The organism is Nonomuraea sp. C10, assembly GCF_008017515.1.
In the GTDB taxonomy this organism is placed as follows: Bacteria; Actinomycetota; Actinomycetes; order Streptosporangiales; family Streptosporangiaceae; genus Nonomuraea; species Nonomuraea ferruginea.
In genome coordinates this window covers 792,236-1,017,836 of sequence record NZ_VPFF01000001.1, presented here as the reverse complement: position 1 = coordinate 1,017,836, position 225,601 = coordinate 792,236, and the positions used below count along the sequence as shown (strand labels likewise).

The 225,601-nt window shown below is 72.2% G+C and carries 220 protein-coding genes, 2 tRNA genes and 2 riboswitches (2 of these 224 cut by a window edge); of the genes, 110 read left to right on the top strand and 112 right to left on the bottom strand.

What is annotated here, in order from left to right; all coding sequences use genetic code 11:
• The 5 genes in view from FR742_RS04770 to FR742_RS04750 are tightly spaced (at most 30 nt apart) and all read right to left on the bottom strand, a layout consistent with a single transcriptional unit that may run on beyond the window.
• On the bottom strand, positions 1–1,434 hold the 5' portion of the coding sequence (locus tag FR742_RS04770; protein WP_261808839.1) for a class I adenylate-forming enzyme family protein. Its footprint begins 96 nt before the window's first position; the window shows 1,434 of its 1,530 coding nt (coding positions 1–1,434); its start codon is at positions 1,432–1,434; the stop codon falls past the left edge of the window.
• Positions 1,435–1,464: 30 nt separating this feature from the next.
• Entirely contained in the window at positions 1,465–2,550 is a 1,086-nt protein-coding gene (locus FR742_RS04765) for an LLM class flavin-dependent oxidoreductase (protein ID WP_148029792.1), read from the bottom strand.
• Positions 2,547–3,425, bottom strand: a complete 879-nt coding sequence (locus FR742_RS04760; protein ID WP_148029791.1) for an SMP-30/gluconolactonase/LRE family protein — start codon at positions 3,423–3,425, stop codon at positions 2,547–2,549. The genes FR742_RS04765 and FR742_RS04760 overlap by 4 nt, the downstream gene beginning before the upstream one ends.
• Positions 3,422–4,495, bottom strand: coding sequence for an LLM class flavin-dependent oxidoreductase (locus FR742_RS04755; RefSeq protein ID WP_148029790.1), 1,074 nt, complete (start codon positions 4,493–4,495; stop codon positions 3,422–3,424). Before FR742_RS04755 ends, FR742_RS04760 begins: the two co-directional genes overlap by 4 nt.
• A 6-nt stretch (positions 4,496–4,501) precedes the next feature.
• Positions 4,502–5,014, bottom strand: coding sequence for a flavin reductase family protein (locus tag FR742_RS04750; RefSeq protein WP_187280996.1), 513 nt, complete (start codon positions 5,012–5,014; stop codon positions 4,502–4,504).
• Between the two features lie 197 nt (positions 5,015–5,211).
• Here FR742_RS04750 and FR742_RS04745 point away from each other — a divergent pair, with 197 nt between their 5' ends.
• Complete coding sequence (locus tag FR742_RS04745; protein ID WP_148029788.1) at positions 5,212–6,090, top strand: LLM class flavin-dependent oxidoreductase; 879 nt, start codon at positions 5,212–5,214, stop codon at positions 6,088–6,090.
• Between the two features lie 92 nt (positions 6,091–6,182).
• Here FR742_RS04745 and FR742_RS04740 read toward each other — a convergent pair whose 3' ends face one another.
• Both FR742_RS04740 and FR742_RS04735 read right to left on the bottom strand, forming a co-directional pair.
• Positions 6,183–6,968, bottom strand: a complete 786-nt coding sequence (locus FR742_RS04740) for an enoyl-CoA hydratase/isomerase family protein (RefSeq protein ID WP_148029787.1) — start codon at positions 6,966–6,968, stop codon at positions 6,183–6,185.
• A 15-nt stretch (positions 6,969–6,983) separates the two neighbouring features.
• Positions 6,984–7,964, bottom strand: a complete 981-nt coding sequence (locus FR742_RS04735; RefSeq protein WP_148029786.1) for an aldo/keto reductase — start codon at positions 7,962–7,964, stop codon at positions 6,984–6,986.
• Positions 7,965–8,036: 72 nt separating this feature from the next.
• On the opposite strand from FR742_RS04735, the gene FR742_RS04730 reads away from it, so the two are divergent.
• Complete coding sequence (locus FR742_RS04730; RefSeq protein WP_148029785.1) at positions 8,037–8,924, top strand: SDR family NAD(P)-dependent oxidoreductase; 888 nt, start codon at positions 8,037–8,039, stop codon at positions 8,922–8,924.
• A 14-nt stretch (positions 8,925–8,938) separates the two neighbouring features.
• On the opposite strand, the gene FR742_RS04725 is transcribed toward FR742_RS04730, so the two are convergent.
• From FR742_RS04725 to FR742_RS04700, 6 genes are read right to left on the bottom strand one after another with little or no spacing between them, the layout of a single operon-like run.
• Entirely contained in the window at positions 8,939–9,838 is a 900-nt protein-coding gene (locus tag FR742_RS04725; protein WP_148029784.1) for an SDR family NAD(P)-dependent oxidoreductase, read from the bottom strand.
• Between the two features lie 56 nt (positions 9,839–9,894).
• Positions 9,895–11,325, bottom strand: a complete 1,431-nt coding sequence (locus FR742_RS04720; protein WP_148029783.1) for an ABC transporter substrate-binding protein — start codon at positions 11,323–11,325, stop codon at positions 9,895–9,897.
• A gap of 31 nt (positions 11,326–11,356) precedes the next feature.
• Positions 11,357–12,523 carry a branched-chain amino acid ABC transporter permease gene (locus tag FR742_RS04715; protein ID WP_148029782.1) on the bottom strand — a complete coding sequence of 389 codons (1,167 nt, stop codon included), beginning with the start codon at positions 12,521–12,523 and terminating at the stop codon, positions 11,357–11,359.
• Positions 12,523–13,566: a branched-chain amino acid ABC transporter permease gene (locus FR742_RS04710; RefSeq protein ID WP_148029781.1), complete on the bottom strand. Its 1,044-nt coding sequence runs from the start codon at positions 13,564–13,566 to the stop codon at positions 12,523–12,525. Before FR742_RS04710 ends, FR742_RS04715 begins: the two co-directional genes overlap by 1 nt.
• A gap of 13 nt (positions 13,567–13,579) precedes the next feature.
• Positions 13,580–14,293, bottom strand: a complete 714-nt coding sequence (locus FR742_RS04705) for an ABC transporter ATP-binding protein (RefSeq protein ID WP_148029780.1) — start codon at positions 14,291–14,293, stop codon at positions 13,580–13,582.
• Positions 14,290–15,138 carry an ABC transporter ATP-binding protein gene (locus FR742_RS04700; protein ID WP_148029779.1) on the bottom strand — a complete coding sequence of 283 codons (849 nt, stop codon included), beginning with the start codon at positions 15,136–15,138 and terminating at the stop codon, positions 14,290–14,292. The genes FR742_RS04705 and FR742_RS04700 overlap by 4 nt, the downstream gene beginning before the upstream one ends.
• Before the next feature lie 332 nt (positions 15,139–15,470).
• On the opposite strand from FR742_RS04700, the gene FR742_RS04695 reads away from it, so the two are divergent.
• The 5 genes from FR742_RS04695 to FR742_RS04675 are packed head-to-tail and all read left to right on the top strand — an operon-like array spanning position 15,471 to position 19,626.
• The gene (locus tag FR742_RS04695) at positions 15,471–16,457 is read left to right on the top strand and encodes a thiamine pyrophosphate-dependent dehydrogenase E1 component subunit alpha (protein WP_148029778.1); all 987 of its coding nucleotides are present in this window, start codon (positions 15,471–15,473) and stop codon (positions 16,455–16,457) included.
• On the top strand, positions 16,454–17,470 hold the full coding sequence (locus FR742_RS04690; RefSeq protein ID WP_148029777.1) for an alpha-ketoacid dehydrogenase subunit beta: 1,017 nt from the start codon (positions 16,454–16,456) through the stop codon (positions 17,468–17,470). Before FR742_RS04695 ends, FR742_RS04690 begins: the two co-directional genes overlap by 4 nt.
• 2 nt (positions 17,471–17,472) lie before the next feature.
• Complete coding sequence (locus tag FR742_RS04685; RefSeq protein ID WP_148029776.1) at positions 17,473–17,715, top strand: biotin/lipoyl-containing protein; 243 nt, start codon at positions 17,473–17,475, stop codon at positions 17,713–17,715.
• Positions 17,712–18,422: a 2-oxo acid dehydrogenase subunit E2 gene (locus FR742_RS04680; RefSeq protein ID WP_148029775.1), complete on the top strand. Its 711-nt coding sequence runs from the start codon at positions 17,712–17,714 to the stop codon at positions 18,420–18,422. The genes FR742_RS04685 and FR742_RS04680 overlap by 4 nt, the downstream gene beginning before the upstream one ends.
• Positions 18,415–19,626, top strand: a complete 1,212-nt coding sequence (locus FR742_RS04675) for a CaiB/BaiF CoA-transferase family protein (RefSeq protein ID WP_187280995.1) — start codon at positions 18,415–18,417, stop codon at positions 19,624–19,626. The genes FR742_RS04680 and FR742_RS04675 overlap by 8 nt, the downstream gene beginning before the upstream one ends.
• Positions 19,627–19,672: 46 nt before the next feature.
• On the opposite strand, the gene FR742_RS04670 is transcribed toward FR742_RS04675, so the two are convergent.
• The 17 genes from FR742_RS04670 to FR742_RS04590 all read right to left on the bottom strand — a co-directional run bounded on the left by FR742_RS04670 (position 19,673) and on the right by FR742_RS04590 (position 37,389).
• On the bottom strand, positions 19,673–20,422 hold the full coding sequence (locus FR742_RS04670; RefSeq protein WP_148029773.1) for an enoyl-CoA hydratase: 750 nt from the start codon (positions 20,420–20,422) through the stop codon (positions 19,673–19,675).
• A gap of 10 nt (positions 20,423–20,432) precedes the next feature.
• Positions 20,433–22,577: an acyl-CoA dehydrogenase family protein gene (locus FR742_RS04665; protein ID WP_148029772.1), complete on the bottom strand. Its 2,145-nt coding sequence runs from the start codon at positions 22,575–22,577 to the stop codon at positions 20,433–20,435.
• 10 nt (positions 22,578–22,587) lie between these two features.
• The gene (locus FR742_RS04660; RefSeq protein ID WP_148029771.1) at positions 22,588–23,340 is read right to left on the bottom strand and encodes a co-chaperone HscB; all 753 of its coding nucleotides are present in this window, start codon (positions 23,338–23,340) and stop codon (positions 22,588–22,590) included.
• Positions 23,333–24,154, bottom strand: a complete 822-nt coding sequence (locus tag FR742_RS04655) for a CoA transferase subunit A (protein ID WP_148029770.1) — start codon at positions 24,152–24,154, stop codon at positions 23,333–23,335. Before FR742_RS04655 ends, FR742_RS04660 begins: the two co-directional genes overlap by 8 nt.
• Positions 24,151–24,954 (bottom strand): SDR family oxidoreductase, encoded by an 804-nt coding sequence (locus FR742_RS04650; protein ID WP_148029769.1) that lies wholly within the window; start codon positions 24,952–24,954, stop codon positions 24,151–24,153. The genes FR742_RS04655 and FR742_RS04650 overlap by 4 nt, the downstream gene beginning before the upstream one ends.
• Entirely contained in the window at positions 24,951–26,459 is a 1,509-nt protein-coding gene (locus FR742_RS04645) for a 3-hydroxyacyl-CoA dehydrogenase (RefSeq protein ID WP_222708837.1), read from the bottom strand. Before FR742_RS04645 ends, FR742_RS04650 begins: the two co-directional genes overlap by 4 nt.
• The gene (locus tag FR742_RS04640) at positions 26,456–27,634 is read right to left on the bottom strand and encodes a thiolase family protein (protein WP_148029768.1); all 1,179 of its coding nucleotides are present in this window, start codon (positions 27,632–27,634) and stop codon (positions 26,456–26,458) included. Before FR742_RS04640 ends, FR742_RS04645 begins: the two co-directional genes overlap by 4 nt.
• Positions 27,635–27,650: 16 nt before the next feature.
• The gene (locus FR742_RS04635; protein WP_148029767.1) at positions 27,651–28,976 is read right to left on the bottom strand and encodes a phenylacetate--CoA ligase family protein; all 1,326 of its coding nucleotides are present in this window, start codon (positions 28,974–28,976) and stop codon (positions 27,651–27,653) included.
• Positions 28,977–28,978: 2 nt separating this feature from the next.
• A complete protein-coding gene (locus FR742_RS04630) occupies positions 28,979–29,623 on the bottom strand; it encodes a TetR/AcrR family transcriptional regulator (protein WP_187280994.1) in 645 nt (214 codons plus the stop codon).
• A gap of 14 nt (positions 29,624–29,637) precedes the next feature.
• Positions 29,638–30,456 carry a cyclase family protein gene (locus FR742_RS04625; protein WP_148029765.1) on the bottom strand — a complete coding sequence of 273 codons (819 nt, stop codon included), beginning with the start codon at positions 30,454–30,456 and terminating at the stop codon, positions 29,638–29,640.
• Positions 30,453–31,616, bottom strand: coding sequence for an acyl-CoA dehydrogenase family protein (locus FR742_RS04620; RefSeq protein ID WP_148029764.1), 1,164 nt, complete (start codon positions 31,614–31,616; stop codon positions 30,453–30,455). The genes FR742_RS04625 and FR742_RS04620 overlap by 4 nt, the downstream gene beginning before the upstream one ends.
• Positions 31,617–31,705: 89 nt before the next feature.
• Entirely contained in the window at positions 31,706–32,125 is a 420-nt protein-coding gene (locus FR742_RS04615; protein WP_148029763.1) for a heme-binding protein, read from the bottom strand.
• Positions 32,126–32,151: 26 nt separating this feature from the next.
• Positions 32,152–33,366: a CaiB/BaiF CoA-transferase family protein gene (locus tag FR742_RS04610; protein ID WP_261808356.1), complete on the bottom strand. Its 1,215-nt coding sequence runs from the start codon at positions 33,364–33,366 to the stop codon at positions 32,152–32,154.
• 26 nt (positions 33,367–33,392) lie between these two features.
• On the bottom strand, positions 33,393–34,379 hold the full coding sequence (locus FR742_RS04605) for an ABC transporter permease (protein WP_148029762.1): 987 nt from the start codon (positions 34,377–34,379) through the stop codon (positions 33,393–33,395).
• A 5-nt stretch (positions 34,380–34,384) separates the two neighbouring features.
• Entirely contained in the window at positions 34,385–35,371 is a 987-nt protein-coding gene (locus FR742_RS04600; RefSeq protein WP_148029761.1) for an ABC transporter permease, read from the bottom strand.
• Between the two features lie 8 nt (positions 35,372–35,379).
• On the bottom strand, positions 35,380–36,501 hold the full coding sequence (locus tag FR742_RS04595) for a substrate-binding domain-containing protein (RefSeq protein WP_148029760.1): 1,122 nt from the start codon (positions 36,499–36,501) through the stop codon (positions 35,380–35,382).
• Between the two features lie 63 nt (positions 36,502–36,564).
• On the bottom strand, positions 36,565–37,389 hold the full coding sequence (locus tag FR742_RS04590; RefSeq protein WP_148029759.1) for an ATP-binding cassette domain-containing protein: 825 nt from the start codon (positions 37,387–37,389) through the stop codon (positions 36,565–36,567).
• 316 nt (positions 37,390–37,705) lie between these two features.
• Between FR742_RS04590 and FR742_RS04585 the strand changes: the two genes are divergently transcribed.
• The 4 genes from FR742_RS04585 (at position 37,706) to FR742_RS04570 (ending at position 40,899) form a co-directional block, all read left to right on the top strand.
• Positions 37,706–38,803, top strand: a complete 1,098-nt coding sequence (locus FR742_RS04585) for an amidohydrolase family protein (protein ID WP_148029758.1) — start codon at positions 37,706–37,708, stop codon at positions 38,801–38,803.
• Positions 38,804–38,829: 26 nt separating this feature from the next.
• On the top strand, positions 38,830–39,237 hold the full coding sequence (locus tag FR742_RS04580) for a metal-sulfur cluster assembly factor (protein ID WP_148029757.1): 408 nt from the start codon (positions 38,830–38,832) through the stop codon (positions 39,235–39,237).
• Between the two features lie 77 nt (positions 39,238–39,314).
• Complete coding sequence (locus FR742_RS04575) at positions 39,315–39,980, top strand: GntR family transcriptional regulator (RefSeq protein WP_148029756.1); 666 nt, start codon at positions 39,315–39,317, stop codon at positions 39,978–39,980.
• A gap of 4 nt (positions 39,981–39,984) precedes the next feature.
• The gene (locus tag FR742_RS04570; protein WP_148029755.1) at positions 39,985–40,899 is read left to right on the top strand and encodes a hydroxymethylglutaryl-CoA lyase; all 915 of its coding nucleotides are present in this window, start codon (positions 39,985–39,987) and stop codon (positions 40,897–40,899) included.
• A gap of 48 nt (positions 40,900–40,947) precedes the next feature.
• On the opposite strand, the gene FR742_RS04565 is transcribed toward FR742_RS04570, so the two are convergent.
• Positions 40,948–41,721 (bottom strand): enoyl-CoA hydratase-related protein, encoded by a 774-nt coding sequence (locus FR742_RS04565; RefSeq protein WP_148029754.1) that lies wholly within the window; start codon positions 41,719–41,721, stop codon positions 40,948–40,950.
• A 131-nt stretch (positions 41,722–41,852) separates the two neighbouring features.
• Between FR742_RS04565 and FR742_RS04560 the strand changes: the two genes are divergently transcribed.
• Positions 41,853–43,271 carry a pentapeptide repeat-containing protein gene (locus tag FR742_RS04560; RefSeq protein ID WP_148029753.1) on the top strand — a complete coding sequence of 473 codons (1,419 nt, stop codon included), beginning with the start codon at positions 41,853–41,855 and terminating at the stop codon, positions 43,269–43,271.
• Between the two features lie 41 nt (positions 43,272–43,312).
• Here the strand turns inward: FR742_RS04560 and FR742_RS45035 are convergent, their stop codons facing one another.
• On the bottom strand, positions 43,313–44,275 hold the full coding sequence (locus tag FR742_RS45035) for a peptidoglycan DD-metalloendopeptidase family protein (protein WP_222708836.1): 963 nt from the start codon (positions 44,273–44,275) through the stop codon (positions 43,313–43,315).
• Positions 44,276–44,500: 225 nt separating this feature from the next.
• Here FR742_RS45035 and FR742_RS04550 point away from each other — a divergent pair, with 225 nt between their 5' ends.
• The gene (locus FR742_RS04550) at positions 44,501–46,789 is read left to right on the top strand and encodes a polysaccharide lyase 8 family protein (RefSeq protein ID WP_187280992.1); all 2,289 of its coding nucleotides are present in this window, start codon (positions 44,501–44,503) and stop codon (positions 46,787–46,789) included.
• A 6-nt stretch (positions 46,790–46,795) separates the two neighbouring features.
• Here the strand turns inward: FR742_RS04550 and FR742_RS04545 are convergent, their stop codons facing one another.
• Positions 46,796–48,031, bottom strand: coding sequence for an aminotransferase class V-fold PLP-dependent enzyme (locus FR742_RS04545; protein ID WP_148029751.1), 1,236 nt, complete (start codon positions 48,029–48,031; stop codon positions 46,796–46,798).
• Here FR742_RS04545 and FR742_RS04540 point away from each other — a divergent pair.
• The 5 genes from FR742_RS04540 (at position 48,030) to FR742_RS04520 (ending at position 53,393) form a co-directional block, all read left to right on the top strand.
• Positions 48,030–49,424 (top strand): PLP-dependent aminotransferase family protein, encoded by a 1,395-nt coding sequence (locus tag FR742_RS04540; RefSeq protein WP_148029750.1) that lies wholly within the window; start codon positions 48,030–48,032, stop codon positions 49,422–49,424. The two genes, FR742_RS04545 and FR742_RS04540, sit on opposite strands and share 2 nt — an antisense overlap.
• 217 nt (positions 49,425–49,641) lie before the next feature.
• A complete protein-coding gene (locus FR742_RS04535; RefSeq protein ID WP_148029749.1) occupies positions 49,642–51,993 on the top strand; it encodes a nitrate- and nitrite sensing domain-containing protein in 2,352 nt (783 codons plus the stop codon).
• Positions 51,993–52,418, top strand: coding sequence for a roadblock/LC7 domain-containing protein (locus FR742_RS04530; protein WP_148034344.1), 426 nt, complete (start codon positions 51,993–51,995; stop codon positions 52,416–52,418). The genes FR742_RS04535 and FR742_RS04530 overlap by 1 nt, the downstream gene beginning before the upstream one ends.
• Complete coding sequence (locus FR742_RS04525) at positions 52,415–52,813, top strand: DUF742 domain-containing protein (RefSeq protein WP_148029748.1); 399 nt, start codon at positions 52,415–52,417, stop codon at positions 52,811–52,813. Before FR742_RS04530 ends, FR742_RS04525 begins: the two co-directional genes overlap by 4 nt.
• Positions 52,794–53,393 (top strand): ATP/GTP-binding protein, encoded by a 600-nt coding sequence (locus tag FR742_RS04520; RefSeq protein ID WP_148029747.1) that lies wholly within the window; start codon positions 52,794–52,796, stop codon positions 53,391–53,393. Before FR742_RS04525 ends, FR742_RS04520 begins: the two co-directional genes overlap by 20 nt.
• A gap of 47 nt (positions 53,394–53,440) precedes the next feature.
• On the opposite strand, the gene FR742_RS04515 is transcribed toward FR742_RS04520, so the two are convergent.
• The 4 genes from FR742_RS04515 to FR742_RS04500 form a co-directional block, all read right to left on the bottom strand.
• Complete coding sequence (locus FR742_RS04515; protein WP_148029746.1) at positions 53,441–54,355, bottom strand: DUF1838 family protein; 915 nt, start codon at positions 54,353–54,355, stop codon at positions 53,441–53,443.
• A gap of 138 nt (positions 54,356–54,493) precedes the next feature.
• The gene (locus tag FR742_RS04510; protein WP_148029745.1) at positions 54,494–55,504 is read right to left on the bottom strand and encodes a zinc-binding dehydrogenase; all 1,011 of its coding nucleotides are present in this window, start codon (positions 55,502–55,504) and stop codon (positions 54,494–54,496) included.
• Positions 55,501–56,349 (bottom strand): fumarylacetoacetate hydrolase family protein, encoded by an 849-nt coding sequence (locus tag FR742_RS04505; RefSeq protein WP_148029744.1) that lies wholly within the window; start codon positions 56,347–56,349, stop codon positions 55,501–55,503. Before FR742_RS04505 ends, FR742_RS04510 begins: the two co-directional genes overlap by 4 nt.
• Before the next feature lie 12 nt (positions 56,350–56,361).
• Positions 56,362–57,138: an IclR family transcriptional regulator gene (locus tag FR742_RS04500; protein WP_148029743.1), complete on the bottom strand. Its 777-nt coding sequence runs from the start codon at positions 57,136–57,138 to the stop codon at positions 56,362–56,364.
• Between the two features lie 133 nt (positions 57,139–57,271).
• On the opposite strand from FR742_RS04500, the gene FR742_RS04495 reads away from it, so the two are divergent.
• The 4 genes from FR742_RS04495 to FR742_RS04480 all read left to right on the top strand — a co-directional run bounded on the left by FR742_RS04495 (position 57,272) and on the right by FR742_RS04480 (position 61,713).
• The gene (locus FR742_RS04495; RefSeq protein WP_148029742.1) at positions 57,272–57,946 is read left to right on the top strand and encodes an SDR family NAD(P)-dependent oxidoreductase; all 675 of its coding nucleotides are present in this window, start codon (positions 57,272–57,274) and stop codon (positions 57,944–57,946) included.
• Between the two features lie 104 nt (positions 57,947–58,050).
• Positions 58,051–58,193: riboswitch (cyclic di-AMP (ydaO/yuaA leader) on the top strand.
• An 11-nt stretch (positions 58,194–58,204) separates the two neighbouring features.
• Positions 58,205–59,110, top strand: a complete 906-nt coding sequence (locus tag FR742_RS04490; protein ID WP_148029741.1) for a D-alanyl-D-alanine carboxypeptidase family protein — start codon at positions 58,205–58,207, stop codon at positions 59,108–59,110.
• Positions 59,111–59,338: 228 nt separating this feature from the next.
• Positions 59,339–60,685, top strand: a complete 1,347-nt coding sequence (locus FR742_RS04485) for a hemolysin family protein (RefSeq protein WP_148029740.1) — start codon at positions 59,339–59,341, stop codon at positions 60,683–60,685.
• A complete protein-coding gene (locus FR742_RS04480; protein ID WP_148029739.1) occupies positions 60,682–61,713 on the top strand; it encodes a hemolysin family protein in 1,032 nt (343 codons plus the stop codon). Before FR742_RS04485 ends, FR742_RS04480 begins: the two co-directional genes overlap by 4 nt.
• A 103-nt stretch (positions 61,714–61,816) precedes the next feature.
• On the opposite strand, the gene FR742_RS44300 is transcribed toward FR742_RS04480, so the two are convergent.
• The 9 genes from FR742_RS44300 to FR742_RS04440 all read right to left on the bottom strand — a co-directional run bounded on the left by FR742_RS44300 (position 61,817) and on the right by FR742_RS04440 (position 71,314).
• Positions 61,817–61,963: a hypothetical protein gene (locus FR742_RS44300; RefSeq protein WP_187280991.1), complete on the bottom strand. Its 147-nt coding sequence runs from the start codon at positions 61,961–61,963 to the stop codon at positions 61,817–61,819.
• Between the two features lie 132 nt (positions 61,964–62,095).
• Entirely contained in the window at positions 62,096–62,800 is a 705-nt protein-coding gene (locus FR742_RS04475) for a FadR/GntR family transcriptional regulator (protein ID WP_261808355.1), read from the bottom strand.
• A gap of 175 nt (positions 62,801–62,975) precedes the next feature.
• Positions 62,976–63,674: an N-acetylmannosamine-6-phosphate 2-epimerase gene (locus FR742_RS04470; RefSeq protein WP_148029737.1), complete on the bottom strand. Its 699-nt coding sequence runs from the start codon at positions 63,672–63,674 to the stop codon at positions 62,976–62,978.
• Positions 63,675–63,906: 232 nt separating this feature from the next.
• A complete protein-coding gene (locus tag FR742_RS04465) occupies positions 63,907–64,911 on the bottom strand; it encodes an ROK family protein (protein WP_148029736.1) in 1,005 nt (334 codons plus the stop codon).
• Complete coding sequence (locus FR742_RS04460; RefSeq protein WP_148029735.1) at positions 64,908–65,837, bottom strand: dihydrodipicolinate synthase family protein; 930 nt, start codon at positions 65,835–65,837, stop codon at positions 64,908–64,910. The genes FR742_RS04465 and FR742_RS04460 overlap by 4 nt, the downstream gene beginning before the upstream one ends.
• The gene (locus FR742_RS04455) at positions 65,834–66,814 is read right to left on the bottom strand and encodes an ABC transporter ATP-binding protein (RefSeq protein ID WP_148029734.1); all 981 of its coding nucleotides are present in this window, start codon (positions 66,812–66,814) and stop codon (positions 65,834–65,836) included. The genes FR742_RS04460 and FR742_RS04455 overlap by 4 nt, the downstream gene beginning before the upstream one ends.
• A complete protein-coding gene (locus FR742_RS04450; RefSeq protein ID WP_148029733.1) occupies positions 66,811–68,751 on the bottom strand; it encodes a dipeptide/oligopeptide/nickel ABC transporter permease/ATP-binding protein in 1,941 nt (646 codons plus the stop codon). Before FR742_RS04450 ends, FR742_RS04455 begins: the two co-directional genes overlap by 4 nt.
• Position 68,752: 1 nt before the next feature.
• On the bottom strand, positions 68,753–69,703 hold the full coding sequence (locus FR742_RS04445) for an ABC transporter permease (protein ID WP_148029732.1): 951 nt from the start codon (positions 69,701–69,703) through the stop codon (positions 68,753–68,755).
• Positions 69,704–69,724: 21 nt separating this feature from the next.
• Positions 69,725–71,314 carry an ABC transporter substrate-binding protein gene (locus tag FR742_RS04440; RefSeq protein ID WP_148029731.1) on the bottom strand — a complete coding sequence of 530 codons (1,590 nt, stop codon included), beginning with the start codon at positions 71,312–71,314 and terminating at the stop codon, positions 69,725–69,727.
• A gap of 136 nt (positions 71,315–71,450) precedes the next feature.
• Here FR742_RS04440 and FR742_RS04435 point away from each other — a divergent pair, with 136 nt between their 5' ends.
• The 3 genes from FR742_RS04435 to FR742_RS04425 all read left to right on the top strand — a co-directional run bounded on the left by FR742_RS04435 (position 71,451) and on the right by FR742_RS04425 (position 75,046).
• The gene (locus tag FR742_RS04435; protein ID WP_261808354.1) at positions 71,451–72,173 is read left to right on the top strand and encodes a FadR/GntR family transcriptional regulator; all 723 of its coding nucleotides are present in this window, start codon (positions 71,451–71,453) and stop codon (positions 72,171–72,173) included.
• Positions 72,174–72,262: 89 nt separating this feature from the next.
• Complete coding sequence (locus FR742_RS04430; RefSeq protein WP_187280990.1) at positions 72,263–74,014, top strand: exo-alpha-sialidase; 1,752 nt, start codon at positions 72,263–72,265, stop codon at positions 74,012–74,014.
• Between the two features lie 132 nt (positions 74,015–74,146).
• Entirely contained in the window at positions 74,147–75,046 is a 900-nt protein-coding gene (locus tag FR742_RS04425) for a CHRD domain-containing protein (protein ID WP_148029728.1), read from the top strand.
• A 12-nt stretch (positions 75,047–75,058) separates the two neighbouring features.
• Here the strand turns inward: FR742_RS04425 and FR742_RS04420 are convergent, their stop codons facing one another.
• A complete protein-coding gene (locus FR742_RS04420) occupies positions 75,059–76,033 on the bottom strand; it encodes a GlxA family transcriptional regulator (RefSeq protein WP_148029727.1) in 975 nt (324 codons plus the stop codon).
• Positions 76,034–76,087: 54 nt separating this feature from the next.
• A complete protein-coding gene (locus FR742_RS04415) occupies positions 76,088–76,885 on the bottom strand; it encodes a hypothetical protein (RefSeq protein ID WP_148029726.1) in 798 nt (265 codons plus the stop codon).
• 369 nt (positions 76,886–77,254) lie between these two features.
• Between FR742_RS04415 and FR742_RS44295 the strand changes: the two genes are divergently transcribed.
• The 4 genes from FR742_RS44295 (at position 77,255) to FR742_RS04405 (ending at position 79,542) form a co-directional block, all read left to right on the top strand.
• Positions 77,255–77,446: a hypothetical protein gene (locus FR742_RS44295; protein WP_187280989.1), complete on the top strand. Its 192-nt coding sequence runs from the start codon at positions 77,255–77,257 to the stop codon at positions 77,444–77,446.
• A 13-nt stretch (positions 77,447–77,459) separates the two neighbouring features.
• Entirely contained in the window at positions 77,460–77,636 is a 177-nt protein-coding gene (locus FR742_RS44290; protein WP_187280988.1) for a hypothetical protein, read from the top strand.
• Positions 77,637–77,710: 74 nt separating this feature from the next.
• On the top strand, positions 77,711–78,877 hold the full coding sequence (locus tag FR742_RS04410) for a DUF5685 family protein (protein ID WP_187280987.1): 1,167 nt from the start codon (positions 77,711–77,713) through the stop codon (positions 78,875–78,877).
• 65 nt (positions 78,878–78,942) lie between these two features.
• Positions 78,943–79,542 (top strand): NAD(P)-dependent oxidoreductase, encoded by a 600-nt coding sequence (locus tag FR742_RS04405; protein WP_187280986.1) that lies wholly within the window; start codon positions 78,943–78,945, stop codon positions 79,540–79,542.
• A 28-nt stretch (positions 79,543–79,570) separates the two neighbouring features.
• On the opposite strand, the gene FR742_RS44285 is transcribed toward FR742_RS04405, so the two are convergent.
• Entirely contained in the window at positions 79,571–79,723 is a 153-nt protein-coding gene (locus FR742_RS44285) for a cellulose binding domain-containing protein (protein WP_187280985.1), read from the bottom strand.
• Between the two features lie 287 nt (positions 79,724–80,010).
• Here FR742_RS44285 and FR742_RS04395 point away from each other — a divergent pair, with 287 nt between their 5' ends.
• Positions 80,011–80,430, top strand: coding sequence for a peptidase inhibitor family I36 protein (locus FR742_RS04395; RefSeq protein WP_148029723.1), 420 nt, complete (start codon positions 80,011–80,013; stop codon positions 80,428–80,430).
• Between the two features lie 56 nt (positions 80,431–80,486).
• On the opposite strand, the gene FR742_RS04390 is transcribed toward FR742_RS04395, so the two are convergent.
• From FR742_RS04390 to FR742_RS04370, 5 genes are all read right to left on the bottom strand, one after another.
• A complete protein-coding gene (locus FR742_RS04390) occupies positions 80,487–81,032 on the bottom strand; it encodes a 2,4'-dihydroxyacetophenone dioxygenase family protein (protein ID WP_148029722.1) in 546 nt (181 codons plus the stop codon).
• A gap of 81 nt (positions 81,033–81,113) precedes the next feature.
• A complete protein-coding gene (locus FR742_RS04385; protein WP_148029721.1) occupies positions 81,114–81,944 on the bottom strand; it encodes an IclR family transcriptional regulator in 831 nt (276 codons plus the stop codon).
• 40 nt (positions 81,945–81,984) lie between these two features.
• Complete coding sequence (locus FR742_RS04380; RefSeq protein WP_148029720.1) at positions 81,985–82,779, bottom strand: SDR family NAD(P)-dependent oxidoreductase; 795 nt, start codon at positions 82,777–82,779, stop codon at positions 81,985–81,987.
• A complete protein-coding gene (locus FR742_RS04375) occupies positions 82,769–83,815 on the bottom strand; it encodes a transketolase family protein (RefSeq protein ID WP_222708835.1) in 1,047 nt (348 codons plus the stop codon). The genes FR742_RS04380 and FR742_RS04375 overlap by 11 nt, the downstream gene beginning before the upstream one ends.
• Positions 83,812–84,672 carry a transketolase gene (locus FR742_RS04370; protein ID WP_148029719.1) on the bottom strand — a complete coding sequence of 287 codons (861 nt, stop codon included), beginning with the start codon at positions 84,670–84,672 and terminating at the stop codon, positions 83,812–83,814. The genes FR742_RS04375 and FR742_RS04370 overlap by 4 nt, the downstream gene beginning before the upstream one ends.
• Before the next feature lie 228 nt (positions 84,673–84,900).
• Here FR742_RS04370 and FR742_RS04365 point away from each other — a divergent pair, with 228 nt between their 5' ends.
• The 13 genes from FR742_RS04365 to FR742_RS04305 all read left to right on the top strand — a co-directional run bounded on the left by FR742_RS04365 (position 84,901) and on the right by FR742_RS04305 (position 99,843).
• Entirely contained in the window at positions 84,901–85,920 is a 1,020-nt protein-coding gene (locus tag FR742_RS04365; protein ID WP_148029718.1) for a zinc-binding dehydrogenase, read from the top strand.
• On the top strand, positions 85,917–87,011 hold the full coding sequence (locus FR742_RS04360) for an SDR family oxidoreductase (protein WP_148029717.1): 1,095 nt from the start codon (positions 85,917–85,919) through the stop codon (positions 87,009–87,011). The genes FR742_RS04365 and FR742_RS04360 overlap by 4 nt, the downstream gene beginning before the upstream one ends.
• Before the next feature lie 140 nt (positions 87,012–87,151).
• Positions 87,152–88,159, top strand: a complete 1,008-nt coding sequence (locus FR742_RS04355) for a substrate-binding domain-containing protein (RefSeq protein ID WP_187280984.1) — start codon at positions 87,152–87,154, stop codon at positions 88,157–88,159.
• 51 nt (positions 88,160–88,210) lie between these two features.
• A complete protein-coding gene (locus tag FR742_RS04350) occupies positions 88,211–89,803 on the top strand; it encodes a sugar ABC transporter ATP-binding protein (protein ID WP_148029715.1) in 1,593 nt (530 codons plus the stop codon).
• A gap of 22 nt (positions 89,804–89,825) precedes the next feature.
• Positions 89,826–90,887 (top strand): ABC transporter permease, encoded by a 1,062-nt coding sequence (locus tag FR742_RS04345; RefSeq protein WP_148029714.1) that lies wholly within the window; start codon positions 89,826–89,828, stop codon positions 90,885–90,887.
• A complete protein-coding gene (locus FR742_RS04340; protein WP_148029713.1) occupies positions 90,887–92,434 on the top strand; it encodes an FGGY-family carbohydrate kinase in 1,548 nt (515 codons plus the stop codon). Before FR742_RS04345 ends, FR742_RS04340 begins: the two co-directional genes overlap by 1 nt.
• Before the next feature lie 2 nt (positions 92,435–92,436).
• A complete protein-coding gene (locus FR742_RS04335; protein ID WP_222708834.1) occupies positions 92,437–93,372 on the top strand; it encodes a phosphotriesterase in 936 nt (311 codons plus the stop codon).
• Positions 93,369–94,028, top strand: coding sequence for an HAD family hydrolase (locus tag FR742_RS04330; protein ID WP_148029712.1), 660 nt, complete (start codon positions 93,369–93,371; stop codon positions 94,026–94,028). The genes FR742_RS04335 and FR742_RS04330 overlap by 4 nt, the downstream gene beginning before the upstream one ends.
• Positions 94,029–94,036: 8 nt before the next feature.
• Positions 94,037–95,593: an acyl--CoA ligase family protein gene (locus FR742_RS04325; protein WP_148029711.1), complete on the top strand. Its 1,557-nt coding sequence runs from the start codon at positions 94,037–94,039 to the stop codon at positions 95,591–95,593.
• A gap of 61 nt (positions 95,594–95,654) precedes the next feature.
• The gene (locus FR742_RS04320) at positions 95,655–96,398 is read left to right on the top strand and encodes an SDR family oxidoreductase (protein ID WP_148029710.1); all 744 of its coding nucleotides are present in this window, start codon (positions 95,655–95,657) and stop codon (positions 96,396–96,398) included.
• Between the two features lie 53 nt (positions 96,399–96,451).
• On the top strand, positions 96,452–97,006 hold the full coding sequence (locus FR742_RS04315; protein WP_148029709.1) for a GNAT family N-acetyltransferase: 555 nt from the start codon (positions 96,452–96,454) through the stop codon (positions 97,004–97,006).
• A gap of 155 nt (positions 97,007–97,161) precedes the next feature.
• Positions 97,162–97,569 (top strand): hypothetical protein, encoded by a 408-nt coding sequence (locus FR742_RS04310; protein ID WP_148029708.1) that lies wholly within the window; start codon positions 97,162–97,164, stop codon positions 97,567–97,569.
• Between the two features lie 162 nt (positions 97,570–97,731).
• Complete coding sequence (locus FR742_RS04305) at positions 97,732–99,843, top strand: TerD family protein (protein ID WP_148029707.1); 2,112 nt, start codon at positions 97,732–97,734, stop codon at positions 99,841–99,843.
• A gap of 99 nt (positions 99,844–99,942) precedes the next feature.
• Here FR742_RS04305 and FR742_RS04300 read toward each other — a convergent pair whose 3' ends face one another.
• Genes FR742_RS04300 through FR742_RS04290 form a run of 3 tightly spaced genes read right to left on the bottom strand, consistent with a single transcriptional unit; the run spans position 99,943 to position 101,971 of the window.
• A complete protein-coding gene (locus FR742_RS04300) occupies positions 99,943–100,740 on the bottom strand; it encodes an ABC transporter permease (protein WP_148029706.1) in 798 nt (265 codons plus the stop codon).
• Complete coding sequence (locus FR742_RS04295; protein WP_148029705.1) at positions 100,737–101,618, bottom strand: ABC transporter ATP-binding protein; 882 nt, start codon at positions 101,616–101,618, stop codon at positions 100,737–100,739. The genes FR742_RS04300 and FR742_RS04295 overlap by 4 nt, the downstream gene beginning before the upstream one ends.
• Positions 101,615–101,971 carry a hypothetical protein gene (locus FR742_RS04290; RefSeq protein WP_148029704.1) on the bottom strand — a complete coding sequence of 119 codons (357 nt, stop codon included), beginning with the start codon at positions 101,969–101,971 and terminating at the stop codon, positions 101,615–101,617. The genes FR742_RS04295 and FR742_RS04290 overlap by 4 nt, the downstream gene beginning before the upstream one ends.
• A gap of 56 nt (positions 101,972–102,027) precedes the next feature.
• Here FR742_RS04290 and FR742_RS04285 point away from each other — a divergent pair, with 56 nt between their 5' ends.
• The 5 genes from FR742_RS04285 to FR742_RS04265 all read left to right on the top strand — a co-directional run bounded on the left by FR742_RS04285 (position 102,028) and on the right by FR742_RS04265 (position 104,973).
• A complete protein-coding gene (locus FR742_RS04285; protein ID WP_148029703.1) occupies positions 102,028–102,417 on the top strand; it encodes a GntR family transcriptional regulator in 390 nt (129 codons plus the stop codon).
• Positions 102,414–103,571 carry a DUF1648 domain-containing protein gene (locus FR742_RS04280; RefSeq protein ID WP_222708833.1) on the top strand — a complete coding sequence of 386 codons (1,158 nt, stop codon included), beginning with the start codon at positions 102,414–102,416 and terminating at the stop codon, positions 103,569–103,571. The genes FR742_RS04285 and FR742_RS04280 overlap by 4 nt, the downstream gene beginning before the upstream one ends.
• 229 nt (positions 103,572–103,800) lie before the next feature.
• The gene (locus FR742_RS04275; RefSeq protein ID WP_187280983.1) at positions 103,801–104,073 is read left to right on the top strand and encodes a DUF3040 domain-containing protein; all 273 of its coding nucleotides are present in this window, start codon (positions 103,801–103,803) and stop codon (positions 104,071–104,073) included.
• Between the two features lie 47 nt (positions 104,074–104,120).
• Positions 104,121–104,576: a hypothetical protein gene (locus FR742_RS04270; protein ID WP_148029701.1), complete on the top strand. Its 456-nt coding sequence runs from the start codon at positions 104,121–104,123 to the stop codon at positions 104,574–104,576.
• Positions 104,577–104,610: 34 nt separating this feature from the next.
• Complete coding sequence (locus FR742_RS04265) at positions 104,611–104,973, top strand: hypothetical protein (RefSeq protein ID WP_148029700.1); 363 nt, start codon at positions 104,611–104,613, stop codon at positions 104,971–104,973.
• On the opposite strand, the gene FR742_RS04260 is transcribed toward FR742_RS04265, so the two are convergent.
• Positions 104,974–105,876 carry a DNA-3-methyladenine glycosylase gene (locus FR742_RS04260; RefSeq protein WP_148029699.1) on the bottom strand — a complete coding sequence of 301 codons (903 nt, stop codon included), beginning with the start codon at positions 105,874–105,876 and terminating at the stop codon, positions 104,974–104,976.
• 121 nt (positions 105,877–105,997) lie between these two features.
• On the opposite strand from FR742_RS04260, the gene FR742_RS04255 reads away from it, so the two are divergent.
• Positions 105,998–107,350, top strand: coding sequence for an NAD(P)/FAD-dependent oxidoreductase (locus tag FR742_RS04255; RefSeq protein ID WP_261808353.1), 1,353 nt, complete (start codon positions 105,998–106,000; stop codon positions 107,348–107,350).
• Here the strand turns inward: FR742_RS04255 and FR742_RS04250 are convergent.
• Positions 107,313–107,951, bottom strand: a complete 639-nt coding sequence (locus tag FR742_RS04250; RefSeq protein ID WP_148029697.1) for a hypothetical protein — start codon at positions 107,949–107,951, stop codon at positions 107,313–107,315. The two genes, FR742_RS04255 and FR742_RS04250, sit on opposite strands and share 38 nt — an antisense overlap.
• A gap of 17 nt (positions 107,952–107,968) precedes the next feature.
• Here FR742_RS04250 and FR742_RS44280 point away from each other — a divergent pair, with 17 nt between their 5' ends.
• Positions 107,969–108,133, top strand: coding sequence for a hypothetical protein (locus FR742_RS44280; protein ID WP_187280982.1), 165 nt, complete (start codon positions 107,969–107,971; stop codon positions 108,131–108,133).
• Here the strand turns inward: FR742_RS44280 and FR742_RS04245 are convergent.
• On the bottom strand, positions 108,109–109,671 hold the full coding sequence (locus FR742_RS04245; protein WP_148029696.1) for an ABC transporter substrate-binding protein: 1,563 nt from the start codon (positions 109,669–109,671) through the stop codon (positions 108,109–108,111). The two genes, FR742_RS44280 and FR742_RS04245, sit on opposite strands and share 25 nt — an antisense overlap.
• 162 nt (positions 109,672–109,833) lie before the next feature.
• Here FR742_RS04245 and FR742_RS04240 point away from each other — a divergent pair, with 162 nt between their 5' ends.
• Positions 109,834–111,732, top strand: coding sequence for a nitrate- and nitrite sensing domain-containing protein (locus FR742_RS04240; RefSeq protein ID WP_261808352.1), 1,899 nt, complete (start codon positions 109,834–109,836; stop codon positions 111,730–111,732).
• On the top strand, positions 111,725–112,084 hold the full coding sequence (locus tag FR742_RS04235) for a DUF742 domain-containing protein (RefSeq protein ID WP_148029695.1): 360 nt from the start codon (positions 111,725–111,727) through the stop codon (positions 112,082–112,084). The genes FR742_RS04240 and FR742_RS04235 overlap by 8 nt, the downstream gene beginning before the upstream one ends.
• Here FR742_RS04235 and FR742_RS04230 read toward each other — a convergent pair.
• The 7 genes from FR742_RS04230 to FR742_RS04200 are packed head-to-tail and all read right to left on the bottom strand — an operon-like array spanning position 112,059 to position 119,838.
• On the bottom strand, positions 112,059–112,979 hold the full coding sequence (locus FR742_RS04230) for an ABC transporter ATP-binding protein (protein ID WP_148029694.1): 921 nt from the start codon (positions 112,977–112,979) through the stop codon (positions 112,059–112,061). The two genes, FR742_RS04235 and FR742_RS04230, sit on opposite strands and share 26 nt — an antisense overlap.
• On the bottom strand, positions 112,976–113,713 hold the full coding sequence (locus tag FR742_RS04225; protein ID WP_148029693.1) for an ABC transporter ATP-binding protein: 738 nt from the start codon (positions 113,711–113,713) through the stop codon (positions 112,976–112,978). Before FR742_RS04225 ends, FR742_RS04230 begins: the two co-directional genes overlap by 4 nt.
• Positions 113,710–114,567, bottom strand: coding sequence for an ABC transporter permease (locus FR742_RS04220; protein ID WP_261808351.1), 858 nt, complete (start codon positions 114,565–114,567; stop codon positions 113,710–113,712). Before FR742_RS04220 ends, FR742_RS04225 begins: the two co-directional genes overlap by 4 nt.
• Positions 114,564–115,580 (bottom strand): ABC transporter permease, encoded by a 1,017-nt coding sequence (locus FR742_RS04215; protein WP_148029692.1) that lies wholly within the window; start codon positions 115,578–115,580, stop codon positions 114,564–114,566. Before FR742_RS04215 ends, FR742_RS04220 begins: the two co-directional genes overlap by 4 nt.
• A 3-nt stretch (positions 115,581–115,583) precedes the next feature.
• Complete coding sequence (locus tag FR742_RS04210; protein ID WP_148029691.1) at positions 115,584–117,209, bottom strand: ABC transporter substrate-binding protein; 1,626 nt, start codon at positions 117,207–117,209, stop codon at positions 115,584–115,586.
• 21 nt (positions 117,210–117,230) lie between these two features.
• On the bottom strand, positions 117,231–118,778 hold the full coding sequence (locus FR742_RS04205; RefSeq protein WP_148029690.1) for a hydantoinase/oxoprolinase N-terminal domain-containing protein: 1,548 nt from the start codon (positions 118,776–118,778) through the stop codon (positions 117,231–117,233).
• Positions 118,771–119,838, bottom strand: coding sequence for a DUF917 domain-containing protein (locus tag FR742_RS04200; RefSeq protein ID WP_148029689.1), 1,068 nt, complete (start codon positions 119,836–119,838; stop codon positions 118,771–118,773). Before FR742_RS04200 ends, FR742_RS04205 begins: the two co-directional genes overlap by 8 nt.
• A gap of 107 nt (positions 119,839–119,945) precedes the next feature.
• Here FR742_RS04200 and FR742_RS04195 point away from each other — a divergent pair, with 107 nt between their 5' ends.
• The 4 genes from FR742_RS04195 to FR742_RS04180 all read left to right on the top strand — a co-directional run bounded on the left by FR742_RS04195 (position 119,946) and on the right by FR742_RS04180 (position 125,905).
• Entirely contained in the window at positions 119,946–120,380 is a 435-nt protein-coding gene (locus FR742_RS04195) for an RpiB/LacA/LacB family sugar-phosphate isomerase (protein ID WP_148029688.1), read from the top strand.
• A 138-nt stretch (positions 120,381–120,518) separates the two neighbouring features.
• Positions 120,519–121,682, top strand: a complete 1,164-nt coding sequence (locus FR742_RS04190; RefSeq protein ID WP_148029687.1) for an amidohydrolase — start codon at positions 120,519–120,521, stop codon at positions 121,680–121,682.
• A 28-nt stretch (positions 121,683–121,710) separates the two neighbouring features.
• A complete protein-coding gene (locus FR742_RS04185) occupies positions 121,711–124,278 on the top strand; it encodes a Tex family protein (protein ID WP_148029686.1) in 2,568 nt (855 codons plus the stop codon).
• Between the two features lie 475 nt (positions 124,279–124,753).
• Positions 124,754–125,905: a hypothetical protein gene (locus FR742_RS04180; RefSeq protein ID WP_148029685.1), complete on the top strand. Its 1,152-nt coding sequence runs from the start codon at positions 124,754–124,756 to the stop codon at positions 125,903–125,905.
• Between the two features lie 371 nt (positions 125,906–126,276).
• Here the strand turns inward: FR742_RS04180 and FR742_RS04175 are convergent, their stop codons facing one another.
• From FR742_RS04175 to FR742_RS04140, 8 genes are all read right to left on the bottom strand, one after another.
• A complete protein-coding gene (locus FR742_RS04175) occupies positions 126,277–127,170 on the bottom strand; it encodes an RNA polymerase sigma factor RpoD/SigA (protein WP_148029684.1) in 894 nt (297 codons plus the stop codon).
• A gap of 9 nt (positions 127,171–127,179) precedes the next feature.
• On the bottom strand, positions 127,180–127,566 hold the full coding sequence (locus FR742_RS04170) for an STAS domain-containing protein (protein ID WP_148029683.1): 387 nt from the start codon (positions 127,564–127,566) through the stop codon (positions 127,180–127,182).
• Positions 127,567–127,607: 41 nt separating this feature from the next.
• Positions 127,608–128,582, bottom strand: a complete 975-nt coding sequence (locus FR742_RS04165) for a phosphotriesterase (RefSeq protein WP_148029682.1) — start codon at positions 128,580–128,582, stop codon at positions 127,608–127,610.
• Between the two features lie 58 nt (positions 128,583–128,640).
• A complete protein-coding gene (locus tag FR742_RS04160) occupies positions 128,641–130,065 on the bottom strand; it encodes a methionine--tRNA ligase (protein ID WP_148029681.1) in 1,425 nt (474 codons plus the stop codon).
• A gap of 196 nt (positions 130,066–130,261) precedes the next feature.
• Entirely contained in the window at positions 130,262–131,521 is a 1,260-nt protein-coding gene (locus FR742_RS04155) for an APC family permease (protein WP_222708832.1), read from the bottom strand.
• A gap of 87 nt (positions 131,522–131,608) precedes the next feature.
• Positions 131,609–132,067, bottom strand: a complete 459-nt coding sequence (locus tag FR742_RS04150) for a universal stress protein (RefSeq protein ID WP_148029680.1) — start codon at positions 132,065–132,067, stop codon at positions 131,609–131,611.
• A gap of 28 nt (positions 132,068–132,095) precedes the next feature.
• Positions 132,096–132,716, bottom strand: coding sequence for a DUF998 domain-containing protein (locus FR742_RS04145; RefSeq protein WP_148029679.1), 621 nt, complete (start codon positions 132,714–132,716; stop codon positions 132,096–132,098).
• A gap of 168 nt (positions 132,717–132,884) precedes the next feature.
• Entirely contained in the window at positions 132,885–133,808 is a 924-nt protein-coding gene (locus FR742_RS04140) for an anti-sigma factor RsbA family regulatory protein (RefSeq protein WP_148029678.1), read from the bottom strand.
• Positions 133,809–133,990: 182 nt separating this feature from the next.
• Here FR742_RS04140 and FR742_RS04135 point away from each other — a divergent pair, with 182 nt between their 5' ends.
• Positions 133,991–134,551 carry a DUF1707 domain-containing protein gene (locus tag FR742_RS04135; protein ID WP_246639423.1) on the top strand — a complete coding sequence of 187 codons (561 nt, stop codon included), beginning with the start codon at positions 133,991–133,993 and terminating at the stop codon, positions 134,549–134,551.
• On the opposite strand, the gene FR742_RS04130 is transcribed toward FR742_RS04135, so the two are convergent.
• Entirely contained in the window at positions 134,518–135,630 is a 1,113-nt protein-coding gene (locus FR742_RS04130; protein WP_261808350.1) for an aromatic ring-hydroxylating dioxygenase subunit alpha, read from the bottom strand. The two genes, FR742_RS04135 and FR742_RS04130, sit on opposite strands and share 34 nt — an antisense overlap.
• A 218-nt stretch (positions 135,631–135,848) precedes the next feature.
• On the opposite strand from FR742_RS04130, the gene FR742_RS04125 reads away from it, so the two are divergent.
• A complete protein-coding gene (locus tag FR742_RS04125; protein ID WP_148029677.1) occupies positions 135,849–136,232 on the top strand; it encodes a hypothetical protein in 384 nt (127 codons plus the stop codon).
• A gap of 45 nt (positions 136,233–136,277) precedes the next feature.
• Here the strand turns inward: FR742_RS04125 and FR742_RS04120 are convergent, their stop codons facing one another.
• From FR742_RS04120 to FR742_RS04110, 3 genes are read right to left on the bottom strand one after another with little or no spacing between them, the layout of a single operon-like run.
• Positions 136,278–136,739, bottom strand: a complete 462-nt coding sequence (locus tag FR742_RS04120) for an SRPBCC family protein (RefSeq protein WP_148029676.1) — start codon at positions 136,737–136,739, stop codon at positions 136,278–136,280.
• Positions 136,736–136,978 carry a hypothetical protein gene (locus FR742_RS04115; RefSeq protein ID WP_148029675.1) on the bottom strand — a complete coding sequence of 81 codons (243 nt, stop codon included), beginning with the start codon at positions 136,976–136,978 and terminating at the stop codon, positions 136,736–136,738. The genes FR742_RS04120 and FR742_RS04115 overlap by 4 nt, the downstream gene beginning before the upstream one ends.
• Positions 136,979–136,996: 18 nt before the next feature.
• Positions 136,997–138,103, bottom strand: a complete 1,107-nt coding sequence (locus tag FR742_RS04110) for a glycosyltransferase family 4 protein (RefSeq protein ID WP_187280981.1) — start codon at positions 138,101–138,103, stop codon at positions 136,997–136,999.
• Between the two features lie 24 nt (positions 138,104–138,127).
• Between FR742_RS04110 and FR742_RS04105 the strand changes: the two genes are divergently transcribed.
• The 3 genes from FR742_RS04105 (at position 138,128) to FR742_RS04095 (ending at position 143,501) form a co-directional block, all read left to right on the top strand.
• Positions 138,128–138,946 carry a PIG-L deacetylase family protein gene (locus FR742_RS04105; RefSeq protein ID WP_148029674.1) on the top strand — a complete coding sequence of 273 codons (819 nt, stop codon included), beginning with the start codon at positions 138,128–138,130 and terminating at the stop codon, positions 138,944–138,946.
• Positions 138,947–138,995: 49 nt separating this feature from the next.
• Positions 138,996–140,057, top strand: coding sequence for a lysylphosphatidylglycerol synthase domain-containing protein (locus tag FR742_RS04100; protein WP_148029673.1), 1,062 nt, complete (start codon positions 138,996–138,998; stop codon positions 140,055–140,057).
• A gap of 78 nt (positions 140,058–140,135) precedes the next feature.
• Entirely contained in the window at positions 140,136–143,501 is a 3,366-nt protein-coding gene (locus FR742_RS04095; protein ID WP_148029672.1) for a BTAD domain-containing putative transcriptional regulator, read from the top strand.
• Here the strand turns inward: FR742_RS04095 and FR742_RS04090 are convergent.
• Positions 143,470–143,982 carry a hypothetical protein gene (locus FR742_RS04090; RefSeq protein WP_148029671.1) on the bottom strand — a complete coding sequence of 171 codons (513 nt, stop codon included), beginning with the start codon at positions 143,980–143,982 and terminating at the stop codon, positions 143,470–143,472. The genes FR742_RS04095 and FR742_RS04090 overlap by 32 nt on opposite strands.
• Before the next feature lie 133 nt (positions 143,983–144,115).
• On the opposite strand from FR742_RS04090, the gene FR742_RS04085 reads away from it, so the two are divergent.
• Both FR742_RS04085 and FR742_RS04080 read left to right on the top strand, forming a co-directional pair.
• The gene (locus FR742_RS04085; RefSeq protein ID WP_148029670.1) at positions 144,116–144,640 is read left to right on the top strand and encodes a DedA family protein; all 525 of its coding nucleotides are present in this window, start codon (positions 144,116–144,118) and stop codon (positions 144,638–144,640) included.
• Positions 144,641–144,694: 54 nt separating this feature from the next.
• On the top strand, positions 144,695–145,531 hold the full coding sequence (locus FR742_RS04080) for a D-alanyl-D-alanine carboxypeptidase family protein (RefSeq protein ID WP_261808349.1): 837 nt from the start codon (positions 144,695–144,697) through the stop codon (positions 145,529–145,531).
• Positions 145,532–145,534: 3 nt separating this feature from the next.
• Here the strand turns inward: FR742_RS04080 and FR742_RS44275 are convergent, their stop codons facing one another.
• On the bottom strand, positions 145,535–145,711 hold the full coding sequence (locus tag FR742_RS44275) for a hypothetical protein (protein ID WP_187280980.1): 177 nt from the start codon (positions 145,709–145,711) through the stop codon (positions 145,535–145,537).
• A gap of 76 nt (positions 145,712–145,787) precedes the next feature.
• Between FR742_RS44275 and FR742_RS04075 the strand changes: the two genes are divergently transcribed.
• From FR742_RS04075 to FR742_RS04025, 11 genes are all read left to right on the top strand, one after another.
• The gene (locus FR742_RS04075) at positions 145,788–146,834 is read left to right on the top strand and encodes a LacI family DNA-binding transcriptional regulator (protein ID WP_148029669.1); all 1,047 of its coding nucleotides are present in this window, start codon (positions 145,788–145,790) and stop codon (positions 146,832–146,834) included.
• Between the two features lie 147 nt (positions 146,835–146,981).
• A complete protein-coding gene (locus tag FR742_RS04070; RefSeq protein ID WP_148029668.1) occupies positions 146,982–148,052 on the top strand; it encodes a Gfo/Idh/MocA family protein in 1,071 nt (356 codons plus the stop codon).
• Between the two features lie 41 nt (positions 148,053–148,093).
• Entirely contained in the window at positions 148,094–148,843 is a 750-nt protein-coding gene (locus tag FR742_RS04065) for a ThuA domain-containing protein (RefSeq protein WP_148029667.1), read from the top strand.
• A gap of 186 nt (positions 148,844–149,029) precedes the next feature.
• The gene (locus FR742_RS04060) at positions 149,030–149,782 is read left to right on the top strand and encodes a hypothetical protein (RefSeq protein ID WP_148029666.1); all 753 of its coding nucleotides are present in this window, start codon (positions 149,030–149,032) and stop codon (positions 149,780–149,782) included.
• A complete protein-coding gene (locus FR742_RS04055; protein ID WP_148029665.1) occupies positions 149,783–150,292 on the top strand; it encodes a hypothetical protein in 510 nt (169 codons plus the stop codon).
• Positions 150,289–150,810 (top strand): hypothetical protein, encoded by a 522-nt coding sequence (locus tag FR742_RS04050; RefSeq protein ID WP_148029664.1) that lies wholly within the window; start codon positions 150,289–150,291, stop codon positions 150,808–150,810. The genes FR742_RS04055 and FR742_RS04050 overlap by 4 nt, the downstream gene beginning before the upstream one ends.
• Positions 150,811–150,993: a hypothetical protein gene (locus tag FR742_RS04045; protein ID WP_148029663.1), complete on the top strand. Its 183-nt coding sequence runs from the start codon at positions 150,811–150,813 to the stop codon at positions 150,991–150,993.
• An 87-nt stretch (positions 150,994–151,080) separates the two neighbouring features.
• Positions 151,081–151,554 carry a hypothetical protein gene (locus FR742_RS04040; RefSeq protein ID WP_148029662.1) on the top strand — a complete coding sequence of 158 codons (474 nt, stop codon included), beginning with the start codon at positions 151,081–151,083 and terminating at the stop codon, positions 151,552–151,554.
• Positions 151,551–151,931, top strand: a complete 381-nt coding sequence (locus FR742_RS04035) for a MauE/DoxX family redox-associated membrane protein (protein WP_148029661.1) — start codon at positions 151,551–151,553, stop codon at positions 151,929–151,931. Before FR742_RS04040 ends, FR742_RS04035 begins: the two co-directional genes overlap by 4 nt.
• Before the next feature lie 88 nt (positions 151,932–152,019).
• Positions 152,020–152,523 (top strand): SigE family RNA polymerase sigma factor, encoded by a 504-nt coding sequence (locus FR742_RS04030; RefSeq protein ID WP_148029660.1) that lies wholly within the window; start codon positions 152,020–152,022, stop codon positions 152,521–152,523.
• Positions 152,520–153,578, top strand: a complete 1,059-nt coding sequence (locus FR742_RS04025; protein WP_148029659.1) for a hypothetical protein — start codon at positions 152,520–152,522, stop codon at positions 153,576–153,578. Before FR742_RS04030 ends, FR742_RS04025 begins: the two co-directional genes overlap by 4 nt.
• A 9-nt stretch (positions 153,579–153,587) precedes the next feature.
• On the opposite strand, the gene FR742_RS04020 is transcribed toward FR742_RS04025, so the two are convergent.
• From FR742_RS04020 to selA, 3 genes are all read right to left on the bottom strand, one after another.
• A tRNA-Sec gene (locus tag FR742_RS04020) sits at positions 153,588–153,680 on the bottom strand.
• Between the two features lie 10 nt (positions 153,681–153,690).
• The gene (locus tag FR742_RS04015; protein ID WP_148029658.1) at positions 153,691–156,111 is read right to left on the bottom strand and encodes a SelB C-terminal domain-containing protein; all 2,421 of its coding nucleotides are present in this window, start codon (positions 156,109–156,111) and stop codon (positions 153,691–153,693) included.
• On the bottom strand, positions 156,102–157,403 hold the full coding sequence (gene selA / locus FR742_RS04010) for an L-seryl-tRNA(Sec) selenium transferase (RefSeq protein WP_187280979.1): 1,302 nt from the start codon (positions 157,401–157,403) through the stop codon (positions 156,102–156,104). The genes FR742_RS04015 and selA overlap by 10 nt, the downstream gene beginning before the upstream one ends.
• 47 nt (positions 157,404–157,450) lie before the next feature.
• Between selA and selD the strand changes: the two genes are divergently transcribed.
• Both selD and FR742_RS04000 read left to right on the top strand, forming a co-directional pair.
• Positions 157,451–158,428, top strand: a complete 978-nt coding sequence (gene selD / locus FR742_RS04005; protein ID WP_148029656.1) for a selenide, water dikinase SelD — start codon at positions 157,451–157,453, stop codon at positions 158,426–158,428.
• Between the two features lie 105 nt (positions 158,429–158,533).
• The gene (locus tag FR742_RS04000) at positions 158,534–159,307 is read left to right on the top strand and encodes a neutral zinc metallopeptidase (protein WP_148029655.1); all 774 of its coding nucleotides are present in this window, start codon (positions 158,534–158,536) and stop codon (positions 159,305–159,307) included.
• A gap of 6 nt (positions 159,308–159,313) precedes the next feature.
• Here the strand turns inward: FR742_RS04000 and FR742_RS03995 are convergent, their stop codons facing one another.
• Positions 159,314–160,123 (bottom strand): RNA methyltransferase, encoded by an 810-nt coding sequence (locus FR742_RS03995; RefSeq protein WP_148029654.1) that lies wholly within the window; start codon positions 160,121–160,123, stop codon positions 159,314–159,316.
• Positions 160,116–160,898 carry a DUF4184 family protein gene (locus tag FR742_RS03990; RefSeq protein WP_148029653.1) on the bottom strand — a complete coding sequence of 261 codons (783 nt, stop codon included), beginning with the start codon at positions 160,896–160,898 and terminating at the stop codon, positions 160,116–160,118. The genes FR742_RS03995 and FR742_RS03990 overlap by 8 nt, the downstream gene beginning before the upstream one ends.
• 168 nt (positions 160,899–161,066) lie before the next feature.
• Here FR742_RS03990 and FR742_RS03985 point away from each other — a divergent pair, with 168 nt between their 5' ends.
• The 10 genes from FR742_RS03985 (at position 161,067) to FR742_RS03940 (ending at position 174,663) form a co-directional block, all read left to right on the top strand.
• The gene (locus tag FR742_RS03985) at positions 161,067–161,672 is read left to right on the top strand and encodes a hypothetical protein (RefSeq protein WP_148029652.1); all 606 of its coding nucleotides are present in this window, start codon (positions 161,067–161,069) and stop codon (positions 161,670–161,672) included.
• Between the two features lie 253 nt (positions 161,673–161,925).
• On the top strand, positions 161,926–163,605 hold the full coding sequence (locus tag FR742_RS03980) for a substrate-binding and VWA domain-containing protein (RefSeq protein WP_261808348.1): 1,680 nt from the start codon (positions 161,926–161,928) through the stop codon (positions 163,603–163,605).
• 123 nt (positions 163,606–163,728) lie between these two features.
• Positions 163,729–165,246 carry an RNA polymerase sigma factor gene (locus FR742_RS03975; protein WP_148029651.1) on the top strand — a complete coding sequence of 506 codons (1,518 nt, stop codon included), beginning with the start codon at positions 163,729–163,731 and terminating at the stop codon, positions 165,244–165,246.
• Between the two features lie 193 nt (positions 165,247–165,439).
• The gene (locus tag FR742_RS03970; RefSeq protein WP_246639421.1) at positions 165,440–165,862 is read left to right on the top strand and encodes a hypothetical protein; all 423 of its coding nucleotides are present in this window, start codon (positions 165,440–165,442) and stop codon (positions 165,860–165,862) included.
• Positions 165,859–166,983, top strand: a complete 1,125-nt coding sequence (locus FR742_RS03965; RefSeq protein ID WP_148029650.1) for a GNAT family N-acetyltransferase — start codon at positions 165,859–165,861, stop codon at positions 166,981–166,983. Before FR742_RS03970 ends, FR742_RS03965 begins: the two co-directional genes overlap by 4 nt.
• 156 nt (positions 166,984–167,139) lie before the next feature.
• The gene (locus FR742_RS03960) at positions 167,140–167,973 is read left to right on the top strand and encodes a glycosyltransferase family 2 protein (RefSeq protein WP_148029649.1); all 834 of its coding nucleotides are present in this window, start codon (positions 167,140–167,142) and stop codon (positions 167,971–167,973) included.
• A 26-nt stretch (positions 167,974–167,999) separates the two neighbouring features.
• Complete coding sequence (locus tag FR742_RS03955; protein ID WP_148029648.1) at positions 168,000–168,941, top strand: glycosyltransferase family 2 protein; 942 nt, start codon at positions 168,000–168,002, stop codon at positions 168,939–168,941.
• Positions 168,938–169,741 carry a polysaccharide deacetylase family protein gene (locus FR742_RS03950; RefSeq protein WP_148029647.1) on the top strand — a complete coding sequence of 268 codons (804 nt, stop codon included), beginning with the start codon at positions 168,938–168,940 and terminating at the stop codon, positions 169,739–169,741. The genes FR742_RS03955 and FR742_RS03950 overlap by 4 nt, the downstream gene beginning before the upstream one ends.
• 13 nt (positions 169,742–169,754) lie before the next feature.
• The gene (locus FR742_RS03945) at positions 169,755–171,053 is read left to right on the top strand and encodes a lipopolysaccharide biosynthesis protein (RefSeq protein ID WP_148029646.1); all 1,299 of its coding nucleotides are present in this window, start codon (positions 169,755–169,757) and stop codon (positions 171,051–171,053) included.
• Positions 171,054–171,144: 91 nt separating this feature from the next.
• Positions 171,145–174,663, top strand: coding sequence for a hypothetical protein (locus FR742_RS03940; protein WP_148029645.1), 3,519 nt, complete (start codon positions 171,145–171,147; stop codon positions 174,661–174,663).
• Positions 174,664–174,667: 4 nt separating this feature from the next.
• On the opposite strand, the gene FR742_RS03935 is transcribed toward FR742_RS03940, so the two are convergent.
• From FR742_RS03935 to FR742_RS03925, 3 genes are all read right to left on the bottom strand, one after another.
• Positions 174,668–176,065 carry a GH39 family glycosyl hydrolase gene (locus tag FR742_RS03935; protein WP_148029644.1) on the bottom strand — a complete coding sequence of 466 codons (1,398 nt, stop codon included), beginning with the start codon at positions 176,063–176,065 and terminating at the stop codon, positions 174,668–174,670.
• A 100-nt stretch (positions 176,066–176,165) separates the two neighbouring features.
• Complete coding sequence (locus tag FR742_RS03930; RefSeq protein ID WP_148029643.1) at positions 176,166–176,915, bottom strand: SDR family oxidoreductase; 750 nt, start codon at positions 176,913–176,915, stop codon at positions 176,166–176,168.
• 54 nt (positions 176,916–176,969) lie between these two features.
• Entirely contained in the window at positions 176,970–177,998 is a 1,029-nt protein-coding gene (locus FR742_RS03925) for a phosphotransferase family protein (RefSeq protein WP_148029642.1), read from the bottom strand.
• Positions 177,999–178,145: 147 nt separating this feature from the next.
• Between FR742_RS03925 and FR742_RS03920 the strand changes: the two genes are divergently transcribed.
• On the top strand, positions 178,146–179,228 hold the full coding sequence (locus FR742_RS03920; RefSeq protein WP_261808347.1) for a GNAT family N-acetyltransferase: 1,083 nt from the start codon (positions 178,146–178,148) through the stop codon (positions 179,226–179,228).
• Positions 179,225–180,349 carry a DegT/DnrJ/EryC1/StrS family aminotransferase gene (locus FR742_RS03915; protein ID WP_148029641.1) on the top strand — a complete coding sequence of 375 codons (1,125 nt, stop codon included), beginning with the start codon at positions 179,225–179,227 and terminating at the stop codon, positions 180,347–180,349. Before FR742_RS03920 ends, FR742_RS03915 begins: the two co-directional genes overlap by 4 nt.
• On the opposite strand, the gene FR742_RS03910 is transcribed toward FR742_RS03915, so the two are convergent.
• Entirely contained in the window at positions 180,336–181,727 is a 1,392-nt protein-coding gene (locus tag FR742_RS03910; RefSeq protein WP_148029640.1) for a PLP-dependent aminotransferase family protein, read from the bottom strand. The genes FR742_RS03915 and FR742_RS03910 overlap by 14 nt on opposite strands.
• 67 nt (positions 181,728–181,794) lie before the next feature.
• Here FR742_RS03910 and FR742_RS03905 point away from each other — a divergent pair, with 67 nt between their 5' ends.
• From FR742_RS03905 to FR742_RS03870, 8 genes are all read left to right on the top strand, one after another.
• Complete coding sequence (locus tag FR742_RS03905) at positions 181,795–182,433, top strand: pyridoxamine 5'-phosphate oxidase family protein (protein ID WP_148029639.1); 639 nt, start codon at positions 181,795–181,797, stop codon at positions 182,431–182,433.
• An 88-nt stretch (positions 182,434–182,521) separates the two neighbouring features.
• On the top strand, positions 182,522–184,900 hold the full coding sequence (locus FR742_RS03900; protein WP_148029638.1) for a serine/threonine-protein kinase: 2,379 nt from the start codon (positions 182,522–182,524) through the stop codon (positions 184,898–184,900).
• Positions 184,901–185,012: 112 nt separating this feature from the next.
• Complete coding sequence (locus FR742_RS03895; RefSeq protein WP_148029637.1) at positions 185,013–186,551, top strand: serine/threonine-protein kinase; 1,539 nt, start codon at positions 185,013–185,015, stop codon at positions 186,549–186,551.
• Between the two features lie 119 nt (positions 186,552–186,670).
• A complete protein-coding gene (locus FR742_RS45575) occupies positions 186,671–188,074 on the top strand; it encodes a hypothetical protein (protein ID WP_148029636.1) in 1,404 nt (467 codons plus the stop codon).
• Positions 188,075–188,111: 37 nt separating this feature from the next.
• Complete coding sequence (locus tag FR742_RS03885; protein ID WP_148029635.1) at positions 188,112–189,437, top strand: DUF2510 domain-containing protein; 1,326 nt, start codon at positions 188,112–188,114, stop codon at positions 189,435–189,437.
• 70 nt (positions 189,438–189,507) lie between these two features.
• The gene (gene orn, locus FR742_RS03880; RefSeq protein WP_148029634.1) at positions 189,508–190,101 is read left to right on the top strand and encodes an oligoribonuclease; all 594 of its coding nucleotides are present in this window, start codon (positions 189,508–189,510) and stop codon (positions 190,099–190,101) included.
• Between the two features lie 67 nt (positions 190,102–190,168).
• A tRNA-His gene (locus FR742_RS03875) sits at positions 190,169–190,244 on the top strand.
• 156 nt (positions 190,245–190,400) lie between these two features.
• Positions 190,401–190,628 (top strand): LuxR C-terminal-related transcriptional regulator, encoded by a 228-nt coding sequence (locus FR742_RS03870; protein WP_148029633.1) that lies wholly within the window; start codon positions 190,401–190,403, stop codon positions 190,626–190,628.
• A 57-nt stretch (positions 190,629–190,685) separates the two neighbouring features.
• Here the strand turns inward: FR742_RS03870 and lat are convergent, their stop codons facing one another.
• The 4 genes from lat to FR742_RS03850 all read right to left on the bottom strand — a co-directional run bounded on the left by lat (position 190,686) and on the right by FR742_RS03850 (position 194,782).
• Positions 190,686–191,966, bottom strand: coding sequence for an L-lysine 6-transaminase (gene lat / locus FR742_RS03865; protein WP_148029632.1), 1,281 nt, complete (start codon positions 191,964–191,966; stop codon positions 190,686–190,688).
• A gap of 84 nt (positions 191,967–192,050) precedes the next feature.
• Complete coding sequence (locus FR742_RS03860; RefSeq protein ID WP_148029631.1) at positions 192,051–192,578, bottom strand: HdeD family acid-resistance protein; 528 nt, start codon at positions 192,576–192,578, stop codon at positions 192,051–192,053.
• Between the two features lie 60 nt (positions 192,579–192,638).
• Entirely contained in the window at positions 192,639–193,283 is a 645-nt protein-coding gene (locus tag FR742_RS03855) for a hemolysin III family protein (RefSeq protein WP_148029630.1), read from the bottom strand.
• Between the two features lie 20 nt (positions 193,284–193,303).
• The gene (locus FR742_RS03850) at positions 193,304–194,782 is read right to left on the bottom strand and encodes a penicillin-binding transpeptidase domain-containing protein (protein WP_187280977.1); all 1,479 of its coding nucleotides are present in this window, start codon (positions 194,780–194,782) and stop codon (positions 193,304–193,306) included.
• A 76-nt stretch (positions 194,783–194,858) separates the two neighbouring features.
• On the opposite strand from FR742_RS03850, the gene FR742_RS03845 reads away from it, so the two are divergent.
• Complete coding sequence (locus FR742_RS03845; protein ID WP_396989216.1) at positions 194,859–195,710, top strand: spermidine synthase; 852 nt, start codon at positions 194,859–194,861, stop codon at positions 195,708–195,710.
• On the opposite strand, the gene FR742_RS03840 is transcribed toward FR742_RS03845, so the two are convergent.
• The 3 genes from FR742_RS03840 to FR742_RS45570 are packed head-to-tail and all read right to left on the bottom strand — an operon-like array spanning position 195,707 to position 198,221.
• Positions 195,707–196,375 (bottom strand): response regulator transcription factor, encoded by a 669-nt coding sequence (locus tag FR742_RS03840; protein WP_148029628.1) that lies wholly within the window; start codon positions 196,373–196,375, stop codon positions 195,707–195,709. The genes FR742_RS03845 and FR742_RS03840 overlap by 4 nt on opposite strands.
• Entirely contained in the window at positions 196,368–198,080 is a 1,713-nt protein-coding gene (locus tag FR742_RS03835) for a sensor histidine kinase (protein ID WP_148029627.1), read from the bottom strand. The genes FR742_RS03840 and FR742_RS03835 overlap by 8 nt, the downstream gene beginning before the upstream one ends.
• A 12-nt stretch (positions 198,081–198,092) precedes the next feature.
• Positions 198,093–198,221 (bottom strand): hypothetical protein, encoded by a 129-nt coding sequence (locus tag FR742_RS45570; protein ID WP_261808346.1) that lies wholly within the window; start codon positions 198,219–198,221, stop codon positions 198,093–198,095.
• 16 nt (positions 198,222–198,237) lie between these two features.
• On the opposite strand from FR742_RS45570, the gene FR742_RS03825 reads away from it, so the two are divergent.
• The gene (locus FR742_RS03825; protein WP_187280976.1) at positions 198,238–199,647 is read left to right on the top strand and encodes a serine hydrolase; all 1,410 of its coding nucleotides are present in this window, start codon (positions 198,238–198,240) and stop codon (positions 199,645–199,647) included.
• On the opposite strand, the gene FR742_RS03820 is transcribed toward FR742_RS03825, so the two are convergent.
• Entirely contained in the window at positions 199,644–200,183 is a 540-nt protein-coding gene (locus FR742_RS03820) for a superoxide dismutase family protein (RefSeq protein WP_148029625.1), read from the bottom strand. The genes FR742_RS03825 and FR742_RS03820 overlap by 4 nt on opposite strands.
• A gap of 101 nt (positions 200,184–200,284) precedes the next feature.
• Here FR742_RS03820 and FR742_RS03815 point away from each other — a divergent pair, with 101 nt between their 5' ends.
• Complete coding sequence (locus tag FR742_RS03815) at positions 200,285–201,523, top strand: alkyl sulfatase dimerization domain-containing protein (RefSeq protein ID WP_148029624.1); 1,239 nt, start codon at positions 200,285–200,287, stop codon at positions 201,521–201,523.
• Between the two features lie 4 nt (positions 201,524–201,527).
• Here the strand turns inward: FR742_RS03815 and FR742_RS03810 are convergent, their stop codons facing one another.
• Together FR742_RS03810 and FR742_RS03805 are read right to left on the bottom strand one after the other, a co-directional pair.
• The gene (locus FR742_RS03810) at positions 201,528–202,742 is read right to left on the bottom strand and encodes an aminotransferase class III-fold pyridoxal phosphate-dependent enzyme (protein ID WP_148029623.1); all 1,215 of its coding nucleotides are present in this window, start codon (positions 202,740–202,742) and stop codon (positions 201,528–201,530) included.
• Positions 202,743–202,762: 20 nt separating this feature from the next.
• Positions 202,763–203,680 (bottom strand): carbohydrate kinase family protein, encoded by a 918-nt coding sequence (locus FR742_RS03805; protein WP_148029622.1) that lies wholly within the window; start codon positions 203,678–203,680, stop codon positions 202,763–202,765.
• 68 nt (positions 203,681–203,748) lie between these two features.
• On the opposite strand from FR742_RS03805, the gene FR742_RS03800 reads away from it, so the two are divergent.
• Both FR742_RS03800 and FR742_RS03795 read left to right on the top strand, forming a co-directional pair.
• Entirely contained in the window at positions 203,749–204,333 is a 585-nt protein-coding gene (locus FR742_RS03800; protein WP_148029621.1) for a TetR/AcrR family transcriptional regulator, read from the top strand.
• A 39-nt stretch (positions 204,334–204,372) separates the two neighbouring features.
• A complete protein-coding gene (locus tag FR742_RS03795; RefSeq protein WP_148029620.1) occupies positions 204,373–205,005 on the top strand; it encodes a class II aldolase/adducin family protein in 633 nt (210 codons plus the stop codon).
• Here the strand turns inward: FR742_RS03795 and FR742_RS03790 are convergent.
• Positions 204,977–206,554, bottom strand: a complete 1,578-nt coding sequence (locus tag FR742_RS03790) for a DUF885 domain-containing protein (protein WP_148029619.1) — start codon at positions 206,552–206,554, stop codon at positions 204,977–204,979. The genes FR742_RS03795 and FR742_RS03790 overlap by 29 nt on opposite strands.
• 22 nt (positions 206,555–206,576) lie before the next feature.
• Between FR742_RS03790 and FR742_RS03785 the strand changes: the two genes are divergently transcribed.
• From FR742_RS03785 to FR742_RS03765, 5 genes are all read left to right on the top strand, one after another.
• The gene (locus FR742_RS03785) at positions 206,577–207,806 is read left to right on the top strand and encodes a DUF4032 domain-containing protein (protein WP_148029618.1); all 1,230 of its coding nucleotides are present in this window, start codon (positions 206,577–206,579) and stop codon (positions 207,804–207,806) included.
• A 171-nt stretch (positions 207,807–207,977) separates the two neighbouring features.
• Positions 207,978–208,355, top strand: a complete 378-nt coding sequence (locus tag FR742_RS03780) for a roadblock/LC7 domain-containing protein (protein WP_148029617.1) — start codon at positions 207,978–207,980, stop codon at positions 208,353–208,355.
• Positions 208,356–208,358: 3 nt separating this feature from the next.
• The gene (locus FR742_RS03775; RefSeq protein ID WP_148029616.1) at positions 208,359–209,159 is read left to right on the top strand and encodes a MarR family transcriptional regulator; all 801 of its coding nucleotides are present in this window, start codon (positions 208,359–208,361) and stop codon (positions 209,157–209,159) included.
• 29 nt (positions 209,160–209,188) lie between these two features.
• Entirely contained in the window at positions 209,189–209,563 is a 375-nt protein-coding gene (locus FR742_RS03770; RefSeq protein ID WP_148029615.1) for a roadblock/LC7 domain-containing protein, read from the top strand.
• Between the two features lie 22 nt (positions 209,564–209,585).
• Positions 209,586–209,957 (top strand): hypothetical protein, encoded by a 372-nt coding sequence (locus tag FR742_RS03765; RefSeq protein ID WP_148029614.1) that lies wholly within the window; start codon positions 209,586–209,588, stop codon positions 209,955–209,957.
• A gap of 125 nt (positions 209,958–210,082) precedes the next feature.
• Here FR742_RS03765 and FR742_RS03760 read toward each other — a convergent pair whose 3' ends face one another.
• The 3 genes from FR742_RS03760 to FR742_RS03750 form a co-directional block, all read right to left on the bottom strand.
• Positions 210,083–210,946: an alpha/beta fold hydrolase gene (locus tag FR742_RS03760; protein WP_222708831.1), complete on the bottom strand. Its 864-nt coding sequence runs from the start codon at positions 210,944–210,946 to the stop codon at positions 210,083–210,085.
• Positions 210,947–210,984: 38 nt separating this feature from the next.
• Complete coding sequence (locus FR742_RS45565; RefSeq protein ID WP_261808345.1) at positions 210,985–211,830, bottom strand: hypothetical protein; 846 nt, start codon at positions 211,828–211,830, stop codon at positions 210,985–210,987.
• Between the two features lie 185 nt (positions 211,831–212,015).
• Positions 212,016–212,153: riboswitch (cyclic di-AMP (ydaO/yuaA leader) on the bottom strand.
• Positions 212,154–212,307: 154 nt separating this feature from the next.
• Positions 212,308–212,508, bottom strand: a complete 201-nt coding sequence (locus FR742_RS03750; RefSeq protein WP_148029613.1) for a DUF5302 domain-containing protein — start codon at positions 212,506–212,508, stop codon at positions 212,308–212,310.
• A 160-nt stretch (positions 212,509–212,668) separates the two neighbouring features.
• On the opposite strand from FR742_RS03750, the gene FR742_RS03745 reads away from it, so the two are divergent.
• Positions 212,669–213,691, top strand: a complete 1,023-nt coding sequence (locus FR742_RS03745; RefSeq protein ID WP_187280975.1) for a rod shape-determining protein — start codon at positions 212,669–212,671, stop codon at positions 213,689–213,691.
• A gap of 6 nt (positions 213,692–213,697) precedes the next feature.
• Here FR742_RS03745 and FR742_RS03740 read toward each other — a convergent pair whose 3' ends face one another.
• Positions 213,698–214,885, bottom strand: coding sequence for an erythromycin esterase family protein (locus tag FR742_RS03740; RefSeq protein ID WP_222708830.1), 1,188 nt, complete (start codon positions 214,883–214,885; stop codon positions 213,698–213,700).
• Between the two features lie 14 nt (positions 214,886–214,899).
• A complete protein-coding gene (locus FR742_RS45030) occupies positions 214,900–215,085 on the bottom strand; it encodes a hypothetical protein (RefSeq protein WP_222708829.1) in 186 nt (61 codons plus the stop codon).
• A gap of 170 nt (positions 215,086–215,255) precedes the next feature.
• On the opposite strand from FR742_RS45030, the gene FR742_RS03735 reads away from it, so the two are divergent.
• The gene (locus FR742_RS03735; RefSeq protein WP_148029610.1) at positions 215,256–216,071 is read left to right on the top strand and encodes an SAM-dependent methyltransferase; all 816 of its coding nucleotides are present in this window, start codon (positions 215,256–215,258) and stop codon (positions 216,069–216,071) included.
• On the opposite strand, the gene FR742_RS03730 is transcribed toward FR742_RS03735, so the two are convergent.
• The 6 genes from FR742_RS03730 to FR742_RS03705 all read right to left on the bottom strand — a co-directional run bounded on the left by FR742_RS03730 (position 216,068) and on the right by FR742_RS03705 (position 224,094).
• Positions 216,068–216,649 carry a DJ-1/PfpI family protein gene (locus FR742_RS03730; RefSeq protein ID WP_222708828.1) on the bottom strand — a complete coding sequence of 194 codons (582 nt, stop codon included), beginning with the start codon at positions 216,647–216,649 and terminating at the stop codon, positions 216,068–216,070. The genes FR742_RS03735 and FR742_RS03730 overlap by 4 nt on opposite strands.
• Positions 216,649–217,593: a GlxA family transcriptional regulator gene (locus FR742_RS03725; protein ID WP_148029609.1), complete on the bottom strand. Its 945-nt coding sequence runs from the start codon at positions 217,591–217,593 to the stop codon at positions 216,649–216,651. The genes FR742_RS03730 and FR742_RS03725 overlap by 1 nt, the downstream gene beginning before the upstream one ends.
• 66 nt (positions 217,594–217,659) lie before the next feature.
• On the bottom strand, positions 217,660–218,604 hold the full coding sequence (locus FR742_RS03720) for a hypothetical protein (RefSeq protein ID WP_148029608.1): 945 nt from the start codon (positions 218,602–218,604) through the stop codon (positions 217,660–217,662).
• A complete protein-coding gene (locus FR742_RS03715) occupies positions 218,601–221,168 on the bottom strand; it encodes an AAA family ATPase (RefSeq protein ID WP_148029607.1) in 2,568 nt (855 codons plus the stop codon). Before FR742_RS03715 ends, FR742_RS03720 begins: the two co-directional genes overlap by 4 nt.
• A complete protein-coding gene (locus FR742_RS03710; RefSeq protein WP_148029606.1) occupies positions 221,168–222,307 on the bottom strand; it encodes an exonuclease SbcCD subunit D in 1,140 nt (379 codons plus the stop codon). The genes FR742_RS03715 and FR742_RS03710 overlap by 1 nt, the downstream gene beginning before the upstream one ends.
• Positions 222,308–222,318: 11 nt before the next feature.
• Positions 222,319–224,094, bottom strand: coding sequence for an ATP-binding protein (locus tag FR742_RS03705; protein WP_246639416.1), 1,776 nt, complete (start codon positions 224,092–224,094; stop codon positions 222,319–222,321).
• A 112-nt stretch (positions 224,095–224,206) separates the two neighbouring features.
• Between FR742_RS03705 and FR742_RS03700 the strand changes: the two genes are divergently transcribed.
• Positions 224,207–225,058 carry an alpha/beta fold hydrolase gene (locus tag FR742_RS03700; RefSeq protein WP_148029605.1) on the top strand — a complete coding sequence of 284 codons (852 nt, stop codon included), beginning with the start codon at positions 224,207–224,209 and terminating at the stop codon, positions 225,056–225,058.
• Positions 225,059–225,090: 32 nt separating this feature from the next.
• Positions 225,091–225,601, top strand: partial view of an SseB family protein gene (locus tag FR742_RS03695; protein WP_148029604.1) — the 5' portion only. It continues 377 nt past the right edge of the window; the window shows 511 of its 888 coding nt (coding positions 1–511); the start codon lies at positions 225,091–225,093; its stop codon lies beyond the right edge, outside the window.

The following is a 225,601-nucleotide window of genomic DNA, read 5'->3' as shown; positions in this document are numbered from 1 at the left end:
GAGCCGGGCGCGGCAGAAGTCCCTGGCCTGGTCCTCTTCGAAGGAGGCTCCGGGGGCGACCACCACGTGCGCCCGGACGATCTCGCCCCAGCGCTCGTCCGGGACGCCGACCACCGAGACCTCCAGCACCGCCGGATGCTCGCTCAGCACCTGCTCGATCTCGACGGGGTAGACGTTCTCCCCGCCGCGGATGATCATATCCTTCTTGCGCCCGGAGAGGTACAGGTATCCCTCCTCGTCCCGCCGGGCCAGGTCGCCGCCCCGGAACCAGCCGTCGACCAGCACCTCGTTCGTCGCCTCCGGCATGTTGAGATAGCCGGCCATCACCGCGTCGGACCTGGTGACGATCTCGCCGACCTCGCCGTCCGGGACATCGTTCAGCTCCTCGTCGCACAGCCGCAGGTCCACGCCCATGCCGGGCTTGCCGATCGAGCCGAGCAGGTGCTCGTGGCCTTTCAGCGCCCGGTGGTGGTCCTCGGGAGTGAGCACGGTCTGGAGGCCCGCCTCCGTCCCGGCCCCGAACAGGTTCATGAAGTCGCACCGGAAGGTCTTCATGGCCCTGCGGAGCAGGCTCGGCGACATCGGGGCCGCGCCGTAGGCGATCGACAGCAGGTTGTGGTAGCCGCCCTTCTCGACGCCGGGCTCCTGCAGGAGCATCTCGATCATGGTGGGGACCAGGAAGACGCCGTGGAGCACGTCACGGCGCAGCCACTTGAGCACCGTGGCGGGGTCGAATCCGTCCAGGATCAGCGACGGGTTGCCGCGGGCCACGCCCGACAGCACGTAACACATGCCGGCGGCGTGGAACAGCGGTGCCGGGGAGTAGTGGAACGCCTCCGCCGGCAGCCGCCGCTCCAGGATGCACTGGAACGTCATGTGCTTGACCATGCGCTGGTGGTGCATGACGCCCTTGGGCAGCGCGGTGGTGCCGCTGGTGAAGGCGAGGCACATCAGCTCGTCGTCGTTGATCACCGTGTCGATCTCGTGATCCTCGCCGGTGGCGAGCAGTTGTCCGTAGTCGCGGTCGGCGACGGGGGACTTCTCGAAGCAGATCGCGGCGGTCAGCGTCGGCACGTCGACGGACTCCACCATCGAGGCGTAGCGCTCGCTGAAGAACAGCACCTTGGCCTCGGCGGTGCGCAGCAGGGTCTGCAGTTCGGGCCGGGCGAGGCGGTAGTTCAGCGGGACGTACACCGCGCCCAGCTTCATGCAGGCGAGCAGCACCTCCATGTAGCTCGTGGAGTCGGTGGCGAACAGCGCCACGCGGTCGCCCTTCACCACGCCCATGCGGCGCAACTCGTGGGCCACCCGGTTGACGCGGCTGTTGACCTCCGCGAAGGAGTACGAATCGGTATCGGTCACAAAGCATGGCTTGTTCGGCGTGTTCCGGGCGTGGATCCGGATCCAGTCACCGGTGCGGCTCGTGCGCTGCATGGACATCGGCACCCCATCTGGAGTCAAGGGTCAGGAGAACTCCGGCAGCACGTGCGTACCGAGAAGCTCGATCGACTTCATGACCTTTTCATGCGGAATGTCATAGGGCTGCACGAGGCAGAGCAGCAGGTCGGTGCCCACCGCCTCGTACCGCTTGGCCATCTCGACGCACTGGTCGGGGTTGCCGACGATCACCGCGTCGTTCTTGAGCAGGTAGTCGAAGTCCAGCGTGTTCAGGTCGACACCGCCGAGGAGCCGCTTGGCGTACTCGTAGCTGCCGAGCTGGGTGCCGTCCTTCCAGTCGCTGAGTTCGGCGATCTTCTTCAACGACTCCTGGACGTACCACCCGAAGCGGGGACCGGCTTCTGCGTAGGCGTCCTCGGTGGTCTCCGCGCAGTGCACCTGGGTGAAGGTGGCGATCTGCTCGTTGACGTACTTGCCGACCGGCTTGGCGCGGCGGATGCCGTCGCGGTACCGGCCGAACCGCTTGACCAGCGTCTCCGGCCCCGACGCGACGGAGAACGACAGCAGGCCGATGCCCTTCTCGCCCATCAGCTCGTGGCTGTCGGAACTGGAGGACGCGCCCCACAGCGGCGGGTGCGGCGCCTGCAGCGGCTTGGGCACCACGCCCCGCGGCGGGATCTTGAAGTACTCCCCCTCCCAGGAGAAGGTCTCCTCGGTCCAGCACCCCATGATCACGTCAAGGGCCTCCTCCCACATCGGGCGGGTGTCGGAGGGGTTGATGCCGAAGCCCTCCAGCTCGATGCGGGTGCCGGACCGGCCGGTGCCGAACTCCAGGCGGCCGTTGGAGATGATGTCGATGGTGGCCGCGGCCTCGGCGGCGCGCACCGGATGGTTGTACGGGAAGGGCAGCAGCCGGACCCCGTGGCCGATGCGGATGTTCCTGGTCCGTGCCGCGATGGCGCCGTACAACGCCTCGGGCGCGGAGGAATGGGAGTAGTCGCCGAGGAAGTGGTGCTCCACCGTCCAGACGCTGTGGAACCCCAGCCGGTCGGCGAGCTCGATCTGGCGCAGCGTGTTCTCGAAGGCGTCGTACGCGCTGCGGTCGTTCCACGGGCGGGGCACGGGGATCTCGTACATCAGGCCGAACTTCATGTGATAACTCCCTCGTGCAGTGGCAGCGCGGTCACCTGCAGGTCGTAGGCGACCAGCTCGCCGGTCATGGAGAAGGTGACATAGAGCTGACCGTCACCGATGCAGCAGTTGGTCGGCTGTGCTCCCGTGGGGACCTCGATGGTCCGCTTGAGGGCGCCGACGGCGTCATAGACGAAGATGACGTGCCCGACGCTGCCGCAGACGTAGAGGTCGCCGCCGGCGTCGAAGCACATGCCGTCGGGCGAGCCGGCCGGAAGCTTGGCGAAGACCCGCGGGTCGCCGAGGCCCGTCCCGGCCGACCAGTCGAAGACCAGGATCTTGCGGGTCATCGACTGGGCCACGTAGAGCCGGCCGTCCGGCCCGAAGGCGATGCCGTTGGGCATCGCCGGGACCTCGGCGACCTGCGTGATCGTACGGTCCGGGGAGATCGCGCAGATCCGGCCGGGCTTCAGGCCGCGCAGGTCCTCCCAGTTGTGCGAGTCGGTGACGTAGAGCCGGCCGTCGGGGCCGAAGCACAGGTCGTTGGGACGGTGCGGCGGCGGCCCCGGCAGGCCGGTGGCGACCACCGTGACCTGCCCGTCGAGCACCTTCTGCACACGGCCGTCGACCGGCTCGGGCGCGTGCCAGTAGCCGCCGGACCGGGTCGCCGACAGGCCCCCGTTGTCGGCGACGTAGATCGCGCCGTCGGCGCCGAGGGCGCTGCCGTTGGGCCCGCCGCCGAGCCGGGCGAGCACCGTCTTGCCGCCGTCGGCCGCGACCCGGGTGACCACCTGTCCCTGCATCTCGACCACGGCCACGGCCCCGTCGCCCAGATGGCTCGGCCCCTCGGGGAAGCCGAGGCCGCCGGTGACGACCCGGAACCCCGGGCTGGTCATGGCCGGACCGGTCCGAGGGCCTTGACCCGCGGCATGACCTCGGCGGCGAACAGGCGCAGGTTCTTCTCGGCGGTCTCCGGGGTCATGCCGGCGAAGTTGAACACGCCGTTGAACCCGTCGTTGCCGACCTTCTCCTGGATGGCGACGATGCGCTCCAGGCACTGGTCGGGGGTGCCCCAGATCTGCAGCTCGATGAAGTTGTCCACGACGCGGTCGGAGCCGTGCTTCTGGATCGAGCGGGCGAGCCGCTGGTAGTACTCGTAGCCGAGCGTGGTGTCGAAGTGCCGCCCGCCCAGCTCGTAGTGGTTCAGGACGTACTCGTAATAGCCGCCGATGTACTCCTGGGCCATGTCCCTGGCCTTGATGGGGTCCTCGTCGCAGCAGACCCAGCCGGTGACCAGCGGGGCCGGCGCGTCGACCCCCTTGATCTCCTTGAAGGTGGCCCGGTAGCCCGCGAGGTCCTCGGCGACCTCCATCCAGTCCTTCTGCGGGTTGATCAGGATGCCCGCGCCGATGTCGGCCATGATCCGCACCGACTCGGGCGACACGGCGGCGGCGTAGAGGCGGTCGTCGAACCTGCGCGCCGGCTTGGGGCGCAGCTCGCGGCGCGGGATCTGGTAGTACTTGCCGTCGTACTCCAGGATGCCGGTGTCCAGGGCCGACATGATGATGTCGGCGGCCTCCACGAAGCGCTCACGGGACTCCCCCATCGGGATCCCGAAGCCCTCGAACTCGATGCGGCCGAGGCCCCGGCCGAGACCGAAGACGAACCGGCCGTTGGACACGATGTCCAGGACGGCGACCTGCTCGGCGACCCGGATCGGGTCGTGCCAGGGCAGGATGACCGCGCCGGAGCCGAGCTGGATGCGCTCGGTGCGTCCTGCCATGTAGGTCAGGAACTGCAGGACGTCCGGGATCATGGTGTAGGACGTGAAGTGGTGCTCCACGCCCCACAGGGCGTCGAAGCCCAGCGGTTCCGCGAGGTCGGCCAGGCGGAGCTCCGTCTGGTAGATCTCGTCGTCGGTCGCGTTCTCGTGACCTTCGAAGATGCAGGTCATACCTACACGCATGGGGATTTATCCTCCAAAGGATACGGCGCTGCCGGCCGTGGAGCCCGTGGCCAGTTGCTGATAGCGGCCATGACAGAAGATCAGGGGTCGGCCCTGCGCGCGGACGCCGAGGTCGAGCACGCGGCCCAGGACGAACAGGTGGTCACCGGCCGGGTAGCTGTGCTCGAAGGCGCAGTCGAACCAGGCCAGCGCCCCGGAGATGACGGGCGAGCCGGTGGCCTCGGACAAGGTCCAGTCGACCCCGTCGAACTTGCGGCCACCCGACCGCGCGAAGCCGCGGCACAGGCTCTCGTCGTCCTCGCCGAGGACGTTCACGCAGAAGGTGCCGAGCGGCACGATCAGCGGCCAGGTCGTGGACGTCCGGGCCGGCAGGAAGCCGACCAGCGGCGGGTCCAGTGACGCCGAGACGAAGGACCCGACGGTGAGCCCGACCGGGCCCTGTCGCGTCATCGCCGTCACCACGGCCACCCCCGTCGGGACGTGGCCCATCACTTGCCGGAACCGATCGGAGTCGAACATGTCGACCGCTGGCCGACGGGTCGGGGTTCGGACCACCATCTGCCTCGTCTCCCAGGTCGTTGGATCGAGTCTGCTGGTACGCGCCGGGTTTCCGCGTGCACGTCACCATTGATGTTGACGTCACGCTAGCATCGCACCTAGTTTGCGTCAACGTGGATGCTGACAGAAATCCCCCGGCGGGTCCGGCCTTCGGCGTCATGCTCATTCCGAAGGTGTCCTGGCAGACGCTGCGAGACCACTGCCTGCTGGCCGAACGGCTCGGATTCGACCACGCGTGGGTCGACGACCACCTGACCAGCCCGGCGGATCCCGCGCAGGACTGGCTGGAGGCCTGGAGCACACTGGCGGCCCTCGCGACCGCGACCACGACGATCCGCCTGGGCAGCCTGGTGTCCAGCCCGGTGGTGCGTCATCCGGCGCTGCTGGCCCGCCAGGCCCTGACCGTGGAACGGATCAGCCAGGGGCGGCTGGAGGTCGGCCTCGGCTCCGGGTACGCCGACTCCGACCACGCGCTGGCCGGTTCGCGACCGTGGCCGGGGCGGGAGCGCGCGGAGCGGTTCCGGGAGGCCGTCGCGCTCCTCGACCGGGTCCTGCGCGGCGAGCCTGTCGAGCCCGGGCGGTACTACCGTTCCCGCATCCCGCCGCTCGGCCCGCGGCCCATGCGATCCCCGCGTCCGCCGCTCACCGTCGCCGCCCACGGACCGCACGCCATGGCCACCGCCGCGCGGTACGGGGACGCCTGGAGCACCTTCGGCGGCTTCGGCCTTTCCGCGGCCGAACACCTCGACCGCACCGCCCGCCAGGTGCGCCGGATGGAACGCGCGTGTGAGGAGGCCGGCCGGGACCCGGCCACGCTGGGCCGCACGCTGCTGACCGGCCGCCCGCTGGTCAGCTCGGAGAACATGTGGGCCGGCCCGGACGCTTTCGCGAGCTTCGTCTCCCGCTACCGTGCGGCCGGCATCGACCGGTTCGTCTTCTACTGGCCACCGCAGGACTACTGGCCGGACGACCAGGCCGACGAGGACACCGTCCGCCGCATCGTCACAGATGTCATCCCGGCACTGCGGAACAGCTGAGCGCCGTCAGCTCGCAGCGGCCCGCCGCGAAGGACGTCCGGCGCTGCGGGGCGGCTGAGCGCCGTCACGGAGGTCGCCCGGCGCTGCGGGCGTCAGCCCGTGGCGGCTCGCCGTGTCTCGTGCGCTGCGGCGAGTCGCCGGCGGAAGTCGGGGGCGGCCATCGCCTGTTCCTCCAGGGCCAGCGACAGGGGCAGGACCTGGGCGACCGCCGCGCGTACGGCAGCGTTGATCGTGGCCTTGGTGCCGCGTACGGCCGCGCGGGGCAGCTCGGCCCAGCGTCCGGCCAGCGCCAGGGCGGCGTCCAGGGCGGAACCCTCGGTGACCAGCTCGTGCAGCAGCCCCCAGGCGACGGCCTGGTCGGTGCTGATCATCTCGCCGCCGAGCAGCAGCCGCTTGGCCCGCTGCGGCCCGGCGAGCAGCGGCCACAGCGCGGCGGGGCCGTTGCCGGCGGGCAGCCCGACCTGCACGTGCGCGTCACCGAAGCGGGCCGAAGGCACGGCGAAGGACACGTCGGCGGCGGAGGCCAGCATCGCCCCCAGCCCCGTGGCGTCGCCGTTGACCGCGGCGATCAGCGGCTGGTCCAGCTCCAGGATGCCGTAGACGATCTCGGCGGCCTCCTGGATCGGCGTCAGGCCGGTGAGCGAGGCATAGGGACGGCCGGGGTCGGTGTCCCCGCCGGCGCAGAAGGCCTCCCCCGCGCCGGTGAGCACGTAGACCTCGGCGTCGGTGCTCCGCCGCGCCTCGCGGAACAGCGTCGAAAGCTCCGAGTGCATGACGTCGTCGACGGCGTTGCGCCGCTCGGGGCGGTTCAGCGTGAGCACGGTGACGGCCCCACGCCGCTCGATGGCGATCCTGCGATAGTTCTCCTGGCGCAGCACGTACGGCCTCCTCGATCATGTCGGGACGGGTTCCCCGGGCGGTGTGCCGAGCCCGGCCCAGAGCGTGTCCAGCTCGGCCCAGAGCGCCTCGGGCAGATCGGTGGTGAACCGCGCGGCGTTGGCCACGACCTCGCCGGCGTCGCGCATGCCGACGACCACCTGGGTCACGGCCGGATGCCGGAGCGGGAACTGGATCGCCGCCTGGGGCAGCTCGGCGCCGTGGCGCCGGCAGCAGTCGGCCATCCGGCCGGCGGCCTCCAGCAGCCACGGCGACGGCGCGCGGTAGAGGTAGGGCAGGCCGGGCCCGGGCCGGGCCACGGCGAGCAGCCCGGAGGCGTACGGTGCGGCGGCCAGCACGGGAACCCCCGCCTCATGGCAGCGCGCCAGCAGCGTGGCGGCCGAGCGCCGCAGCAGGTTCCACTCCCCCGCGATCATCACGGTGTCGACGGCCCCGGCGGCGACCAGCGCCTCGGCGGCCCGCGGCCGGGTCGTGCCCACGCCGATCGCGCCGACGGCGCCCGCCCGGCGCAGGTCACGCAGGGCGGGAACGGCCTCGTCGAGCGCGGGACCGAGCAGGTCGTCGGGGTCGTGCAGGAAGACCGTGTCGAGCCGGTCGAATCCGAGCCGCTCCAGCGAGGTCTCCACGGTGCGCCGGACCACGGCGGCGGTGAAGTCGAAGCGGGGTTCCCGCCGGGCGGCGGCTCCGTCCAGCCGGTACGGGTCGGCGATCGCCATCGTCCGGCGCCCGACCTTGCCGCTGACCGTGAACCGGTCACGCGGCAGGCCGCGCAGCGCGGTGCCGAGCAGGCGTTCGGCGGCGCCGTCCCCGTAGCTGGGAGCGGTGTCGAAACTGCGCAGGCCGCACTCCCAGGCGGCCTCGACGGCCGCGACGGCGATCTCCTCGGCGCGCTCCGGCCCGGTGTCGCCGCCCGCCGCGGCGAGGCCGCCGATCGGGCCGCAGCCGAAGCAGAGCCGGTCCAGCCTGGTGTCCTGCATTCTTGACCGCCTTTCGGGTGCGACCCTAAGCTTCGTCAGCGTCTACGTCAATGCTGACAGAAGGAGTTCGACATGCTCGTCGGACGTGCCGTGCTGGTGACCGGGGCCGGCCAGGGGCTGGGCCGTGCCTACGCCGTGGACGCCGCACGGCACGGCGCCGCCGTCGTGGTCAACGACGTCGACGCCGGGGCCGCCGGCGAGACCGCCGCCGAGATCGAAAGGGCGGGCGGGCGCGCCGTGGCCGTCCCGAGCGACATAGCCGACCCCGGCCAGGCGGCGGCCCTGGTCGGGGAGTGCGTCGCCGCGTTCGGCCGCCTGGACGGCCTGGTCAACAACGCCGGGCTCTACCACGAGGCGCTGCCGTGGAACGAGGACCCGCGCCGGCTGCGGGAAGCCGTCGGCGTGAACGTGCTCGGCACCGCGTACTGCCTCGACGCGGCGGCACGGGCGATGCGGGGCGCGGGCGGCGGGTCCATCGTCAACGCCTCGTCCCTGGCCATGTTCGGCTACCCGAACATGGCGGCCTACGCCATGACCAAGGGCGCCGTCACCGCGCTGACCTGGGCTGCCGCCCTCGACCTCGAAGCCGACGGAATCCGGGTCAACGCCCTGTCGCCCAAGGCCCTGACCCGGATGACCCGTGACGCGATCAGCCGCGCCCCCACGCCGGACGGCGCGAGCGCCCCTCTCGACGGCATCGACGAGATGTCGCCCGCCGCCGTGGCGCCCTTGGTGACCTACCTGCTCAGCGACGCCTCGGAGGGCGTCACCGGGCAGTTCTTCAGCTTCGACGGCCGGCGTCTCGGCATCGTGCCGCACGTGGAGCTCGCCGACGCTCCGCACGCCGTACGGGAGCGGTGGAGCGCGGCGGACGTCGCCGCGGCGTTCGACGGCGATCTCGGCGCCGCGCTCCAGCCCTACGGCGGGCAGGGACGGCTCCCGCCGCGGCGGCGCGGCTGACGTGGCGGGCGCCGTCAGCGCATCGGCATCGGGAAGCCGTCGAGATCCGGGAAGCACTGCCGGATCAGGTCGATCTCGTCCATGGCGCAGGTCGGCACCCGCACCGCCGTCTCGCCGGCCACCACCGAGGGCAGTGCCGCGGCGGCCTCCTCCACCGTCAGGTCCGGGGAGAAGTAGCCGTCGGTCGTCGCGATCAGGATGCGCGAGAGCCGGCCGCCACCGGCGGAGACGACCTCGCCGGTGACCTGGCAGTCGCGGTGCGCCAGGGCGAGCACCACCGCCGCGACGCGCGCCGGGTCCAGCTTGGGATCGAGCTTGCCGTACACGTCGGCGGCCATCCGCGAGCTCGCCACCGGGGCGATCGCGTTGACCCGGATGCCGAGCGGGGCGCCCTCCGCGGCCAGCACCCGGGTCAGGCCGACGACGCCCATCTTCGCCGAGGCGTAGACGGCCGAGCGCTTCTGGCCGAACAGGCCGACCGACGAGGAGGTGTTCACGATCGAGCCGCCGCCCTGGGCGGCCATGTGCCGCCAGGCGGGGACGATCAGGTGGTAGGCGCCGAGCAGGTGCACGGACAGCGACAGGTGCACGTCGTCCATGCCCACGTCGCCGAAGTCCTTGGGCCGTCCGACGCCCGCGTTGTTGATCAGGACGTCCACCCGGCCGAAGGCGTCCACGGCCGCCGCGATGATCGCCTCGCCACCGGCCGGGTCGGCGACGCTGCTCGTCTCGGCGACCGCCACGCCGCCGGCGTCCGCGATGTCCCGCGCGGCCGATCGGGCGGCCTCGGGGTCGAGGTCGTTGACCAGCACCCGCGCGCCGCGCCGGCCCAGCTCGCCCGCGTACGCCCGGCCCAGGCCGTGCCCGGCGCCGGTCACCACCGCCACCGCGCCGTCGAAGTCGAGTTCGGGCATGTGTCACTCCTTCGTCGATGGCCGGGGTGCGCGCCGCCGCGCACCCCGGCCGCCGGTCACTGCAGGTTGAGCTTGGTGAAGTTGCCCGTGCTGCCCTCACGGTTGATCAGCTCGCCGATCGGCTTCCACTCGCCGATCTTGCTGGTGGTGGCTCCCTCGTACCGGAACATCTGGCCGCCCTCGAACAGGTAGGCGTCCTCCACGCCGTTCATCTTCGAGGTCAGCCCCTCGACCAGCAGCGGGTACGGCTGGCTGATGGTGCGCGCGGCCACGGCGATGTTGGCGCGGTTCAGCCCGCCCTGCATCGCGTCGGCGTTGCGCAGCACCGCCACGAGGTACCAGCCCCAGAACCAGCCGTTGGTGTACTGCGCGACCTCCGGGTCCAGCCCGTCCTTCTTCATCTGCTCGGCGTAGAGCTCGGCGTACTCCGGCGCCTTGTTCGCCGGGTCGCTCGGGTTGTAGTAGTACTGGATGACCATGGTGCCGTCACCGGTCAGGCCCTCCTTCTGCAGCGGCGCCAGCGACGTCTCGATCTGCGCGCACGAGTTGCCCGTGATCACGTCCGGGTCCCACGAGCTGCGCTCGACGCCGCCGATGGCCTGCACGCAGAACGTGCCGGCGACGGCGAAGATGGCGACCTGGGCCTTGCTGGCCGCCGCCGAGGTCAGCTGGTCGGTCATGTTCGGCGCCGACGGGTCGATCAGCTCCTTGGCGACGATCTTGATGTTGCTGCCTTCGGCGGCGTCGGTGAAGGCGGCCTCGTACGCCTTGCCGAAGTCGTTGTTCATGGCGACCACGGCGACGGTCGCGCCGTCGGGATACTTGTCGGAGATCCAGCGCTTCCAGAGCCCGGCCTCGTTGCCGTAGTTCAGGCCCATGCCCGTGGTCCACGGGTAGTTCTCGACGTCTCCCCAGCGGTCCTCGGAGGAGGCCACCAGCAGGTGCGGCATGCACTCGTCGTTCATGACGTCGCGGATGGCGCCGTTGTTGGACGAGCCGAGGATCGCCACGCTGGCCGCGTACTTGTTCTCCTGGATCGCCTTGTCGACGTTCTTGCGGGTCAGGTCCGGCTGGTAGTGGTCGTCCAGGATGTCGAGCTGGATGGTGCGCCCGCCGACGCCGCCGTTGGCGTTGACGTACGAGAGGTAGTTCTTCAGTCCGTCGCCGATGTAGCCGTACGCGGCGAGCGGGCCGCTGTGCGGCATGCTGGTGAACAGCCGGATCTCCTTGCCGGTGATGCCGGTGTTGATGTCGTAGTCGGTGGGACACTTCGACACGTCCAGCTGGAAGCCGCCGGAGCCGCGGAAGACGCACCCGTCGCCGACCTGGCCGAGCGAGGCGTCGACCTCGGCCTTGGGGATGTTCGGGTTGTCTGCGGCGGCGGTCACGTTCTGCTCGGCCCCGGAGACGCACATCTCCGCGGTGGCCGCCTGCTTGTCATGGGAGCACGCGGTCAGGCTCACCGCGGCCAGGAGGACCACGGCCACAGCCGCGGGTCGTACCGTTGAGAACACGAGCTCAGCCTTTCGTCGGTGCACCGGAGTTCTCCGGTTGCGGGGACGACGCTGTCTGGGATCCCCCTGCGTCCGCAGACGGCGTCGGTTGGGAGGATGCGGAAAGCTGGAACCTGCGCCAGCCCGCGGGGACGGGGTCGGTGAACTGGACGAGCCGCCGGCCGGCCTTCTGCAGGCCGCCGGCCACTCCTGTCGGCATCAGGAAGACGATCGCCAGCAGCAGCAGGCAGGAGATGATGCCGACGATCTGGCCGCCGTCGCTGCCCTGGAACGCCGGCAGCGCGGCGGCCCAGTCGGAGACGAACGTGCGGAGCGTGACGAAGATGATCGCGCCGGGGATCGCGCCCAGCATGGTGCCGCTGCCCCCGGCGACCAGCGCCACCAGGAGGAAGATCGACAGGTCGAGTGTGTAGCGGGTGTCGGACGCCTGTGGCAGCTGGATCGCCAGCAGCGATCCGGCCACTCCTCCGAAGGCCCCGCTGATCGCGAAGGCGAAGATCTTGACCCGGGCGACCTGGACGCCGCTGGCCGCCGCGCTCAGCGGGGCCTCGCGCAGCGCCACCATCGACCGGCCGATCCGGCTGCGCAGGATGCTGCGCGCCACCAGGAAGACCAGCACGGCCACGGCGGCGATGACGTAGAAGCGCACGATCGAGGGGCCGACGCGGGTGTAGGGGTTGACGAAGAACCACTCCGGCGCCTGCATGGCCTCGCGGGCGAACTTGCCGCTGGTGCCGCCGGTGAGCTCCTCGAACCGGATGACCAGCGCCGGGAACAGCGCCGCCACCGCCAGCGTCACCGCGGCCAGGTACAGGCCCCGGATGCGCAGTGCCGGGATGCCGATCAGCGCGCCGACGGCCAGGCAGATCACGATGGAGACCGGGATGGTCGCCAGGTAGGGCCAGTCGTGGTCGGCGACCAGGATCACCGTGGTGTAGCCGCCCAGCCCGATGAACGCGCTGTGCGCCAGCGAGATCTGCCCGCAGTAGCCCATCAGGATGATCAGTCCGAGGATGGCCACCGAGTAGGCGGCTATCTGCGAGAGCGTGTCCACCTGGGACACGGTGCCGAGCAGGTGCGGCAGGCCGAGCAGCAGCACCGCCGCTCCGCCGGCCAGGGCCAGTCGCAGCAGCCGGTGCCGGCGGCTGCCCCGTTCGATCCGCAGCGGCATCACACACGCTCCATCGCTCGGTTGCCGAAGAGTCCGGCCGGCTTGAACTGCAGCACCGCGATGATCATCGCGAAGCCCACCACCAGGCCGAGTTCGCTGCCCACGCCGGGCAGGTATCCGGTCACCAACGAGACGCTCAGGCCGGTCAGCAGGCCGCCGGCCAGGGCTCCCCGGATGCTGTCGAGGCCGCCCAGGGTGGCCGCCGCGAAGGCGTACACCAGGATCTTGTTCATGAACCCGGGGTCGACGTACGTCGACGGGGCGATCAGGCAGGCGCCCAGGGTGCCGACCGCGGCGGCCAGCGCCCAGCTGAACTGCACGGTGCGGCCGATGTCGATGCCGAGCAACCGGGAGTTCGCCACGTCGTTGGCCACGCAGCGGAAGGAGAGGCCGAGACGGGTGCGGTTCAGCACCAGTTCCAGGACCACGACCGCGCCCACCACCAGCAGGGCCGTGCCGATCGCCTGGTAGGACAGGCGGGCCCCGGCGATCTCGATCGCGTCCGCGGTGCCCTGCGGGAACGGGCTGGGGAAGCTCAGCGGCCGGAAGCCCCAGACCAGCGCGGCCAGCGCGTTGAAGCCGAGGAACAGCGCCAGGGTGACGATGATGATCGCCATGTGGTTGTCCGGGTCGAACGGGCGGATCAGCACGCGTTCGAGCACGGCTCCGCCGAGGCCGGAGACGACCATCGCGATGACGATGGCCAGCAGCACCGGCATCGGCCACAGCTCCAGCACGGTCAGCGCCAGATAGCAGCCCAGCATGGCCATCGGCCCCTGGGCGAAGTTGATGATTCCGGTGGCCTTGAAGACGATCACCAGGGACAGCGCGGCCAGGCCGTAGAGCAGTCCGTTGGTGATGCCGTCGAAGAACCGTTGCAGGTACAGCTGCGCGCCGCCGTCGATGACGGCCCAGACGGAGAAGGCGGCGAGCAGCACGATGACGACGAGGACGGCACGCAGCCGCGCCCGCCGGCGGCGGGCGGCGACGACGTCGAGGTCGGCTTGACCGCCGGATACCGCCTGGGACAACACGGTGCCCATGCAAGCTCCTGGTTCAGTTTCCGAGGTAGGCGAGCCGGACGGCGTCGTCCTGCCGCAGTTGGTCAGCGGACGCTGACAGGACGAGGTTCCCGGCCTCCAGTACGTAGCCGCGCTGGGCGATGTCCAGCGCGAGCACGGCGTTCTGCTCGACGAGGACGATCGCCACACCGCGCTCGCGGTTGATGCGGGCGAGCACGTCGAACAGGTCACGCACGATCACCGGGGCCAGGCCCAGCGACGGTTCGTCCATCAGCAGCAGCCGGGGACGGAGCATCAGCGCCCGCGCGATGGCCAGCATCTGCTGCTCGCCGCCGCTGAGGCTGCCCGCGGTCTGATGGCGCCGCTGCGCCAGCCGGGGGAAGGTCTCGTACCAGGACGCGATGTCGTCGGCCACGCCCTTGTCACGCCGGGTGACGGCGCCGGCGAGCAGGTTGTCCTCGACGCTGAGGTCACCCAGCGTGCCGCGGCCCTGCGGCACCATGGCGATGCCCCGGCGGACGATCGAGCTGGTGGAGGCCCCGGAGATGAGGTCGCCGTCGAAGCGGATCTCCCCTGTGGTGGTGGTGAGCTGGCAGATCGAGCGCAACGTGGTGGTCTTGCCCGCGCCGTTCGCGCCGAGGACGACGACGACCTCCCCCGTGTCGACGGTGATGTCGATGCCGTGCAGGGCCTCGACGCCGTCGTAATAGGCGCGCACGCCGCTCATGCGGAGCAGGGGTTCGGTCATCGCGGGCTCCCCAGGTACGCCTCGACGAGGCGGGGGTCGTCACGGATCTCGTCGGGACGTCCCGAGAGCAGGTTGCGCCCGGAGTCCAGGACCACGACGTAGTCGGCGATGTCCATCACGAGCTGCATGTGGTGCTCGACCAGCAGCAGGCTGAGCCCGAGCTCGTCGCGCAGGGCGCGCAGCAACGTGCCGAGGTCTCGCACGTCGCCCTGGGTCAGGCCGGCGGCGGGTTCGTCGAGCATCAGCAGCCGGGGCCGGGTGACCAGCGCGCGGGCCAGCTCCACCCGCCGCAGGGTGCCGAAGGGCAGTCCCTGGCAGGGTTGGAACGCGACATCCTGGATGGCGAGCACGGCCAGCGCGGCGTACGCCCGTTCGGTCAGCTCGCGGTGCTCCGAGCGCACCCCCCAGCCGAAGGGCGCGCCGAGAAATCCGGTCCGCCCGAGGCTGTGCGCGCCCACCATGACGTTTTCGATCACGGTGAGCCCCGGCCACAGGGCGAGGTTCTGGAAGGTACGGGCGATGCCCAGGGCGGCGAGGTCGCCGGCCCGGGCGCGCAGCAGGTCGGCGCCGTCGAACGCGATGGCGCCGGCCACGGGCTGGACGAGGCGGCTGACGCTGTTGAACGCTGTGGTCTTGCCGGCGCCGTTGGGGCCGATCAGCGCGCAGATCTCGCCGCTTCGCACCTGTAGAGAGACGTCCTCCAGAGCGGTGACCCCACCGAACCGCACGGTCAGACCGCGGACGGTCAGCAGCGTCTCGCCCGACGGGCTGCCGGCGGTGCCGGGGGCGGGGTCGGTGTCTGGCGGACGAGTCTTGAGGGTGAAAGAACGTTTGATGCCGCTCATCCCCGTTCCTCCTTGTGATGTTCCAGGGGCGGGATCGCACGCGGGCCGCTAGGACGTGACTGCGTCTACGTCGTCGTTGGTGTTGACGCAGCTTTGCATTCGGGTTCGGGTTAGCACAAGAGGTCACGGCCGTTTATCTGTCGAGCCCGCGAGCAACGTCACCACTGACGTTGACGGAAACCCGGGGGATGGGATTCACTACGTCAACACAGACGCTGACGGCCTGAAGCTGCGCCGCCAGGCTGTCCCTCCTAGATCACCCATTGTGATACACCCGCTGATTCAGCTGGTGGGCGGGGGGCGCCGAGGCACGAACAGCGGAAGGGGACTGTATGAACCTGGAGCGCGATCTCGCGCTGGAGATGTTGCGACGGATGCTGCGTATCCGTCTGTTCGAAGAGGCCACGATCGAGCTCTTCCACGCCGGCGAGCTGCCGGCGATGGTGCACCTGAGCATCGGTCAGGAGGCCGCCATCGCGGGCGCCTGCCTGGCGACGACCGCGGACGACTACATGACCGGCAACCACCGCTCGCACGGCCACCCCATCGCGAAGGGTGCCCGCCTCGACCGGCTCATGGCGGAACTGCTCGGCAAGGCCGGCGGCGTCTGCAAGGGCAAGGGGGGCAGCATGCACCTGGCCGACTTCTCCGTCGGCAGCCTCGGCGAGTCCGGCATCGTCGGGTCCGCCATACCCGTCGCCGTCGGCGCCGGTCTCGCCGCCGACGTGCTGGGCAACGGCCTCGTCGCGCTGTGCTTCTTCGGCGACGGGGCCGCCAACGAGGGCGTCCTGCACGAGTCGATGAACCTCGCGGCCGTGTGGAAGCTGCCGGTCGTCTTCTTCTGCGAGAACAACGGATGGGCCGTCAGCGTGCGCGCCGGGGAGCTCACCTCCGTCGAGGACATCTCGGTGCGCGCCACCGGCTACGGCATGCCCGGCGTCACCGTCGACGGGCAGGACCCGGTCGCGACCTACGAGGCGGTCTCCGCGGCCGTCGCCCGCGCCCGGCGCGGCGAGGGCCCCAGCCTGGTCGAGGCCAAGACCTACCGCTTCCACGAACACGCCTACGGCCTGCGGGTCAAGAACAGCTACCGGGACCAGTCCGAGGTGGACGTGTGGCGGCAGGAGCGCGACCCGATCGACCTGTTCCGCCGGCGTCTCCTCGACGAAGGGCTGGCCGACGAGGCCGCCGTCGAGGCGCTCGACGCCGAGGTGCGGGCCGAGGTCGCCGCGGCCGTCGAGTTCGCGCGCGACAGCCCGTATCCCGAGCCCGAGGAGGCGTACCGGGATCTCTACCACGTCGAAGGGGCGTCCACATGAGCACCGCGCCCGCGGCCGCCAGGCGCGCCGCGCAACTGGGCTTCCTCCAGGCCATCCAGCAGGCGCAGCACGAGGAGATGACCCGCGACGAGCGCGTCATCCTGATGGGGCAGGACCTGCGCGCCAACGTCTTCGGCGCCGCGCAGGGCTTCCTGGAGGACTTCGGCCCCAGCCGCATCCGCGATCTGCCGCTGTCGGAGGCCGCCAGCGTCGGCATGGCCGCCGGCGCCGCCATGGCCGGGCTGCGTCCCATCGTCGACCTGACGGTGGCCAGCTTCATGTTCTGCGCCATGGACCAGTTCGTCAGTCAGGTCGCCAAGAACCGGTACATGTTCGGCGGCCAGGCGAGGATGCCCGTGGTGTTCCGCCAGGCGCTCTACTACCACGGCGGCACCGCCGCGCACCACGCCGACCGCCCGTACCCGATGTTCATGAACGTCCCCGGGCTGAAGATCATGGTGCCGAGCAACGGCCCCGACCTCAAGGGCCTGCTCAAGACGGCGATCCGCGACGACAACCCGGTGCTCTGCTTCGAGGACGCGACCCTGTGGGGCCGCCGCGGCCGTGGCGCGGCCCCGGAGGACGACGACCACCTGATCCCGTTCGGCGTGGCGTCGGTGCCGCGCGAAGGCACCGACGTCACCGTCATCGGCATCGGCGGGGGTGTCAGGCACGCCCTCGACGCGGCCGCGGACCTGGCCGGCGAGGGCGTCTCCGTCGAGGTGGTCGATCCGCGCACGCTGGTGCCGATGGACTGGCCCGCCATCCTCGCCTCGGTCGCCAAGACCGGCCGCTGCGTGATCGTCGACCCCGCCAACCGCACCTGCAGCGCCGCCAGCGAGATCGCCGCGCACCTCGTCGAGGAGGGCTTCGGCAGCCTGCGCGCACCCGTGCTGCGGGTCACCAGCGACGACATGCACGTGCCGTTCAGCCCGGTGCTGGAGAAGCAGATCTACCCGTCCAAGGAGAAGGTCGTCGCGGCCGTGCGCCGCGTGCTCGGAGTGGAGAAGTGAGCGTGGAAACCGAGGTACGCCTGCCGCAGTTGAGCATGGGCATGTCCGAAGCGGAGATCCTGGAGTGGTACTTCGAGGACGGCGCGCGGGTCGAAGAGGGCCAGGACCTGGTCGAGATCGAGGCCGAGAAGGCACGCGAGGTCCTGCCCGCCCCGACCGGCGGCACCCTGCGGATCAAGGTCGAGCCGGGGGACGTCGTCGACGTGCGCAGCGTCCTGGCCGTCATCGTCGGCGACGCGCCGTGAGCGCTGTCACGACCGACCCGCGCGGCCCCAGCACGGTACGGCGCGCCAGCGGCATCCGCCGCCGCACCGCCGAGCACATGGTGCGCTCGCTGGCCACCAGCCCGCACGCGGCGATGGCCGTCGAGGTCCGCTTCGACGCGGTGGAGGCCGCGCGGCGGGCGTCGGCGGCCCGGCCCGCCGCGCCCGCCTACACGGCCTGGGCCGTCACCCGCGCCCTGGCCGACTTCCCCCTGGTCAACTCCAGCTGGGAAGACGGCTCGATCCGGGTCTTCGAGCACGTCAACCTCGGCGTCGCCGTCGACATGAGCCACGAGGGCCTGGTCGTGCCGGTGATCTGCGGAGCCCACGAGCTCGACGTCGAGGGGCTGCACGAGCGCATCACCGAACTCACCGGCAGGGCTCGCTCGCACGCGCTCGGCGTCGCCGACATGGCGGGCGGCACGTTCACCCTGTCGAGCCTCGGCCGCTCCGGCACGCTGTTCACCATCCCGGTGATCAACCAGCCGCAGGCGGCGATCCTGTCCATGGACACCATCACGCGACGGCCGGTGGTGGCCGACGGCACTCGGGTCGAGGTGGGCCTGGTCGCCGTGCTGACGATGTCGTTCGACCACCGGGTCTTCGACGGGGCGTACGCCGCCGCCTTCCTGGCCCGGGTGCGCGAACGCCTGGAGAACGCCGACGGGAAGGTGGCCGCTGGTGGCTGACGACGAGCGGCGCGGCGGGCCGCTGGCAGGGCTGCGGGTCGTCGAGACCGGTTCACTCATCGCCGGTCCCTTCTGCGGGCAGCTGCTCGGCGACTTCGGCGCGGAAGTGATCAAGGTCGAGGATCCGCGCGGCGGCGACCCGATGCGGCAGTGGGGCAGTCATCGGCCGCAGGGGCTCTCCCTGACCTGGCCGATCATCGCCCGTAACAAGAAGTCGATCACCTGCGACCTCCGGCAGGCCGAGGGTCAGGAGCTCCTGCGTCAGTTGCTGGCCGGCGCGGACGTGTTCATCGAGAACTTCCGGCCCGGCACGCTCGAACGGTGGGGACTCGGGCCGGCCGCCCTGGCCGAGCTGAGCCCCGGCCTGGTGGTGACGAGGGTGACCGGCTACGGCCAGGACGGCCCCTACGCCGGGCGGGCGGGCTTCGGGTCGATCGGCGAGGCGATGGGCGGCCTCCGGTACCTCACCGGAGAGCCGGACCGGCAGCCGAGCCGCGCCGGCATCTCGATCGGCGACTCGCTGGCCGGCACCTTCGCCGCGCTCGGCACGGTCATGGCGCTGCTGGCCAGGGAGCGCACCGGGCGGGGCCAGGTGGTCGACTCCGCCATCTACGAGGCCGTGCTGGCGCTCATGGAGTCGATCCTGCCCGAATGGGAGCTGGCCGGGGCGCGGCGCGAGCGGACGGGATCGATCCTCCCCGGCGTCGCACCCAGCAACGTCTACCCCACGCGGGACGGCTCGGCCGTGTTGATCGCCGCCAACCGCGACACGGTCTTCAACCGGCTGGCCGAGGTGATGGGCTGCCCGGAGTGGCAGGGCGACGAACGGTTCGGCACCCACACCGCGCGCGGGAAGAACCAGGCGGAGCTGGACGAACTGGTGTCCGCCTGGACGCGGGAACAGGATCGCGACGCGTTGCTGGAACGCCTCCACGAAGCGGGGGTGCCGGCCGGTCTGATCTACACCGCACCGGACATGCTGGCCGACCCGCACTTCGAGGCCAGGAACGCCGTCGTCCGGCTCATCCACGACCGGCTGGGCTCCTTCCCGATGCAGAACGTCGCCCCCCGGCTGTCGGAGACGCCGGGGCGCGTCCACACCCTGGGCCCGGAGCTGGGACAGCACAACGACGAGGTCTACGGCGGGATCCTCGGCCTGGACGCCGGCACGATGACACGGCTGCGCGCGGACCAGGTCATCTGACGAGGACGGCGCGGCGCCTGCCGGGCAGGCGCCGCGCCGTCCGGGCTCACTTGCGGAAGCGGGCCAGGAATTCCTGGATGCCGGGCTGCGTCGCCGAGTAGGCCTGCGCCCACGACTCGAACTCCAGCGTGGCCTCGAATCCCTCCGTCGCCGCGATCCGCACCGCGCTCTTGATGTGCCGCGCCAGCCGTGGATCCATCCGCGCGTACGTACGGCCCAGCGCGGTCGCGGCGGCCACCGGATCGTCCTCCAGGGACAGGGCCAGACCCGCCTCCACCGCCTCGGCGCCCGTGAGCGTGCCGCCGTCGAGGAGGAGCTTCAGCGCGCGCTGCGAGCCGAGGGCCTGGACCAGGAACCAGGTGCAGCCGCCGCCGGGGTGCAGCCCGATCTGGGAGAAGGTCGCGCCGAACTTGGCGCCGGGGCCGGCGATGCGCAGGTCGCAGACCATGGCGAGGTTCAGCCCGGCCCCGATCGCGGGCCCCTGGACGGCGGCGATGGTGGGGATGGACAGCGAGCGGAGGACCAGGAAGCTCTCGTACACCTTCTGCAGGTCCTCGCGCAGGGTGCCGAGGTCGCGGGTGGTGTCGCCGAAGAGTGCGGGCAGGTCGGCGCCGCCGCAGAACGCCGAGCCCGCCCCGGTGACCACCAGAGCGGTGGCGTCCGGGTCGGAGCGGATCGCGGTCACGGCCCGTACCAGCTCGGCACGCATGGTGTCGTCAATGATGTTCCGTTTGTCCGGGTGGTTGAGCGTCAGGACGCGCAGCCCGCCGTCCGGCTCCACGATGACCTTGTCCATCAGGTGCTCCTTACTCGGTGATCCATTGCCACAGCCGGTCCGGTCCGCGTTCGGCGAACGTCCGGCCGAGTCGCCCGGCCCACCAGCGGGCGGTGCCGAACTCGTCGCGCCAGGACCAGAGCCGCCGGGTGGCGAGGTGCAGGGGGTGCTCGCGGGTGATGCCCATGGCCGCGTGCAGCTGGTGGGCGATGCGCGCGCCTTCCGTCGCGGCGCGTCCGGTGATGACGCGTGCGGCGGCGACCCTGGTCCAGGCGCCGGGGTGGCCCTCGGCCAGCGCCTGGGTGGCGCGGCGCACGGCGACGCGGGCCGATTCGAGCTCCGACGCCATGCGAGCCACGAGCTGCGCCACGGCCTGGAACTTGACGAGCGGCCTGCCGAACTGTTCGCGGACCGTGACGTGCGTGACCGTCTGGTCGAGGGCGGCGGCCAGGGCTCCGGTCAGGGCGGCGGCTCTGAGCAGCGCGGCCTCGGCGAGGACGTCCCCCGGCCCGTCGAGCGGGGTGGCCGGTGTCCCGTCCAGGCGCAGGGTGTCGCGAGGCTCGCCCGCGAGGTTGGCGCCCGGGGTCCAGTGAAGCCCCGCCGCGTCGGTGCGCACCTCGGCGAACGCCTCCTGGCCGGAGTCGAGGGTGGCGAGCACCACCACGTGTCCGGCGTGCCTGCCCCAGGGCACCTTCGAGACGGTCCCGTGCAACCGGCCGTCGGCGGTGAGCCGGACCTTCTCCCCGCGCTGGGGCACGGCCACGGTGGCGACCTCGCCGGCGACGTCCCGGCCCGCCTCGGCCAGCGCGCGCCGCGCCAGGATGGTCTCGGCGACCGGGACGGACACCTGGTGGCGGCCGAGACCTTCGACGATCGTCACCACGTCGTGCGGGTCGCCGCCCTCGCCGCCGCGCGTCTCCGCGACGCCGACGCCCGTCCAGCCGAGGTCCCGCACCGTGTGCCAGATCTCGGGCAGGTCGTCGCCGGGCTCGCCGCCGTGGCCGGCGAGGACCTGGTCGGCCACCTCGCCGAGCCCGGTGTCGTCCGCGGGCCGGCTCCCCCGGGCGCTGACGGCGCCGCGGGAGATGACCGTACGCAGGACCTCGGTCGTGCCGCCGCGGATGGTGAATCCCGGCGCGGCCAGGATGCCCTGGGCCAGCAGGCCTTCGGCGCCCGGGGCGCCGGGGTCGACCGAGGTGTCCAGCAGGGTCCGGGCCAGCTCGTTGACCTCCCGCTCCAGCGTGGTGCCGAGGTCCTTCAGCATGGCCGCCTCGTGGACCGGCGCCCGGCCCGCGTCCATCTCGGCGGCCACGTCGAACGCCATCGCGCGCAGCGTCGCCAGCCTGGCCAGCACCTCGCCCGTCCGTTCCGCCTCGCCGTCGCCGAGCTCGCCGGCGGCCCCGAGCGCCGCGGCCAGCAGCGGGTAGGTGCTCAGCACCCGCTCGACGCCGCCGCGTTCCAGCGCGAGCTGCTCGGTGACCTGCGCCCATCCGCCGCCGACCGCGCCGAGCACGTGGTCGTCGGGGACGAGGACGGAGTCGAAGGTGACCTCGTTGAAGTGGTGCTCGCCGGCCAGGTCGTGGATCGGCCGCACCTCGACGCCGGGGGCGGCCATGTCCACGATGAACTCGGTGAGCCCTTCGTGCTTCTTCCCCCCCTTGCCGGTACGGGCGAGCACGTAGGCGTGTGTCGACCGGTGCGCGTGGCTGGTCCAGATCTTCCTGCCGGTGACGAGCCAGCCGCCCTCCGCCCGGGTGGCCGTGGTGCGCACCGAGGCCAGGTCCGAGCCCGAGTCCGGTTCGCTCATGCCGAGACAGAAGGTGACCTCGCCGGAGGCGATCGCGGGCAGGAACTCCGCCTTGGCCGCGTCGCTGCCGTGCCGCACGATGGACGGCCCGATCTGGCGGTCCGCGATCCAGTGGGCGGCGACCGGCGCGCCGGCCCTCAGGAGTTCCTCGGTCACGACGAGCCGGGTGAGCGCCGATCCGCCACCGCCGCCGTACTCGACCGGCCAGGAGATCCCGATCAGGCCGCGTTCGGCCATGGCCTTGGTGAAGTCCAGGTCGTAGCTGCGCAGCCAGGCGTCGCAGACCGGCGAGAACTTGCCGGCCCGGAGCCATTCGCCGACGAGCTCTCGGGTGATGTGCCGTACTTCGTCGAGTTTTGTGGTGTCCATACTGATTCCTCTACGTTTCTGCGAGCGCTCGTCTGGCCACCTGGTAGCCGCGTTCCGCCGCCGCGCGCAGCACCAGCCGCGCGGCGGCGTTCTCGGCCGCCGAGGCGGCCGGCCTGGGCGTGACGGGCGCGTCGGTCCGTACGCCCAGCGCCGCGAGATGGCGGACGAAGGCGTCGGCTCCCGGGACGTCGGCCAGTTCCTCCAGGACGGCTGTGTCACCGAGTCGCGCCACGCCCCACCGGGTGTGCAGGCGGACGAGCGCGCCGGGCCCCGGCGCGGCGGTCACGTGCTCCACCTGCCGCTGGACGCGCCGCAGGTCGTCGCCGCCGGACAGCCAGACGAGCTCGCGGGCCCGCGCCGCGATGTCGGGCGCCCCGCCCCCGCCGGGCAGGCGGACCCGCGGGGCGTCACCCGGCCCGATCAGGGAGGAGTTCACCCGGCCGCGTACGTCGACGTTGCCCGCGTCGAGGACGACCCGGTCGAAGCGCCGGGCCATCGCCAGCAGGACGTCGGCCGTGGTGCCGGTGAAGCCGAGCGCGTCCGCGTACGCCGGGTAGTCCGTGGTGCTGGTGGGCACCGACGCGGCGGCGCCGTGCACGCCGGCGCCCGCCTCGAAGACCTGGGTGAACGGTTCCCCCTCCAGCTCGTACGCGAGCTGACCGGCGAGCACCGGCCAGTGGAAGCCGGTGAACACCCACCCGCCGCGCCGGAACTCGCGGGCGGCGCGGATCAGGAAACCGATCACGCCGGGGTCGTCAGGCATCGCGTCCTCCTGTCACATGCTCCGACAGCCACGCCGCGAACCCCTCCGGAGTCGAGGTGCCGGCGACGTACCGCTCGTAGGCGGCGACGTCGCGCTCGTAGCGGCCGATCGTGCCGTCGGGGGCGACCGCGCCGGGGTGGTGCACGACGGCGGTGGTCAGCACCCCGGGGATGACGATGCCCGCCCGGCGGGCCGCCTCCGTGCCGACGACCTCCTCGGCGACCAGGACGAGGGCGCGGGCCGCCTGCGCGGCGACCAGCGCCTCTCCGAGCGGGCCGCGGATGACGCCGTTGCCGTCGGCGTCGGCCTGGTCGACGTGGACGAACGCGACGTCCGGAGTGATCGCCGCGACGATGTCGGCGGTGCCGAAGGCGGTGTCCACGCGGGACATCCGGCCGTTGGGCCAGTCCTCGTCCGTGTAGCCGGTGCCGGGGAGACCGGGCACCGGCATGAACGGCACGCCCCAGGCGCCCGCCGTCAGCGCCGCGGTCATCAGCCCGAGGCTCAGCTCGTACAGCGTCACCGCTCTGTCGCCGCTCTCGGCGGCGCGCCGGAAGTTCCACGTGGGGCCGGGACCGACGGGACTCCAGCAGTGACCGAAGGTGGCCGAGGCCAGCGCTCCCGCCCCGAGCAACTGGTCCAGCAGGATCCCGCCGGAGCCGACGACCACGTGCAGACCGGTGCGGCCCTGCCGGATGATCTCGTGGCCGACGGCGAAGAGCTGGGCGCCGAAATTGCCCAGGTACACCGTGCGGCCCGGCTGAACGTGGGCGGTCACGGCCTCGGGCAGGCCGATCAGCTTGTCACCGGTCATGCGTACGCCTCCGGAAGCATGTGCAGCCCAGGGCCGAGGTGCGCGCCGCCGTCGATCTGGATCAGCTGGCCCGTCATCATCGCACCCGCCGGTCCCGCCAGGAAGGCGACGAGCTCCGCCACCTCCTCGGGGGCGGTGGCGCGCCGCATCGGCGTGCCCCTGGCGACCAGGTTGTCGTGCACGTGACGGCCGGCCTCGCCGCTCAGCGCGCTGGTCAGCACGGTGCCGGGACCGACGCAGTTGAGCCGGACGCCGTCCTTGGCCCATTCCAGCGCGAGTGTCCTGGTCAGCCCGAGGATGCCGGAGCGCGCGGCCACGGAGTGCGCCATGCCCATGCCGCCCCGCTCGACGCCGGACAGGGAGATGTTGACGACGCTGCCGCCCGCCTCGGCCAGGAAGGGGTACGCGGCCATGGTCACGGTGAAGGCGGCCGTGAGATTGAGGTCGATCACCGCCCGCCAGCCGCCCGCGGAGATGCCGGTGGCCGGGGCGAAGAACTGGCCGCCGGCGTTGTTCACCAGCAGGCCGAGGCCGTGACGGGCGCCGGTCCTGCCGACGGCGGCGACCACCGCCTCGGTGTCGCGGACGTCGCACACCTCGTAGTCGTACCGTTCCCGGTCGGCGGCGAGCGACCCGGTCTCGGCCAGCGTCTCCGCGCGGCGGCCGAGACCCGTGACCCGGGCGCCGAGCTCGACGAGGCGCAGCGTGATCGCCCGCCCGATGCCGCTGCCGGCCCCGGTGACCAGTGCGGAGAGGCCGGCGCACGCGGTGCCGGCGAGCACGGAGGTCCGGGCCGTCATGCCCGCCTCGTCTCCGCGCTGACCTGGCGGCGCATGAGCTGGGTGGGCCGGTAACGGGAGTCGCCGATCTCGGCGAGCAGCGAGCGCAGCCTGGACGCCACGGTGACCGGCCCGGCCCGGCGGACGTACGCGAACGGGCCCTCGGGGTGGTTCATCGCCAGGCGCAGCGCGAGATCGACGTCCTCGGGCCGGGCGGTGCCCTCCTCCACGACGGCGTACGCCTCGTTGGCCAGGCAGTCGGCCAGCCTGTCGGCGACCAGGCCGGGCAGCGCGAGCACCCGGACACCGGCCGCTCCCAGCAGGTCCAGCAGCGCGTACGTGTCGTCCGGGACCGCGACGCCGGCCTCCGGGTCCTCCACCACTTCGGCGAAGACCTCCTCCCGCCACGCGTGCAGCCGCACCCAGCCCGTGTCCGCGGGCAGCAGGTCGCGCCAGGCCGCGTCGGAGCCGTCCACCACCACCCGCGCGCGGCGGCCGAGCTCGCGGACCTGTTCCACGTCCTCGGGCGTGGGGGCGCGGTGGCAGCTGAAGACCACGAGCGGGGCGTCGCCGGCGAGATGCCGGGCGACGGCGGGATGCCCGCGCAGCGCGGCGGCGTGCGGGCCGGTCACGTGCAGGCTGACGCCCTCCGGCGCGGGCCCGGCCGCCCTGGTGACCCGGCCGCGCCCGTCGCGTGGCGGCTCCACCGCGTAGTCGTAGAAGCCCCGGCCGGCGGCCCGGCCTGTCATCCCGTTGCGCACCAGCCCGCGGACCAGGGGGATGGGGCGGTATCGGGGGTCGCCGAACTCCCGATGCGCCGTCTCCGATGACGCCAGGTGGGTGTGCAGCCCGGTGAAGTCGAGCAGTTCCAGCGGGCCCATGCGGTGGCCGAGCGCGCCGCGCGCCACGGTGTCGACCACGGCCGGTTCCAGCCCCTGCATGACCAGGAGCTGCGCTTCGTAGTACAGCGGCCGGCATACCCGGTTGACCACGAAGTTCGGCGAGTCCGCGCAGGTGACGGGCGTCTTGCCGAGCTCACGGACGATGCCGAGGGCGTTCTCGTGGACCTCGTCGGCGGTGGCCGCCGCCTTGATCACCTCGACCAGCCGCATCTTCGTCGGCGGGTTGAAGAAGTGCAGCCCGATGACCCTCGACGGGTCGCCGAAGGCCTTGCCCATCTCGCCGACGCTCAGCGAGGAGGTGTTGGAGGCGACGACGAGGTCGTCCCGTCCGTGTGCTCGCACCTCGGCCAGCAGCGCGGCCTTGGCCTCCATGTTCTCGACGACGGCCTCGACGAACAGGGTCGCCTCGCGCAGGGCGGATCGCAGGGTGCCCGCTTCGACGGTGGCCTTCTCGCCGTCGGCCTCGGCCTCCCGCCGGATCAGCGTCAGCCCCGCCTCGGTCGCCTCCGGCGACACGTCGCAGACGACGACCCGCGCTCCGGCCCGGTCGAACACCCGGGCGATGCCGCGCCCCATCGGCCCGAGTCCCGCGACGGCGACGGTCATGCCCGCCACCCGGGTCATGCCGCCACCCGCTCGATGACGGCGGCGATGCCCTGCCCGCCGCCGACGCACAGACTCGCGACGCCGAAGCGGGCGTCGCGCCGCTCCAGCTCGTGCAGGAGGCTGACCACGACACGCAGGCCGCTCTGGCCCGTCGGGTGTCCCAGCGCGATGCCGCCGCCGTTCACGTTGACCCGGTCCTCGTCGAGGTCCAGGGCGCGCACGTTCTGCACGATCTGCGCGGCGAACGCCTCGTTGATCTCGAACAGATCGACGTCGCCCACGGACAGGCCGGCCTTCTTCAGGGCCGCGGGGATCGCCGCGGTGGGGCCGATGCCCATCATGGTGGGATCGACGCCGACGGCGGCCACGGACACCAGCCGGGCACGCGGGGTGAGACCTCGCTCGGCGGCGGCCCGGCCGCCGGCCAGCACGACCGCGGCGGCGCCGTCGGCCATCTGGCTGGCGTTGCCCGCCGTGACCGTGCCGCCGTCCTCGAAGGCGGGGCGCAGTGTCGAGAGCTTCTCCGCGGTCGATCCCTGGCGGAACGTCTCGTCCCTGGAGAGCGCCCCCTCCTCGTGCGCCACCTCGACGATCTGGCCGTCCAGGATGCCCTCGTCCCAGGCGGCGGCCAGGCGCTGGTGGCTGCGGGCCGACCAGGCGTCCTGGTCGGCCCGGCTGACGCCGTACTCGCGCGCCACCTTCTCGGCCGTCTGTCCCATGTTCATGCCGCAGATCGGGTCGGTGCCGCCGTCCCGCCAGCCGTCCGCCAGCAGGATGTCCCCGCGCCGCACCCCGCCCCAGCGCAGGGTGTACGGGGCGATGTACGGCATGGTCGACATGCTTTCCGCCGCCACGGCCAGGGTGAGTTCGCTGTCGCCCAGGAGGATGGGGTGCGCCGCGAGCTGGAGCGCCTTGAGGCCGGAGGCGCACGCCATGTTGACGGTCTGCGCGGGGACGGGCTCCGGGAGGCCCGCCTTGAAGGCGACCTGGCGTCCCGGGTTGGGGCCGTTGCCGGCCTGCCTGCAGTTGGACAGCACCATCTCGCCGATGTCGTCGGGCGACACCCCGGCACGGTCGAGCGCCGCTCGCCCGGCCAGTCCGCCGAGCTCGACGAGCCGGACGTCCTTGAGGGATCCCCCGTACCTCCCGTGCGGTGTCCGTACGGCGCTCACGATGTAGACGTCGTCAGCCACGTTCACTCCTCGGTGTTCAGATCTCGCGGACCAGGCGCTTGGCCTTGTGGGTGCTGCGGGCGAGCGAGCCCGACGGGACCGGCTCGACCACCGCGCGGACGGTGAGCTCGGCGCGGATGGCGTGGGCGAGCCGGTCCACGGCGGACTCGGCGGCGCCGTCCTCGGTCTCCAGCCGCACCTTGACGCCGGTCAGGTAGCCGGTGGCCCGGTCGACCACGTCCTCGTCGATCACGATGAGGTACTCGCCGGTGGCGCCCGGGGTGCTGCGCACCAGGCTCTCCACCGAGCTCGGGAAGAAGTTGACCCCCCGTACCACCAGCATGTCGTCGGCGCGGCCCAGCACTCCCCCGCGCAGGCGGCCGTGGGTGCGGCCGCACGCGCACGGGTCCGGGTCGCGCACCACCACGTCGCCCGTCCACCAGCGCACGAACGGAGACGCCTGCTTGTCGAGGTGGGTGAGGACGAGCACGCCCGGGCTGCCGTCCGGGACCGGGGCGCCAGTCTCGGCGTCCACGACCTCGGCATGCACGAAGTCCTCGGCGAAGTGGCCGCCCGCCTGCCGCTCGCACTCCCAGGCGATGGGCTGGAACTCGAGTGAGCCGTAGCCGTCGAACACCTTGGCGTCCCAGCGTTCCTCGATGAGGGCGCGGGTCTCGGGGATGCCGCCGCCCGGCTCGCCGCCGACCTGGATCCGGCGTACCCGGTTGCCCGTCACGGGGCGGCCGAGCCGTTCGGCGGTCTCGGCCAGGTGCAGCATGAACGACGGCGTGCCGCTGACGGCGGTGGTGCCGTACCTCGCCATGACGTCGATCTGGCGCTCGGTGTCGCCCGACCCGCCGGGGATGACCGTACAGCCGATCTTGGTGTAGGCGGCGGTGACGCCGAGCCCGCCGACGAACCAGGCGAAACCGAACAGCGCCTGGTACACGTCGGTGCGGCGCACGCCCTGGCTGTACGCGAACCTGGCGTACAGGTCGGCCCAGCGGTCGAGGTCCTGCCGGGTCCAGCAGACCGGCGCCGGAGAGGAGGTGGTGCCCGAGGAGAAGTGCACCCGGGCCACGTCCTCCGGGTGCACGGCCAGCATCGAGCCCCACGGCCCCCGCTCGGCCAGGTCCGCCACGTAGTCCGCCTTGCGCACGACGGGCAGGGAGCGCAGGTCGTCGAGCGAGCGCAGGTCACCCGGCTCGAAGCCGATCCCGGCCCAGGCCGCCTTGTAGTAGGCGCTGTTCGCCCCGACGTAGGCGAGTTGCCGCCGCAGTGCGGCGAGCTGGAACTCCGCGATGCGGTCCCTGGGCCAGGTCTCCACCTCGCTCCAGTATTCGGCCGAGCTCGGGCTGTCCATCTTCAGCTTCCTTTCAAACCGTTCACGATGAATCGGGCGAAGGTGTCGGCGACTTTCTCCACGTCGAGCGGCGTGCGGTCAGGGGCGTACCAGATGGGGATCCAGTTCAGGGCGCCGAGCGCCGACTTGACGACCAGGCCGCTGTCGGTGGCGGCGAAGTCGCCCAGCCGGACGCCCTCCTCGACCACGTCGATGAAGATCTGCTCGTACCGGCGGCGCAGCGCGAACACGTCGGCGAGCACGTCCTGGTGGATCGCGATCTCGGCGACCGAGCGCATCTCGATCGCCTGCACGGAGACGCGCTGCGCGTGGTTGCGCAGCATCATCATGGACGCGTGCAGGTGCGCCATCTGATACATGCGCTCGCCGGGTCCGGCGTCCTGGCGGGCGCTGATCGGTTCCACCGCGGCGATGAGATCGCGCATCCCGGTGACCACCACGTCGAGGAAGATCTCCGCCTTGCCCCGGTAGTAGTGGTAGACACGGCCCTTGGTGGCGCCGAGCTCGTCGGCGATCGCGTCGATGCTGGTCGCGAAGTAGCCCTTGCGGGCGAAGGCCCGCGCCGCCGCGTCCAGGATCGCCTTGCGGCCGTCCTCGCCGGGGCCCGGCCGGCCCAGTGCGGGCCGGCCGATCTCACTGCTGCTCAACGGGTGTACCGCCCTTACGTCCGAGGTACCAGGGCCAGTGGACGTATCGGTGAGCCGGTGCCGCCGAGGATGGGAAGCGGCGCGGCGATGAAGAAGAACTCCCAGGCCTCGCGCTCGCTGAGAGGTGCGAGGTTCATCGCCTCCATGATCGGCACACCGTGGTCCACCAGCAGATGACAGTGGACCGGCAACGTCGCCGCCGGCATCTTCTCGTAGGCGACGGTGTCGGTTCCGGAGGCGATGATCCCATGGCTGGTCAGCCATTCCGCCCCGGTGAGCGTGACCCCCGGGGCTCCGGTCGACGTGCCGAGGAAGGTGGCGTTGTCGTCCCAGTGCCGGTCCCAGCCCGTCCTGATCAGGACGACCGAGCCGGGCGCCGGCAGCGGGCGGGTCCGGAACCAGGCGTCGAGCAGGTCGGCGTCCACCCCGTCATCGGGGGTGAGGTCCCGCCCCAGCGCGACGGTGGCGTCCACGAGGTGGCCCGGCGCCAGGACCGGGGGCATCTCGTGGACGGAGTGCACGGCGACGCCGTCGGCGTACGACTGGTTCTCGGTCACGTCGAGGCCGCCGTAGATCCTGCCGAACCTGGAGACGTGCGCGAAGCCGTCCATGTGCGTGCCCACGTGACCGCCCGTGGTGATCATCTCGGCGGCGGCGGAGACGCCGTCGGGATACATCACCTCTCCATGCCGCTTGGTGAGGGTGAAGGAGTAGGGCGGATGGTTGGGGTGGTGCGGGATGCCGGTGTGGAGCCGATGCGCCAGGTCATACACGGTCGACGGGCCCGGTTCCGGCCATGGGACGTCGAGCGTCCAGTGGTCGGTGAATGTCACCGGCTCGCCTCCTCGGCCTCGGCCTTGATGAACCGCCCGAGCACGAGCCGCTGGATCTCCGAGGTGCCTTCGTAGATCTCCAGGATGCGCTGGTCCCGGTACAGCCGCTCGGCGGGGCACGGCCTGCAGTAGCCGGCGCCGCCGTAGATCTGCACCGCCAGGTCGACGCTGCGGTGCGCCGCCTCGCTCGCGTAGAGCTTGGCCATCGCGCCGAGCACGCTGACGTTCTCTCCTCTGTCGTACGCGCGCGCGGCCTCGACGGTGATCATGCGTGCCGCGGTGAGCTCGGTGGCGACGTCGGCGAGCGGGAAGGAGATGCCCTGGTTGTCGATGACGGGCTTGCCGAAGGTCTGCCTGCGGCAGGCCTCCCTGCTGCCGGCGTCGTATCCGGCCAAGCCGACGCCGACCGACTGGGCGGCCACGGAGATCCGTCCCGCGTCCAGCGTCCGCATGGCGAGACGCATCCCGCGGTTCGGCTCGCCGAGGACGGCGTCGTCGCCGACGACCGTGTCCAGCTTGAGGTTGCTGGTCAGGGTGCCGCGGATGCCCATCTTGTCCTCGTAGCGGTCGATCACCACGCCGTCGGCGTCCTTGTCGACCAGGAAGGCGGTGATCCCGCGCGTGCCCGCTTCCGGGTCCGTGAGCGCGAACACGATGTAGGACTGGGAGGCTCCGCCGTTCCCGATGAAGATCTTCTCTCCGCGCAGGCGCCAGCGGTCGCCCTCGCGGACCGCGGTCGTCCTGATGCCCGCGGCGTCGCTCCCCGCGCCCTCCTCACTGAGCGCGAAGCTGACCGCCTTGCCCGCGGCCAGGCCGCCGAGGTGTTCGGCCTTCTGCCGGTCGGTGCCGGCGAGCAGGAGCGGCGTGCCTCCCAGGGCGTACGCCGCCAGGATCGACCCGGTGGAGGTGCAACCACGCGAGACCGTCTCGATGACGGCACAGGTGGTCTCCAGGTCGGCGCCCTGGCCGCCGTACTCCCGGGGCACGAACAGGCCCGCGAGACCGGACTCGACCAGTCTCTCCACGCTCTCCCACGGATAGCGCTGGTCGCGGTCGAGCTCTTCGGCCAGGGGGGCGAAGTGGTCCTCGGTGAGCCGGGCGGCGAGATCGACCCATCTCCGCCGTTCCCCGTCGAGCTCCGGTTGCCAGATGACCGCCACGGACACTCCTAACATACTACTGAGTAGGTTGGTTCGAGGATAGACCTGTGCCCGCCGGGCGGGAGGTTCCGTCCGGCGGGCAGGGGGGGCTAGGCCAGCGCGTCGAGCCCGGCCTGGGCGACCGTCATGTCCTGGCTGTAGTGGCCGCCGCTGACGCCGATGGCGCCGATGACCTGGCCGTCGGCCGTGATCGGGAAGCCGCCGCCGAAGACGACGAGACGGTCGATGCCGGCGGGGGCGCCGATCGCCAGCGGACCGTCGTCCTTGATGAAGTCGTACCAGCCGTCCGTGGGCATCCCGAAGCCCGCGGCCGTGTACGCCTTGTCCTTCGCCACCTGGACGGAGAGCAGGGCGGCGCCGTCCATGCGGGCGAAGGCCTTGAGCACGCCGCTCTCGTCCACCACCGCCACCACCATGGCCAGACCTTGCTCACGGGCCTTCTCCACGGCGGCCGCGACGGCTCGCTGCGCGTCCTCGTAACTGATCGACGGCTTGTTGATGGGTTGCATTGTCGGTCTCCCTTTATCGTTGGTCGTCAGATGACGCCGTCTGCGCGCAGGCCGGCCAGCTCTTCTGGGGCAATTCCGGCGAACCGGGACAGAACCGCCTCATTGTGCTCGCCCATTTCGGGGCCGAGCGAGCGGATCCCGCCGGGGGTGGCGGAAAGCCGGGGGAAGACGTTCTGCATGGGGAACTCGCCGAATTCCGGGTGCGGGAGGCGGACGATGGCCTCGCGCGCGGCGAAGTGCTCGTCGGCGAACATGTCGCGGGCCGTGTAGATCCGGCCCGCCGGCACCCCGTGCTCGTGCAGGTGGTCGAGCAGCGCGTCGGCCGGCATGGTCGAGCACCAGTCCGCGATGATCTCGTCGAGCCGCTCCTGGTTCAGGCCCCGGCCGCCGTGCGTGGCGAAGTCCGGATCGGCGGCGAGCTCGGGACGGCCCATGGCCTGGGCGAGCCTGCCGAAGACGGTGTCCTGGTTGGCGGCGATCAGGACCATGTCCTCGTCCTTGGTGCGGTACGCGTTGCTCGGCGCGACGTTGGGCAGGATCGACCCGGTCCGCTCGCGGGTGTAGCCGCCGATGGCGTACTCGGGCACGGTCGACTCCATCAGGGCCAGGACCGCCTCGTAGATGGCGCTGTCGACGATCTGTCCCCGCCCGGTCGTCTCGGCCACGCGCAGCGCTCCCATGCACCCGAGCGCCGCGAAGGTGCCGGCCAGCGCGTCGCCGAGGCTGATCCCGACCCGGCTGGGCAGGGCCTTCGGATCGCCGGTGACGTGGCGGATGCCGCCCATGGCCTCACCGATGGAGCCGTATCCGGCCCGGCCGGCATAGGGACCGTCCTGGCCGTACGCCGACACCCTGACGATCACCAGGCGGGGGTTGATCTCCCAGAGCGTCTCAGGGCTGAGCCCCCACTTCTCCAGGGTTCCCGGGCGGAAGTTCTCGATCAGGACGTCCGCGTCGGCGATCAGCTTACGGAAGACCGCCTGGCCCTTCTCCACCCGCAGGTTGCAGGTCACGGACTGCTTGTTCCTGCCCAGGATGGGAAACCAGAGCGACTTGCCGTGCGGACGCTCGCGCCCCCACTGCCGCATCGGGTCGCCTTTGGCGGGGTCCTCCACCTTGATGACCTCCGCTCCGAGATCACCGAGGAGCTGACCGCAGTACGGACCGGCGACCAGGACACCCGTCTCGATGACGCGTACCCCGGTCAACGGCCCCTGCGAGAACGCTTCCATGTGATTCATGCACCTTTCTCCATGCGGTCCGGCCCTCATCCGGTCGCGGGCTGGGCGATCAGCGGCCGTCGCACGCGTCCGCGGACCAGGTCGAGAGAGACCGCTCCGATGAGGGTGAGCCCGAGCAGCACGTCGGTCAGCGGCAGGGGCAGCCCGCGCAGCCGGAAGATGTTCCTGATCAGCTCCAGCGCGAACAGGCACACCAGGCCGGACAGGGCGCTGCCCCGCCCTCCTCCGGCGAGCCGGTAACCCGAGATGAGCAGGGCGCCGTACACGAGCAGCTCGACGCCCTCCCCGAGGTTGACCGCGGACGCGCCGGTCCGCATGACCTGGAGCGAACCGGCCAGCGCGGCCACCAGGGCGACGACCACGAACAGCCACATCCGCACGCGGTCGGCCGGGATCCCGGCACGCCGGGCCGCGACGTCGTCGCCGCCGACCGCCCGCAGGTGGTTGCCCCAGCGGGTGTACCTGATGATCCAGCCGACGAGCACGGCCAGGACGACCACGCCGACCAGGACGACGGGGACGGGGCCGATGGCGGTCTTCAGCGCCGCGCTCAGCTCCGGCGTGTAGGCGGCCACCGAGCTGCCGCCGCTGATCACGCTGACCAGGCCGCGGGCCGCCACCAGCATGCCGAGGGTCGCGATCAGGGGCCAGATGTGGAACCGCACCGAGAGCACGCTGTTGAAGAGGCCGACGGCGACCCCCGCCGCCGCGGCGGCGGCGACCCCGGCGAGCGGTGACTCCGAGAGCTGGAGCACCGTGGCGTACACGACGCCCCCCAGCCCGAGCACGGACCCGAGACTCAGGTCCGCGACCCCTCCCGTCATGGCCAGGCAGGCCGCGAGAAGGATGATGGCCGGAGCCATGATCCCGCTCGACACGCTGGCCAGGTTGGCGACCGACAGGAAGCTGGGGGCGAACACGATCCCGCACACGATCACGATCGCGAGGAAGGCGAGACTCGTGGCCATGGGGCTCAGCAACGCGGTCGCCGAAGGTTTCGGGCGGCTGGTCAAGGTTCTCACCTCTTCTTCTCGCGCAATGAGTTGACGGCCAGGGCGACGGCCAGGACGAGACCTTCGATGACGGGCTGCCAGCTCGACGAGACGCCCCAGGTGACGATGGCCGTCGGCAGCGTGCTCAGCAGGAGCAGCGACGCGAACACCCCGCTGAACCGCCCGCGCCCGCCGGTCAGGGCCATGCCGCCGAGCAGCAGGATCGAGATGACCCTGAACTCGGTGCCGGCCGTGAGGCTGGACTGCACGATGTCGCCCTGGGAGGCGAGCACCAGCCCGGCGATGCCCGCGCAGAGCCCGCACAGGACGAACGCGACGCCCTGGACGCGCCGCGGGCTGATGCCACGGGCCCGCGCGGCCTGGGCGTTGCCGCCCACCGCGACGAGATGCCGGCCGGGACGCGTGCTCCTGATCACCAGGCCGACGATCGTGAAGACCACCAGCATCACCCAGAAGACCCTGGGGACGCCGAGCCACGCTCCGGCGGCCTGCTGGCGCAGGAAGGAGTCGCGCGGGATGGCGACGAAGTCCACGAAGATCCGGGTGACCCCGCTGACCAGGAACATCATGCCCAGGGTCGCCACGATCGGATGGATGCCCAGCCACAGCACGAGCCAGGCGTTGGCGGCTCCGATCAGCACCCCGAACAGCACCGCGACCAGCATCGCGGGCGGGAACGACCAGCCCTCGACGAGAAGCTGCGCCACGATCAGCGCGGAGGTGACGGCGGTGACCCCGACGGAGAGGTCGAATTCGGCACCGGACATCATGACGATGCCGACGCCGGTCACCATGATCCCGACAAAGGCCATGTTGAACGCCACGGCCACGACCGTCTGGCCGGACAGGAAGCCGGGGGCCCGCAGGCCGGTCGCCACGACGAGCGCCAGCCAGGTGAGCAGCAGCACCAGCGTGGTGGCGCCATGCCCCCGGGGGGCGAGGGCCGAGACCCTCGCCCACCGGTTCGTCAGTGCGATGCCTGAAGTCGACATTGGTCCGGCTAACCCTTGAGCCCGTACGTCTCCACGCCCTCGGGGCAGTACTTCTCGGCGGCCGAGGCCGAGCCCGCGTCGCCCGCGTACAGCTCCTCGATCCTCTGGTCCAGGCTGGGAATGCTCTTCACCTGGTCGTTGGGGAACTGGCAGGCCGGGTTGAAGTGCGCCTTCGGGTCGGTCGGGGAGTCGACGACCGCGGGAGCCTCACCTGCGACGATCTTGTCGAGGAGCTTGAAGATCTCCTTCGCGTATCCCTCGTACCAGAAGGCGGTCGAACCACCCAGGCCGGGAGTGTCCACCCCGAACAGCATGAGGTCGGCGCCCAGCCCGTAGCCGAACACGTTGCCGGCCCGGCCCAGTTGCTCGGCGGCGTTGATGGTGCCGATCACCATGTTGTCGTTGCCGCCCAGGGCGAGGATGTTCTTGGCGTCCGGCTTGGAGACCAGGATGTCGCGGGCGACGCCCTGGGCGCCGTCCGGCGTGGTCGGCGAGTTGCGCCGCTGGATCACGTCGTCGGGAAGGTCGGGGCACGCCTCCTTGAGGCCCTTGAGAATGCCCTCGGTGCGCAGCAGCGCCACGTCACCGGAGGCTTCGTTCTCCAGCAGGGTCACCAGGTCGGGCTTGCAGTCCCAGTTCTCCTTGGCGTGGTTGCCGCCCGCGAGCCCGCTGAGCCGCCCGGCCTCGACGTTGTTGATGCCGAAGAAGTGCGCGCCGGGGTGGGCGATGTCGATCGCGATGACCGGGATGTTCGCGGCGTTGAACGTGTCCATGAGCTGGGGGGCGACCTTGCCGTCACCCTGGAACTCCACCGCGTGCGTCACGCCCTGGGCGACCATCGTCTCCGCGTTGGAGACGGCGGTGGGCCCGTCCCGGTCGTTGTTGAGAACCACCAGGTCCCAGCTCCGCTTCTCGGCTTCCTTGCGCATGCCGGTGTCGAGCGCCTTCAGCACCGGGCTCTCCGGCTCGGCGAAGTTGGCGAAGCCGATGAACACCTTCTTGTCCGCGGCGGACTCGCCCGCGGCCGGCTCGGCGGTGTCCGTGGAGCCGCCGCAGGCCGCGACCGCGGCGGTGAGCGACATGATGGCCACGGCCTTCAGCGGCCAGCGTCGTAGTCTGGACGTTGACATTTCGTACTCCGATCTCGCCCACACCAGGTGGGATTCGACGAGGTTCCCCGATCTCGGTGCCGCTCAGGACACCTCTGATCCCCCGGTGATGAGTCCGACGATGTCGTTGGCCACGACATCGCGGATGTGCCGTTCGCCCACCGTCCGGCCCTGGCGCATCACGGTCACCCGATCCGCCACCTTGAACACGTGCTCCAGGTTGTGGGAGATCATGAGCACGGACACGTCCTGTGACTTCAGGGCCGTGATGATCTCCAGGACGCCCTCCGACTCCTGGACCCCCAGGGCCGCGGTGGGCTCGTCGAGCATGACGATGTTCTTGCCCCAGAGCATCGCGCGCGCCACGGCGAGCGCCTGGCGCTGACCTCCCGACATCGCGGAGACGGAGTCCGCGAGCGACGGGATCTTCGCGCCGATCCCGGCCAGCGCCTGACCGGCGTCGTCCGCCATGCGGCGGCGGTCCACGAGCTTGAAGAGCCGGCCGAGCAGTCCGGCCTTGACGGGCTCCCGTCCCAGGAAGACGTTCTCGCTGGCCGACATGGAGTCGACGAGGGCGAGATCCTGGTAGACGGTCTCGATCCCGGCCCTGAGCGCGTCGCCGGGGCCGGCGAAGCGCCTGGGCTCGCCGTTGATCAGGATCTCCCCGGAGTCGGGGACGACCACGCCGGCGATGGACTTCACCAGGGTCGACTTGCCGGCCCCGTTGTCGCCCATCAGGGCCATCACCTCACCACGACGCAGGTGCAGGGACGCTCCCGCCAGCGCCGCCACGGCCCCGAAGTTCTTCCTGAGATCCGTCGCGACGAGCACGGACGTGCTGTCGGGCCTGCCGCCGGACCGGGCATCGTCCTGCAGCGTTGCGGGGGATGCTGCTGTGTCGCCGTTCATAGGGCCTGAGTATCGGCCGAATCGTATGCAATCTGTCAAGGGGCAACCGGAACATTACTCCCTGGAGCAAGTGCGGAAAGGTCTAGTCCACGGCTTCTGACGTCAATCTCTGATCATTGATCCGAGACATCATTCCAGGTCACAGGCGTTGGCCGCCCTTGATGACGGCAACAAGAAGGGTTGTCAGAGTCGGACCCGGCTGTCGGGACGTCTTGACGCCTCCGGAGGGTCGAGCCTAGATTGCACACACTTCACGAGGTGGACCGTTACAGGCGCCACACCCGTAGCCAACGCTGGAGGTTCCATGATCGGCGACATGCTCGTCATCGATGCCGTTGTCCACGGATACGACTTCCGGCCGGAGAACCGGAACCCGAACTGCCCGCAGGCTTCGTACGACGGCATGGTCGACTTCCTCTACCGCGTCGGGCACACGTCCGTGGAGTCGGGCAAGCCCGGCTACCTGATGTCCCGGGACGAGTTCACCGCCGGATGGACGGCCGAGGAGCTCGCCGAGATCGTCTTCGTGGAGAGCGACGTGGACGTCCTGTACTACCACGGCGTCGAGATCGACGGATTCTTCTCCGGCGGCGCCTCGCCCTACGAGCTGGGCAAGGCGCTCAAGCGCGCCTACCCCGGCCGGGTCCAGCTCTACGCCCCCGTGGACCCGCTGCGCGGGCCGGCGGAGCTGGAGCTGATGGAGCAGCGCATCCGCGAGGACGACATCGACGGACTGAAGTTCTATCCGACGAACGGCGTCATCGATCCGGAGATCAGCTCCTCGAAGCTCACCCTGCTCAACGACCGCGAGCTGGTGTTCCCGTACCTGGAGAAGGCGCGCGAACTCGGCATGCGGCGCATCGCGATCCACAAGGCCGTGCCGGCCGGGGCGGGTCCGCGGGTGCTCAACCACGTGGACGACGTGACCACGGCGGCCATCGCGTTCCCCGACATGACCTTCGAGGTCGTGCACAGCGGCTGGGCCTTCCTGGAGGACTGCGCCCTGCAACTGCGCTCGCACGGCAACATCTACGCGACCATCGAGTCGGTCTCCAACATGATCGTGCGCAAGCCCCGGAAGTTCGCCGAGATCATCGGCACCCTCATGGCGCACGGCGGAACCGACCGGATCCTGTTCGCCACCGGGGTCCCGTCGGCGCACCCGCAGCCCATCGTCGAGGCGCTGCGCGACTTCACCATGCCGGAGGACCTGGTCGAGGGCTGGGGCTTCCCCGAACTCACCGACGAGATCAAGGCCAAGCTCCTCGGCGGCAACGCCGCCCGCCTGCACGGCCTGGACCCGGCGGAGGTCAAGCGGAGGATCAGCACGGACGGGATCGCCGAGCGGCGCGCCGCCTACCTCGCCGAAGGCGAGCGCCCGTGGAAGCTGCACCGGGAACGGCTGGCCGCCTGACGCCCGGTTCTCTCAAGGAGGTGGAGATGGAAGCCGAACAGCAGGATCTGGTGGCCCGGGTCCTCGACGCGTGCAACGCGGTCCAGGACCCGTGCAGCCTCGGGGTCGGGCAGCCGATGGGGATCGTCGACATGGGCCTGGTCGAGTCCGTGGAGGTGCGGAACGCGGCCGACGGCCGTGCCGTGGGGGTCGCCCTGAAGCTCATCACGACCGCTCCGATGTGCATGTACAGTCCTTATTTCGAACAGAGTGTCCGCCGCGAGCTGGCCAGCGAGCTGCCCCAGCTGGAGGATGTCGCCATCACCTGGGGCGACAGCACGGAGTGGGACGAGAGCCGTATGACACCGGCCGGCAGAGAAAGGCTGGTGGCCAACCGGAAATCCGTCCTGTTGCCGGTCGAAGTCGTACGCACACGGCACGCCGCCGTCCGATGAGCCGTCCGGTCTTGGCCCCCGTGGCGGTCGCCTGTCCCCCGCTTCCACTGTCCGAACGTGAAGGTTGAGGTGCCGGCGTGGCCAAGGCTGAACGTACCTACGAACTCATCCGCGATCTCCTGCTGGGCTCCGCCTACAAGCCCGGGGACAAGCTCACGGAGGCGAGCCTCGCCAGAGCGGTGGGGGCGAGCCGCACCCCGGTCCGCGAAGCGCTGCGCCGGCTGCACACCGAGGGCTTCATCGAGTGGGAGCACAACATAGGAGCCCGGATCCCCGAGTGGAGCCCGGAGGATCTGTGGGACCTGTTCACGGTGCGGGCCCAGCTGGAAGGAGCCGTCGCCCAGCGGGCCGCGCACCGCATCACCGCCGAGGAGCTCGAACAGCTCCGGGAGCTCAGCCGGCGCATGGAGGCGATGGCGGAGCAGGCCGAGCCCGGACACCTCGACCAGATCGCCGAGCTGAACGGCCGGTTCCATCAGATCGTCATGAACGCCAGCCGCAACCAGCGGTTGAGCAGCCTGCTCTCGGCCCTGGTGCAGGTCCCCCTCGTCTATCGGACCTTCCGGCAGTACGACAGGGACGCGCTGTCGCGCAGCATGGCGCACCATCGGGAAGTCCTGGTGGCCTTCGCCAACCGCGACGGGGAATGGGCCCAATCCATTATGCAGTCGCATATCTACAGCGCCCGTTCGACATTGACGAACATGGGCCGCGCGAAGAATCCCGACACGGAAAGCGATTGAACTCTTGGGGAATACCCATTCTGTCGACATCGTCGAGGTCGGCCCGAGGGACGGCCTGCAGAACGAGCCGGAATTGCTCGACACGAGCACGAAGGTCGAATACATCGACCGCCTGATCCGCGCCGGCGCGCGCCGGATCGAGGCGGTGAGTTTCGTCCATCCGAAGCGCGTGCCCCAGATGGCCGACGCCGAGGCGGTGATGGCCGCCGTGCCCAGGCCGGCCGGCGTCTCCTACATCGGCCTGGTGCTCAACCGGCGTGGCCTGGACAGGGCCTTCGCCGCCGGGGTCGACGAGGTCAACTACGTCGTCATCGCCACCGAGACGTTCAGCCTGCGCAACCAGAGCATGGGCGTCGAGGCGTCGCTCGACGCCTGGCACGACATCGCCGCGGCCGCCAGGGCCGCCGGGATCCGGGTCAGCCTCACGGTGTCGGCCGCCTTCGGCTGCCCCTTCGAGGGCGAGGTCCCCGCCGACCGGGTCCTGGAGATCGTCCGGTCGGCGCTCGCCACGCCCGCCGACGAGATCGCGGTCGCGGACACGATCGGCGTCGGGGTGCCGCACCAGGTCCGGGACCTGGCGGCCCGGGTCGCGGAGGCCGCTCCCGGCGTGCCGCTGCGCATGCATTTCCACAACACCCGCAACACCGGGTACGCCAACGCCCTGGCAGCGGTGGAGAGCGGGGTGCGCACCCTCGACGCGAGTGCGGGCGGGATCGGCGGCTGCCCCTTCGCCCCCGCCGCCACCGGCAACATCGCCACCGAGGACCTGCTGTACACGCTGCACCGCAGCGGCATGCGGACCGGCCTCGACCTCGAAGCGACCGCCGCGACGGGCACCTGGATCTGCGAGCGGCTGGGGAAGACGCAGCCGCCCGCGATGCTGGGGCGAGCCGGCGACTTCCCGGCCGGGGCGCGTTAGCACCGCGCCGGCCCGCTCTCCTCGCGGAGAACGAGCCGGCGCCCCGGATCAGCGTCCCTGGAACTGCGGGGGCCGCTTCTCCAGGAACGCGTCGATGCCCTCCGTCCGGTCGGCCGACGACAGGGCCACCATGAGCTGGGACCGCTCGAGCTCCAGCCCGGCGGAGACGCCGATCTCCTCGGAGGCGCGCAGCGCCGACTTGGCGAGCAGACCGGCCACGGGGCTGTGCCGGGCGGCCTCCTCCGCCATCGCCACACCGGCCTCCACCACGCACTCCGCCGGCACGACCCTGTTGACCAGGCCCATCCGCTTGGCGGTCCACGCGTCGACGGTCTTACCGAGAAGCACGAGCTCGGCGGCCTCGAACCGGCCGGCCACCCGGGCCCACCGCTGCGTCCCCCCGGCGCCCGGGATGAGCCCCAGGCGGATCTCGGGCTGGCCGAACACGGCCGAGTCGGCGGCCACGACGAAGTCGCAGCTCAAGGCCACCTCACAGCCGCCGCCGAGGACGTATCCGGCGACGGCGGCGACCAGCGGCTTCTTGAAGGCGGCGATCCTGGGCCAGGCCTTCTGCCGCTCGGCACGCAGGTAGTCGGCGGGGGTGGTGTCCCGGAGCTCACGCAGGTCCGCCCCGGAGGCGAACAGCTTGGTGCCACCGGTCAGCACGACGGCGCGGACCGAGGATTCGCCCTCCGCCCAGTCGAGCGCCTCGACCACGCCTTTCAGCATTTCCGAACTCAGCGCGTTGCGTTGCCGGGGGCGGTTCAGCGTGACAATCGCCACGTGTTTCCGCTGTTCGATCAGAATGGGCTCGTCCGCCATGAATTCCTCCAGGACTACGCGTTCTTATTCGACATACTACTGGGTAGGTTTCGCATTATCCCGCTCACCGAGCGGCCGTGGCAGAAAAACTCCGGTGGACAGCTCCGGCGGGAATGCGCTGCAGTTGACCCATGAGGCGCTGGGGACGGAGAACAGCCGGGGCGGCCCTGCTGGTCGCGGCCGGGGCGACGGCCGTGGCCGCGCTGCCGGTGGAACAGTTCGGCGCACCGGAAGTGGCCCCGTACGTCCCTGTCCGGGGCGTACTCGTCCTGACAGCCGTCGTGCTGGCGGCGACCGGTCTGGGCCTGACGGTGGGCGGGCGCCGGCGGCATGGACGTGCCGAGCTGCGCATCCTGTCGTGGTCTTGGGCGCTGACCGGCGTCGTGCTCATCGTCGTGTCCATGTGGGGCTCCACCGCGGTGCTGCTGGCTCTGGCCGACACCGCGCCGGACCCCGTCAGACGGGTCGAGCTGCGGCTGGACGCGGTCAAGACCGGCCTGACCGTGGGCGCCGGCGCCGCCGGTCTGGTCGCGCTGCTGCTGGGGGTGCGTCGTCAGTGGCTGGGCGAGCGCACCCAGGCCCACCAGGAGTACGACGCGACCGAGAAGCGCGTGACCGAGCTGTACACCAAGGCCGCCGACCAACTCGGGCACGACAAGGCCGCGGTGCGACTGGCCGGGCTGTACGCCCTGGAACGCGTCGCGCAGCACCATGCCGAACACCGGCAGACGATCGTGGACGTGGTCTGCGCCTACCTGCGTATGCCTCCCACACTCGTCGGCCCCGCGCCCACCGGCGATCGGGAACAGGAGCTCCGGGCGCTCGTCGATCCTCAGGAGATGCAGGTCCGCATCGCGGCCCAGCGGATCCTCCGCGACCATCTGCGCTGGAGCCGGTCCGAGCCGTCACCGCCCGCCGCCTTCTGGCCCGGCATCGACCTCGACCTCACCGGCGCGTGGCTGGTGAAACTGGACCTGACCGACTGCCGGATGCGTCTGGCCGGATTCGGCAGCGCCACCTTCGAAGGGTTCGCCCGCTTCGACCGGGCCACCTTCGGCGGCAGGACCATGTTCGCGGGCGCCGTCTTCACCGGCACGGCCGACTGGGAGACCGCCAACTACAAGGCGTGCTTCCAGGATGCGCTGTTCGAGGGGAAGACGGTGTTCCGGGAAACCGTCTTCAGCCAGCGGGCCGACTTCCGGGGCACGACCTTCGCGGGCACCGCGATCTTCGATCAGGCCGTCTTCAAAGGGCTGGCCGCCTTCCGCCGTACCCGGTTCACGGCCGAGGCGCTGTTCGGCGGGGTCACGTTCGCCGGCGAGGCGGTCTTCCGGGAGGCGCTGTTCGCCGGGCCCGCCTCCTTCAGGGACGCCGCCTTCGTCGCCGCGCACGCGTTCTGGGACGCCCGGGTGGAAGCCGCTCCCGGCGTGTCGCGCAGCTGGCCCCCGGGCTGGCGTGAGCTCCCCGATCCCGACGGCTCAGCCCGTCTCGCCGACGACGCCGTTCCCGATGAGACGGTGTCGAACCCGCACGACCCGCCGCTGAGCTGACGTGGAGCCCGCCGGCTGGATGCCGGCGGGCTCGCCGTCGGTCAGCCGAGCGGGATGACCGGTTCGGTCGAACGGGTGGCGTAGAAGCAGCCCGTGGTGGGCAGGCTGCTCGCCGCCGGCGGCGTGGCGCCGTCGTAGACGGCCAGCAGGAAGTTCTGCGGGCACCGCCTGGTGCTGCCGGTACGGATGCCGAAGTGCAGGTGCGGACCGGTCGAGTTGCCGGTGTTGCCGGTCAGCCCGATCTGCTGCCCGGGGGCGACGGCCGCGCCGTTGGAGACCGACCACGACGAGAAGTGGCAGTACGTGTAGACGGCCCCGTCGGTTCCGGTCAGGTTGATGCCGCGCCCGCACGAGCTGTCGTCGATGACCGTCACCGTGCCGGCGCGCACCGCGTACGCCGGGGTGCCGGTCCAGACCGGGAGGTCGATCGCGGGATAGTCGTGGTGCGGGTCGTCGTACTCGCTGCGAGGCAGCGCGCTCCGGGGGACGGGCAGCGAGAACGCGACCGCTCCGGTCGAGGAGGTGATCCGGACAGCGTCGGCGACGACGTAGCCGGGCTGGCTGGTCCAGCGGCTGACGCCGACCACGTTGTAGTCGCCGGCAGCCAGGGTGAAGGTGCCGAGGCTGACCCAGCGGCCGCCGTTGGCGCGCTGGTCGACGACCACGCTGCGGGTGCCGCCTGTGGTCGCCACCATGAACGGGGTCGCGCTGTTGTAGCCGGCGTCCGCCGGATACCAGACCTCGACCAGGTGGGCCCCGGCCTCGGCGATCGACGCCTTGAACCAGGCGGCGTCGCTCGTGACGGTGTTCGGTGCCGCGAACCGGTAGTCCGCGCCGTGCCGCTGGGCGGACCATGCCGACGTGCCCCAGTCGGGGCCTGCGGTGAACCGTCCGGCGGCGGCGTTGTCGACCGTGGTGGTCGCGGCCGCCGCGGGGTCCGCCGGGCCGAGCAGGACCAGAGAGGCCGCCACGACGGTGGATAACCAGCGGGTGATGATTCTCATGGGCTGTTCCCTTGGGGGGTAGAGGGAATGACAGGTGAAAGTATTCAACCAACATGGAATCGTCAATGAAAGATATCTCCATCAACCGGTTGCTCAGCCCGAGGTCAGCGGCCGGAGTTACGGGAGGTTCGGGCGCGGCTCACCGTGGCAGAGTCGAGATAGCCACTCGCCCGTCAACCTATGATCTTTTCATGTGATATCCGCCAGATTGTCGGAAAGGCCTTCATGATTCACCCCCTCAGCCGGCGGTCCGCCCTGCTGGGCGCCGCGGCCGTGACCGGTCTCGCCCTCGGGGACAGACCGGCCGAGGCGGTCGGGAGGGCCGCGTTCGACGCCGCGCGTGAGCGCTGGGTGGACCTGCTGGCCGGCGGGACGTACCACGCCGCCCACGCCGACAAGACGCGGGCGGTCGAGGGCTCGGCCCACGCGGTGCTGCGCAAGCTGAGGCCCGACCACGATCGGCCGAGCCTGTGGCCGGACCTGCCGCTGGACGACCCCCGGACGGGCGACTTCAACCGCGCCTACAACCGGATGCGCACCCTGGCGCTGGGCTGGGCCACGCCGGGCACCGCCATGCACCGGGACGAGCAGGTCGCCGAGACGGCGGCCAGGGCGCTGGACTTCCTGTACGAGCACGCCTACCACGAGAAGCTCGACCCGAGGGGCAGCAACTGGTACTGGTGGGAGATCGGCGTGCCCCGCTCGCTGACCGACACCTGCGCGCTGATGTACGACGGCCTGCCCCAGGATCGCCTCAGACGCTGGCTGCGCCCGTTACGCCGCTGGTGCCCCGACCCTGAGCGGCGCGTCAGTCACCCCGGGGTGGTCGAGACCGGCGCCAACCGGGCGAGCAAGGCCATGGCCGTGGCGATGCGGGGACTGCTGACCCACGACGCCCGCCTCGTCAAGCGGGCCAAGGACGCGGTCTCCGACCTGCTGCGGACGACCAGGGGCCCGGGCGACGGCTTCCACCGCGACGGCTCGTTCATCCAGCACGACGTGTACCCCTACACCGGCAGCTACGGCGTCGACTACCTGGAGAGCGTGGCCAAACTGATCGCCATGCTCGCCGGCTCGCCCTGGGCGATCCCCGACAGCGGGAAGGTCCACGACATCGTGGACCGCTCCTTCGTGCCGTTCGTCTTCGACGGGCTGATGATGGACTGCGTACGCGGCCGGGCCATCTCACGCCAGGGCCACCGCGACTACCACGCGGGGCAGAGGACGGTCGAGGCCATCCTCACCCTGCTGGAGGCGGCGCCCGAGCGCCATGCCAGGCGCTGGCGGCCGATGGTGAAGGGCTGGCTCACCCGCAACCAGGCCGTCCCGTACGAGACGCTCGCGCCGCCGGCGAGCATCGCGAAGGCCAGGGCCCTGCTGGAGGACCCGTCCGTGCCGGTCGGACCGCGCACGACGGGCACGTACGTCTTCCCCGACATGGACCGGGTCGTGCACCGCCGCCCCACCTGGGCCTTCGCGATCGCGATGAGCTCGGAGCGGATCGGCGCGGCCGAGGCCATGAACCGGGAGAACCTGCGCGGCTGGTACACCGGCGACGGCATGACGTACCTCTACACCGACGACCTCACCCACTGGAACGACGACCTGTGGCCCACGATCGACCCGTACCGGCTGCCGGGCACCACGGTCGACCGCCGCAGGCGCGCCGACCTCCGGCACGGCGAGCGCCGCCTGCCGCCCACCCCGTGGGCCGGTGGCGTGGCGCTCGACGGCGGGTACGGCGTGGCGGCCATGAGGCTGGTCGCCGGCGGCTCGTCGCTGCGGGCCAAGAAGGCGTGGTTCCTGCTCGACGACGCGGTGATCGCGCTCGGCGCCGGCATCACGGCCTCCGACGGCCGCCGCGTCGAGACCGTGGTGGAGAACCGCAACACCCACGACTGCCACCCCGCGCTGACCCGGGGCGACGACTGGATCCACCTGTCCGGCGTGGGCGGCTACGCGCTGCTCGACCGCACCGCCCCGAAGCTGGTCCGCGAGAAGCGCACCGGCCGCTGGCGCGACATCGACAAGGGCGCCACCACCGGAGGCGACACCACCCGCGTCACCAGGCACTACACGACGATCCTCGTCGACCACGGCATCGACCCGCGCAAGGCGCGCTACGCCTACGCCGTGCTGCCCGGCGCTTCCTTCGCCCGGACCTCGACCTACCGCGAGGAGGTCGAGATCCTCGCCAACAACGGAACGGCGCAGGCGATCTCCCGCGACGGCCTGCTCGCCGCCGTCTTCTGGCGCGCGGGGACCGTGAAGACGCCGGACGGGCCACTCGCCGCCGACGGCCCGTGCGCGCTGCTGGTCCACCGCGACGGCGGGCGGGCCAGGCTCGCGGTCTCCGACCCGTCCAGGACCGCCGGCGAGGTGAGGATCACGCTGCCCTGGGCGGTGAAGTCGCTCGGGGAACACGACCGCGGCGTCCGCAGAGCCAAACGGGCGATCAAGATCGAGCTGGACGGCACCCGCGGGCGCACCCGCACCGCGGTGGTACGGGTCTGACCCGGGTCAGGACGATCCGGCGGCGGTGAGGCCGGCGACCGCCGCGACGACCTCGTCCACCTCCTGTTCGGTGTTGTAGTAGTGCGGCGACAGGCGCAGGCACCAGTCGACGTCCTTGTCGCCGAAGTCGAACTGCGCGAAGTGGCGGAAGCTGAGCGCCGAGTTGATCCGGCGGGCGTCCATGGCCGCCTTGAACGGCTCCGGCTCCCAGCCGTCCACGACGAAGGTGACCAGGGCGCCCAGGCGCCGGCCGTGGTCGAGGACGCGGATCCCGGGCAGGCCGGCGAGCGCGTCGCGCAGGCGGGCGGCCAGGGCGGGGGTGCGGCGGCCGATGGCGTGCATGCCGACCTCGCGGGCGTAGCGCGCGGCGGCCGCGCAGCCGAGGACGAGGGCGTACGGGAACTCCCAGTCCTCGAACCTGGCCGCCGTCTCGACCGGCTCGTAGCGGCCCGGCTCGACCCAGCGCGCCCCGTACATGTCGATGAACAGCGGTTCGTAGCCCGCGCGCAGCACCCGGTCGGACACGTACAGGAAGCCGGAGCCGCGGGGGCCGCGCAGGAACTTGCGGCAGGTGGCGGTGAGCAGGTCGCAGCCGATCTCCTCGACGTCGATCGGGTACTGGCCGACGGACTGGCAGGCGTCGACCAGGTAGAGCAGGTCCAGTTCGCGGCAGAGCCGGCCGATCTCGGCGACCGGCTGGACCAGGCCGGAGTTGGTGGGGATGTGGGTGACGGTCACCAGGCGCGGGCGGTGCAGGCGCATCAGCGCGGCCATCGCCGCCACGTCCACCCCGCCCTCGGGCACGTCGGGCGCGTGCACGATCCGTACGCCGAACCTCTTGCGCAGCGACAGGAAGGCGATCTGGTTGGAGATGAAGTCGTTGCGGGTGGTGAGGATGACGTCGCCGGCCTCGAACGGGATCGCCGACAGGGCGGTGGAGAACGCGTGGGTGGCGCTACCGGCGAAGGCGATGTTCTCGGGAGCGCAGTTGATCAGCGCGGCGGTCTCGGCGTAGAAGCCGCGGACCTGCTCGGCGCGGGCGGCCGCGGCCTCGTACCCGCCGAGGTCCGCCTCCAGCCGCAGGTGGTCGACCATCGCGGCCAGCACGGGCGCGGCCATGAGGCCGCAACCGGCGTTGTTGAAGTGCACGACGCCCGCGGCCCCGGGAGTGTCGGCGCGCAGGGCGGCGACGTCCAGAAGCGGTTCTGGGGAGATGCTGGAAGCGCTATTATCGATCCTCATGTCAGACGGTAGCAGTTCGGTCGAGCTGGTGGCCAGGCTTCGCGCGGAGATCGAGCGGCTGGCGCCGGGTGACCGGCTGCCGAGCAGCCGGGAGCTGATCCGGCGCCACCGGGTGGGCCCCGCCACCGTGTCGCAGGCGATCGCCACGCTGGCCGCCGAGGGCGTGGTGGTCACCCGTCCGGGCAGCGGCACCTACGTCGCCGCCCGCGCCCGGCGGCGCGCCGAGGTGGCCGACACCTCCTGGCAGACTGTCACCCTCGCCGACCGGAGCGTGGACACCCGCCTCCTCACCGACGCCGGCGGCCCGCCGCCCGCGGGGACGATCATGCTGGACGGCGGCTACCTGCATCGGTCGCTCCAGCCCGGCAAGATCCTGACCGCGGCGCTGGCCCGCGCGGCGCGCCGCCCCGACGCCTGGGACCGCGCCCCCGCCGGCGGCCTGGCGGCCCTGCGCAGCGTGTTCGCCACCATGGCCGGCGACGGCGTGCACGCGGACGACATCCTGGTCACCGCCGGCGGGCAGAGCGCCCTGTCCATGGCGTTCCGCGCCATCGCCGGGCCGGGCGACCCCGTCCTGGTGGAGTCGCCCACCTACCCGGGGGCGATCGCGGCGGCCAGAGCGGCCGGCCTGCGCCCGGTCCCGGTGCCCATGGACGCCGACGGCCTGCGGCCCGGCCTCCTGGCCGACGCCTTCGGCATGACCCGCGCCCGCCTGCTCTACTGCCAGCCGACCCATCACAACCCCACCGGGGCCGTGCTGGCGCCGCCACGCCGCAGGGAGATCATCGACGCGGCCAGGGCGGCGGGCGCGTTCGTGATCGAGGACGACTTCGCGCGGCACCTCGGCCACGGCACGCCGATGCCGCCGCCGCTGCTGGCCGACGACCGCGACGGCACCGTGATCTACCTGACCTCGCTCACCAAACCGGCGGCGCCGAGCCTGCGCATCGGCGCCCTGGTGGCCCGGGGCCCCGTGATGGCGCGCCTGCGCGCCGTCCGGCTGGTCGACGACTTCTTCATCAGCCGCCCGCTCCAGGAGACGGCGCTCGAACTCCTCAGCTCTCCGGCCTGGGAACGGCACGTCCGCGCCTTGGCGGTGGCGCTGCGGGAGCGGTGCGGGACGCTGGCGGCCGCCGTCACGCGCGAGCTTCCCGGCTGGACACTCGACCGCGTCCCCGCGGGCGGGCTCCACCTCTGGGTCCGCCTGCCGCACGGCGCCGACGAAACCGCGGTCGCCGGCACGGCCCGTCAGCACGGCGTCGCCGTCAGCGCCGGCGACCGCTTCTTCGCCACCGAGCTCCCCGCCGCCTACCTGCGCCTCAGTTTCGCCGGCGCCGCCGACCGGGCCGAGCTGATCGAAGCCGTACGCCGGCTCGCGTCCTCCGGTCCCTGACGCGCGATCCCACATCTCAGGGCGCCCACCGGTCAGAGCACTCCGGGAAGCCCGACCCGTACTGGCAAATCGGGGGCTTTCGACTCAACTGCCTCATGGCTACGATCGGGCATCGGTCGCCGATGTGGCGATCTTCTCCAAGAACGCACCGATCGCCGAGGAGAGTGTCCCGCACGTGGCTGAGTCAGGCAGGACCGGGCGACAACGGACGGGGACGATGGACGACGGGAACGGGTTAGCGGGGCCGTCCGGCGACGGCCCGCGGCGACGGGGCGGTGTCCGGCGGCTGCCGTTGCGCACCGTGCTGCTCATCGTCGTGTTCGTGCCGAGCCTGACCTTCGCCCCGCTGCTCGCTTCGGGCATGAACCAGTTGTTCACGCAGTGGCAGGCGGAGAAGGCCCAGATGGACCTGGCCACCACCACGGTGGGCGTACCCGCGTCCGCCCTGTTCTTCGGCCTCGACCGGGAGCGGCGGCTCACCGCGGAGGTGCTGGCCGGCTCGGCGAGCGCCCGCGCCGAGCTCACCGAGCAGCGCCGGGTGACCGACCAGGCCGTGGCGGCGTTCCGTCCGCTGACCGCCCTGGACGTCCCCGACGCGCAGGAAGGGCTCGCCGACGCCATCGCCAGGACCGATCGCGGCCTCGGCCTCCTCGCCGAGCAGCGCCGGGCGGTGGACGCCGGCCGGTCCGGCGCGCAGCGCGCGTTCGACTACTACAGCGGCGTGCTGGAGTCGGGCCTCGGCGTGCTGACCACGCTCGGCAGGACCGACGAGGGCCAGGTCAACAGGGAGGCGCAGGCGCTGAGCGACCTTTACTGGGTCGTCAACCTGCTCGGCCGCGAAGACGCCGTGCTGGCCCGCGGCTGGGGGACGGGGCGCCTGACGAGGAACGAGTACGTCCTCGTCTCCGACGCCATCGGCGCCAGGAACCACCTCATGCGCTCCCGGGTGATCCCCGCTCTCAAGGGCGACGAGACCCCGTACGCGAAGCTGACGGACGGCAAGGCGTGGGCGACCATGACCGCCATGGAGGAGCGGCTGATCACCAGCGCCCCCGAGGGCGACCAGGTGACGCTCCGCGGCGACAGCGTCGCCTGGCGCTCCTCGGTGGAGGCGGTCACCGGGCAGCTGCGGCAGCTGCTCGACCTCCGGTTCGAGAACGTCAGCAAGATCGGTTACGACCACGCCCGCATGGTCTTCACCGTCTTCGTCAGCATCTCCAGCGTCGGCCTGCTCGCCCTGGCCCTGGTGATCTTCACCAGCTGGCGGCTCACCGCCATTCTCCGCCGCCGCATCCTGCACCTGCGCCACGAGGCCCACGAGCTCCAGGAGCGGCTGCCTGACGTGGTCGCCCGGCTCGAACGCGGCGAGGACGTCGACGTGGACGCGGAGGTGCGCACGCTCCAGCCCACCCCCGACGAGCTCGGCGAGCTCGGGCAGGCGCTCAACCTGGCCAGCCGCAGCGCCGTGCTCACCGCCGTGCGGCAGGCCGAGCAGCACCGCGGCTTCCAGCGCATGCTCCAGCGCATCGCCCGCCGCACCCAGATCCTCATCGGCCTGCAGCTGAAGAAGCTGGACGAGCTGGAGCGCAGGCACGAGGACCCCGAGGTGCTGGAGGGCCTGTTCGACCTGGACCACCTCACCGCCCGGCTGCGCCGCTACGAGGAGAACCTGGTGATCCTCGGCGGCGGGCAGCCGCAGCGCCGCTGGCGCAAGCCCGTCCACCTGCTCGACGTCCTGCGCGCCGCGCAGGGCGAGGTCCAGGACTACCGCCGGATCGCGATCGACGTCGAGGGCGAGTCCTGGATCGCGGAGCGCGCGGTCGGACCGCTGGTCCACGTCCTGGCCGAGCTCATGGAGAACGCCACCGCCTTCTCCCGGCCGCTGACCCCCGTGGAGGTGCGCGCCGCGCCGGTCAGCCGGGGCGTCGCCGTGGAGATCGAGGACCGCGGCCTGGGCATGGAGCCCGAGCAGTACGAGGCCGCCAACGACCTGCTGCGGTCGCCGCCGCGGCTCGACGTGATGACCCACGCCGACGACGTGCGCCTCGGCCTGTACGTGGTCGCCCGGCTCTCCGCGGGCCTGGGGCTCAAGGTGGAGCTGCGGTCGTCGGCCTTCGGCGGCACCCGGGTCATCGTGCTGATCCCCGAGTCGCTGGTGGTGGACCGGCCCCGCCCGGTGCCGGTTCCCGAGGAGGTCTCCAGTCCCCGGGAAGACGCCCGCCCGGCTCACGAGGACGGCGATCTGCCGGCCCGTTCCAGAGGACGCGCGATGGCGCACGTGACCGCCTCGGGGTCACCGGAACGGGACGACGCGCCGGCGTCGTCCGGCCTCCGGCCGCTCCCCCAGCGGGTGCGCCAGGCCAGCCTCGCCGCGGAGCTCAAGGTCCCGGCGGCCAGAGACGAACGGACCGGCCAGGAGTTCGCCGTGCGCGACCAGCCCGGCCGGTCCAGCGCCGCGATCGGCGCCTTCCAGAGGCAGTCCCGCAAGCGCCGGACCGGTGACGACGCCTCCCGGCCCGGGCAGGGCGGATCCGCCGAGCCCAGTTCCCCTACGACGGAAGATCGATGATGACGCAGCGCACCACCGCCACGAACATAGACGTGGACTGGCTTCTGGACGGCCTGGTCGACCGGGTCGCGGGCACCCGGCACGCCATCGTGCTGTCCGACGACGGCCTGGTGATCAGCCGGTCCAGGACCATCGAACGCGCGGACGCCGAACGCCTGGCGGCGATCGCCACCGGCCAGCAGAGCCTGGCCCGCGGCGTGGGGCAGCTGTTCAGCGGCGGCCCGGTCCACCAAGTGATCATCGAGATGGCCGACCTGTGGCTGTTCGTCACGGCCGCGGGCCGGGGGACCCATCTGGCCGTGGTCGCGTCCCAGGAGGTCGACGCCGAGCTGATGAGCGTCGCGATGCACACCCTGATCCAGCAGGTGGGCCAGGCGCTGGGCACCGAGGCGCGCCCCCCGCATGACGGGGGGAGACACGGATGAGGCACTGGACGGAGGGCTTCGAGGACGAAGACGCCGACGAGTCCCTCGTCCGTCCCTACACGATCACCGGCGGACGGACCGCACCCGAGCGGGACGACCTGGCGCTGATCACCCTGGTGACGACGGTCTCCGAGGCCTTTCCGGAAGCCGCGCGCGGCCGGAGAAGGATGCAGCCGGAGCACCGCACCATCTTCACGCTCTGCAAGCGGCCGCTGGCGGTGGCCGAGGTCGCCGCCGCGCTGAACCTGCCGGTGTCGGTGACCAAGATCCTCATCGGCGACCTGATCGAGTCGGGTCAGGTGCTGGCCCGGCCGCCGCTCTCCTTCGCACAGGCAGGCGGTTTCCCCGACATGGCAATCCTTGAGGCGGTGAGGGATGGGCTACGCGAACTCTGACCATGCGGACGCCGCTCCCCTGGCAGTGAAGATCCTGGTCGCCGGCGGTTTCGGCGTCGGGAAGACGACCCTGGTCGGCGCGGTGAGCGAGGTCGCCCCCCTGCGCACGGAGGAGTACCTGACCCACGCCAGTGTCGGCGTCGACGACCTGGAGGGCGTGGGCGGCAAGTCCACCACCACCGTCGCGCTGGACTTCGGCCGCATCACCATCAACAGGCAGCTCGTGCTCTACCTGTTCGGCACGCCCGGCCAGGAGCGCTTCTGGTTCATGTGGAACGACCTCGTCAACGGGGCGATGGGCGCGGTCGTCCTGGTGGACACCCGCCGGCTGGAGGTGAGCTTCGCGTCGATCGACTTCTTCGAGAGCCGCGGCATCCCCTTCGTCGTCGGCGTCAACTGCTTCCACGGTGTCCGTGACCGGACGCGGGAGGAGATCCGCAAGGCGCTCGACCTCGACCCGCAGGTGCCGCTGGTGCTCGGTGACGCCCGCGACCGGGCGGCGGGGCGCGACGTGCTGCTGGCGCTCATCGACCACCTGATGGCCACCCGGTCCCGCACCGCGCCGCATCCCGTGGCCTGATGCGTCCTACCAGGCGGAGCCGTCGTGGCTCCGCCTCGGCGGGCGGTTCAGGCGCGGCCGTTGGCGGCGCACCAGCCTGCCCAGGTGGTGGCGCCCTTGCCGAGCTGCTTGTTGTAGAAGGACGTCCACGAGTTCTCGCTCGGCCCAGGCGCGCCGGGGGCGGCCTTGTACAGCGGATGGCTCTTCTCGACCTCGGCCCGCAGCCACGGCTCGATGTCGGCGTACGAGCTCAGCGACCAGCTGCGGGCGTGGTAGGTGAGCTGGCCGCGCACGTCGGTCTCCGCCAGGCACATGAACGGCGCCCACGGGCTGGTCCGCGACCAGCTGATCTTCGTCTTCATCGCGCCGGACGGGACGCCGGGCTTGGTGCGGGCCGCCACCTCGCGGTCGTCCACGGAGAAGTCGAACATCTCCTGCGCCGCGTACACGCCGCCGACCAGGCCGAACCGCTCGCCGAGGGTGGCGCCGAAGTCCGTCCGCACGGGGATGTCGCTGGTCCACACGGTCTCGTCGTGCAGGCGCTGCAGCGGCGGGCCAACGTAGGAGGAAGTGATCGGGAACGGGCCGAAGTTGACCGTGTCGTTGTTGATGGGGACGACGGGATACGTCTTGCCGTCGACCGGGTTCTTCCACGTGCGCACGACGTGCTTCGGGTCGGCCGGGTCGGTGTAGAAGACGATCTCGCGGGAGAGCTGGTAGAGCTGGGTCGTCCCGGGGACCCGGTACAGCCGCCGGATGTTGTAGCCCTCGATGTTGAAGAGCTTCTGGCCGTGGCGCAGCTCCGGGTCCAGGCTGTTGCCCTCGATGTTCGCGTACACCGAGCCGGAGATCCGGAAGACCATGTCCTTCCCGTCCGGGCGTCCGAACGTCTGGAGGGAGAGCTTCGCGCTCTTGTCGGTGACCGTCTTGTAGACGGGCCCGGGGTCTGTGGGGGCGCCGCCGTCCGCCGCCGCGCCCGGCATGCCGGTACCGAGGACCAGGACGACAAGGGCTAAGAACCCCGTAACGCTTCGTTTTAACACGTGAACGCCTTTCACTTGGAGACGCAAGCGAACAGCGCCATATGTGATCATGCCGAGCGAAGGGTTGTCCAGGCGGCGTCAGCGCCGGGGGTCGATGTGGATCTTCGGACCGGCGCCTCCGGGACGGCGGCCGGCGAGGACGCCGGCCGTCTCGGCGAGGCCGACCGTGGCCGCGACCAGCGGGCGGGCGTCCACCGAGCCGTCGGCGTAGGCGGCGATCGCGCCGGCCAGACCGGCCGAGCCGCCCAGGATGCCGACGGCGGTGACGTCCTTGAGTACGAGGTCGCGGGTGTCGAGGGTGGACGGGGTCCGGGCCAGGCCGATGTAGACGAGGCGGCCGGCGGGTTCGACGAGGTCGAGCGCGAGTGCGGGCAGTCCGGGCGCGTTGGAGGCGTCGATGACGGCGTGCCAGGGCAGCGCGGGCAGCGACGCCCTGGTCCAGGTGCCGGTGAAGCCGAGGTCCGCGGCCAGGCGCAGGCCCTCGTCGTCGCGGCCCATCAGGTGGACCTCGACGCCTCGGGCGCGGGCGAACAGCGCCGCCAGCAGGCCGATCGTGCCCGTGCCCAGGACCAGCAGCCGCTCGCCCGGATCCAGGGCGGCGCCGCGGACGGCCCGCAGCGCGTTGCCGCCGGGTTCGACGAGGGCGCCGAGCGCGGGGTCCACGGTGTCCGGCAGCCGGTGCAGGGCGGTGACGGGCACGGCGACTTGTTCGGCCAGCGCGCCGGGGCGGCCCCGGCTGATGCCGATCTCGGCCAGTTCGGCGCACACGTGGTGGCGGCCGGCGCGGCAGCGGGCGCAGTGGCCGCAGCCGAGCATGGTGTCGCCGGTGACGCGGCGGCCGAGCCAGGCGGGGTCCACGCCCTCGCCGATGGCGGTGACGCGCCCGCACCACTCGTGGCCCGGCCGTAACGGGTAACGGGACCGGCCGGTGCTCAGGTAGCTCATGTGGCCGGTGAACAGCTCGACGTCGGTGCCGCACACGCCGGCCCTTTCGACGTCCACCACCACCTCCCCGGGCGCGGCGACCGGCGGCTCGACCTCCTGGACCTCCGCCTCCCCCGGGCCGGTCAGCACCAGCGCCCGCGTCACCGGGGGCCGATCACCTTCTGGCGCTGGCTGCCCAGGCCGTCGATGCCGAGCTCCATCACGTCGCCGGGCCGGAGCCAGACGGGCGGGTTCTGGCCCATGCCGACGCCGGGCGGGGTGCCGGTGTTGATCAGGTCCCCCGGTTCCAGCACCATGAACTGGCTCAGGTGGTGCACGATGACGTACGGGTCGAAGATCATCGTCTTGGTGGTGCCGGTCTGGCGGCGCACGCCGTTGACCGTCAGCCACATGCCGAGGTTCGTGACGTCGGCGATCTCGTCAGGGGTGACGAGCCAGGGACCGGCCGGGTTGAAGGTCTCGGCGGACTTGCCCTTGCTCCACTGGCCGCCGCGCTCCATCTGGAAGGCGCGCTCGCTGACGTCGTTGACCACGCAGTAGCCGGCGATGGCGTCGCGGGCCTCCTCCACCGAGTCGAGGTAGGAGGTGCGCCTGCCGATGACGATGCCGAGCTCGACCTCCCAGTCGGTCTTGGTGGAGCCGCGCGGGATGCGCACGTCGTCGTACGGCCCGACGAGGGTGTTGGGTGACTTGGTGAACAGGATCGGCTCGTCGGGGACGGCCTGGCCGGTCTCGGCGGCGTGGTCGCTGTAGTTGAGGCCGATGCAGAGGATCTGGTGCGGCCTGGCGATCGGGGCGCCGACGCGCTCGCCGGCGAACGCGCGGGGCTGACCTGTCGCGACCCGGTCGGCGAGCAGGGCGGCGCCGCCCCGGGCGAAGAACCGCTCGTCGAAGTCGGGGGTGACGTCGGAGACGTCGATGTAGTGGGTCTCGTCCACGCGGACGACGGGCTTCTCGGCGCCTGGCGCGCCGATGCGCATGAGCTGCACGTGTCTTCTCCGTTAGCTGGAAGGGGGCCGATCGCCGGAGACGATGGCGAGGATGGCGGGCAGGTCGTCCACGAGCGCCCGCACGGGGGTGCGGTAGGCGAGGCCGCTGATGCTGATCGCGCCGCTGGGCACGGTGGGCGAGGTCAGGTAGGCCGGGACCGCGAGACAGTTGACGCCCGGCTCGTTCTCCTGGTCGTCGACGGCATAGCCCTGTCTGCGGACCCGTACCAGCTCGGCGTGCAGCTCCCCGGCCGTGCCGATGGAGCGGCCGGTGGGCCGCTCCAGCGTCCGGTCGCCCACCCAGGCGCGCACCGCGTCCTCGTCGGGCAGGGCGGCGGCCAGCAGCATCTTTCCCACGCCGGTGCAGTGGGCCGGATTGCGGCCGCCCACGACGGAGCTCAGCCGGACCGCCCCGGACGGCGGGTCGAGCTTGGAGCGGTAGACGACCCAGGGGCCGTCGAGCACCGCGTAGTGCACCGTCTCGCCGTACCGGTCGCACAGCGCCTCAAGGATCGGGGTCACGCGGACGTGGTCGGGGCGGGCCTCGTGGTGGGCGAAGGCCATGCGCAGGAACTCGTCGCCGAGCACGTAGCGGCCGTGTCCGTGCCGGCTGGCGAACCCGGCCCGGCGCAGCGAGGCCAGCGCCCGATGCACCGTCGGCTTCGAGCTGTCCACCGCCCGCGCCATCTCCTCCAGCCCCACCCCGTCGGGGTGACGGGCCAGCTCCGCGAGCACCGCCAGCACGCGATCGGAGCCTACGAGCCGCTGCTCCTCCGTCCATTCGGGCATATTCCGTACGTTAGACCGTCGTTCCAGGAAACGGAAGTTGCTCGCGGAGAAGGCTTCCCCGGGTGGCGGGAGCCGGTTAGCCTCACAGACAGTTCCACTCATGTGTTATCGATTCCAACTATTGGAAAGAGACATGCGCACCGCTCTCATCACCGGCGGGGTCAGCGGCCTGGGCAGAGCCGCCGCCGTCCGCCTGGAAGCCGACGGCGTCCGGGTCGTCACCCTCGACATCGCCGACGGCGCGGACCTGGTCGTGGACGTCACCGACGCCGCCGCCGTCCAGGCCGCCGCCGACGAGATCGGCCCGGTCGACATCCTGGTCAACTCCGCCGGGATCGTCGGCCCCAACGCCCCGCTCTGGCAGCTCCCGCTCGACGGCTGGCGGCGCACCTTCGAGGTCAACGTCGACGGCACCTTCCACACCTGCCGCGCCTTCGTGCCCGGCATGCGCGAGCGCGGGTGGGGCCGCGTCGTCAACATCGCCAGCATGGCCGGCAAGGACGGCAACCCCAACATGGCGCCGTACTCCGCCTCGAAGGCCGCCGTCATCGCGCTGACCAAGTCGCTCGGCAAGGAACTCGCCACCAGCGGCGTGCTGGCCAACGTGATCGCCCCGGCCGTCATCGAGACCCCGATGAACGCCGACACCGGCCCGGAGGCGCTGGCGCACATCACCGGGCTCATCCCGATGCGCCGCGTCGGCCGCCCCGAGGAGGTCGCCGAACTGATCGCCTGGCTGGCCTCCGACAAGGTCAGCTTCTCCACCGGCGCCGTGTACGACATCAGCGGGGGACGCGCCACGTACTGAGCTTCATAGGCGAACATTTGACCGTTTTATTCCTTTTTGCTACGTTTGAGGCTTGCAGCAGCGGGGTCCGCCATGCGACCGCTGTGTTCTGCCCGGACCGCGCCTTCGCGCGGCCGCCTAATCCGCCATCCGGCGGAGCCGGGGACCCACTCTCATTCCGGGGTGAATCGGCGCCCGATCTCGCGCCGTAGGGCACTTCCACGCCCGAACCCGTCAGCTAACCCGGTAGGCGGCATGGAAGCTAGGAGCAATCCCTTCATGCGTCTCACCCATCGGATCAGCCATCGGATCAGCCATCGGATCAGCAGTGCCCTGCTCGGCCTCGCCGTAGCCACGGGCGCCATGACCACCGCCGCCGGCGCCGCCCAGGCCGCCACTCCGGCCGCGGCCGTCGAGCGGCCCCTCGCCAACGCCCCCTCCGTGGCCGGCAGCGCCGCGTACCTGATGGACGCGAAGAGCGGCGAGGTGCACTTCAGCAAGGAGGCCGACCTGCGCAGGCCGGTCGCCAGCCTCACCAAGGCGATGACCGCCTACACCGTGCTCAAGCAGGCCAAGCCGACGGACAAGGTCACGATCACCGCCGAGGACGTCGAGTACGGCAGCCAGGGCGGCGCTTCGGTGGCCCACCTGCGCGCCGGCGACACCCTCACCGTCGAGAACCTGCTGTACGGGCTGATGCTCCCGTCCGGCGCCGACGCCGCGCACGCGCTCGCCCGTGCCTACGGCCCCGGCGTGCCCGGGTTCGTCGCCGAGATGAACGACACCGCCCGCAAGCTCGGCATGACCGACACCGTGTACGTGAACGCCGACGGCATGCCCTACCGGGGCGGCGGCCACTCCACCGCCCGCGACCAAGCGACGCTCGCCAAGGCGACGCTGGATGACCCGACCCTCAAGAAGATCACCTCGACCCGGTACCACGCCGTGGAGTCGACGTCCGAGCACGGCTCGTACGCGTGGAAGAACACCAACCGCCTCCTCGCCGCGCCGGGCGCCCTCGGCGTGAAGACCGGCTACACCAGGGACGCGGGCTACACGCTCGCCTTCGCCGGCGAGCGCGACGGCAACCGCCTGGTCGGCGTGATCCTCGGCGAGACCGACTCCGGCCGCCGCTTCCAGACCGCGCAGGCTCTGCTGGACTGGGGGCACGCGGGCCACCGATAGGTCCCTTTCCTGCTTGTTGCCTGGGAAGATGTGGCCTGGTGGCAGCCGGGGCCGCACGATCGGCTAGCGTCGAAAACGGCGCGTGCGGACGGTTTGTCCGGCACGCGCCTACTCGCCGGTCGCAGGTCCAGGCCCCGGCTTCGAAAGGAAAGAGATGGTGGAGCCGGTGCCGGCTGACCTGAACACGATTGAGCGCCGAGGCGCGGTGCCGGGACGGGGGTGCGCGCGATGAGCGTCGCGCTGGGCCTGGTGGCCATCTTCGTCCTCACCCTGGCCACCGGCTACTTCGTCGCCCAGGAGTTCGCCTACGTCACCGCCGACCGGCTCGCGCTGACGCAGCAGGCGGCCGCGGGCGACAAGAAGGCGGCCAAGGCCGTCAAGGTGCTGGAGCGGCTGTCGTTCATGCTGTCCGGCGCGCAGCTCGGCATCACCGTCACCGCGCTCGTGGTCGGCTTCATCGCCCGCCCGGCGCTGGCCGAGCTGATCTCACCCGCGCTGACCGCGCTCGGCATGCCCGCGGGGCTGGTGGACGCGGTGGCGCTGGCGATCGGGTTCGCGCTCGCCACGATCATCCAGATGGTGATCGGCGAGCTCGCCCCGAAGAACCTGGCGCTGGCCAGGCCGGAGCCGCTGGCCCGCGCGCTGGCCTCGTCGACCCTGATCTACCTGGCCGTGGCCGGGCCGATCATCAAGCTGTTCGACGCCACCGCCAACAGGCTGCTGCGCGCGGTCGGGATCGAGCCGGTCGAGGAGCTGCACCACGGCGCCACCCTGGAGGAGCTCGGCCACATCATCGGCGAGTCCGAGGCGCACGGCCACCTGCCCGGCAGCCAGGCCGACGTGCTGGAGCGGGCGCTCGCCTTCTCCGACCACACCGCCGAAGAGGTCATGGTGCCCAGGGCCGACGTGGTGGCCGTCGCCGCGTCGGCGACCGTCGCCGAGCTGGACGAGCTCATCGCCGCCCACGGCCACACGCACTATCCGGTGCTCGGCGCCACGCTGGACGACGTCGCCGGGCTGGTCAGCCTGCGGGACGTCGCCGCCGTGCCGACCGGCGCGGCGGCCACCACCCGGGTCGGCGACCTGGCCCGCGAGGTGCTCGTCGTGCCCTTCTCGCAGCCGCTGCCGGACCTGGCCGGCCAGCTCCACGCGCGCGGCGAGGAGGTGGCCTGCGTGGTCGACGAGCACGGCGGCCTGGCCGGCCTGGTCACCTGGGAGGACGTCGCCGAAGAGCTGGTCGGGGAGATCGCCGACGAGAACGACGCCGACACGCCCGCCGCGGTGCGCCGCGGCGACGGCTGGGAGCTGGACGCGGGCCTGCGGATAGACGAGATCGCCCTGGCCACGGACCTGAGCCTGCCGGACGAGGACGACTACGACACGCTGGCCGGGCTCATCCTGCACCGGCTGGGCCGCTTCGCCGTGCCCGGCGACGTGATCACCGCGGACCTGCCCGCCACCCTCGACCCCGGCGCGCCCACCCACGCCCGCATCGAGGTGCTGACCCTGAACCGCCACGTCCCCGAGCGCGTCCGCCTCACCCCGTACCGGCACGAAGGCGAGCAGCAGTCGTGAACCTGTCCCTGGGCCTGGCCCTCACCCTGTTCCTGCTGGCCGGCAACGGCTTCTTCGTCGCCGCCGAGTTCGCCCTGGTCGCCGCCAAGCGCCACCGCCTGGAGAAGGCCGCCGCGCAGGGCAGCCGGTCCGCCGCGGCGGCGCTGGCGGGGATCAAGGAGCTGTCGCTCATGCTGGCCGGCGCCCAGCTCGGCATCACGCTCTGCTCGCTCGGCCTCGGCGTGGTCTCCGAGCCGCTCATCGCCGGCACGCTCACCCCGCTGTTCCACGCCGCCGGGCTGCCCGAGGCCGCCGCGCACGCGGTCGCCTTCGTCATCGCGCTGGCCATCGTGACCTTCCTGCACATGGTTCTCGGCGAGATGGCGCCCAAGTCCTGGGCGATCGCCCATCCGGAGCGCTCGGCCACCGTCCTGGCGCTGCCGTTCCGCGGCTTCACGCTGGTCGTCCGTCCCGTGATCAGCGTGCTGAACGCCGTCAGCGACGCGCTGCTCCGCCTGTTCAAGGTCCGGCCCCGGGAGGGTGACGCCAACCCGCGCACCCCCGAGCAGCTCCAGCACCTGGTGGAGGAGTCGCGCAGGCTCGGGCTCATCGAGGCCGACGACCACGCCGTGCTCACCCAGGCCCTGCACGCCCCGAACACCGGCATCGCCGGGCTGATCACCCCGATCGACCGGATCGTCGGCGTGCCCGCCGCCGCCTCGGCCCAGGACGTGGTCGACGCCTGCCTGAACGCCGGACGCTCGCGCCTGATCGTCGGCCCCGCCGCGGCGCCGCTGGGCGTCGTCCACATCCGCGACGCCTACCTGGCGCGCCGCCGCTCCCGCGACGTCACCGCCGAGCAGCTCGCCTACCGCGTCCCGGCCCTGCACGCGGGCGCCTCGGTGTCGGACGCGGTGTCGGCGCTCCGGGCCGGCCACAGCCAGCTCGCGCTCGTCCGCGACGACGACGCCACGATCGGCATCGTCAGCCTCGACGACCTGCTGACCACCCTGCTGGTGCCAGGGAACGGGGAGCCGACGGCGCGCTGACGAGTCACGTGGCGATCCCGTCATTCCGAGGCATGACGGGAGGAATGGCGCTCTGGCTCACGGTGATGCACCCGGGCACCGAGCGCGCCGACGTACGGGCACGTCAGACGGCGTGGCTGCGGACCACGGCGCCCGTCGCGCTCACCCTGACCTGTGCGGGCCTGGCAGTCGGCAGCTCACCGGCCCTGCTCCCGTGGGCGATCATCGCGATGGCGGTCGTGCTCGGCGACGCCGTGGACGTTCCCTGCACGCCTGGGCGCACCCTGGCCGGTGCTCGTCAGCGGTGCGCTGATCGCCCTGGGAACCCTGATCTACCTGCTGATCCTCGTACGTCTGACGGCGAGACTCCGCTCGCCGGGCGTGAGCATCGGCGGCGGCGGGCTCATCGGCCTCCGGGCCGTCCGTCCACGCCGTTCCCGGAATCCCGCAGGTGGGTGGCGAGCTGTTTGCGCACGGGCCCGTAGTGGGCCTCGATCGCCGCCTGGAAGGCGGCCACGTCGCGCCGCCGGGCGGCCGCCACGATCTCCGCATGCGCGTCGGCCGTCTCCCGTCCGTCGGCGGTGGACGGGGCCAGCAACGGGGCGACCATGCTGTGGACGTCCCAGAACGCCCCGGTGAGCTGCTGGACGAGGTCGATCTTCAGCGGCTCCATGAGCAGCAGGTGGAAGGCGCGGTCCTGCTCGACGAACGTCTCCCCCTTGTCGGCCAGCTCCCGCATCTCGGACACCAGCGCGGCCAGGGCGTCGAAGTGGGGCTCCTCCAGAGCCGCCACAAGGGAGGCCGCCAGGCCCTGTTCGAGCAGCTGACGGACGCCGATCACCTCGCCGAGCACGGTGAAGTCGTCGCGGCTGCTCAGCTGGACGCGGAAGGCGAGGCTCTCCACCAGGGCCACCAGGGACAGGCGGCCGACGTACATGCCGTGGCCGTGCCGCACCTCCACGATGTCGAGGGCGCTCAGCGTCTTGATCGCCTCACGCACGCTGGAGCGGCTCGCCCCCAAGCTCTCGCAGAGCACGGACTCGGTGGGCAGCGGATCGCCGGGCTTCAGATGGTTCCGCAGGATGAACGCCTTGATCTGCTCCGTCACCTCCTGCCGCCGCAACGGATGCCGCCCCGTGGCGGGTCCAGGGAAGTCCAGCGCCATCTTCTGCCTTTCCCGCGATGCCGGTCTCTGGCGTGCACCCTAAGCATAGGACGTCAGACGTCGTATGCTTCCCGGCTTCACCGGGTGCCCGCGGACGATTCTGCCGGAACCTGGGCTGTCACGCCCCCGGCCTCGTCACCCTGTCGGCGAACCAGCGGGTGATGGTCGTCGGGTGGGTGATGGCGGTGCCGACGACCACGGCGTACGCGCCCGCCTCGACCGCCGCGGCGGCCTGCTCCGCCGTGTGGACGCGCCCCTCGGCGATCACCGGGACGGGCAGGTCGCGGGCGAGCCCGGCGACCAGTTCGAGGTCGGGGCCGGGTCCTGGGCGGGAGTACGCCGTGTACCCGGACAGGGTCGTCCCGACCACGTCCGCGCCTGCCTCGGCGGCGGCGATCCCTTCCTCGTACGTGGAGACGTCCGCCATCACCAGCCGGCCGGTACGGTCGTGCACGGCCTTGACGGTTTCGGCGAGCGTGCGGCCGTCGGGGCGCGGTCTGCGGGTGCCGTCCACGGCCACGATGTCCGCGCCGGTCGCGGCGACGGCGAGGGCGTGGTCGAGGGTCGGCGTGATGAAGACGTCGCCGTCGCCGTCCTTCCACAGGCCGATGAGCGGCAGGTCCAGCGCCGCGCGGATCCGCCGCAGGTCCTCCAGCCCCTGCGCCCGGATCCCCGCCGCCCCGCCGGCGGCCACCGCCCGCGCCACCCGGCACATCGTGTCCGGGTCACGCATCGGCTCCCCGGGGTACGCCTGACACGACACCACCAGACGGCCCCGAATGGCGGCCAGCGCGGGGTGCTCAGCGGCCGACGTCATGATCCTCCTCGATGGTGCTCGCGCGAATCCTCGATGGTGCTCGCGCGAAGCGGGCCGATCACTCGCGCGTCCAGTACGGTTCCAACCGCCCAGCGGGCCAGCGCGAGGCGGGCCCACGCGAAACGACCCACGCGAAACGGCCCGACGCGAAGCGGCCCGGCGCGAAACGGGCCCGCGCGAAACGGGCCCGCGCGAAACGGGCCACGCGAGGCGGGGCGGAAAATGGTGTCGGTCATGGGGACGCTTCCAGGGCCATGCGGGCGGCGCCGAGCAGGGCGGCGGCGCCGGCGAGGGCGGCGGGTTCGACCGGGACGTCTCGCAGTGCGGGCAGTACCTCGGCGGCGATGGCGGCGCGTAGCGGTCGCCACCACGGTTCGCCGCATCCGGCGACGCCTCCCCCGATGACCACGATCTCGGGGTCGATGACGTTCATCAGCCCGCCGATGAGCGAGCCGAGCGCGGCCCCGCCCTCGGCCAGGACGTCCGCGGCGAGCGGATCTCCGGCCGCAGCCAACCGAGCCACCCCGGCGAGGTCCGCGGCGTCCGTACCGCCCCGGCGACGGTACTCACCAAACAGGGCGGGGCCGGACGCGACCGCCTCCACATGCCCCTGCCCGCCGCACGGGCACGGCCTCCCGGCCGCCGCCGCCACCGGCACATGGCCCGCGTGACCGGCCACAGCGTGCGCCCCGTGCCGGACCCGCCCACCGAGCATGGCCGAGGCACCGACGCCGGTGCCGACCGCGACCAGCAGGACGTCCTCCCGGCCGGCGGCGGCACCGCGCCACTGCTCGCCGAGCGCGTGCGCGTGCACGTCGTTGCCGACCACCACCGGCACCCCGAGCCTGCGCGACAGCTCGCCACGCAGATCGGTCCCCGCCCATCCAGCCAGTGCCCCGGTCGCCGAGACCACCACACCACGCCCCGGATCGACCACCCCAGCACTACCGACACCGACCGCGGTCACAACCCCCCGGCCACCGAGACCCCCGACACCAGCCGACTCCCCGGTCCCATCGCGGAGGTCACGCCCGACCTCCGCACTACCGGCCGCGATCACAACCCCCCGGCTCTCGGTGAGGGTGTGGATGAGGGCGGTGGCGGTGGCGAGGATGGCGTCGGGGCCTTCGGTGGCGGGGGTGGGGCGCGTGGCCGTGGCCAGGAGGGTGCCGGAGTGGTCGACCAGGCCGGCGGCGATCTTCGTGCCGCCGATGTCCACGCCGACGACGAGGCTCACAGCAGCCCGGCCTCCTCCAGATGGGCGGCGACGGCGCGGCCCTCGTCGGCGGTCAGCTCGCGCATCGGCGCGGCGACGGCCGCGTGCCCGATGACCCCGCGCAGGGCCAGCGCGGTCTTGAACGCCCCGACGCCCCGCGTGCTGCCGCCGGCGGTGGCAGGGGAGGCCGCCTCGACGATGCGGAACAGCCGGGTCAGACGGTCCTGTTCGGCCTTGGCGTCGGCCCAGCGCCCGTCGGCGCAGGCCCGCAGCAGCCGTACGTAACCGTGCGGGTCGACGTTGGCCAGGCCGGGCACGGCGCCGTCGGCCCCGGCGAGCATCATCGCGTCGACCACGACCTCGTGCCCGGTCAGCGCCGAGAACCCGGCGAGCCCGGCGGCCCGCAGGACCACCTGGCGGAACCCCACGTCGTCGCCGCTGGAGTCCTTGAGCCCGTCGACGACGCCGTCCGCGGCCAGGGAGAGCACCAGGTCGGCGGTGAGCTTGGTGTGCACCGACACCGGCACGTCGTAGGCCAGGAGCGGCAGGTCAACGGCGGCCCTGACGGCGCGGAAGTGCCGGTCGACCTCGACGGGATGGATGCGGGCGTAGAACGGCGCGGTCACCACGACGGCGTCCGCGCCGAGCTTCCTGGCGATCTCCGCCCGCTCGATCACGCGGCCGGTCGTCGTCTCGATGCAGCCGGCGAGCACGGGCACCCGGCCGGCGGCCGCCCGCACCACGACCTCCAGCGCCTTGTCCCGGCGGGCGTCGGTGAGGAAGACCGCCTCGCCGGAGCTGCCGAGGGCGAACAGGCCGCTGACGCCCGCCTCGATCAGGAACTCGACCAGCCGCTCCAGTGACGCGGCGTCGATCTCGCCGTCCGGCGTCAGAGGGGTGACGACCGGCGGGATGACGCCGCTGAAGCGGGGCTTGCGGGGGCTCAAAGAAGGCTCCTTACGGGCGATTCGGGGTGGACGCAGTGCCAGAAGTGCGCCTCCGCCTGAGTGGCGGGCGGGAACTCCTGCGCGCACGCCTCGGTGGCCTTCCAGCAACGGGTGCGGAACGGGCAACCGGACGGCGGGTGGGTGGCGGACGGGACCGGGCCGGTGAGCACGATCCGTTCGGTGTCGTCGAGCAGGCTGGGCGTGGCCGAGAACAGGGCCCGCGTGTACGGGTGGCGCGCCCGGCCGGCCACGTCGGCGACCGGCCCCTCCTCGACCACGCGGCCGAGGTACATGACCGCGATCCGGTCGGCGAGGTAGCGGACCGTCTGGATGTCGTGGGAGATGAACACCAGGCCGAGCCCCAGGCTCGTGCGCAGGTCGAGGAGGAGGTTGAGCACCTGGGCGCGGACGGAGACGTCCAGCGCGCTGGTGGGCTCGTCGGCGACGATCACGTCGGGTTCGAGGGTCAGGGCGCGCGCCACGGCGACCCGCTGGCGCTGGCCGCCGGAGAGCTGGCCGGGCAGCGCCTCGGCGACGTGGCCGGGCAGCCCGACGAGGTCGAGCAGGTCGCGCACGCGTTCCTCGCGCTGCTTCGGCGTGCCGCGCCGGTGCACGTCGAGGGGGTCGCGCAGGATGCGGCGCACGGACAGGCGGGGGTTCAGCGCGGTGGAGGCGTCCTGGAACACCATGGCCACGGCGGCCCCGAAGTCCCGCCGGCGGCGCCGTACCGGCAGCGTCCACAGGTCCTCGCCGCGGAAGCGCACCGTGCCCGAGGTGGGCGCCTGGAGGCCGACCACCACCTTGGCGAGAGTGGACTTGCCGCATCCCGACTCGCCGACCACGCCGAGGATCTCGCCCCGGCCGACGGAGACGGTGGCGTCGGTGAGTGCGTGCACCTTGTCGCGGCGCACCAGGCCGCCGCTGCGCGCGGTGTGCACCACGTGCACGTGTTCGAGGCTGACGACTGGTTCGTTCACCGTTGTCCCCCTCCGGGATGGAAGCAGGCCCGCGCGTGGTCGTGCGGGTCGCCGGCCAGCGGCGGCGGAGCGGTGCGGCAGGTCGCGTCCGCGGCCGCGCACCGGCCCGCGAAGCGGCAGCCGGGCCCGAAGTCGCGGGGCGCGGGCACCACGCCGGGCACCTGGTGCAGCCGTTTGGCCCCGCTCTCCAGGGAGAGCACCGAGCCGAGCAGGCCCCGGGCGTAGCGGTGCTCGGCGCCGGACAGGAGCGAGCCGGTCGTGCCGATCTCGGCGAGCTGGCCGGCGTACATCACGGCGATCCGGTGCACGAGCTGACCGACCAGGCCGAGGTCGTGCGAGACGAGCAGCATCGCGAAGCCGAGCTCGTCCCGCAGCTCGACCAGCAGCTCCACCACTTGCGCCTGCACGGTCACGTCGAGCGCCGTGGTGGGCTCGTCGGCGACCAGCAGCCGCGGGCCGCGGGACAGGGCCATCGCGATCAGCACGCGCTGGCGCTGGCCGCCGGACAGCTCGTGCGGGTAGCTGCGCCGGGTGCGCGCCGGGTCCAGGCCCACGAGTTCGAGGAGCTGCTCCGGCGTACGGGTGCCGCCCCTCTTGGTGAGCTGGCGCAGCTGGGTGCCCACGAGGACCGACGGGTTCAGCGACGACATGGCGTCCTGGTAGACCATGGCGATCTCGGGGCCGGAGATGGCCCGCCGTTCGCCTGGCGGCAGGTGCAGGATGTCGCGGCCGTCGTAGACGATCCGGCCGCTCACCTGCGCGGCGCGGGGCAGCAGACCCATGATGGCCAGGCTGGTCAGGCTCTTGCCGCAGCCGGACTCGCCCACCAGCCCGAGCGTCTCGCCCACCCGTACGTCGAAGGAGAGCGACTGGACGACCGGGACGTCCCCGTATCGCTGCGGGAAGCGGATGGTCAGGTCCTCGACCGACAGCAGCGGCGCGGCCCCGGGCGGCAGCGGCGGGACGCGTGGCGGGCGCTCGTCCGCCACGACGGCGAGCCTGGCGAGCGCGTCCCCGGTCTCGGTGCTCTCCTCGGCGGGTACGGCCGCCGAGGAGACGTCGTCGGCCGGTGCGGCGGCGCGCCGGGCGGAGCGGGGCGCGGCCCACGCGTCGGTGAGCCCTTCGGCGAGCAGGTTGAGCGCGAGCACCGTGACCAGGATCGCCAGGCCGGGGAAGAACGTGGCCCACCAGCCGCCGGCCAGGACGAGCTGCCTGCCGTAGGCCAGCACGTTGCCCCAGCTCGGCGCCGGGTCCTGGATGCCCGCGCCGATGAACGACAGGCTGGCCTCGAAGATGATCGCGTCGGCCACCAGCACGGTGGCGAACACCATGATGGGCGCGGCGCAGTTGACGGCGACGTGCCTGACCAGGATGTGCGGCCTGGTGGCGCCGATGACCTTCTCGGCGGCGACGTAGTCCTCGCCGTACTGCGCCAGGACGTTGGCCCGCACCACCCGCGTCAGCTGCGGCACGTACAGGAAGGCGATCGTGCCGATCAGGACCGGGAGGTGGCGGCCGAAGACCGCCACCAGCACCGCGGCGAGCGCGATGCCGGGGAAGGCCATGACCACGTCGAGGACGCGCATGATGCCCTCGCTGACGGCCTTGCGCGAGGTGGCCGCGAGGCTGCCCAGCACCGCGCCGGCGGCGACGGCGAGCGCGGTGGCGCCCAGGCCGATGAGGAGGGAGGACTGCGCGCCGTGCGCGATCCTGGCGAAGACGTCACGCCCGGCCCTGTCGGTGCCGAGCCAGTGGTCGGCGCCGGGCGGGACGGCGGGCGTGCCGGTCGCGAGCGGATCTCCGGCGAAGAGCGGCGCCAGCACGGCGAAGAGCGCGATCGCCACGAGCACGGCGAGGGAGACGACGGCGACCGGGGAGAGACGCGCGAAGCGGATGCCGGGGTCGGAGAGCCGGGCGGTCAGGCCTGATCTGAGCATCTCACACCGCCCTGATCCGCGGGTTGACGAGCAGGTAGAGCAGATCGACGACGAGGTTCACGAGGAGGAACGCCACCGCGATCGTCAGCACCGCGCCCTGCACCAGGGCCACGTCGCCGTTCGTGACGCCTTCGAGGATGAGCTTGCCCATGCCGGGCAGGTCGAAGATCGTCTCGATGACCACGGCGCCGCTCAGCAGGTAGCCGACCCGCAGGCCGAGCACGGTGAGCGGGGTGATGAGCGCGTTGCGCAGCGCGCCGCGTACGACGATCGCGCGGGGCAGGCCGTTGCCGGTGGCGGTGCGGACGTAGTCCTTGTCCAGTTCCTCCACCATCGAGGTGCGCACCAGGCGCGACAGCGAGGCCGCGGCCGGGACGGCGATCGCGATCGAGGGCAGGGCCAGCGACAGGAGCCAGCCGGTGACGGAGTCGGCGGGGTTGACGTAACCGCCGGTCGGGAAGATCGGAACGCCGAGCGCGAACTCCTGGATGAGCAGGATGCCCAGCCAGAAGGAGGGCATCGCCACCCCCGCGATGGACAGCACGCGGGTCACCTGGTCGGGCCACCGGTCGCGGTGGAGCGCGCCGGTGACCCCGAAGGCCAGGGCGCCGGCCACGGCGAGCACCAGGCCCAGCACGGTGAGCTGGATCGTGAGCGGGAAGGCCGTGACGACCCGGTCGATCACCGGGGTCGCCGGCGGGGCGGTGTAGCCCAGGTCGCCCTGCGCCAGCTGCCCCAGGAACCGGACGTAACGCAGCGGGAGGGGGTCGTCCAGCCCGTGCTCCGCCCTGTAGGCGGCGCGCGCCTCCGGGCTCGCGCCGTCGCCGAGTGCGTTGTACGCGGGATCGTTGGGCGAGAACTGGAGGACCACGAAGACCAGCAGCGTGACGCCCAGCAGCATGGGCGGCAGGATCACCAGCCGTCTCACGGTCAGCCGTAGGAGTGCGAACATGGCGCTTTCTCGTCGGGGCGGTCAGACGCGGGCGACGTCGAGGAAGGACAGGCCCGTGGTCGGGATGGGCTGGAAGCCGGTGAGCGCCTTCTCGTCCCAGGCGGTGGGCAGCTTGCGGTGCAGGATCGGGTAGAGCGGCACCTCCTCGGCGACGAGGTCGACGGCCTGGCCCCACAGCTTCTTCTGCTCGGCGGCGTCGTCGGTCCGCACCGCGGCGTCGAGCAGCTCCAGCATCTTCTTCGCCTCGGCGGTCTCGCTCCAGCGGTAGCGGTTCTCCGGCCAGATGCCGTCGTAGAACCAGCGCAGCAGCAGGTCCATGTCGTTGCCGAAGACCGAGGGGTCGCCCGGCGCCACCAGGACCTGGAACGCGCCGGGGTCGATCTTGTTGGTGTACTGCCCGCCCGACTGGCCGATGTCGAGCGTGGTGGTCACGCCGACGGCGTCCCAGGACTCCTTGATGATCGGGACGACGTCCTTCACCCAGCCGGTGTCGGTGGTGACCATGGTGACCTGGAGGTTCTCGACCCCGGCCGCCTTGAGCAGCTCCTTGGCCTTGTCCGGGTCGTAGCCGTAGACGGTGGCCGCCTCGGCGTACGCCGGGTGCGACTCCTGGACGTAACCGGTCGCCGCGGCGGCGTTGCCCAGCATGCCCGTCCGGATGACCTTGTCCTTGTCGATCGCCCAGTGCAGCGCCTGGCGCACCCGCTTGTCGTCGAAGGGCTTCTCGGCGCAGTTGAACATGAGGAAGAGCAGGCCGAAGGACTGCACCGCCTCCAGCTTGTGCTTCTGGCCGACCTTCTCGGCGTCGAGGTACGGCACGTCCTCGATCGCCGCGACGCGGCCGGACTCCAGCGCGGTCACGCGGGCGGACGGGTCGGACAGCAGCCGCCACGTCATGTTCTTGACCTTCGCGGGGCGCGGGCCGTTGTACTCGTCCCACCGCTCGAAGACGATCTTGTCTTCCTTGGTCGCCTCGATCAGGCGGTACGGGCCCGAGCCCACGGGCTTGGCGTCGAAGGCGGCCTTGTCCTTCTCCACGATCGCCCTCGGCACGATCTTGACGACCGCGAGCCGCTCCTTGAGCAGGGGGAAGGCGTGCTTGAGCTTGATCTCCGCCGCCGTGTCGCCGACCGCGGTGACGCTCTCCACGAACGGGATGAACTGCACCATGAGCGAGGCGTTGGCGGGGTCCATGACGCGCTCGAAGCTGAAGGCGACATCTCCGGCCGTCACCGGGGAGCCGTCGTGGAAGGTGGCGCCCTGGCGCAGGGCGACCTTGTACGTGGTGTCGTCGACCTTCTCCAGCTCTCCGGCGGCGAGCGCGGCGTACGGCTCGCGGGTCACCGGGTCGAGGTCGAACAGCGCCTCCAGGGTGTGCATGTTGGCCGCGACGGGCGTGGCGCCGGACGAGGTCATCGGGTCGAAGCCGGTCGACAGGGCGTACGAGATGCCGGCCTCGATGCTGTCGGCGGCGGCGGCGGGCGCCGCGCTGCCGGTGGAGGCGGGGCCCGAGCACGCGGCGAGCGAGCCGGTGAAAGCGGTGGCGGCGCTCATGGCCCCTACGAGCCGCAGGAAGCCGCGGCGGTTGACGGACGGGGCGGGATCGGGCATGGCTACCCCTCTCCTTTAATGGTGACCGTTTTGGGGGGTATCGTCACGGGTCCGGCACAGGACACATGACGTCTGATGTCTGATGCCGATGCGGGGAATGTAGACGACCTTTGGACGAAAGGGCAAGATGTTGGCCGTGATCGAGCCCATCTCGCGACCGTCCCGCGGTACGCAGCTGCGACAGCGAGAGGTGGCCGAGCGCATCAAGCAGTACATCCTGCACCACCGCCTGCGGCCCGGCGACGCGCTCCCCACCGAGGCGGAGCTGTGCGCGGCCATCGGCGCGAGCCGCTCCAGCGTGCGGGAGGCGATCAAGACCCTCACCGCCCTCGACATCGTCGAGGTGCGCCACGGATACGGCACCTACGTCGGCAAGCTGTCACTCGCCGCCCTGGTCGAGAGCCTGAGCTTCCGGGGCCTGCTCAGCCGGTCCGACGACTACCAGGTGCTCTCCGAGCTGGTCCAGGTGCGCCAGACCCTGGAGCAGGGGCTCGCCTCCGCGATCATCCCCGCCCTGGGGGCGGATCTGCGCGGCGAGCTGGAGAGGCTCACCGACGAGATGGACGAGCGGGCGCGGGCGGGCGAGACGTTCATCGAGCAGGACCGCGAGTTCCACCTGCTCCTCATGAAACCTCTGGGCAACGAGCTGGTCACCCAGCTCACCGCCGCCTTCTGGGACGTGCACGCGATCGTCGCGCCCACGATGCCCACCACCCCCGAGTCGGTGCGCGAGACCGTCGCGGCGCACCGCGCGATCGTGCGGGCGGCCTCCGCCGAGGACCTCCAGGGGTTCGCGGAGGCGATCGCCGCCCACTACGCGCCGGTGCGGCGGCACCTGAGGGAAAATCGCGGGCATTGACGGCTCTCCACCCCGCACTTACAGTACGGGAGGTCTGATGTCTGATGCTCCTCGGCTCCAACCCCCCGAACCGAAGGAGCGATCGATCCGTGACGTCCCTGCCCAGAAGGCTCCTGCGCGGAGTCTTAGCCCTCGTCCTGTCCGTCGCCGCCGCGGCGGTCCTCGTCCCCGCCCCCGCCTTCGCGGCCGTCCCCGGCGTGTCGGCGACCGTCGGGGCCGACTGCCCGCTCAGCCGGCTCCAGCTCACCCTGGACAACAAGTCGGCCCAGACCCAGACGTACACCGTGACCTGGCCCGGCCGCTCCGGATCGCCGTGGACCCGCACGGTGGCCGCCGGAGGCAGCGCGCTGCTCCACTGGACGCTCGACCCCGGCACCCCGTACACCCTGCGCACCACGACTCCGACCGGCCTCGACACCACGCAGAGCGGCAGGTTCCACTGCGGCGGCGGGATGTCCGCGCTCGTCGGCTTCGACTGTACGGAGAGCCGCCTCCAGCTCATCCTGGAGAACCGGACCACTGCGGCGAAGACGTTCACGGTCACCTGGCCGGGCCGGACCGGCTCGCCCTGGACGCGCACCGTCGCCGCGGGCGGTAACTACCTGCACTACTGGACGGTCCCGGCCGGCACGCCGTACACCCTGCGGACCACGGCGGAAGGCTTCGACGACACGCGTTCCGGCGTCGCGCGCTGCGGCCTGGCCGCCGACGCGCCCCAGCTGAACTCGACCGCTGTGCTCCGCACCAGCACCACCATCAGAGGGCTCAACGGACCCAATGGCCGCTACGACGGCACCGTCCGATCGGTGCGGATCCCCGGCATGGCCGTCACCGGGAACGGCACCGTCATCGCCGTGGCCGACGCGCGCGTCGACGGCTCCTACGACCTCGGCGGCGGCACCAACAACATCCAGATCGTGCTGATGCGCAGCACCGACCACGGCCTCACCTGGGAGCAGCCGCGCGTCATCCACCACGCCGCCACGACGTCCCAGGGCGTCGGGGACCCGAGCGTGCTCGTCGACCGCTCGACCGGAGAGGTCTTCGTCTTCTACACCTACTCGCCGCGGCCGGGCATCAGCTTCTGGTCGGGCGGGTCCGGCTCCAACGCCGCCAACGACCCCGACAGCCTGCACATCCAGTACGTCAAGAGCACCGACCACGGCGTCACCTGGAGCGCCCCGGTCGAGCTCAACCCGTCGGTGAAGGACCCGGGCTGGCGGCAGCTCTTCGCGTCGTCCGGGCACGGCATCCAGACCAGCTCCGGCCGGCTGATCCAGCCGATCGTCTACCGCGACGCCGCCGGGACCAGCCACGCCGCCAACATCTACAGCGACGACCACGGCCGGACCTGGCAGCGCGGCTCGTCGGCGAGCGGCAACGTCAACGAGAGCAAGGCCGTGGAGCGCAGCGGCGGCGCCGTGGCGCAGAACATGCGGCACAACGGCGTCCGCTCCCGCTTCCTGGCCACCTCGGCCGACGGCGGCCGGACCTTCGGCGCCGCCGCCGCCAGCCCGGTGCTGACCGATCCGCTGTGCAACGCCGACGAGCTGTCCTACCTCACCCCCGGGCAGCGCGGCTCGAACGGCGCGCCGATCCGCACCGCCACGGTCCTGTACAGCGGCAACGGCCACCCGACCGCGCGCAACGACCTCACCGTCCGGCTCTCCACCGACGACGGGGCCACCTGGCCCGCCAGGGCGCTGGTCAAACCCGGCGCGGCGGGCTACTCGACCATGGCCGTGCTCGCCAACGGCCAGGTCGGCGTCCTCTACGAGATCGGCGACACCGGCGGCATCGTCTTCGCCCGGTTCACCCCCGCCTGGCTGAGGGCCGCCTGACCTGCCGACCACGGACCCGCCGGCCTGCGAACGGCCGGCGGGTCCCTGGACTACCGGCATCCGCACCCCGGCCATTGAACTCGGCGGCGCGGCCGGCCGTACCAAGCCACAGAGAACAGCGAAAGGGTCAAGATGCACAAGCGCACCCTCGTGGCTCCCGGCCTGGCCGCCGCCACTGCTCTGATCGCCACCTCGCTCAGCCCGGTCTCGGCTCAGGCCACCACTCCCGTCTACCTGGCGGCGGCGCTCAAAGGCGCCAACGAGGTGCCCGCCAAGGGAGGGAAGGCCGGCGATCCCGACGGCAACGCCCTCGCCGTGTTCAGGATCCATGGTCAGCGCGTCGACTACGCCATCAGATGGCACGGCGTGGCCGCGCCCAGCGGGTTCCACATCCACCGGGGCCAGAAGGGACAGAACGGCCCGGTCACGGTGCCGTTCTTCGGCCAGGCGCTGCCCGCCACGCTGCACGCCGTCAAGGGCACCGTCCGGGTGAAGGATCTCGGGCTGCTGCGCCGTATCATCACCAACCCCGGCAACTGGTACGCCAACCTGCACAACGCCCAGTTCGCCGCCGGAGCCGTACGGGCTCAGCTCTACCGGATCCATCCGGTGGAGCTGGAGTCGGTGCTCTCGCACGGGTTCGGCAAGACGCTCACCACCCAGGCGAACGGCCGCCAGGAGGTGCCGGCGCCCGGCACGAAGTCCGGCGACCGCGACGGGCGCGCCGGATGGCTGGTGCAGCCGGAGGAGAAGCGCGTCTGGTTCGCCACCGCGTGGAAGCGGATCGGCGCACCGGTCGCCGCGCACATCCACCGCGCCCCGAAGGGCAGGAACGGCCCCGTGGTGGTGCCCTTCTTCGCCGCCGAGAAGGGCCTGCCGGCGGGCGTCAACGGCGTCGCGGGCAGCGTGCCCACTCCCGCGGCGACGGGCCGCCGCATCTGGAACAACCCGAAGAACTGGTACGTCAACCTGCACAACAAGCAGTTCCCCGGCGGCGCCGTCCGCGGCCAGCTCTACCGCGGCGACTGGTGACCCGTCAGGGTCTCAGCCGGACGCGGCGGTCGAGGACTGCGTCATCCGGTAGTGCGACGGCGGGACGCCGTAGCGGTCGACGAACGCCTGGCGCAGGGTCTCGGCGGTGCCGAACCCGCATCTCGCCGCCACCACGGCCACCGGCAGGGACGTGGCCGCCAGCAGGTGGGCGGCCGCTTCGGTGCGGGCCTGCCTGATGAACCTGCCGGGCGTCAGGCCCGCGTGCTTGAGGAACAGCCGGGTCAGGTGACGCTCGCTCACGCCCGCGCCGGCGGCCAGCGTGGTCGTGGTCAGATCGCCGTCCAGGTTGGCGACGATGTGGCTCATGATGCGCTCGACCAGGCCGTTGCCGGGCGGGGGCGCGGCGGTGAACATGCTCATCTGCGCCTGGTTGCCGGGCCGCTGCATGTAGGTGACGAGGTTGCGGGCGACCCGCCGGGCCACCTCCGGGCCGTGGTCCTCCTCGACGAAGGCGAGGGTGAGGTCGAGGGCGCTGGTGACCCCGGCCGAGGTGGCGATCTCGCCGTCGCGGACGAAGATCGGATCGGGATCGACCGAGACCTTCGGGTACTTCGTGGCCAGATGCCGCGCCCACTCCCAGTGGGTGGTGACGCGCCGCCCGTCGAGCAGCCCCGCCGCCGCCAGGATCTCCGCCCCCGTGCAGACCGACGCGACCCGCCGGCTCTCCCTGGCCAGGCGGCGTACGTGGGCGAGGATCCGCGGGTTGTCCGCCGCCGCCATGCAGCCGATGCCGCCGGTGACGACGAGCGTGTCGAGCGGGCCCTTGACCTGTTCGAGCGCCTCGTGGGCCTGCAGGGTCAGGCCGCTGGCGCAGGTGACGGGATGGCCGCCGGGACTGGCCATGACCATCCGGTAGGCGGGCGCGGCTCCGTACCAGTTCGCGCTCTGCAGCGTCGAGGTCACACAGGCGATGTCGAGCAGCTGCGCGTCGGGATAGCCGACGACGACGACACGACGCTCGTGCATGAGAAGACTGTACGGCGTGCGGGCTGTGAGCGGAGGACCCCGGCGGCGGTCAGATCATCCCGGACCGGGGCGGTGCTCGGTGGGCAGGGGCGCGGGAAGCAGCTTGCCGAACGGGACGGCGCGCATGGCGCGCAGGCGTTCGGCGGCGCGAAGGTGGCCGTGTCCGGCGGCGAGCCTGTAGTAGGCCCTGGCGATGTCGAGCTTGGACGGGCCCTCCTGCTCGTAGGCCCGGCCGTAGGCGAAGGCCAGATCCGCCGCCAGGTCGATCGGCGGCCGGTGACGGTCGAAGGCCTCGGCGCCGGGATGCCGCCGCTGCACCGCGACGTAGGCCCAGTGCCGGGACTCCGCGACCTCGCCCAGCAGCGCCTTGATGATCGCCAGGCGGTAGGCGGGCTCGGAGTCGCCCTCGGCCGCCCGGCGGACCAGGTACGCGACCATCCTGGAGGTGCGCCGGTCGGCCTCCTCCGCAGGCGTCCGGTAGAGGTCGTACGTGCCGGTCGTGTGCGTGCGGGGCTCGTACGCGCCGGTGGCCTGCGCGCGGGGTTCCTTCCTGGCGGCGAGCCAGCGGGCCTGCCACTGCGGCACGGTGCCGAGGGGGGCCACCGGCAGGCCGGTCTGCTCGGCGTGGCGATGACAGACCGTGACGAAGGAGGAGACCAGCTCCCAGTCAGGGAGGCGTTCCCGCTTGCCGTTGAGTATGTCGCTGAGCGTGCTCGTGGGCAGTTCCTTGGGGATGCCCGGCGCGCGCGACAGCCGGTTCATCCGGCCATAGCTCGGCTGCCCGGCCGCTTCCCGCAGCTCTATGAGCTGGGCTATGAAGGCGTGGTGCTCGCCCTTATGCGTTTCAGTCATCGTCCTTGAAAGTGTCGAACGGATCAGGTTGTCGCCATATTTGCAGAAAAAATCTCGCAGTTTGGACGGTTTTCCGATATCCATCTATTTCGGCATCAACGGCCACTTTCATTGATCTCCGGCGCAGCCGTACCAGGTGTGGTACCGCTGGTCAGACGGCCGATGGGATCGTCTTAGGTGGCTGATTTCCGGATAAGTCAGGAACAAGCCGGACGACCTCGTACGATCGCGGAAGTTTGCCCCCGGGGACGCTTCGTTGTCGATCTCGTCCGGCTCTGTCCGGGCATGTTTGCACCACTGGCCGGCGCCTTTCCCGGAGCCGCACCATGGGTCGCGTCCACCGCCGCCCTCCGGGAGGCCAGCGCCCCCATGCCGCTTCTCACGGCTCGCCCCTCAAGCATCACGTACCGCGCCGACGCTCCCTGCCCGGCGGACGAGCACCTGCTGGTCACCCTCCTGACGACCTGGGTCCTCGCGACCGGGCGCACACCTCCTGCCGTGCGCCCGGAAGAGATGACCCCCGAAGAGCTCATCGACTTCTGGGCCGACGACCGCGCCTGAAGAAAGAGGACCGATGTTCACCACCTGCCAGTTGCTCACGCTCACCGTGACGATCATGATCGCCGCGATCACCTGCGCGCTCTTCCTGGCCACCGGCGTGCCCTGGCCGGCCGCCCTGCTCGGCGGCGGCGGGGCGGGCGGGGCGACGCTGGTGGCCCTGCCCAAACTGCTGAACAGGCTCGACCCGTGACGCGTGAGAGATCCGCCTTTCCCGGGAGCTGTCCTGCTACGGTTTAGCCGCTCAATGGACACATAAGGGGATATATGTTCGGCATTGTCCGCCCATGCCGGCACGTCATGTGCGAGGGACTCTTCGCGGACTGGATGGGCCATCTGTGCGGGCTCTGCCTGGCGCTCCGTGACGAGCACGGGCACCTGTCCCGCCTGGTGACCAACTACGACGGCCTGCTCGTGTCCGTCCTCACCGAGGCCCAGTCCCCCGCGTCCGCGCCGCGCCGGCGGGCGGGCGCGTGCGCGCTGCGCGGCTTCAAGGGCGCCGACGTGGTGGAGGCCGAAGGGGTGCGGCTGGCGGCCTCGGTGTCGCTGCTGCTGGCGGCGGGCAAGGTACGCGACCACGTGGCGGACGGGGACGGCGTGTACGCCCGCCGTCCGGTGGCCGCCGGAGCCACCCGGCTGGCGAGCCGCTGGTCCTCGGCGGGCACGGCCATGGCGGGCACGCTCGGGTTCGACCCCGCCCCGCTGACGGCGGCGGCCGGCCGCCAGGCCCTCCTGGAACGCGCGCCCGCCCGCGCCCTGCGTGAGCTGACCGGGCCCACCGAGGACGCCGTGGCCGCCGCCTTCGGGCACACGGCGGTGCTCACGGGGAAGCCGCACAACCGGGCGGCCCTGGAGGCGGCCGGGCGCGGGTTCGGCAGGCTGGCCCACCTGATCGACGCGGTGGAGGACCTGGCCGACGACAAAGCGTCCGGCGCGTACAACCCGCTCGCCGCCACCGGCACCGGCCTGCGCGAGGCACGCCGCCACTGCGACGCCGCCCGCGCCGACCTCCGCGCGGCGGTCACCGAGCTGGACCTGCCGCACCCCTCCCTGGCACGCGCCCTCCTGGTACGGGAGACCGGCCGAGCCGTCTCCCGGGCCTTCGCCATCGCGGAGGGCAGTGAAGCACAGCCCCACCGTGCCGGGCGCTGGTCCGGGCGGGCGCCTGAGACGCCGCCCGGTGATCCCGGGGCGCCGCCGGGCAAGCGTCCGCCGAAGCGGGATCCGGGAGGGTTGCTGTCCTCGTTGTGTGCCGCGCTGACCTGCTGCACGTGCGGGCTGTACCGGCCCGCGTGGGACGAGGACCACGAGAGCTCCTGCTGCCAGCGCTTCGACTGCTCGGGCTGGGACGCCTGCGGCAACTGCGGCGAATGTTGCAACTGCTGCAACTGCTGCAACTGCTGCGGCGGAGACGGGTGCTCCTGCGACTGCTGATCCCCCGTAGGGAACTTGACACTGCATGCTGCCCTATTGCATCTTGCAATATAGAAGGAGGCAGTATGAGACTGTTAGTGATCGGGGCGACGGGCCGTACCGGTGCGCACGTCCTGGAGCAGGGTGTCGCGCGCGGCCACGAGGTGACGGCGTTCACCCGGAAACCGGAGCTCCTGAAAGGGCGCGAGGGCCTGCGCGCCGTCGTGACCGGGGACGCGACCGACCTGCCCACCGTGCGCGAGGCCGTGGCGGGCCAGGACGCCGTCATCTCGGCGGTGGGCACGAGCGGCATCGCGAGGACGCTGATCGCCGCGATGCGCGAGACCGGCGTGCGCAGGGTGGTGATGACCAGCAGCCGCTCCATCCCCGCCACCCGTCCCCGCCTCGCCGTCGGCCTGGCCTGGCTGTTCTTCCGATCGGCCTACGTGGACCTGGCGCGGGCCGAGGGCATGCTGGAGGTCTCCGGCCTCGACTGGACGATCGTCCGCGCCACCATGCTGACCGGCAAACCCGCCAACGGCCGGCTGCACGTCGACTTCGAGGCCAACGCCACTGGCGGCGAGGCCACGCTGCCCCGCGCCGACTACGCGACGGCGCTCCTGGACGCGGCCGAGGACGACGCCATGATCGGCAGGACGCCGGGCGTGTGCGGCGCCCGGGCCTGAACCGGACCCGCGAAGCCCCCCACCGTCGTCATGGGGTGCACGTGTAGCCCGCCGGCAGGGATGGGTCGCCGCCGGGGCGGGTGGCCTGGAAGCCGAAGGACGTCTCGCCGCCCGGCGCGACAGTGGCGTTGTGCCCGGCGGGGCGGGCGGTGGCGGTGCGGCCGTTGTTGTGCCCGTGCACCGCGTCGACCCCGGACAGGATGGGATGCCGAGCGGGGTGGCCAGCGCCGCGTTCTGGAACCTGTCGTACATGTCCGCCCAGGCAGCCGGGGTGTTGGGCGACGGCGCGGACACGCCGCCCGACAGCACGGACCCGAGGCGGTAGGCGGTGACGTCGGCGGGCGCGGGAGCGGTCAGCCAGGGCGCACCACCAGGCCCGATGGAGTGAAACTTTCACCCTTCCCTAACAAGATCGCGCCATGTATGGTCAAGCCGTTGCCGAAAGAAAGTTTCACCCACGGAGGATCGATGGGCAAGAAGCTTCACCTGCTGGCCGTTCCGATCGCGGCCGTCGCCATGGCCGCACTCACCAGCCTTCCCGCACAGGCCGCCGACGGCTACGACCGGTGCCAGCCGGGGAACTACTGCATGTTCTCCGGCCTCGACGGCACCGGTGACATCATCCAGATCACCGCCGACACCCCCGACCTCGCGGCGCTGGGCATGGCCAACCGCGCCAACTCCGACTGGAACCGTACGAGCTCCCTCGTCCACCTCTACTCCGGGGCGAACTACACCGGCTGCACGGCCGTGACCCGCGCCGGCTCCAAGGGCAACTTCTTCGCCACCTACCGCGAGTTCTTCGAGTCCGTCCGCATCGGCGGCCCCAACGGCCCGTCGTGCGGCACGCCGCCCGGCGAGGACTCCCCCGCCGTCTCTTCGCGATGACGGCCTCTTCGGGATGACGGCCGCGCCCCCGGCCGACGAACGGCCGGGGGCGTCGCTCAGCGGATGAAGCGGTCGACGTAGTCGGCGCCCAGCCCCACCTCGGCGTAGTGGCGGCGGGCGTTCTCGATCTTGGAGAAGACGTCCTCCACGCCGGTGGGGTTGCCGTCCGGGTCGACGTAGATGTACGCGCCCGTGACGTGGAACAGGGTCCGCATCTCCTCGACGCCCTCGGGGACTTCGAGGGTGTGGATGTCGCCCGGCGGCTCGAAGGCGTAGCTGCCCTCCTCGGCCCACCAGTCGTGCTCCAGGTAGTGCCAGCGGCCCCGGAGCGTCGTCGCGTGGACGGGGCCGGCGTGGCGGTGGCGCGACAGGATGCCGGACCTCCTGACCCGCAGGATGTTGACGAAGTAGCCCTGGGTCGCGCTGAGCAGGAGCGGCCTGAAGGTCACGTCGGGCGCCTGCGGCACCCAGAGGCGCTCGTCGCACTCGACGTCCAGCGCGCCGAGCTCGACGAGGTCGTCCACGGTGTTCGGCAGGAGGGGGCCGCGGTAGGGGATCGCGGCTTCGTCGCGGATCCTGCCGGCGTCCGGAGTGTCCGTCATGATGGTCGGTCCTTTCTCGATCGGCACAGGCGGGAACGCCGCCGGTGCTCCCGTACGGGAGCCGGCGCCGGAAGGGTCGTGCTATCGGTGGTTGTCGGACGGCAGGGGCTTGCCCCACCAGGCGGCGGGCCGGGCCCAGCCCAGGTCTCGCGACGCCCGCTCGGCGGCCTCGACGGTGAGCTCGGCCAGCCGGTTGGCGGGGTCGAGTATGACGTCGCGCAGGCCGCTCACGGACAGGGCGCCCTCGAGCTCGTTGCGGAAGTTGAACACCGGGGCGCCGACGGCGGCGATGCCCGGGGTGACGTTCTGGTCGGAGACGGCGTAGCCGCGCTGGCGCGTGACCTTGACCTCTTCGTTGATCTCGGCCGCGGTGGGCCCGTCCTTCGAGCCGTTCTCCGCGAAGTCGAGCAGCCACTCCCGATAGACGTCCTCGGGAGAGAACGCCAGGATCGCCATCGGCCCGGCGCCCAGGTGGAGCGGCATGGAGCCGCCCAGCTGCAGGGCCAGGCTCTGCACCCGGCGGCCGTCGAGGCGCTCCACGCAGACGGCGTCGAGACCGCGCCGGATGCACAGGAAGACCGTCTCGCCGCTCTCGTCGTGGAGGTGCTGCATGTGCGGCAGGGCCGCACGGCGCACGTCCATCCGGCGGACCGCGCCGGAGCCGAGACGGAACAGGTGCAGGCCGATCCCCCACTGACCGCGGGTGCCTGACTCGACCCAGCCGAGGGAGGCGAGGTTGCGCAGCAGCCGGTGGATGGTGCTGCGCGGCTCCCCCAGGGTCTCGGCGAGCTCCGCCGCGCTGACCCACTCGCGCTGGGCGAGGATCTCCAGGATGGCGGACGCCTTGTCGAGCAGGCCGACCGGCTCCCCGTCACTGGTGGAGGGGGTGCCTGGCGAAGCCTGTCCTCTCATGGAACAACCCTATCTTGGTGGTCGCGTGACAATAGTCGGATCAACGATCGGGAAAGTCGTCCTCCCGGTGGAAGGTCCCGTCGACCGTGATGCCTCCGTCGACGGGCAGCACCACCCCGGTGACGAACGCCGCCTGAGGGGAGACCAGGAAGGCCACGGCGTCCGCGACCTCCTCCGGCCTGCCGAACCTGCCCAGCGGGGTGCGCCGCAGCAGGGTCTCCTCGTCGAGGACGCCCATGACCAGCCCGGAGCGGAACATGTCCGTGTCCATGTAGCCCGGCGCCACCGCGTTCACCCGGATGCCGCGCCGGCCCCACTCGACCGCCAGCACCCGGGTGAGCCCCGAGACGCCGGTCTTGGCCGTGGTGTAAGCGAGCCGCAGCGGCAGGCCGAAGGTCGACCCCACCGACGCCAGGTTGACGATCGCGGCCCGGGGACTGCGTTCCAGCAGCGGGAAGGCCGCGCGGGAACAGCGCATGGCGCCGCCGAGGTGGACGTCGAGCTCCTTCATGAAGCCCTCGGTCGGGAAGCTCTCGGCCGCCGCCCGCGCGATCACGCCGGCGTTGTTGACCAGCGCGTCCAGCCGCCCGAAGCGGGAGCGCACCTCCTCCAGCAGCCGCCCGACGCTGTCGTCGTCGGTGACGTCGGCGTGCACCCCGACGGCCGTGCCGCCTTCCTTCGCCACCACGTCGGCCGCCGCGGCGGCGCCTTCGCCGTTCAGGTCGGCGATCACGAGGTCGAAGCCGTCCGCGGCCAGCTTGACCGCGATGGCGGCGCCCAGCCCGCGGGCGGCGCCGGTGACGAGGGCGACGGGCCGAGCCGTCTCAGCGGACATCGGAGGTCATCCTCCCCGACTTCAGGAACGCGCGGGCCTCTTCGGCGATGCCCGGCCCGTCGAGACGGTAGTGGCGGTAGAGATGGGTCGGCGGGCCGATGGGAGCGTACTCGTCGCGGATGCCGTGCCGCAGCAGGGGCACGCCGATCCCGTGGTCGGTGAGCGTCTCGGCGACCGCGCCACCGAGCCCTCCGTAGACGTTGTGCTCCTCGACCGTCATCAGCCCGCGTGACCCCTCGGCGGCGGCCACGACCGCCGCCTCGTCCAGCGGCTTGATCGTGTGCAGGTCGATCACGCCGACGCTGTGGCCCTCGGCGCGCAGCTCCTCCGCCGCCAGCAGCGACGGATGCACCGTCGTCCCGGTGGCGATGATGGTGAGGTCGTCGCCCGTGGCGTGCACGATCGCCTGACCCGGCCGGATCCGCTCGTCGTCCGGCTCGTACACCAGCGGCTCGCGGCCGCGGCCCATCCGGAAGTAGACCGGCAGCGGGTGGTCGGCGTACGCCTTCAGGAGCACGCCCATCGCCACGTGGTCGGCGGGCGCGACGACCGTCATGTTGGCGATCGTACGCATGATCGCGATGTCTTCCGTCGCGTGGTGCGAGGTGCCGTAGAAGCCGAAGGTGATGCCGGAGTGGTGGCCGATGAGCCGGACCGGCTGCCGGGTGTAGGCGATGTCGGTGCGGATCTGCTCGCAGCACAGCAGGGCCAGGAACGAGGCGAAGCCGGTGACGTACGGCCGCAGCCCGGTGGTGGCCAGACCGGCGGCGACGGACACCGAGTTCTGCTCGCTCACCCCGAGCTGCAGGAACCGGTCGGGATGGCGCTCGTGGAACGCCCACAGGCCGTTGGAGAACGACAGGTCCGGCGTGAGCACGACGACCGGCTCGCCGTCGTCGACCAGGGCGCCCAGCTGCTCTCCGAGCGCGAGCAGGCCCGGCGACTTGAGCAGCATGCTGGGGATGTGCCAGGAGCCCTCCGCGAGCGGCTGCCCATCGGCTCCGCGCGGGACGAGGCTGTCGGTGTTCAGGTTCACTTCTCGCCCTTCAGTTCCCGGATGACCGCGGCCTCGTCCTGCTCGGCGAGCCAGCCGAGATGCCAGCCGAAGTCGCGCTCCATGAAGCCGACGCCCTTGCCCTTGACGGTGTGCGCGATGACGGCCGTGGGCTTGGCCGGCGCGCCGTCGCGGAGCCGCAGCAGCGTGTTCAGCAGCGCCGGCACGTCGTGGCCGTCGACCTCCACGACGTCCCAGCCGAAGGCCCGCCAGCGGTCGGCGAGCGGCTCGATCGTGATGATGTCGTCGACCTTGCCGTCGAGGCAGTAGCCGTTGCGGTCGACGATCGCGACCAGGTTGCCCAGGCCGTAGTGACCGGCCGCCGCGGCGGCCTCCCAGATCTGGCCCTCGTGCAGCTCGCCGTCGCCGAGCAGGGCGTAGACGTTGAAGTCACGCCCGGTCATGCGGGCGCCCAGCGCCATGCCGAGCCCGACGGAGAGGTTGTGGCCGAGCGAGCCCGAGCTGAAGTCGCAGCCCGGGACCTTGGTCATGTCCGGGTGGTCGCCGAGCGGGTTGCCGAGGCGCGTGTAGCCGTCGAGCAGCTCGGGATCGAAGAACCCGTGGTCGGCCAGGATCGGGTAGAGCCCGACGGCGGCATGGCCCTTGCCCATGACGAAACGGTCGCGATCCGGCCACTGAGGGTCTCCGTGGCGCAGGCGCAGCACCCCGTAGTACAAGGTCGCGAGGATCTCCGCGCACGAGAACGTCGACGAGTAGTGACCCGTCTTCGCGATCGAGATCAGGCGGACGGTCTCGAGGCGGACGAACTGGGCGCGCTCGCGGATCCGCTCGACCACCTCCGATGAGGTCGTGAGGGACGCGCCTTCACTTGCGGGCATGCAGTCGATTCCTTTTCATGAGGTCAGACCATCGGCGGCCTAGCCATCCAGAGCTGCCTGGTCCCACTATGAACGATGTACAAGACTCAGTCAATGACACATACTCTCAGGGCATGAGAGCAGACAACAACTCTGTCTCATTCAACGAATGTGTGTCCTACTCATTGACATCGCCCGTTCTGGTTGCCACGCTGCTCGTCATCGCCCCGACCCAACGGAAGGAACGTCATGGAGGCGCTGGTCTACGCCGGTCCCGGCGCGGTCGAGATCCGCGACGTGCCCGAGCCCGAGCCGGGTCCGGGCGAGGTCCTCGTGGAAGTCGGTCACGTCGGCGTCTGCGGGACCGATCACCTCCTGGTCCGCGGCGGCCTGGCACGGGTCCGGCCGGGGGTGGTGATCGGTCACGAGATGGCCGGGCGCGCCGTCGGCGGCGACCTCGGCCGGGCGGGGCTCCGGCCCGGCGACCCGGTCGCCGTCGAGCCGCTCATCAGCTGCGGGACCTGCCGCACCTGCCGCCGCGGGCACCGGCACATCTGCGAGGCGCTCGGGCTCTACGGCATCGACCGCGACGGCGGCGCGGCGAGCCACGTGGTGGTCGCGGCCGACCGCCTGCACCGGCTGCCTGACGGCGTCCCGCCGCGGGTCGCGGCGCTCGCCGAGCCGCTCTCGGTGGCGGTCCACATGGTCTCCCGCGCCGGCGTGGCGGTCGGCGACGTCGTCATGGTCTTCGGCGGCGGGCCCATCGGCGCGCTGCTGGGCCTCGTGGCCCGGCTGTCCGGCGCCTCCGCCGTGCTGGTCGCCGAGCCGCGCGCGGACCGGCGGGAGCTGCTGGCGGAGCTCGGCATGACCGTCACCGACCCGCTCGGCGCCGACGTGGCCTCCTGGTGCGAGAGCCGCGCGCCCGGCGGGGTGGACGTGAGCTTCGAGGTGTCGGGGGCCGACTCCTCCTACGCGGCCGCGGCCGAGGTCACCAGGCCCCGCGGCACCGTCCTGGTGGGCGCGCTCACCGACCGGCCGGCCCGGGTGCCCATGTCCCAGGTGATGCTCAAGGAGCAGACGCTGGTGGGCTCCCGCGTCTACACCGGCGACCACATGGCCCGCGCCGTCAACCTCATGGGGACGGCGGGGCTGCCCCTCGAAGCGCTGGTCAGCGACGTGGTGCCGGTGCGCGAGGCGCCCGGCCGCGTGTTCGGCGACGGGCCCGCGGGGCTGATGAAGACCCTGATCGCGGCGGGTGACGCGTCATGACCGTCCTGGTGGCGGGCGCCTCGGGCGTCATCGGCCAGGCCGCGGTCGAGCGCTTCCTGGCCGACGGGACCGACGTCGTCGCCCTGTCGCGGCGGCCTCCCGACGTGGCTCCCCACCCCCGGCTCCGGCACGTCGCCGTGGACCTGACGGACGCCGCCGCGTGCCGGGACGTCCTGGGGCGGCTGGCGGGCGTGACGCACGTCGTCTACGCGGCGCTGTTCGAGAAGCCTGGGCTCGTGGCCGGGTGGCTGCAGGAAGACCAGATGCGCACCAACCTGGCCATGCTCACGAACCTCGTCGAAGCGCTCGTCGGCGCGCCCCGGCCGGTCCTGCGCCACGTCAGCCTCATGCAGGGCGCCAAGGCGTACGGCGGGCACGTCCACCCGCCCCGCCGGATCCCGTCACGCGAGCGGGAGCCGCGCGACCCCCACCCGAACTTCTACTGGCTGCAGGAGGACTACCTCCGGCAGGCGGCCGACCGGCACGGCTTCGACCTCACGATCTTCCGCCCCCAGATGCTGGTCGGCGGAGCCACCGGCTCGGCGATGAACGTGGTCCCCGTCATCGGCGTCTACGCGGCGCTCTGCGCGAGACTCGGCCTCCCGTTCGGCTTCCCCGGCGGGCGGTCCTACGTCTGGGAGGCGGTCGACGCGCGGATCGTGGCCTCGGCGCTGTCGTGGGCCCGCTCGTCGCCCGCCGCCCGGGGAGAGACCTTCAACATCACCAACGGCGACGTCTTCGAGTGGCGGGACCTGTGGCCCGCCATCGCGGCGGAGCTCGGCATGGAGCCGGCGGCCGACACACCCCGGGCGCTCGCGGACTTCCTGCCCCGGCACGAGCACGTGTGGAAGGAGATCGTGCGGGAGCACGGGCTGCGCCCGACGCCCCTGCCGGCCTTACTCGGCGAGTCCCACCACTACGCGGACAAGTGCTTCGCGTACGGGTCGGAGCAGCCGATGCCGCCGAAGTTCCTGAGCACCGTCAAGCTGCGCCGGGCGGGCTTCCACGACTGCCTCGACACCGAGGAGTCGTTCCGGTACTGGCTCGCTCACCTGCGCAAACGCCATATCTTGCCCTATATACACCCTTGAAATCTCATTCCCACTCTGATGTCATATGTCCACTGAGTTGGACAAACGGCTCCAGCAAACGGTCCACGTCCCGCTTAGCGCTACGTCGGGATCGAATGCGACGGCATCTCTTCGTACGACGCCATAAGACAGGAGAAGACGTGATCGCACAGTCGGCCCGTCGGTTCAGCAGGATCCGCGCGCTCGCCGCCATGGGCGCCCTGGCGGCCGTGGTCGCCGCATGCGGGTCCAGCCCTTCCACCGACCAGGCGGGCACGCCCGCGGAGGGCGACCCGTTCAAGGTGGGCATCGTCGCCCTCGACGCGACGCAGATCACCGCGCTTAACGAGCGCACCGCCGCCCAGAAGAAGATGAAGAGCATCGGCTGGGAGACCACGGAGATCAACTCCGACGGCGACCCCGCCAAGGCCATCTCGGCGATGCAGAACCTCGTGCAGAGCGGCGTGAACGCCATCATCGTGCAGACCTACACCCCCGACCAGCTGTCCGCCGGCCTCGCGGCCGCGAAGGCGGCCGACATCCCGGTCTTCTCGACCGCGGGCGGGCTGGCCGGCGGCGGGGAGGCCGGCGCGGTCGAGCTCGTCGCGGCGGCCAACGTCAACGACGAGGTGATCGCGGCGATCAAGGACAAGCCGAAGGTCGAGCTGCTCCAGCTGCGCTACACCCCCGGCGCCCCGTGCCGGTCCAGGGCCGAGGACCTCGACGCCAAGCTCGAAGGGCTGTCCAACGTCAACGTCACCCGCCAGGAAGTGAAGATCCCCGGCGGCGAGCAGTCGGCCCAGGAGGCCACCTCCGCCTGGCTGCAGGCGCACCCCGACGACGGGCAGACGACCTTCATGATCTGGCCGTGCTTCTCCGAGGCCGCCATCGGCGCGGTGTCCGCCGAGAAGCAGGCCGGCCGCGGCCCCTACCCGCTCTACACCTGGGACATCTCCAAGCCCGCGATCCAGGCCATCCAGGACGGCTACGCGACCGGCGTGCTGTGGATCCAGGTCGACAAGGCCGGCGAGCAGATCGTGGAAATGATCAAGGAGTGGCGTGACGCGGGCGGCTCGTGGCAGCCCAAGGACGTCACCGCGCCGAGCGTCCTGCTGACCAAGGACAACATCGAGCAGACGCTCCAGGAGAACCCGGATCTCCTCAGCTAGCGGTACCGGGACCTACCACCAAGGCCTGACGAGGGAGGCGAGTCATACGTGATGGCGACAGGGCATCCGGCCGCGCGGGCGGCCGGAGACGATCCGGCGCCCCTGCTGTCGGTGCGGGGCGCGGTGAAGAACTACGGCCTCGTCCAGGCCTTGCGCGGTGCCGACCTCACCGTCGGGCGCGGGGAGGTGCACGGGCTGCTCGGCGCCAACGGCGCCGGGAAGTCCACCCTGGTGAAGATCCTCGCCGGCCTCGCCAAGCCGGACGAGGGAGACTTCGCCATCGACGGCGTGCCCTTCCGCCCCGGCAGCATCCGCGAGGCGGCGGCGGCCGGCGTGCGCCTGGCCCACCAGGAGCTCGCCATCGTCCCGGCGCTCAGCGTGCGCCAGAACCTCCACCTCGGCCGCTACCTCCATCCCGAGCTGGCCGGCGCCAAGGAACGCGAGCGCGCGTACACGGAGCTGTTCGAGGAATGGGGGCTGGACATCTCGCTGGACGCCGTCATGCGCGAGCTGTCCCCCGCCCACCAGGCGACCGTGGCGCTGGCCAAGACGCTGGTCGGCAGCGGACGCCTGCTCATCCTCGACGAGCCGACCGCCTCGCTCGGCCCGAAGGAGGTGAGCGGGCTGTTCTCCATCATCCGCCGCCGCGTCGAGGCCGGTGCGGGCGTCATCTTCGTGAGTCACCGGCTGGGCGAGGTCAGCCGGCTGTGCGACGCCATCACCGTGCTGCGCAACGGCCAGCGGGTGCACGACGGCCCGATGGAGGGCGTCGACGAGCACGCGCTCGCCGATCTCATCGCCCACGACGCGGGCGGTGACCGGCGCCGCGCCGAACGCACCACGACGGCCCCGGCCGCCTCGGTCAAGAAGAGCGCGAGCCCTGACGGGCCACTGCTCTCGGTCAGCGGTCTCCGGCTGCAGAGCCGCGTGGACGACGTCTCGTTCGAGGTGAACCCCGGCGAGATCGTCGGCATCGCGGGCCTCGTCGGCGCCGGCCGGACCGAGGTGCTGGAGGCGCTGGTCGGGCTCCGCCGGGTCGTGTCCGGCGAGATCAGCCTCGGCGGCCGGGCCTACCAGCCCCGCGACCCGGCCAGGGCGCTGAAGCAGGGCGTCGTCCTGGTGCCGGAGGAACGCCTGGCCCAGGCGATCTTCACCCAGCGGGACATCGTGTTCAACTTCTCCAGCTCCCGTTTCCGCACGCTGGGCGGCGGGCCGGGGGGCATCCTGAGCAGGCGGTCCCGCTACCGGGAGTCGGCCCAGCGGCTCGCCGAGTCGCTGCGGCTCAAGGCGCGGTCGCTGAACGACTCGATCATGTCGCTCAGCGGCGGCAACCAGCAGAAGGTGGTGCTCGGCCGGGCGACCGTCGACGGGCTGCGCCTGCTCCTGCTGGACGAGCCCACCCGGGGCGTGGACGTCGGCGCCCGTTACGACTTCCAGCAGATGGTGCGCGGCCTCGCCGACCAGGGCGTCGGCGTCGTCTACGTCTCCTCCGAGCTGGCCGAGCTGGAGTACTGCGATCGCATCGTGGTCATGGTCGAGGGCCGCGCCACGGTGCAGTTCGACAACGACGACGGTTTCGACGAGGACGAGCTGACCCGCCTCTGCTTCCTGCGCGCCGGCGCGGCCGCCGTCGAGCAGGCATAGAAAGACGATCCAGGAGAGTTCCATGAACACCGTCCGTCACACCGCGGCTGGCCAGCAGCCCGCCGCGCCGCCACCTGGCTCGCATCGGGCCGAGCAGGCGGGCGCGAGCTCGATGACGCTGAAGGCCGTCAAGTTCCTCGGCCGTTACGGCACGCTGCTCGTCCTCATCCTGCTCGTCCTCGTCTTCTCCTTCCTGGACGGCAGCCGCTTCCTGTCGTTCACCAACTTCCAGAACATCCTCCTGCAGTCGACGATCTCGGTCGTGATCGCGCTCGGCCTCACGGTGGTCCTGGTGGTGGGCGAGTTCGACCTGAGCATCGGCTACACGGCCAGCCTGGCCGGCGTGCTCACGGCGGGCCTGTACGCGGGCTCCGCCGGGGGCAAACTCGGCGCCATCGGGCTGGTCATCGCCGTGGGGGCGCTGGTCGGCCTGGTGAACGGCCTCATCGTGACCAAACTGGGCGTCAACGCGCTGGTCGGCACCTTGGGCATAGGCAGCGTCGTCATGGGCGCCACCTACATCGTCACCGCCGGCGTGCCGCAGAGCCTGGACGCCTCCGGGATGGACCTGATCCAGGTCTACCTGGGCAAGCTGGGCCCGATCCCGTGGCCGATCGTCATCCTCTTCGCGGTCGCCGGGGTGCTCTGGCTGCTGCTCAACCGCACCTCGCTCGGCCTGGAGTGGCAGGCCGTCGGCGGCAACAGGACCGCCGCCGAGCTGAGCGGCATCCGCGTGCACCGGGTGGTCATCTTCGCGTTCGTCGTGTGCGGCGTCCTCGCCGCCGCCGGCGGCGTGCTGATCACGGCGAACGTCGGCAGCGGGCAGATCGCGGGCGGCCAGGGCTACCTGCTGTCCTCGTTCGCGGCGGCCTTCCTCGGCTCCGCGTGCCTGCGCGACGGCGAGTTCCACGTCGTCGGCACCGTGATCGGCGTGGTCACCGTGGCCGTCGGCTTCAACGGCATGGCGATCCACGGCGTGTCCACGTCCGCGCAGTTCATCTTCCAGGGCCTGCTGCTCATCGCGGCCGTCGGCATGAGCACCAGCGCCCGGCGCATGGTGTCCGGAAGGAGAGCAGGCCACTGATGAGCGTTCCCGAAGGCCGCAGGCTGATCGTCGGCATCGACAAGGGGACCACCGTCACCAAGGCGGCGGTCTTCGACGAGACCGGCAACGAGCTGGCCCGCGCGGCCCGCTTCATCGAGGTGCTCAGCCCCCGGCGGGGCTGGCACGAGGAAGATCCCGCGGTGAGCCTGCGCAGCACGATGGACGCCGTGGCCGAGGCGGTCGCCGCGCTGCCCGGCCGCGCCTCCGACATCGCCGCGGTGAGCGTGTCCGGTCACATGACCGGCGCCTGGCTGCTCGACGAGACCGGCCGGCCGGTGCGCAACGCGATCGCCTGGCCGGACGCGCGCACGCTGGACACGCTGACGGCTTTCGAGGCGAGCCCGCCGTACGAGGAGTACCTCGACATCTCGGCCACCAGCGCGCTGCCCGGCATGACGATGCTCCTGCTCGGGCATCTGGCCAGGCACGAGCCGGACGTGATCGCCAGGACCCGCTACTTCGCCTGCGCCAAGGACTACGTCCAGTCGTTCCTGACCGGGCGCGTCGTCACCGACCCGACCGACGTGTCCCTGATGCCCGGCGACATCGCCACGGGCCGGATCTCGCCGCGGCTCATGGAGCTGGTCGGGGCGGAGGCGTTCCTCTCCCGGGCGCCGGAGGTGCGCCCGTCCGGGGAGATCATCGGTACGGTCACCCGCGAGGCGTCGCTGGCCACCGGCATCCCCGAAGGCACGCCGGTCGCCAACGGACTCGGCGACGCCATCTCCGCCATGCTCGGCACCGGGGTCGTCATGCCCGGCCAGGCCGTCTCCGTCCTGGGCACGAGCTGGCTGAACCAGATGGTCAACCGCTACCTGGACGACGACCTGCGCGGGGTCGGCTGGGTGTACCCGTCGCCCGACGGCGAGCACTGGATCAGGTGCCTGGCCCACACCGCGGGCGCGGGCACGTTCGACTGGGCCGTGCGCACGTTCTGCCGCGACCTGGCCGGCGGCGCCGCGTCCGACTTCGCCGCCGTCGAGGCCGAGGCGCTGGCGTCGGAGGAGGCCGGCCACGGCCTCACGTTCCTGCCGTACCTCTCTCCCGCCGGCGTCCAGGCGCCCTTCAAGGACGGGAACGTGCGCGGGGTGATGCTCGGCCTGGAGCACGGGACGACCCGCGGCGACATCCTGCGCGCCGTCTACGAGGGCCAGGTGTACGCCGCCATGGACTGCTACCGGCGGCAGGGCGACGACCTGAGCCTGCTCAGGCTGACCGGCGGCGGCGCGCGCAGCCGGGTCTGGCGGCAGACCTTCAGCAACGCGCTCCAGGTGCCGGTCGAGCTGGTGACCACCAGCGAGTCGGCCGCGCTCGGCGTCGCCATCCTCGCGTCCGTGAACGTCGGCATCTGGAAGGACCTGGAGACCGCGGTGTCGGAGATGGTCCGCACCGTCGGCCGGGTCGAGCCCGACCCCCGCCTGGCCGAGCCCCACCAGGAGGCGTTCGACCGCTTCCTCCGCGCGCAGGCGGCGGCGCGCGAGCTGTTCGCCGGCTTCGGCCGCGCAGGCGACCAAGGAAAGGACTGATCGTGTACACCGCAGAACCGGCAGGGCTGGTCCGCACGGTGCTCGGTGACGTGTCACCCGAGTCCCTGGGGGCGATGCTCATCCACGAGCACCTGCTGACGGCGCCGCCGGCCTACGCCGTCCACCGGGACGCCGACCTGGAGTTCGGCACCGCGGAGGGCGCCTCCAAAGAGGTCTCCGACTTCGTCGAGGCCGGCGGCGGCGGGCTGGTCGAGCTCACCACGGTCGACTACGGCCGCGACGTCACGGCCGCGCTGTCCGCCGCCAGGGCCACCGGCGCCCACATCGTCCAGGGCACCGGCCTGCAGAAGGGCATCTACTACCCGGCCGGCACGTCCAGGCGGACCAGCGAGGAGCTGGCCGCCGGCTTCGTCGCCGACATCCTGACGGGGTTCGGCCCGGAGAACACCCGGGCCGGCGCCATCAAGGCCGGGACCTGCTCCACCGAGGAGATGTGGGACGTCGAGCGCAAGGTCCTCACGGCGGCGGCCATCGCCGCCAAGGAGACCGGGGCGCCGATCCTGACCCACACCCAGGCGGGCCGCCTGGGCCACGAGCAGCTCGACGTCTTCGAGGCCGCCGGGCTCGACCTGGGTCAGGTGTGCGTCGGCCACCTCGACCGCAACCTCGAAGCCGACTACCTCCTCTCGCTGGCCCGCCGCGGCGCCTGGCTCGGGCTCGACCAGTGGACCAAGGACAAGTACGGCCACGACACCGACCGGGCCGCGATGGTCCGGCGCCTCGTGGACGCCGGCCACACCCGGGTGATGGTCTCCGGCGACCTCGGCCGCGGCTCCTACCAGCGCGCCTACGGCGGCTCGCCGGGGCTCGGCCCCTGCCTCGACGCCATCAGGAAGGCCCTGGGCGACGAGCTGGCCGAGCTGACCCTGGTCGCCAACCCGGCCCAGTTCCTCGCCTTCAGGGAGGTCACGCGATGACGCGGGCAGTGCTCTTCGACCTCGACGGGACGCTCGTCGACTCCCGTCCCGCGATCCTGGACTGCTACCGGGCGGCGCTCGCGCCCATTCCCCAGGGCTGGGAGTCCCTGCTGGAGCTCGGCCTCGGCCGGGTGATGCGCTGGCGGATGCGCGAGGTGATGGCCGAGGTCGCGGGCGAGCGCGCCCCCGAGTGCGTGTCCCGGTACGAGCGTCACTACCTGGAGGACGGCCACCGGAAGGTCGTCCTCTACCAGGGGGCGGCCGACATGCTCGACGCGCTGCGCGGGCAGGGGCTGCGGCTCGGCATCGTGACGAACAAGGGCCGGGAGCGGACCGAGCACGACCTGCGCCACGTGCACGGCGCGCGTGACCTGCTGCCGCTGTTCGACGTGGTGGTCACCACCGAGGACACCGTCGAGCGCAAGCCGTCGCCCGAGCCGATCCTGCACGGGCTGCGCCGCGCCGGATGGACGGCCGGCGACTGCGCCTACGTGGGCGACGGCCCGCACGACGCCGAGGCGGCCATCGCCGCCGGGACCGCGTTCGTCGGCGCCGGCTGGGGCTACTACCCGGATGAGCTCGCGTCGGCCCGGCCCGCGCTGGCCGTCGCCGCCGCCCCGGGTGATCTCGCCGGACTCCTGCCCGGCGGCCGGTGAGCGCCGCCATGGCGTCGTTCACGTTCACCCCGCTCACGCCGTCCGCCTTCCTGGAGCGGTCCGGGGCCGTCTTCCGCGACCGGATCGCGGTGATCGACGGCGCCAGGCGGCTCACGTACGGTGAGTTCCTCGATCGGGCACGGCGGCTCACCGGGGCGCTGGCGGATCTCGGCGTCGAGCCCGGCGACCGGGTGGCGGCGCTCTGCGTCAACAGCCACGTGATGCTGGAGCTGCACAACGGGGTGCCGATGCGCGGCGCGGTGCTGGTGCCGCTCAACATCCGGCTGTCGGCCGGGGAGCTGGCGCACATCGTCGAACACTCCGGCGCGCGCGTCCTGGTCGCCACGGACGAGCTGGCCGGGCGCGCCCGTGAGGTCGCCGCCGCGACCGGGGTCAGGCTCGTCCTGGCGGGCGGCCCCGGTGACGAGTACGAAGAGCTGCTCGCCGCCGCCGAGCCCCGCCTCGCGGCCTGCGAGGACGAGCGCGGGCTGCTGGCGATCAACTACACGAGCGGCACCACGGGGCGCCCGAAGGGGGTCATGTACCACCACCGGGGCGCCTACCTGCAGACACTGGCCATGGCGTTCCACGCCGGGCTCGGCCCCGCCAGCGCCTACCTGTGGACGCTGCCCATGTTCCACTGCGACGGCTGGTGCTTCACCTGGGCCGTCACCGCGGCCGGCGGCACCCACGTCTGCCTGCGGGCCGTGGACCCGGCCGAGATCTGGCGGCTGCTGCGCGAGGAGGACGTCTCCCATTTCAGCGCCGCGCCGACCGTACTCACCATGATCGCGAACGCGCCCGAGGCGCGGGCGGGCGCCCCGCTCGGCCGGACCGTGCGCGTGCAGACGGGCGGCGCGCCGCCCACCCCGGCCCTGCTCGCCCGCATGGCCGGGCTGCGCATGGAGGTCACCCACCTGTACGGGCTCACCGAGACGTTCGGACCGGTGGCCGTCAACCAGTGGCAGCCGCAGTGGGACGCCCTCCCCGCCGGCGGGCAGGCCGAGCTCAAGGCCCGACAGGGCGTGGGCAACGTGATCGCGGAACAGGTGCGCGTCGTGGACGGGTCCGGCGCGGACGTGCCGGCCGACGGCGGGACGGTGGGCGAGATCGTGGTCCGCGGCAACGACGTGATGCTCGGCTACTACCGCGACGAGCAGGCCACCGCCGAGGTGGACGCCGGCGGCTGGCTGCGCACCGGGGACCTGGCCGTGCGGCACCCCGACGGCTATCTGGAGATCCGCGACCGGTCCAAGGACATCATCATCTCCGGCGGCGAGAACATCGCCTCCGTCGAGGTGGAGCGGGTCCTCGACGGTCACCCGTCCGTGCTGGAGTCGGCCGTGGTCGGCGTGCCCGACGAGAAGTGGGGCCAGGTGCCCGTGGCCTTCGTCGCGCTCCGGCCGGAGGCGCCCCCGGTGAGCGAGGACGATGTCATCGCGTACGTCCGCGAGCGGATCGCCCGCTTCAAGGCGCCCAGGAAGGTGGTCTTCGGGGAGCTGCCCAAGACCTCGACGGGGAAGATCCAGAAGAACGTGCTCCGCGCGGGCGGGGAGCATCCATGAGTTCCTGCACGCCACTCCTCGTCGCGGCGGGGCCGCGCGCGCTCAAGGAGGGCATCCGCACATGACCACGACCAGGCCCGCGGCGCTGGTGACCGGCGCCTCCCGGGGCATCGGCCTCGCCATCGCCGAGCGCCTCGCCGCCGCCGGGCATGACCTGACCATCTGCGCCCGGGGCGGCGACGCGCTCTCCGCCGCGGGCGCCAGGCTCGCCGCGCTCGGGGCGGCCGTCCGCGCCGAGCCCGCGGACATGGCGGCCGAGGACGACGTGCGGCGGCTCGCCAGGGCGCACGAGGACGCGTACGGGCGGCTCGACGTGCTGGTGGTGGCGGCGGGGGTCGGCACGGCGGGGCCGGTGGACACCGCGCCCCTGCACCGGTTCGACAAGCAGTTCGCGGTCAACGTCCGGGCCCCGTACACGCTGGTGCAGGCGCTGCTGCCGACGCTCAGGGCGACCGCGGCGGCACGGCCGGACCACGGCGTGAAGATCATCATGCTGTCGTCGCTCACCGGGGCCTTCCCCGAGCCGGGCCTGGCCGCGTACGGGGCTTCGAAGGCGGCGCTCATCTCGCTGTGCCGGTCCCTGAACGCGGAGCTCTCCGCCGACGGCGTCACGGCCACCGCCATCTGCCCCGGTTACGTCGACACCGACATGTCCGCGTGGGTGCATGACCGGATCGACCCCGCCGACATGATCCGCACGGCGGACGTGGCCGAGCTGGCGATGAGCCTGACGCGGCTCTCCTCCAGGGCCGTCGTGTCGGAGCTGGTGGTCACCAGGCCCGGAGGGCAGCTCCACCGGGCCTGAAAGGATCACGCCCATGAGAGGATTTCTCCGGTTATAAGGGCATGGAGGGCGAAATGTTCGCAGTTTCCTTGGGTGACGGCGCGGAACTGCGGCCGCTGGAGCCCTGGCACGCCGGGGAGTTCCTGAGCCACATCGACCGGGGCCGGGAGTTCATCGGGCGGTACGTCGGGCTCCCCGACTCCGTCACGGACCTGGAGTCCAGCCTGGCGTTCCTGCGGGCGTACGCGGAGAAGGCCGCCTCCGACACCGGGCGGGTCTACGGCATCTGGGTGGACGGCGAGCTGGCCGGCGGCGTCCTGTTCAGGACGATGGACGTCCCGAAGGGCACCGCCGAGGCGGGCTGCTGGCTGGAGCCGTCGGCGGCCGGCCGGGGCCTGGTGACCAAGGCGGTGCGGGCGATCATCGACTGGGCCGTCGAGGAGCGCGGCATCCACCGCGTGGAGTGGGTGGTCTCGTCGGAGAACGCGGCCAGCATCGCCGTCGCCCGGCGGCTCGGCATGACCAAGGACGGCGTGCTGCGCGAGAGCTACCCCTACCGCGGCCGGCGGCACGACATGGAGGTCTGGTCGGTGCTGGCGCCGGAGTGGCGGGCCGGCCGGAGCGACTGATCGGCCCCGGTGGCGACGCCCTGTCCGGGATCGGCGCGGAAGTGGATCGATTCCGTTCGAGTCCGTCCGCGCCCCTGTTGGACACCTCGGCCGGGCGGCTTCTCTGGTTCCCGTCCGGCGGAACGGCCGCCGGCCACCGAGGGAGGAATCCAGAGATGAACACCCGTACCCGCACCACGTCCTCCGCCGCCAAGGGGCTCCTCGCAGGAGCGATGCTCCTGACGGGGCTGCTCGCCGGGACCCCCGCCGCGCACGCCGACCACCAGTCGTGCAGCAACCGGACCGACGTCCCCGGGGTCTGCCTGAAAGTGGTGAACGAGGGGGTGCGCGTCACCTACGCCGAGGCCTACCACGACGGCCGCACCGGCGCCTGGACCGGGCACATCGACCTGCATCGCGAAGGCCGGCACACGATCCAGCGGGGCGACCACACCCCGCCCCAGGCAGCGATCTGGAGCGGGGTGGACGACTACACCGCCGGGTCGAGGATCTGCGCGCAGGGCTGGGAGAAGGTCGGATCCGGCTGGCGTCCCAAGGGCCGTACCTGCTTCGAAGTGCGCTGATCACCGCACCTGCTTCCAAGTGCGCTGATATCCGCACCTGCTTCCAAGTGCGCTGATATCCGCACACCGCCCTGAGCCCGCCCGGGTCCGGCCACGGCCGGGTCCGGGCTGGGCAGGCGAAAACCCCACGAAAGTGGATCAGTTCGCCGATAAAGTGCAGCGGTGAGCGACTTGGAGGCCCTCGTCATCGCCCGGCGCCTGCGCGTCCCCGTCGACGCCCCCGCAGGCGCCGCCCCGGGCTGGGGAGAGGCCGCCGCCCGGCAGCTCGACGCCGCGCTGCTGACCGCCGGCTTCACCTGCTCGCCCGCCCTGCTCGGACGGCTGTCGCAACTGCCCGGCGAGGCCGTACTAGATCTGGGCGTACGGATCCTCGCCGCGGTCAGGACCCTGGCCGGCGACCACGTCCTCCACAACGCCTACTTCGTCGAATTCCCCAGGAATGTGCCCGACACCTTGGAGTTCTGGGCCGGGTTGCTCCGCCAGGCGCTGCTCGACCCGGTGACCGCCGAGCGCGCGCGGCCGGAGATCGTCGACCTGCTGGACTTCCCCGCGTACGGCCGCTACCAGCACACCTACGCCGACCTGCTGGCCGCGCACGCCGAGCTGGTCCCGCTGGCCTCCGACCGGGTGACGGTGCTGGAGCTGGGCGGGAGCCTGGAGGAGGAGACCCGCGCGCTGTTCCTGTCGATGGCCGGCTCCGAGGCCCCGCTCGCCGAGGAGGACCTGGCGGCGCTGCGCCTGCTGGCCGCGAGCTGCGCCGACGAGCCGGAGCGCATCCCGGTGCGCGAGAACCGCGCCGTGCTCAACGAGGCGCGGCTGGCCGCCGGGCGTCCGCCGCTGGTGGACACGGTGACCGACGTGCTCCGCCTGGCCTGCGCCCTTTCCGGCGGGGACGTCACGCTGGCCACCCCCACGCGGTTCCGGTCCTTCCGCCGCGCCGAGCGCCGCGCGCTGCTGCGGGCCCTGGACGCGGTGGCCACCCCCACCAAGCTCGGCGACGTGCCACGCCACCGGGAGCGGTGGAAGCGGCTCGGCGAGCGGCTGCACCCGCACGAGTACCCGCTGCTGCCGCGCGCCGCCCAGGTCTTCGAGGTGGCCAGGGGTACGCGCGAGGCCGCGAGCCTCGACAGCCGGGTCGAGGCCGCCCTGGCGGAGGGCCGCCCCGCCGAGGCCGTCACGCTGCTCGCCAACGCGCCCGGCGCGCTGCTGCGCCGCCTGGACCACCTGCTGCGCCTCAGCCCGTCCGCGCGGGACGTGCTGGACGCGGCGGCGCGGGCCGCGGCGCACGCGTCCGGCCGCGTGCTGCTGTCGCTGCGCGAGCACGTGCAGAACCGCCTGTCCCCCGCCCCCGGCCGCGTCTTCACCAACCGGCACGGCCGGGCCTTCACCACGCCCGACTCCCGCCCGCCGCTGGACCGGGAGGTGCTGGCGCACGCGCTGGCCCTCCTGGACGAGGAGATCACCCGCCGCCTCCCGGACCCCGGCGAGCTGATCGTCGACCCCGACATGCTCGGCGTTGCCCTGCCCCTGTCGGGCAAGGCCGTCGCGCCCGGTCTCGGCATGCTGCCCCGCGGCTCGATCTCACCGGTGGACGGCGAGCTGCTCCGGTTCTTCGTGCACTGGCGCCAGGCCGCGCGCCGCACCGACTACGACCTGTCCGCGCTCATGCTGGACGACTCGTACGGCGACGAGATCCACGTGTCGTGGACCAACTACAGCAGCGGCTTCGCGCGGTATTCCGGCGACCTCACTGAAGCGCCGGAAGGCGCGTCGGAGTTCGTCGACATCCGGCTCGCCGCCGCCACCCGGTCGATCATCATCCCCCAGGTCCACGTCTACGCGGGGGAACCGTTCGACGAGGCCGCCGAGGCGTTCTTCGGCTACATGACGAGGAACGACGAGCAGCGGGGCCTCCCCTTCGAGCCGCGCACCGTACGGATGAAGTCCGACCTGCGCGGCTCCGGCCGGGTCGCGCTGCCCCTGGCCTTCCTGCGCGACGGCGACGGCGCCTGGCGGGTGAAGTGGCTGCACCTCTACCTGAAGGGATATCCGGACTTCAACCAGGTGGAGGGCAACCGGGTCACCGCCTCGCTGCTGGTGCGCTCGATCGTGGAGCGCGAGTATCTGACGGTCCGCTACCTGGCCGACCGGCTGCGCGCCAAAGGCTCTTCGGCGGCGCACACCACCTATCTCGGGCCGGCTGCGCCGGCGGAGCTGCCGGAGGGGGCGCGCGTGGTCACGCCCGCGACCCTGCACGAGCTGATCCCCGCCTGATCCCCGCCTGGTACTGTGAAGATCGCGAGGCCATGGGAGGGCTTCCTTCTCAAAACTCCTATTGAATCCAGCCTTCCCGCTCTCCTCGCCCGCACGTCGTCAGCGCGCGATGTCCCGCCGCAGCGGCGCCGCCACGGCGACCGCGGCCGCGACCAGGGCGTAGGCGACCAGCACGGCGCCGCCCGCCGCGGCCGGAAGCAGGGCCGTGGCGGAGGTGCCGGTCTGGGTGGCGACGGCCTCCGACAGATAGGTGAATCCGGTCAGCGCCGCCGTGGCGCCGCCCGGCAGGAAGGGGTAGAGCTCCTTGACGCCCGGGACGAGCATCAGCGCGGTCTCGACCATGTAGAAGTACGCCCCGACGGCGAGGAGCGCGAGCACCTGGTTGCGCAGGAGGGCGCCCACCGCCACCCCCAGCAGGGTGTAGACCGCCATGGTGAGGGCGATGCGGCCGAGCAGGACCGCGACGGTGCCTACGGGCAGCCCGAGGGTGACTCCCTTGAGCGCCGCCGCCCCGAGGAGCGCGCCGCCCGCCACGGCCGTGGCCACCACCCCGTAGGCGAGCCCCGCGACGGTGTAGGCCGCCAGCTTGGCGGCGAGCCAGGTCCAGCGCCTGGGCGCGAACAGCGCCGTGGCGGTGATGGTCCCGTGGCGGTACTCGGCGGCCACGGCGTTGGTGCCGAGCAGAGCGGGGGCGAACACGGTGAAGCCCAGCAGGCCGAGCAGGACGCGGGTGCCCTCCTCGGTTTCGAGGCCGGGCAGCGGCGGGGTGAAGTTCTCCGGGCCGACGAGCGCGGCCAGGCCGATGAGCGCCCCGCTGCCCAGCGCCGCCAGCAGGCCCCACAGCCAGAGCCTGGTGCTCGTCAGGCGCGTCCACTCCGCCGCGACCAGCGTCATCATGGGGAACCTCCGGTGAGATGCAGGAACGTCTGTTCGAGGGTGGGGCGCTCGGGGGTGATCTCGTGCAGGACCACCCCGTACGAGGCCGCCAAGGTGGCGATCTCGGCGGTCGTCAGGCCGTGGACGCGCAGGACACCGGGACGCGGCTGGCCCACCTGGGTCCCGCGCTCCGCCAGCCGGGCCGCGAACAGCTCCGCCTGCGGGGAGTGGATCATCACCGCCGCGCTCCCGTACAGCTCGGCCATGGGCCGGTCGAGAACCAGCCGGCCGTCGCGGATCACCACGACGTGGTCGGCCAGATGCTCGACCTCGCCGAGCACGTGACTGGAGACCAGGACGGTGCGGCCTTCAGCGGCCATGGCGCGCAGGAACCCGCGCAGCCAGGCGATGCCCTCGGGGTCGAGACCGTTGCCCGGCTCGTCGAGCAGCAGCACCCCGGGGTCGCCGAGCAGCGCGGTGGCCAGGTTGAGCCGCTGCCGCATGCCGGTGGACAGGGTGCGCGTGGCGCGGTCGCCGAACGCCGACACCCCGGTCAGGTCGGCGACCTCCGCGACCCGGGCCGCGCCGTGGCGGCCCATGCGGGCATAGATCCGCAGGTGGTCGCGGGCGGTGCAGGCCGGGTGGAAGCCCGCGCCGTCCAGCACGGCGCCGACGGCCGCCGACGGCCTGGCCAGGTCGGAGTAGCGCCTGCCGGCGTAGGTGACGGTGCCGGAGCCGGGCGCGACCAGGTCGAGCATCATCCGCATGGTGGTGGTCTTGCCGGCGCCGTTGGGCCCGAGGAAGCCCGTCACGGCGCCGGGCGCGACGTCGAAGCTGAGGCCGGTGACGGCGGCGACCGGCCCGAACGTCTTCGTCAGGCCGCGCACCTCGACCTTCATGCCCGCGCCGCCGTCAGGTCGTGGTGGAGCCGCCGGACGTCGGGGACGCCGAGGATCAGCTCGTCATAGCCGGCCACCCGGTCCTTGAGCACGACGCGCACGCCGGGGACCTCGCGCCGGGCGGCGGCCAGACGCCGGACGCCGCCGGGGGACGTCCACGTGCCAAGCTTGACGACGCCGGAGACGAGCAGGCCCGAGTGGAAGCCGGTGGCGGCGGCGAGCGGGCGGTCGAGGTGGTGCACCTCGGCGATGGCCGCCAGCGGCACGCTCACGACGCCGGTCCTGGTGAACAGCCGCGCCCACGGCGCGAAACGCAGGGTCAGCGTGCCGTGGGCGATTTCTACATGCATCATCTTTGTGCCTCCTCAACTATCTGTTCTATAAGTTGTATATCAGATAGACTGCGGATGTGCACCTGACCCTCGACCTCGACAGCGAGGTCCCGATCTATCAGCAGATCCGCGACCGGATCGTGGAGGCCATCGCCCGCAGGCAGGCCGGGGAAGGCGACCCGCTGCCCTCCACCCGCCAGCTCGCCGCCGACTTCGGCGTCAACTTCCATACGGTGAACAAGGCGTACGACCTGCTGCGGCAGCAGGGCGTCATCCGGATCAACCGCAAGAGCGGCGCGGTCGTACGGCGGGACGCCGGCAGCGGCCCGCCCGAGGCCCCCTTCACCGAAGACTGGGAGGAACGCATGCGTGTGCTACTGGCCGAGGCCACCGTCCACGGCATGGACCGTCAGGACGTGCTGCGCCGGTGCGCGGCCATGCTGGACGGCTTCGGAGAGCCGGCATGACCCCGTTCATCGTCACCGCGCTCGTCTCCGTGCTCGTCTCCGTCGCCCTGATCACCTGCCTCATGCTGGCGCTGCCCGCGCTGGCCAGGCCTGTCCTGCCGTTCGGCGTGCGGGTGCCCGCCGACCGCGCGGGCGATCCGGCCGTGGTCCGCCAGCGTCGCCGCTTCGCCCGCCTGGTGATCGTGGTGGGCGTGGTCGCCGCCGTGATGGCCGTTCCCGTGCTGCTCGTCACGGGCTACGCGGCCGGGGTCACCGTCACGGTGTCGACGGTGATCGTCGCGGACCTGCTGCTCTACTACCTCGCCCACCGCCGGATCAGCGCCGCCAAGCGGGCCGGCGCGTGGTCGGCCGGGCGCCGCCAGGGCGTCACCGTCGACACCACCTTCCGCACCGATCCCGTCCGGGTGCCGTGGAAGCACGGGCTGCCCGCGCTGGCCGTCCTGCTGATCACCGGGGGCATCGGCTGGTCACGCCTCGGCGGGTTGCCCGCCACGCTGCCGCTCTACCTCGGGTTCGCCATCGACCCCGGGGAGCGCGTGGCCACGACCCCGCTGCGGGTCTTCGAGCCGCTGCTCTACCAGGTCGCGGTCCTCGTGGTCGTCGTCGCGCTGGTCGTGGTCGTGCTGCGCGCCCGTCCCGACCTCGACGCCGCCCGTCCACGGGGGTCGGCCCGCCGCTACCGCCTCTACCTGCGCGGCGTCGCGGCGATGTCGCTGCTGGCCGCCGCCTGCCTCAACCTGAGCCTGCTCGTCGGGGCGCTCCAGCTGTGGGGCGTGGTCACGCCGGGCATCGGCTGGCAGGTGGCCGCGTACATGCCGCTCGTCGCGCTCCTGGCCGGCTGGGTCGGCTGGGAGATCAAGGCCGGGCAGGCCGGGCACCGCCTGCCCGCCCTGCCCGGCGAGGAGGACGAGGACTCCGGGATCGAGCAGCGCGACGACGACCGCCACTGGTTCCTGGCCGGCGCGGTCTACGCCAACCGCCGCGACCCCGCCCTGCTGGTGCACGCCCGCCTGGGGACCGGCTCGTGGACGCTCAACCTCGGGCACCCGATCGCCTGGCTCCTGCTGGGCGTCCTCGCGGTCGCTCTCCTCGTGCTCGGCGCGCTCTCGCTGTCCGGCGTCGTCGACCTGCCCCGGCGGCACAGCCTGTGGTGACGGTTTCCCCTTGGCCGGGCTGGGCAGGCGGCCAGAAAGGACCACCTGCCCAGAGAACGAACGGCACGGACACGCCCGGTCCCGACGAGCGCGTCCTGTCCCAACAGGATCTGGCCGAGGAAGGCGAGCGCAAGGGCTGGGCGCCGGCCTGTGGATGGGGGGCCGCGCTTCCTGCTCGCCGGGAGCACGTTGCATACTGCAAGGAGACGCGAGGGCGGGGGTGACCGCCATGGGCCTTTCACACGAGGAACGCCAGACGCTTCAGGAGATCGAGGAGCGGCTGGCCTTCGACGATCCGGACCTCGACGCCCTCCTGTCCGGGTCCCAGCAGGGGCACGCGAAGGAGGTGCCGGTGGCCTTCTGGTGGGTGCTCGCCATCGTGGCCTACGTCGTGTTCCTGATCGGCGTGGTCATGACCGTGGCCGCCCCGCAGAACGCCTGCCAGGGCGGCGGGAGCGGCTGCGATCATCCGGCGGTCCGCACGTCCCAGACCGGCCCGTAGTCGCCGCGCGGGCAACCGTCCGGTTGCCAGGCCACGAGGAGGCAGTCATGAGGGTGAGGACGGCGGCCTGGCTCGCGGCGCTGGCCCTGGGCCTCGCGGGCTGCGGGGCCTCGACCGCCGGTGAGCCGACCACGGCCGCCACGCCACCGCCGCCGACGGCCGAACCGTCTCCCGCGCCGTGCCGCACCGCCGAGCCCGTGGTCGCCCTCGGCGACGCCGTCGATCCCCTGCCGGTCGCCTGGACGTCGGCCGAGCCGGTGAGCGACGGCCACGGCCTGCTGGTCACGTGGACGTCCGGCGTGGCGCCGTGCCGGGTGCTCGACCGGGTGGACGTCTCGTACGGGACGGACACGGTCCAGGTGACGCTGTACGAGGGCTCGGACCCGGACGTGCGCGACCCGGTGTGCGTGGAGATCGCGATCGAGAAGCAGACGCTGGTCAAGCTGCGTGAGCCCGTCGCGGGGCGCGAGATCGTCGACGGGGCGGGCCCGAGCCCCTCGTAGCGGTGAACCGCCGCTCCGGGGGCAGGGGGCGGGGATGAACAGGAAGGACGACGATCCCGGCGACGAGTTCTTCGCGCCCGTACTGCGCGAGCCGCCGCCTCCCGAGGAGGTCAGCCGCTCCGGCGTGGTGAGCGACACCGGCGTGCCCGAGGTCCCCGGCGGCGGCCGGGGGGACCGGGACGAGAGCCCGCCGCCCTCGAACGCGTCGAGCTACCGCCTGCTGGGCGCGGCGCTCGTGCTGCTCGCCGGGGTCGTGCTGGCCGTGCTGGCCCTGCTGGCCGGGATGCCGTGGCCGGCGCTCGTCCCGGCCGCCGTGGCGCTGGTAGCGGCGGGCTACCTGATCCGGGTGAGCGTACGCCGCTCCCGGTCGGGAGGCGGCCCGCCCGCCTTCGGGTAGTCAGCGGGGTTCGTCGCCGGGGTTTCCGCGCACCGGCTGGTACGTGGCCGCGCGGAACAGGAACGAGGCCCACGAGCGGTAGGGCCGCCAGTGGTCGGCCAGCTTCCGGTACGACGCGGCGGGCGCGTCCTCGGGCAGGCCGTACACCTCGCGGAGGATCGCGAACAGGCGGGGCTCGTCGCCGGGGAAGGCGTCGGGGGCGCCGGCGCCGCGGATCAGGATCAGCCCGGCGGAGAACGGGCCGACGCCGGGCAGGGCGCGCAGCTCGGCCAGGGCCTGCTCCGGGGCGAGGGAGCGCAGGTGCTCGGCGGTGAGGACGCCGTCGAGCGCGGCGCGGGCCAGGCCGCGGATCCACTCCTCCTTCTGCGCGGGCAGGCCGAGGCCGCCGGCCTCCAGGAGCGTCACGGGCGGCGGGAAGACCGCGTGCTCCCGGCCGTCCACGGCGACCGTCGCCCCGTACCGCTCGGCGATGCGCTGCTTGATGCGGGCGGCGATGAGCATCGACGAGCGCTGTACGATCACCGCCCAGCACGCCGCCTCCCACGGGCTCCAGAAGCACACCGGCCGCAGGCCGGGGCTGCGGCGCTGCAGGTCGCCCAGCACCGGGTCGGCCTCGCCGAGCGCGGCGAACCCCGAGCCGTCCACGTCGAGGGAGAGGATGCGCGCGACCTCGCCCCGGATCCCCGCGCCGGCCGGCCGCGTCGTGGCCACGGCGACCCCGCCCGGCGCGGCGGTCACGGACACGCCGATCGGCAGCCAGTCGGTCTCCGGGCAGAACCCGAACCGCAGCGCCCGCCCGTCGGAGTGCAGGGCGCTGGTGGCCGGCCAGTCCTCGACGAAGCGCAGCGAGGCGCCGAAGTCGAACGGTCCGCCGGCGGTGATCGTGAATCCGAACGAGGTCATGCGCCGTATCGTAGGAGCTCGCCCGGACAGCGCTGGGAATCCGCCCTCCGAGCGTAGGTCCACCCAACAGATTTTCACCGCGCCCGGGTTTGCCCGCTCCGGTCCACGGAAGGGGCTACACGTGGCACGCATAGCGATCGTGGGCACCGGCTTCGGCGGGTACACCTGCGCGAAACTTCTGGAGCGCTGGCTCAGGCCTGGCGAGGCGGAGATCGTACTGATCACGCCGAAGGACTACACGCTGTACCTCCCGCTGCTGCCACAGGTGGCCGGCGGGGTGCTGCAGCCCCGCTCGATCGTGACGCCGCTGCACACGCGGCTGCGGCGCAGCAAGCTGCTGCCGGGTGTGGCGCACCAGGTGGATCTGGACGCCCGCGCCGTGGACGTGCTCAGGATCGACGGCGAGCCGGTGCGGGTGCCGTACGACGTGCTCGTGCTGGCCCCCGGCAGCATGACCAGGACGTTCGACATCCCGGGCCTGCAGGAGTACGCGCGCGGCATGAAGACGCTGGCCGAGGCGGTCTACCTGCGCGACCACTCGATCGCCCAGCTCGAACTGGCCGCCTCCTCCGACGACCCGGAGGAGCGGGCCGCGCGGTGCGGGTTCGTGGTGGTGGGCGCCGGCTACTCGGGCGTCGAGACGGCGGCGACGCTCCAGCTCGTCACCCGCCGGGCGATGGCCCGCTTCCCGCGGCTCGACCCCGGGCTGCTGCGCTGGACGCTGATCGACATCGCGCCCAAGGTGATGCCCGAGCTGGGCCCCGAGCTGGGCGAGGCGGCGACGCGGCTGCTGGAGGAGCGCGGGGTCGAGGTGCGACTCGGCGTCACGCTCGACCGGATCACCGTGGACACCGCGAAGCTGACCGACGGCACCACGCTGCCCTCCCGCACGGTCATCTGGACGGCGGGGGTGACGCCCAGGCCGGTGGTGTCCAGCCTCGGCACCGAGACGGTCAAGGGCCGCCTGGTCGTGGGCGCCGATCTGCGGGTGCCCGGCTGCGACGGCGTGTTCGGGCTGGGCGACGCCGCGGCGGTGCCCGACCTGACGGCCGAGCCCGGCACGCCCTGCGCGCCGACCGCCCAGCACGCCCACCGGCAGGCGAGGACCGCGGCGCGGAACGTGCTGGCGGCGCTGCGCGGCGGCAAGCTGCGCGAATACCGTCACCGCGACCTCGGCCTGGTGGTCGACCTCGGCGGCTCGGACGCGGTGGCCAGGCCGTTCGGGATCGACCTCAAGGGGCCGCTGGCGCAGCTCGTCACCCGCGGCTACCACCTGCTGACGACGCCGTCGGGCCGCTCGCGGCTGCGCGTGAGCGGCGACTGGCTGCTCAACATGATGGCCCCCGACGACCTGATCAGGCTCGACTTCCTCAAGGACACCCCCGGCACGCTGGAGGACCTGGAGCACATGCCGATCACGCCGCGCGCGCGCCGGATCAGCGTGACCGAGGAGCCAGCGGGATCCCGACGGTGATCTCCTTGCCGAGCCTGTGGTCGCCGAGCAGGTCGAGGTCGTCGCCGCTCCAGAACCGGCCCGGGTCGTACCAGTTGGGCCTGCGGCCCGGGGGCAGCAGCCCCATCTCCTGGTAGGTCACGGCCACCACCTCGGCGCAGTAGGCGTTCTCCAGCGCCCGCTCCCCCGCGACCCGGCGCGGGCGCGGCAGCCGGCCGCCCACCCAGCGGGCCGCCAGCCTGGCGGTCGACGGGAACGGGGTGCCGTCGAGCCGGGCCACCGCGCGCAGCGCGGCGTCCTCCATCTCGCGGGTCGCCTGCGGCTCCAGCTGGCGCAGCCACGCGCGCTGGCCGTAGCGGTCGGCCCAGACCGTCACCGCGTCGCGCAGGTCGTGCAGCTGCACGCCGCGGTGGTGGGTGCCCGACCACAGGTCGAGCAGCGACTTGCCGAGCTCGGCGTGGAACATCATGGGCGGCAGGTCCTCGATGACGATCGCCATGCCCACGTGGTTGACCGGGCTGTTGGTCATGGTCTGGATGGCCCGGTCGGGGACGGTCCGGCCGCGGAAGATCCACAGGTCGCCCGTCCGGGTGAGCTCAACCGCCTCGTCGAGAGTCAGCATGGGGCTAGCCTAGGCACATGCGCTGGTGGAAGATACTCGGCCTGGCGGGGGTCGCGGGCGTCGCGGCCACGGGAGTGGCGATCGCGCGCGCCGAGCGCCGCCGCCGCGCCTACACGCCGGAGGAGATCAGGGTACGGCTGCGCGAGCGGGTCGAGGGTCAGCCCGAGGGCCGCAGGTCGTAGACGAAGACCACGTCCGGATAGGCCGGGTTGTCCACGTATCCCTGCACGCTGCCCAGGTAGGCCCGCCGGTAGTTGACCACCCACGGCATGGCCGCCGCGGCCTGCTGGTCCAGCACCCTCCTGGTGGCCCTGGCGAACGCCTGCTGCGCCGTCCGCTGGTCCGTCACGGTCAGCTCGGGCAGCGAGTCCAGCAGTTTGTCGGTGGTCGGGTCGTTCAGGTAGGAGAGGTTGAACACGGGCGGCTCGGCGCTGTGGAAGACGTTGCCGAACCACGAGTAGCCGTCGGCGTAGTCCGGCCACCAGTACATCGCGAAGATGTCCTGGCCGCCCTTCTTGCCCAGCTCCCACTGGTCGACCCAGGGCATCGCCCGGACCCTGAGCGTGACGTTCAGCGTCTTGAGGTCGCGGCGCAGCCGTTTGATCAGGACCAGCTGGTCGCTGTCACCCTCGGTGTAGGTGAGGGTCAGCCGCAGCGGCCTGCCCTGCGGCCCGTACCCCGCCTGCCGGAGCAGCTCGCCCGCGCCCGCGAGGTCCTGCCGGGGCACGCGGCCCGGCACATGGCCGAGCAGCCCTTCCGGCACCACGCCGCTGTGCGGGCTGACGCCGCCGCGCAGCGCCCGGACCGCCCCCCGGTAGTCGACGGCCTTCTGCACCGCGCGCCGCACCCGCTGGTCGGACATGGGCCCCTCGGCGGTGTTGAACAGCAGCATCGCCGTCTGGAACGAGGGCCGCTCGGAGGTGCGCAGCCCCGGCGCGGCCTCCGCCCGGGCGAACAGCCTCGGCTCCAGCCGGCGCAGGAAGCTGACCTCGCCCTGCAGCAGCAGTTGCCAGGCGCGCCGCTGGTCGGGTATCACGCGGAACTTGACCGTACGGTAGCGCGGCTGGTCCCAGCCTCCCCAGTAGTCGTCGTACGCCTTGAGCGTCAGCTCGGTCTCGGCCCCGTCCTTCCAGGTGTCCACCTTGTACGGCCCGGTCCCGGCGTCCCGGCCGGCCTGGAACCACTTCCCCAGGTCGGGGGCCGCCTCGGTGTCGTAGATGTAGGCCGCGTAGGCGGAGGAGGCCGCCAGGTCGAGCGGCACCGGGTAGCGCAGCGCGAACGTGAGCGTATGAGGGTCCTCGACCCTGATGGAGGAGACCGCGTCCCAGATGTAGTAGGCGCCGGCCTTGGTGGACATGGTCCGCTCGATGGACTGCTTGACGGCGGTGGCGTCCATGGGCCGGCCGGTGTGGAAGGTGACGTCCTGGCGCAGGGTGAACGTCCAGGAGCGGCCGTCGGCGGTGGTCCGCCACGAGGTGGCCAGGCGGGGTGAGCTCTTCTTGGTGACCGGGTTCCAGAGGGTGAGCGTCTCGTAGACGTTCTGCAGGGCGACGACCTCGTTGGAGTAGGACGTGCCGGGATCCAGATCCGTGACCACGTCGCCGTGCTGGACGTAGACGAACGCCGATTCCCCCAGCCGCGGCTGCCGCACCACTGCCGGTGCCGAGCACGCCGTGAGGAGCAGCACCAGCGTGGCGACCGCTGCGAGACGACGGCGCAACGCATCTCCCTCTATGACCGATCTCCTGGGAGAACCTACTAGACGATCATGGCCCGATGGCCGAAACCACCGAAAAATTGGGCAATCCGGAGATCGAATTGCTATTCTCGTGCCTTGTCCCGTCCGGGGTTGCCAGCAGGGGACCGACCGGAGTGAGGTGCCATGGGTCGTAGCCGAACGATCCGCCTGAAGATCATCGGCCTACTGCTGGTTCCGCTGGCCTCGATGGTGGTGTTGTGGGGGGTTATCACCGCCGTCACGGCGGGCGAGAGTCTGGAGCTGAGGCAGTATCAGACGCTCTGGACGAACCTGCGACACCCGGCGTACAAGCTCGGCAACGAGCTGCAGCGCGAGCGCCTCGCCTCCGTTCAGCTCCTGGGCGCCGGCGTGTCGGCCGACAGGTCGGCGCTCATCGAGCAGCGCTCACGCAGCGACAGGGCGAAGGAGGAGTTCAAGAAGTCCTCGGGCAAGTCCCGGGATACCTCGGAGGCGATCCGCAAGCAGGTGGACGCGGTGTACACGCAGCTCGACAGGCTCGACGCGGTCAGGGGAGAGATCGACACGGGCCTGTCCGACCGTCTGCGCACGGTGGAGGGGTACAACACGATCCTCGACGCCCTCTTCGACCTGCACCGGCGGGTCGGCTACATCGACGACCTGCCGATCTACGAGCAGTCCAGGATCGTCATCGACCTCGGCTACGCCAAGGAGCTGCTCACCCGCGAGCAGGCACTGGGCCTGGGCACCACCACGGTGGCCGAGCGCAGGCTGTTCACCCGGCTGGTGGGCAACCGGCGCTTCCTCATCGACCACTCGCTCGGCCAGCTGGACCCCAGCCTGCGCGAGACCCAGGTGTCGATCATCACCTCGCCCGTCTACCAGCGGATGCGGCTGATGGAGGACCAGATCGTCGCGGGCGGCTCGCCGCGCGGATGGCTGGACACCACCGAGTCTCTGGCGAAGTCTTTCCAAGAGGCCCAGATGCGGGCGAGCATGATCCTGCAGGAGCGCTCCGAGCCGGTGGCCGACGCCGGGCTCACCCGGGCGCTGCTGCTGGCCGGGACATGCTTCGCGCTGATCCTGGTCTCGATCGCGTTCTCGCTGCGGATGGGCAATCGCCTGTCCAAGGAGCTGGCCAATCTCCGCGGGGCGGCGCTGGAGGTGGCCCAGGAGCGGCTGCCCGAGGTCGTCGCCAAGCTGCGGAAGGGGGAGACGGTTGACGTGCCCGAGCTCTCCGTCGCCAGCACGACCGTCGAGATCGACGACGTCGGCCAGGCCTTCTCCACGGTCCAGCAGACCGCGGTCGAGGCGGCCGTCGGCCAGGCGCAGCTGCGTGACGGCGTCGGCCACGTGTTCCGCAACCTCGCCAGGCGCAGCCAGGCGCTGCTGCACCGCCAGCGCATCCAGCTGGAGGGCATGCAGCACCGCGCCACCGACCCCGACGACCTCGACGACCTGTTCCGGCTCGACCACCTGGCCACCCGGATGCGCCGGCACGCCGAGGGCCTGATCATCCTGTCGGGCGCCACCCCCGGCCGCGGCTGGAGCAAGCCCGTGCCGATGCTGGACGTGGCCCGCGGCGCCGCCGCCGAGGTGGAGGACTACCAGCGGGTGATCGTCGACCCGATGCCGGCCCAGCGTCTGGCCGGGCCCGTGGTCGGCGACGTGATCCACCTGGTGGCCGAGCTCATCGAGAACGCCACCGTCTACTCTCCCCCGCACACCTCGGTGATCGTGCGAGGCGAGGTGGCGGCCCGCGGCTTCGCCTTCCACGTGGAGGACCGGGGGCTCGGGATGAGTGACGAGCAGCTGGCCGAGTACAACGAGCGGCTGGCCAGCCCGCCCGAGTTCGACCTGGCCGACAGCGAGCGGCTCGGTCTCTTCGTCGTTTCCCGCCTGGCCGCCAGGCATGACATTCGCGTGATGTTGCGCGATTCACCATATGGAGGGACCACCGCCATCGTGCTGATCCCGGCAGAACACGTAACAGATCCTCCGGACGAGCCGGAGGAGCCCACCGCGGCCCCGGCCCGCCCGATCCGGGTGGTGCAAGGTGAGTAGAGATGAGCGCTGGCTGGACGAGGACGCCGGTCCGATCGTCCCCGCCTACTTACTCACCCGGGGCCGGACGGTGCCCGCGAGCGAGGCCATCGACCTCATCGCCGTCATCATCACCTCCGGCGGCCTGACGCCGCCGGTCGGGCTCGGTCCCGAGCATCTGATCATCCTGCAGAAGTGCACCAAGCCGACGCGGCTGGTGGACGTCGCCGCGGAGCTGAACCTGCCCATCGGCGTGGTCCGGGTCCTCGTCGGCGACCTGCACCAGCAGAAGCTCGTCCAGGTGGAGTCGCCGCCTCCGGCGCCCGACGCCACGGTGCTCCTGGAGGTCATCGACGGACTGAAGGCTCTCTGAGCACGTCCTCGGCCCGGTGGCAGGCGACCCGGCGCCCCTCCTGCCCCTCCTGATGCCCTCCTAGGTCCCGCAGCGCGGGCGCGCGATCGCACTCCGTCACCGCCATCGGGCAGCGCGGCCGGAACGGGCAGCCCGTCTCCGCCGGCCTCACCTCCGCGCGCCCCCGCGCCACGGGCGGCTCTCCCCCCAGCTTCGGGACGGCGTCGCGCAGCGCCAGCGTGTACGGGTGAGCGGGCCTGGCGAGCAGGTCGGCCGTGGGGCCCGACTCGACCACGCGGCCCGCGAAGAGCACGTGCGAGGTGCGGCACAGCTTCCCCACCACGGCCAGGTTGTGCGTGATGAGCAGGCGTTCCGCCGCCAGCCCCGCGATCAGGTCGAGGATCCTGGCCTGGACCGTCACGTCCAGGGCGCTGGTGGGCTCGTCGAGGATGAGCAGTTTCGGGTTCACGGCGAGCGCGCGGGCGATGACCACCCGCTGGCGCTGGCCGCCGGAGAGCTGGTGCGGCCTGCGGCTCGCCAGCGCGGGGTCGAGGCCGACCTGTTCGAGCAGCTCGGGGACGCGGTGGCGGGCGTCCCGGGGCAGTGCCTCGGCTACGGAGTTGCCGACGCGCATGCGGGGGTCCAGGGCCTCGGCCTGGAAGACGGGCTGGACGTCGCCGCGGAAGCGCCTCATGTCCACTTTTTTCAGGTTCTGGTCCCCGTACAGGATATTTCCGGACATGGGGGTGAGGAGGCCGAGGAAGGCGCGCGCCAGCGTCGTCTTGCCCGACCCGCTCTCCCCGATCAGGCCGACCCCGCCCCCGGTGATGTCCAGGGTGACGTCGTGGACCACGGGGGTGCGGCCGTACCCGAGCGTCACCCGCTCCGCCCTCAGCAGGCTCCCCGACGATGTCACGGCAGCGCCTCCAGCAGTTCGCGGGTGTAGGGGTGGGACGGCTCGGACAGCACGCGGCCGGCGGGGCCGCTCTCCACGACCTCGCCAGCGCGCATGACCAGCACCCGGTGGGCGATGGTGGAGACCAGGGCCAGGTCGTGCGAGACGAGCAGCAGCGCCAGCCCGCGCTCGGCGCAGAGCGTGCGCAGCACGGCCACCACCTCGGCCTGCACGGTCACGTCCAGCGCGCTGGTCGGCTCGTCGGCCAGGATCGCCTCCGCGCCCAGCGCGATGGCCAACGCGATCGCGAACCGCTGCGCCTGCCCGCCGGAGACCTCGTGCGGGTAGCGGCGCAGGATGGCCGGGTCGAGCAGGACGGCCTCGACCGCCTCGGCCATGACCCGCTCCGCGTCGCCGACGCCGTGCAGCCTGAGCGCCCGGCGCATCAGCGTGCCGAGCCGGAGGGTGGGGCTGAGCGCGGCCTGCGGCGACTGCATGACGAGCGCCACCCTGGCTCCCCTGATCGCGCGCAGCTCGGCCGGCGAGGCGCTCGTCACGTCCACCCCGGCCACCCGGATCCGCCCGCCGACCTCCGCGCCCTCGGTGAGCCCGAGCAGCGCCAGCAGCGTGGTCGACTTGCCCGAGCCGCTCTCCCCCACGATCGCCACGCACTCGCCGGGGGCCACGTCCAGCTCCGGCACCTTCGCCACGACCCGCCCGCCGTAGCTCACCCGGAGGTCGCGTACCTCGATCACTTCACGATCCTCCGCGGGTCCAGCGCGTTCCGCAGCCCTTCGCCCAGCACGTTGAACGCGAACGCGGTCAGCAGGATCGCCAGCCCGGGGAAGGTGACGACCCACCAGTTCGTGGTGAACAGCGACTGCCCCTGCTCCACCATCAGCCCCCACTCCGCCGTCGGCTCCTGGGCGCCCAGCCCCAGGTACGACAGCGCCGCGGCGGTGAGGATGACCCCGCCGCCGTCGAGCGAGACCTGGACCAGGACGGGCGTCAGCGAGTTCGGCAGCACGTGCCGCAGGATGATCATGGGCGCGGGCACGCCCAGGCAGCGCGCGGCGTCCACGTACGGGCGGGTGGCGATGGAGGCGGCCATCGACGCCGACAGCCGCGCGTACCACGGCCACCAGGTGACCGCGATGGCCACGATCACCGTGGTGACGCTCGGCTGCAGCACGACCGCCAGGGCCACCGACAGCAGCAGCGCGGGGAAGGCCAGGAACACGTCCGTGATCCGCATGATCACGTCTCTGACCCAGCCGCCCGCGTACCCGGCCACGACGCCGAGCAGGACGCCCGTGGTGGCCGAGACCGCCAGCACGGTGAGGGCGATGAACAGCGACGTCCGCCCGCCGTACAGCACCCGGGTGAGCACGTCGCGGCCGGCCGCGTCGGTGCCGAACCAGTGCGTGCCGTCCGGCGGCCGCAGTGCGGCGAACGGGTCCACCTCGTCCGGCGGGTAGGGGGCGAGCCACGGCGCGAGCAGGGCGGCCAGCGCGACGATCGCGATCAGCACCGCCCCGGCGAGTGCGAACCGGTCGGTGACCCTCGGCAGGGTGCGGCGCAGCGGCGCCGCCTCGGGCAGCGCGCTCACCGGGCCCTCGCCCTCGGGTCGACGACGCCCTGCAGCAGGTCCACCACGAGGTTGGCGAGCACGTACATCAGCGCGACCAGCAGGGTGACGCCCGCGACCGCCGGGGTGTCGGAGCTGGAGATGGCGTTGACCGCGTAGCGGCCCAGGCCGGGCCAGTTGAAGACGGCCTCGACCAGGAACCCGTTCACGATCGCGTACGCGAACACCAGCGCGATCAGCGACAGCACCGGGTTGAGCGCGGGCCGCAACGCGAACCGGGTCAGGATGGTCGTCTCGCGGAAGCCGAGCGCCCGCTCCAGCCGGGCGTGGTCCTGCGACGCCTCCTCGATGAGCGTGGCGCGCACCATCTGCGCGATCACGCCCGCCGGGTACGCGGCCACGACCAGGGCCGGGAGCACCAGGTGCGCCAGCGTGCTGGTGAGGATCGGCCAGTTGCCGGTGATGAGCGCGTCCACGACGGTGATGTTCGTCCAGAGCGTCAGCGGGCTGGTGGTGTCGAGCGCGCTGTCGTACTCCCCGGCGACCGGGAACCAGCCCAGGTTGCTGGCGAAGACCGTCTGCAGGGCCAGCGCCAGCCAGAACACCGGCAGCGACACCGCGAGCATGCTGGTCAGCCGGACCGAGAAGTCAGGGAAGCGGCCCCTGAACCGGGCGGCCAGCACGCCGACGGGGATGCCTGCCACGACGGCGATCACCAGGCCGGCCCCGACCAGCTCCAGGCTGGCCGGGAAGGCGTGGTACAGATCCTCCAGCACCGGCCGCCGGGTGTGCAGGCTGGTCTGCCAGTCGCCCGTCACCAGGTCCCTGACGTAGTTGCCGAGCTGCACCCAGAGCGGGTCGTCCAGCCCGAAGCGGGCGCGCACCTCGGCGAGCTGCTCGGGCGTGGCCTTGGGCCCGGCGTAGGCGACCGCCGGATCGCCGGGCACCATCCTCGTGATCACGAAGGTGAGGGCGACCACGCCGGCCATGACCAGGAGTGCCTGGCCCAGCCGGCGGATCAGGTAGCGCGGCATCGGTCAGCTGGCGGGCTTGAGGTCGTAGAAGGAGACCACGTTCGGGTAGGCCGGGTTGTCGACGTACCCGAGCACGTCCGCGGTGAGCGCGCGCTGGTAGGTCTGCACATACGGCACCGCGACCGCCGCCTCGTCCTGGATGATCTTCTTCTGCAGGTCGGCGTAGGCCTGGTCGGCCGCCAGCTGGTCGGTGGCGGTGAGCTGCGGCAGTCCGTCGATGGCCTTGTCGATCGCCTCGTCCTTCAGGTACGACAGGTTGAACGAGACCTCGTCCGCGCTGCGGAAGACGTTGAGGAACCACGAGTACGGGTCGGCGTAGTCGGGGAACCAGTACATGACGAAGATGTCCTGGTCGCCCTTCTTGCCCCTGTCCCACTGCGCGTTCCAGGCCATCGCCCGCGCTTCGACGGTGACGTTGACCTTCTTCAGCGCCGCGGTGAGCAGGGTGACCAGCAGCTTCTGGTCCTCGTCGCCCTGGGCGTAGGTGAGCGTGAGCTTCAGCTCGGCGTTGTCCGGGCCGTACCCGGCGTCCTGCAGCAGCTCCTGCGCCTTGGCCAGGTCCTGCTTGGGCTCCATGCCCGTGGTGTGGCCGAGCAGCCCGGGCGGCACCAGACCGCCGGCCTTCTGCGCGGAGCCCTTGAGCGCCGCCACCAGGCCGTCGTAGTCGATGGCGTGCTGCAGCGCCTGCCGGACGCGCACGTCCTTCGTCGGCCCCTCCGCCGTGTTGAACAGCACCAGCAGGTTCTGGAACGACGGCGTCTGCTTGGCCTGCACGCCCTCGGTCATGCCCGCCTGCTCGAACAGCTGCGGGTTGAGCCGCTGCACGAAGTTGACCTCGCCGCGCTGGAGGAGCTGCCACGCCGTGGTGATCTCCGGCGTGACGCGGAAGGCGACCTTCTTGTACTGCTCCGGCCGCCAGCCGCCCCAGTAGTCGTCGAACGCCTTCAGCGTCAGCTCGGTCTCCTGGCCCTTCTGCCACGAGTCGATCGTGTACGGGCCGGTGCCGGCGTCCAGCTTGCCGTTCTTGACGTCGTCCTCGTTCTTCTCCAGCGCCTCGGCGTCGTAGATGTGGGCGGCGTACCCGGAGGAGGTGATGAGGTCCATCGGGGCCGCGTACTTGAGCGTGAACTTCAGCGTCGAGGCGTCCGGCGTCTCGATCTTGTCGACCGCGCTCCAGATGTAGGCGGCGCCGCCGCCGGACTTCATCGTGCGCTCGATGGCCTTCTTGGCGGCCTCGGCGTCGAGCGTGGCTCCGGTGTGGAACTTCACGCCCTGGCGCAGCTTGAACGTCCACTCCTTGCCCTCGTCCGCCGAGGACCACTCGGTGGCCAGGCGCGGCCGGACCTCCTTGGCCTCGGCGTCGTAGCGGGTGAGGCCCTCGTAGATGCTGGTCATGGCGATGATCTCGTTGGAGTACGAGGTCGCCGGGTCCCAGTCGGTCACCACGTCGAGGTTGGGGGCGTAGACGAAGGTGGCGTCGTTCTCGGTGGACTGGGTAGCCTGCGTTCCGCCGGTGCTCGGCTGGGGGGTGCCGCCGGCGCCGCGTACCTGGCCGCCCGCGCACGCGGATGCGGCCAGGGCGACGACACCGGCGATCCCGGCTACGAGCAGACGCTTGTGCCAGCGCATGGGGGGGATCCTTTCGAATTGTCACCGGGTGAGGGGTCCGGCGGCTTTGGCGTGTATCCGCACGGCGGGCTCCGCGAGGTAGCTGAGCGGCACCTCCAGGAGGTCGACGATCTGGACCCGGTCAGGGTCCGCGCCCGCCGCCACGGCACGTGCCGCGGCCTCCCGCCTCACCCTTTCGATCGCCTTTGTCCGGCTTTCACCCGCAGGCATGATCGTATCGACTCTGCCGCTCGCCAGGGCGATGGCGGCGCCGACGGCGTTGGCCACCTCGGCGTGCTCCGGGCGGATGACGCGGCTCACGCCGGGGATCCGCTCGGGCAGCAGGAAAGCGCCGCCACCCACCGCCACCAGGGGACGGCCGGTGCGGCCGAGCGTCATGCGGTCCACGGCGTCGGCGGCCAGCGCGTCGGTGGCGGCGATCGCCCTTTGCAGAGTGTCGCGGAAATCTTCCGATATGTCGCCCAGGTCCCAGGTGACGCCCGGCGGCCGCCGCCCGGCCGCGACCGCCGCGTCCGTGAGCGTCGCCGTGCCGCCGCCGAACACCAGCGCCTCCTCCGCGATCCGGTAGCCCACCGAGTCGGGACCGGCCTTCGCGCCGCGCACGACGGTGCCGCCGCCCAGCGCGATGGCCAGGATGTCCGGCATGCGGAAGTTGGTGAGCACGCCGCCGATCTCCACGGCCGCCGCCGACTCGCGCGGGAACCCTCCGGTCAGCACCCCGAGGTCGGTGGAGGTGCCACCGACGTCCGCGACGACCGCGTCCGGCACGCCCGACAGGAACGCGGCGCCGCGCAGTGAGTTCGCCGGGCCGGAGCCGATGGTCGACACCGGCAGCCGCGCCGCGTGCTCCAGGGTCATCAGCGTGCCGTCGTTCTGCGCCAGGTAGGGGGTGGCCGCCAGCCCGCGTTCGGCCAGCGCGGCCGTCAGCGCACTCGTGACGTGCCCGGCGACCTCGTACAGGGCGGCGTTGAGCACGGTCGCGTTCTCGCGCTCCAGCAGCCCGAGCGAGCCGATCTCGTGGCTGACCGAGACCGGCAGCCCGTACTCGCTCCTGATCAGCTCCTCGGCGGCCCGCTCGTGGTCGGCCGTGGCCGGGCTGAACACGGCGGTGACCGCCACCGCGTCGGCCTCCACCCCGTCCAGGAAGCGGCGGATCGAGCCGGGGTCGAGCCGGCCGATCTCGCGCCCGTCCACGTAGTGACCGCCGGGCACCACGGCCTCGCCGGCCGAGACGACCTCGCGCAGGCCGTCGGGCCAGTCGGAGAGCGGCGGGACGGCCGTGGTGGCGGGTGCGCCCAGCCGCAGCACGGCCACCCGGCCCAGGTTCCTGCGCTCCAGGATCGCGTTGGTGGCGTGGGTGGTGCCGAGCATCACCCGGCCGATCCGGCCGTGGGCGTGCGGGCCCAGCTCGTCCAGCACCGCGTCCAGCGCGGCGCGCAGCCCTTCGGTGACGTCCCGGCTGGTCGGCCGCTTGGCCTTGGCGATCACCCGGTCGCCGGAGTCGAGCACCACCGCGTCGGTGTTGGTGCCGCCGACGTCGATGCCGATCCGCAGGTCCGGCTCAGCCATGCGCCAGCTCCTCCACGGGAACGTAGTCCAGGTCGTAGCCGAACGCCCGCGGCCCGGCCGTGTCCAGCCCTTTCCGGGTGCGCCACAGCGGGTCGCACGGCCAGGCGAGCACGGTGACCCGCTGGCCGTAACGCAGGCCCTCGGTCTGGATCGCGGCCGCGGTCTCGGTGTCGACCACCGTGATCAGATCCGGCACCATCGCCCTGACCTGGTTGTCCTCGACGGCGACCAGGTTCTCGTTCTGCAGCTCCAGGACGAGCGTGCGGCCGCGGTCGTCGCCGGTGCCCTCGATCGTGGCGGTGCCCCTGACGAACCCGCCGGTGGTGCGCCGCTCCACGTCGGTCAGCTTGCCGGTGATCAGCCTGACCGCGCCCAGCTCGGCGGCCAGGGAGGTCAGCGGGTCCGTCGCGTCCTCGGTGGCCCGGCCGATCTCCAGCGCGCGCGTGACCGTGCCCTCGACGACCGCGCCCCGCGCCCGCTCGGCGGTGAGTACGTAGTCGGCCATCAGCGCCGAGGAGCCCGCGGCCACGCAGACCGCCCGCGCCAGCCGCTCCGACCACAGGCCGTCCACCGGCCGGATCGTCACCACGTTGCCCGCCACGTCCGACATGATCACCAGGTCGGCGGGCAGCCCCGCGACGTACATGGAGACCATCTGGACCTCGGGGAACGCCCGGCCCATGCCGTCGGCGTCGAGCAGCGGCAGCCCGAGCTGGGCGGCCCAGGCCACCGGCGCGACCCCGTTGGAGCCGCCGATCTCCGACGACATCACGGCCGTGGGCGGCCTGCCGAAGAGCCGTTCGACCTCCTCGGCGATGCGCTTCGGCTCGTCCTCGCCGTGGATCATCTCGTGGCTCACGGTCGGCGCCCCGATCCCGGACAGCGGCACCACCAGTGCGTCGGGGGGTAACTCGGCCAGCCGCACGAGGGGCACCGGCCCGTACGCCCTGATGGCCCGTACGGCGGCCAGCGAGCCGGCGCGCACGTCACCGCCGCCGCCGGTGCCGAGCACGGCGCATCCCCGCGCCAGGGCCGGAATGTCAGTTTCGCGGATGCTCATATGGGGCCCCAACCAAGCACATACACCGGCATTGCGCCAGTCACGCTCTCGCATCGGGCCCTTCACTGATAGACCTGAGAACAGGTTCCCGGCCGGAGGAGGGCAGGATGCGGATCTCGGTGGCGGCCGACAGCCTGGACGGGGTCGCGGAGCGGCTGGTGGCCGTTCTGCGGCGGCGCGGCCACGAGGTGGTCACGCACGGCGCGCTCAACGGCGACGAGCGCGACGACTGGGCGTGGGCGTCCGAGGCGGCGGCCCGCGACGTCGCCGAGGGCCGCGCCGACCAGGCCGTGGTGTGCTGCTGGACCGGCACCGGCGCGTCCATCGCGGCCAACAAGGTGCCCGGCGTCAGGGCCGCGCTCTGCGTCGACTCCTACACGGCCGACGGCGCCCGCAAGTGGAACGACGCCAACGTGCTCGCCCTCAGCCTCCGCCTCACCTCGGACGTCCTCCTCGACGAGATCCTCGACGCCTGGCTGCGCGGCACCCCGAGCACCGACGAAACCGACCAGGCCAACGTCGCCCACCTCGACCACATCTGACCCCTCACCCCCGGACGGCGGAGGCCCGCAAAACGTCAGTGCCGCGCAAACCACCCCAAAGTCACCCCACCCCCACCCCACCGAACCCGGACGGCGGAGGGCCGCAAAACGTCGGTGTCGCGCTTTAGGGTGCAGGGCATGACAGACGTCCTGCTGCGCGGCGGCCGGCCCTGGGGGGCCGGCGGGCCCGCCGACGTCCTCGTCCGCGACGGCGTGATCGAGGTCGTCGCGCCGTCCGTCGAAGCCCCCGGCGCGCGGGTCGTCGACGTCGCGGGGCAGCTCGTGCTGCCCGGCCTGGTCGACGCCCACTGCCACCTCGACAAGACCCTCTACGGCGGCCCCTGGGTGCCCCACTCGGCCGACGACACCCTCGCCGGCCGCATCGGCAACGACCTGGCCCGCCGCGGCGAGCTGGGCGTCCCGAGCGTGCCGCGCATGGTGTCCCTGCTGCGGGCGATGAGCTCGTACGGCACCACCAGCGTGCGCAGCCACACCGACATCGACCCGCAGACCGGGTTGCGCGGCGTGGAGGCGGTCAGGGAGGCGGCCGCGCAGGTGCCGGTCGACGTGACCCAGGTGGCGTTCCCGCAACACGGCCTGCTCACCAACCCCGGCACCGCCGAGCTGCTGGAGGAGGCGCTCAAGAGCGGCGTGGAGGCGGTCGGCGGCCTCGACCCGGCGGGCATCGACCGCGACCCCGTGCGCCACCTCGACCTGATCTTCGGCCTGGCCGACCGCTACGGCGCCCACGTCGACATCCACCTGCACGACGGCGGCTCGCTGGGCGCGTGGGAGGTGGAGCTGATCACCGAACGCACCCGCGTGCTCGGCCTGGCGGGCCGGGTCACGATCAGCCACGCGTACGCGCTCGGCCAGGTCGACGCCGCCCAGGCGGGCAAGCTGGCGGAGGGACTCGCCGGAGCGGGCGTGGCGGTCTGCACCGCCGCCGTCTACAGCTTCCCGGTGCCGCCGGTCAAGACGCTGCGGGCGGCCGGCGTCACGGTGGCGTGCGGCCACGACGGCATCCGCGACCTGTGGGGCCCGTTCGGCAGCGGCGACATGCTGGAGCGGGCCATGCATCTGGCCTACCGCAGCACGTTCCGCCGCGACGACGACATCGAGCTGGCCCTGGAGGCCGCCACCCACGGCGGCGCCCGCGCGCTCGGCCTGCGCGGCTACGGGCTCGCGCCGGGCGATCGGGCCGACCTCGTCGTGGTCGGGGCGAGCACCCCGGCCGAGGCCGTGGTCGTTCGCCCCGGGCGCACTCTTGTCATGAAAGACGGCATCGTCCTGCACAATTGACCGGCGGGACCATCGAAAGGCAGGGCAAGTGCTCTCTATTCACCAGCGGATCGCCGAAGAGCTCGGGGTGCGCGAGGGGCAGGTGCGGTCCGCGGTAGAGCTGCTCGACGGCGGCTCCACCGTGCCGTTCATCGCGCGCTACCGCAAGGAGGTCACCGGCGCGCTCGACGACGCCCAGCTGCGCACGCTCGAAGAGCGGCTGCGCTACCTCCGTGAGCTCGACGAGCGGCGGGCCGCGATCCTGGAGTCGATCGAGTCTCAGGGCAAGCTCGACGACGAGCTGCGCGCCCAGATCATGGCGGCCGAGACCAAGGCCCGCCTCGAAGACATCTACCTGCCCTACAAGCCGAAGCGGCGCACCAAAGCGCAGATCGCCCGTGAGCTGGGGCTGGAGCCGCTGGCCGACCAGCTGCTCGGCGACCCGTCGCTCGACCCCGCCGCGACGGCCGCGGGCTTCGTCACCGAGGGCGTGGCCGACGCCGGGGCGGCGCTGGAGGGCGCCAGGGCGATCCTCATCGAGCGGTTCGCCGAGGACGCCGACCTGATCGGCGCGCTGCGCGAGCAGCTGTGGGAGCGGGGCAGGCTGACCTCCAAGGTGCGCGACGGCAAGGAGGAGGCGGGCGCCAAGTTCTCCGACTACTTCGACTTCGCCGAGCCGTTCACCAAGCTTCCCTCCCACCGCGTCCTCGCCATCTTCCGCGGCGAGAAGGAGGAGGTCCTCACCGTCGCGCTGGAGCCCGAGGAGACCGCCGCCTACGAGCTGCGGGTCGCCGCCCGCTACGGGATCTCCGACCGGGGCAGGCCCGCCGACGGGTGGCTGTGGGAGACGGTCCGCTGGGCGTGGCGCACCCGCATCCTCGTCCACCTGGGCATCGACCTGCGGATGCGGCTGTGGCAGGCGGCGGAGGACGAAGCGGTGCGGGTGTTCGCGACCAACCTGCGTGACCTGCTGCTCGCCGCGCCCGCCGGCAGCCGCCCCACCATGGGCCTCGACCCCGGCCTGCGCACCGGCGTCAAGGTGGCCGTGGTCGACGCCACCGGCAAGGTCGTCGAGACCGCGACCGTCTACCCCCACGAGCCCAAGCGGCAGTGGGACCAGTCGCTGGCCGTGCTGGGCGCGCTGGCGCAGCGCCACGGCGTCGAGCTGATCGCCATCGGCAACGGCACCGCCTCCCGCGAGACCGACAAGCTGGCCGGCGAGCTGGTCAAGCTCATGCCGTCGATGACCAAGGTGGTGGTGTCGGAGGCGGGCGCGTCCGTCTACTCCGCGTCCGCCTACGCCTCGCAGGAGCTGCCCGAGCTCGACGTGTCGCTGCGCGGCGCGGTGTCGATCGCCCGCCGCCTGCAGGACCCGCTGGCCGAGCTGGTCAAGATCGACCCGAAGTCCATCGGCGTCGGCCAGTATCAGCACGACCTCGCCGAGTCCAAGCTGTCCCGGTCGCTCGACGCGGTGGTCGAAGACTGCGTCAACGGCGTGGGCGTCGACGTCAACACCGCCTCCGCGCCGCTGCTGACCCGCGTGTCGGGCATCGGCGCCACGCTCGCCGAGAGCATCGTCCGCCACCGCGACGCCAACGGCCCGTTCCGCGGCCGCACGGCGCTGAAGGACGTGCCGCGGCTGGGGCCGAAGGCGTTCGAGCAGTGCGCGGGCTTCCTGCGCATCCAGGACGGCGACGACCCGCTCGACGCCTCCAGCGTGCACCCCGAGTCCTATCCCGTGGTCCGCCGCATCCTCGACGCGGTCGGCACCGACCTCAAGTCGCTGATCGGCAACACGGCCACGCTGCGGTCCCTCGACCCGCCGAAGTTCACCGACGACACGTTCGGCCTGCCGACGGTCACCGACATCCTGCGCGAGCTGGAGAAGCCCGGCCGCGACCCTCGGCCCGCCTTCCGCACGGCGGCCTTCAAGGAGGGCGTGGAGAAGCTGTCCGACCTGGAGCCGGGGATGATCCTGGAGGGCGTGGTCACCAACGTGGCCGCGTTCGGCGCCTTCGTCGACGTCGGCGTCCACCAGGACGGCCTGGTCCACGTGTCGGCCATGTCGCGCACCTTCGTCAAGGACCCGCGCGACGTCGCCAAGCCGGGCGACATCGTGCGCGTCAAGGTGCTGGACGTCGACATCCCGCGCAAGCGCATCTCCCTCACGCTCCGCCTCGACGACGACGCCGCCCAGCCCGCGGCCTCCGGCGGCCGGGGCGAAGGCCGAGGCGGCGGCCCCCGCCGCGACGGCGCTCGCGGCGACGGCGCTCGCGGTAACGCCGCCCGAGGAGACGGCTCTCGCGGTAACGCAGCCCGAGGAGACGGCTCTCGCGGCAACACCGGGGACGGCTCTCGCGGCAACGGCACCCGGGGCGATGGAGCCCGCGGCGGGGCCGCCCGAGGAGACGGGTCTCGCGGTAACGGCACCCGGGGCGACGGTGCTCGCGGAGACGCCCGCCGCGACGCCAAGGGCGACCGGCGCGGCGGAGGCGAGGGCAACCAGCGCGGCAACGCCCAGCGCGACCGCCGCGGCCAGTCCCAGCGCCGCGCCGAGCCCACGGGCGCCATGGCCGAGGCCCTCCGCAAGGCCGGCCTCACCGGCAACGACAAGTAACCACCCGGCCTCCCGGACACCCGGTCCGGGAGGCCGGAGCTGTGGTCAATCCCGCCCACGTCGGACGCCGTGACCATCGTCGCCAAGTGCACGCGCGCGTCATGGCAGTCCACAACCCCAAGCCCGGTCAGTACGGCGTGCCCGTCCCCCAGTACCTGATCGGCACCACACGGCCTAGTCCTGTCGCACATCCTCAAGATCGACCATGGGTGCAGGTCCGCTGACCGGCGTTCCAGACGCCGCGCTCCGCCCGGATGAGGAGACGTTCTCCGTCTCCACGTACCGCTTGTGAGGATCCGGCGGCTAAGAAAGAGGACGTTCTCCGTTCTCCCGCCGCGCGGGAGGATCACGCAGCCCGACATCTCGATTTCCGCGTGACGCGCGGTGGGACTGTGGATGGACATCGCCAGGGACGAGCGGCGACCCGGACCGGCGGTGACGGCTGTCATGACCGGTGGGACGATACGGTCGGAAGGTGACCACGTACGACCGCGCGATCGAGCAGGCCCGTGACCTCCTCCGGTGGCGTTCGCCGCTGCGCACCGAGCTCTGGGCGGCCCGCCTGGTGTCCGAGGGCGACCCTGACCTGCTGGGCGAACTGGCCGGTTCCGAGCGTCCCGAGGCGAGACTCGCGATAGCGGCCCTGGCCACGCTCGAACTCCCGGACGACCTCACCACGACCGCCAGCGCGACGCCGTACGACGCCGAGGCCGTCCAGGAGACACCGACCTCGGACGAAGAACGCGACGATCTCACCGCCGCCGCCCGGGAGGACGAAGAACCCGACGATCTAACGGCGACCGTCCCACGGACACCTCCCCCGTACGGTGTCGATCTCGCCGTGGCAGGGCGGGAGGCGTTGGAGTGGTTGCCCAGGTGGGCGGCCCGGATGGGGGAGGTGGTGTGCGAGGGGGCGTGGTACGGCAGGGGTGATCGGCACGGCGAGCAGGTGCTGGCCGCGCTCGCGTTCCGTTATGCCGACGGCAGGGAGCCGCATCTGCTGGTGGTGGGCATCGACCAGGCGCACGGCGGGCTGGCGGTGGACGCAGTGGTGGAGGAGCCGAAGTTCCTCGACGACCTCGACCTGGCGCGGGCGCCGGCGGACGTCGTGGCGGGGCGGGTGCTGGACGCGTTCGAGGTGACGGACCTGCTCATGGGCGCGGAGGTGGCCGACACCCTGCCCGCCGTCCGCCCGCTCGCGCTTGCACGCGCCCGGTCCGTCCCCGATCCGGTACGTCACGCGCCCGACGAGACGTTCACCGCTTTCGACGCCCTGCCCGACACGCCCGGGGCGGACGAGGCGTTCGGCGCGCTGGCCGAGTTCCTGGGCGCGCGGCCGCTGTGGTGGAGCCCGGCCAGGGTGTCGGCGTTCCTCACCTCGTGGCTGCCCCGCGAGGCGATCCTGAGCGACGCGGCGATCGCCGCGATGCCGGAGGTCCTGCGGGCCTGGACCCGCCACCTGGGCGACCACGAGGAGATCCACGACCGGATCGCCGCGGAGGCCCCCAGGTTGCCCGCGCTGATGGCCGACGAGTCGCTCGCCGGCCTCGCCAAGCGCATCGCCGCGAGCCGGACGGAGGAGCCGGGGGCCGATCCACCGGCGGGGGGCGGCTATGGTGTGCAGTGACGTTCACGCTGCCCCCGCCCGGGCGTTGAGAGGGAGATCTACACGATGTACAAGGAGTTCGCTGCCGAGGCGGTCGTCTGGCTCGTGCCGGTCGTGGTTCTCATCGGCCTGGCCCTGCTGGTCACCTCCTGACAGCCAGGGGCGTTTCGCCCCTGGCCCTCACCCTCAACGCGCGCAGGTCGAAGCGGATCTCTCCGTCGAGCCAGCGTCTCCAGAGCCTCGACAGCGTCGTGGCGCGATTTCCGGCATGGCGTCTGCGCACTGGTGCCCCCATGACTGACCGGCCGCCGCCTCCCCCTGTTGAAAGCGGCATCCTGATTAACCACCAGATCGGGAGCAAGGTCAACGTCCACATTTGCCGATATTTCGGCTCATGATGCCCAGGCGAGCAGCGGTCCGCCTTCCCGCAGGCGTTTGAACGCCTGCTTCTCCAACTGCCGGATGCGCTCCCTGGTCAGCCCCATCTGCGCGGCGATCTCCGTATAAGTCATGATCTCGCGCCCGGCCAGCCCGAACCGCAGCCTGATGATGTACGCCTCGCGCGGCGGCAGCGACGTGACGAGCCGGTTCAGCTCGGCGCCGAGCGCGCGGCGTTCGGTGAGCTCCTGCACCTCCAGGCCGTCCTCGTCGGCGATCAGGTCGCCGATCCTGCCCTCGCCCCGGTCGCCGACGGGCATGTCCAGGCTGACCGTCTCCTGGGCCAGCATCCGTAACCTGGCCACCTGCCGGACCGAGCGCCCGGCGGCCTCGGCCAGCTCGTCGAGGCCCGGGTCGCGGCCGAGCTCGACGGCGAGCCGCCGCTCCACCGTGAGCAGCCGCGCGAGCTCCTCGGCCACGTGGATCGGCAGCCGGACCGTACGGCTCTTGTCGTGGATGCCGCGCTCGATGGCCTGCCGGATCCACCACATGCCGTAGGTGGAGAACTTGTATCCGCGCCGGTAGTCGAACTTCTCCACGGCCCTCATGAGCCCGAGGTTGCCCTCCTGGACGACGTCCGTCATGGGCAGCCCGCGGTGGGCGAACTTGCGCGCCGCGGCCACGACGAGCCGCAGGTTGGACCTGATGAGCAGCTCCTTGGCACGCTCGCCGTCGCGGCGGACGTCTTCGAGCTCCGGGGAGCCCGCGCCCCGGCCGATCAGGTGACCCGCGTACAGGCCCGCCTCGATCCGTTTGGCCAGGTCGACCTCGTCCGCGGCGGAGAGCAGGGGGATCACGCCGATCTGCTGCAGGTAGAGGCCGAGCAGATCGGGCTCTTCAGCCGACATGCGAGGCGACTACCCGGTAAAGGGCGGCGAATTCCCCTCTTCGCTCAGCTCGGCGATGGCCAGCTCGGCGGTCGTCCTGATGTCGAAGAACTTGTCGAGCGCGGTGATCGCGAACAGGTGCTTGCACCGGCCGTTGAGCCCGGACAGCAGCAGCTTGCCGCCGGAGGCGGTGACGGCCTTGTGCAGGTAGACCAGCACGGACAGGCCGGAGGAGTCGCAGACGCTGACCGCCTGCATGTCGATCACGAGCATCGGCGGTTGGGTGAGGTCGAGAGCCTTGGTGACTCGGTCGCGTACTTCAGCGGCGGAGCCGAAGTCGAAGTCGCCCGTCAGCCTCGCGATGACGCACGGCCCCTGGAGACCGAGACTGATCGACAAGGCTTGGTCCGAAGTCACCCAGCTCCACCTACCTGCGTTGCGTCTGACTTCCCCTTACTTTACGAGAAGTATCGACGGGGGTTGAACACCAGCATCTGCTCGATCTGCCCATCCGTCACACCCGCCTCACGCAGAGCGGGAAGCACATCATCGTGAATGTGGTCATAGCGCCAGTTGGGAGCGATGACGCCGACCATGTCCCACTCGTTGGGGAAGTAGTCCATGAAGCAGGACGCGTCGTGGCTGAGCACCATCCGGTCGGTGTAGCCGCGCTCGCACAGCGCCGCGATCGTGGCCACGCGCTGCGGCGTCGGGTTGTAGAGGTCGAGCCCGAACCGGTCCATGCCGAGCGTCGCCCCGGTGTCGGCGAGCCGCCGCAAGTAGTCCAGATCGTTACTGTCGCCGGCGTGGCCGACCACCACCTTGGTCAGGTCCACCCCCTCCTTCGCGAACAGGTCGAGCGCGACGATCCCGCTCTGCGCGGGCGAGTTGGTGTGCACGGTGATCGGCGCCCCGGTGCGCACGTGCGCCTGGGCGACGGCGCGGCAGATGCGCTCCACACCGGGGGTGAGCCCCTTCTCGTCGACCACGCACTTGAGGAAGGCCGCCTTGACCCCGGTGTCGGCGATCCCCTCGGTGAGGTCGCGGACGAAGTCGTCGATCATCGGGTCGGGCATGTCGAGGAGGAGCCCCGGGCCGCGGTGCTCGTACTGGTGAGGCAGCTCCTCGAAGCTGTAGATGCCGGTGGCGACGACGATGTTGAGGTCCGGAACCCCGGCGGCGACCCGCTGGATGCGGGGGATGTACCGGCCGAGCCCCCACACGGTCGGGTCGACGATCGTCCGCACCCCCTTGGCCGCCACCGCGTTCAGCTTGGTGATCGCGTCGGCGACCCTGACCTCCTCGTCCCACCAGGCGCCCCTGCCGTAGTTCTCCAGGTGCTCGGCGGCGGCGACGAAGATGTGTTCGTGCATGAGGGTCTGGCCGAGCTCGGCGACGTCGACCGGGCCTCGGACGGTGCTGACGACGGGCATGGCCACCTCCGTGCCGGCGGATCTTCCCGCGCCACCGTAAGCGGCCCCTGACTCCCCGTCAACCGCCGCCCAGCCGGGGGAAGAGCGGCGCCGGCCGCGGCAGCCGCCCGTCCTCCTCGCGCACCGCCGCGGCCACCCGGCGCGCCGCCGTGGGCAGGAAGGGCTCCAGTTGTACGGCGAGCTCCCGGCAGGCGTGCACCAGCGTCGCCAGGGAGGCGTCGCGCCCGCCGGGATCCTGCTTCCACGGCCGCGTCCGCTCCACGTACTGGTTGGCCTCCTCGACGATCGCCTGCACGGCGGCCGCCGCCCGCCGGAAGTCGAACGCCTCCAGCGCCTCGTGCACCCGCTCCCCCGCGCGGCCGGCCGCCTCCAGCGGCTCCGGCCGGGCGTCGGGCACCCGCCCGTCGCGGAACCTGTGCACCATCGTGACGACCCGGTTGACCAGGTTGCCGGCGCCGTTGGCGAGGTCCTCGTCGGCGCGGGCGATCAGCCGCTCCTCGGTGAAGTCGGCGTCGCCGACGCGCGGCACCTCGCGCAGCAGCCACCACCGCACCGCGTCCACCCCGTACGCGGCCGACAGCGCCACCGGGTCGGCCGTCGCGCCCCCGGACTTGCTGATCTTGCGCCCGCCCGCGGTGACGTAGTCGTGCACGAAGATCCGCGTGGGCAGAGGCAGCCCGGCCGAGAGCAGCATGGCCGGCCAGTACACGGCGTGGAAGCGGATCACGCCCTTGCCCATGAGGTGGAGCCTGCGGGGCTCGCGCTCCCACCAGCGTCCGTAGTCGTCGCCGTCCAGCGCGGTGATGTAGTTGGCCAGCGCGTCCCACCACACGTACACCACCTGGCCGGGGTCGCCGGGCACCGGGATGCCCCAGCCGCGCGAGCGCTCCGCCGACCGCGAGACGCTGATGTCCTCCAGGCCGGACTCCAGGAACGCCAGCACCTCGTTCCTGCGGCTGACCGGCTCGATCGCCGGGGTGCCGCTCCTGATCAGGTCCAGCAGCGGTTCGCGGTAGCGGGACAGCCGGAAGAACCAGTTCTCCTCCGACACCCGCCGCAGCGGTTCCGGGTGCCCCTCAGGGCAGGGTTCCTCCGGATAGAACGCCTCGCAGCCGACGCAGTAGAGCCCTTCGTAGTGCCTGCGGTAGAGGTCGTGCGCGGTCGCCCGCCACAGGCGCTCCACCCCGGCCCGGTGTCCCGGGTGGGAGCTGGTCCGGACGAACGCGTCGAACGACAGGTCAAGCGGCCCGCGCAGGCCCTCGAACGCGGCGGCGTTGCGGTCGACCAGCTCGCGCACCGGCACGCCCGCCGCCTCCGCCGCCAGCACGTTCTTCAGCGAGTTGTCGTCGGTCCCGGTCTGGAACCGCACCGGCTCGCCGCGCCGCCGATGGTGGCGGGCCAGCACGTCGGCCTGCACGATCTCCAGCGCGAACCCGAGATGCGGGCGGGCGTTCACATAGGGAATGGTCGTCGTGATGTACATCGGGTGCCTCCCGGGGACCCCTGACACGACGAGAGGCCCCGCTCGCAGGGCCTCGTGAAGGACGTCGTCCGGTGAACCCCGCTAGGGGGCCGTCATCACCGCGAACGCCGTCATGCCGCCATCGTACCGATCGGCCCCACGCGTCTCCCGCCATTTTCCGCGTACGAGGAAGCAGGCGTACGAGGAAGCGGGCGGCTCAGGCCCGGCGGCGGCGCAGGGCCCACAGCGCCGTGCCGACGGCGAACATGACCAGCCCGGCCACCACCGACGCCACCGGCAGGGTGGCGGCGAGCAGGAGGCAGAGCGCCAGCCCGAGCACCGGCACCGCCTTCGGCGGCGCGCCCTCGTCGGGGCGCAGGGTCAGGGCGGCGGCGTTCGCGATCGCGTAGTAGACGAGCACCCCGAAGGACGAGAACCCGATCGCCTCCCGCAGGTCGGCGACGAGCACGAGCACCACCACGGCCGCACCCACCGCCAGTTCGGCCCGGCGCGGCGCCTGGTGGACGGGGTCGACGGCGGCGAGCGCGCCGGGCAGGTCGCGCTCGCGGGCCATGGCGAGCACCGTGCGCGAGACGCCGAGCAGCAGCGCGAGCAGCGCGCCGAGCGCCGCCACCGCCGCGCCGGCCCGCACCACCGGCTCCAGCCACAGCGCACCGGCCATCTTCACCACGTCCACCAGCGGCTCGGCGGACTGGGCGAGCATCCCCGGCCCGAGCGTGTCCAGCGCGGCCACGGCGACCAGCGCGTACACCACCAGCGTGAGGCCGAGCGCGACGCCGATGGCGCGCGGGATCGTCCGGCCGGGGTCGCGGACCTCCTCCCCCAGCGTGGCGATGCGCGCATATCCGGCGAACGCGAAGAACAGCAGACCGGCCCCCTGGAGCACGCCCCACCCGGTCACCTCGGGATCGAGGAACATGCGGAGGCCCGGCGGCTGGTCGTACGCGGGACCGGCGACCAGGTCCGGCAGGAACGCCACCGCCACGACGGCGGCCAGCACCAGCAGCACGAACCCGACCATGATCCGCGCCGCCCCCGCCGACCGCCGCACCCCGAACAGGTTGAGTGCCGTCAGCACGACGACCGCGCCGACGGCCAGCGGCCTGGCCAGGCCGGGCGCGGCGTACGCGCCGAAGGTCAGCGCCATGGCCGCGCAGGAGGCCGTCTTGCCGACGGTGAACCCCCACCCCGCGAGGTAGCCCCAGAAGGTTCCCAGCCTGCGCCGCCCGTACACGTAGGTCCCGCCCGACTCCGGGTGGCGGGCCGCCAGGCGGGCGGAGGAGGTGGCGTTGCAGTAGGCCACGACGGCGGCCAGCCCGAGCGCGGCGAGCAGCCACGACCCGGCGGCCCCGGCCGCCGGCGCGAACACGGCGAACACCCCGGCCCCGACCATCGCGCTCAATCCCACGACGACCGCGTCACCGGTGCCCAGTCGCCTGGCCAGCCCTTCGCCCACGCACCCCTCCCTCACCGTCCGGCGCACTCTGCCGCATCGGACCGGCGCGATCAACCCACGGCGGGAGAACAGCGGCTGAACAGCGTGCTATTCGGCGGGTCTCGGGCCCGGCACGACCAGCACCGGCCGGCCCGCGTGGTGCAGCACCCGGTCCGAGGTGCTGCCGAGCAGCAGCGACCGCACCCCGCCGAGCCCGCGCGTGCCGGTCACGATCAGCTCGGCGTCGAGCTCGTCGGCCACGTCCACGATGGTCGCCCACACGGCCGGCGCGTCCGGCTCACAGCGCGGACGTGCCTCCAGCCCCGCCGCGCGCGCCCGCTCGGTCCCCTGTCCGGCCAGCTCGGTCATGGCCCGCTGGATCGCCTCCTCCTCGGCGGGCGAGGTGTCCACGACCATCACCAGGCCGGCGGAGGCCCGCGCGGTGGTCATCGCCAGCCGCTCCCACACGGTCAGCACCACGGCGTCCCGGCCGGGGAACATCTTCCCGCAGCACTCGATGGCCGCCTTGGCGTCGTCGGATCCGTCGTACGCGATCAGAATCGTCATGCCCGTCCTCTACCGAAAGGCGGGGCGATTACGCCAGGGCCGGGGCCGTCGAGCGGCGGGCGGGCCGTCCCGGCATCGACAGGCCGGCCAGCGCCAGCACGCCCAGCTCGGTGATCACCACGGTCCGCTGGATCAGCCCGGCGGGGAAGTCGTCGTTCTCCAGCGGGATGCCCAACATCCGCACCGCGTACGGGATCACGACCATCACCAGCGCGCCCAGGGCCACCATGCTGAGCACCCGCACCCATCCGGCGTACCGGATCCGCGCCCTGGCCAGCAGCAGTCCGGCCAGCGGCATCACCAGGAACGCGACGAAGGCGGCATAGCGGTGGACGGCCCCCGAGAAGGACAGCGGCAGCCCGGGCTCGTCGGTCGGGAAGGCGCCGACCAGGAACATGCTCGCTCCCCACACGGCCAGCAGCGCCACCACCCACCGGTCCGCGCCGGACCGGCGCAGCGCCTCGGCGATCAGGGCCGCGCCCGCCGCGAAGAGAGTCAGCGACAGCGGCAGCAGCCAGCCGGCCGCCTGGAAGGCGTACTCGCTGATGACGGTGTGCATCGGGTCGAGCCCCGCCTCGGCGTGCAGGGCGACCATGGTGCCGGTGCCGGTGCCGATGGCCGTGAATCCGCTGGCAAGCAATCCCTTCATGCTTCCAACGTCGTGGCACGCGGCCTCGCGGAGTATCGGAGAAGAGCCCCAGCGCTCCCTGGTCGATCCCTTAGTACTTAGGTCGGATCACCCCCTAAGACCCTGCCCTGACCTGCGAGGACCCGACCCTGGGTAGGGCGGGCCCGATCAGGGAGGGTGGGGCGGACGTCAGCGCGGCGCGTCGAAGTAGACGCGGACGACGGTCGCTCCCGCGCGGGTGTGGACCCGGACCAGATCGCTGAGCAGGTTGACGATGAGCAGCCCGCGCGAGCCCGCCACCTGCGGGTCGACCGGCCTGCGCCCGGCCAGCGGGTCGGCGATGTGGCCGGCGTCGCTCACCTCGCAGACCAGGCGGTCGCCCTCGCGCCACACCCGGATGAGACCGGCGCCGCCGCCGTGGTCGAGGCTGTTGGCGCCCAGCTCGGCGACCACCAGGCGGACGTCGTCGAGCCGGTGGCCGCCGAACCCCATCTCGGCCGCCGCGGTGGCGGCGAGGCCGCGGGCGGCGGCCAGGTTGTCGTGGTCGAAGCGGAGCGAGACGAAGTCGTCGGGGTCGGCGAGCGGCCGGTTGTGGCCGTCGACGACGAGCCGCGGGGCGTAGCTGCCGCTCGGCCGCTCGCCGGCGGCGTCGAGCAGCACCGGGTGGGTGAGCTCCGCCTCGCGGAGCACCTCGGCGGTGAGCCCCTCGGCGTCGTACGGGCACAGGATCGTGACGTCGCGGCCCTCGAACGCGAAGTTGATCAGCGCCTCGTGCTGGGCGCACGCGGGGTATTCGGTGTCGGTCCGGTCAGGCCAGATCGGCTCGCCGACGATGCGGACGTGGGCGTCGCGGTGGCGGTCGGCGAAGTCGAGCAGCACGCCGGGGATGATGCGGCCGGGGTTGCGGCCCTCCCGGTTCATGTCGAGCATGAGGACACGGGCGGCGTCGGCGCCCAGCTCCCGCTCCAGCAGCTCCAGCTTGGGACCGGGCACCGCGACGGCGACGGGCTCACCGGCCGCCAGGCCCTCGCGCACGAAGGCCGTGACGGCAGCCGTGTATTCCCGGTCGCCTCTGTAGAAGAGGGCCGGGTGAGAGAAGGATTCGGCCACCATCGTGATTCAAGCTACCCGGAATTGACGACTTCAAGGCACCTCGTTGGGGGTACCCCCTCAGTGTGAAGAGATACCGGGTCGTCCGGCGACCCCGCCAGCCGCGTCCAGCGTTCTCCCTGGATCTGCGCACCCCATCCGGCCGCCAACTCCCGTTCTAGGTTTCCGATCCCTATGCTCGGAGTATGTCGGAATTGCGGATGCGCGCCTCGGACGCGGACCGGGAGCGCATCACCCAGCAGCTGCAGCAGGCGTTCACCGAGGGTCGGCTCGACCAGTTCGAGCTGGAGGAGCGCCTGGAGAGGGCGTTGAGCGCCAAGGTCTACGGAGATCTGGTCGCCCTGGTCGACGACCTGCCCGCGGCGGCGGCCGGGCCGGCGCGCGACGAGGTGACCCTGGAGAGCACCCACGACAGCATCCGGCGCACCGGCGACTGGGCGGTCCCGCGACGGCTGCGGATCGCCTCCAAGCACGGCGCCGTCCACCTCGACTTCACCGAGGCCGTGGTTCCGCACCGGGTGGTCGAGGTCGCGTTCGACCTGAAGTACGGAGCGGCCAAGATCGTGCTGCCGCCGGGCGCGTCGGCGGACATCGACGGGTTCCGCAGCGACTGGGGCAGCACGAGCGTCGCGGACGTGCCGGGCCGCCAGCAGCCCGGCGCCCTTCACCTGGTGATCGTCGGGCAGAGCAAGTACGGCGGCCTGACCGTGCGCTATCCGCGCAAGCGCTGGTTCACCCAGTCGTGAAAGGCGGAGATGTGGTGCTCGCTCGGCACCAGCACGCCTCCTGACCGGTAGGCCCGCGAGTACATCCCGGGCTGGGTCCGCTCGCAGGCGTCGAAGTCCTGCTCGTTGACCCGGTGGAACAGCTCGACCGACAGCGACAGGTCGGCTCCCGAGGCCACCACGTCGGGGTGGTAGAGCCAGTCGCACTCCACGACCGTGCGGTCCACGGCCATCGGGAACATCCGGTGCACGATGACGTGGTCGGGCACCAGGTTGACGAACACCTGCGGCTTGACGGTGATCGCGTAGTAGCGCCGGTCCTGCTCGGCGGAGACGTCGGGCAGCTTGCCGAAGCCGGGGCTGCCGTCGACGGTGAAGCCCTGCACGCGCTCGGCGAACTCGGCGCCGTGGCCCACGTAGTACTGGGCGGCGTATCCGCCGGCGAACTCGGGCAGCACGGCCGTGAGCTCGGGGTGGATGGTCGCGCAGTGGTAGCACTCCATGAAGTTCTCGACGATCAGCTTCCAGTTGGCCCGCACGTCGTAGCGGATGCGGCGGCCGAGGGCGAGCTTGTCGGTCTGGTAGTGCTCGATGGCGGCCGGGTCGCCGAGCCGTTCCGTGGCCGCGTGCATCACCGTGTCCTCGAACGAGGGCGGCTGGTCGGCGAGGCAGACCCAGGCGTAGCCGAGCCACTCGCGCAGGGCCACCGGGACCAGGCCGTACTCGACGCGGTCCACGTCGGGCATCTTGACCAGGTTGGGCGCTGCGGCCAGGCGGCCGTCGAGGTCGTAGGCCCAGGCGTGGTACGGGCACTTGAGCGTGCGCTTGACCTCGCCCGTCTCCTCCACGCAGAGCCGGGCGCCGCGGTGCCTGCAGACGTTCAGGAACGCGCGCAGCTCCCCGTCCCGGCCCCGGACCACGATCACGCTCTCCCTGCCGACCTGGACGGTCCTGAACGCCCCGGGTCTGGCGAGTTCGTCCGAACGGAGCGCGCAGAACCACAGGACCTCGAAGATCCTGGCCTGTTCCGCCACGAACAGCGCCGGGTCGGTGTAGGAGCGTCCGGGCAGCGTGGAGATCAGACTCGATGTGCTGGTCAAGGGACACTCCTTGTTGCGTAATACGCACCGAGTTGCTCTATATGCGACATATTCGGGTCGGCCTCGGGGCGTGTCAAGAGGCATCCGGGGCGGCGCGCGCCGGGGCTGGTCACGGCGTTCCACACTGGCTGTCACCATGGTCGTTAGCGCGGTGCAAGCGACCGTCAAGAACGCGCTTCTACTGTCCGTTCGTCCCTGAACCTACGAAAGGCACAACCATGACACCCCCTCGCCGTCGCCTGGCCCTCGCGGTCGCGACGTTCGCGTTCGCAGGTATGACGATCACCGGCTGCGGCGCCCTGAGCCAGGCGGTCGACTGCAACACCGCCGCCGCGGAAGTCACCACGATCATGAACGAGTTCAACACCACGGCCGCGTCGGCCGCGACGGACCCGAAGGCGCTGGAGACCGCGGGCAAGGAGGCCGGCGCCAAGGTGAAGACGCTGGCCGGCAACTACGACGGCGAGGTCGGCGCCGCGCTCAACGACCTCGCCACCGGCCTGGAAGGCATCAAGATCGACGGCTCCGACCCGGCGGGCTCGATGGAGTCGGTCAGCAAGCTGCAGGGCTTCATCACCAAGATCCAGCAGGCCTGCAGCTAATCAGAGAACGGTCCCGGGGGCAGTCGCCGACCGCCCCCGGTCGCGTCACGTAGGGGTGGCCGCGTTGGGAGAGGCGAGCCGGGCGGCTATCGCCCGCTCCCAGGACCCGAGGAAGTCCGCGTAGCCGTCGGCGAACCCGCGCAGCTCGCGGGCCCCCTGCGGGGACAGCGCCGTCAGCTCGTACGTGACCTCGACCGTCGTGCCGCCGTGACCGTCGTCGACGGCGGTGACCGTCACCGTGCCGGCCCGCGAGCCGGGGGTCACCCTCGCGTAGCTGATGCGGTGGCCCTCCTGCCGGTCGGCCACCACCCAGATCGTGCGCTCGCCGTGGGAGTCGGTCTCGAAGACGGTGCCGGGCCGCGAGTCGTCGGGGGCGGGGACGGGGAAGCGGGGCCGCCAGCCCTTGATCCACTCCTCCTCGCCCCGCGGGGTGAACAGGCGCAGCGCCTCCGGCGGCGGCAGCGGGACCGGCACGTGCCCGGTCAGCGTGCAGTGCCCGTCGCTCACCGGTCGACCAGCTTGTGGGCGTCGTCGGCGGTGAGCGTCAGACCGTAGACGGACTTGAGCTGGGCGATCTTGCCGAGAGTCTCGTCGGAGAACGGCGCGCGGCCTTCGAAGGCGTGCAGCGTGATGCCCTCGACCAGGTCGCCGAGTGACATGTCGAGATATTCGGCCAGCCCCTTGAGGACCTTCAACAGGTTCTTCTCCACTCTCAGGCCGGTCTGCGTCCGCTCGGTTGGTACCACGGTACCAAGATAACACGGTCAGGCGCGGCCGGCCGCCTCCGCGTACGCCCGGTCGAAGCCGGCGAGCACCGTGGGCCAGGAGCCCGCCGCGGGCGGGTTGGCCCGGTTGTGGCGGGTGATCCGCTCCCGCAGCCCACGGTCCTCGCAGAGCCGCGCCACGGCCTCGGCCACCGCGCCGGGATCGCGGCCGAGCAGGCCCTCCGTGCCGTGCTCGACGAAGTCGGCCACCCCGCTCTGCGTCCGCGCGACCACCGGCAGCCCGGCGGTCCTGGCCTCCAGCGCGGCGATGCCGAACGACTCGCGCGGCGCCGGCGCCACGAACACGTCGGCCGACTCCAGCACCTTCGCGATGCGCTCCCTGCTGTAGCGGCCGGGCAGCGACACCCATCCGCTCATGCCGCGCCTGGCCAGATAGCGCTCCATGGCCGGCCTGGCCGGGCCGTCGCCGACCACCGTGGCGCGCAGCGGGATCGCCGCGGGCACCCGCGCCCTCGCCTTCTCCAGGATCCGCAGCAGGCCCACCGGCTGCTTGCGCGGGGCCAGCCGGCCGACCGCCACCACGTGAACCTCGTCACGCGGCTCGGGCCCGCCGCCTCCGGGAAAAAGCCGCCAGCCGGACAGGTCGAGGCCGTTGGACACCACCCGCACCGGCACCCCCGGCCCGGCCACCCGCCGGATGGGCACCGCCGCCGCGTTGCTGACCGTGGTGGCCACCAGGCCCCACCGCTGCCACCCGTACACGAGCCCCAGGAGGCGGTAGAGCGCCCGCGTGACGGGGTCCCACATGCTGTGGACGGTCACCACGCACGGCAGCCCGCGGCGCACCGCGGCGCGCACCCCCATCCACGCGAACGGCGAGACCGCCCCCATGTGCACGTGCACCACGTCGGGCCTGGACAGCGCCAGCCGTCTGGTGAGATGGCTCACCCCGCGCGGGTGGACCGGCAGGTCGAACGGCATCCTGGCGGCGACGCGGTGCACCCCGTCGAGCGGCTCCCCCCGGGTGGCGGTGGCCACCTCGACGGCGTGGCCGGACTCGCGCTGCATCCGCACGAGATCGGCGACCTGCACCTCGATGCCCCCGAGCCGCGGGAGGTAACAGTCGCTCACGTGAAAGATCCGCACCTCTCCCAGACTAATCTGGGGCCTGTGCCTCCACGTACCGCAGTCTTCTTCCACGCCCACCCCGACGACGAGGCCCTGCTGACGGCGGGCACGATGGCGATGCTGGCGGCCGAGGGGCACCGCGTGGTGCTCGTGGTGGCCACCGCCGGCGAGCGCGGCCTGGCCGACATGGATCCCGGCGAGGCGCTCGGCGAGACCCGGATGAAAGAGCTCTACCAGTCGGCCGCGGTGCTCGGCTGCGCCCGCGTGGAGTGCCTGGGCTACGGCGACTCGGGGCTGAGCCCGCAGGGCGGCGTCGCCGACGAGCGCCCCGACAACGCGTTCATCGACGCCGACACCGAGAAGGCCGCCGGCGCGCTCGCCGCGATCCTCCGCGAGGAGGAGGCCGACCTGCTCACCATCTACGACCCGGCCGGCGGCTACGGCCACCCCGACCACGTGCAGGTCCACCGGGTGGGCAGGCGGGCGGCGGAGATCGCCGGCACGCCGATCGTCCTGGAGGCCACGGTCAACCGCGACCCGCTGCTGCGGCTGCTGCGGATGGCGGGCAAGGTCTACCGGTTCCCGCCGGAGTTCGACGTGCGCACCTTCGAGAGCGCCTACTCGGCCGGCGAGACCATCACCCACCGGGTCAACGTGCGCCGCTACGCGCGGCAGAAGCGGGCCGCGATGGCCGCGCACGTGTCCCAGGCCTCCGGCGGCGACAGCGACCGCACGCTCGCCGTGATGCTCAAGGTGCCTGGCCCGCTCTACCGCCTGGTCTTCGGCACCGAGTGGTACGTCCGGCGCGACCTGCCGCCGGGCACCCGGGTGCGTCATCCCTTCGACCCGGGGCCGAAATAGTCCCCCAGATGGACCCGGCCACGCCGCGCAGCCGCCAGACTGGGAGCCGATGAAGAACAAGTGGCTGCAGATCACGCTGTCCGCCCTCTCGCTGGGCCTGGCAGTGGTGCTCGTGGTCTACCTGCCGCAGATCGTGCACACCCTGACCGGCAAGCACGTCTCGTGGCGGGAGATCTGGGCCGTCTTCGGCTCGCTCGGCGCCGGCACCATCGCGCTGATGACCGGGCTGTGGCTGCTCAGCCTGCTGGCGTACACGTTCGTGCTGACGGGATCCCTGCCGGGGCTGGGGCGCCTGCAGGCGCTCACGCTCAACGCGGCGGGCAGCGCGGTGAGCAACCTGCTGCCGTTCGGCGGCGCCGCCGGGGTCGCGCTGACGTTCGCGATGGCCAGGGGGTGGGGCTTCCACAGCCGCTCGATCGTGGTCATGACGCTGGTCAGCGGCGTGTGGAACACCCTGTTCAGGTTCGTCCTGCCGGCCGTCGGCATCATCGCGCTGCTGATCGCGGGCCGGGTGCCCAACCCGACGGTGGCCAACGCGGGCTGGGCGGGCGCGGTGTCGATCCTGGTCCTCGTCACGGTGGTGGCCGTGGCGCTCTACTGGGACCGCGCCGCGGCCGTGCTGGGCCGGGGCCTCGACTCCCTCGTACGGCTGATCCGGCTGCGGGTGCGGCCGTCGGAGGCGTTCCACCGGCTGCGGGCCGACACCGCGGACGTCATCAGGACCCGGTGGCCGCCGTTGACCGCGGGCATGGTCGCGTTCCTGGTCCTGCAGGGGGCGATCATGGTGGCCTGCCTCGTCGCCACCGGCGCCTACCCGGGCCCGGCCGAGTCGATCGCGGTCTTCGCGCTGTCGCGGGTGCTGACGACCGCGCTGATCACGCCCAGCGGGGCGGGCATCATGGAGGCGGGCGTGGTGGTGCTGCTCACCAGCGCGTTCGGCGTGCCGCTCGCTCCCGCGACGGCCGCCGCACTGCTTTTCGGCTTCTGGACTTACACTATCGAGATCCCGTTCGGTGGCCTCGCGCTCGGGGCGTGGGCGCTTCTGCGTAGGCGCGACAGGCGTGGCGCCGCCGCGGAGCCCCCGTCCACGATCTCGAAGGCCCCCAGGTGACGATCAGAAACATAACGCTCGATTATCAACCCCGGGCCTTGTGCGTGATTCGGAAGCCCGCATAGCGTGGCGGCTGAAATGGTGGCGTTCCGAGTTCTGGGGCCAGTCGAGGCGTACGCACACGACGACGAACTCGACCTCGGCGGGTTGCGGCAGCGGGCCGTCCTCGCCCGGCTCCTCGTGGCCAGGGGTCAGGTCGTGCCCGTTGACACCCTGCTCTACGACCTGTGGGACGACGACACGGCCAAGGGCGCCCAGTCCGGCCTGCAGGTCTACATCTCGCGGCTGCGCCGCGTGCTGGAGCCCGGCCGCCCGCGCGGCGGGCCCAACCGGCTGCTGGTGACGGTGGCCTCCGGCTACGCGCTGCGGGTGGCGCCCGACCAGGTCGACGCGCTGCGGTTCGAGCAGCTCGTGCGCGCGGCGGGCGAGCACCTGGAGGAGGGCGACCCCCAGTCGGCGCGCGGCCGCCTGGAGAAGTCGCTCGGCCTGTGGCGCGGCACCCCCTACTCCGACTTCGCCGACCAGACGTGGGCCGAGGCCGAGGTCAACCGGCTCGCCGAGCTGCGGCTGGTGGCCCGCGAGCGGCACGCCGACACCGGCCTGCGCCTGGGCCTGCCCTCCGAGACCGTGCCCGACCTGGAGGCGCTGACCACCGAACACCCGCTGCGCGAGGAGGGCTGGCGGCTGCTGGCGCTCGGCCTCTACCGCTGCGGCAGGCAGGGCGACGCGCTGGCCGCGCTGCGCAGGGCGCGCGGCATCCTCGCCGACGAGCTGGGCATCGACCCCGGCCCGGCGCTGCGCAAGCTGGAGTCCGACATCCTGGCCCAGTCGCCCGAGCTCGACCTGACCCCGCCGCCGCGCCCGTCCAGGCCGGTCCCGGCGGCCGACACCTGGCCGCCCCGCCCGGCCACGCCCGTCGAGCCGCCGCCGCTGGAGCCTGAGCCGTTCGTCGGCCGCGACGCCGAGCTGTCCAGGCTGACCACGGCCGCCGCCCGCACCGGCCGCTTCCAGGTGGCGATCGTCACCGGCGTCGCCGGCGCCGGCAAGACCACGCTGCTCCGCCAGCTCCAGGGCAGGCTCACCGCCGACGGCTGGATGACCTCGTCGGGCGCCTGCCCCGACTCCAGCGCCACCCCGCCCGGCTGGGCCTGGGTGGAGATCCTGCGGACGCTGGTCCGCGTGACCGGCGCGGGCGAGTACGCCCAGTTACTCGCGCCGCTGCTCGACGACGCCGCCCCCGATCCCGACGACGACGAGGTGTCGGGCGGCTTCCGGCTGCACCGCGCCGTCGGCGGCTACCTGGCGGGCGTGGCGAGCCGCTCGCCCGTCCTGCTCACGCTGGAGGACCTCCACTGGGCCGACGACCAGACGCTCGCGTTGCTGCGCGCGCTGCCCAGCCTGCTGGCCACCAGCCGGGTGCTGCTCGTGGTCACCTGCCGTGAGAGCGAGCTCGACGACAACCAGGCCGACGTGCTCGCCGCCCTGGCCCGGCTCGGGCCGCTGCGGGTGAGCCTGTCCGGGCTCGACCCGAAGGCCGTGGCGCAGCTCGTGCGCGCCACCTGCGTGCGCGAGATCGAGGACGACGCGGTCGAGTCGATCGTGGAGCGCACCGCGGGCAACCCGTTCTTCGTGCGCGAGACCGTACGCCTGCTCGACGCCGAGGGCGCGGCCGACCGGGCCAGCGCGGCGGAGGTGCTGTCGCAGGTGCCGTCCGGGGTGCGCGACGTGCTGCGGCGGCGCATCTCCCGGCTGCCCGCCGGGGCGCAGCAGATCCTGCTGCAGGCCGCGGTGATCGGCCGCGACGTGGACGTGGACGTGCTGGTCGACGTGGCCGGCGACGAGGACGCGGTGGTCGAGGCGGTCGAGGCCGCGCTGCTGGCGGGGCTGGTGACCGAGCCGGGTCCCGGCATGCTCCGGTTCGACCACGACCTGGTGCGCGACACGATCTACTCCGACGCCTCGCGGCTGCGCCGCACCCGGCTGCACGCCGCCGTGGCGGCGGTGATCGAGCGGCGCGCCCCGTCCGACGTGGCGGCGCTGGCCCACCACTACTACCTGGCCGACGCCGCCGACAAGGCGGTCCACTACGCCGGGCTGGCGGCCGAGCAGGCCGAGCGGCGCTTCGCCCACCGCGAGGCGGCCACGCTGTGGGAGCAGGCCACCGCCGCGTTCGACCGCACCGGCGGCGACACCAAGCAGCGCCTGCAGCTCATGCTGCGCCGCATCAAGGCGCTGGCGCTGTGCGGCGACATGACGGCGGCCCGGGTGCTGCGGCGCGAGGCGATGGACGCCGCGCTGCCGCTCGGCGACCTGGAGCTGACGGCCCGGGTGGCCGCGTCGCTGGCGGTGCCGCACAAGGGCATGGCCCGCGACTTCACCCGCACCGCCTGGGAGATCGTCGACATCACCGAGCGGGCGCTGTCGGAGCTGCCGGAGGGCGAGCAGTCGCTGCGCGCCAGCCTGCTCACCACGCTGGCGCTGGAGCTGGAGGGCTCCTCCTCGCCCGAGCGGGGCCGCCAGGCGTCGCTGGAGGCGCTGGAGGTGGCCCGGCAGAGCGGCGATCCGGCGCTGATCGCGGTCGCGCTGAGCGCGCGGCTGCGGCAGTCCTACGACATCCCCGCGGTCGACACCCGCGAGAGCATCGGCCGTGAGCTGCTGCAGGTCGCCCAGCGTTCGGGGCAGATCGCCACCCAGGCGCTGGCCCACCTGGTGCTGCTGGAGTGCGCGGCCGCGCGCGGCGAGTTCGCGGCGGCCGACGAGCACGCCGCCGCCGCCGACCAGCTGGCCCGCCAGTACGACCTGCCGGCTCCCGCCGCGGTGCACGCGTGGTACGTCGGGCTGCGGCGCATGATCGCCGGCGACTACCCGGCGGCCGAGCACGCCTACCGCGACGCGGCCCGGCTGACCGCCAGGGCGGGCATGCTGGAGGGCCGCCAGGACCTGCCGCTGATCACCGCGTTCTGCCTCCACCTGGTCGACGGGCGGGCCGCCGAGATGGTCGACCTGCTGGCCGAGGCCCACCAGCGCGGCGCCAAGTGGACCCTCGACGCCTACGCGCTGGCGCTGGCCTCGGCGGGCCACCTGGCCGACGCCAAGGCCGTCGCCGCGGTGCGCCCGCCGGTGCGGCCCGACTTCCTGTACGAGCTCGCCATGACGTGGCGGGCGCTGGCCGGGATGCTCCTCGACGACCGGGAGCGGATGGTCGACTGCTACGACAAGCTCAAGCCGTTCGCCGACCGGGTCGCGGGCGCCGGCACCGGCGTGGTGGCGCTGTGGCCGGTGGCGCTGACGCTCGGCGACCTGGCGATCCGGGTGGGCCAGCCCGAGGCCGCCCGCGACCACTACCTCAAGGCGCTGGAGGTGGCCAGGCGGGTGGGCGTGCCGCGATGGGTGGAGGCGGCGCAGCGCTCGGTCAGCAACTCACCTGGAAACGGTCGCTCTTGACGGTCTTGGCGCCCTCGACGGCCAGCTCGACGCGATACCAGCCGGGGTTGCCGGAGACCGTGGCCTCCCACTCGGCCGTGCCGCGCGCCCCGGCGAAGCCGGAGTAGTCGACGAAGTAGGTCCGCCAGGTCTTGGCCGACGGGCTCCAGCGGGCCAGCTTCCAGCTGTAGGAGACGGTCCGGCCCGGGTCCGGGTTGACCAGGAGGGTGCGGGCCACGTACGGCTTCAGGCAGCCGGGCCCGGCGGGCAGCGCGCTGACGGTGACGGTGCCGGCGGCGAGCGCCCGCGCGGTGAGGGCTGTGGTGACCGGTGTCTCCTCGGCCGACAGGCTCACGGCGGCCGGCGCGGGGGCCTGGGCGGAGCTCGCGATACCGTAGGCCGACAGGCCCGCGTACGCGGCGGTGAAGGCCAGGGCCGCCACCACGAACTTGGCCGCGTTCGCCGTACCACTGGCCAGCACCGCTCCGCTTCTCGTCGCCATGGTCACCACCTCTTTCGCTCACCCTCAGGTCTACTGGGAGGTGGTTGACCACGACTTGCAGCCCGATATGGCAGTCGTTTGCAAGGTGAAATAAGGTAAGCCTGACCTAACGATTGGGGGTGTGGAGTTCGCCATGAGGCACCTCCCGCTCGCGATGCCGGCGCCGACGGACCCGTTCTGGCTGGGCCTGCCCTACTGGCTGGTGGGCGTCATCCTGATGATCGCCCTTTTCGTGGTGTTCCAGGTCTACTACTGGGCCGGCCGCCGGCTGGGCGAGAAGCTGTACGAGTCCCGCGTCGGCGAGCGGATGGGCCGGGAGCGGATCGCCAGGATCGAGCGGACGGTCGAGAAGTGGGGGGCGCTCGCCGTCTACGGCTGTTTCTGGGTGCCCATGCTGCGTCACACGCTGCCGTGGGTGGCGGGGGCGCTGCGGGTGTCCTATCCCTGGTACGTGGTGGCCAGCGCGCTCGGGTGCATGACCTGGGCGCCGCTGTGGTGGTTCGGCGGCATGGTCGCGCTGTGGGCGTGGCTGCGGCTCGCCTACCAGTCGCCGATCACGGCCGCGCTGGTGGCGGTGGCCGTCGTGGCGGCTGTGGCGGTCTATGTCGCCCGGCGGCGCAAGAAAAGGGCGCAGCGGGAGGAAACACTCCCGGCCTGACCGTCCCGGCATGTTTCACCGAATCCGCGCCCTCTTGATGTCAACATGGTGCGCATGCGCTTCGCTGCTCTCGCCTGTTCCACCATGCTCGCCTTCACCGTGGGGGTCTCCGCCGCGCCGCCGGCCGTCGCGGCCCCCGCCGTGGCCGCCAGGCACGCTTACGTGGTCGACTCCCACGGAACGGTCCACTTCGGCAAGCGCGAGACCGCCCGGGTGCCGGTGGCCAGCCTGGTCAAGGTGATGACCGCGTACGTGGTGCTGCGCGAGGCGAAGCTGACCGACGTCGTCACCGTCACCGCCGCCGACGTCCGCTACGCCGCCAAGGGCGGCGCGGCGACGGCGGGCCTGCGCACGGGCGAGCGGCTCACGGTCCGGGACCTGCTGTACGCGCTCATGCTGCCGTCCGGCGCCGACGCGGCCAACGCGCTGGCCCGCACCTACGGGCCGGGCAAGCCCGCCTTCGTCGCCAAGATGAACTCCGCCGCCCGCAGGATGGGGCTCGGCGACACCCGCTACACCAACGCCGACGGCATGCCCACCCCGCGCGACGGCGGCTACTCCACCGCCGTCGACCAGGCGAGGCTGGCGCAGTACGCGCTCGACATCCCGGTCTTCAAGACGGTCGTGAGCCGCCCGACGCACAAGGTGACCAAGACGGCCCTGCACCAGGCGCACACCTGGACCAACACGAACAAGCTGCTCGGCCGGGCCGACGGCGCGATCGGCGTCAAGACCGGCTACACCCGCAAGGCCGGGTTCTGCCTGCTGTTCGCGGCGGAGCAACGCGGCACGCGGGTGGTCGGCGTGCTGCTCGGCGACAGCGACGAGCGCCGGTTCAAGACCGCCGAGCGGTTGCTGGAGCACGCCGCCGGGGAGATCGTCATCGGCTGAGGCTCAGCACTGCACGACCGGGTCGAGGCGGTCGGCGGTCCGGCGCAGGCTGTGCGCCAGACGGACCCTGACCCGGGCCCTGTCTCGATGCGGCAGCACCGGCGCGTCCGGCAGCGCCGCATGCGCCGACTCCCGGTGTCCCATCGCGGTCCGGTACGCGAGGACCTGCATGGCATCCATGGAACCCTCCTTCTTAATCCATTAAGACCTTAATCGATTAAGAGGTGGTCGGCAAGAGATCCGCTACGGTGGGAAGATGGCCAGGGTCACGCTGCAGACGATCGCCGATCGGCTGGGCGTGTCCAGGGCGACCGTGTCCTACGCCTTCTCCCGGCCCGACCAGCTCAGCGACGACCTGCGGCGGCGCATCCTCCAGGTCGCCGACGAGCTGGGCTACGCCGGCCCCAACGCGGCCGCGCGCTCGCTGCGCCTGGGCCGGGCCGGCGCGGTGGGCCTGCTGTTCAGCGAGACCCTCGCCTACGCCTTCGCCGACCCGTACGCGCTCGGGTTCTTCCAGGGGCTGGCCACCGCCGCCGAGGAGGCCGGGGTCGGGCTGCTCATCCTGCCGCTCCCGCGCGGCGAGAAACGCCCGCCGCCGGTGCGCGACGCCGTGGTGGACGCGTTCTGCGTGGTGTCCCTGCCCGACGGCCACCCGGCGCTGGCCGAGGTGCTGGCCCGCAGGCTGCCCACGGTGGTGGTCGACGAGCCGTACGTGCCCGGCCACCCGTTCCTGGGCATCGACGAGCCGGCCGCCGGGGCGCAGGCCGCGCGCCACCTCGTCGAGCTGGGCCACCGGCGCGTCGGCGTGGCCATGGTCGGCCTGCACGACGACGGCCGGACGGGCTGGGCCGACCCCGGGCGCCAGCGCGGCGCCGTGTTCGAGGCGATGCGGGGGCGGCGCTCCGGCTACGAGGCGGCCTGCGTGTCAGCCGGCGTCGACTGGGCGTCCGTGCCGTTCTACGAGCTGAGCAGGAACTCGCGGGCGGCCGGCAGGGAGGCCGGCCACGCGCTGCTCGGGCGCACGCCGCGGCCGACGGCCATCCTGACCAACACCGACGTGCTGGCGCTCGGCATCCTCGACGCCGCCGCCGACCTCGGGCTCGACGTCCCCCGCGACCTGTCGGTGGTGGGGTTCTCCGACAGCGCCGCCGAGGAGGCCGGGCTGACCACGATCCGGCAGGCGAAGCAGGAGATCGGGGCGGCGGCCGGGCGGCTGCTGCTGGAGCCGCCGGACGAGCCCGAGCGGCTGCTGTTCCCGCACGAGCTGATCGTCCGCGCCTCGACCGCGCCGCCGCGTCCGTAGTCCTTCGGACGAGACGCTCCCCTCCCTAGTCAAGTGGCGTAAACGGCAGGTTTTCAGCTCATTACACATGATTGACCTTTGTTGTGCGGTACGCGTAGTTTCGGTGATCGAAGTGCCAGATCCGCGAGCCTGCGAGGGAGACGTGTGATGGGGACCACGGGCGTGGCGATCGTCGGATGCGGCAACATCGCCCAGAGATACGCCGCCGACCTGGCCTCCTACCCCGAGATCGAGCTCCGCGGCGTGCAGGACGTCGACCCCGCGCGGGCCGGGACCCTCGCCGCCGCGCACGGCGTCCGCGCGTACGCGACGATGGACGAGCTGCTGGCCGACCCCGGCGTCGACATCGTGGTCAACCTGACCGCGCACAAGGCCCACTACGAGGTCATCCGCCGCGCCCTGGAGGCGGGCCGGCACGTGCACAGCGAGAAGCCGCTCGCGCTGCGCTACGAGGAGGCGGCCGAGCTGGTGACGCTGGCCGGCGAGCGCGGGCTGCGGCTCGGCGGCGCGCCCGCCACGTTCCTCGGCGAGTCCCAGCAGACGGCGCTCAAGCTGCTGCGCGAGGAGGCGATCGGCCGCGTCCGGCTGGTCTACGCGGAGGTGAACTGGGGCCGGATCGAGGTGTGGCACCCGGAGCCGGTCGGCTTCTACGAGGTGGGGGCGCTGTTCGACGTGGGCGTCTACCCGCTCACGATCGCCACGGCCGCGCTCGGCCCGGCCCGCCGGGTGACCGCGTTCTCCTCCACCCTGCACCCCCAGCGGACCCGCCTCGACGGCCTCCCGTTCACCCTCACCACGCCCGACTACGTGGTGGCCAACATCGAGTTCGAGGGCGGCGTGCTGCTCCGGCTGACCTGCGACTTCTACGTCGACCAGCGCAACACCCACCAGAAGGGCATGGAGTTCCACGGCGACGGCGGATCGCTGCTGCTGCGCGGCTGGCACGACTTCGACGCGCCGCTGGAGATCGCCGCCTTCCGCGAGGAGCCCCGGCCGGTGAAGCCGCTGCGGGAGCCGTACGCGGGCGTCGAATGGGGCCGGGCCGTGCGCGACCTCGCCGCCGCGATCCGCGAGCGGCGGCCGCACCGCGCCACCGGCCAGCAGGCCGCGCACGTGGTGGAGATCCTCTGCGCCGCGCGCGCCTCGTACGAGAAGGGCGGGACTGTCGAGCTGGTCAGCTCGTTCGAACCGCCCGCGCCGATGAGCTGGGCCGAATGACGGGTACGCCCTCCCCGTAGGCGGCGCACGAGGGGGACACGATGCCGATCAAGGGGCCGATCAAGGGGCCGATCAAGGTCACGGTGTGGGGCGAGAACCGTCACGAGCAGCGCGAGGAGGAGGTGCGGCGGCGCTACCCCGACGGGATGCACGGGGCGATCGCGGCGGGGCTGACCGAGCACCTGGGCTCCCGGGTCCGCGTCCGCACCGCCGTCCTGGACGACCCCGAGCACGGGCTGTCGGACAAGGAGCTCGCCGAGACCGACGTGCTGACCTGGTGGGGGCACATGGCCCACCAGGACGTCGCCGACGAGGTGGTCGAGCGGGTGCGGTCGCGGGTGCTCGGCGGCATGGGGCTGCTGGTGCTCCACTCCGGCCACTACTCGAAGCTCTTCCGCTCCCTGATGGGCACCACGTGCAGCCTCAACTGGCGCGACGCCGGAGAGCGCGAGCTGGTGTGGACCGTGGCCCCCGGCCATCCGATCGCCGAGGGGGTGCCGCACCCGATCGTCATCGGCGAGCACGAGACGTACGGCGAGCCGTTCGGCGTGCCCGAGCCTGACGAGCTGGTGTTCATCAGCTCGTTCGGCGGCGGCGAGGCGTTCCGCAGCGGCTGCTGCTACCGGCGGGGGCTGGGCCGGATCTTCTACTTCAGCCCCGGCGACCAGAACTACCCCGTCTACCACCATCCCGACGTGCGCCGCGTGCTGGCCAACGCCGTGCTGTGGGCGGCCTCGCCGGTGGGCGTCGGCGAGCCGCTGGACAACGCGCACACGCCGGTCCGGTGGTAGGAGTGCTTACCGGACTTCCCACCGCCGGTCAGGAAAGAGAAAAACGCCGCTAGACCGTTCCAGAAAAAAACGGTAAAGCCCATGATCAGCGACTTTACCGGTGAGTTGATCAGCCTCTTGACGGGCTGAATCCGATCATGAAAAGCTCTGGTCGCGCGCAGCATCGGCACTCGTCAAGGGGTCGGCATGACTTATTTATCCCGCGTCCGCGCCATCGACAATTCCATTATTCAACTAGAAGTCGAGGACAACGACAAAGAACTGCTGCACGTCTGGTGCGGCCATGTGCGTTACAACCCGAAATACGGGAGCCGCGACACGACGGCCGATGTCTGGGCCCTCGAACTCGCGCCCCTGACCTCGCTCGGCTCGGCCGTGCAGGCGGTCGGCGGCAGGGAGCGTGAGCGCCTGTCCGTGGCGGGCGGCGAGCTCGTCATCCACGACTGCAAGGACCCCCAGGACGCCCGCTGGGCCGCCTGGCTCGGCCCCTGGCACATGGTGCACGGCATGTTCTACGCCCCGGAATGGGAGACGAAGGACATCATCGACACCTTCGCCCGGGTCGCGTGGACCGACACCCCCGAAGGCATGACCGCCGACGCCGGGCAGCGCTTCCAGCTGTCCATGGCCATGTACACGCAGACCATCGCCGGGGTCGGGTCGCTGCTCGTCGAGCCCAAGCAGACCAGCTCCAAGCGGATCCCGGCCTGGCGCGGCTACGAGACGAGCGCGGGCGAGATCTGGCGGGACGACGACGAGTCCAACACCCACGCGCAGCCTCTGATCATGGTGACCGACACCGCCGTGGTCACCCTGTCCCCGTGGGACGCCCCGCGGCAGGACCGGCCCGGCGTCTCCGTGCGCTCCCTGGGCGTCGCGGCCGAGGACGCCGCCGCCACCTTCCTCACGAAGATCAAGCGCCTCGAGTGGACCGCGTAGGTGGAGCCCGCCACCGCCGCGATCATCGTCCTCGCCGTCCTGGTCGGCCTGCTCTTCGCGGCCGGGGCGGGTCTCTACCGCCGGGTCCGCGAGCTGGAGCTGGCCACCTACGAGGGCGTCGGCGTCCGCTTCACCTCCGGGCAGCACGAGCAGGCACGCTCGGCCATCACCAGGCCGGACGGCACGACGCTGGTCGTGAAGATCAACAGACAGTGCTCCATCTGCGACGACGTCCTCGTCGCCGTGGCCAAACTGGCTCCCGAACTCCCTGAGGACCACTCCTTCGCGGTGGTGTCCGACGACCCGGGCTTCGGCAAGAGCCTCCCCGAGACGGTACGGGTGATCAAGGACCCCGAGATGTGGCGGTCGATCACCGTCCCGTACGCACCCGCCCTCCTCGTCGTCGGCCCTGACGGGCTGGTCGTGTTCTCGACCCCGGTCGGGTCCGGCGAGGCGCTGGTGGACGTCGTGGAACGAGCGTTGGAGAAACGAAGGGAAGCACAGCCGTGACCATCTCGGACGAGAAGAGTTCGATCCTCGACCAGATACCGAGCGCGAACCGGGAGCCCGTGGACGCGGTCCCGTCCAGGGTCGCCGCGACCAAGCCGCGTCCGAGCCGCCGGGGCGTGTTCGGCCTCGCCCTCGGCGTGGCGACGGCGGCCGGGCTCGGCGCCCTCGACCTGCTGCCCGGCTCCCGCCCGCGCAGCGCCGCCGCCGCCGTCTACAAGACCGTCTGGGACACCTGCAAGGGATTCATCAACGCGTCGTCGGTGTGCGTGCCGTCCTCGGCCTACTACGGCTCCGACAACTGCACGGGCTCCTGGCACCGCGACGACGGCTACTCGGGCACCTGCGTCAGCATCAACTACACCTCGTACGCCGACTCGTGCGCCGGCCGCAACGCCTGGCGCTGGACCGGCGGCAGCACGACCAGCAAGCGGCGCAAGTGCTCCGACGGCTACCGCTACGTGGTGGCCTGCGGCGCCAGCGGCTCCGGCCAGTTCTCGATCTGCAGGACCACGATCTGAGTGAGTGACAACACGTCGGCCTCCCTCCGCCTGCTCTGGCCCGGCTTCGGGCTCATCGCGGCGGGGGAGGCGGCCGTGCTCGCGGCCCTGACCTCGGCAGGGGCGCTCGGCGCGGGCACGACCGGCTTCGTCTGGCTGGTCGCCGCCCTGGTCGCCGGGTTCTCGCTGTCGGGCTCCGTTTGAAGCCTCAACAGCGCCTGGGTGCTGTCCTCGTCGGTCCGGCGGGGCTCTGACGTCTCGGGGTTCGTCCTCGGTCTTTTCTTGGGTGCGATGGGCACCGCGTTCGCCTTCGTGGTGGTCGGCTCGCTCCTGCGCGTGCCGTTCCCGCCCGCCGTGGCGCGGGTGGTGGTCGTCGTCGCGGCGATCGTCCTGCTGCTGCAGGAGATCGGCGTGCTCCGGTTCCCGATCCTGCAGAACGCGCGGCTCGTCCCGCAGTTCGTCACCAGGATCCCGTTCTGGGGCTCGGTGCAGTTCGGCATGGAGATGGGCACGGGCATGCGCACGTACTCGCCGACGGCGCTGCCGCACATCATGGCGATCTCCATCGTGTTCCTCGCCTCCTGGCAGCAGGCGCTCCTGGCCGGCGCCGGGTTCGCGCTCGGCAGGGCCGTGATGCTGCTGACGTTCGTGGCCGCGCGCAGCAAGAACAGCGCGGACAAGGCCTTCTACTTCGAGCTGCCGAGGCTCCGGCCGCTGTTCGTGGTCCTGGTGATCCCGATGCTGGCCCTGATGGTGATCGCGTGATCGTCGTCCGGTACGCGCTGGGGCTGGTGCTCGTCCTGGCCGTCGCGGGCAAGCTGCGGGATCCGCGCGGCTTCCGCGACAGCCTCGGCGCGTTCGGGCTGCGGGGCGCGGCGGGCACGGCCGCCGCGGGCGCGGTCGTGGCCGTGGAGGTGGGCACGGCCGCGTTGCTGTTCTCCCCCGCCCCTGGCCTGGTGGCGGGGGTGGCGGCGACGGTGCTGGGGGCCGGCTTCACCGCGGCGCAGACGTACCTGGTCGCCGCGGGCGGGCCGGCCGCCTGCCAGTGCTTCGGCGTCCGCGAGCCGGTGTCCTGGCGCACCTGGGCCAGGGCCGCGGCGGTGCTGGCCCTGGGCCTGCTGCTGCTCGCCGTCCCGGCCTGACTGGCACGATCTCGCGAACGGCCTCAACCTCCGGCGGGGTGCGGAGAGTCCTCTCCTATGACGCCGCAGGACTGAAGGGCTGGGCCGATTGATCGACACCGAGGGTTTCCGCGACTTCGTGGCCGCGCGTGGTCACGCCCTGTCCAGGACGGCGTTCCTGCTCACCGGCGACCACGGCCAGGCGGAGGACCTGCTGCAGGAGACGCTGGTCAAGGCCGCCACCCGGTGGCGCAGGGTCTCCGCCGCGGCCGATCCCGAGGCGTACGTGCGCACGATGATGCTCAACCAGCTGCGCACCTGGCGCCGCCCTCGACGGCTCACCATCGTCCCGACCGCCGACCTGCCGGACTCCGGGCCGCACCACGACCAGTCCACGCAGGCCGACCTGAAGATCATGTTAGGGCGCGCGCTCGGCGTGCTCACGGCCAAGCAGCGGATCGTGCTCTACCTGCGGTTCTACGAGGACCTCCCGGAGTCGGCGGTCGCCGCGCAGCTGGGCTGCTCGGTCGGGACGGTCAAGCGGCACGCGCACGACGCGCTCAACCGCCTGCGCCGGGTGGCGCCGCGACTGCTGGAGAGGGTGTGCCCATGAACCTCCGCGACACGTACCACCGGCTAGGAGCCGACGCGCGCGACTACGCGGACGCGGACCTCGCCCTGCGCGTCCTGCGCCGCCGCAGAACCGCGCGGGCCGTGACAGGCGCGGCGGCGGCGGCCCTGCTCGTGGCCGGGGGGTTCGGGCTGCACCAGAACCTCACCCGCTCCGCCGAGACCATCACGGCGGTGCCGGCGGTCTCCACGAGCGCGGGGTATCCGGTCCTGCCTTCGAGCGGTCCGGTGGGCCGCGGCGCGGTCGTGTACGCGCCGTGCCGGAGCTCCTGCCCCACACTGCTCACCCTGGAGGACGGCCGGACCTACGGGCTCGGCGCGCGGACCGTGCACCCGCAGGGCAACATCACGCTGTCCCCCGACGGCCGCTGGCTGGGCCTGCCCACGCCGGACGGGTACGAGCTCAGGGACCTGCTGGGCGGCACCGCGCATCGGGTCCCCGTGCCCGGTGACGGCCGGGCCGACAGCGCCTACAGCCCGTGGGCGTGGTCGGCCGACTCCCGCAGGCTGATCCTCGGCTACCACGCGAGCGGGGACGTGCACGCGTACACCGACGTGCGTCTCGATGACGGGCGGACGGAGCCGCTGACCCCGCCGGAGGGGTACGAGCCGGTCGGCGTGCTCCCGTCGGGCGAGCTCGTCCTCCTGGCGCTCGGGCAGGACGGCGACGGCGCGCGCGAGCGGGTGCGGCTGCGGGTGGGCGGGACGGCCCGCACGCTCTCGGCGACCGGGTCCGGGGTGCTGTCCGACGCCGACCACGGGCTGTCCGTCCAGGTCAGCGGAGAGCGGATCTTCGTGCTGGAGTACACCGGCGACAGCGTCGCCGTGCTGCGGTTCGATCCGCGCGGCACGCTCGTCGAGCGCACGCCGCTGCCGGACGGGCAGTACGCCCTCGGGCCCACGAGGGACGGGTACGCGGTCGTCCAGCCACCGGCCGACCAGCGGGGACGCCTGCGGCTGCTGACCACCGACGGGCATGTCCTGCGTGACCTGCCGGGCGAGGCGGAGCCGGCGATCCCGGGCCTGGCCCGGCACTGACTTGTCGAGCGGAGGCGGACGGGAATCGAACCCGCCGCGCCGAGATGCTCGGCGCCACCGGTTTTGAAGACCGGGAGGGCCACCAGGCACCTGGACGCCTCCGCTCGCGATCTTAGCGCTCCGGGCGGCCCGTTCCGGCGATCCGGCGCGAGCCGTCCTCGGCCCTGCGCGTCGCGCCGGTCCTGTCCAGGTGTTCGAGCAGCGGGATGACCACCCGGCGGGACGTGCCCAGCGCCTTGCGCGCGTCGGCGGCGGTGAACGGCTGGGCCAGGCCGGACAGCACGGTGAGCGCCCGTTCGGGTGCGCCCGTGGGCAGGACGACGCCGGGCGCGAGCCGTACCAGGTGTCCGGCGGCCTCCGCCGCGGCCAGGTCGCGGCCGTCCAGACCGAGCTCGGCCAGCCTGGCGGCGTCGGGGGCGGCGAACGGCGCGGCGGCCCAGTCGCGGCGCAACCGCTCGACGCCGGGCGCGAGCTCCGGCGGCGCGGCGGTCAGCCGTCCCCGGGAGCGGCCGAGCGGCGTCCGCTCGGCGAGCGCGTCCACGAGCGACCGGTCGGGCAGGCCCAGCGCCTGCCTGACCTCCTCGGCCGACATCCCGGGATCGTGCGGGCTGGCCTCGGCGTGCGCGGTCACGACCTCGACCAGCCGGGCCCTGAGCGACTCCCAGTGCACGGGATCGGCGACCCACGCGCCGGCGACGGGCTCGGCGGTCACCGGCGCGCCCATGGCGGCCAGCTCGTCCCGCCTGGCGATCCCCCGCCGCCGCAGCTCCGCCTCTCCGTCGGGAACGCCGTCCAGGGCGGCCAGCTCCTCCGCCCGCCGCCTCGCCGCGCCCCTGCGACGCAGCGCGGGCGGCCGGACGTCGAGTACGGTCACCCCCCAGACCCTGCGGCTGCCGGGATCGCGCAGCAACGCCCGATCACCGATACGCAGCGGAAGCGGCCTCTCCAACGTGACCCGCACAGTGTCCCCGCCGTACGCACGATCGAGCACCGATTCCCCGCCGTACGCACGATCCAGCGTGACATGCACCGGGTCCTCCCCGAACGAACGACCCCCCGCGCCGTCGGCAAGCAGCCGATTCCCCGCGCCGAGCCCGAGGTCTCCAGGCGAGCGGTCCTGGAGGTCGCGCCCGGACGCTTCCGCCGAGTCCTGAACGTCGCGGGCGGACGCTCCAGGCGAGTCCTGAAGGTCGCGGGCGGACGTTCCAGGCGGATGGTCCCGGAGGTCGCCAGCAGACACTCCCCGCGAATGATCCCGGAGGTCGCGAGCGACCAATCCCGGCGGGCGATCCTGAAGGTCGCGGACGGACGCTGCAGGCGGGTGATCCCGGAGGTCACCAGCAGACACTCCCCGCGAATGATCCCGGAGGTCGCGAGCGACCAATCCCGGCGGATGGCCCTGAAGGTCGCGAGCGGCCACTCCCGACGGGTGATCCTGGAGGTCCCGAGCGGCCACTCCCGACGGGTGATCCTGGAGGTCCCGAGCGGACACTCCCGGCGGATGACCCTGAAGGTCGCGAGCGACTCCCCCAGACGGGCGATCCCGGAGGTCGTGGGCGGCTCCTCCATACGGGTGATCCTGAACGTCGCCGACGGACGCTCCCGGCGAGTCCTGAAGGTGGTGGGCGGACGCTCCGGGTGGGTGGTTACGGACGGTGCGGGGGGACGGGGCTGTCAGGGGGCGGATGCGGGCGGGGGTGGCTGATGTGCCGATGTGCCAGATGGCGTGGTGGGGGACGTCGGTCGCGGGTGAGAGCCGGACGTCGGCCTGGGTGACCTGCAGCCAACGGTCCTGGGTGAGGAGGGCGTCGCCGCGGCGGGGGGTGGCCGCGCCGCGGAGGTTGACCGCGACCCGGGCCGGGCCGCGGACCTCGTCGCGGGCCGTGCCGAGGCTGTGCAAGCCGCGGACGCGGACGGGCTCGCGGCCGGCCATCAGCCGGTCGCCGGTGCGGATCGTGCCCGCGCCGAGCGTCCCGGTCACGACGGTGCCGCGGCCCTCGACGGTGAACACCCGGTCGATCCAGAGGCGGACGTCGGCGTCCGGGCACGGCTCGGGCTCGGGAAGGGCGGACAGCGCCGCTCTCAGCTCGGCCAGCCCATCGCCGCGGACGGCGCTCACGGCGACCGCCGGGATCCCGTCGAGGCCGGTGCCGCGCAGCCGTTCCCGGCAGGCGGCCAGGACAGGACCCGGGTCCGCGAGGTCGGCGCGGGTGACCGCGAGAACCCCGGTGGTGATGCCGAGCGCGTCGACGATCCGCAGGTGCTCCTCCGACTGCACGGCCCAGCCGTCGTCGGCGGCGACCACGAACAGCACGGCCGGCGCGGGGCCGACGCCGGACAGCATGTTGCCGATGAACCGTTCGTGGCCGGGCACGTCGACGAAGGCCAGCCCGTCGGTCCAGACGAAGCCGAGGTCCAGGGTGAGGCCGCGGCGGCGTTCCTCCTCCCACCGGTCGGGCTCCATCCCGGTCAGCGCCCGGAGCAGGGTCGACTTGCCGTGGTCGACGTGCCCGGCGGTGGCGATCACGCGCATGCCGCCGCCTCCCAGGCCGCCGCCACCGCGGCCGCGAGGTCCCCGTCGTCGTCCGGGGCGACGGCGCGCAGGTCCAGCAGGTAGCGGTCCGCGGCCGCCCGGCCGACCACGGCGGGGGTCCCGGTCCGCAGCGGGCCGGCGAGCGCGAGCGGTACGGTGACGGCCACGCTGGGCAGCTCCACCCCCGGCGCGCCCCCTCCGCCGACCGCCGCCACGGTGTCCACGGCGTCGGCCTTGACCCCGTCCGCGTGCAGCAGGAGCAGGAGCTCGTCCGCGCGGCGGCGCAGCGTGGGCAGGTCCGCGAGGAGCGCGGCGCGGGTCGGGTTGGCGGCGTGCGTGAGCGTGGCCTCCAGAGCGGCGAGGGTGAGCTTGTCGACGCGCAGCGCGCGGGCCAGGGGGTGGGTGCTGAGCCGTTCGACCAGGCCGGCCCGGCCGAGCAGGAGCCCGCACTGGGGGCCGCCGAGCAGCTTGTCGCCGCTGGCCGTCACCAGGTCGGCGCCCTGCTCCAGCCAGGTGGCCGCGTCCGGCTCGGCCGGCAGCGCGGGCTCCGGGCGCAGCAGCCCCGAGCCGATGTCGCCGACGACCGGGACGCCCAGCCCCGCGAGGTCGCCCACGCCGGGCGTCCCCCCGAAGCCTTCGACGCGGTAGTTGGACGGGTGGACCTTCAGCACGAACCCGGTCGCGGGGCCGATCGCCGCCCGGTAGTCGGCGACGGTGGTGCGGTTCGTGGTGCCGACCTCCCGCAGCCGGGCGCCGGTGGACTCCAGCAGCTCGGGCAGCCGGAACCCGGCGCCGATCTCGACCAGCTCGCCCCGGCTGATGACGATCTCCTTCCCGTACGCGAGCGCGGTCGCCGCGAGGACGAGGGCGGCCGCGTTGTTGTTGACGACGTGCACCGCCTCCGCCGCCGGGACTGCCTGGGCCAGGGCCGCCAGGGCGCCGCGCCCGCGCCGTCCCCTGCGTCCGGTGACCAGGTCGAGCTCCACGTCGGTGGATCCGGCCGCCACCCGCACGGCCTCCAGCGCCGGCCCGGACAGTGGCGCCCGGCCCAGGTTGGTGTGCACGACCACCCCCGTGGCGTTGATCACGCGGCGCGGCCCGGCGTCCGACAGCGACGCCAGCGCGGTCTCGGCCACCAGCTCGGGGGCGATCTCGCCGTCACGCGCCCGGCGCTGCGCCGCGGTGACCGCGGCCTTCACCCGGCTCCTGCCGAAGACGGGGATGAGCTCGGCCAGGCGGGGATCCGCCAGGACCGCGTCCGTGCGGGGAATCCGGCGCCGTTGATCGGTCATGGTCATCTGCCATACCGGAAACCCGCGATCCACGCAATGATGTGATCATGATGAGGCTCACCCAATACGCCCAGGGCGGCGGCTGCGCGTGCAAGATCCCTCCCGGAGAGCTGGAGGACGTGCTGGCCGGCCTGGCCCGGCCGCAGGGCGGTGATCTCGTGGTCGGCCTCGACAGCGGTGACGACGCGGCGGTCGTCAGGATCGAGGGCGGGACGGCGATCGTGAGCACCGCCGACTTCTTCACGCCGGTGGTGGACGACCCGTTCGACTGGGGGCGGATCGCGGCGGCCAACGCGCTCTCGGACGTCTATGCCATGGGCGGGCGCCCGTTGATGGCGATCAACCTGCTGTGCTGGCCCCGCGAGACTCTCCCGTACGAGCTCGCCCGCGAGGTGCTGCGCGGGGCCGCGGAGGTCGCGGCGGACGCCGGCTGCCACGTCGCCGGAGGTCACAGCGTGGTCGACGTCGAGCCCAAGTACGGCATGGCGGTGACGGGGCTGGCTGACCCGGACCGGCTGATGCGCAACGACGCCGGGGTCGCGGGCGTGCCGCTGTCGCTCACCAAGCCGCTCGGCCTGGGCGTGCTCAACAACCGGCACAAGGCGACGGGCGAGGTGTTCCCGCACGCCGTCGCCACCATGACCGCGCTCAACGCGGCGGCGAGCCGGGCGGCGCTGGAGGCCGGGGTGCGCTGCGCCACCGACGTGACCGGGTTCGGGCTCCTGGGTCACCTGTTCAAGCTCGCCCGCGCCTCGGGGGTGACGGCGGTGGTGGACGCGGCCGCGGTGCCGATCCTGGACGACGCCCGCCGGAGCCTGCGCGAGGGGTACGTGCCGGGCGGTTCCCGCCGCAACCTGGACTGGGTCGCCGGCCACGTCGATCCGGGCGGCGCGGACGAGGAGACGATGCTCCTGCTCGCGGACGCCCAGACCTCGGGCGGCCTGCTGATCGCCGGCGAGATCCCGGGCGCCCCGGTCATCGGCGAACTGGTGCCGCGCGGCGACCACGCCATCGTCATCCGATAGGCAGGCAAGCGCCTTTGGCAGCGTTATACGCCGAAAATTCCGGAAATATCGCTTTTCATCTATTGCGGTTGCCCGAAGTCACCTTCCCCCCTATGGTCCCGCCATGTGAAAACCCTCATGATCGCCGCGCTGGCGACCATCACCCTTCCGCTGTCCGGCACCGCGGCCAACGCCGCCATGGACCCGATCAACAGCCCCGAGCTCACCAAGAACGACCTCTACGCCACCGGGCCTCTCCCCCGTACGAAGTGCGCGGAGAAGCGCATCAGGACGGGCGACAAGAAGCAGGCCCGGGCCTATATCGACGCCGTCGTCGCCTGCCTCAACAAGACCTGGGGCGCGCACCTGACGAAGGCCGGGGTGGACTTCGGCAAGATGCGCGTCAAGCACTTCAACCGGATCCCGAAGAAGTACTGCGGCCTGGACGTGGACAAGGACGACTCGCAGGCCTGGTACTGCGAGAAGACCGAGACGCTCGCCGTCCAGGTGGGCAAGACCTGGGTCGAGGATCCGGACGACCTGTGGCTCTTCAACTACACGGCCGGCATGTACGGCTACCACGTCCAGAAGCTCACCGGCATCACCGACGCCTACAACGACGAGCCCTACGACAACAAGACGGAGCTGCGGGAGCAGTCGCGCCGCGTCAGTCTGCAGACCGACTGCCTCGGCGGGGCTTTCCTGAAGAGCGTGTGGCCGCTCAAGGGCAGGACGTCGCGTGACTATCGCGAGCTGCTGAGCCTGGTCCAGGGCGACACCGGCTCGGAGCGCTGGGTCGGGAAGACGGCCAACGTGCGTGCCTGGATCAAGCAGGGCTTCGCCACCGGTGACCCCAAGTCCTGCAACACCTGGGCGGCGTCGTCCTCCAAGGTCTCCTGACCGGCGTCACCGTCGGCCGCGCATGAGGCCGTGACAGGCGATGGCGGCGGCGGCGACCACGTTCAGCGAGTCCACGCCCGCGTCCATGGCCGCCGGGCTCATCGGGATGCGGACCGGCTCGTCCGCCTCGTGCAGCCACCGCGACGACAGGCCGTCGCCCTCGGCGCCGAGCAGCAACGCCACCCGGTCACCCAGCTTGACCTCGTCGAGCGGGGTGGCCGACTGGTCGGGGGTCAGCGCCAGGGTCTGGAAGCCGGCCGCGCGCAGCTCGTCCAGGCCGGTGTACCAGTTGTCCATCCGGGCGTACGGGATCGAGAACACCGCCCCCATCGAGACCTTCACCGCGCGCCGGTAGAGCGGATCCGCGCAGCGGGGGGACAGGATGACGCCGCCGACGCCGAGTGCGGCGGCGCAGCGGAAGACGGCGCCGACGTTGGCGTGGTCGACGATGTCCTCCAGGACGACGAGGCGGTCGGCCGACTCCATGACCGAGGCGGTGGGCGGCAGCGGGAGGCGGGCCATCGAGGCGAGGGCGCCCCGGTGGACCTGGAAGCCGGCGGTGGCGGTCATGATCTCGTCGCTGACCACGTACACGGTGGCGTCGCCGAGGACGTCGGCGAGCGGCTGGAGCCAGCGGCGGGTGGTGAGGACGGAGCGGATCGGGTAGCCCGCGCCGACGGCGCGCCTGATCACCTTCTCGCCCTCGGCCATGAAGAGGCCGCGCTCGGCCTCCAGGCTCTTGCGCAGCTCGACGTCGCGCAGTCTGGTGAAGTCGGTCAGGCGGGGATCGGCGGCGTCCGTGACGTACTCAAGCACGTTCCGATACTGCCATGAGCCGTCTGACCTGCCAGACGGCCGCGTAGCAGAGAAGCACGAGGCAGAACCCCACGACGGTGCCGGCGCCGACCTTGGTGATGACGCCGGGCAGGCCGAAGACCGGGTTGGGTTCGTCCAGCCGGGGCCAGGCGAACGCGCCGGCGACGACGCCCGCCGCGCTCCAGCCCAGGACCGCCCAGCGCGTCCGCGCGGGGGTGCGCAGGTCGGCGGGCACCGGCACGGGCGCCATCCTGGACAGGCCGCGCCAGGCCCACCACACGACGATCACCAGCCCCACCGCCGACGAGGTGTACTGCAGGACCCGGAACAGCGGCAGCACGCCGAGCACCGGGGTCGCCAGCCACGCGCCCCACTCCCCCGGCCCGGTGGAGTGGGTGAAGGAGTCCCAGGCGACGTGGCTGGCCGAGCCGATCAGGCCGCCGGCCACGACGGCCGGAAAGCCACGGGCGAGCTGCGGCCAGGCGGGGCGCAGCGTGGCGGCGCGGCCCGCCAGCGCGGGCGGGAGCAGGGCCAGGAGCGGGTCGCGGAGCAGGCCGTGGAAGAGGACCAGCAGGATAAGCATCGCCGCCAGGTCCACCGTCACCACGCCCTGCCAGGAGTGCCAGTCGCTGTAGTCGGGCAGGAACGGCAGGAAGATCGGCAGGTCGGGCACCATCGCGCCGAGCGCCAGCGCCCACGGGTCGGCGAGGCGGCGCAGACGGGCCGACGAGATGAGGGGCAGCACGAGCGCCATGTGGCTGGGTGTGAACGGCACCGGCCCCCCTGTACGAGTCGCTCCTTGATCACGACACTACCCGCGAAGTTCGGCCGTCCCTCGCCTCCACCCTCTAGGGTCACGAGCAGTGATGAGGTCGGTACGGACCGCTGTCGGCGGCGAAAGCGGGGGTTCAAGGTGTCTGACCAGCGAGTTCATGCACATCCTGTGGCGTCGCCCGAATGGCTGCGCGCGGCGCGGAACGCGCGGTCGCTTTCGGTGGTCACGCTCGTCTGGCTCGGCGTGGAGAGCACGCTGGGGCTGGCGGCCGGGTTCGGCGCGCACTCGGTCGCGCTGATCGGGTGGGGGCTGTCGGCCCTGGTGGAGGCGCTGGCCAGCCTGATCGTGGTGTGGCGGTTCACCGGCGAGCGCACGCTGTCGGAGACGGCCGAGCTCCGGGCGCGGCGGGCCGTGGCAGTGAGCTTCTGGCTGCTCGCCCCGTACCTGATCGTGCATGTGGGCCACGACCTGGACGCCGGCCACCGCGCGGAGGTGAGCCTGCTCGGCATCGTGGTGACGTCGGTGAGCCTGGTCAGCATGCCGGTGCTGGGCGTGCTGAAGCGGCGGCTGGGGGTGCGGCTGGCGTCCGGGGCGACCGCGGGCGAGGGCACCCAGAACATCATCTGCGGTCTGACGGCCGCGGGCGTGCTCGCCGGGCTCTGGTTCAACACCCTCGGCCTGTGGTGGGTCGATCCGATCGTGGCGCTGGTCCTCGCCGTGGTCGCGGTACGCGAAGGGATACGGGCCTGGCGTGGTCACACGTGCTGCCACTGAACACGACCCTGAGTAATTACTGCACCAAAAGAGGTGTTTTGCCCCGGCAAGCCTACCGAGTATCGTTCCCCGGGTATCGAGGAGTACCACCCGCCAGGGTCTCCGGAAGGTCAGGCTCAGCCAGGCGATCAAGAACACCAAGAGGGACACCGTGGGGCGACACCGCACAGACGACATCGACGGCGGCTACCGAGCCCAGGACCCATCTTCCCGCTCCGCGCGCAGACGGGCGCGTGGACGCGGACGGGTCCTGGTGCCGCTCGCGGGAGCCGTGGCGCTGGCGGTGCTGCTCGGCGTAGCGGCGTTCGTCATCTTCACCCGCGAACACGACTGCTCGGCCGGAAGGCTGCCGCTGCGGGTGGTGGCGAGCCCGGACATCCAGCCGGCGCTGAACAAGATCGCGGGCACGTACACCAAGGCCCTGCACTCGATCGACAGCAAGTGCGTCGAGGTCACGGTGGCCAAGGAGACCTCCGCGAAGGCCGCGAGCGCGGTCGCGGCGGGCAAGTTCGCCGGTGACATCTGGGTGCCCGACTCCAGCCTGATCCTGAGCCAGCTGAGCAGCCGCGTGTCGGAGCAGGTCGAGGTGCCCCAGCCGGCCGGTTCGATCGCCTCCTCGCCCGTCGTGCTGGCGACGGCCGCGTCCGCGGCGGCCAAGCTGGAGGGCACGCTGAAGCCGAGCTGGTCCGGCCTGGTGGCGGCGGCGAACGTGGCCGACCCCGACGGCCCCGGCAAGAAGGTGCGCGTGGTCGCCCTCGACCCGCAGAAGAGCTCGGCCGGGATGGCGGCCCTGATGGCCGCGTCCGGCGTGGCCAGGGAGGCGGGCCAGAGCAAGGCGCTGGTGGGCGCGCTCAAGGAGCTGTCGGGCCAGGTGGCGGCCGACTCGACCGCGCTGCTCGCCAGCCTCACGGTCAAGTCCGGCGGGAAGGTGCCGATCGGCGTCAGCTCCGAGCAGGCCATCCACGTGCACAACACGAAGAAGCCGGAGACGCCGGCGGTCGCGCTCTACCCGGCCGAGGGCACGCTGAGCCTCGACTACCCGCTCACCGTCCTCACCAAGGACCTGGCGACGCAGAAGGCCGCGGCCGACTTCCGTCAGGAGCTGGCCAAGGAGTCCGCGCTCAAGGTGCTGCGCGCGCAGGGCTTCCGCGGCCCCGACGGCACGGCGGGCGAGGCGCTGTCGGAGGCCAAGGGCTTCGTCCCCGCCGCCCCCAAGGCGCTGCCGGAGCCCGACGTCAAGACGGTCGCCACCGTCAGCCAGACCTGGACCAGGCTGAACCTCGGCACCCGCCTGCTCACGCTGCTCGACGTCTCGGGCACGATGGCGCTGCCGGTCCCCGGCACGAACCTGACCCGCATGCAGGCCATCAGCAAGATCGCCACCGAGGGCCTGACGCTGTTCCCGGCGAACTCCGAGATGGGCGTGTGGATGTTCTCCACCCACCTCGACGGCCAGGGCAAGGACTGGAAGGAAGTCGTCTCCGTCGGCCCGCTCACCCAGAGCGTCGACGGCGTGCTGCGCAAGGACGCGCTGGCCAGGGAGCTCGCCTCGGTCCAGGCCAAGGCCACCGGCGACACCGGCCTGAACGACACGATCAAGGCCGCCTACACCGAGATGACCAAGACGTACGCCCGGGACAGGATCAACACGCTGCTGATCCTGACCGACGGCGCGGGGAACGACGATCCCGACGGCGGCGTCAGCGACGCGGAGATCCTGCGGTTCCTGAAGGAGACCTACAACCCGGAGCGGCCGGTCAGCATCCTGCTGATCGCGTTCGGCCCCGAGGCGCAGGCGGGCAAGCGGCAGATGGACGCGGTGGCGCGGGCCACCGGCGGCGAGGCCTACATCGCCAAGGACCCGCTCCAGGTGCGCGACTTCTTCCTCCAGGGCATGGAACGCCGCCTCTGCTCCCCCAACTGCGACGGCTGACACAACCGTCACATCTATCCCTGTTTTACCTGGTTAAGCCACTTGGGCACGACCTGGCAACCCGCCGGGCACCAGGGACGTCCTCTACGCCGGGGATTCCTTGTCACCCGCGGGGAGGTACTGGTGCCTGGATGGCCGGCGGTCGACCGCGCCCACGATCTGGAACTGGTGGCGGCGTTGCGGCGCGCCGATCCGGGCGCGCCGGAGCGCCTGTACGACGCGTACGGCGACCGGCTGCACGACTACGCCGCCTCGCTCCTGGGCGACCGGCGCGCGGCCGACGCGGTGCACGACGCGGTGGTGACCGCGCAGGGGTGCGCCGACCGGCTGCGCGAGCCGGCCAGGTTACGCGCCTGGCTGTACGCGCTGGTCAGGTTCCAGGCGATGGCCAGGCTCGGCCACCATCGCGGGGCCGCGGCGCCGCTGGACGACCCCGACGACCACGAGCTGGCCGAGCTCGTCGGGGCGGCGCTGGGCGAGATGCGCAGGAGCGAGCGGGAGATCCTGGAGCTGTCGACGCGGCACGGGCTCACGCCCGCCGAGGTCGGCTCGGTGCTGGGGCTGACCTCACGGCAGGCGGCGAGCAGGCTGCGCCGGTCGCGCGACCTGCTGGAGAACGCGGCCGCGGCGGTGGTGCTGGCCAGGACCGGCCGGGCGCACTGCCCGGAGCTCTCGGCGCTGGTGGACTCGTGGGAGGGGCCGCTGACGCCGCCGCTGCGCCGGCGGCTGGCCGCGCACATCGGCGGCTGCGAGGTCTGCACCGAGCGGCGGCGCGCCCAGGTGTCCGCGGCGCGGCTGCTGGAGATGCTCCCGGTGGCGTACGCGCCGTTCTCCCTGCGCGAGCGGGTGCTCGGCACGTGCGCGGACCCGGCGCTGGGCGACACCCGCACGATGATCCTGGACCGGGGCGACGGCTTCGACCGCGGCGGCTTCCCCGCGCCGCCCGGCCGGTCGCGGCGGCGCGGGCGGCGCGGGCTCGCGCCGGCGCTGCTGGCGGCCGCGGCGCTGCTGGCCGGCACGGCCGTGCTGGTCGCCATGACCGGCCACGAGGGCGCCAAGACCGCGCTGGACCTGCGGCCCGAGGGCTCGCCCACCGCACACGTGCTGCCGGAGAGCCCGCCGGCCGAGACCGAGGAGGAGTCCGGCCCCACCCCGAGCCCGAGCGAGAGCAGGCGCGAGCGCACGCCGTCGCCGAAGCCGACGCGGCGGCCCGCCGCCGACCTGGCGACCACCAGGCCCCCGGCCGTCAGCACCCCCACCCGGCGGCGGACCGCCCGTCCCGCCAGGCTCACCACGACCTGCCCGGAGGAGGTGGCCGGCGCCGCCACGATCGGGTTGCGCGCCCGCAACAGGACTGTCTCCTGGAAGGCCGCGGCGTCGGAAGGACTGGGCGTGGTCCCGGCCGCGGGCTCGATCAAGCCCGGCGGCACGGCGGTCGTCTGGGTCACGGTGGAGGATCCCGGCACAGAGGGCAGCGGAACGGTGACGATCACCTCGAACGGCGGCGGCTCGGCCTGCGCGCTGAGCTGGGACGACCCGGCCGTGCCGGGCCCCACCAGGCTGCCCGACGACGACGTCACCGCGAGCGCCGGACCGACCGGCACACCGGTGCCCGAAGCCGCCAGTTCGTCATCGCGTTAAAAAATGCGATAAGTCGGACGCGAAGTCGGTACGTGTGTGGCAGATAGGGCATCCTGGTGTAGCTGGGGAACGTGTCAGGCCGAGGTGGTTCCTACCCATGTGGTCAATCCCACATGGGTAAGTGGCGACCTGCGGTAAACCTGACGTGGTCCTCACGCGTCGGCGTTGACGCGCGCGCGCATGGATTGATGCCATGGAGCGATCAACCGCGCACCTCGAAGCGAAGAACCGGGAGAGAGACGGCATGCTCAAGCAGCACCGCAGAGCGGTCACGTGGCTGCTCTCGCTGGCCTGCATAGCGGGGGCGGTCATCGCTCTGCTCGACATCGACACGCCTCTGCGGCCGTTCCTGATCTCTCTCTTCCTTCTGGTCGTGCCGGGCACCGCGGTCGTCGGCCTGTTGCGCGATCGTGATCCGCTTGCCGCACTATCGGTAGGAGCCGCCGCGAGCCTCGTGATCAACGTGCTGCTGGCCCAGGCCATGCTGCTGTTCGACGCGTGGTCACCCCGGGCGGGCGTGGCGACGGTCGCCGTGCTCGGCGGGTTCATGTACGTGCTTCGCGTGTTGTACCGGGGGAAGAACATGCAGACCGAACAGGGGGCCAGGGCAAGGTGAAGATCAGCGTCGTGCGCCCGCGCGAGCTTGGCGGGCCCGAGCGGGCACGATGGCGGGAGCTCCAGAAGGCCGACCCGAGTCTGGACAATCCGTTCCTGTCGGTGGAGTTCGCGCTCGCCATGGATCAATTGCGGGATTATGTACGGGTTGCCGTTATTGAGAACGAAGACCGTATTGTCGGATTTTTTCCTTATGAGCGACACAACTTCGGTATTGGTAAGCCTCTCGGCGGATTCCTGACTACTTGTCATGGTTTGATCGCTGCTCCCGATCTGCAGCTCGACGCCCGCGCGCTCCTGCGCGCGTGCAGGCTCACCGTGTACGACTTCGACCACCTGGTCGCCGGTCAGCCGACGTTCGCCCCGTACGAGAGCGACGTCCGCCCGGCGCCGGTCATGGACTTCACCACCGGCTTCGACAACTGGCTCGACCAGGTCAAGGCCAACTCCCCGAAGAATCTCAAGACTGTCCGCTACAAGGAGCGCAAGCTCGGCAGGGAACACGGCGGGCTCCGGCTCGCCTGGGCCTCCGATGACGAGTCCGAGCTTCGCACGCTCCTGTCCTGGAAGTCCGATCAGTACCGGCGCACCGGCAGGGTCGACAGGTTCGCCCAGCCGTGGATCGTCGAACTGACCGGTCTGATGCACGCCTCGAGGTCGCCCGACTTCTCCGGCGTGCTCACCATGTTGTACGCGGGAGACGTGCCTGTGGCCGGCCATTTCGGGCTGATGACGGCCACCACGCTCGTCGGCTGGTTCCCCGCGTACGACACCGAATACGCCCGATACTCCCCAGGCATCGTCCACCACATGCAGATGGCGGAGGCCGCGGCCAAGAGCGGCCTGCACATCATCGACATGGGCAAGGGCGGCAAGGAGTACAAGGACTGGCTCAAGAGCGGCACTCTCTACGTCGCCGAGGGGCGCGTGTCCAGGCCGACGCCGGCGGCGGCCGTCCACTGGATCGGCCGAACTCCTTTCAACAAGGCCCGAACTATCGTGCTGGATCGGCCGTCTCTCTATAAGGCAGCCGATCGAGTCCTCAAAGGATTCGGGCGGGTCCGCAGTACCGTCCAGCACGATCCGAACGCAGTACCGAAGGAAGTGCCGGGAGCGCCCTAGTGGCGGTCCGTCAGCACTTCAGCAGCACAACCCGAGCACCACCCGCACCTCACTGGACCGGCCGATGCACCACCTGTCTCGTCAGGCGTTCCCTCAGCACCGGGGAAACACTGGCGCCGGCACGCCGCGGCCGGTCCCGGAAGGATCAACTTCGCCATGAGTTCCGACACCGTCCAGCACAACGGCAAGAGCCACGTCATGCCCTTGCGTTCGATGCCGCCTATTGAGCGATTCACGCCGATCACGCCCCACTTGGCCATTTCACCCACAGTGAGTGTGGTAGTTCCGGCGATGAACGAGGCGGAGAACCTGCCCCATGTGTTCGCCACACTGCCGCAGTGGATCGACGAGATCGTGCTCGTCGACGGCAACTCCGTCGACGACACGGTGGCCGTGGCGCGGCGCCTGCGGCCCAATGTCAAGATCGTCACGCAGACCGGGAAGGGCAAGGGCAACGCCCTCGCGGAGGGCTTCGCCGCCTGCACGGGCGACATCATCGTGATGATCGACGCCGACGGCTCGACGGACGGCCACGAGATCATCTCGTTCGTGGGCGCCCTCATGACCGGGGCCGACTTCGTGAAGGGCTCGCGCTACGCCTCCGGAGGCGGCAGCGACGACCTGACCTTCAGCCGCCGCTTCGGCAACAGGGTCCTCACCGGCATCGTCAACAAGATGTACGGCACCCAGTACACCGACCTCTGCTACGGCTACAACGCCTTCTGGTCGCGTCACCTCGACGTGCTCGACCTCGACTGCGACGGCTTCGAGGTCGAGACGCTGATGAACATCCGCGCCGCCAAGGGCGGGCTCAAGGTGCACGAGGTGCCCAGCCACGAGCGCGACCGCATCCACGGCGAGAGCAACCTGCACGTGGTACGCGACGGCCTGCGCGTGCTCAGGACGATCATGCGTGAGTGGCGTCGCCAGCCCGCGCCGCCCAGGCCCGAGCCGGCCGCCGCCCCAGCCGCGGACCGGGGTGTGGCGTAAGCGCTCGAACGCCTGAAGGAATCGTCGTGAACACGTCTGTCGTCATCTGCGTCTACACCGAGGACCGGTGGGAGGACATCAGGGAGGCCGTGGAGTCGGTGGAGCGCCAGACGCGCCCGCCCCGCGAGCTGATCCTGGTCGTCGACCACAACCCCGACCTGCACCTGAGACTCAAGCGCGCCTATCCACACGCGATCGTCGTGGAGAACTCGCACGAGCAGGGCCTGTCGGGCGGCAAGAACACCGGCGTGGCCACCGCCAACGGTGAGATCGTCGCGTTCCTCGACGACGACGCGGTCGCCGACCCCGGCTGGCTGGAGGCTTTGGAGGAGGGCTTCCAGGATCCGGGTGTCGTCGGCGTGGGCGGTCGCACCGAACCCATCTGGGCTTCAGGCCGGAGGCCGCGCTGGTTCCCGCACGAGTTCGACTGGACGGTCGGCTGCAGCTACCGGGGCATGCCCCAGGTGAAGGCGCCGATCCGCAACGTGATGGGAGGCAACGCGGCCTTCCTGCGCGAGGCGGTGTCCGAGGTGGGCGGCTTCCACAGCGGCATCGGCCGGAGCGTGCAGGGCCGCAAGAGCCGGCCGCTGGGCTGCGAGGAGACCGAGTTCTGCATCCGCCTGAGTCAGCGGAAGCCGGGTTCGGTCATGCTCTTCCAGCCCACGGCGGCGATCGGGCACAAGGTGTCCAGGCAGCGGGAGACGTTCGGCTACTTCCGCTCCCGCTGCTACGCGGAGGGCCTGTCGAAGGCCCTGGTGACCCAGGAGGTGGGCACCCAGGACGGGCTGTCCAGCGAGCGGGCGCACGCGATGAAGACGCTGCCGCTGGGCGCGCTGCGCGGTCTCGGCGAGGCGCTCAAGGGCGACCTCGGCGGCCTGGGCCGGGCCGGCGCGATCGTGGTCGGGCTGGCCTGGACCGCCTGGGGCTACCTGGTGGGCTCGATCCGGCTGAAGGGGGTGCGCTCGTGATCCGGGTGCCGATCCTGATGTACCACTCCGTCACCGACTCGCCCAACGAGGAGACCAAACCGCACTCGGTGCGCCCCTCCGACCTGGACGAGCAGCTCGCCTACCTGGCGGAGAGCGGCTTCACCCCGTTGACGCTGGGCGACCTGGTCGCCCGGCTCAACAAGATCAACGGCGTCGAGCTGCCCGGCAAGCCGATCGTGCTCACGTTCGACGACGGCTACGCCGACTTCCACACGAAGGCGCTGCCCCTGCTGGAGCGCCACGCGTTCCCCGCCACGGTCTTCCTGACCAGCGGGTGGGTGGCCGACGCGGGCAAGGACGCCGCAGGCAGGCCGCTGGACGACATGCTGAGCTGGACCCAGGCCCGCGAGGCCGCCCAGACCGGCATCGAGATCGGCGGCCACAGCCACAGCCACCCGCAGCTCGACCAGCTCCCGGGCGAGGAGCTGCGCCAGGAGCTGCGCCGCAACAAGGGCCTGCTCGAAGACAAGCTCGGCACTCCTGTGGCGACCATGGCCTACCCCTACGGCTACTCCAGCGCGCGGGTCCGCCGCGAGGTGCGCAAGGCCGGCTACTTCGCCGCCTGCGCGGTGAACAACACGATCGCGGCCGACGGCCACGACGTGCTCGCCATCCCGCGCCTGACCGTCGCCCGCCACACCACGATCAGCATGTTCAAGAAGGCCGTCGAGGGCACCGCCGTGCCCCTGATCTACCTGCGCGAACGCATCCTGACCAAGGGCTACGCCGTCGTCAGAAGGACGCGATACGGGCTGCAACGGGTTCGCGGCAATGTCTAGCCTCTGGCGGAAGGTGCTGAGCGACCTCCGCAACCCGCTCTTCCGCAACGGCTACGCGCTGATGGCCAACACCGGCATCACCGCGGTGCTCGGCATGGGCTACTGGCTGCTGGCGGCCCACTACTTCTCCGAGGAGGAGTTCGGCCGGGGCCAGGCGGTCATCACGCTGATGCGGCTGTTCGCGTCGCTGACCGCGCTGGGCCTGGTCGGGGCGCTGGCGCGTTACCTGCCGATCGGCGGCCGGAGCACGCCGGGGCTCATCCTGCGCGGCTACGGGATCGCCGCCGCCACGGGCGTGACCGCCGCGATCGGCTTCCTGCTGACGCTGCCCCTGTGGGGCGACACCTACGCCGTGCTCGGCGGGTTCGGCCCCGGGCTGTTCTTCCTCGGCGCGGTCGCGGTCTGGGCCGTCTTCACGCTCCAGGACGTGGTGCTGACCGGGCTGCGCAACGCCGTCTGGGTCCCGGTCAACAGCATCGTGTTCGGCCTGATGAAGATGGGGCTGCTGGTCGCGCTCGCCGGGGCGCTGCCCGACGGCGGGATCTTCGTCTCCTGGATGGTGCCGACGGCGATCGCGCTGATCCCGATCAACTGGCTGATCTTCGGGGTGGTGGTGCCGCGGCACATGCGGCAGACCGCCGAGCGGCACCCGCACCCTCCAGGGCTGCGCGAGATCGGCAGGTTCCTGTCCGGCGACTTCCCCGGCACGCTGTCCGTACTGGCGATCGTCTACCTGGTGCCGGTGGCCGTGGCCACCCAGGTGAGCGAGGCGACGTTCGGCCGCTTCTCGATGGCCCACACGCTGGGCTGCATGATCGAGCTGCTGGCCATGAACATGGCCGTGTCGCTGACCGTGGAGGGGTCCTTCGACCGGTCCCAGCTGGCGGTCAACTGCCGCAACGCGCTGCGCAGGGCCTTAATGATCATCGTGCCCATCATCGTGGTAGCCGTCGCCGCCGCCCCGCTCATCCTGCAGATCTTCGGTGACTCCTTCGCCGCCGAGGGGACGCTGCTGTTGCGGCTCATGGCGCTGGCCGTGCTGCCGCGCGTGCTGATCGAGATCTACCTGAGCGCGCTGCGCGCACAGGGCGAGGTACGGAAGCTGGCGTTCCTGCAGATCGGGCTCGCGGCGCTGGTGCTGACCTCGATCGCGGTGCTGTTCCCGTTCGCGAGCGTCGAAGCGGTGGGGTACGGCATGCTGATCAGCCAGAGTCTCATCGCATTGGTGATCTTCGGAAAACTACGTAAAATTCTCAGACCTGCCGACACTAGGCTGCTCAGCGTCGCTCAGGGGTCGCCCGGGGCCCCATGATGGTCACGTGAGGCAACGGGACGGCGATCGTATGACAGCGCGTTTCACCGGCTCTTCCGGCGTACGGGGGGACACGGGAGAGGAGTCAGAGGTGCCCTTCGATCCGGAGGCTACGGGGATCATCCCGCGGCTGGACCTCGATGCCGCCAAGGACCGAGCCGACACGCCCAAGCCCGCCGACGCGGACCAGCCCACCGACGGCTCGGCCGACGACCGCCCGTCCGACGAAGAGGCGGCCGAAGAGCCCCCCGCCGACGCCGAGCGGCCTGCCGGAGAGCGTCCCGGCGACGTCGTGACGGACGCCGAGCGGCCTGCCGGAGAGCGTGCCGCGGCTTCCTCCGGAGGCGACTCCGCCGAGGACGAGCGCGGAGCGAAGCGGGACTCCGAGGACGTCAGCCAGACCCTGACCTTCCGCATCCCCGGCCCGCCGTCGGTCCACATCGGCCGCCCGCCGACCGCCGAAGAGGCCGCTGCCGCGGCCGCCCCACCACCCGCGTCCAAGCCCACCACCGCCTCCAAGGCGCAATCCGTACCCGAGAAGACCCGGTCCGCCCAGGAGACCCGGTCCGCCCAGAAGGCCGTGCCCGAGACGGAGAAGACCCGCTCGGGCGAGAAGTCCGTACCCGAGGCAGAGACCCGCTTGGGTGAAAAGTCCGTACCCGAGGCGGAGACCCCCTCGGGTCAGAAGGCCGCACCCGAGGCGGAGACCCCCTCGGGTCAGAAGGCCGCACCCGAGGCGGAGACCCCCTCGGGTCAGAAGGCCGCACCCGAGACGGAGACCCCCTCGGGCCAGAAGCCGGAGGGCGATGCGGCCAGGCCGAAGGCTGAGGGGGCGGCCCTCGCTGCCGCACCTGGGCAGGGGGACGCCGAGCCGGAGACGGCCACGCTGCCCAAGCTCAAGTTCGGCCCTTCGGCCAAGCCCACGGAGGACGTCTCCGGCACGACTCCGTTCCCCGCGCAGCAGGCCCGGAAGGACTCCGGCGCATCCACGGCCCCGCCGACCACGGACTTCACCTCCCCCTCGACCGGCGGAGCCTCACGACCGGCCGCCAAGGGCTCGCCGCCGCCCACCGCTCCCAGGGGCAAGACCACTGGGGCGGGTGCCTCGGCGGCGTCCGCGCCCGCCAAGGGCAAGCCCGGGCAGCCGGGCGCGAAGGCGGAAGACGGCGGACAGGAGACCACGTCCCCACAGGACGCGGCGGCCACCCAAACCTCAATCGCTCTCCAAAAGAACCCGGCGGCACCCCAAACTCCGGCGGGTCCCCGGAAGGACCCCGCGGCGCCCCAAGCTCCGAAGGCTCTCCAGAAAGATCCAGCGGCACCCCAGGGTCCGGCGGGTCTCCAGAAAGACCCGGTGGAAGCTCCAGCGGCCTCCAAGCAGGGCGCGGCGGGTGCTCAAGCCGCGACCGCGGTGCGGCAGAAGCCTGTCGCGACCCCAGGGGCCGCGGGCGAGCAGGGAGGGCGCTGGGCGAGGTTGCTGGCCAGCGCGCCCCGGTGGCTGCCCGTGCTGCTGGTGCTCGAAGGTCTGGTCATGTACGTGCTGGCGGTCAAGGCGCCGCCCGGCCCGTACTGGGGTGTCGACCCCGAGGAGATCAACGGCCTCGGCCTGATCTCGGCGCTGCCCGTCACCGCGTTCGCGGCCATCCTCATCATGGTCGTGTCGTTCTTCGTCACGGTCGCCCAGAGCACCGACCGCAAGTTCCTGCTGTTGTTCCAGATCGCGGCCATCACGTTCGCCCTGCACGGCGTGGGCGCGCTGGTGGCCGAGGAACCCAGGTTCCCGACCGCGTACATCCATGCCGGTTTCGTGGAGTTCATCGGCAGGACCGGCGAGACGGCCATCAACATCGACGCCCGCATGGGCTGGCCGGGCTTCTTCGCGCTGTTCGCGTTCGTCACGAAGGCGGCCGGGATCGAGGACCTGACGCCGATACTCAACTGGTCGCCGCTGCTGTCCAACCTGCTCTACCTGCTGCCGTTCGTGCTCATCCTGCGCCAGGTGGTGGCGACCACGCGGGCGCGCTGGTTCGCGGCGCTGCTGTTCATCCTGGTCCAGTGGATCGGGCAGGACTACTTCTCGCCGCAGGGCTTCACGTTCGCCCTCTATCTGGTGTTCGTGGCGATCCTGCTGCGCTGGTTCGGGCGGGTGGAGCCGCGCACCAAGCCGATCCCGCCGAAGGGGCTGCGCAGGCTGCTGGCCCGCCTGGACGCGATGACGCCCGGCGAGCTGGCCAACACCGGCATGTTCCGGGCCGACAAGCTGCTCATGCTCATGCTGCTGCTGGCCCTGTTCGTGGCCGCGACGGCGTCCCACCAGATCACGCCGTTCATGATGCTCGGCGTGCTGACGGCGTTCCTGCTGTTCAAGCGGACCTCGCTGACGTGGGGGCTGCCGTTCTTCCTCGGCCTGGTGGTGCTGACCTGGATCAGCTACATGGCCGTCGGCTTCTGGGTCGGCCAGATCGACACGATCTTCGGCGGGCTCGGCCGGGTGCTCGACAACCTGCAGACCAACACGGGCGACCGGATCGAGGGCACCGACGCGCTGCACGCCCTGGTGCTGCAGGCGCGGCTGGGCATCCTGGTGGTGATCCTGGCGCTGGCGGCGGTGGGCCTGTTCAGGCGGCTGCACCGCGGCGTGTTCGACCGGGCGGCGCTCATCCTGCTCTGCGTGCCGGCGCTGGCGCTGGCGATGCAGAGCTACGGTGGCGAGATGGGGCTGCGCATCTACATGTTCGCGCTGCCCGGCGCGTGCCTGCTGGCCGCGTACGCGTTCTTCCCCAACATGCCGGCCGACAGCGCCGACGTGCGCGAGGAGACCGTCCCGCTGCGCAAGCGGAACGTGCGCTTCAACCCCGACCTGACGAGGAAGATCTCGCTGGTGCTGGCCGCGTGCATGGCGGTGGCGTTCGCGGGCGCCTTCCTGGTCGCCCGCTACGGCAACGAGAAGTTCGAGCGGGTGACCTCGGGCGAGGTCGCGGCCATGCACTACGTGTACGAGCACGACAAGCCGAGCGCCCGGGTGGTCTACCTGGTGCCGAAGCTGGGCCCGGAGGTCACGCCCACGCTGCCGTGGGGCGAACGCGACATCGAGCTGGTCAACTTCGCCGGCCAGGCGCAGGTGTTCAAGGACCCGACGAACATCACCGGGGTGATCGACTCGCTGAAGCCCGGCCCCGAGAGCCCGCGCAACACCTACGTGGTGGTCAGCCGCGGCCAGGTCAGCTACCTGCAGCTCAACGAGGGCTTCCCGGAGGGCTGGGGCGAGAAGTTCCGGGCCGCGCTGGACGCCGCGCCGGAGCTGAAGAGGGTCTTCTCCAACGACGACGCCGCTCTCTACACGTGGGGCAAGTTCGTGCGCGGCACGGAGATCCCCGATCCTCGCCCGTACAAGGTGCAGGGGGAGCCCACCTCGCCGTGGACGCCGGTCGGCATCGGGGCGCTGGCCGTGACCTGGATCGCGCTGTTCGGCTACGAGGTGATCAGGCTCAACGGCCCCCGCCGGGCGCCACGCGCCCGCCGCTGGATGCTGGCGGTGGCCATCCCGGCCTTCGCGGTGGCGCTCGGGGTGATCGTGGAGCGGTTCGTCTACATCGCGGGCCTCAACTGACGGTTCAGGCGGGGCCGCGGCCGCTCCACTGGATCTCGTACGGCTGGAGCGTGACCTGCTTGCCGTCGACGGTGGCGGTCACGGCGGTGTCGGCGGTGTTGACCATGACGACCTGGCGTTCCTGGGCCAGGACGCGAATCCGCTTGTCGGAGGACTGGACCTGCACCAGCTGCGCGTGGGCGGGGAACCACTTGGTGAAGCCGCTGAGCAGGCCGGCCATGGGCATCTCCTCGCCGGTGCCGGACCGCCACAGGCAGCCGGCGCACTCGCCGCGGCCCCTGGTCTGCGGGTTCCAGTAGAGAGCCGTGGAGACGCCGCTCTTGGCGAACTCCATGAGGGCCGTGGCCTGGACGGCGGTCCGCTTGTCCTCGGTCCAGCCGGAGTCGTCGGGCTCGACGTACCACTCGGCCCACCAGACCGGCAGGTCGCCGCTCTTCTGCCTGAGCCAGGTGCTGATCGCGCTGAACTTCTCGGTGGCCGCGAAGTCGTCGGGGACGTTGCCGCCGTCGGTGGTCATGGTGGCGCCGTCGACGACGATGAAGTCGGCGCCCTTCTTGTGCTCGATCCAGTACTCGATCGCGTCCAGCGCCCGCTGGTCGACGCTGCCGTACGTGCCCTTCAGCTCGGACGGCCTGTCGGCCTTGGAGCTCTCGATCGGCACGTAGGGGCCGCCGACCTTGATCTTCGGGTTGACCTTCTTGAGCGCGTCGTAGACCTTGTTGTAGAGCTCGGTGTAGCCCTCGGCGTCCCACCGGTTGGTGCTGGCGTTCCAGAAGCCCTTGAACTCGTTCCACACCATGTAGTACTCGACCGTCGGATACTGCTTGGCGACCCGGGCGGCGAGCTTGGCGTAGTCGTCGAAGTGTTCGGGCTTGACCGCGACCGTGTGGTTCTTCGACCAGTCGGTGCGGCCCGCCTGGCCGCCCTTCATCCAGTCGGGCGCGCAGCACAGCGTGATCACGGGGATGGACCGCGAGGACGCCATGAACTTCAGCCGCCTGTTGAGGTCGACGAAGTTGTACTGGCCGGGGCTCGGCTCGGGGTTGCCGGCGCCCCAGCCCATGATGTGCTGGTTCTGCAGCATCGGGACCCGGCCGAGGATCCCCCTGGCCGCCTCCCGGGCCACGCGGTCCTCGTTGTCGGCGCTGTATTGGGTGTGGGTGATGCCCCAGCGCGGCCAGTCGTCCACCGCCGGGGGCGGGTCGAGCTCGGGCGCGGGCTCGGCGGGCGCGGACGAGGCGATCTCGCCGCCGACGTAACTCGTGGGCCCGTCGTCCGGCTCCGAGCGCAGACCGGCGTAGGTCAGGATGCCGGCGACCAGCAGGACCGCGACGACCCCCGCCCCGACGGCCAGCGGCCATGGCGACCGTTTGCGGGCATGCCTGCCGTCCGTCGGAATCACCCTGAACCCACCCCTTCACGAACGTTCCAAACAAGGCCGAGCGCCAGGCCCTCGACCTTGTTCACCGTAACCGTCCGGGTTGCGAGTGGCTTGCGAACGGTCAGGACGATGGTGGCCGCTGGCCGCTCGCGGGTCCAGGAACCCCTGCATAACGGTACGGCACCGGTTGCCTACCCGGCTGCACCACGAGCAAGCTGCCGGTGTCGTCGGCGTAAAAAGCCGATTCCACGGCGGCCGCGACCTCGTCGGCCTCCAGCAAGGGGAACCCGGCGCTGATGAACAGCTCGCGCGCCTGGGCCACCAGCGGGGTGTCGGTGAAGCCGGGGCAGACGGCGGAGATGCGGATGTGCTCCTTGGCCAGCGGCGGGGCGAGGGCGCGGACGAGGCCCACGACGGCGTGCTTGGTCATCGTGTAGATCGGGTCGCCGTCGTAGCCGACCAGCCCGGCCAGCGACGCGGTGACCACGATGGCGCCGCCGCCGGAGCGCCGCAGCAGCGGCAGGGCGGCGGTCACGCCGAAGACCACGCCGTCCACGTTCACCCCGACGGTCTTGCGGTACTGGGCCAGGTCGAAGGCGTTCAGGTCGACGCCGCTGGAGATGCCGGCGTTGAGGTGGACCAGGTCGAGCCGGCCGTAGGTGCTCTCGGCCAGTGCGACGGCCTGCCTGGACGCCTCCTCGGTGCGCACGTCGGCGGCCAGGGCGACGCCGCCGACCTCCTTGGCGAGCCGCTCGGCGCCGTCGCCGTCGAGGTCGACCAGGACGCACCTGGCGCCTCCCGTCGACAGGCGGCGGGCCACCGCGGCGCCGATGCCGCTCGCCGCTCCGGTGATCAGTGCAACAGTGCTCATGACGCTCCTCAGGGCGGTGGGTGTGACTGGCGTCGGGTCAGGCGTGGCCGGCGGTCAGGACGGGCCGAGCATGCGGTGCGCGCGGGCGATCAGGGTGGGCACGGCGCCGCCGATGCGCTCGAACCCCTCCCCCACGGTCTTACCCTGGCGGAAGCGGGCGTGGATACCCTCCACGATGACCGCGAGCTTGAAGTTGCCCAGCGCGACGTAGAAGCCCAGTTCGGCGGTGTCGCGGCCGGAGACCTTCGCGTAGTGGGCGGCGAACTCGGCGGCGTTCAGGAAGCCGGGCGCGGCCGTCACGTCCCCGGCGACCGGGATCCCGGCCCGTTCCTCGTCCCCGGCGTCCTGCCAGTACGTGAGCGTGAGCCCGAGGTCGGCGAGGGGGTCGCCGAGGGTCGACATCTCCCAGTCGACGACCGCGCGGATCTCCGGCTCCGGGCCGAGCCGCACCAGCGTGTTGTCGAGCCGGTAGTCGCCGTGCACGAGCGTGCCGTCCGAGTGTGCGGGCACCCTCCGGCGCAGCCGCTCCGCCAGGCGGTCGAAGTCGGGCCGTTCCTCCGTCTTCGACCGCTCCCACTGCTTGCACCAGCGCTCGACCTGCCGGGCCAGGTAGCCGTCGGGACGGCCGAAGCCGTCCAGCCCCGCCTCCCGGTAGTCGACGGCGTGGATGGCGGCCAGCACCTCGGCCAGCCGCTCGCTCAGCCTCCTGGTCCCCTCCGGCGGCAGGTCGCCGAGTTCCTCCCGGCCGCGAACGGCGGCGCCTTCCACGTACTCCATGAGGTAGAACGGCGCGCCGATGACGTCCTCGTCCGCGCAGAACGCGACCGGGCCGGGCACGGGCACCGGGGTCGGCGCCAGCGCGGAGATGACGCGCCACTCGCGCGCCATGTCGTGCGCGGTGGGCAGCACGTGGCCGAGCGGGGGCCGGCGCAGCACCACGCGGCGTTCGCCGGTCTCGATGAGGTAGGTCAGGTTGGACCTGCCCCCGGAGATGAGCGAGACGGACAGCGGCTCACCGGCGTCGGGCGCGTGGCGGCCCATCCAGGCGAACAGCCGGGGCCGGTCGATCCCAGGTACGGTCATGGTCTGATATTAGAACGTTATTCGGTTCTGAAAACCACCTGGGAGTTGCGTAACGTTCCGCACCTGCGAGAACAGGCGACACACCGATCCTTTAAGCTGAGTTTCCACATGTCTGCCGCCCCGAGGCATGTCGACAGTAGGAGCCCAGTGCAGGTCACCCTCGCTCATCCCAGAGAGCTGGGAGACGCCGAAATCAGCCGCTGGCGTGCTTTGCAGGAAAGCGACACGGCGTTCGACAACCCCTTCCTGTCTCCGGAGTTCACGCTCACCGTCGGTGAGCTGCGCGACGCCGTGCGGGTCGCGGTGATCCACGACGGGCCGGAGATCGTCGGATTCTTCCCGTTCGAGCGACACCCGCTGGGCATCGGCAAACCGGTGGCCGCGGGTCTGACCGACGCCCAGGGCATGATCTACGCCAAGGACCTCGAGATCGACCCGTTCAAGCTGCTGCGCAAGTGCGGGCTCAGCGTCTACGAGTTCGACCACCTGGTGATCGGGCAGCCCCTGCTGGGCGCCACCTACGAGACCTATCCGTCGCCGGTCATCGACCTGAGCGACGGCTACGGCCCCTACACCGAGTTCCTGCGGGCCAACTCCGGCAAGACCTACAAGACGACGCTGGCCAAGGAGCGCAAGCTCGGGCGCGAGGCCGGCGAGGTGCGCCACGAGTTCGCGATCACCGACCCGGGACCGCTCCACACCCTGCTCAACTGGAAGACCGACCAGTACCGCCGCACCGGCCGCACCGACCGGTTCTCCCACCGGTGGATCGTCGAGCTGGTGGAGCGGCTGCAGGCGACCCGCGGCGAGAGCTTCGCCGGCGTGCTCGACATGGTCTACGTCGGCGACCGGCCGGTGGCCGGCCACTTCGGCGTCCGCACCCGCACCACCCTGGCCGGTTGGTTCCCCGCCTACGACACCGCCTTCGCCAAGTACTCCCCCGGCCTCATCCAGCACCTGGCGATGGCCGAGAAGGCCGCCGCCGCCGGCATCGAGCTGATCGACATGGGCCGGGGCGCCAAGGAGTACAAGGAGAAGCTCAAGACCGGCGAGCTCTCCGTCGCGGAGGGCCGCCTCGCCAGGCCCGGCCTCCCGGCCGGCGTCCACTGGATGATGCGGGTGCCCGCGCGCAGGGCCAGGGCCACCGTGCTGGCCCATCCGGTGCTCCACAGGACCGCGGACAAGGCGCTGAAGACCTACGGCCGGTTGCGGGCCAGGATGGCCGGATGAGGTTCCTGGAGGAGCGCACCGGCCGCCACTGCCTGCTCCTCCCCTCCAACCGGCTCGGTCTCTACCTGGCGCTGCGCCACTGGTGCTCGCCCGGCCAGCGGTTGCTCATGTCGCCGGTCTCCGCCGACGAGATCCTCTTCCTGGTGCTCGCCGCCGGCCTGTGCCCGGTGATCGCGCCGCTGTCGCCGCGCGACGGCAACATCGACGTCGCCCGCGCCGACCTCTCCTCCGTGGACGCGGTCCTGACGACCAATCTGTACGGGCTGCCCGACCAGGTGACGGCGTTCACCGGGAAGGTGCTCGTCGAGGACGTCGCCCACGCGATGGAGACCTCGGTCGGCGGCCGGCCGCTCGGCACGTTCGGCCTGGCCGGGGTGTTCAGCCTGGGCAAGCACGCCGCCGCCGGCTCGGGCGGGGTGCTGGCCGTTACGGAGCGCGCCGACCTGAAGTCGCTGGAGCAGGCCCGCGACGCCCTGCTGCGGCCGGGGTCGCTGCGCGCGGAGCTGTTCGCCGTGGCCACCTCGATGGCCCGCCAGGCGGCGCTCCGGCTCGACCTGGTGCGCCCGGCGCTGTGGCTGATGCGGGCGCTGGGCCTGCAGGAGGAGCGGGAGGGCTACCGCATCGCGCTGATGGCCCGCGAGCTGGCCGAGGCGCTGCCGCGGGCGCCCTCGCTGCCGTCGTTCGACCCGTGGGTCCGGGCCGACCTGCACGACTACCGCGCCGCCCAGGGCCGGGTGTCCCGGTGGTACCAGACCAGGCGGGTGGCCAAGGTGCCGCGCGAACGCGAGCGCAGGCTGGCCGGGGTCGCCCTGCTCGCGTCGTTGCCGATCGCCGCCCCCGCCGTGCGCGACCACCTCGACCAGCCGTTGTTCAGGGTGCCGCTGCTGGTGCGCGACCGCGACGCCGCCATCGCCGAGCTGGAGCGGCGCGGGGTGGCGACCGGCTATCTCTACGACCCGCCGTACGACGACTACGCGCCGGGTCTCACCAAGCCCTCGCCCGACCCGACGCCGGCCCGCTGGTGGGCCCGGCACGTGCTGCCGGTCGACCCGCTGTACGCGCGCCGGGCGCTGCCGCTGCTGCGCGAGCTTGAGGCCGCCCCGGCGTTCAGCCTTCCCTGATCAGCTCGGCCAGGATCTGGCAGCCCCGCCGCACCTGCGCGAGCGAGGCGGAACCGTACCCGATGACCAGGCCGTGCACCCGCTCGACCCCGTGATGATGGCGTTCGGCCGTGTCGAGCAGCACCCCTCGCTCCGCGGCACGTTCCATGACGCGGGGGGCCAGCCCCGGCGGCAGCTCGGCCAGCACGTGCAGCCCGGCCGTGTCGCCGCGCAGGCGGCAGACCGGTCCCAGCGACTCCACCACCACGGCGCGCCTGCGCGCGTACTCCAGGCGCATCCTGCGCAGGTGGCGGTCGAGGTCGCCGCGCTCCAGCAGGGTCGCCACCGCCTGCTGCACCGGCCCGCTGGTGCGGTCGGAGACGGCGCGGCGGATGGCGGCGATCCTGTCGAGCAGATCGGGCGTGCCGACCAGCCAGCCGACCCCGACGTCCGGCGCCAGCGACTTCGAGAGCGTGCCGAGCAGCACCACCCGCGACGGGTCGAGGCCGTAGAGGGCGGGCAGCGGGGCGACGTCGTAGCGGAACTCGGCGTCGTAGTCGTCCTCCACGACCGTGGCGCCGGTGCGCCTGGCCCACGCCAGCAGCCGCTCGCGGCGCGGGATCGGCAGGCGCCCGCCCAGCGGGTACTGGTGGGCGGGAGTGGTGTAGAGCACGCGCAGCCCGCCGGGCAGGTCGTCGACGATCACGCCGTCCTCGTCCACGGGGCAGGCCACCACCTCCGCTCCCCTGGCGGCGAACACCGTGCGGGCCACGTGGTAGCCCGGGTCCTCGACGCCCGCGCGGGTGCCCGCGCCGAGCAGCGCCTGCGCGCACAGGTCGAGGCCGTTGCCGGTGCCGCGGGTGACCAGGATGTTCTCCGGCCCGACGGCCACCGCCCTGGCCCTGCGCAGGTGATCGGCGAGGAGCTCTCTGAGCCTGGGCAGGCCGTAGGGGTCGGGATAGTCGCCCGGCGGCAGGTCGGCGGCCTTGCGCCAGGCCCGCTTCCAGGCGGCCACGTCGTAGTCGCGCACCCAGGGGTGGCCGGGCGACAGGTTGATCACGTGGTCGCCCGGCACCGCCCGCCGCGCCATCTTCGGGGCGGGCGCCTGCGCGGCGGCGGCCCCGTTGGCGCCGGGCGGTGTCTCCATCGAGGCCACGAACGTGCCGGAGCCGTGCCGCCCCTCCAGCCAGCCCTCGGCGTAGAGCTGCTGGTAGGCCTCGGTCACCACGGTGCGGCTGACCCCGAGCTGGGCGGCCAGCCCGCGCGAGGACGGCAGCCGCTCACCGGTCGCGAGCGCGCCCGAGAGCATGGCGTCGCGCAGCCGGCCCGCGAGCTGGACGGTCAGCGGCACGTCGGACTCCCTGGACAGGGAGATCGGGAGGTCGACGAGGGCACGCAAGTGGTCTCCGGGAAGGCGTTGATAGTGGCTCTCCAGGATAGGTCCACTTCGCGGCTACGGTCGACGCATGCTCTCCTCCACCGCTCGCACCAGGCTGGGCCGCTCGAAGGAGCGTGGCAGCACCGACAGGAACGATCTGTACGAGATCCTCGACGCGGGTCTGATCTGCCACCTGGGCGTGGTGGCCGACGGTTACCCGATGGTGGTGCCCACCGGCTACGGGCGCGTCGGCGACACCCTCTACCTGCACGGGTCGACGGGGGCCAGGTCGCTGCGGGCGGCGGCCGGCGGCGAGGTGTGCGTGACGGTGACCCACCTCGACGGCATCGTGCTGGCCAGGTCGGTCTTCCACCACTCCGTCAACTACCGCTCCGCGATCGTCTACGGCCGGGCCAGGCTGGTGACGGACGAGGAGGAGCGGATGGCCGGCCTGCGGGCGCTGACCGAGCAGCTCGCGCCGGGCCAGTGGGACTACGCCCGGCCGCCGGACCGCAAGGAGCTGGCCGCCACCGCCGTGCTCGCCCTGCCGCTGGACGAGGCGTCGGTCAAGATCCGCCGTGGCGCGCCCAGCGACGAGGACGCCGACTACGCGCTGCCCATGTGGGCGGGGGTGCTCCCGCTCGTCACCGCCTGGGGCGAGCCGCTGCCCGACCCGGCGCTCGCAGACGGGATCGGCATACCGGTTCACATCAGTGACAGAAAGTAGTTCCATGAACAGGGGCGCACCTGGCAAACTCCTTCCCTAGATCACGCGTCTCAACTGGTGGGCCGACCCTGGTTAAAGAGGCGGACAAATGGAGTGGAGCGCACCCGGCTACACGGAGATCACGCAGCTCGGCGCGGGCGCCAGCGGCCGTGTCGTGCTGGCCGCGCACGAGGAGACCGGCGTCAAGGTCGCGATCAAGTACCTCTCCGAGAGGTTGCGACATGATCCGGCCGCGCTGGGCAGGTTCCGCTCCGAGGCGCGGCTGCTGACCACGCTGCGCGACCCGAACGTCGCCACGCTGTGGGAGTACATCCAGGATCCGCAGGGCGCCGCCATCGTCATGGAGCTGGTCAACGGCGTCCCGCTGCGCGCGCTGCTGCGCGAGAGCGGCCCGACCGGCGCGGAGGCGGCGCTGGTCGTCCTCAAGGGCTCGCTGCTCGGCCTGGCCGGGGCGCACGCGCTCGGCCTGGTCCACCGCGACTACAAGCCGGAGAACGTGATCGTCCGCGACGACGGCCACAGCAAGCTTGTCGACTTCGGCATCGCCGTCAAGCAGGGTCAGGCCACCCGGGCCGAGGGCACCCCGCCCTACATGGCGCCGGAGCTGTGGTCGGGCGAGCCCGCCACCCCGGCGACCGACGTGTACGCGGCCACGGCCGTGTTCTTCGAGTGCCTGACGGGCCACCGGCCCTACCGCTCGCCGGAGCCGAGCGTGCTGGGCTACCAGCACCTGCACGCCCCGGTGCCGGTGGACGACGCGCCCGAGCCGGTGCGCGAGCTGATCCGGCGCGGGCTGGCCAAGAGCCCCGCCGACCGGCCCGCCGGCGCCGAGGCGTTCGTCGCCGAGGTGGAGGAGGTCGCCAGGGCCGCCTACGGCGACGACTGGGAGGAGCGCGGCCGCCGGCGGCTGGCCGGGCTGGTGTTCCTGCTCGCGCTGCTGCTGCCCGAGCCCGCCGAGCCCGCCCCGCAGGTGACCACCACCCTGGCCCGCACGGTGTTCAGGGAAGCGCCGCGCAAGGCGGTGCGCGTCGCCATGGCGGGCGGGCTGGCCGCCGTGGTGGCCGCCGCCGTGGTGGTCGTGGCCGTCAACAGGGAGACGCCGACGCGGCTCGAACCCGTGGCCGCCGCGCCCTCCGAAGCGCCGTCGCCCACCCCGTCCCTGCCGCCGGCGGTGACTCCGCGGCCCTCCGGGGATCCCACCGCGGGCCCCTCCCCGGAGGACACGGCGCTCGGCCGCCTGCCGGTCATCGGCGACCCGGGGTCCCCGGCCACCGCCACGGGCGGGTCGCCGGACCCCGCCGTCACCGGGGGCCCCGACCCGGTCGCGACCTCCACGGACGGCCCCGGCGCCCCGCCGGCCAGCACCCCGCCTTCCTCCGAGCCTCCGACCAGCGACCCGCCCACCTCGGACCCGCCGACCAGCGCCCCGCCCTCCTCCGCCCCGCCCTCTTCCGACCCGCCGACGACGACCACGCCGACGGTGACTCCGACGACGACTCCGACGACGAGCACCCCGACGCCGAGCGACCCGGTCACGAGCGCGCCGCCCCTGACCGCGGTGTCCTCGCTCGTCGTGCACCGGTTGGCCGTCAGGGGCGCCGTCGCGGCGGGAGCGCTCACCGTCGACGCCACCGGCACCGGCCCCATCACCGCCCGCGCCACCTGGCGCGTCGCCGGTCAGGAGGTGCGCACCGAGCGGATCCGGCTCGGCGACGCCCGCACCTACACCCGCACCGTCTCGCACGACCTGGGCGAGCGCCCCTGCGGCAAGGACGTCACGCTCACCGTCGTCTCCGACCCGCCCGCACGCGGCGGGAACGGTTCGTCGACCGTGAGCGTGCCGCCCTGCCCGACCGAGGTGACCGGCCTGCGGGTGAGGCTGGCCATGGCGGGCGCGACCGCCAGAGCCACCGTGTCCATGCGCACCAGCGGCACCGGCGAGGTGCCGGTGGCGGCGGCCTTCGCGGTCAACGGCGACCAGGTCGCCACCCGGTCGGCCGAGGCGTCCGGGCGCACCTCGTACACCACGACGTTCCGCCACGCCTTCCGCAGCCGCCCGTGCGGCGCCACCGTCACGGTCCGGGTCACCGCCAAGGGCCGGACGGCCACCGGCAGCGCCGACGTCGTCTGCCCGATCGAGGTCAGGAGCGTCTCCGTCGTGCGCGCCGTGGCCGACGCCGGCGGGCTGACCGCCACGGTCGCCGTGAGGACCGGTGACACGCGGCCGGTCCGCCTCGTCGTGGGGTTCCAGGCCGGGAAGATCGCCGGTACGAGGCAGCTCACGCTGTCCGGCGCGACTTCGTACTCCAGGACGATCCGATACGCGGTCAAGACACCCTGCGGGGCGTCCTGGCGGGTACGGGCGAGCACCCGGCCGGGAGCGGGCAACGGCGGCTCCCAGCGGGGCGGCACGCTGCCGGACTGTGAACCCGAGGTGACGGAGACTCCACAGCCGGAGATCAACTGAATCTCACCCTTTCGAATTTCGGGATATCTGATGCCGGTAGGTGTGAAACGCCGGTTAAGCTACGCTCCGTCTGTTGAGGGTGGGGGCCCGGACGACCGTAGAGGAGACCGCTATGAACGGCGATGAGCGGTGGGGGGTCCCCGGTTACACCGAGGTCCGCGAGCTGGGCACCGGCGCCGCCGGCCGGGTGGTCCTGGCCACGCGCGACCACGACGGGGCCGAAGTCGCCATCAAGTACCTGTCCGACCGGCTGAGGGACGACGTCGGCTTCGTCGCCCGGTTCCGGCAGGAGGCCAGGCTGCTGGGCGCGATGCGCAGCCCGCACAACGCCAGGCTGATCGACTACGTCGAGACCGGGCACGGCGCGGCCATCGTCATGGAGCTGGTCAACGGCGTGTCGCTGCGCGAGCTGCTCCGCTCGGAGGGCCCGACGGGGCCCGAGGCCGCGCTGACCGTGCTCAAGGGCTCCTTACAGGGGCTCGCCGCGGCGCACGCGATGGGGATCGTGCACCGCGACTACAAGCCGGAGAACGTGATCGTCCAGGGCGACGGCGCCAGCAAGCTGGTCGACTTCGGCATCGCGGTGGCGGCCGGCATCGGCGCCAGCGCGGCCGGCACGCCGCCGTACATGGCGCCGGAGCAGTGGTCGGGCGCGCCGGCCTCCCCCGCGACGGACGTGTACGCGGCCACGGTGGTCTTCTTCGAGTGCCTGACCGGCGCCCGCCCCTACCGGGCGACCAACCTGGCCGCGCTGGCCCGCCAGCACCAGGCCACGCCGCCGCCCGTCGAGGAGGTGCCGCCGGCCCTGCAGGGCCTGGTCGAGCAGGGCCTGGCCAAGCGCACGGAAGAACGGCCGGCGTCCGCCGAGGCGTTCCTGGTGGAGCTGGAGACCGTCGCCCGCGAGGCGTACGGGACCGACTGGGAGGAGCGCGGCAGGCGGAGGCTGACGTCTCTGGCGGGCCTGCTCCTGCTGCTCTGGCCGGTGCCGCCCGAGGCTCCGGCGGAGGCGGTCACCACGCTGGCCGAGACCCGCTTCGAAGGCCCGGCCAAGCTGCTGAGCAAGGTGTCCGCCAAGGCCGCGATCACCACGGCCTGCGTCGGGGTGGCGATCGCGGTGGCGGTGGTGCTGGTGAACCCGTGGAAGGGCGACACCGCCCTGCGCGCGCAGACCACCACGGCCACGCCCACCCCGTCGGCCTCCAGCGCCGAGCCGGTGGAGACCGACACCTTGGAGCCGGTCGAGACGGAGACGCCCGAGGAGCCGACGCCGGAGGCGACGACGCCGCAGCCGACCACGTCCGTCGCGCCCGTCGCCCAGCCCACGGCCACCCGTCCCACGACCCGCCCCACGGTGCGGCCGACTGTGCGGCCGACCAGGACCAGGAAGCCCACGGCCCGGCCGACCCGGACCCCGGTGAAGACCCCGGTGTCCACCCCGGCCGAGACGCCGGAGACCAGGCTGTCCGGCAAGGCCGACACCGGCAACCGGGGCACCGCCGCGCCCACGCAGCCCTCCGCCACGCCCACGCGGCAGACGCCGACGCGGCAACCCACGCGGACGCCGTCCACACCGCCGACCACGCCCAGCCCGTCCGAGAGCCCGACCGGCGGCGAGCCGCCCAGGAGCACGCCCACGGTGATCATCGACTAGGGAGCGGCACCGACCGGAACGGGTGACGTCCGGTGCGGTTCCCGTCAAACTGGCGGTAAGGCGACGCAAGTCGGGGCGTCACCACAGGAAGATCTGGCGCTCCGGGGGGGCAGACGGCGATGAGCAATCCGAGACAGGGGATCGCCGGGTTCCGGCTGACCGAGCACACCTGGATCACCGAGCTGGGCAACTGGATCGACGCGATCTCGCCCGACGGCCGCAGGGCCGGGGCGCTGCTGTTCGACTCCAGGATCATCGAGCTGCCCGGGGTGCGCGACCGGGTGGTGTCGGCGGTGCTGACCGACCGCCGGCTCGTCATGGGCGGGCTCGGCGGGCTGATCCCGGTCGCCGACGTGGTGGCGGCCGGCGAGCAGGTGTGGCTGCTCACCGCGCAGGCGGTCACGCCCACCCTGGCGAGCCTGCTGGCGGCCGGCACCGTGGAGCCGGGCGGCGCGGCGGCGGTGCTGGCCGACACCTCTCAGACCCTGCTCGCGCTGCACGCGTCGGGGGTGACGCACGGCTCGGTGCACCCGGGCACCGTCGTGGTCACGGCCGACGGCGCCGCGCTGCTGTCCGAGCGCGGGCTGGCCGACGCCATCCGGGGCGAGATCTCGCCGCCGGACCGCGACGTCTCCGGCTGGGCGGCGCTGGCACGCGGGCTCGCCGGCGCCTGCCAGCGCGGGGCGCCACAGGCCGCGGCGGCGTTCGAGCGGGCCGCGGCCGCGGCCACCGCCCACGGGCTGGCGGCGGCCAGGAGCGGCCTGCTCGCCGAGTCGCACGTGCTGCCCGGCGGCATGATCACCCGTGACCGGCTGGCGCAGGCGGCACGCGGCCAGTCGATGTTCGCGCAGCCCGCCGCGTACGGCATGCCGGCCCCGGCCGGGCAGGAGCGCGACGAGGGCGACATCGTCACCCTGCTGCACGTCCCGCAGGGGCGCGAGAGCGCGGGCCGCACCACGCACGCCGGTCAGGCGACCACCAGTCCCAGCCCCGGCGGCGGGGAGGCGATGCGGTTCGGGCCGGGCGTCGGCGCGGCGGGGCAGGAGTCCACGGCCCAGCGGATCTGGCGCGAGGGCGTCTCCCCCGCGCGGAACGGCAGGGCCAGGGCGGTGCGCGCGCGACGCCGCCGGACGATCGTATCGGCGCTCGTGTTCGCGGCCGTGATGGCCGGGGCGGTCCTGGCCTGGCTGCGGCTCGGCGGTGGCGACGACACACCCGTGGCGGTGGAGAAGGTGACCGTCACCACGTCGGAGAAGACGCTGGGCTGCGACAGCGACGCGTTCGTCTCGGGCCGGATCGACACCAACGGCGGGGCCGGCGAGATCCGCTACGAGTGGCGGATGAACCTGGACAAGGACGTCGAGGAGGGCACCCTGCGTGCCACGGCCGGCACCACCTCCTACGACGTCGACCTGACGTGGCGGCTCCAGGGCGAGCGCACCGCCAAGGCCACGGCCACGTTACGGGTGCTCTCTCCCGGTCCGGCCCGCACCGCGAAGACGACCTTCACCTACAAGTGCTGAATGCGCACCAAAGCGGTTGTTTACTACGCTGACGTGCATGACCTCGCAGACCCCCGCGGGCTGGTACCCCGACCCGTACGGCTCTCCGCAACTGCGGTGGTGGGACGGCAGCCAGTGGACCGACGCCACCCATCCGATGGAGCAGGGCCCGATGGATCGAGGCCCGACGCAGCAGGGCCAGACGGATCAGGGGCCGGCGCACCAGCAGCCCTCAGGACCCCAGCCGGCCTCCGGCCCGCAGCAGCACGGCAGCCGGCCGCCCGACTGGCCGCCGGCGGGGGCCAACCCCACGCTCGCCTACGGCCAGCCTCCGCCCCAGGGCCAGCCCCCTTCCGGCCAGTCAGGTCCGTACGGGCAGACCGGGCCTTCCGGCCAGTCTGGACCGTACGGGCAGTCGGGGTCGTACGGGCAGTCCGGTCCTTATGGGCAGTCGGGTCCGCAGGAGGGCGCGTTCGGGCATCCCGGCGGCCAGCAGGCCCCGTACGGGCAGCCGGGAGGGCAGCAGTACGGCCAGCAGGCCCCGTACGGACAGCAGGGCTCCTACGGGCAGCAGCCGTGGGACGCTCCCGGCTACGGCCCGCCGCCCAAGCAGAGCAACCCGATGCCGTGGATCATCGGCGGGGCGGCGGCACTGCTCGTGGTGGCCCTCCTCGTGGTGGCCGCCGTCGTCTTCGTCAACAGCACCGGTGACCCGGCGGCCGCGCCGACGACGTCCCAGAGCCAGACCGAGGAGCCGGCGGAGACCGAGGACCCGGACCCGGCGCCCTCGACCGATCCCCCGCCCTCGACCGACCCGCCGCAGAGCTCCGCCGAGCTCCCGCAGCCGGTGGACGGCCGCATCACCGACGCCAAGCTGGGGGTCTCGTACGAGGTGCCGGACACCTGGGACGTGCCGCGCGCGTCCGCGATCAACAGCACCCAGCCGGGGGCCCAGCTGTGGAGCAGCGGCGTGCAGAAGATCTCGCAGGAGAAGTTCGACGGCCGGTCCGACTGGATCGGCAACGTCTTCACCGGGGCGCTCAGCGACCGCTACCCCTACCCCGGCGCCGCCGGGATCGGGCTGACGGCCAAGGCGGTGTACGCCGACTTCAACAACAGGTACTACTCGCTCCAGCACACCAGCAAGATCGTCAAGGACCAGGCGATCAAGATCGGTGACCGGGACGCCTGGCTGGTGCAGTTCGAAATGGACTTCACCCAGATCGCCGAGGAGAAGGGCTACCAGTGGAAGAAGGAGAACGGCGCGGTCGTGCTCATGGACCGCGGTGAGGGCGAGCGGCCAGGACTCATCTACGTCTCGGTGCCCGACAACCTCGGCACCGACGTGGTCGACAAGGTGGTGAGCTCGCTCAAGCCCGCGTGACGAGTGGCACTAGGCTGGTGGCATGAGCAGGCGGACGGGTCGCTCCGGGCCGCTGCGGCGAGGAGTACGCATGAGTGATTCCCTGGTCTGGATCGACTGCGAGATGACGGGTCTCGACCTCGGGCGCGACGCGCTCGTCGAGGTGGCGTGCATCGTCACCGACAGCGAGCTCAACCAGCTCGACAGCGGCGTGGATGTGATCATCAAGCCGCCGCCGGAGTCACTGGAGCAGATGTCGGGGGTCGTCCGCGAGATGCACACCGCGTCGGGGCTGCTGCCGGAGCTGGCGACCGGGGTCACGCTGGCCGAGGCCGAGTCGCTGGTGCTCGACTACATCCGGCGCCACGTCCCCGAGCCGAAGAAGGCTCCGCTGTGCGGCAACTCGATCGGCACCGACCGCACGTTCCTGGCCAGGGACATGCCGGCGGTCGACGCCTACCTCCACTACCGCATGGTCGACGTGTCGTCGATCAAGGAGCTGTCGCGGCGGTGGTATCCCCGCGTCTACTTCGCCGCGCCCGAGAAGCAGGGCGGCCATCGGGCTCTGGCCGACATCCTGGAGAGCATCCGGGAGCTGCGTTACTATCGGGCTGCCGTGTTCGTCGGCCAGCCCGGGCCTGACTCGGCGACGGCCCGGACACTCGCGGAGCGTGTCAGCGGTTAACGGGTGGCGTGAAGACTCCCGAACACCGCTACACTCTTCCTGTGCCGTTCTTGCGGACGGCGCGATGGTGGGTGTAGCTCAGTTGGCAGAGCGCCAGGTTGTGGTCCTGGATGTCGAGGGTTCAAGTCCCTTCACTCACCCCAGAGGGCAACGGCCGGTTCTTCGGGACCGGCCGTTGCCGTTTTCTTCCGACAACTCCCCAAAAACATGTCAATGCGAGTTATGCTCGCTGTCTACCGCTAACGCCGGTTGGTTGGGGGGACTCGGCGATCTGACCGTCTGCGCGCCCCGGAGGCCGGATGAGAGTCGACGACGCAGCGTTCGACAGCGCGTTCACGTCCTTGAGCAAGCGTGAGGCCGAGGTCATGGACCTGATCGCGACAGGACAGTCCAACAGCCAGATCGCACAGCGACTGTTTCTCAGCGAGAAAACGGTCAAGAACCACGTCAACCGCATCTATGCCAAGCTCGGCGTGGACTCCCGCGTCCGTGCCATCGGCCTCTGGCGGTCCCGTACCACGGAGTGATCTCGCCTCGGAGCGTGCGCGCCCTCCCCTGAGGCGCGCGCGCTCGGACAGAGGTGGCTACGGAGCCGTCTCCAGGAGGGCGGACAGGGCCGTGAGGCCGTGGTCCACGTCCTGCTCCGGGATGTTGAGCGCCGGGCGCAGGCGGACCGACCTGGGCCCGCACGGCAGGACCAGGACTCCCGCCTCCTCGCGCAGCCGGGTGACCAGGGCGTCCCTGTCGGACGGCGCCGGCAGGTCGAAGGCGCACATGAGCCCGCGCCCCCGGACGCCGGACACGGTCTCCGGGTGCTCGGCCTCCAGCTTGGTCAGCCGCTCCAGGATGGTGGTGCCGAGGGCGGCCGCCCGCGGGATGAGCCCGTCGCGCTCGACGATCTCCAGGATGCCGCGGCTGCGCACCATGTCGACCAGCCCGCCGCCCCAGGTGGAGTTGATCCGCCCGCTGCGTTCGAAGACGTTGCCGGGCACCTCGTCCACGCGCCGCCCCGCCATGATGCCGCCGACCTGGACCTTCTTGGCGAAGGCCACGATGTCCGGCTGCAGCCCGAGCTGCTGGTAGGCCCACGGGGTGCCGGTGGTGCCGCCGCCCGTCTGCACCTCGTCCAGGACGAACAGGGCGTCGTGCGCGTGGCACAGGTCCTGCATGGCCCGCAGGAACTCCGGCCGCATGTGGTTGTCGCCGCCCTCGCCCTGGATGGGCTCGGCGATGAAGCAGGCGATGTCGTGCGGATGCCGCTCGAAGGCGGCGCGGGCCTGGGCCAGCGCGCGCTCCTCGGCCGCCTCGACGTCGCCGGCGTGGATGGCGGGCACCTCGACGCGCGGCCAGTCGAAGGTGGGGAACCGGTCGGTCTTGACCGGATCGGTGTTGGTCAGGCTCAGCGTGTAGCCGCTGCGGCCGTGGAAGGCCTGGGTGAGGTGGAGGACCCGGGTGCCGAGCTCGCGCGGGCGACCGGCGGCCTCGTTGCGGCGGCTCTTCCAGTCGAAGGCGACCTTGAGCGCGTTCTCCACGGCCAGCGCGCCGCCCTCGACGAAGAACAGGTGGGGCAGGGCGGGGTCGCCGAGCACCCGGGTGAAGGTGTCGACGAAGTCGGCGAGGTGCTCGGTGTACATGTCGGGGTTGGCCGGCTTGTTGCGGGCGACCTGGCCGAGCAGGCGGGCGAAGTCGGGGTCGAAGGGCGGGTTCACGCCGAGCGGCGCGGAGGCGAAGAACGTGTAGAAGTCGAGGTAGCGCCGGCCGTCGCGGGCGTCGACGAGCCACGAGCCCTGGCTGAGTTCGAGGTCGAGTACGAGCCTGTATCCGTCGACGAGCAGGTGGCGGGCAAGGCGGGCGTGAACGTCCATGTCTCCTCCGCATTCGGCCGGACATGCCATATATTCCCCACCGTAACCCGGATTCATCCATAAAATTTACGGATCATCGCCCTGTCAGACGATTTTCTTCAACCGGAAAGACAGCGCGATCAGCGTGATCCCGTACAGCAGCGCGAAGATCCCGACCAGCCAGACGAGGCTGAGCAGCCCGGCGGCCGGCCAGAGCAGGAGCAGCACGCCGAAAATGACCGACAGCACGCCGCCCAGGATGAGCATCCACTCGTTGGAGATGACCTTGCGCAGCTGGATCCCGTCCGCGATCTCCGCGATGCCGGTGAAGATCGCCCAGAGGGCGATGAGGTACAGCAGCACGAGCGAGGTGATGCCCGGCCAGATGAAGGCGGCGAGGCCGGCCAGGATGCCGATGACGCCGAGGGCCACGGCCCAGGCCCGCGACCGCACCTCGTGGCGGTACGCGGAGTAGATCGCGACGATGCCGTCGACGATCGCGTAGGCGCCGAAGAAGATCACGAGCACCAGCAGGGTGATGCCCGGCCAGATCAGTGCCAGGATGCCGAAGATCACGGCCGCGATGCCCCGGACGAGCGGCATCCACCAGGTACGTGCGAGTTGCTGCTCCATTCTTCCCTGATGTCCGCGCGAGCCGTCGGGGCATCCCTCGGCATGGTCAAGAATGGGCGATCATTGGGAGTAGACCACGATCGACACCGCGACGTACTGCACCAGGTAGGCGGCCAGGGTGAAGGCGTGGAACACCTCGTGGTAGCCGAACCAGCGGGGCGAGGGATCCGGCCGGCGCAGCCCGTACACGACGGCGCCGGCGCTGTAGAAGACGCCGCCGACGGCGACCAGCACCACGGCGGCCACCCCGGCGCCCCGCAGGAGCTGCGGCATCACGAAGATCGCGGTCCAGCCGAGCGCGAGATACAGGACGGTGTAGAGCCAGCGCGGCGCGCCCATCCACAGCACCCTGAACAGCACGCCCGTGAGCGCCCCGCCCCAGGTGACGGCGAGCACGGCGATCCGCGCGGCGCCGTCGAGCGCGAGCAGCGCGAACGGCGTGTACGTGCCCGCGATGATCAGGTAGATGTTGGCGTGGTCGAACCGGCGCAGCCACTCGGCGAGCCTGGGGCCGAGCGTGCCGCGGTGATAGGTGGCCGAGATGCCGAAGAGCAGCCCTGAAGTGATCGCGTAGACGGCCGAGGCGAGGCGGGCCTGGAGGGTCGGGCCGAGCGCCACGAGCACGATGCCCGCGATCATGGTCACGGGCAACGCTCCCGCGTGCAACCACCCCCGCAGAATGGGCTTAACGGAGATCGTCGTCATATAACCTACGGTACCGTAGGTTAGAGTCCATTCAAGAAGCGGGCGGCGATCGGCACCGCCGCCGACCGGCCCGAGCCGCCGTGCCTGACGAAGACGGAGAAGGCCAGGTCGCCGCGGTAACCGATGAACCACGCGTGCGGGGCGCCGTCCACGACCTCGGCGGTGCCGGTCTTGCCCGAAAGGTCACCGGGCAGCCCCGCGCCGCCGGCCGTGCCGTGGTCCACGACCGCGCGCATCATCGCCCGCAGCCCCGCCACCACCCCCTGGTCCAGCTCCACGGGGTCGGGCGCGGGGCCGTCGATGCGGGTGGCCTCCTTCTCCGGCACCAGCCTGGGCGCCCGCCAGGTGCCGCTCTGCACCGCGGCGGCGACCGTCGCCATGCAGAGCGGGCTGGCCGTGACCGAGCCCTGCCCGATGGCGTCGGCGGCGCGCTGGTCGGGCCCGTCCGCCTCCTGGATCGAGCCGCAGAAGCCGCCCGCGCCGGTCGGCAGCGCCCGCCCGAAGCCCCACCTGGAGGCCGTCCCCGGCAGGTCGGCCACGTCCAGCCGGGCGAGCGACTGCTCGACGAACGTGGTGTTGCAGGAGTACGCGAACGCGTCGGTGAAGGAGACGGCGCCGCGCGCCACCTCGCCGTCGTTGCGGAGGGTGCGATGACCGGGGATCGTGTACGTGCCGGGACACGCCACCTGGTCACCCGGGCCGAGCCCCGACTCCAGCAGCGCCGCGGCCGTGATGACCTTGAAGGTGGAGCCGGGCGGGAACACGTCCTTCAACGCGCTGAAGCCGCTCTTCAGCCGGTCGGCCACCGCGAGGATGTCGCCGCTGCTGGGCTGGATCGCCACGATGGCCGCGTCGGAGCTCGCGTCGAGCGCCCGCGCGGCCGCCGCCTGCACCGAGCGCGACAGCGTGGTCCGCTGGCGCCGGGTCTCCGGCCGCGCGCTCAGCAGCTCCCGGTCCGGCTTCCCCGGCGCCTTGGCCACCAGCACCCAGCCCACCGGCTCGCCCTCCTCCCGGTCGTCGCGCAGCGGCCGCAGGTGGGCGTCGGCGTAGCTGTTGTGCGGGATCTTGTCGCCCTCCCTGGTGACCTGCTCGGCCGGGGAGCCGAACAGCTCGACGAGCTCGATCGTGCCGCCGTCCTTGAGCAGCGGGTGCAGGGTCTCGGGCTGCCAGAGGACCTTCCACTGCCGGTCGCGCACCGCCAGCCTGAGCGTGCCGTCGAACGGCCACTCGCCCAGCTCCTCCAGCTCCCTGACCCCGGTGAACGTCACCTCGGCCGTCTCCTCGCCGGTGCGCTCGACGTCCCCGGGCTCCAGCCGCAGCCGCTCCACGCCGAGGGCGCCGCCCATCGCCTCGTGCCACTGCCTGAAGTCGCCGGGAGGCCGGTCCACCAGCCGCGACATGGCGACCACGTCGCCGTCCCGCCAGGCCTGGAAGTACGCGGCCGAGGTGTCGGCGGCGCTGCCCTCGACGCCGCCGGCGGCCGAGACCGCGAAAGCCACCGCGGCGATAACGGCCACAACTGCGCCTACGACCACAATCAGCCTGCGCTGTCGCATACGGTTCTCCCAGGAGGAGATGAACGTGGCACGTGGACAGAGGGAACCGATGCCCGGCCAGTACCCGGTGACCTTCGGCGAGGTGGAGCTGCTCCGGGACCTGGACAGGCAGGACGGCTGGGTGCTGTCCAAGGATGGCGTACCTCAGTCCTATGTGGACCTACAAGACCCGACATTTCTGGAATTCGAATACGTCCGCCTCATGGCCGACGTCATCGACCTGCTCGACGAGGGCCCGCTGAGCTGCGTGCACGTGGGCGGCGGCGCCTGCACGATCCCCCGCTACGTCGCCGCCACCCGGCCGGGCTCCCGGCACATCGTGATCGAGCCCGACGGCCTCCTGGTCAACCTGGTACGCGAGCAGCTCGACCTGCGCTCGGTGCCCAAGCTCAAAATGATCATCGCGGGCGGCCGGGAGGGCACCGCCAAGGTCTGGGACTCCTCGGCCGACCTCGTGGTGCTGGACGCGTTCACCGGCGCCACCATGCCGGTGGAGCTGGCCACGGTGGAGTATCTCGGCGACGTCGCCCGCGTCCTGCGCCCCTCCGGCACGCTGCTGATCAACCTGGCCGACGGCAAGGGCCTGGCCTTCGCCAGGCGCCTGCTCGCCACCGTCACCGGCGCCTTCCGCCACGTCGCCCTGCTGGCCGAGCCCGGGGTGATGCGCGGGCGCCGGTTCGGCAACCTGATCGTCGCCGCCTCGCGCGCCGAGCTGCCGCTCGACCCGCTCACCCGCCGCGCCGCCGGCGGCCTCACCCAGGCCAGGTGCGTGTACGGGGAAGCGCTGGAGAACTTCGTCGCCGGAGCCGCCCCGATCAAGGACGGCGACGCGGTGCTCGCACCGGTGCCACCGCCGGCGGTGTTCGGCTAGGGCCTCAGGTAGGCGAGCACGGCCGCCACCCTGCGGTGCACGTCGGCGCTGGCCTCCAGGCCGAGCTTGGTGAAGATGGAGTTGACGTTCTTCTCCACCGACGACACCGACAGGTGCAGGGCCCTGGCGATGGCGCCGTTGGAGCGGCCGTGGGCCATCTCGCGGAGCACGTCGCGCTCGCGCGGGGTCAGCGACTCCGGCTCGCCGCGCAGGTCGTGTCTCGCCATCAGGCCCTCGACGACCTTCGGGTCGATGACCGAGCCGCCGGAGGCCACCGCCCTGATCGCGCCGAGCAGCTCGTCCAGGTCGCCGACCCGGTCCTTCAGCAGGTAGGCGAAGCCCTCGGTGCCGTGCTTGAACAGCTCCAGCGCGGACAGCGCGTCGGAGTACTGCGACAGCACCACGATGCCGACCCCCGGGTGCGCCGCCCGCACCGCGTGCGCGGCGTCGATGCCCTCGAAGCCCTGCCGCCAGTCGCCGCCGGGCATCCTGATGTCGGTGACCACCACGTCGGGCCGCAGCCGGCGCACCGCGTCGAGCAGCTCGTCGGCGTCGCCGACCGCGCTGACGACGGTGACCCCGCCGGACGTCTCCAGCAGCTGCCGGGTGCCCTCGCGCACCAGGTAGTGGTCGTCGGCCAGGACCGTCCTGATCGCGTCACCCATCGACCGGCACCCACGCGTCCACCCGTGTCCCCTCTCCGCGCGCGCTCTCGACCCGCAGCCCGCCGCCCAGCGCGTCGAGCCGGTCGGCCAGCGTGGCGAGCACGCCGGGCCGCGCCTCGAACCCCGTGCCGTCGTCGGTCACCGTGGCGCCGAGCCGCCCCTCCTCCCGGGACAGCCGCACCTCTATCCTGGCCGCCCCCGCGTGCTTGAGCGCGTTGGCGACGGCCTCGCTCACCGTGAAGTACATCGCGCCCTCGACCTCGTCGGGGAACCGCTCGGCCCGCAGCTCCCGGCCGGCGAGCACCTGGACGGGCACCGGCAGCCGGGCGCAGCGCTCCTCGACGGCCTCCACCAGGCCGCCCTGGCTGAGCGCCGACGGGTGGATGCCCGCCGCGAGCTCGCGCAGGTCGGCGAGGGTCTGGCGGGCCTGCTCGCGGAGGTTCCCGAGCGTCCCGGTGCCGCCGCCGGTGGCGCGGGCCAGCTCGATGCCGGCGATGAGGGCGACGAGCTGCTGCTGCACGCCGTCGTGGATGTTGCGCTCGATGCGCCGCCGCTCGGCCTCCTGCGCGTTGACCAGGCGGGTGGCCAGCCCGGCGCTCTGGATGGCCAGCCCGGCGGGTACGGCCAGCGCCTCCAGGAAACGCCGGTCCTCGCCGGACAGGCGGCCGTGGGCACGCGGGCCGCACTCGATCCGCCCCTGCCCGCCGAGCACGGGCAGGGTGATCGCGGCGGGACCGTCCTCCGGCCCGGAGACCACCCGGCGGCCGTCGGCGAGCGTGACGGCGGCCCAGCGGGTCTCCAGGCCGGTGCGCACGGCCATGGCCAGTCTGCCGAGCTGCTCGACGGGCTCCCGGCTGTCCTCCAGCTCCGGGCCGAGGCTGGACAGCACCTCCTGCACGGTCGGCCGCACGTCGAACACCAGCAGCAGCCGCGAGCCGCGCAGGCCGACGCGGAGGTCGAGCAGGCGGTGGCGGACGACCGCGACCACGATCGCGCCGGGCAGCGCCCCCAGCATGGCCAGCGCCCCGGCCACGCCGACGACCGGCAGGGCGACCCCTCCGAAGAGGAAGAAGTACGCCAGCAGCACTCCCACCTGGGTGGCCGTGGTCCCCGCGACCATCCAGCCGTACTGCGAGCGTTCCGGCGGACGGCTGCGGCGCCAGCGCAGCACCAGCCCGCCGAGGACCACCCAGCCGGCGACCCAGACGGTGAGCTGGCCGACGGTGGCGGCGAGAACGCCGGTCAGTTGCACGGGATCGGTCACGTCCGGAGACCCGCCGAGGAAGAGGGGCGCCATCAGCACCCCCGCGGCGTGCACGGCGGCGGCGACGCCCGCGCCCCAGGCGACGGGCCGCCACCGGCGCGAGGGCAGCCTGCCCTCCGGGAACAGCAGCGGGACGTACACCCAGGTCAGCGCGTAGAAGACGACCATCGCGACCATCGAAGGGGCCGCGAGCCCGGGCACGCGGCCGACCAGGCCGACGCCGAAGATGCCGGCGCCGAAGCACACCGCGGCGGCCAGCAGCAGCCGGCCGTACGGCACGTCCGGCCGGCGGGCGGCCAGCAGCCAGCCCAGCACCGGCAGGACCAGCCCGACGGCGACGAACGCCACGTGCCAGACCGTGAAGCCCTCCAGGAGCGACCCGCCCACCAGACCCGCGGCCGCGATCAGGGCCATCAGCCCGGCCGCCAGATTCGTACGCATCGCCCCTCATCGTCACAAAGGCAGCTGACCTGCGTCCATGAGGTTGACCGCACAGTCGGTGCGGCCATCCCCACCCCGCGGGACGGTGGCCTGCCCGGTGGGCGCGGCGGCGCCGCCCGGCTTGGCTGGGGGCACGTCCACGCGAGGAGGATCTTTCATGAGAAGGCGCGTATCACTCCTGGCGGCCGCCTGCGCCGTCAGCCTGACGGCGTGCGCCGCGCCGGTCGCCACCGCCGCGGCGGTCCCACCGGTCGCCACTGCCGCGACGGCGACCGCGACGCCTGCGGCCACGTCTACGGCGACGCCCGTCGAGATCCCGGACACGCCTCTGGGGGACGCGCTGCGCTGGGTGCTGGACGCCTCCACCAGGGCGCCGGTCGGGGAGAGCGAGCTGAGGACGCGCATCGCCCCCGAGTTCCTCGCGGCGGTCCCGGCCGAGCAGTTCGACGCGGTGCTGACCGCGTACCCGGACCTGAGCCTGCGGGCGGTGAGTGTGGCGCACGCCGCCGCGCTCGTGGCGGGCGTGGAGTCGGGCGGCAAGCGGTTCCTGCTGGAGTTGTCGGTCGACGGCGCGGGGTTGATCAACGGGATGCGGCTCACCGAGGCGCCAGCCCCGCAGCCCGCGCCGAAGAGCTGGAAGGAGCTGGAGCGGCGGCTGCGCGCCGTCGCGCCGCGGGCCGGGTTCGTCGCGGCGCGGGTCGACGGCCGCGCCTGCCGCACCGTGCGCGGCGTCGCGGCGGACGTGCGCCGCCCGCTCGGCTCGATGTTCAAGCTGTACGTGCTCGGCACGGTCGCCGGGCAGATCGAGAAGGGCGCCTACGGCTGGGACACCGAGCTGACGATCACGGCGGACGTGAAGAGCCTGCCGACCGGGCAGCTCCAGGACCGCCCCGACGGGAGCCGGGTGACCGTGCTGGAGGCCGCCAGGCTGATGATCTCCATCAGCGACAACACCGCCACCGACCTGCTCATCCGCAAGGCGGGACGCGAGGCCGTGGAGCGCACCATGCGTTCCTGGACGAAGGGCCACGACCGGCGCAACACGCCGCTGCTGACCACGAGGGAGCTGTTCGTGCTCAAGGGCGCCCGCTACCCGGAGCTGGCCGAGCGCTACCTGTCGATGAACACCCGGGACAGGCGCGACTATCTGGCGAAGGTCGTGGCGAAGGTGCCGCTCTCGGACATCCGTCCGTGGACCCACCCGCGCGAGCTCGACACGATCGAGTGGTTCGCGTCACCGGAGGACGTCTGCCGCGCCCACGCCGCGCTCTCCGGGCTGGGCGACGAGCGGGTGGACGAGATCATGTCGGCGAACGACGCGGGGCTCGGGCTGCCGCCGGACCGGTGGCGGTCGGTGTGGTTCAAGGGCGGCTCCGAGCCCGGGGTGTATGACATGGGCTTCCGCGCCCGTACCACCGACGGCAGGACGTACGCCGTGACCCTGATGGGCGTCAATCCGGACGCGCCGTTCGACGACGGGAAGACCGGCCAGGAGTTCCTGGCGCTGGCGCGGGGCGCGTTCGCGCTGGCGGCGCGGGGCGCGTTCGCGCTGGCGGCGCGGGGCTAGCTGATCGTCAGGCAGGCGATCCGGTCACCGGCGTTGCCCGCGTCGGGGCCGGTCGCCGTGGTCTCCTTGGAGTGCAGCACCAGGGAGCGGGGCGGCGTGGCCGGGTCGAAGCCCCACGGGTGGCGGGCGGTGGCCCGGCCGGCGCCGGTGGCGTCGGTCTTGAGGTCGAGCCAGATCTCGTTGTCGGCGCTGGCCGGGCCGGGCCGGTGCTGGTAGTGCGGGCCCGCGTCGGCGCCGGTCTTCCCGCACGGCTTCGTGTGCAGGTGGGCGCCGTAGCCACGACTCGGCCGGAAGCCCTCGACCACCAGAGAGGTGATCGTCTGGCCGCCGGACGACTCGGCGGTGACGCTGGCCTGGGCGCCTTCGGGCGCCAGCTTCCGGTCATAGGCGACCGCGGAGGCGCCGGCGACGGTGAACTCGCCGCTGCCGTTGAGCGTGGTGGCCGGCTGGCCTTCCGTGTGGGCGAGCTGCGGCGGGCTGGCGCCGCAACCGGCCACGAGCAGGGCGAGCAGGATGACGGGCAGGCGTGTGGGCATGCCCCACTCATATCAGTAACCGAGTGACTACGCATCGTGTTTGAAGATTCGTGTCCTTGTCCCCCTTGCCTAGAACCGAATTCTAGAAGCAGAGTGGGACCATGATGGAGGAGTACGCGGACCGCGTGTGGCGTGGGGAGACCGGCGACGGCATCGCGGATCCCGGGTTGTCCGGCAGGGGTGTGATGACCGTCGCCGACGGCCTGGGGTGGTGGCCCGGATTCGGCAACGTGATCGCGTTCGAGACGGAGGGGCACCTGGCGCTCTGGGACACCAGCAGCCCGTTCTCGGCGGGCAAGCTGTACGAGGACGTGCGGGGATGGACCCGGGCGCCGCTGACGGCCGCGTTCTACTCGCACGGCCACATCGACCACGTCTTCGGCACCGGGCCGTTCGAGGAGTCCGGGCCCCGGGCGACGGTGTACGCGCACGAGGCCGTCGTGCCGAGGTTCCAGCGCTACCTGCTGACCAGCGGCTACAACGCGGTGATCAACCAGCGGCAGTTCCAGCTCCCCGGCCTCCAGTGGCCCTCGGAGTACCGCCACCCCGACGTCACCTACCGGGACGCGCTCACCGTCAGGCTCGGCGGGCTGACCTTCGACCTGTTCCACGCCAAGGGCGAGACCGACGACGCCACGGTCGCGTACGTGCCCGAGCACCGGCTGCTGCTGCCCGGCGACCTGTTCATCTGGGTCACCCCCAACTGCGGCAACCCGCAGAAGGCGCAGCGCTACCCGCGCGAGTGGGTGCACGCCCTGCGCCGGATGGCCGCGCTCGACGCCGAGATCATGCTGCCCAGCCACGGCGCCCCGATCTTCGGCCGCGACCGCATCCGGCAGGCGCTGCTGGAGACGGCCGAGTGGCTGGAGTCGCTGGTCACCCAGACGCTCGGCCTGCTCAACGCGGGCGCCCGGCTGGACGAGATCGTGCACGCCGTCCGGCCGCCCGGCCACCTGGCCGACCGGCCGTACCTGCGGGCCCGTTACGACGAGCCGGAGTTCGTGGTGCGCAACCTCTGGCGGCTCTACGGCGGCTGGTACGACGGCAACCCGGCCAACCTCAAGCCCGCTCCCGACGCGGTGCTCGCCCGGGCCGTGGCGGACCTGGCGGGCGGCGCCGGGAAGCTCGCGGACGCCGCCGTGAAGGCGCTCGCGGACGGCGACGAGCGGCTCGCCGGCCACTTCGCCGAGATGGCCGCGCTCGCCGCTCCTGACGACCCGGGCGTCCACCGGGTCCGCGCCGACGTCTTCGCCGCCCGCGCCGCCCGCGAGGCGTCCCTCATGGCCAAGGGCGTCTTCACCTGGGCCGCCTCCGAGTCGGCGGAGCGGGCCGGCTCCTGACCGGTCAGCCGAAGTGCGACCGGGTCTCGGCGAAGGCCCGGTCGGTGCCCTCCAGCGCGAGGGCCACGTCCTGTTCCGTGTGGGCCGCCGACATGAACCAGTTGTGCCAGGGGTGCAGGTAGACGCCGTGCCGCAGGCAGGCGTCGCTCCAGTGCAGGGCGACCGACAGGTCCGCGTCGCCGTCGAAGCTGAGCCACGGGATCGTCACCGGGCCGGTCTGGTTCACCACGAAGCCGTGCGCCTTGGCCTGCGCGTACAGGCCCTCCCTGAGCTGGGTGCCGGCGCGCTCCATCGCCGCGATGCCGTCGGTGTCGCGCAGGGTCTCGATGGTCGCCTTGGCCGCCGCCATGGCGACCGCGGAGAACCAGAACGACCCGGTCGTGTAGAGCGTCTGGGCCGCGCCCCGCAGCGCGTCGACGCCGGTGAGGGCGGCGATCGGGTAGCCGTTGGCCATGGCCTTGGACCAGGCCGTCAGATCCGGCCGCACTCCGTACCGCTCCCACGACCCGCGCAGGTCGATCCGGAACCCGGCGCGCACGTCGTCGATCACCAGCGCCGCGCCGAGCCGGTCGGCCAGCGCCCGCGCGCCCCGCGCGAAGGCGGGCTCGACCAGGGCCTGGTCCTCGAACGAGTCGTGCTTGAACGGCGTCACGATGATCGCCGCCACGTCGTCGCCCGCGCTCGCGGCGGCGGCCTCCAGCGACTCCAGGGAGTTGTAGTCGAACTCGACCAGGTCGGCCCGCTCGTTCGGGGTGGTGCCGGCGGTGGAGGGCGTGCACCACGGGTCGGCCCCGTGGTAGGCGCCGTGCGCGCGGAGCACCTTGGTGCGGCCGGTGGCGGCGCGGGCGACCATGAGCGCCTGGGTGGTGGCGTCGGTGCCGTTCTTGGAGAACATCGCCCAGTCGGCGCTCGGGATCGTGTCCACCAGCAGCTCGGCCAATTCCACCATGATCGGGCCGGGGCCGTTGAGGCAGTCGCCGAGAGCGGCCTGCCGGGCGGCGGCCTCCTCCACCCGGGGGTGGCGGTGGCCCAGCACGACCGGCCCCCAGCTGCACATGAAGTCGATGTACGCGCGACCGTCCGCGTCCCACTGCCGGCAGCCTTCGGCCCGCTCGAAGAACTGCGGGTAGCCGGGGGCGAAGATGGCCGCGTTGAGGTGCCCGTACATGCCGCCGGGGACGACCTTGGCGGCCCGCGCGCGGAGTTCGGCGTCTGTCATCGGAGACTCCTAAGGGGTGGTCAGTCGAGGAGGGCCAGCACGGCGTCGAGGTCCGTGAGCCCGGCGTCGGAGCCGAGCCCGGTGGCCACCAGGGAGGCGGCGGCGGTGCCCCAGCGGGCGGCGGTGGGCACGTCCTCGCCGTGCAGCAGGCCGGTGACGAACCCGGCGCAGTACGCGTCGCCGCAGCCGGTGGTGTCGGCCACCTCCGTCTTGACGACCGGGACCCGTTCGGCGCCCGCGCCGGTCACCACGAGGCTGCCCGCCTCGCCCAGCGTGACGAGCACGCCGCGCGGCCCCTCGGCCAGCAGCGCCCCGGCGGCCTCCCGCACGTCGTCGGCGCCCGCCATCAGCCGGGCCTGGCTCTCGTTCGGCAGCACGTAGTCGACGTGCGGCAGGAACGCCCGCGCCAGACCGAGCAGGTCCGGCATCTCCGACAGCAGATCCATGGTGACCACCGTGCCGGCGGCCCTGACCTCGTCGAGCAGCGCGAAGAAGGCGGGGTCGGCGAGCGCGAAGGTGACGTCCACGCCGCCCAGGTGGATCGCCCGCGCCCGGCGCAGCAGATCGGTGTCGAGGTCGGCGGGCGTGACGCCGAGGTTCGCGCCGGGGACGTGGAAGCTGGGGCGCCCGCCGTCCGGCCGGATCGGCAGGATCGAGGCGGCGGTGCGCTCCCCCGCCCGGCGGACCAGCCGGGAGACGTCCACGCCGTGCTTGGCCAGCACCGCGACGAGGAAGTCGCCGAGCTCGTCGTCGCCGGCGGCGCCCATGGTGACGACCTCGTTGCCCAGCTTGACCAGGTCGACGGCGGTGCCGGCGGCGGAGCCCGCGGCGGTGAGCCGGATCTCGTCGACGAGCACGGTGTCCTGCCCGTCGGGGATGTGCGAGACGGGCCTGGCGAGGATGTCGACGATGTGCACGCCGACGGTGACGACGGTCATGGTTTAAATAGACAGACGTCCGACTAAAAAGTCAATATGCTGGAGCGAACACGGAAGGGGGCATGCCGATGCCGAAGATCGTGGACCACGACGAGCGCAGGCGCGAGGTGCTGTCAGCCGCCCGCCGGGTGATCGTCAGAGACGGCATCGACGCCGCCACCACCCGCGCCATCGCCAAGGAGGCCGGCTACTCCAACGGTGTCCTGGCCCACTACTTCACCGACAAGGACGAGATCCTGCTGTCGGCGCTGAGCCAGTCCCACGAGCGCATCCGCGACCGGCTGTCCCGCAAGGTCGAGGGCGTCTCTGGGCTGGCCGCGCTGCGCGAGCTGCTCCTCGACAACCTGCCGCTCGACGCCGAGCGCACCCAGGAGACCCGCCTGGAGGTGAGCTTCTGGAGCCGGAGCCTGGCCTCCGAGCGGCTGGCCGAGGTGCAGCGGTCGGAGGCGGCCGAGCTGCGCGCCGCCGTGCGCGACCTGCTCGGCCGGGCGAGCGCGGCGGGCGAGCTGACCACCGGGCAGAACCTCGACGACGTGACCGAGCACCTGCTCGCCCTGGTCGACGGCCTGAGCCTGCACCTGCTGCTCTATCCGGACCGGCTGCGCCGGGTCGACCTGGAACGACTCCTGCTCCAGCACCTCGACGGGCTCTGACTCGTTGCCGCATTTCGGACGACCGACTACATTGCCGCCATGAGCCTCCGCGAGCAGTTGTGCGCGTACGGCAGGCGCGCCGTCGAGCTGGGCCTGGTCATCGGGACGTCGGGCAACCTGAGCGTGCGCGAGGGCGACCGGGTGGCGGTGACCCCCTCCGGGGTGGCGCTCGACCGGCTGACCCCGGAGTCGTGCCCGGTCGTGGACCTCGACGGCCATCTCCTGGAAGGTGACGCGCAGCCGTCCTCGGAGACGCCGATGCACCTGGCGATCTACCGCACCACCGACGCGCGGGCGGTGGTCCACACCCACTCGGTGTTCGGCGCGGTCGTGGCCACCACGAAGACCGAGCTGCCGCCGATCCACTACAACGCGCTGATGCTGGGCGGGGTGGTCAAGGTCGCCGAGTACGCCACGTACGGCACCGACGAGCTGGCCGCGAGCGTGCGGGCGGCGCTGGAGGGCAAGCGGGCGGCGCTGATGGCCAACCACGGCGGGGTGACCATCGGCGCCACGCTGGAGGAGGCGTTCGAGGCCACCCGGCTGCTGGAGTGGCTGTGCGAGGTGTACGTGCGCGCGCTGGGCGTGGGCGAGCCGGCCGTGCTCACCGACGAGCAGCTCGCCGCCGTGGTCGAGCGCGCGCTCAACCCGCCGGAGTTCCCCCGCCGTTGAGCGCCCGCTCGGCGAGCCCGGTCGGCAGCCCGCCGGAGCCGGCGATCCGGTCGTGGAAGGACTTCAGCGAGCCGGTGTACGACGCGCGGATCCGTTCGATCTCGATGGCGCCGGTGAGGTACGAGGGCGCCTGGGTGGGCCAGGCGCAGTAGCGGCTGACCTCGCCCTGCGCGGTGCCGGGCGAGAGCGACGCCTTGGTGGCCATGAACGTCTCGGCCTCCTCGGTCGTCATGTCCCCGCAGTGCAGCGCGGTGTCCACGACGATGCGGGCCGCCCGGAAGATCCGGAAGTCCAGGTGGGCCAGCTCGGTGGCGGGCGTGCCGAAGTAGCCCTGCTCGTGCAGGAGCTTCTCCACGTACAGCCCCCAGCCCTCGGTGAAGTACGGGGTGCGGAACACCTTGCGCACCGGGTGCGGGTTGGCGGCCAGGGTCGCCAGGTGCCAGTGGTGGCCGGGGTAGGCCTCGTGGACCGCGATCGACGGCATCTGCGCCCGGCTGTTGGTGCGCAGCCGCTGCCGCACCTGCTCGGGCGTGAAGTGGTCGGGGGTGTACGGCACGAAGAACACGCCGGTGCGCGAGCTGCTGAGCGGCGGCGGCGCCAGGTAGTGGGCCACCGCCACGACGGGCCGGCTGTAGACCGCCGACGGCAGCACCAGGCACTCCTCGCCCTCGGGGAACGTCACCAGGTCCCGCTCGCGGACGAACTCCCTGGCCCGCCGGGTCTCGGCCTCGTACTCGGCCCGCATCCCCTCCAGCGTGCCGGGGTGGTCGTCCATGAGCGTCTCCATGGCGGCCCGCCAGTCGGGCGAGCCGCTCACCCGTACCGCGACCTCGCGCATCCGCCCGTCCAGCTCGTCCCAGGCGGCCCGGCCCTTCTCGTGCAGCTCGGCGGCGCCGTACCCGAGCAGTTCGCGCTCGCGCAGCAGGCGCGAGTAGAGCCGCTCGCCCATCCGCCAGGTGCCGCCGCACTGGAAGCCGTCCAGGAACGCGACCAGTTCGTCGAACGCGGCGGCGGCCGGCTCGGCGGCCTCGGCGAGCCGGGCCCGCAGGTCCGGGTCGCCGACCATGCCGGGGACGGTCTCGGTGAGGAAGGCGCGCCCGGTGCGCGCCTGGCCGAGCCCGCGCCGCACGATCAGCGGCGCGGCCAGCTCGGGGTCGAGGTTGGCGCGGCAGGCGGCCAGCACTCCGGGCACCTCGGCCAGCCGGGAGATCGCGGCGGCCACCAGCTCGGGCTCCGGCTTGAGCCGGTGCTGGAACGGCGTGAACAGGGCCGTGAAGACGGCCGACAGGTAGACGGCCGGGTCGCGCCGCCAGTCGGGCCACTCCGCCAGCGCGACCGCGCCGCGGAGCTGGGAGATCACGAGGTCGCGGTCGATCGGGTCGCCCGTCTCGCCGGCCTCCAGCCGCGCCAGCCACCGGGCCTCCTCGCGCTCGCGCTCGGCGAACGCGGCGGCGGAGAAGTCGCCGAGCGCGTGGTCGTAGCCCCCGGCGCCCAAGGTGCTCGCCAGGACCGGACGCCGGGAAAAGTACCACCTGAGAAACTCGTCCACCGATGCACCATATCCTTGGCGAATGCCCCTTCAGATCACCGGCGCGTTAGGCGATCCCGACCTGATCCGGCTCCCCTGGGAGCTGCCGCTCGCGGAGTGGCCCCAGCACCACCTCGTCGACCTGCCGCGCGGCATCTCGCGGCACGTCGTGCGGTTCGCCCGGCTGGGCGGCAAGGTCTACGCGATCAAGGAAATCAGCGAGCGGTACGCCAGGCGCGAGTACCAGCTCCTGTGGGACCTGGCCAGGCTGGACGCGCCCGCCGTGGAGCCGGTCGCCTACGTCACCGGCCGCGAGGAGGGGCTGGACGCGGCGCTGATCACCCGGCACCTGCAGTTCTCGCTCCCGTACCGGGCCGTGATGTCCGGGACGCTGCGCCCCGACACGCTCACCCGGCTGATGGACGCGCTGGTCGTGCTGCTGGTGCGGCTGCATCTCACCGGGTTCTACTGGGGCGACTGCTCGCTGTCGAACACGCTGTTCAGGCGCGACGCGGGGGCGTTCGCCGCCTACCTGGTCGACGCCGAGACCGGCGAGATGCACCCGATGCTCAGCGACGGGCAGCGGCTCGGCGACATCGACGCGGCGCACCTGAACATCTTCGGGGAGATGCTCGACCTGGAGGCCGGCGGCCTGCTCCATCCGTCGATCGACCCGATGGACACCGCCGAGGACATCGTCAGCCGCTACCACCGGCTGTGGGCCGAGCTGACCCAGGACGAGATCATCGAGGAGGTCGACTGGCACCGGGTGGAGCAGCGGATCCGGCGGCTGAACCTGCTCGGGTTCGACGTGGCCGAGATGATGGTGCGGCGCAAGGTCGGCACCGGCCGGCTGATCGTCCGCCCCAAGGTGGTCGACTCCGGGCACCACCAGCGCCGCCTGCTGCGGCTGACCGGCCTGGACGCGGAGGAGAACCAGGCCAGGCGGCTGCTCAACGACCTCGACGGGTTCCGGGTCGCCGTGGGGCTGCGGCACGAGGACGAGGCGATCGTGGCGCACCGCTGGCTGGCCGAGGTGTTCCAGCCGACGATCGCGGCCATCCCGGCCGGGCTGCGCGGCAAGCTGGAGGCGCCGCAGCTGTTCCACGAGATCCTCGACCACCGGTGGTACCTGTCGGAGGCGGCCGGGAGCGATGTGGGGCTGGCCGCGGCGGTCAAGTCGTACGTGGACAAGGTGCTGGTCTTCAAGCCCGACGAGAAGGCGCTCCTTCCGGATGAGGCGACGGAACCGAATGCGAATAACCTTCCCTGAGGCCTTTGTCATTTCCTCATAAATCGCGGGATTATCCCTCTCAGTAGGGTTTTTCTTCGCCTCAGCCGTAGACAACTTCATCTCGGTGCGGCTCACGTTATCGCCGTTCATTTCCGTCTCTTCTGGCATCCCTAAGCTGTCCGCGTCCGCATGACGGCGAGGGAGGCCACCGTGCTCGCACTCGACAGCTGCCTGACCGAAGTCATGGCCATACCGGGAGCGCTCGACGCGATGCTCGTGGATCACACGAGCGGCATGGCCGTGTCCTTCAGCGGGCAACCCCGCGGCGTGGACGCCGACAAGGCGGCCGCGGCGCTGACCGAGATGCTGCGGGCCAGCATGGACGGGCTCTCGCGGGCCTGTCCCGGCGACACCGTGCGCATCGGCGACCTGCTGATCAGCACCGACCAGGGACACCACCTGATCAGGCTGATGGACACCCTGTTCGAGGGGCCGCTGGTGATCTACGTGCGCCTCGACATGGAGCGGTCGAACATCGCGCTGGCCCGCCACCGGCTGCGCACCATCTCCGAGCAGCTGCTGGCGTGACCGATGCCGTCGCTGGACACGCTCCTGGCCGGCCTCGCCAAGGAACGGGCCACCGGTGCGCTGCGGGTGGGCCGCGCCGGCACCGTCTACCTCGACGACGGGCGCATCACGTACATGACCTGCGCGCAGGTGCCCGGCGCCGAGCGGCTGCTCGCGGCCGGTGGCCGGGTGCCGGAGTCGGCGCTGCGCAGGCTGCAGGCCGACGGCGGCACCGAGCGCCTGCTGGAGGAAGGCCGGGTCACGCTCGGCGAGCTGCAGTACTGCGTGCTCGGCGCGGTGCTGGACGCGGCGTTCTTCCTGCTGCCGGTGACCGGCGCCCGGCCGAGGTTCCGGCCCGGCGAGGGGCACTGGCTCGGCGGGCGCTGGTACTTCGACGTGCCCGGCCTGGTGCGCGAGTGCGCGCGCCGCCGGGCACGGCTCGCCGAGACGTGGCCGCGGGCCGACCTGGACACCTCCCCCGTACGCGCCGCGCGGCGGATGCCCGGGCAGAGCGTGACGCTCAGCGACGTGCAGTGGGAGGTGGCGATCGGGGCCGACGGCGAGGCCACTCCCCTGGAGCTGGCCAAGCGGCTGGGCCGGTCCGGTTACGCGGTCCTGCTGGCGGTGCGCAGGCTGGCGGCGGCGGGCCTGATCGTCGCGGCCGAGGGGACGGAGCCGCTGCCCAGGCGGGTCAAGCGGCTCGACGTCGCCCGGCACGGGGCGGACGCCACCGCCGGCGGCCCGCTCGGCCCGGTCGTCACCGGGGACCCCACGGACATCGAGCTGCTGCTGCGGCTCAGGAAGGCGTTGGAGGAGCTGACGTGAGGTTCCCCTCACGCAGGAGGAGGCCATCTGTGGAACTGCGTCAAGAGGTGCTCAAGGAGATGGTTCTCCTGCGCGAACGGACGGCCGACGTCAAAGGGAGCGTGGCCTCCACCATCGACGGGCTGACGATCGCCTGCGACCTGGCGGAGGACAGCAGCGAGCACGTGTCCGCGCTGGCCGCGGCGCTGCTCGCGATGAGCCGGCGCATGATGATCCTGGCCGGGCGGGGCGACCTGGAGGAGACGCTCGTCTCCGGCAGCGCGGGCCACGCCGCGTTCTACGCCGCCGGCCCCACTGTCGTCCTCACAGTCCTGGCTGAGCCCGGCGCCAACCTCGGGCTGCTCCGGCTGGAGGGGCGCAAGACCGCCGCCGCGGTGGCGGCGGTGGCAGCAGGCAAGAAGTGACCATTCCTGATCGGAGGAAAGCATGGCCAGCATGGACATCTCTCTCAAGGAGATGATGGCGATCGACGGCTCCATCGGCGCCGCCATCGTGGACCATGGCAGCGGCATGGCGCTCGGCGCCCTGGGCGGGTCCAAGGACCTGGACCTCCAGGTCGCCGCGGCCGGCAACACCGAGGTCGTCAAGGCGAAGCTCCGCACGATGGACTCGCTCGGGCTCAACGACGCCATCGAGGACATCCTCATCACGCTCGGCGGCCAGTACCACATCATCCGGCCGATCTCCGGGCGCGGCGGCAAGGGCCTGTTCCTCTATCTGGCCCTGGACCGCGGCCGGGCCAACCTGGCCCTGGCCAGGCACCATCTCAAGAGCATCGAGGAGAAGCTGGAGGTCTGACCCTCCCCCGAGAACCCGGCGGCACGCGTCCGGGCGCGGCGAGCGCGTGCCGCCGCCGGGGCGCATCTCGCGAGCGGCAGCCTCCCGGCGCTTCGCGAGGTGCGCCCCTTCCAACGGTCCCGGGATCAGCGGGCCGGGCCCGCGTGACCGGCGGTGAGCTTGGTGACGGCCTCGACGAGTTCCGGCCAGAGCGCCCGCGGGAGGTCGTGCCCCATGCCGGGGAAGACCTTGAGCTCGGCGCCCGGGATGGCCGCTGCCGTGGCCTGCCCCCCGGAGAGCGGGACGAGCTGGTCGTCGGCCCCGTGGATGACCAGCGCCGGGACGTTGAGCCGGGTGAGGGCCTCGGTCCTGTCGGGCGACGCCATGATGGCGGCGAGCTGCCGGGCGAACCCCGCCGGGTCGTGGCCGCGGTCGAACGCCTCCCCGGCCAGCCGCTGGACACGCTCGCGGTCGAGCTCGTACCCCGGGGAGCCGATGACCGACCAGGTCGCCAGCGCCTGGGTCATGGCCTCCTCCCGGGTGGTCACCGGCTTGGTGAACAGGACCGACCGGGCGCTCTCGCTCGGCGGGGCGACCGCGCCACCGGGGGTCGACATGATCGAGATGAGGGTGAGCACCCGCTCGGGATGCCGGATGGCGAGCGACTGGGCGATCATGCCGCCCATCGAGGCGCCCATCACGTGCGCGGCCGGCCAGCCGAGGGCGTCCATCAGCCCGGCGGTGTCCGCGGCCATGTCGTCCAGCAGGTAGGGCGCCGGCTTGCCCGGTGCGGGCGCGCCCGCCTCGTGGAGGTGGGTGGACATCCCGGCGTCGCGGTTGTCGAACCTGACGACATGGTGCCCCTGCTCGGCGAGCTGCTCGCACAGCTCGTCGTCCCAGTGAATGAGCTGGGCGCCCAGCCCCATGATCAGGAGGAGCGGGCGCCCGTCGGGAGAGCCGAAGCTCTCGTACGCGATGTCGATTCCATGAGCCGATGCGGTCGAGGTCACGGCTCTAGAATGACATTCTAATCGTGGTGACGCAAAGGTCAGCGGCGCACGAGCTTGCGGATGCGCTCGCGGCCCAGCACCAGGCCGCCGCCGACGAGGATCACGCCGCCGGCCACGGCGGCTCCCGCCACGTTGCTCCGCTCGGTGGCCGCGGCCGCCTCGGCGCCGCCGGCGGCGGGCTGCGGCTCGGCCGGGGCCTTGACGAGGTTCACCGGGTCGGCCTTCACGGGGCTGGTCTTCACGGGCTCGGCCTTGTCGCTGCCGGACTGGCCCGCGACGGCCTTCTCCTCGTCCTTCTTGTCCGCCTTGTCGTCCGCCTTGTCCCCGGCCAGGACCGGCGGGGCGGCCGGGTTGCGGTCCATGCGCTTGTAGGCGCCCTCGGAGAAGGCGACCGGGTGGTTCTTCAGGCCCAGGCCGTCACCCCACTTGGTGATGACGTACTCGACCTCGATGTGGCCCTTGCCGCCGTTGCCGTCCACCATGAGCGTGCGCGGGTTGAACTTCCCGCCGGTCAGGTCGGCGAAGGTCTTGCCGTCCAGGTCGAGCATGATGCCCTTGCTGGACGGGACGCCCGGGCCGCGGTCGCCGACGAAGAACGGCGCCTTCTTGCCCTTGTAGACGACGTAGCCCTCGGTCAGCAGCGGCCAGCTGGGGCTGGCGGCCATGCCTTTCTGCATGGGCTTGCCGCTGGCCGGCAGGCCGGTGTCACCCGCGCGGCCGGAGCCGTCGTCCCAGAAGTAGGAGGCCGTGGTCTCGCCCTGGAGCAGGACCTTCTCCGTGCCCTTGTCGGTGTCGGCGTGAGCGGCGGCGCCGGAGCCGAGCGCCAGCGTGCCGGCGGCGGCGACGATCGCGGCGATGGAACGCATGCTGAAACGAGCAGACATGAAAAACAGAAGTCCTTTGTGAGGCAACAGCAAAGATGCGCTCGCGGAACGACGTAGCCGGGCATCAAGCCGTACGGACGCTACGGTGGGAGCGCGAAAGGAAGATCAGGAAATGGTGCCGCTCAATCGGCGGCCGATGACATCCCGCGGTAGGGGGGACGGGCGCGGTGATTCATCACAGGAAAACGTCCTCTCCATCTCGCCTACCGGGTTAGCTGACGGGTTCGGACGTGGAGATGCCCTACCGGCCGCATGGGCCGGATTCACCCCAGAAGGTGGGTCCCCGGTTCCCGCGGGGGAGCGGGATTCGGCGCCAGGCAGCCGCCTCTTCCTGGTGAAGAGCCAAGGTCACTGCCTGGTAACGCCGACCAATCTAGCGAGCAAATCGGACAAACGCAAAGGTAAGCCCATGATTCGGGCGAAGATCTACCTAGAAAAAGGGGGTACGGCATGCCGTACCCCCTTGAACACCCAGATTCAGCCGCCGCTCTTGCGCCTGAAGGACCGCTTGCCGGCAGCCGGGCCGTGGGCTCCGTGGATCTTGGAATGGTCGGCGCCCCTACCACTGCCGCCAGATCCCGCCTGCTGGCCGCGCTTGCGCTCCAGTGCCTCACGGAACTTGCGCTTCATCTCGTCCTCGGGAGTCTCGTCGACTTCCGGCTCCGGGGTTTCCGCCATGAGGGCCTCCTGATGTGCGTACAGCCTCCAGCTTCGCACGCAGGCCTTGACAGCGCATAACCGGGATCATCGGCGGGACGCGCGCCGGCGACTTGGTGTTGCCTTGACCCGATCGAGGAAACACCACGGACATGCAGCTCTACCCCCCGGAGCCGCGGCGGTGAGCCCGCTCGCGTTCCTCGGCCGGGATCTCGCGATCGATCTCGGCACGGCCACCACCCAGATCTACGCCCCCGGCCTGGGCGTCGTGCTCAACGAGCCGTCGATGGCGGCGGCCTGCGCGGCCACGGGCCGCACGCTCTTCGGCGCGGACGCGTACGCGGCGTGCTCGCCCTCCAGCGGGGCGGGCACGCGGGCGGTACGGGACGACGACGGGATCGCCCGCTGGCCGGTGCGCGAGGGCGGCGAGCTCGCCGGGCGGCTGGTCAAGCACTTCCTGAGCAAGGTGCACGGGCACCCGTACGCCCGGCCGCGGCTGGTGATGGCGCTGCCCGACGGCGCCCCGCCCATCCTGAGCTCGGCCGTGCGCGACCTGGCCTACGAGGCGGACGCCAGGCGGGTGTACCTCGTGGAGCACGCCGTCGCGGTGGCGCTCGGCGCGGGGCTCCCGGTGACGGAGCCGGCCGGGCGCATGATCGTCGACATCGGCCCTCACCTGACCAGGATCGCGATCCTCGCCTGCGGCGCCGTCGTCGCCGCCGGGACCGTCCACGCCGGCGGCGACGCCGTGAACGCGGCGATCGCCACCCTGGTCGCCCGTGAGCACGGGCTGCTGGTCGGCGAGGCGGAGGCGGAGGCGGCCAAGCTCCGCGCGGGCCCGTCCTGGAAACCGCTGGACCGGCACGTGATCGTCCGCGGCCTCGACCCGGAGTCGCGGCGCGAGCGGGTCGCGTGGCTGCCCGTCCAGCAGTTGTACGAGGTCACCCGGGCGCCGGCCGACGCCATCGCCCGCGCGGCGGCGACGGCCCTGGAGCGCTGCCCCGCCGAGCTCGCCGCCGACGTCGCCGCGCACGGGGCGGTGCTGACCGGCGGCGGCGCGCTGCTGCGCGGCCTGGCCAGACGCCTGCGCGCCGCCATGGGCGTGCCGGTGCGGCGCGCGGACCGGCCCGTCGAGTCGATGGCACTCGGCCTCGGCAGATACGCCGACCGCCTGGGCGCCATCGGCCCCCGGCCCCCGCTGTGACAACCCTTACAGCGGGGTCGAACAGGTGCCGTGCGCGATGTAGGCGAGCCCGTCGAAGGCGGCGCCGAGCACGGCCGGGGTGAAGGTCAGCTTGTACGAGAAGCGCCCGGCCGTGGCGCCGTAACCGCGCACGTACTGCTGCTCGCCCAGCCACCGGGTCACCGCCTCGGGCCTGGGCCCGAGGCGCAGGTCGACGACGTGATCGCGGGGGCAGGCGGCGGCCAGCAGGGATTCGGCCACGTCGGGCCTGCCGGCGGCGGGCACCCGGTGGCGCACCGGCGGCCGCCGCACGTCGGGCCTGCCGAACCGGAGCCGCCTGGCCCGGAACTCACCCTGTCCGAACAGCAGGCCGAGCGCGTAGTAACCGGCGCCGTGACGCTGACGCAGATGATCTCCCATGACCGGAGCACCGAGGCGCGCGTAGTGGCCGGCGGCCACGTGACCGTTGTGGGCCCAGACGGCGACCTTCGCGGCCGGGTCCTCCAGCAGCCGGTCGACGTTGTCGGCCATGAACTGGTCGCGGGCCGCCCCGGCGGTGCGCGCCCCGTCGGCGTCGCGCATCGGCCGCGTGACCAGTGTCGCGAACTGGCTCACGGTCCTGGCGTGCGCCTCCTCCGGGCCGCCGGCGCCCACCTCGTCGGCCAGCCCGCGGGCGGCCGCCTCGATCGCCGGGTCGAGCGGCTCCCCCACTCCCAGGCGCGTCTCCCCCAGCACCGCCAGCGGCCCGAGCAGCTCGCCGGCCCGCTCACCCAGGTGATCGCGGAGCCACCGCAGCGACGCTGCGGGGAACTGCGGGTCGATCCCGGCGAAGCGCACCTTCGGCTCGGCGGTGCGGTTGTGCGCGCGCATCCACTCCACCACGGCCAGCATCTCCCGCGTCCGCCACGTCCAGAACCCGAGGTCGGCCAGCAGCCGCTCCGGCTCCCCCGCTCCGCCCAGGACGTAGGCGTCCAGGGCCTCGGACGCCGACACGCTGGCCTCCATCGCCAGCACGGTGAACCCCAGCTCCTCCACGAGGAACCGCAGCAGCCGGTGCTTGAGCAGGAAGAACTCCCGCGTGCCGTGGGTCGCCTCCCCCAGCCCCACCACCCTGACACCGTCGAGGACCTCGCGCAGCGGCTCCAGGCCGGCGACCGGCCCGCGCGGGTCGAGCCCGTCGAGCGGGACGGCCCTGGACGCGAGCCAGCCGGTCACCTCGGCCGCTCCCGTCACGACCTGTCTCGAAGACTGGCCAGGGCGAGCACCAGGCCGAGCACGCCCAGCGCGACGCTCACCACCGTCAGCGTCGCGCCGTCGAGCCAGAGATGCAGCAGCCCGAAGTCGCGGTCGAAGAACTGGCGGGCCACGAACCCGCCGAACCCCTGGATCATGAGAATGACTCCGATGAACCCCATGCGGGCAACGCTGACACCCCCGGCGGGCCCGCCGCATCGGACCAAAGTATCGCCCGCATCAGCCCTTGGCCCATACCGTCCCACCGGATCACCTCTTTCTAGAGGATAAAGATCCGTTCGTCACGAAAAAGCACTACATTTGCGGCAGAGGCTACGTGGAAGGCGAGGACATGGCGCAGCTTCCGGGGCAGATCGACCCCAACGTGCCCAGTGTGGCCCGCATGTACGACTACTACCTGGGCGGCAAGGACAACTTCCCCGCCGACCGGGAGGCCGCGGAGCAAGTCATCGAGCTCGCCCGCCAGACCGGTTCCGACATCCGCGAGGTGGCCCTGGCCAACAGGGGATTCCTCATCCGGAGCGTGCGGCACCTGGCGCAGTCCGGCATCCGGCAGTTCCTGGACATCGGGACGGGCCTGCCGACGCAGGACAACGTCCACCAGGTCGCGCAGCGGGTCGCCGCGGACTCGAAGATCGTGTACGTGGACAACGACCCGATCGTGCTCGCCCACGCCCGCGCCCTGCTGGCCGACAACGCCGAGACGATCATCGTCCAGGGCGACCTGGCCGAGCCCGACGCCATCCTGGCCGCCGCCGAAGAGCATCTGGACTTCTCCCGGCCCGTGGCGGTGGTCGTGGCGGCCGTCTTCCACTTCTTCCACGACGACGACCAGGTGGCCAAGATCGTGGCGGCCCTCCGGCAGCCGCTGGTGTCCGGCAGCCACCTGGTGGTCTCGCACGGCTACATCGAGCCCGGGGAGAGCGAGGCGGCGAAGGTCGACGGGGTCCGCGGCGTCTACCAGCGCAGCACCTCGGGCGGCCTCGCCTGGCGCGGCCGGGAGGACCTGCTCGCGCTCTTCGACGGCCTGGAGATCCTCCCTCCGGGTGTGGTGCCGGCCCAGAAGTGGCGCAACGACGACGACCCGTACCCGTGGCCTGGCCTGGTCAAGGGCGGCGTGCTCGGCGTCGTCGGCCGCGTCCCCTAGACCGGCGGGGCCGGGTCGTACTGGATGTAGTGGCGGGTCTCCTTGGCGCGCTCGGTGCCGGCCAGCCGGGCCACCAGGTGCAGCGCCATGTCGATGCCCGCCGACACCCCTGCGGCGGTGATGGTGTCGCCGTCGTCCACGAACCGGTAGCCGGGCCGTACCTCGATCGTCGGGTCCAGGTCGGTGAGGGTGTCGATGGCCGACCAGTGGGTGGTGGCGGGGCGGCCGGCGAGCAGGCCCGCGGCCGCGTACGCCAGCGACCCCGTGCACACGCTCGTCAGCAGCGGCACGGTGGCGCGCCGGTCGCGGAGCCAGGCCAGGTGCTCCTCGTCCTTGAGCAGCGGCCGGGTGCCGCGCCCGCCCGGGTGCAGCAGCACGTCCATCGGCCCGACGTCGGCCATGCCGTGCTCGGCGACCAGCCCCAGACCCTTGGCGGCGCGGACCGGGCCGGCCTCGCGGGCGAAGGCGACCACCTCGGCCTCGTCCGGGTGGGCGGCGGCCCAGGAGGCCAGCACCTCCCACGGGCCGACGGCGTCCAGCTCCTCGACGCCCTCGAACAGCAAGATCCCGATGCGCATCAGTGGCTCCTCGTCATGCGGAAGTGGCGGCGGTACTGCCCCGGGGTGACCCGCAGGCTCCGCCGGAAACAACGGTGCAGGGTCTCGACCGTGCCGAACCCGCAGGCCCTGGCGACGGCGTCGAGCGTGTCGTCGGTGGTCTCCAGCAGGCGGCGGGCCGCCTCCAGCCGCACGGACTCGACGAAGGCGGCGGGCGTGCGGCCGGTCTCGGCGGTGAACACGCGGGTGAAGTTGCGCTCGCTCATGTCCGCCCGGCGGGCCAGCGCGGGCACGGTGAGGTCCTGGTCGGGGGAGGCGATGATCCAGGCCAGCAGGTCGCGCAGCGGCTCGCGGGCCGGCCGCCGCGCTTCGAGCTGGGCGGAGAACTGGGCCTGCCCGCCGGGCCGCTGGACGAACATCACCAGGTGGCGGGCGATCCGCCGCGTCTCGTCCGCCCCGAGGTCGTCCTCGACGAGCGCCAGCGCCAGGTCGATCCCGGCGGTCACGCCCGCCGAGGTCCACACGTTGCCGTCCTGGACGAACAGCGCGTCCGGATCGACGACGACGGACGGGTGCCGCGCGGCCAGCCGGTCGCACGACGACCAGTGGGTGACGGCCCGCCGCCCGTCCAGCAGCCCGGCCTCGGCCAGCAGGAACGCCCCGGTGCACACCGACGCCACCCGCCTGGACCGCCCGGCCGTCTCCCGCAGCCAGCCGATCAGCCGCGCGTCGGCGCACGCCTCGGGCGTGCCGCGCCCGCCCACGACGACGAGCGTGTCGATGGCGCCGTCGCAACCGGCGACGGTCGCGGTGGGCACCACGGCCAGCCCGCCCGACGCGGGGACCGGCCCCTCCGCCACCGCGACGGTCTCGATCGCGTACGGTCCGGCCTGGTGGAACACCTCGTGCGGCCCGGTCAGATCCAGGATCTGGAACCCGGGAAAGATGACGAAGACGACGCGCACGTCTTTTATGCTCCAGGGCCGCCCGTCATGGCGGCAAGGACAGGAAAGTGACGATTTCCGCCAAGATCAACTACGTGCGGCCGTGCGCAGCGCCCGGTAGAGCAGCCGGGAGTCGCCCAGGTGGTGGCGCAGGAGCTTCTCCAGGCCGCCGATCGGCACCAGGTTCTGCGGGGCGCGCGGATCCTTGTAGTCGACGCCGGCCAGCGGCGGCAGGGCCAGCGTCACCGCGTCGGCCAGCGCCGCCGCCTCCGCGGGGTCCAGCTCGGCGCTCGCCTCGCAGCGCACGATGCCCGCCCACGGGGTGACCGCGTGCACGGGCAGCCGCACGTACCAGGCGTGCCGCCGCCAGCTCGTGCCCATGAGGAACACCGGCGTGCGCTGACCTGGCGCCAGCGAGGCCACCACCGCCGACTGAGCGGGCGGCAGGTAGGCGATGTGGTGGGTCTTGATGTAGCCGATCGTGCGGGGCAGATGGCCGCGCCCGCGCAGCGGCCCGTCGACCAGCAGCAGGTCGTCGGCCATCCCGCGGTGGCGGACCGACAGCTCCACCTCCAGCTGGGTGACCTGCCGCTGCAGCGCCAGCGACAGCTCCTCCGCCGTCGAGTCGGCCGCCCTGCCGGGGCGGTAGGTGGCGTGCGCGGTCTTCACCTCGGGCGTGTACGGGGAGGCGCTGATGAGCGCGCGGTGCACCTCGATGTCCGCCAGGTCGGCGCCGTCGGGACCGCACCGGACGATCCCGGCGGCGTACGAGGCCGCGATCCCCGGCACCGGCATGGCCGTGTCGGGGTCGTCCACCCACACCCGGGCGTCGATCCGGCGCACCCCGTCGGCGACCAGCAGCGTCTCGGGAGCCCTGGCGTCGGGGCCGGGGGTGACGGGCTTCCAGTCGCCGGACGGCCGCTCGATGTCGAGCACCAGCTCGGCGCTCGTGGCGCCCAGCTCGGAGAACGCCTCGGCGGCCAGCGCCGCCGCGTAACCGGGGTCCCAGGGATCGACGGAGAACGCCGTCACGGCCCCACCTTCCGCACGTGCGAGCCCTTGGTGTCGCGGCGGACCTCGAACCGCACCGGCACCCGTTCGGCCAGCGCGGGGACGTGGGTGACGACGCCGACCATGCGCTCCTGCCCGGCGGCGAGCCGTTCGAGGGTGGTGGCGACCGTGTCGAGGGTGGCCGGGTCGAGCGTGCCGAACCCCTCGTCGAGGAAGATCGAGTCGAGGCCGCGCGCGACCGCGTCGGACAGCGCCAGCGCCAGCGCGAGCGCCGCCTGGAAGGTCTCGCCGCCGGACAGCGTGCGGGCGCTGCGCCGCATCCCGGCCTCGGCGTGGTCGATGACCTCGATCTCGGTACGGTCGCTCAGCGCGAGCTCGTACTGGCCGTCGGACAGCTCACGCAGCAGGCCGGAGGCGGTGGTGACGAGCACGGCGAGGGCCTCGGCGCACAGCCAGCGCTCGAAGGCGTTGGCGCGCAGCCGCAGCGCAAGCTCGTGCGCGACCTTGGCGGCGTGCTCCTTCGCGGCGAGCTCCTCGGCCAGTTCGGCGGCGCGTTCGCGGGCCTCCCTGACCCGCTCCAGCCGGGACTCGACGCGGGCCACCTCGCCGGCGACGGCCGCGCCGAGCTGCTCGGGGGTGCCTTCGCCGGGCAGCGGGACCTCGTGCTCCCGGAGGCGCTCGGCTAGCCTGGCGCGTTCGCGGGAGAGGCCGGCGGTGGCGGCGGCGAGCTCCTCGTCGCGCTCGGCCAGCGCGGCGGTGGCGGCGCGGGCGGCCTCGTCGCGCCAGGCCAGCAGGTCGGTCCAGGCGCGGTGCAGGTCGTCGCGGGCCAGCGGGGGCGGCGGGTCGTCGTGCGAGCCGAGCGCGAGCAGCCGGTCGCGGGCCGTCTCCAGCGTCCGCCACGCGTCGGCGGCCCGCCGGTCGGCCCGCTCCGCCTCCGTCTGCGCCTGCCGCAGCCGGGAGCGGGCGGCCCTCACGGCGGTGCGGGCCTCGGCGGCCACCGCCTCCGCCTTGGCGATCGCGGCCAGCCTGCCCTCGACCGCCGCCCGGTCCACGGCCGGGGGCAGCGCGGCCAGCTCCGCCTCCAGCCTGGTCACCTGGGTGGCGTACATCCCCGCCGACGTCTCACCCTTCGCGTACGCGGTCCGCGCCCGCTCGGCCTCCTTCCGCGCCGTGGCCAACGCCCCCTCCGCCGCCCGGATCTCCGCAGCCCCAGGCGCCCGCACCACCACCCGGGACGCCCCGGCGCCCGCGTGGGCATGCACAGCCGCACCCGCGTGGCTCCCCGTACGGGGATCTTCCGCGCCGGCGGTGGTCGCGGTGGGGGTTCCCGAGGCGGCGGAGCCCGTCGGGGCGGTCGGCTGCGGGGGTGTGTTCTCTCCTGGGGTGGGGCGGAGGCAGACGGGGCACGGGTCGCCGGGGGTGAGGCGGGAGGCCAGGTCGGCGGCGGCGTGGGCGTCGCGCAGCCGGTCGCGGCGCCGATCGGCCTCGGCCATGGCGCTTTCGGCTTCCTGGAGCGCGGACCTCAGCGACTCAAGGGAGTCCGCCGCGGAACGGGCCTGGGCACGGGCCGACTCCATCTGGGCGGTGAGCCGGTCGCGGGAGTCGAGCGCGGTCAGCGCGGCCTGGGGGCGCTCCCGGCCGCCCAGCGCGGCCAGCGCCTCGTCCGCCTCGTGCTCGTCGGCCTCCAGCCTGGCGACCTCGTCGAGGAGGGACGTCACCGCCTCCGCGGCGGCCCGCCGGGCCGACGAGAGCGTCGCCACCCCGTCGGGCATGCGCGGCGCGGCCAGGGCCGCCTGCCGCTCGGCCACGGCGGCGCGTTCGCGGGTGGCGCGGCGGATCTCGGACTCGCGGGCACGCAACAGGTCGAGGTCGGCGTCGAGGGTCGCGGCCAGCCGCCGCAGCGCGGAGAGCCGCCCGTCCAGCTGCTCCTCCAGCTCGGCCGTCGCCCCCGATAGCTTGCCCAGCTCGTCGCGGGCCAGGGAGGCGGAGGTCCTGGCCGTCTCCTCCTCGCGCACCGCCCGCTGCCTGATCGCCTCGTACACGTCGGCGTCGAGCAGCTGCACCAGCAGGTCCTGCCGCTCGCGCGGCGCGGCGTGCAGGAACTCGGCGAAGCGCCCCTGCGGCAGCACGACGCACTGGGTGAAGAAGCGGTATTCGAGCCCGGTCACCCGCTGCACCTCGGCCGTGACGTGCTCGCCCTCGGCGAGCGGCCTGACCACGGCCTCCCACGCCTCGCCCAGCGGCACCCCGCCGGCCAGCTCGTCGATGCGCGCCTCTTTGGTGCGGACCGTGCCCTTGCCGTCGCGGACGAGCGCGCGGACCACCCCGTAGCGGCGGCCGTCGCTCTCGAACAGCAGCGCCACCTTCCCCGCCGCGACGGACGGGGCCAGCGCGTGGGCGATGACGTTCTCCCTGCCCCAGCGCGGGACGGTGCCGTAGAGCGCGAAGCAGAGCGCGTCGATGATCGTGCTCTTGCCGGCCCCGGTCGGCCCGGTCAGCGCGAAGTAGTCGACGTCGGAGAAGTCGACGTCCACCGGGTCGCGGAAGCTGCCGAAGTGGTCGAGTCGCAGCAGCAGCGGGCGCATCAGCCGGTCACCTCGTCGTACAGCCGGTCGAAGAGCGTGGCCACCTGTTCGTCGGCGCGGCCGGTCGCGGTCAGGTATTCGCGGAACAGCTCGCGCGGGCTGCGGGCGGGCGAGCGCGACTCCCGTACGGCGGCGACGGGGCGGAAGCGCTCGTCCAGGGTCACGTCGATCGCGCCCGGCAGCAGCTCGCGCACCTGGTCGGCGAGGCCGACGCGGGGTTTCTCCTCGACGACCACCCGGAGCCAGTCGTCGCCCTGCTCCAGGGACTCCAGCCGGTCGAGCGTGCCGCGCACGGTGCGCAGCCTGCGCGGCGAGCGGAACACGACCTCCTCCACGGCGGCGGGCCGGCCGGGCGCGACGTCCACCAGCAGGGCGCCGGGCAGGTTGCCCTCCTCGCCGAAGTCGACCGCGATGGGCGAGCCGCTGTACCAGATGGGGCACGGGCCGGGCAGCTGCTGGCGGCGGTGCAGGTGGCCGAGCGCGGCGTACTGGGTGGACGGCGGGAAGGCGGTGGGCTCGAAGTAGTACGAGAAGATCGACTGGGCCTCCCGTTCGCCACCGCCGAACCGGCCGCCGGGGAGCGTGCCGTGGGTGGTGATCAGGTTGACCGTGTCGTTCTCGAAACCCGCGGTGAGCGCGGCGATCAGCTCGGCGATGCGGGCGGCGTAGTCGCGGTTGTGCTCGGCGGCGGTGCCGGCCAGCACCTCAGCGGCGCGCACCACGTAGCGGTGTGACAGGAAGGGCAGCACGGCGAGCCGGACCGGCTCGCCGGTGCGGGCGGTGAAGGAGAGCGTGCCGCCCTGGTCGGGGCGGCGGAACGCGCCCACCACGTGCAGGCCCAGCTTGCCGAGCAGCGGCCGGTAGACCTCGAACAGCTGTGGGTTGTCGTGGTTGCCCGCCAGCACCACGACGTCGCGGCCGCCCTCGCGCAGCGCCATCAGCGCCGGCAGCACGAGCTGCTGGGCCTCGGTGGTGGGCGCGGAGGTGTCGAACAGGTCGCCGGCCACGATCACCAGGTCGACGTCCCGCTCGCGGGCGGTGGCGACCAGCTCGCGCAGCACCTCGCGGTGCTCGTCGAGGCGGGAGCGCCCCTTGAGCACCTTGCCCACGTGCCAGTCGGCGGTGTGCAGGATCTTCACGAGTCGACCTCTCAGAAGGGCGGGATGTCGTCTTCGACGCCGGGCAGCCCCTGGAACGGATCGGCCGACGCCTCGGCGGGGGCGAGCGCCTCGGACGGGCGGGTGGCCCAGGCGGGGAACGGGAAGGCGACGACCAGCGGCACCGGGATCTCGGGCTGGGCCACGAACATGGTGCCGGGCCTGGCGATGGTGGCCCGGTCGCGGACGGCCGGGGGCAGCCAGCCGTACTCGGACCTGGCGGCCTCGGCGGTGTCGAGCCGGCCCGCGACGCGCACGGCGCTGTTGGCGACGATGCGGCGCTCCACCTCGGAGGCGGTCTGCTGGGCGCCGATGAGGATCACGCCGAGGCTGCGCCCGCGCTCGGCCACGTCGAGCAGGATCTCCTTGATCGGCGAGTCGCCTTCGCGCGGCGCGTACTTGTTGAGCTCGTCGAGCACCACGAACAGCAGCGGCTTGGCGGTGCCCGAGGACTCCTTGCGGTGGAACTCGCCGCGCAGCACCACGCCGACCACGAACCGCTGCGCCCGCTCGGGCAGGTTGTGCAGGTCGACGATCGTCACCTGGGCGCTGGAGGTGCTGACCGAGTGGTTGCGGTAGAACGGCAGGTCGCCGCGGATGATCGGCGACAGCGCGCGGACGGCGCTCCTGAGCCGGCGCAGGAAGGCGTTGACGGTGCCGAGCGGGGTCTGCGCGCCGGTCCACTGGGGGCGGCTGCCCTCGTCCTGGAGCTGGTCGGACAGCAGCTCGACCAGGTCGGAGAAGGTGCGGCAGGAGGTGCCCTGGATCATCACGGCGCCGCCGTCGCCGACCGGCTCCGCCCACGCCTTGAGCCGGGCCGCCACCTGGCCGACCAGCAGCGAGTAGCCGGCCCGCTCGTCGTCGGCGTCGGCGAACGCGAAGCGCAGCAGCTCGTCCTGGCAGAACTCGACGAGCGTCCAGTAGAAGGAGCTGACGCCGTGGGTGCGGGCCGAGACGTGGGGGACGCCGTTGGGGTCGCCGGGCCGGGGCGGCGCGAACACGTGGACGCTGCCGAACGGCCTGGCCGGCAGCCCGAGCCGGCCGTAGACGGCCTTGGCCGGCTCGTCGAGGCGGACGTTGTCCTGGTCGAGGAAGAGCAGGTCCTCGCCCTTGACCGAGAAGATCAGCGCCTTGGTGTTGGCCGCCTCGCCGCCCAGCACCCCCGAGTTGAAGATCGAGTAGAGCAGGAAGGTGGCGAACGAGGTCTTGGTGGCGACGCCGGAGACGCCGGAGATCGACACGTGGGCGCCGCGGGTGCCGTCGAGGAAGTCGAAGTTGACGTAGAGCGGCTGCCCGTCGCGGCCCACGCCGAGCGGCACCCGGCGCTCCATCACGTCGAAGTAGAGCGCCTGGTCGCGGTCGCCCGCCCCGGCGAGATAGACCGTGGCCCCGGGCAGCGGCGGCACGAACACCTCGGGCTCGACCCGGGTGACCCGCACCTCGGCCACCTCGACCACCGCCGCGGGCAGCGCCCCTTCGGCGATCAGGAACACGTCGGAGTCGTACGCCGCGCCTTCGTGACGCGCCTCCACGGCCGTCACCACGCCGGCCATCACCAGCGGCCCGTGGCCGGGCACCTCGCGCTTGGTCACCACCACGTCGTCGAGCTGCACCACCTTGCCCGGCTCCAGCCCGATCCAGAACGACAGCGGCGAGGCGGCCTGCGTGCCCAGCACCCGGCCGACCGCCCCCGCGGCCACGGAGGCCACATCGACGCTCGTCATCCCGTTGACCGTCACGAAGCCCTCCACCCCCATCAACGCCTCCATGCAGGGTAATGGGCCAGGGTGACAGAAGTCCCCCGTCAAGGAGCACGCGACCGATGACTTCGCCGCCTCTCGTGGGTCTACATTCCAGGATGACTGGGAAGGAAGCGACGACATGACCCACACCCTTGAGGTGCCCGGCGCGACTCTCGCCTACGACGTGCACCAGGCCGAGGCGGACGACGCGCCGATCCTGCTGATGATCGGATGCCCGATGGACGCCACCGGGTTCACCGCCCTGGCCGGGCGGTTCCGGGACCGTACGGTGGTGACCTACGACCCGCGCGGGATCGGGCGCAGCGAGCGCGACGGCGGCGGCGAGTCGACGCCCGAGCAGCACGCCGACGACGTGCACCGGCTGATCGGCGCGCTCGGCGGCGGGCCCGTGGACGTCTTCGCCAGCAGCGGGGGCGCCGTGAACGCGCTGGCGCTGGTGGCCCGGCACCCCGAGCGGGTGCGCACGCTCGTGGCGCACGAGCCGCCGGCCGCGCAGGCCCTGCCGGACCGGGAGCGGGCGCTGGCCTCGGTGGTGGACATCTGCCGGACGTACGATCGCGACGGTTTCGGCGCGGCGATGGCGAAGTTCATCGCGGTCTCCAGCCTGCGGGGCGAGGTTCCCGCCGGCTTCGCCGACCTGCCCGTGCAGAAGCCGGAGGAGCTCGGGTTCCCGGCGGAGGACGACGGCTCCCGCGACGACCCGATGTTCGCCCAGAATCTCATGACCTGCACGCATTACGAGCACGACTTCGAGGCGCTGCGCGCGGCGCCGACCCGGATCGTCATCGGCGTCGGCGCCGAGTCGGAAGGGGAACTGGCGCACCGCGCGGGCGTGGCGGTCGCCGCGCGGCTCGGCACGGAGCCCGTGGTCTTCCCCAGCCACCACGGCGGATTCCTGGACGGCCAGTTCGGCATGGCGGGCGACCCCGACGGCTTCGCCGCCACGCTCCGCCGGGTCCTGTCCGCATAGGGGGGGCCGACGAACCGGGCAGACTGGGCAGAGTGACGTCGATCGACCATCAACCGGCCACGCCGTTCGAGGAGCGGCTGTGGGCCGCTCATCAGGACGGGCAGACGGCCCTGTGCCTGAGCCTGCTCCGCGACGCCGACCTTGCGCTGCCGATCACCGCCGGCGCGGCGGCCGGGACCGAGGCTCCGGCCTGGGCGACGGCCGCGGACGCCGAACGGACGTGGGTGCTGGCGTTCACCTCGGTGGCGGCGATGCGGCTGGCCACCGGCGGCGTGGCCGCGCACTGCCGGATCGCGTCGCCGGTCGAGCTGGCGGCCGGCTGGCCCGACCCGCGGTGGGGCCTGGCGGTCAATCCGGGGCTGCCCGCCTCCTTCCTGCTGGAGTCGGGCACGCTGGCCAGGCTGGCGGTGCCCACGCTGGCCCAGGACCTCCTGATCGCCCCCGGTTCCGGGGTCCCGGCGGTGCAGAAGCTGCTCTCCCCCGGCGGCGTGCACGACCTGCTCACCGGAGGCGAGCCGAGGATCTCCGGATACTGCCACCACG

Bases quoted from the DNA above. Each gene is read 5' to 3' on its own strand.
- FR742_RS03905 (WP_148029639.1), top strand. From the start codon at position 181,795: ATGCTCTCCTCCACCGCTCGCACCAGGCTGGGCCGCTCGAAGGAGCGT.
- FR742_RS45575 (WP_148029636.1), top strand. From the start codon at position 186,671: ATGAGCAATCCGAGACAGGGGATCGCCGGGTTCCGGCTGACCGAGCAC.
- FR742_RS03785 (WP_148029618.1), top strand. From the start codon at position 206,577: ATGCCCCTTCAGATCACCGGCGCGTTAGGCGATCCCGACCTGATCCGG.
- FR742_RS03805 (WP_148029622.1), bottom strand. From the start codon at position 203,680: ATGACCGTCGTCACCGTCGGCGTGCACATCGTCGACATCCTCGCCAGG.
- FR742_RS03800 (WP_148029621.1), top strand. From the start codon at position 203,749: ATGCCGAAGATCGTGGACCACGACGAGCGCAGGCGCGAGGTGCTGTCA.
- FR742_RS04560 (WP_148029753.1), top strand. From the start codon at position 41,853: ATGAGGCGCTGGGGACGGAGAACAGCCGGGGCGGCCCTGCTGGTCGCG.
- FR742_RS04470 (WP_148029737.1), bottom strand. From the start codon at position 63,674: ATGACGTCGGCCGCTGAGCACCCCGCGCTGGCCGCCATTCGGGGCCGT.
- FR742_RS04025 (WP_148029659.1), top strand. From the start codon at position 152,520: ATGAACCTCCGCGACACGTACCACCGGCTAGGAGCCGACGCGCGCGAC.
- FR742_RS04175 (WP_148029684.1), bottom strand. From the start codon at position 127,170: ATGTCGGCTGAAGAGCCCGATCTGCTCGGCCTCTACCTGCAGCAGATC.
- FR742_RS04410 (WP_187280987.1), top strand. From the start codon at position 77,711: ATGTTCGGCATTGTCCGCCCATGCCGGCACGTCATGTGCGAGGGACTC.
- FR742_RS04615 (WP_148029763.1), bottom strand. From the start codon at position 32,125: ATGCAACCCATCAACAAGCCGTCGATCAGTTACGAGGACGCGCAGCGA.
- FR742_RS04310 (WP_148029708.1), top strand. From the start codon at position 97,162: ATGAACACCCGTACCCGCACCACGTCCTCCGCCGCCAAGGGGCTCCTC.
- FR742_RS04530 (WP_148034344.1), top strand. From the start codon at position 51,993: ATGACGCAGCGCACCACCGCCACGAACATAGACGTGGACTGGCTTCTG.
- FR742_RS04365 (WP_148029718.1), top strand. From the start codon at position 84,901: ATGGAGGCGCTGGTCTACGCCGGTCCCGGCGCGGTCGAGATCCGCGAC.
- FR742_RS04665 (WP_148029772.1), bottom strand. From the start codon at position 22,577: ATGGACACCACAAAACTCGACGAAGTACGGCACATCACCCGAGAGCTC.
- FR742_RS04390 (WP_148029722.1), bottom strand. From the start codon at position 81,032: ATGACGGACACTCCGGACGCCGGCAGGATCCGCGACGAAGCCGCGATC.
- FR742_RS04535 (WP_148029749.1), top strand. From the start codon at position 49,642: ATGGACGACGGGAACGGGTTAGCGGGGCCGTCCGGCGACGGCCCGCGG.
- FR742_RS03855 (WP_148029630.1), bottom strand. From the start codon at position 193,283: ATGACGACGATCTCCGTTAAGCCCATTCTGCGGGGGTGGTTGCACGCG.
- FR742_RS03840 (WP_148029628.1), bottom strand. From the start codon at position 196,375: ATGGGTGACGCGATCAGGACGGTCCTGGCCGACGACCACTACCTGGTG.
- FR742_RS04710 (WP_148029781.1), bottom strand. From the start codon at position 13,566: ATGGGCACCGTGTTGTCCCAGGCGGTATCCGGCGGTCAAGCCGACCTC.
- FR742_RS04300 (WP_148029706.1), bottom strand. From the start codon at position 100,740: ATGATGACGCTGGTCGCGGCGGAGTGGACGCGCCTGACGAGCACCAGG.
- FR742_RS03765 (WP_148029614.1), top strand. From the start codon at position 209,586: ATGGCCAGCATGGACATCTCTCTCAAGGAGATGATGGCGATCGACGGC.
- FR742_RS04265 (WP_148029700.1), top strand. From the start codon at position 104,611: ATGAACAGGAAGGACGACGATCCCGGCGACGAGTTCTTCGCGCCCGTA.
- FR742_RS03870 (WP_148029633.1), top strand. From the start codon at position 190,401: ATGAGAGTCGACGACGCAGCGTTCGACAGCGCGTTCACGTCCTTGAGC.
- FR742_RS04565 (WP_148029754.1), bottom strand. From the start codon at position 41,721: ATGGCGGACGAGCCCATTCTGATCGAACAGCGGAAACACGTGGCGATT.
- FR742_RS03715 (WP_148029607.1), bottom strand. From the start codon at position 221,168: ATGCGCCCGCTGCTGCTGCGACTCGACCACTTCGGCAGCTTCCGCGAC.
- FR742_RS45035 (WP_222708836.1), bottom strand. From the start codon at position 44,275: ATGAGAATCATCACCCGCTGGTTATCCACCGTCGTGGCGGCCTCTCTG.
- FR742_RS04060 (WP_148029666.1), top strand. From the start codon at position 149,030: ATGACTTATTTATCCCGCGTCCGCGCCATCGACAATTCCATTATTCAA.
- FR742_RS04415 (WP_148029726.1), bottom strand. From the start codon at position 76,885: ATGACTGAAACGCATAAGGGCGAGCACCACGCCTTCATAGCCCAGCTC.
- FR742_RS04360 (WP_148029717.1), top strand. From the start codon at position 85,917: ATGACCGTCCTGGTGGCGGGCGCCTCGGGCGTCATCGGCCAGGCCGCG.
- FR742_RS04280 (WP_222708833.1), top strand. From the start codon at position 102,414: ATGACCCCGTTCATCGTCACCGCGCTCGTCTCCGTGCTCGTCTCCGTC.
- FR742_RS04315 (WP_148029709.1), top strand. From the start codon at position 96,452: ATGTTCGCAGTTTCCTTGGGTGACGGCGCGGAACTGCGGCCGCTGGAG.
- FR742_RS45565 (WP_261808345.1), bottom strand. From the start codon at position 211,830: ATGTCTGCTCGTTTCAGCATGCGTTCCATCGCCGCGATCGTCGCCGCC.
- FR742_RS04655 (WP_148029770.1), bottom strand. From the start codon at position 24,154: ATGACCGGTGACAAGCTGATCGGCCTGCCCGAGGCCGTGACCGCCCAC.
- FR742_RS04190 (WP_148029687.1), top strand. From the start codon at position 120,519: ATGACAGACGTCCTGCTGCGCGGCGGCCGGCCCTGGGGGGCCGGCGGG.
- FR742_RS04320 (WP_148029710.1), top strand. From the start codon at position 95,655: ATGACCACGACCAGGCCCGCGGCGCTGGTGACCGGCGCCTCCCGGGGC.
- FR742_RS04340 (WP_148029713.1), top strand. From the start codon at position 90,887: ATGAGCGTTCCCGAAGGCCGCAGGCTGATCGTCGGCATCGACAAGGGG.
- FR742_RS04635 (WP_148029767.1), bottom strand. From the start codon at position 28,976: ATGGACAGCCCGAGCTCGGCCGAATACTGGAGCGAGGTGGAGACCTGG.
- FR742_RS04660 (WP_148029771.1), bottom strand. From the start codon at position 23,340: ATGCCTGACGACCCCGGCGTGATCGGTTTCCTGATCCGCGCCGCCCGC.
- FR742_RS03705 (WP_246639416.1), bottom strand. From the start codon at position 224,094: ATGGAGGCGTTGATGGGGGTGGAGGGCTTCGTGACGGTCAACGGGATG.
- FR742_RS03730 (WP_222708828.1), bottom strand. From the start codon at position 216,649: ATGCGCATCGGGATCTTGCTGTTCGAGGGCGTCGAGGAGCTGGACGCC.
- FR742_RS04165 (WP_148029682.1), bottom strand. From the start codon at position 128,582: ATGCCCGTCGTCAGCACCGTCCGAGGCCCGGTCGACGTCGCCGAGCTC.
- FR742_RS04745 (WP_148029788.1), top strand. From the start codon at position 5,212: ATGCTCATTCCGAAGGTGTCCTGGCAGACGCTGCGAGACCACTGCCTG.
- FR742_RS04350 (WP_148029715.1), top strand. From the start codon at position 88,211: ATGGCGACAGGGCATCCGGCCGCGCGGGCGGCCGGAGACGATCCGGCG.
- FR742_RS04015 (WP_148029658.1), bottom strand. From the start codon at position 156,111: ATGCGCGTGATCGCCACCGCCGGGCACGTCGACCACGGCAAGTCGACC.
- FR742_RS04600 (WP_148029761.1), bottom strand. From the start codon at position 35,371: ATGTCGACTTCAGGCATCGCACTGACGAACCGGTGGGCGAGGGTCTCG.
- FR742_RS04705 (WP_148029780.1), bottom strand. From the start codon at position 14,293: ATGACCGAACCCCTGCTCCGCATGAGCGGCGTGCGCGCCTATTACGAC.
- FR742_RS04760 (WP_148029791.1), bottom strand. From the start codon at position 3,425: ATGACCAGCCCGGGGTTCCGGGTCGTCACCGGCGGCCTCGGCTTCCCC.
- FR742_RS04145 (WP_148029679.1), bottom strand. From the start codon at position 132,716: ATGAAGGGATTGCTTGCCAGCGGATTCACGGCCATCGGCACCGGCACC.
- FR742_RS04700 (WP_148029779.1), bottom strand. From the start codon at position 15,138: ATGAGCGGCATCAAACGTTCTTTCACCCTCAAGACTCGTCCGCCAGAC.
- FR742_RS04200 (WP_148029689.1), bottom strand. From the start codon at position 119,838: ATGAGCATCCGCGAAACTGACATTCCGGCCCTGGCGCGGGGATGCGCC.
- FR742_RS04420 (WP_148029727.1), bottom strand. From the start codon at position 76,033: ATGCACGAGCGTCGTGTCGTCGTCGTCGGCTATCCCGACGCGCAGCTG.
- FR742_RS04485 (WP_148029740.1), top strand. From the start codon at position 59,339: ATGAGCGTCGCGCTGGGCCTGGTGGCCATCTTCGTCCTCACCCTGGCC.
- selD (WP_148029656.1), top strand. From the start codon at position 157,451: ATGATGAGGCTCACCCAATACGCCCAGGGCGGCGGCTGCGCGTGCAAG.
- FR742_RS04495 (WP_148029742.1), top strand. From the start codon at position 57,272: ATGCGCACCGCTCTCATCACCGGCGGGGTCAGCGGCCTGGGCAGAGCC.
- FR742_RS04405 (WP_187280986.1), top strand. From the start codon at position 78,943: ATGAGACTGTTAGTGATCGGGGCGACGGGCCGTACCGGTGCGCACGTC.
- FR742_RS04545 (WP_148029751.1), bottom strand. From the start codon at position 48,031: ATGAGGATCGATAATAGCGCTTCCAGCATCTCCCCAGAACCGCTTCTG.
- FR742_RS04450 (WP_148029733.1), bottom strand. From the start codon at position 68,751: ATGCTCAGATCAGGCCTGACCGCCCGGCTCTCCGACCCCGGCATCCGC.
- FR742_RS03795 (WP_148029620.1), top strand. From the start codon at position 204,373: ATGAGCCTCCGCGAGCAGTTGTGCGCGTACGGCAGGCGCGCCGTCGAG.
- FR742_RS03820 (WP_148029625.1), bottom strand. From the start codon at position 200,183: ATGCCCACACGCCTGCCCGTCATCCTGCTCGCCCTGCTCGTGGCCGGT.
- FR742_RS04585 (WP_148029758.1), top strand. From the start codon at position 37,706: ATGCTCGTCATCGATGCCGTTGTCCACGGATACGACTTCCGGCCGGAG.
- FR742_RS04395 (WP_148029723.1), top strand. From the start codon at position 80,011: ATGGGCAAGAAGCTTCACCTGCTGGCCGTTCCGATCGCGGCCGTCGCC.
- FR742_RS04100 (WP_148029673.1), top strand. From the start codon at position 138,996: ATGAAGAACAAGTGGCTGCAGATCACGCTGTCCGCCCTCTCGCTGGGC.
- FR742_RS04595 (WP_148029760.1), bottom strand. From the start codon at position 36,501: ATGTCAACGTCCAGACTACGACGCTGGCCGCTGAAGGCCGTGGCCATC.
- FR742_RS04290 (WP_148029704.1), bottom strand. From the start codon at position 101,971: ATGATGCATGTAGAAATCGCCCACGGCACGCTGACCCTGCGTTTCGCG.
- FR742_RS03960 (WP_148029649.1), top strand. From the start codon at position 167,140: ATGAGTTCCGACACCGTCCAGCACAACGGCAAGAGCCACGTCATGCCC.
- FR742_RS04160 (WP_148029681.1), bottom strand. From the start codon at position 130,065: ATGTACATCACGACGACCATTCCCTATGTGAACGCCCGCCCGCATCTC.
- FR742_RS04135 (WP_246639423.1), top strand. From the start codon at position 133,991: ATGTCGGAATTGCGGATGCGCGCCTCGGACGCGGACCGGGAGCGCATC.
- FR742_RS44275 (WP_187280980.1), bottom strand. From the start codon at position 145,711: ATGGATGCCATGCAGGTCCTCGCGTACCGGACCGCGATGGGACACCGG.
- FR742_RS04140 (WP_148029678.1), bottom strand. From the start codon at position 133,808: ATGGTGGCCGAATCCTTCTCTCACCCGGCCCTCTTCTACAGAGGCGAC.
- FR742_RS04445 (WP_148029732.1), bottom strand. From the start codon at position 69,703: ATGTTCGCACTCCTACGGCTGACCGTGAGACGGCTGGTGATCCTGCCG.
- FR742_RS04695 (WP_148029778.1), top strand. From the start codon at position 15,471: ATGAACCTGGAGCGCGATCTCGCGCTGGAGATGTTGCGACGGATGCTG.
- FR742_RS03900 (WP_148029638.1), top strand. From the start codon at position 182,522: ATGGAGTGGAGCGCACCCGGCTACACGGAGATCACGCAGCTCGGCGCG.
- FR742_RS04215 (WP_148029692.1), bottom strand. From the start codon at position 115,580: ATGCCGCGCTACCTGATCCGCCGGCTGGGCCAGGCACTCCTGGTCATG.
- FR742_RS04325 (WP_148029711.1), top strand. From the start codon at position 94,037: ATGGCGTCGTTCACGTTCACCCCGCTCACGCCGTCCGCCTTCCTGGAG.
- FR742_RS04490 (WP_148029741.1), top strand. From the start codon at position 58,205: ATGCGTCTCACCCATCGGATCAGCCATCGGATCAGCCATCGGATCAGC.
- FR742_RS04645 (WP_222708837.1), bottom strand. From the start codon at position 26,459: ATGACCCGGGTGGCGGGCATGACCGTCGCCGTCGCGGGACTCGGGCCG.
- FR742_RS04270 (WP_148029701.1), top strand. From the start codon at position 104,121: ATGAGGGTGAGGACGGCGGCCTGGCTCGCGGCGCTGGCCCTGGGCCTC.
- FR742_RS03915 (WP_148029641.1), top strand. From the start codon at position 179,225: ATGAGGTTCCTGGAGGAGCGCACCGGCCGCCACTGCCTGCTCCTCCCC.
- FR742_RS03750 (WP_148029613.1), bottom strand. From the start codon at position 212,508: ATGGCGGAAACCCCGGAGCCGGAAGTCGACGAGACTCCCGAGGACGAG.
- FR742_RS03860 (WP_148029631.1), bottom strand. From the start codon at position 192,578: ATGGAGCAGCAACTCGCACGTACCTGGTGGATGCCGCTCGTCCGGGGC.
- FR742_RS04765 (WP_148029792.1), bottom strand. From the start codon at position 2,550: ATGAAGTTCGGCCTGATGTACGAGATCCCCGTGCCCCGCCCGTGGAAC.
- FR742_RS04090 (WP_148029671.1), bottom strand. From the start codon at position 143,982: ATGGCGACGAGAAGCGGAGCGGTGCTGGCCAGTGGTACGGCGAACGCG.
- FR742_RS04715 (WP_148029782.1), bottom strand. From the start codon at position 12,523: ATGCCGCTGCGGATCGAACGGGGCAGCCGCCGGCACCGGCTGCTGCGA.
- lat (WP_148029632.1), bottom strand. From the start codon at position 191,966: ATGGACGTTCACGCCCGCCTTGCCCGCCACCTGCTCGTCGACGGATAC.
- FR742_RS03815 (WP_148029624.1), top strand. From the start codon at position 200,285: ATGATGGAGGAGTACGCGGACCGCGTGTGGCGTGGGGAGACCGGCGAC.
- FR742_RS04250 (WP_148029697.1), bottom strand. From the start codon at position 107,951: ATGCTGACTCTCGACGAGGCGGTTGAGCTCACCCGGACGGGCGACCTG.
- FR742_RS04210 (WP_148029691.1), bottom strand. From the start codon at position 117,209: ATGCGCTGGCACAAGCGTCTGCTCGTAGCCGGGATCGCCGGTGTCGTC.
- FR742_RS04080 (WP_261808349.1), top strand. From the start codon at position 144,695: ATGCGCTTCGCTGCTCTCGCCTGTTCCACCATGCTCGCCTTCACCGTG.
- FR742_RS04150 (WP_148029680.1), bottom strand. From the start codon at position 132,067: ATGACGATTCTGATCGCGTACGACGGATCCGACGACGCCAAGGCGGCC.
- FR742_RS04425 (WP_148029728.1), top strand. From the start codon at position 74,147: ATGCACAAGCGCACCCTCGTGGCTCCCGGCCTGGCCGCCGCCACTGCT.
- FR742_RS03835 (WP_148029627.1), bottom strand. From the start codon at position 198,080: ATGCGTACGAATCTGGCGGCCGGGCTGATGGCCCTGATCGCGGCCGCG.
- FR742_RS04385 (WP_148029721.1), bottom strand. From the start codon at position 81,944: ATGAGAGGACAGGCTTCGCCAGGCACCCCCTCCACCAGTGACGGGGAG.
- FR742_RS04205 (WP_148029690.1), bottom strand. From the start codon at position 118,778: ATGGCTGAGCCGGACCTGCGGATCGGCATCGACGTCGGCGGCACCAAC.
- FR742_RS04725 (WP_148029784.1), bottom strand. From the start codon at position 9,838: ATGCCCGAACTCGACTTCGACGGCGCGGTGGCGGTGGTGACCGGCGCC.
- FR742_RS04520 (WP_148029747.1), top strand. From the start codon at position 52,794: ATGGGCTACGCGAACTCTGACCATGCGGACGCCGCTCCCCTGGCAGTG.
- FR742_RS04590 (WP_148029759.1), bottom strand. From the start codon at position 37,389: ATGAACGGCGACACAGCAGCATCCCCCGCAACGCTGCAGGACGATGCC.
- FR742_RS03930 (WP_148029643.1), bottom strand. From the start codon at position 176,915: ATGAGCACTGTTGCACTGATCACCGGAGCGGCGAGCGGCATCGGCGCC.
- FR742_RS04515 (WP_148029746.1), bottom strand. From the start codon at position 54,355: ATGCCGGGCGCGGCGGCGGACGGCGGCGCCCCCACAGACCCCGGGCCC.
- FR742_RS03775 (WP_148029616.1), top strand. From the start codon at position 208,359: ATGCCGTCGCTGGACACGCTCCTGGCCGGCCTCGCCAAGGAACGGGCC.
- FR742_RS44295 (WP_187280989.1), top strand. From the start codon at position 77,255: ATGCCGCTTCTCACGGCTCGCCCCTCAAGCATCACGTACCGCGCCGAC.
- FR742_RS04260 (WP_148029699.1), bottom strand. From the start codon at position 105,876: ATGACCTCGTTCGGATTCACGATCACCGCCGGCGGACCGTTCGACTTC.
- selA (WP_187280979.1), bottom strand. From the start codon at position 157,403: ATGACCGATCAACGGCGCCGGATTCCCCGCACGGACGCGGTCCTGGCG.
- FR742_RS04730 (WP_148029785.1), top strand. From the start codon at position 8,037: ATGCTCGTCGGACGTGCCGTGCTGGTGACCGGGGCCGGCCAGGGGCTG.
- FR742_RS03700 (WP_148029605.1), top strand. From the start codon at position 224,207: ATGACCCACACCCTTGAGGTGCCCGGCGCGACTCTCGCCTACGACGTG.
- FR742_RS04330 (WP_148029712.1), top strand. From the start codon at position 93,369: ATGACGCGGGCAGTGCTCTTCGACCTCGACGGGACGCTCGTCGACTCC.
- orn (WP_148029634.1), top strand. From the start codon at position 189,508: ATGAGTGATTCCCTGGTCTGGATCGACTGCGAGATGACGGGTCTCGAC.
- FR742_RS04500 (WP_148029743.1), bottom strand. From the start codon at position 57,138: ATGCCCGAATGGACGGAGGAGCAGCGGCTCGTAGGCTCCGATCGCGTG.
- FR742_RS04540 (WP_148029750.1), top strand. From the start codon at position 48,030: ATGTCAGACGGTAGCAGTTCGGTCGAGCTGGTGGCCAGGCTTCGCGCG.
- FR742_RS04610 (WP_261808356.1), bottom strand. From the start codon at position 33,366: ATGAATCACATGGAAGCGTTCTCGCAGGGGCCGTTGACCGGGGTACGC.
- FR742_RS04345 (WP_148029714.1), top strand. From the start codon at position 89,826: ATGAACACCGTCCGTCACACCGCGGCTGGCCAGCAGCCCGCCGCGCCG.
- FR742_RS04125 (WP_148029677.1), top strand. From the start codon at position 135,849: ATGACACCCCCTCGCCGTCGCCTGGCCCTCGCGGTCGCGACGTTCGCG.
- FR742_RS03845 (WP_396989216.1), top strand. From the start codon at position 194,859: ATGAACGTGGCACGTGGACAGAGGGAACCGATGCCCGGCCAGTACCCG.
- FR742_RS04650 (WP_148029769.1), bottom strand. From the start codon at position 24,954: ATGACGGCCCGGACCTCCGTGCTCGCCGGCACCGCGTGCGCCGGCCTC.
- FR742_RS45030 (WP_222708829.1), bottom strand. From the start codon at position 215,085: ATGGGGTTCATCGGAGTCATTCTCATGATCCAGGGGTTCGGCGGGTTC.
- FR742_RS04085 (WP_148029670.1), top strand. From the start codon at position 144,116: ATGAGGCACCTCCCGCTCGCGATGCCGGCGCCGACGGACCCGTTCTGG.
- FR742_RS04295 (WP_148029705.1), bottom strand. From the start codon at position 101,618: ATGAAGGTCGAGGTGCGCGGCCTGACGAAGACGTTCGGGCCGGTCGCC.
- FR742_RS03810 (WP_148029623.1), bottom strand. From the start codon at position 202,742: ATGACAGACGCCGAACTCCGCGCGCGGGCCGCCAAGGTCGTCCCCGGC.
- FR742_RS04755 (WP_148029790.1), bottom strand. From the start codon at position 4,495: ATGCGTGTAGGTATGACCTGCATCTTCGAAGGTCACGAGAACGCGACC.
- FR742_RS03895 (WP_148029637.1), top strand. From the start codon at position 185,013: ATGAACGGCGATGAGCGGTGGGGGGTCCCCGGTTACACCGAGGTCCGC.
- FR742_RS04095 (WP_148029672.1), top strand. From the start codon at position 140,136: ATGGTGGCGTTCCGAGTTCTGGGGCCAGTCGAGGCGTACGCACACGAC.
- FR742_RS44290 (WP_187280988.1), top strand. From the start codon at position 77,460: ATGTTCACCACCTGCCAGTTGCTCACGCTCACCGTGACGATCATGATC.
- FR742_RS04075 (WP_148029669.1), top strand. From the start codon at position 145,788: ATGGCCAGGGTCACGCTGCAGACGATCGCCGATCGGCTGGGCGTGTCC.
- FR742_RS04065 (WP_148029667.1), top strand. From the start codon at position 148,094: ATGCCGATCAAGGGGCCGATCAAGGGGCCGATCAAGGTCACGGTGTGG.
- FR742_RS04275 (WP_187280983.1), top strand. From the start codon at position 103,801: ATGGGCCTTTCACACGAGGAACGCCAGACGCTTCAGGAGATCGAGGAG.
- FR742_RS03735 (WP_148029610.1), top strand. From the start codon at position 215,256: ATGGCGCAGCTTCCGGGGCAGATCGACCCCAACGTGCCCAGTGTGGCC.
- FR742_RS04440 (WP_148029731.1), bottom strand. From the start codon at position 71,314: ATGCCCGATCCCGCCCCGTCCGTCAACCGCCGCGGCTTCCTGCGGCTC.
- FR742_RS03825 (WP_187280976.1), top strand. From the start codon at position 198,238: ATGAGAAGGCGCGTATCACTCCTGGCGGCCGCCTGCGCCGTCAGCCTG.
- FR742_RS04040 (WP_148029662.1), top strand. From the start codon at position 151,081: ATGGGCACCGCGTTCGCCTTCGTGGTGGTCGGCTCGCTCCTGCGCGTG.
- FR742_RS04195 (WP_148029688.1), top strand. From the start codon at position 119,946: ATGCGGATCTCGGTGGCGGCCGACAGCCTGGACGGGGTCGCGGAGCGG.
- FR742_RS04380 (WP_148029720.1), bottom strand. From the start codon at position 82,779: ATGTCCGCTGAGACGGCTCGGCCCGTCGCCCTCGTCACCGGCGCCGCC.
- FR742_RS03925 (WP_148029642.1), bottom strand. From the start codon at position 177,998: ATGACCGTACCTGGGATCGACCGGCCCCGGCTGTTCGCCTGGATGGGC.
- FR742_RS04690 (WP_148029777.1), top strand. From the start codon at position 16,454: ATGAGCACCGCGCCCGCGGCCGCCAGGCGCGCCGCGCAACTGGGCTTC.
- FR742_RS44280 (WP_187280982.1), top strand. From the start codon at position 107,969: ATGCGCTGGTGGAAGATACTCGGCCTGGCGGGGGTCGCGGGCGTCGCG.
- FR742_RS04240 (WP_261808352.1), top strand. From the start codon at position 109,834: ATGGGTCGTAGCCGAACGATCCGCCTGAAGATCATCGGCCTACTGCTG.
- FR742_RS04735 (WP_148029786.1), bottom strand. From the start codon at position 7,964: ATGCAGGACACCAGGCTGGACCGGCTCTGCTTCGGCTGCGGCCCGATC.
- FR742_RS03885 (WP_148029635.1), top strand. From the start codon at position 188,112: ATGACCTCGCAGACCCCCGCGGGCTGGTACCCCGACCCGTACGGCTCT.
- FR742_RS04370 (WP_148029719.1), bottom strand. From the start codon at position 84,672: ATGCCCGCAAGTGAAGGCGCGTCCCTCACGACCTCATCGGAGGTGGTC.
- FR742_RS04550 (WP_187280992.1), top strand. From the start codon at position 44,501: ATGATTCACCCCCTCAGCCGGCGGTCCGCCCTGCTGGGCGCCGCGGCC.
- FR742_RS04670 (WP_148029773.1), bottom strand. From the start codon at position 20,422: ATGGACAAGGTCATCGTGGAGCCGGACGGCGGGCTGCGCGTCCTGACG.
- FR742_RS03970 (WP_246639421.1), top strand. From the start codon at position 165,440: ATGGAGCGATCAACCGCGCACCTCGAAGCGAAGAACCGGGAGAGAGAC.
- FR742_RS04070 (WP_148029668.1), top strand. From the start codon at position 146,982: ATGGGGACCACGGGCGTGGCGATCGTCGGATGCGGCAACATCGCCCAG.
- FR742_RS04525 (WP_148029748.1), top strand. From the start codon at position 52,415: ATGAGGCACTGGACGGAGGGCTTCGAGGACGAAGACGCCGACGAGTCC.
- FR742_RS04750 (WP_187280996.1), bottom strand. From the start codon at position 5,014: ATGTTCGACTCCGATCGGTTCCGGCAAGTGATGGGCCACGTCCCGACG.
- FR742_RS04580 (WP_148029757.1), top strand. From the start codon at position 38,830: ATGGAAGCCGAACAGCAGGATCTGGTGGCCCGGGTCCTCGACGCGTGC.